Genomic DNA, 230686 nt, shown 5'->3' on the forward strand with positions numbered 1-230686 from the left:
CGGGACATCATCGGCAGCAGGGAAAACCTGGGTTACGCCTCGCTTCACCCCAGAGCTAAGAGCTTAACTTTGTTGCCAAGTAGCTTTTGCCCTGAATAGCTCAGGTAAGTCAGGTAGGGCCTTTTTTACCTCTTCAGGTAAAGCAAAAAAATCCCGAGTTTTTTGATAATAAACGCCCAAAGGAACTGGATATGCAGGAAAAGATAAAGCTGCAAGGCGTATCGCAGCAACAAAATCACTTGGGTTATGATGATAAATACCTTTTTCTTCTGCTGAAACACTGGTGAATTGCTCTTCTCTAAGGTGCAACGCGTTCTCTTTTTGTGTACCGAAGAGTAAAGGTTGGCCTTCTTCCAATATCACTGTATTCTCAGCGCGATTACTTTTAAGTGCAAACTCATCAAAGGCGCCGTGGTTAAAAATATTACAATCCTGATAAATTTCTACAAAAGAACAGCCTTGATGTTCTTGCGCTTTCTTTAATATAGTTGCCAAATGAACGGGATCTTTGTCTACAGCCCGAGCTACAAAACTAGCCCCTGCCGCTAAAGCTAATGTAAGTGGATTCACAGGCTCATTCGCTACTCCCTTAGGCGATGTTTTTGTTACTTGACCTTTTTGTGAGGTTGGTGAAAATTGTCCTTTAGTTAAACCATATACCTGATTATTAAATAGCAAAATATTAACATTCACATTACGACGCAAAATATGAATCAGATGATTACCGCCAATGCTTAAAGCATCGCCATCTCCAGTAATTATCCAAACACACAAATCCTCACGAAGCGCTTTTAAACCAGTGGCAACTGCAGTAGCTCGACCATGAATGGTATGAAAACCATAAGTATTCATATAATAAGGCAATCGTCCAGCACACCCTATTCCAGAAATAAAAACATGCTGTTCTGGGGGTAACCCTAAATCAGGCAACATTTTTTGTAGTGCCATCAAAATGGCATAATCACCACACCCAGGGCACCAGCGAACTTCATTAGTATTGGCAAAATCTTCGCGCTTATAATTGTTGTTCATAATTGGCTTCCGCTTTAATAGTATTCACCAGATGACTGACAGTAAAAGGCTGACCATTCGATTGGCCAATCACCTGTGCATCAACCAAATAGCTGGCACGAATAATTTGGCATAATTGCCCTGAATTTAATTCTGCAACCAATACTTTATCGTATTTTTTTAAAACAGTTCCTAAGTCATTTGGTAAAGGGTTTAAATGACGTAAATGCACATAAGCAAGTGCTAATCCTTGTCCCAAGCATTGCAAAACTGCTGATTTTAAGCAGCCATAAGTACTTCCCCAGCCAATTAAAATGATTGGCGCATTCGCATCGCCTTCAATGACTAAAGGTTCATATTCTCGTGCAATTCCATCAATTTTTTGCTGACGTAAGTGAACCATTTTTTGATGATTTTCAGCATCGTAACTTACACGACCGTCTTCGCCTTGCTTTTCTAAACCCCCTAATTGATGAATGTACCCTGGAGTACCTGGTGTGTTCCAACTTCGACTTAAAAGCGCGTCACGAGTAAATGGTTTTGGAAAACGGTTAAATTCAATTTGAGGTAATTTTAAAGCACTTACTTCGGGTATCTTCCAGGGTTCTGCTGCATTTGCGAGATAAGCATCCAGCAAAACAATTACTGGGGTCATATATTTAACAGCCAAATAAAATGCTTCTAAAACGGTATTAAAACAATCTGCAGCAGATTGTGCCGCTAATACAGGCAAGGGTGCTTCGCCATGACGCCCATACAGTGCCTGACGTAAATCACTTTGGCTTGTTTTTGTTGGTAATCCTGTGGAGGCCCCGGCGCGTTGAACATCAAGTAAAACTAAAGGTAATTCAGCGACTACTGCCAGACCAAGACTTTCACTTTTTAGATCCAGCCCAGGTCCTGAAGTTGTAGTTAAAGCCAATCTCCCTCCGTATGCAGCTCCAATACAGGCACAAATTGCCGCAATTTCATCTTCGGCCTGGAGTAATTGCACTCCAAAATCAGATAAGCGCGCACATTCATGAAGTATTGCTGAAGAAGGAGTAATCGGATAGCCCGAAACCAGCATAGGTATTTGTAGCGAAGTAGCCAACGTAGCAAGTGCTAAACCTACTGCCTCTACCCCTGTAATTTGTCGATACTCCCCTACATCACGATTAACCTCGCCTAACATATAGTCACGGCGTGATAATTCTAAAGTCATGGCATAATTGTAACCAGCTAATAATGCCAATTGATTGGCTTTGGCAACAACAGCATTCGCTTTGAATTTTTTAGCAATAAATCCTTCACAAGCTTCTGTTGGCAAGTCAAATAACCAGAGTACCAAACCCAAAACATAAAAGTTTTTGGTTTTAGTAGCTTGGGGTTTCGTCAATTCAAGTGACGATACTGCGTGCAAGGTTTGGGTAATTAAAGGAAATGAAACAATTTGGTAATGCTCGGCACAATTATCGAGAAAACTCTTATCCATTCCTGCCTTTTGCCAATCTTTCTCCTGATAACTGTCTTCATTAATAATTAATAAACCGCCTTGATTTAGATGTTGCAAGGAATGTTTCAATGCCGCTGGATTTAAAGCAACCAGCACATCCAGCGACTCACCTGCAGTAAAAATAGCATGTTCAGCCATCGCCAGTTGAAAACCAGAAACCCCAGCCACAGTGCCAGCTGGAGCTCTAATTTCCGCAGGAAAATCGGGTAAAGTACGTACATCACGACCAGTAAGCGCTGCACTAATGGTGAGTTGCTCGCCCACTAATTGAACACCGTCTCCCGAATCTCCAGTAATACGAATAACAATCACGTCAGATGTTGACATAAAGTCTTGCTTCCTGCATTAGTAGACGCATGTGTCTTACTGCCTCTTTCATACCGCAAAATAAGGCTCGGGCAATAATCGCATGGCCTATGTTAAGTTCATGTAATTCTTTTATAGATGCTATAGATTGTACGTTATGATAATTAAGGCCATGGCCTGCATTGACAATTAAATTTAAACTCGATGCGTATTCCGCGGCGTGCTTTATCCGGGCCAACTCATGTTGTTGCTGTTCCACATTGCTCGCATCAGCATAACACCCTGTATGCAATTCAATTACAGGAGCACCAATATCCGCTGCGGCTTTAATCTGTTCGGGATCTGGGTCAATAAATAAAGAAACTTCACTTCCCATAGCCTGCAAACGCTTTACCGCATACTCTACTGATTTCTGGTGTGTTATCACATCCAAGCCACCTTCTGTAGTTAATTCTTCGCGTTTTTCCGGGACTAAACACGTATGCTCGGGCGCTATTTCTTCTGCAAAATCCAGCATTGCATCAGTTACCGCCAACTCAAGATTCATTCGCGTTTGTAATACTTCTTTCATCAAACGTACATCACGAGCCTGGATATGTCGTAAATCTTCTCGCATATGCAAAGTAATACCGTCAGCACCGGCTTCTTCCGCATCCATTGCAGCCTGAACAGGATCAGGATAACGGGTGCCTCTTGCCTGGCGTACAGTAGCTATATGATCAATGTTGACACCCAATAGTATTGGTTTATTCATTTTACACCTTACAATAAAATAAAGAGTATAAAGTCCATCATGACCTAAACTCAAGTTGCTTGAAAACATATATATGCATTGTGCGTACCAAGTGCTGCAAAAAATCCAAGTTAGACCTCTTTAAATGGTTTAGTGTCTGTTAACAATCGGCTGGATTGAGCCAAAATGGTATGACTTTAGAATACCGAAACGCTGCATACATGAAGTAGAGAGTACAGTGGAATTGTCTTCATGCCCTATTTTATTTCTGCACAATATAAAGCCCTTGTCTTAATTTCACGCCCACCTAGAAGATGATCAATTGCTTGACGCATAATTATTTTTGCTGATTTAAGATAAGGCGCTTCATTTAAATTATCTTGTGCCAAAGCAAGAATATGTTCCCCAGGAATTCCCCTGCTATTTATAATAAAACCTTCACCAGCAACAAATTGATAACACAAGTCTGCACCAATCAGATGTGCAGTTCTTGCTTCGTGTGTTAATGAAAAAGAATAGCCGCATGCATGCAATAAAGTCCACTCAAAACGCCTTAATGAAGCTTCTAGCACTAATCGTTCTTTTGTTGATGCGAGATTGTTTAAAGTAAACAAATAAGCATCAAATAATGTCGCGTCGGGATAGTTGGGTCTTAGTGCATAATAAAGAATTTCATTGATATATAAACCCGCAAAAAGTGAGCCGCCTGTAAGTTGAAGCGTGGGCACAATACTTTCAACAGATTGTGTATAATATCGCTCATGACGTTCAACAAGATTTACCCATAAAGGAGTAAAAGGTTGTAAAAGAGCTTGCTTTTTAGGTGTGCGCCCGCCTTTGGAAAGACATTGAATCACGCCTAACTCACGCGTAAAAAAACTGACACGAGTACTCGTGTCTCCAGACCATTTCTTGTGTAAAACCCAAGCCTCTATTGTCCTAATGGTCATAACCTAATTGTTTTAATATACGCTCGTCATCAGACCAGCCGGATTTTACCTTACACCAGCATTGCAAGAATACTTTCTTGCCCAACAGTTTTTCCATGTCCATCCGTGCATTTGTTGCCATTTCTTTTAATTTTCGTCCTTTATCACCAATGATCATTCGTTTATGATTGTCTTTATCCACAAGAATCAATGCATGAATACGCACAAGCGTGCCTTCATCTTTAAATGACTCAATATCTACAGTAACAGAATAAGGTAATTCTTGCCCACAAAAGCGGAAAATTTTTTCACGTAATAATTCCGCGCATAAAAATTTTATAGGTCGATCAGTCAATTGATCATCTGGAAATAAATGGGGACCCTCAGGCAAATAATTTTGCAATTTTTCTTGCAACTCATCAACCTGTACTCCCGTTTTTGCCGATATAGGAATAATCGCAGTAAATTCATGTTTTTGACTTATTTGCTCTATCCAAGGTAACAGTTGCGTTTTATCGTCAATTTTATCCACTTTATTAATTACCAAAATACTAGGTACTTTGGCTTGTTTTACTAAATTTAAAACGTACTCATCTTCTTCTTGCCAATGAGTTCCATCAACCAAAAAAGCAATCACATCCACATCACGCAATACACTAATCGCAGTTTTATTCATCATGCGATTCATTGCCTTTTTATTTCCTTGGTGAATTCCGGGTGTATCCACATAAACAAATTGGTACTCACCTTCAGTACGTATCCCTAAAATACTGTGCCGGGTTGTTTGTGGCTTTTTGGAGGTTATGCTAACTTTTTGCTGCAAAATACAATTAAGGAGGGTTGATTTACCTACATTAGGTCTACCAACTAAAGCAATATAACCACAATAACTAGTCATTAAAATAGATTCCTGTTTATTTTTAAAACATTTTATCAGTGACGCTATAAAATTTCCAGGTTTTGTATCTGTTCCTACTTGATATTTCACTAAAAAACCAAGTATCCTGTACAGTATGTGAACAAAGGATGGTTCCTATGTCTTATTTTGTAACGAAGAACGGACACACACAAATTATCGTCCCCTTAACTATTACACCTTCTAGTCATCAAGCATTACCCACAATAACAGGAAGCCCATTCAGCTATGAAGCAGGAACAGTGCTGTATGGTCATTATGATATGGAATACCTTCTTCCAGGAGGCGACAGGCTGCGCTTAATCGCCAACCATAATAAAAAAACTGTGCAGCTCATGTTATTTACTCATCAGGCAGATCTAATTCAACTCCTGCCAGGAGAACGACCTTCTTCATTGGTCGCGAATATTATTAGCAAAGTTCATCGCTATAGAATACGCTCAGCGAGTTACAGCCAGCCACTTACTTCGGTACAAGAGCAAAAACTGCAAGTGACTAATGAATGCATTAATTCATTAAAAAAGCTGTTAAAAAAAGAACGCCAATTAACCAATCAAGATCATGAAGGACATGAAGTACTAAGAAAAGAAGTGATTGAAATTATAGGGCGCTGCTCTGATCAGAATCGCTTATTAGCAACTTCTCCGCTTGTCTCTGAAGGTTCTCTGGGAAACATTCTTTATGAAGCCTATAAAATAGCACAACACTATGCTTTTAACCGTGTTTATTCTGTGTCACGACAAGATCAAATGGATTTTAGTCGCATCGTAAAAAACCAGGAGCCACTCCAATCCTGCCTCGTTTGGGATAGTGAGCTTCACATAGGACATAACAGCAAAGATTTGGATGATGCCTTAAGAGTTATTTGTAGCTATTACAAACTCCCCTCTGCAACGAATTTGAGCAATGTTCCTGCAAATCGATTTGCACAGCTTGCAGCTTTTTTTAATAAGCTATGGCGTGATGGCCATGATTGGATTAATTATCTGGCAATCGATAGCAAGCCAGAACATAAAACAGAAGTACTGCCACGTTTAGATGGGCTCACAATTACCCAAATAATACCCTATTACAGACTGCAAGGATTTCCACAAAAAGGCTATCCTGATTTAAAAACCCTAATCGCAAGCCTTATAAATAGCACCAAAGAACCAATATTTGAAAATAACAGAAAAAAAGCGAAAAAAAAAATCAGCCAACTACCAACCGGTAGCTGGGTAATTAACGCTAATGAGCAACTCATCCTGATAAGACAAGAAAACAAAATAGTACAATTGCGCTATTTTGTTCACAATGAACTCTTCTATCCTTTACCTGAAGGACAGGATTTATATACTTTAGGACAAATCAGCAAACGCCATCTCTACTTACCAGAGCGTGTTAGCCTTAGACTTAATGCGTTTATTTCACGTATCCCCAGATTTTTCTATAAATTCTACAAAAGCATGCAACACTTTATTATCCATAATGTGCATCATGATTTTTTCGACCATATTCATGACACACATTTTCCCAAACAGGACAATTTTGCGTTTAAAGAAAAACACAAGCAATACACTAAAGTAAGAAACTCACTGATATTGGCTTTGGAAAATAAAGGACTTTTAGGTAATGGGCAAACTCTAGAAGAATTCATTAAAGAACAAATTAGCAACAGTCCTTACGTCATTGCTCGCCCTAATCACCCCCCAAGCCCACCCGCTTACGACAATCCATTGCATCGTATCTTAGGAGTAATACGTCACATTGCTAGTTTTTTTATTGAAGTAAGTGAGCAAAATCCCTTGATTGGTACTTTAGCAATGGCAGCATATGCCTACGGTGGCGGTGCAGTACTTGCTCCAGAGTTCCTTAAATCCATTTTAACTAAATTACAATTACACGGATTAATTGCAGGCATTGAACCGACACAAAAATTAGCTCATTGGATGAGCCATGGAACAATCTCTGAAGCTATTTCTGCATCGATGACCTACTGGCAATGTGTTCAAGCAGGTGGAAATTTAGATAAGTTTTTTGTTGAAGCATTCAATGTCCTTAAAGAAGATCCCGCAGAAATTGCCATTATTGCTTCATTAGCGCTTGGTTTAGGGTACGGTTTAACTAAAGTAATCCCATCATTGGGACATGAAATGGGGGATTTCCCCTATACCAATTATGCCGCTTTAGGTGGGAAAGGGGGGGCTGCTATTTATGATACAATTATGCATCCGGGTGACGATTGGTTTCTCGGTACCTGTAAATGGCTGTGTAAAAGCTTTGTAACCCTGGGGAAGATGTGCATTGCTCCCTTTTTTGAAGGCTATTATTACGGATTTAACGATGGATTTATCAGGGGTTGGCAAAAAAGTCGGGTACTTGCCAAAAACATAAGCAAACAGATTTTTGCAGCCTGCGCTGATTTTATCTTAGCTCTACTTACCATGCCAATGATTGAAGTAAGCGCTCTTTTTGTCCATGTACCTTTTCGTGGTGTTACGAATTTACTCACTAAAACACTTGCTCTCCTTGGCCATGTCAGTGATATAGGTGAATTACTTCTTTTCTTTTCAACAAGACCTCCATCAGATAATTTAATAGCCAATTTCAGATTATCACCGCTTTATGGGTTTACCTGGCCATTCGGGCACTTTTCCAATCATCAATTACTTAATCTTTGTATTAATGGTGTTCGAGCTCTAGGCATTCCGCTATTACAATTAATTAAAAATCTCCTTGTTTTACCCATTCTTGATTTCATTTCTATCTCTACCCGCGTGGGACTTACTCTTTTAGACCCTATAAGTCGCATTCTTGCCTATGCTTTAGGCAGTGTGATATGTACTATTGGTGAAGTATGGGATAATTCTTTTGGCATCTTATTTGCAACCGGTGCAAAAGGAATTACCACAATCTGTAACTGTATCGATAACCAAGCCAGTAAGCTGAAGCACACCTTATTATCCTTTATAGAAAGTCAACGTGGCCATTTGTATTATTGGGCATTTGCAAAAGATGATCTTCAATCACATAGGTCTTTAGATGATACAGAATATTACGCTAAAGATCCTAGACGTTATGAGCTTATTCCACATTCAAGCAGCCACTGTTTGTTGCAAACCCTCCTAAATAATGACGCTGAATCGCATGCAATAGAAAAAAATCATGGCCCTATTTCTCATCACCAATCCCTATTTACAGTAAAAAGTTCGAAAAGTAATTTAAAAGTTCCTTTTCAAAAGGAACCAATAAGCTATAGTATTTAGCATGCTCATTCCAAGCCTCATGTTTCTGGTGATTTATTGAACAATGTTGTATATAATTATAATATGGTGTAAGAGGATACAGATCTATGTCGATTGCAAAACAAAACTTAACAGAACATCTTACCTCAGATGAATTAGCCCTTATAAATAAAAAACTTGATGCTGTCATACAATCAAAAGTAGACAGTGGTGAGCTTAGTTTTTCCTCACCTAAAGACGGTGGAGATCCTAACCCTTCTACAATCGATCTAAGCCAATTTGGCTTACATAACCCAGAGGATATAAAGATCTTCTTATTATCGCCTGCTGGGGAAACAGTGACCCATGAAATTGGGGCTGAGTTAGCCCTTGAGCGAGCCATTGAAGAAGAGCGGCAACTACAAATACAAGAAGAAATCACGATGGAGGAACGGAGAAGAGGTTTCCTGTTTCATTGGCTGCTCGCAGAAGAAGCTGAAGCGCAAAAAGCTCAAAATGAGTTAATTGAGATGCAACAGGAGAAAATTCTAAAACCTAACGAACAAACTCCTCAGAAAAAAGCTCCTGAGGAGAATAAAGCGCTTAAGGATACTTTAGAAGGTTATGATAGCTCCATTAAAAAGTTTCAAGAACAGCAAGCAAATCTTAAAGCAGAAGAGGAAGCACTTACCCAAGAGTTAGGTAAGCTTGAAGATGAAAGTATAGCCATAGATGAAAAGCATAAGACTTATAATAACGTTTTGAATGCTTATGATAAATCTGCTCCGACCTTCGAAAACAATCCGGAAATGTTAGATCGGGAGATTAGCTCACTTGAACGACAAATAGATAGGATGTCACAGCATGTGTTTGACGAATTAGATAAAGGCAATGAAAAAGAAGCGCGTAAGATATTAAATCAACAAAATGCTTTGAACCTGCAACTAGCAAGCTTAAAGGACATAAGATCAAAAGTGGGGAATGAGAAAGTATTTTTTGATGCTGACTTAAATTCTGAAGGCGTTACCTATGACAAAGCATTATTTGCTGTTCCTAAAGAACAAGCTCAAAGTCTTGTCAAGCACGATGGCAAGTATTATCTTCTTGCTGCAGGACAAAAATGGGACGATGTCAAAAATGACCCAGCAAAATTAGAAGAGGCCCAAGCCCGTTTTGAAAAAGTCAAACCTGAGATCATGAGTGTGAAAAATGTAGTTCAGCACGTGAAAAAACAAGAGGTTGAACTCAATGCAACACGAAAGGAAGAAACCCATTCAAAAATTGCGGTAAATAAAGCAGAACAATTAATGGTTAATAACCAAATTACTTCAATGCAAGCAGCGCGAGCCAACGCACAGCACGCTGTACTAAATACTCCTGCTTTGACGATGCATCCCCCGCAATCAACGATCACAACAGGCAATAGCTTTGGCCTAGGTTCAGTATCCATTCCAACACCGACGCTATCTAAAGGAACTTCACCCTCAATGCCTTCACCACAACAAATTTTAACTGCTGCATTCGTCCAAACTGTGAATAACGGACAAAAGCCCACTTGGGGTTCACTATTTACTGCGGTCAAAACAATAGAAGATCCAAAATTACGTGATCAAATGGATAATTATGTTACAGATAAAGCGAAGAAAACCTTAAAACCAGAAGAACAAGCCGAATTGGATAAAAACCCGGAAACACTAAAAGGAAAAATCAAACGTATGTTAGAGCGGGCACCTATTCCCCCAGAAACGATGAATGCTTTATTGAAAAATATGCCTAGATTTGGGGAAGACTCCTATAAAAATAATGTTACTTCCGAATTAAGTCCCGTGGAAAAACGGGAAGAACATGTGAGTACTCCAACCGCACCTAGATAACAAGCAGTTCCCCCATATCCGAGCATCCATAGGATGCTCGGTGCACACTTTAATCACCATAATTTTTTTTTTCAAACTAATTAATATCCCTAATTTATTTCAAATAACAATCACTAATATACTTGCTAACATAAACCAACTCTTCTAACATTAAGTTTTGTGATTTAACCCATTTGAAACAAAGTTTACTAAAAAATATACATCACCATAGGACTCACTATGATCTTAGATAAGTTACTGGGCAATCAATCTGTAATTATATCCCTGGATGTAGACAATTTTTTGTTTGAGCGGTTAGAGCAAATAAAATCTGCCGGTTTTGATTTAGTTGAACTTAATTCAACCGATCAAAAACTGTTAAATCAGGCAATTACTCATTACCCTTCGCTTAAAATCGGTGCCGGTGGGGTGATTGATACACAACAACTTGAAAATTGCTATCAGGCAAATGTACATTTCGCCACCAGCCCCGGCTATTTACCAGCCATTGCCCAAACAGCAAATGTGTACTCGCTTAATTATTTACCCGGCGTTGCGACTCTTTCAGAAGCAATGGCTGTGATGAGCCTTGGTTACATGCATGTTCGCCCCTTTCCAGCGGATTTGGCTTTTTGTACTCTTTTGAATAAATGTCTTCCACATCTAAAATTGTTCCCAGCTGAAATTGAATGGGAAGAAGCAGAACATTTCCTCAATTTACCTGCTGTGGCAGCAGTAAGTATACATAATCCTGATACCAAACAACTCAGTGCGCTTACCACAAGCATTTTGGCGTAACATATATTTTATTTATAAAAAACAGAACTCAAACTTAAGTGCTACCAAAAATGGTTAATATATCCTTAAGATTGAGAAATCTATAATATAATATAGTAATTTTAAACCCTATAATTATGCTTACTGATGCTCTATTAGATAGAACAGTAATTATTCTCTCCTCGTATAGTGGGCAAACTAAAAAAGATCCTTCCTTCGACCTGTATAAACTAGGCATAAAAAATGCGTTCATTGGATTTATTGAACAATGCAAATTATTGCCACTTGATCAACAATTTGAGCATATCGCCAAAGAAATGAAAGAAAAAACAGGAGGTATGGCAGCTAAAATTGACCAGGAGAGTAGCCAAAAACGAACTTGGACTCTAGTTTTTACTTTAGCAGCTTTAGCATTGGGACGTAAGCAGGATCTCCCTGCAAATCCTCCTGAAATGGTACCTATTGATAAACTAATATCTGGGTTAAGCAACGGGTGGGTTCATGGATTTGGTTCTATAGGATTTGGATTAAAACTTAATGAAGAAGCAATTAATAACCTTATAGAAGGAATGAAGGATTGGATACAAAATTTCGACATCAATCAAGACATGCAAACCCAACACGAAGTTTTATTGGCACTGTATGCTGTTGCATGTTCACTTGAGGAAAAACTATCAAGCTATCGCATAGTACCTAAAAAATTTAAAGATGAAATGGCAACAATAAAAATATTGGTAGCGAATAAATTTAATGAACTAAAAAACAAATTGGAAAGTGAAAGCAGCCTTGCACCTGCTGAGTTCTCTACCCAACACGCCTCTCGCTCAGAGCAAGTAAGTAACGCCTTACAAGTACTACTTCCAAAAGAAGTTACTTTACATCAGCAGTTCAAAGAACAATTAGAGTTTCTAAAAAAACAACAAGAAGAACGTCGTCAAAAAATAAATAGCTTCCCACAAGAAAAATTTAATAGACTCCTTAAATTACACCAATTGTTAAAAGAGCAACCTTCAGCAAACAAAGAAGACAAAATGAGTGAGTTCTGGAAAAAGTATAATACCCAAGAAAAATTCAATCAGCTTATGGACGATCTTGAGCTGTCAGAAAGTGAAAAACCTGGATGGCTAGAGTATTTTAGATATCAGCATGGATCATATGCAGAACAAGCCATCTCAACATTATGGATAGGAAGTTGGGGGCTCCCTGAATTTATGGGAGGAGTTCAAAGTGATATGATTTCTTTAGAAGTGCTCCTTAGCAAATGTGAGACCGCTCAAAAGCCTCTAAAAGCGATTCACGCTGAACAGCAAAAAATAATTCCTGATGAGGAAAACCCTTCTCAACTTATTGATAGCATAGAAAAAGATTTAAAAAACTTAGCCGGCCTTAAAAAGATTAAAATTGATTCATTCGATAAACAACTCCTAGACAGTATGAAGGGAGATACAACAATAAATACACTAGGAAAAATAAATAGCGATATAGAAGAACTTAAAGAAAACCTGGTAAAGCAAAAAATAATCATTGTATCTCTTAAAAATATTCATGAAAAAATAGAACTATTGAAGAAGCATGTAGATTGTACTGACATAGAAAAAACTTTTGCACTACTTTTAGATGAAGTAATTAATACAATGAGCTACATGGAACACCCTTTACCTCCTGACGTACCAACCGCAAAAAAAATTGCTGTCTTAAATTCGTCGATAGGTAGAGCGCTTGACAATGTAGCGGGTATCCAATTGAGCATTAATCATATAGTAAACACGTCGAGTAGCCACAAATTGAGTATGATTAAATTAGTGAATCAATTTGTCAGCTCTAAAGAAAATACATGGGGTCATACGCTTTTACTTATTTTTTCACCTTCTTATAAAAAAATGTTCAATGAGCTAAAGGAAGCTCTAACAGAGAAAGATACTGAAACAAGTTTGAATAAAATAAAAGCGGCACTCGACCTAACCAATGAACCTGCGAATAAAAAGGAAATTGCAAAACAATTTAAGGGATTAAAAGAAAGAGCAAAAGAAACTTTAGACGAAGAAAACTTGGGAAAAATGCCCGTTTTTGAAAAAAATAGATAAAAAAATATGGATAAAGGACATCGATTTTTTTATTTAAGTCCATAATAAATAACCCTCATTTTTAGCCCTTCATTTCGGTAATAATTAATTTGAACAATACGTAAATTTGAGCAATTTTTTATGCCATCAGATTGTCTTAATATAACCATGTTATAATAAATTTACACACCATGCTTCGTTGTGGAGCTATTATGTTTTCAAAAGAAACTTTAGATTTTACCGTACAAAAGCTTGGAAAAATAAAAGATAATAAATTAGAAAAATATGTAAGGTCTACACATGTTTTTAATGATTTTATTGAGCTGGTTAAACGGCAACCTCCCGAGAGGCAGTTAAAATTTATCCAAGACAATTTTGATGAACAAGTACCAAAAAAGATTAATCATTTTCTTTTTTGCGTCGCAGCAATAATTGCTCGACGTACGAAAAATCTACCCGATGATCATCCAGAAAAACAGTTTATTGATTTAATATTATCTTACTTGGGCGATGGAATTATTAAGGGTTTTACCACAGTAGGGCTTCCTAAACTTGGGCTGATAAATAAGATCCAAGTTAATCTAGAGGAATGGATTAAATCCTTGGAACTCCAGGCTGCTCAAAATACAAGCCATGAAACGTTGCTTGTGTCTTATTGCACTATTTGCTTTTTTGAATCCCTAGTACCTGATAGCTTTGCAGATAAAAAGAAAGCTTTAGCAAATATAAAACAAGAAATCGCAGAAAAATTTAATAAATTAGTACAAAATCACAATCATTTGTTAAAAACCGGTGGGTCATCACATAATGGAGCTTTACAACAATTGACACCTGAACTACGCGCAAAGGAACAATTTCAGACTAATTTGCTGGCTATAAAAGAACGTGAAGCTAAAATCCAACGGATGGTGCATTTGAAGGGAATCTTAAGTGGGTCTTCTAACAATGTAATGAAGGAATTTTGGGCGAATTACCAAACTCAAGAGCAGTTTAACCAGCTTATGGATGATCTTGAAATAGAAGCGGAGCAAAAACAAGATTGGCAATCATTTTTTGATGAAAAATATGCAGATGGTTTTGCAAAAATTAAAGGAGGATTCTTTGTAGTAATGCCTAAGTTTTTGGGTGGTACCTCCACTAATATTTTGCCATTAAAATTGATTGATGATAAAGCGGATGAAGCCTTAAAGAAATTAGGAGTTAATTTAAAAGAATACAAAGATCCTACTAAGCTTATTGCGGAGATTACAGCTGAATTTAACCAGCTCAAAGAGTTAGAAAAAAAAGATATCCAAACAATAAAAGAGCATCAGGCACAGATTAAATCAGCTAAAGGTATTACAGTAAGTACTGACAAGATCCTTGATGATATAGAAGAATTTCGCAAACATTTAATTGCGCAGGAAAAATATGTCCTTCAACTTCAAAAGATTCATACAAAAATATTAGCGTTAGATGAGCTAGGAATTAAAACCGATGGTTTAGTTGTACCCTTTGAGATAATGCTTGATCATGCAGTCAAAACAGTTACTCATGGGGATAAAAAAATAGATCCTTTAATGTCCCCTCAAGAAAAAATGGATGCTTTGCTTAATGGAATAAGTGATACTCAAGAAAAAGCTCAAGAAATCAAGAAAAATATCATAGAAGATGTACAAAAAATAGAGCTTCTTATAGATAGTAAACCAAAGAAAGATTCCCTTCTTCATGCTACCGAGTTATTTATTCAGAAATATGAAAAGAATTTTCTTCATAAGATATTATGTCTTTTCTCTAAAACATATAATGAAATGTTTAAGTCCTTGAGTGAAGCTGTAACGGAAAAAAACACAACCCGGATAGCAAGTATTTTAGTAGGCAAGGCTGAGGAATACCCTCAGACACATACCGTAGCAATGTGGTTTGATGAGGCACAAGAGTTGCAAACATTAAAAACACCCGCGAAAAGCTAATGAGCAATCTTCCATCAGAGATGGTTGTCAATTGGGTAGATTAGCAACCAAATTGACTCATATAAATACTGAGTCATTCTCTATTAACCAACAGATCCAGAAGAAAAAATCCAGCGCCAATGCAAATTGCACTGTCCGCTAGATTAAACGTAGCAAAATGATGGTGCTTATAATACACATCAATAAAATCAATGACATAACCATCAAGGGCTCTATCGATTAAATTACCAATTGCACCACCTAAAATAAGACTAATTCCTGCTAAAAGGCATCGAGCCTGGCTTTCGGTACGATACAACCAGACAGCAAGCATAATACTCACGATGAAACTAAAACCGGCAAAAAACCATCTGTGCCAATCTCCGGCACCGCTTAAAAAACTAAAAGCAGCACCAGAATTATAGGCCAAAGTAAGATTAAACATTGGAAAAATAGGTAATGGTTTATATGGAGTTAAAAAAACACTCGCCAAGTACTTACTTGCTTGATCACAAATAATCACTATAAGACTGAGCATAAACCATGGCCATTTTCTCATATAAATTGCCTCATTTCCTCTTGGCCGCTAATATTCCCAACACAACGTAAGCAGAGCTCAGGATGCTGGGCATTTTGGCCAACATCCGGCCGTCTATGCCAACAGCGGGCACATTTTTCATGTGGGCTTGCCGAAACTGCAATAGAAACACCGTATGCTGTGGCCGCTAAACCTGCTGGAGCAGAATTCATAGGATGGACTGCGGCATCGGATGTGATTAACAAAAAGCGCAATTCTTCGCCCAAACGAGTCAGTTTAGGTAATACTTTGTTATCTGCATATAAAGTAACTTCTGCAGCCAAAGCAGAGCCAATTTCGCCTTTTTGACGCGTCTCTTCCAATGCCTTATTCACTTCATCACGAATTAAATGCAACTCATCCCAATCTTCCATAGTCACATTATCAATCTTTGGCCAAGCATCATACCAAAGTTCAGTAAAGACTGATTCCTGATTATAGCCAGGTATAAAGCGCCCTATCTCTTCCGCTGTGAAAGACAAAATAGGTGCCAACCAAAGAGTAAATGCCCTAATTATGTGATACATTGCAGTTTGGCAAGAACGTCTGGCTTTGCTTTCTTTTGCAGTGGTATATTGTCTGTCCTTAATCAAATCAAGATAAAAACTTCCCATGTCTACCGCACAGAAATTATGAAGTTTCTGATAAATAACATGAAATTGATAGCTTTCATAAGCTTCGATAATTTCTTTTTGTAAAAGCTGGCTGCGCTTTAATGCCCATTTATCCAACTCCAAAAGATTTTTGTCGTGTACGCTATCAACTGCTGGATCAAAATCAAATAGGTTTGCTAATAAAAAACGGGCTGTATTACGAATTCTTCGATAAGCGTCTGCATTTCTTTTGATAATTTCATCTGAAATGCTCACTTCATGTCGGTAATCCGTAGAAGCAACCCATAAACGTAAAATATCCGCACCGTGTTGGTTAACCAATTGATCCAAGGCAACATAATTTCCTTTGGATTTAGAAAGCTTTTTACCCTCAGCATCCACAGTATAGCCATGAGTCAATACTGTTTTATAAGGAGCATTACCATACATAGCTACGGAAGTGGTTAACGAGGAATTAAACCAACCGCGATGCTGGTCTGAACCTTCAAAATAAATATCCGCAGGGAAAGACAAGGCTTTATTTTGCTGTAACACACAGAAATGAGTTACACCCGAGTCAAACCACACGTCCATCGTGTCGTTAATTTTATCATATAATTCCGCATCATCTCCCAGAAGCGCTTTTGCATCCATCTCGAACCAGGCATCAATCCCGGATTTCTCGATAAGTAATGCAACTTTTTCAATAAGCTCCAGTGTATTGGGGTGCAATTCACGCGTCGTATTATGTACAAATAAGGGCATAGGAGTGCCCCAAGCTCTCTGTCTTGATATACACCAATCAGGTCTGTTTTCAACCATGTTACTGATGCGAGCTTTACCCCAGTCAGGCACCCAAGTCACTTTATCAATTTCGTTAACAATATGTTTTCTTAGCTGACCTTTATCCATCGAAATAAACCATTGAGGCGTTGCCAAAAAAATCATCGGTGATTTATGTCGCCAACAATGAGGATAACTGTGTCTAATATTCTCTTTCGCTAAAAGAACTCCTTTTTCAGCCAAAACACCCAAAATTGTGTCATTTGCCTTTAATACAGAAAGTCCAGCAAATAATTCAACATCGTCAGCAAAACAACCATTTCCTTTAACGGGATTAATTAAAGGCAAATTATACGCTTGGCCAACCAGATAATCATCTGGTCCATGTGCAGGAGCAGTATGTACGCTTCCAGTACCGGATTCAGTAGTTACATGCTCACCTAAAACCACTGGAACAACCCGATTATAAAAAGGATGTCTTAATTTCAAATGCTCAAAAACCTTTCCTTTTGCCGAACCCAAAATTGTATAGTGGCTCACTCCGTAACGAGCCATAGTAGATTCAACTAAATCGGTGGCAAGTATTAAATAAGAATCATCTGTATCAACTAAAGAATAATCAATCGCGGGATGCAAGCATACTGCTTCATTAGCAGGTAAAGTCCAAGGAGTCGTAGTCCAGATAGGAAGGCTAACTGGCTTTATTTCTGCGTTTAGTTGAAACAAATGAATAAATTCTTCGGGGTGTACTGCAAAAAAAGCAACATCAATGGAAGGTGAGGTTTTCTCATCATAATCCACCTCTGCTTCAGCTAAAGCAGATCCACAATCAATACACCAATGGACTGGTTTAAAACCTTGGTGCAAATGACCATTTTTGATCATCAATCCCAATGCGCGAACGATATTGGCTTCATAACGAAAATCCATGGTGACATAAGGGTTATACCAATCTCCAAAAACTCCAAGGCGTTGAAACTCATCACGCTGAATGTCGATTTGACTGGCAGCATACTCACGACATTTGGCACGAAACTCGCGTGCAGATACCTTATCACCGACTCGTCCTATCTTTTTCTCTACATTGAGTTCAATAGGCAGCCCATGACAATCCCAACCAGGAACAAATGGCGCGTCATACCCGCTGAGTGATTTGGATTTAATGATAATGTCTTTAAGAATCTTGTTTAACGCATGCCCGCAGTGCAAATGGCCATTAGCATAAGGAGGACCGTCGTGCAAAATAAAGCGCTTACTTCCGGCACGAGCTTTACGAATTTTTTCATAAACTTTTTTTGCTTGCCAAGCGGTCAAAACTTCGGGCTCTCGAGTAGCCAAGCTTGCCTTCATCGGAAATGAAGTATTAGGGAGATTTAATGTATCTTTGTATTCTGCCATAAGAGTTTACTCTGCGAAATCGTTAAATTGTTGGTGACTATTCACCCTGATTCGGGATGCCGACCCTATTCGGGGTAATGAAAAATAGTCTGAAAAAACCATACAGTATCATCCCTGTCCTATTTTCAAAATGTTGTTATTCAATCTTCACTCAAATCTACGCCCAACGTTGATAGAGAGGTCTTTCCATTACAATTACTTAGGAATCCTTGTGCCACCGCAATATCATCATAAATCTGCGCGATTAAAGCATCCACCGAAGTGAATTTAACCTCATCACGCAATTTGTGCAAGAAAAACACCTGCATTAATTCACCATATATGGACTGATCAAAATCAAATAAATGCACTTCCAAAATGTTCTTGCTGCCATCTACTGTAGGACGACGTCCAATATTCGCTACCCCATACACCATTTGCGAAGCGATTCGAACTCGAACTACAAATACTCCTTGTAAAGGCAAAGAATAGCGATGCAAAGCAAGATTTGCCGTGGGGATTCCCCACTGTCGTCCACGCCCGTCGCCATGTAATACACGACCACAAATACTATAAGGTCTACCTAGATATTTTGCTGCTGTATTTAGATCACCATGCTGCAATGCTGTTCTAATTCGTGTTGAGCTGATTCTATTTTCGTTAATACAAAAATTTGAATAAATACTTACATCACAGGCATATTCTGAACCAAGTTTTTTCAGCAAAATCACGTCACCTTCTCTGTTTTTGCCAAAACGAAAATCTTCACCTACCAGGAGATATTTCACATTGAGCGTAGAAAATAAATAAGTGTGTGCGAAATCAACTGCAGAAGTTTGCGCTAATGTATTATCAAATTTAAAACAGTATACGTAATCAATCTGGCATGAGCGTAATACATCTAATTTTTCTCTTAAACTGGAAAGTCGTGCTGGTGCTTTCTCCTGTTGGAAATACTCTCTAGGCTGAGGCTCAAATAAGATTAGGACTAAAGGCAACTTTAAATCATTTGCTTTGTTCTCTAAAGTCCTAATAAGATTTTGATGCCCTAAATGCACGCCATCAAAATTACCAATAGTAGCGACCGCGCCTTTATCAAACGCAGAAAAATGTTGAATGCCGCGCAACAATTTCATAAGTAATTCAATCGTGTAACTCGAAACTCAGTAGTATACTTGTTTTCTGCCCCGTTGAGAAATAGTAAGCGAGTGGAAGCAAATTATTAGAAGCATTTATAGCCAAACGAAGTCAAGTGAAACCTGGGGAAACAGAATTAATATAAATCCGTGCAACGCCTTGCTGCTCTCCCAGGCTACACTTTTATACTCGATTCTTACACTTTAGGATGCTTCTCAGAAGGTATAGAACGGACTATTAAAACATCGCATTCGGCACCATGCAAAATGGAATTTGCTGTTGAACCTAATAATAAGGAAAGACCATGTTTTCCATGACTCCCTGTAACAATCAAATCGATATGCCGCTCTTGTGCAACCCTTAAAATTTCATTTTTGGTGGAGCCAAATTCAATAAATCGGTGTTTTGCATCTACCCCCAACTTTTCACCTAATTCATTGAGTTCTTTTTCAGCTTGCTCGCGAATAGATAATTCAACTTCAGCAAATCCGGCAAAACCAGGATAAGCATAAGCAGGAATGGGTTCTACGACATGAACTAATATCAGATCAGCGCCATTCTCATCAGCAATTTTTTTCGCTTTATGCGCTGCTATAACACCAACCTCGTCAAAGTCAGTAGCAAACAATACCCTCTTATACATCATTTTTCTCCTTATAATTCTGATGCCTATTTATAGACTAGCAGATTTAAAATTAAATGCATTACAAAAAGATATGTTTCACATCGTAATAGAACGGATTTAAAAACAAAAGGTCAAAATAAAAAGAATGATGTTCAAAAAGTGCATTTATCGTAAAAAAATCAGAAATGTCCTGTTTCGCTTTTGAGAAATGGTTACCAATTTAAAGTAGTCGAATGTAATATAATACCTCCTCTACGTACCGCGCTTTATGCGCGGTATCCAGGAGATCTTGCCTTTGAGAAAAAGGCCAAAAGTACATCTAAGCATCGTTCTGGATACCGCGCATAAAGCGCGGTACGTAGGTAACAAAAATGTGTTGAGATCTCTCTGATTGCGCTTGCGGTTTTTGATTTCAATCCAGATTTTTATTTCTTAACTTCAGATGCTCTTCAGCCTTAGCAATTGCCTTCCGAATTGCTTTGGCTTCTTCTGATTGTTCTGGAGCCAGTTTTAATAAACGTTGCCAATAACTTATTGCATCTTCATAAGCATGGCTTACAAAAGCATCCATCGCGAGCATTGCCAATGCATCGGGCTGATTTGGATTATTTCTTAATAATCGGATAAATATTTCAGTGATCTGTTCGGTAAATTGCTGATTATTCAGTACCCACAAGCTATGCGCATAATTCACTGCATATTGTTCATCATCGGGATTAAATTGATATGCTTTTGCAAAAGCATTTACAGCATTTTGTTTTTCATTTTGGCTGCTGTACAAACGTCCCAAGAGATACCAACCTTTTGCACTTTTTGGGGTTTCATCTAATTTTGCGCGCAATTTTTCGATTAATTCTTGTGGAGTTTTAATCGATTCCAACATTTTTTTAGCTTGTTTCTGGGAATTAAGGTGTTGGAGATACTCTTGCCATCCTCCAAAGCCGCCCCAATAAAAATATCCTGTAAATGCGCCTAAAAAAATAACAGGAACCAGTAACAGACTTGCGGTAAAACGGCGTCTGAATGGGTAAACCATGAATATACAAGCTAAGCCAGTTAAACACGCTGATAATCCCAGTAACAACCATTCATTCATAAAAAGCTCGCTAAATTATGCATGTTCCTTCTTTCGGACTCCAAAACAAGTGCGCCAGAAAATAACAAATCCTAAGAGTAAAAATAAAATAGGTCCAAACCACAATAAAAAAGTCACTGCTTTAACCGGGGGATTAAACAGGATAAAATCGCCATAACGAGCAGTCAGATAATCACTGATTTCACTATCACTCTTACCCTCTTTCACCATTTGATAAACCTGGTTACGCAAATCTTTAGCTAATTCAGCATTAGAATCTGCCAAATCTTGATTTTGACATACCAGGCAACGCAAATCTTTGAGCAGATGATTAAATTGAGCTTCCTTTTGAGCCGAATCCAAAGGGTAAGTGCTGTTTGCCCATACTGAACCACATAAAAAAAGCAAAAACCCCCCCAAAATAAAATATAACAGGTCTATTTTCATGAAGCCTGCTCCAACTGTTTTATCAAAGGTGAAATCTCTTTTTGCCACATCTCCTGAGTCATAATTCCAGCATGTCGATAACGGATTATTCCTTTCTTATCAACCACAAAAGTCTCTGGAGCACCATAAACACCTAGATCGATAGCAACTTTTCCGTCCTTGTCCTGGATGACACGTTTATAGGGATTTCCCCATTGTTTCAACCAAAGGAGGGCATCAGTAGATTTGTCTTTGTAATTCAACCCATAAATTGGCACTCCTTCACGTGCCAATTGCAACATAAAGACTTGCTCCTCGACACATGCTGCACACCAACTAGCCCAAATATTTAATAAAACTACCTGTCCCTGCAATTGGCTGGAACTAAAAAAAGAATTCGGCGAATACAACTCAGGGAGACTAAAGTTAGGTAATGACTTTCCAAGCTGCACAGAAGGTAATTCATGCGGATCTAAGGATAAACCACGCCAAAGAAAGACACAAAGCAACAAAAAAAGAGTAATTGGAATCACTTTCCATCCTATTTTTTTCATGTCTTCAACTCCTGGGCGCCAATTATTGTTTGCTGTCTTTTTTGATAATAGCGTCTATCTGTCAGTGCAAAAAAACCACCTGCTAAAATCATAAACCCGCCAGCCCAAATCCAACGAATTAAAGGTTTGTAATAGAGTCTCACTGACCAGGAGTTATCTGCTAATGGCTCACCTAAAGCGACATAAATATCTCTAAACGGTGTTACATCAATTGCGGACTCAGTCATTGCCATTTGACCTACTGTATAAAGTCTTTTTTCAGGATAAATCACCTTGGTCTTGCCCTGATAATTTATTTTAAATTGGGCTTTCGTTCCTTTATAGTTTGGTCCGATTAACGGTTCCTGGCGTATAAACTCAATAGAATAACCAAGTAACGATACTTTTTTTCCGAGTTCCATTGGTACATCATCTTGCACACCATAGGCTGTAGACACTGCAATACCAATTACCGTAGTTGCTACTCCCAAATGCGCAAGAATCATTCCCCAAAAAGCTTGTCCTACTTGATATAAACCACGATCAAAAATCCGTCTATAAGCCGCTTGAAATGTACTTAAAATCACCCAGAAAGCAAGGATCAGCCCCATAAAAGCCGAACTATTAAATTCTTGAGCGGTGGTCATTAACAAAATCAAAGGAATTAAGAAGCTAAGAAAAACTGTTTTCCAAAGCTTTTTTAATACACTACGCCAATGATCTCTGTTCCATCTTAAATGAATACCAATTCCCATCAATAACAACAGGGGAATCATTAAAGGAACGAATACAGAATTAAAATAAGGGGCTCCTACAGACAGTTTGCCCAGGCCTAAACCTTCAACAAGTAAGGGATACACCGTTCCCATTAAAACAGTGAGCATAATTACTACTAAAAAAACATTATTTAATAATAAAGCACTTTCCCTAGAAAAAGGACTCGGATTGCTGCCTGAATGTAAGGTTTGTGCTCTAAAAAGGAACAACAATAGAGATCCACCAATAACAAATAATAAAAATCCTAAAATATATAATCCGCGCTGCGGATCTACGGCAAATGCATGAACTGAAGTCAAAACACCAGAGCGCACAAGAAAAGTACCGATTAAGCTTAAAGAAAAAGCAGCAATTGCAAGCAACATGGTCCATGCTTTAAATTGTTGGCGCTGTTCAGTTACTGCCAAAGAATGCAATAAAGCAGTTCCTATTAGCCACGGCATAAAAGAGGCGTTTTCGACTGGATCCCAAAACCACCATCCACCCCAACCTAACTCACGATAAGCCCACCAACTTCCCAAAGTGATCCCAGCCGTTAAACAACACCATGCGGCTAATGTCCAAGGTCTAGTCCATTTCGACCAACTGGCTTCTACCCTACCTGCCCAAAGCGCAGCAATAGCAAAGGCAAAGGCAACAGAAAAACCTACATATCCCATATACAACATGGGCGGATGAAATAAAAAACCCGGATCTTGTAATAAGGGATTCAAATCGCGACCCTGTGTATCTAAAACTTGAAATTGACGTAAAAAAGGGTTGGATGTAGTCAGCAAAAAAAGAATAAATCCAATACTTAGCCAACCGAGAACAACTAAAACACGCGTACGCATTTCCTTATCCAAGCCGGCACTGCAAAAAGCCACCAGTAACGTCCAAAAACTCAGAATGGAAACCCATAACAGCATGGAGCCTTCATGCCCACCCCAAACAGCACAGAATTTATAAAACCAAGGTAAGTTAATGCTGGAATTACTGAGTACGTAAATTACCGAAAAATCATCTTTTAAAAAACAAAGAGTGAGGAAAAGATAGGATAAGGCAATAAAGAAAAACTGGCAGGCTGCATAAGTACCTGCAGCATTTACCCAATTACTCCGTTTTAATTGCAACCCAATGAGTGGAATTAATGCAAGCATTATGGAAGAAAGCAAAGCCAAAACCAAAGAAAAAAGCCCTAATTCTGCAATCATGAATGTACCTTTTGGGATAAAGCTGCTTTCACTTCTGGCGGCATATAATTCGCATCATGTTTCGCCAATACCTGTGAGGCACGAAAATGCTGGTTATCAAGCAGCTGCCCTTCAGCAACTACTCCCTGCCCCTCTCTAAATAAGTCTGGAAGAATACCCGTATATTTTACGGTAATGGTCTGATTATAATCGGTTATTTTAAATTCTACATCCAAACCTTTTTTTGAGCGAATAATGGAATCTTTTTCAACCATTCCCCCCATACGAATATTATGCTGTTGTGGCGCTTCACCTGCTACAGCCTGGGTAGGAGTATAAAACAAACTTATATTTTGTCTCAGTGCATACAAAACCAGCGCTGCAGCAATGGATAAAATAGACAGGGTAAATATTAAAATCATTATCTTGCGTCGGCGTGCTGGAGTCATTTTTATCGCTTAAACCATTGTTGTAATTTTTGGCGTGTCTGTTTTCCTTTCCATTTCATACCTAATAAATTCATTACTAAAACCACACAGACCAAACCATAAGCCGGCCAGACATAAATGGAGTATCCCCCCATTGCCAGCCACTCTAAAAATTGATTCATTTAAATTCCCCTTCAAATTGAATCTTGACCCAAGCTTGCCTCTTTTCCCTAAGCAATAATTCTTGACGTGCTTTCTCTAAAATAATCCACAAACAGTATAAAAAAAATCCAGATATAGTCAACAATAAAGGATATAACATACTTCCATCAATCTTGGGCTTGGCAAAGACTGACAAAGTAGATCCTTGATGCAAAGTATTCCACCAATAGACTGAATAATGAATAATTGGTAAATCAATAATTCCCACCAAAGTTAAGATGGCAATAATTTTATCTCCATTTTCTTTATTTTTTATCGCATAGTGGGTTGCTAAAATTGCAGCATAAAGCAATAAAAGAATTAATTCTGAAGTCAAACGAGCATCCCAAACCCACCAAGTACCCCACATGGGTTTACCCCAAATACTTCCGGTTACCAGCGCAAGAAAAGCCATACTGAGGCCAACTTGAGCAACAATATTTATTAAAAGACCGGCTATTTTAATACGCCAAACCAAAAGCAATACAGCTAAAAAACCCATCCAGGCATAGAGCATCATGGACAAAAAGGCACTGGGCACATGTACGTAGATAATGCGGAATGCATCACCTTGTTGATAATCAGGAGGGGTAAATGCCAATCCCCAAATGATACCAACAACTAAAGTTACTAAAGTGCCCACTGCCAAACCAGGAGTAAAGCGTCCGGTAAAATTATAAAAAAGCTTAGGCGATGCCAGTTGGTATAATAATTTCCACATAGGAATAATTGAAATCAAAAAAAGCGGATTTTAACACGTATCCCCCTATTAGCAAAACCTGGAATCACTTAAAGTCTGTTGTCATTTCGTGAGCTTGAACCAAAATGACCTCATTTCCGAGTACCGAAACACATCAAACCAGCAGTATGTGAGCCTCGGAACGCTGATGCATTAATTCAAACATACCGCTAGATAAAAACTCTCTTGGTTATTTTCTCTGGTAAGTTTTCTAGCAGCAATTTTCTTTGACACAGGCATAAACTCTTTCAAAGATGCTAAGTTTGCTCTTTTTCACAACACACTTATGAGATAAGAGTCACTATTATTTATAGGGTGGCACAATAGACTCAATAAACATTGGACCGCTTTCTCCTGTGATTAATGTTCCTTTTGAGATACATTCAATTGTGGATTGAGAGCAAGGAACTTTATGATCAAAAAATGTAGCTGTTTTTCCACTAAATTTTGTACCTTTAACTGAAAAAATGGGCAAGGTTTCTTGAGTGTGGACTATCACATCATATTTTTTTAATCTTAAACGGGATTCATTGGTAGTGAAAGGAAGAACCAAATGACATTTTAAATTCATTAATCGATTATTTTGAATCAATGTTTTATTGTAATAATCCATGAAAAAATGAACGAAAAAATTTCCGGTGTAGCTTGCATCATCAATTGCAATAAGATGAAGTACATCCAGTCCAGGATTAAATGAAGTAAGCTCAGACATTGTAACAAAATCTTTGGGTGCAAAAGCAAGATACGGTTTTGCTAGTTTAGTAACCCATAGATTACTTTTATCTAGCCTGTCATCCAGAAGCAACACATAATTTCTGTTTGATTCTGGAAGGGAATAAAGATATTTATTTAATTTGTGGATGGCCTGTTTTAATGCAAACATAAAGTGACGATGAGAAATATGCTGTATCGAGTCTATTACTTCTCGTGCAACGACTCTATCCATTACATGGTGGTGTTCGACCCATGCCTCCATCCTCTCAACTTGAGGCGGATTAAAAAAAGGGAGTTTGACAGGTTTTTTCAATAATGGGTGCTCAAAGGGGGGAATAGTAACAGGGGCCTGTTTTTTTGAACTGAGTGAGCGCCACTGGCGTTGAATTATTGACGCGGCATGATACTCCTTATCATGCATCTGGATTAAATTATGAATAAATCTCACTTCATGTTCAGCCATTCGATCAAAAGGCATCTCCCCACGATGATTTTTTTTGAAAAAATCTCCTCCTGCTAAAAATAACTGAGTCGCTATTTTGGGATGAATAATATGCAGGCTCACATATTCATGTAAGAATGTATTCCCTTCCTCATCAACTTCTTTATTCACATTAGCCCCTAATTGCAACAGTACATGCAACAATTGAAATGGAGGATGTGTTTGCCCTTCACAGATTTTAAAAATTTTTTGCAAGGGGGTTAATCGAGATTTAAAGTGGTCGATGTATCTTTCGTTAATTCGAATGGGAATAGTTGATTCTTTAATCAGCATTTGGAGTGACTTCCCATCATCAGTACAGCAGTCAATAATTTCTTCTAAATTAAAGCCTACTAATAAATAAATTAAAGATTCAATGTCTCCTTCTTCTATAGCCATTAATATTTTTTTATAACCGTATAGATCAGCAATTTTCTTCTCTTTAATTTCTATCTTATCGTTCATACCGTTCGACACTGTTGTTATTAGTGGGCATACCAACAACACCCTAAAAATATTCACGCTGATGAATCGGAGCCTTTGCTCTCATTCACAAAAGATTAAGCTCCGAACTTTTTTATAGAATGATATATAATTTTTAAAGGCTTGGGTTATGACCTGCACAAGCTTTTTGCATCCTTGATGTATTAAATATAGTAATCCTTTTTATACCAAGATCAATCAAAAATAATTGCAAGTAAATTATATGTCTGAACATTGCAAAGGATTTTTTGGAGTAATTCGGGCATTGAGCTTCTGAGAAATCACATTAGAGCAGCATAGTAGAAATGGAAACAGATCCTATTCAACATGACTGATGCGCATTATCCCGGCAATTGCATAAGGTAAAAAACCTGTAGCAACTACAGACATTGCAAGTAATAAGGCTAAATAGGCACTAATCGGTAATCCTTGCATGGCTATATTTAAAGTGCCGCTTCCAAAGATCAGTAAAGGCAGGGTTAGCGGCAATAAAATCAAAGCCATTAAAAGCCCCTTCTGGTTGATTCCAACTCCAAATGCGGCAGCCAAAGCACAAAGAAACAGTAAAGCTGGGGTGCCGCAAATTATAGTAAGCGCAAGCACCTCTGTTTCCCAAACATTCAATGAAAATAATAAAGCAACCAATGGACATAAAATGAGTAAAGGCAACAAATTAAATAACCAATGAGCAATTACTTTTGCACCAACCAGCAAAGGCAAAGACTGACCGGAAACAACCCATTGTTCGATGACACCATGTTCATAATCTTGTTGAAATAAGCGCTCTGAAGAGAGCAAAAAAGACAAGAGGATAGCCATCCAGACTAAACCAGGAGCAATAGTTTTAAGCAATACGGCTTCTGGCTTTAGAGTCAGTGGAAACATAAAAAGGAAAATTAAGAAAAACAAACATGAATTCACTAAAAAGCGGATTTGACGTACCTGAATAAGCAATTCACGTTTACATTGTCTGGCAAATAAAGACAAGGAAGAAATCACAAACAATACTCCTCATAATCAGAGGGACTTAGCGGTAATTGCTGGTGAGAAGTTAATAAAACTGATCCGCCCTGCTTTCGATGGGCTGCTATTTTATCCATAATCAGGGTAATGGACTTATCATCTAATGCGATTAAAGGTTCGTCAAGAAGCCATAAATTAACGCTGGAGAACCACAAACGCAGCAATCCTACTTGCCTGCGCTGTCCGGCAGATAACAAGCCGCAAGGGACGTCCAGATGGTCTTCGAGTGTAAAAATTGAAGCGAGCTCTTCAAGGTTATTATACTCTTCTTTCTTTATACTGTATGATGAGGAAGCATAATGAAGATCAAAAAAGCAATTCTCTTTTAAAGTTAAATTAGGGTTAATCCCTGTTTTGTGACCTACAAAACACAGATGCCGTTGGTATGCAGAGTAGTCCTTAGCTATATTTTGTCCAAAAAATTGAATTTCACCTTGAAGGGGATGATATAAACCGGCGATTAATTTTAATAGCGTCGTCTTGCCTGCACCATTTCTACCACGTAAATGAAGTAATCCCCCTTTGGGTAAATGAAAACTTACTTTATTTAATAAAGGTTGATCCTGATAATCAAAATCAAGGTTAATTACATCAAGCATAGGCCAATGATACACTTTTTTAGGTTTGTATTTATGCAGCCAGGGTTCCACTGCGCTTCACCCAGACTACACTAAATAGTACTCGAACTAAAAAACAAAACAAGTTTTAATTCATTGCCAAACCCTTCTCAAATTCTAAATCACTTTTTCGCTCAGCAACCATTTCTTTAAATGCTTTATCGAAGAGGTATCACGATTAAAAAACCAAGTTGTAATTCCATAAATAATACTCCTATTTTTTACAACTAATTTACTTTCAACTTAATTGGGCTCTTGCGAACTGCCTTATTGATCGCCATAATTTGTTTTTATTTTTTTAAAGGTTGAGTAATGGAATTTTTAAGTCAATACGGTATGTTTCTTTTAAAATCAGTAACGGTAGTTATTGCTTGCTTAGTAGTCGTCGCAGGTTTTTTTTCTATGAGCCGTAAACCAAAGCCAAAACTGGAGATTTCATCTTTAAATAAGCATTATGAGCATATCACATCCATAATGAACAAAGAAGTTTTAGGTAAAAAATTACCTAAAAAGAAAAAGAATAAATCAGAACAGCCCACACTTTATGTAATTGATTTTCACGGTGATATTAGAGCATCCCAGGTAGAGCAACTTAGAGATGAAGTAACTGCAATTCTTTGCACTGCAAAGGCAGGGGATGAAGTTTTAGTACGTCTGGATAGTCCTGGAGGTATCGTTAATAGTTATGGGCTGGCTGCTTCGCAGCTCCAACGCATTCGTGATAAAAAAATTCCTTTGACTGTAAGTATCGATAAAATGGCTGCCAGTGGCGGTTACTTAATGGCCTGTGTTGCCAATCAAATCATTGCTGCTCCTTTTGCAATTATTGGTTCTATAGGGGTAGTAGCCCAAATACCCAATTTCCATCGTTGGCTTAAAAAACACGATATTGATGTAGAATTATTAACTGCAGGGGAATATAAACGCACTCTAACTCTTTTAGGTGAGAATACTGAAAAAGGCAGAAAAAAAGCTCAGGATGATCTGGAAAAGATACATGCTATTTTTAGAAATTATGTGGCCGAACATCGGGAGCAACTTAATATAGAGCAAGTTTCTACAGGAGAACATTGGTTAGCCAAAGATGCCTTTGATCTACATCTCGTAGATAAATTATGCACAAGCGATGACTATCTAATAGAAAAAATTGAACGCTATAATGCATTTAAACTCGCTGTTCCAGCCAAAACTTCTCTAGCGAATAAATTGCTTAAGCCGGCGATGCGGTTTATGCACCCATGGGGTTAAGGAAAGAACACATCAAATTCAGCAATTGACTTATAAGGTAAATAACAAAAAGCCTTAATATTCAAAATACTGGATAAACGGATGAATTTTACATAATGGTGTATAATTAATTTATATTACAAAATGGAGTGAGCCATGAGTGACTTTAAATCAAAGCTACCTGATCTCAAAGAGTTAGCTTCAATGACAAGCAAGTTATTTACAGATATTAAAAAAAGTGTTGGTGAAATCGTTCACAACTATAAAGAAAATAGAGCACAAGCAGAAGAAGCAGAACAAACAAAGGTGGACCCAGTTCAAGAGGTCAAACCTCAAAAACCTGTTGAGGAAAGTAAAGCGGCTCCCGAACCGGTTAAGCCTGCTGAGCCTATTGAAACCATTGAGACTATTGAAACCGTTGAAACTATTGAAGTGGTTGAACCTAAAAAATCAAAAACTGACGACACCAAAAAATAAATATTTTAATTGGTTATTTTGCAGTCCGGGTGAAGTACAGCAAAACTCGGAGTTTAGGTAATCGTATTCTATTCAAATGTCTGAATTACACTTTTTACTCGAAGAATATAATTCTTCAGAGGGTATATTTGAATCTTGGTGGAAAGCCATATTAAGCGTGAATTTAAATATGGCTTCTCGGGTATAGAGTTGAACGCTTACCAAACAAAATTCCACAGTTGCTTTAGATGAGTTCAAACCCGCTCTGGGCGGGTAAGTCCGTATTTGCGCATTTTTTCAACTAAAGTAGTACGTCTCATATTCAAGTAGCTTGCAGCATGGGCCACTACCCAATCTGATTCATTTAATGCTTGACTAATCAGTGCTAACTCAGTTTTTACCAAGTGTTCTTTTAAGTCTATGCCTTCTGCAGTGGAAATTTGCTCCTGATCCATCACCTCTAATAAAGCTTCTCGTTCCGAGTTGGATGTATCAGATTCTGCATAAAGGGGCTTGTATTCGCCACGGACTTTTTGTGGTAAATCTTCTCTACTCAAAATTCCTTTGGGAAACAAAATAGTGAGTCGTTCTACCAAATTAGCTAATTCTCTGATGTTACCTGGCCAACTGTACTGACTTAATACAGCCATCGCATCCGGCATTAAACGTACGCTGGGCCTGTTTTCGCTCTCAATGCGTGCAATCAATTCGTTAAATAATAAAGGAATATCCTCTGCCCGTTCTCTCAAAGGAGGCATTTCTATAGGAAATACATTAAGCCTATAAAATAAATCCTCCCTAAATTTCCCTTCTTTAATTGCTTCTTCCAAATTTCTATGTGTCGCAGCAATAATTCTTACATTGACATCAATGCTTTTATTGGCTCCCACTCGCTCAAAACAGCGTTCTTGCAGTACCCTTAATAATTTTACCTGCATAGGTAAAGGCATATCCCCTATTTCATCAAGAAATAAAGTTCCTCCGTTCGCTAATTCAAACCGTCCTTGTCGGGAAGTAATTGCACCAGTGAATGCGCCCTTCTCATGGCCAAACAATTCACTTTCAAGTAATTCTCCCGGAATAGCACCACAGTTAATTGGAATAAAAGGTTTCATAGCTCTTGATGATAATGCGTGGATATTACGTGCAACGACCTCTTTACCTGTTCCGGATTCCCCTAGGATTAAAACGCTGGCTTCAGTATCAGAAACTTGCTCTATTAATCGGCGAACATTGCGAATACTGGGACTATTACCTACAAGACTACGTAATAAAGGATTTTTATGATCACTAATCATAATGGATTTTACCGCTTCTTTAGCAATTTGACATTGATGCAAGGATTCCATAATTTGAGCATAAGAAAATGGGAATGGTTGACACGCAACAACATTACGTAAGAGACATTGGGTATTATTTAATTTTTGACCCACTACAATGATTGGAACTTTTGCAAACTTATTTACCAAAGAATCCAGCTCATTTATCGTTTCCTGAATGGATTCACTCGCACTTAGAAGAATAACGTCGGGACTTATATCAGCAAAGTACCACTCGCTATATTTACTGACTTCAGTAGATTCACCGATAAAATCCAGTATTGTGCGTAACTTGCCACAACGACTTTCATTATTATCAATGATAAGAACCTTGTCATTAGTACTCATAAACTTATCCTTAAGTTCTATATACTTGCCATCATTTTTTCTCTCCCTTAAAGCGAGGAAAGACTTCAATAATTAATTTATCGATAACACACGATCAATTTAAAAGCATTACACTGATTCCCAAAACACAATTCCTGACTGCCAATTGTTTTAGTAGCACTTACCTGGGTTTCTTTCACGAAATACTTGGCCTGCATAAATCCCATGCGATTGCAGAAAGAATTGGCTGCCCGTGCACCGCAACCTTGTTTTTGGTCATAACACCAATCCACGCGATAATCATTAAAACGAGGAACGGCAAAACGTTTTTCCCGATAGTGATAAGGTTTTGGAGGGGTATGAGATAAGCCAGTAGCGCAAACAATAGTCATAAATCCGTTGCAGCGCCATCCCTTGCAGCTTTGGCTGGTTGATAGGTAATGGGTTAATCCTATATTGTAGGCTATTTCATTATCGCTGGAATAATCATAACCTAACATTTGGCAATAATGATCTGCTACGATTTTGCCACATTCCTTACCATCTGCAGTACAATAATCCAAACGCTCCCCTAGATAAGTGGGATGCCAAAAGTTTCGAAAAGCATTATTGTGCTTTTCACTTGTATTTGTTTGGCCTGAAAAGGAACAAAATAAAAAAACTAAAAACATAAAGTAACGAAAATTGATCATTAAAAACAATCCTTTAGCGATTATCAAATCATGTTAGCTTATGACGCTTATAGGCACAAGAGTAACATAAGGTAAATCACTATTGATTTATTAAATGTAGCACATCTAATCCCACTCATTTTTAAATAATGGTTATTTTTGATGATTAATCTGGTAAAATAACGACCATGAAAGTTTTTTTTATTTTTTTTTCAATACTTCTTGTATTGCTCCCATATACAATGAGTAATAAAAACGTTGTTTCTAATCCTGTCACAGCTACAGTTACAGGATCTGCACATCAATGTTTACAAAAAACTCCTATTACTGCCTCTATTCGCTGTAATTTTAGCCAAGCGTATGTCATACCCACGGAATTGAATTTATCAAAAACCCATTCACTAATGGGTTTATTCTCTTTTTTTCTCTATCTTTCATCTCTATGCTCAGGATTTAAAACACGAATCTATAAGCCACCACGCTCATTTTCTAATAATTAACCCCTATTTTTAAATGCTTATACCGATGATTTTCTTGATCATTAGTCGGTTAGATTATTGGAGAATTTTATGAAAAATTTATTTAAAATCATTTTATTAGTTATGGTAATTTCTTATTGGCCTCCATCTATATGGGCTTCAACGGATAACGAAAATCATATTGAAAAGAATTATTTTCAATTTGTTATTCCTGAATATCATACAAATAGACAATCAGGGCAAACAGTGAATATTTATGTGCGCTATGCCTACAAGAAAAAATTACCAAACAATCAATATCCAGACTATCGGGTGTTACGTACGGCTGTTTTAAAGTATATGGAACCTACTGTGGAATTTCCTGCAGAAGTATTTTGGGAAATTCTTGCTACTGCCATGGGGAGAGATTTAATGAAAAACTACCCACTGGATGGTGTAAGTATTCAACTGGACGTTCTGGATAACCAAAATCCAAACAGTTTTGAACCAGGTGATCATGGACCTACATTTACTGTAGGCGACATAGAGCCTTTAGATGTACATCACTAACTGGATTATTAATTAAATGTAGCAGGTAAAGCATAGCATCCGGCACATAAAATCACCCCCTGTAAATTTGTTCAAGGGCCATGTTTGAATTTTTGGTGGAAGGTCAGATTTGAGCTTAGGTTGGATGAACAAATACGCTGAGAAAGCGCAGCTTATCAGCGTATTTGTCATTCAAGATGAGCCAAATATGGCGTTCCAGGGACCCTAAATAGGATTATCACTATCGATAAATAGATGTTCTAACTCAAATTGAGAAGCTAGATGCTTACCTAAAGCCTGAATGCCATAACGCTCTGTTGCATGATGGCCGCAAGAATAATAATGAACTCCTAATTCCTTTGCTTGATAATAAGTTCGTTCTGATATTTCTCCACTTATATAAGCATCTACCCCTAAACGAAATGCATCCTCGATAAAGTCCTGTGCTCCTCCACTGCACCAGGCAATATGCGTAATCGGCTTTTCACTGCCTGCGATAGATAAAGGGGAGCGGTTTAATTTCTTTGTTAAATACTCAGTAAATTCTGCATGTTTCATCGTTTGAGCTAACTTTCCTGACCAAAGCAGATTGTCAGTACCACCCGCTCTATGCGAATGCACCATATCTACTTCAAATAATTTGGCCAGGCAGGCATTATTTCCAAGATCAGGATGACAATCCAAAGGAAGATGGTAGGCAAATAAATTTAAATTATTGCATAATAACTTATAAATTCGTTGCCGTTTCATACCTATAATCACTGGTGTTTCACCGCGCCAAAAGTAACCATGATGAACCAGCAAAGCATCGGCGTTCCATGCAATAGCCTGAGTAATTACGTCTTCAGATGCAGTGACTGCACTACAAATTCGGCTAATCTGTTCTTTGCCTTCAACCTGCATCCCGTTAGGGGCATAATCATTGTATCGTTCACAACCCAACAACTGATGCAGATATAAGGATAGTTCTTCTTTAGTAATCACCGGTCAGAAACTCGCTTGATGTCAGCACCTAATAAAGATAATTTTTCTTCTATGCGTTCATATCCTCTATCTACATGATAGATACGCTCAACCGAGGTTTCACCTTCTGCCACTAATCCAGCTAAAATTAAACTCGCCGAAGCACGTAAATCCGTTGCCATAACGGGTGCGCCGGTTAATTTCTCAACGCCATTAATTATTGCTGTATTTCCATTGAGTTGAATCTGCGCCCCCATACGTTGTAACTCCTGCACATGCATAAAACGATTTTCAAATATCGTTTCAACAATAGTTGAAGAACCAAATGCTACTGAGTTCATCGCCATAAATTGAGCCTGCATATCTGTTGCAAAAGCTGGGTATGGTGCTGTAGAAATATTTACTGCCTGGGGTCGTTGATTGTGCATATTAAGGCTAACCCAATCTTCCCCTATGGTTAATTCTGCACCTGCTTCTTCAAACTTACATAACTGTGATAACAAAGTATCAGGTCGTACTCGTTTTACAGTTACATGTCCTCGTGTTAAAGCCCCGGCAGCAAGATAAGTTCCCGCCTCAATTCGGTCAGACATTACAGAATAAGTCCCACCTGAAAGTGATTCAACGCCTTCAACCTCAATTATTGAAGTTCCAGCACCAGAAATCTTTGCTCCCATTTGAATTAGAAAATTGGCCAAATCAACCACTTCTGGCTCACGGGCTGCATTTTTAATAATTGTTGTCCCTTCAGCAAGAGTGGCTGCCATGAGAACATTTTCAGTACCCGTCACAGTGACTGTATCAAACATTAAACGCTTTCCTTGCAAACGCCCACGTTTACAACGGGCATTGATATAACCATTTTTGACTGTGATGTCAGCGCCCATAGTTTTCAATGCTTTTAAATGCAAGTCGACAGGTCTTGTCCCAATAGCACAACCTCCGGGTAAAGATACGTCTGCCTTACCAAATCGAGCAAGCAAAGGTCCCAAAACTAAAATCGAAGCACGCATGGTTTTAACTAAATCATAAGGAGCAACAAACTCATTTACTTGATTCGCATCAACCTGGACATTCATTTTCTCGTCAACAATTAATTGGGCACCTAACTGACCGAGTAACTCCATCATAGTGGTTATGTCTTTGAGATGGGGGACATTGGAAATGGTGACATGATCTCGTGCAAGTAAACTTGCAGCCATAATAGGTAAAGCAGCATTTTTTGCTCCTGAAATGACTACTTCGCCATTAAGTGCTTTACCACCATTTATTAATAATTTATCCATTTTGCGTTCCCCATTCTTCTTTTGTCCACGTCTTCATGCTAATTGCGTGAAGCTTACCAGTGGTAATCAATTCTTTCAGCTGCGCATAGACCCACTGCTGTCTGGCTACCTTGGGTTTATTTAAAAAGACATCACTTACTACAGTTATCTGATATTGATAACCATCTCCCTCCACTTTGATGTAAAAAACATCATCAATGGTTTTAAACTTTTGTTCTATTTCTTCATTACTTATCATTAAAATTAGCTCACAATTTGAAATAAATACAACTTTTGGCAACAAATACATTTAGGGTGAAAGCACAAGCATTTCCTAGGGTTTCTGTTATCCAAATAAAAAAAGAAAACCCGGGCTATGGCGCTCACCTTCACCCAGGCTACAATTTATAATCCTAAAAAAAAGTAACCACTCTCCAAAAACAGGAAATTTCTCTCAGAAATTACAAAAAAATTATACGGTCTCCAAAATACGTTTCACGCCACAAAATTCTGCTAAAGACTGCGTTGCATCAGGTATGCCAATGATTTCAAAAAGTTTATTATTTTTTTTACAGAGCTTTCTAGCCTCGATAAGCAATGCTAAACCTGCACTATCACAATGTTTCACATCACTTAGATCCAGACTAAAGCGATCACTTTTATCTTCCATCAAAGCCTGATAGAGCTTTGCCCGTACAGCAACAACTGACTTAAATGTAAGGTCAATACCCGGTTTAAAACAAGTGTTACTCACCATTAGGAAGCCCTTTTAAGTTGCTTTTTTTCCATTAACTTGATGACATCGTCAATACTGGAATTTTGTAAGGCTGCTGCAAACTGCGACCGGAAACTTTGCAACAAGCTCACTCCCTCAACGCTGATATCATAAATCTTCCACTGACCATTTTTGGCAACGAGGCTATAAGACAACGGAATATTTTGACCTTCGGCACGAACAATAATGCTGTTAACTCGCAAAAATCGAGAATTCAGAGAGCCTCTTAAAGGTAAAAATTGTATGCTTTCATTAGTGTATTGTGCCAAGGGACTAGAATAAGTACGAATCACCAAACGTGTAAACGCTTTGGAAAATTGCGCTCTTTGTGAATTGGTTGCTTTACTCCATGCCTGTCTTCCCAGAACAGAACGTGACATACCTGCTACATCAACAATCGGAAGCAAATTTGCTTCTACAGCCTGATAGATAATATTAGGATTACTTTTTAAATTGGCTTTATTTTCTTTTAGGGTAGCAATGATATTATTGGCAGTTTGCTCCAGCATAGGTATGGGAGAGTTTTGTGACGCATTCATCATTGGAGATAAAATCACACTGACAACTAATAAAATTGTTTTTATTATTCTCATGTTCTGACCTTATTTTTTAATGTTAAACAATAGTTGACCAATTAAGTTTTCAAGTATAATTGCTTCTTGAGTCTTTCCAATCACATCCCCATTTCGTAAATAAGGATGGTCTTTATTATCATCATCCTCCTCAAAACCCGGGACAATACTAATATAATTGGAACCAAGCAACCCTTCTGTCAAAATCCGCGCTGAAGCATCTTCATAAGGTATTTTCTTATCACTACGCAAGCGCATAGTTACCTTTGCATTAAGTTCTCCCGGCTGCAGATCAATATGAGTTACCTCTCCAATTCTAACCCCCGCCACAGTAACAGGCGCCCGCACTTTCAATCCACCAATATCGGTAAAATCAGCAGTTACCTCATAACTGTCATGAGACATAAGACCAGAAAAACTACTCACTTTCATTGTCATGACCAACAAAGCCAATATACCAAGCAACATAAATAGGCCGACACTAAAATCTACGTAACGTTGCTTACTCATTTACCAATCTCCAATCATCATTGCGGTCAACAAAAAATCCAGTCCTAATACAGCAAGCGATGAATAAACTACTGTTTTAGTCGTCGCCTGACTAATACCTTCTGCAGTAGGCACACATTCAAAACCCTGGAATACAGAAATCCAGGTTACAACAAAAGCAAAAACTAAACTTTTAATGATACCACTGAGTACATCAATACGGAAATCCACTGCTGCTTGCATATTGGACCAAAAACTTCCCGCATCCACGCCTAACCAGTGAACACCGATAAAATACCCCCCAAAAATAGCTACAGCAGAAAAAATTAATGCTAAAAAGGGTAAGGTAATAAAACCTGCTATAAAACGAGGATAAATAACCCTGCCTAAAGGGTCAACACCCATCATATCCATACTGGATAACTGTTCTGTTGCTTTCATTAAACCAATTTCAGCGGTTAAAGCTGAGCCTGCACGCCCAGCAAACAATAAGGCACTGATTACTGGTCCGAGCTCTCTTGAGATACTTAAGGCTAATAATTGACCTAATTGACTTGATGCACCAAATTTTTGCAAAGTATTATAACCCTGCAAACCAACAACCATACCAATAAATAAAGCAGAAACAACTATAATCAAACACGACAAAACACCAACAAAATGGATTTGATAGCGCAGCAAAGGCCAGAGCTTTGGAATGCCTGGTCGTCTAAACAACATGAAGAATAGAAATAACCCGGAATTCCCCAGGTTTTGCAAAACCCGTGAACTACGGCTACCGATACGCGTGATGAACTCAAGCATCTAATAGCTCCTCTATATACGATCTGGCTGGATAGTGAAAAGGAACAACTCCATCAGCCTCTCCATGCATAAACTGTTTGACCTGGGGTTCAGATGATTGAATTAGCTCCTTGGGAGTCCCTTGTCCTATGATGTTGCCGCCGGAAATAAGGTAAACATAATCTGCTATAGAACAGGTTTCTTCGACATCATGTGAGACAATAATTGTTGTTGTATGCAATAACTCATTTAACCTTTTGATTAAACGAACTAAAACACCTAGTGAAATCGGATCCTGTCCTGTAAATGGTTCATCGTACATCATAAGTTCTGGATCCAGTGCTATGGTACGCGCTAAAGCAACTCGTCTGGCCATTCCGCCTGACAACTGAGCAGGCATCAAAGAGGCAGCTCCCCGCAACCCAACTGCTTCAAGTTTCATCAATACGATGTCACGCAACATCGATTCATTTAATTGAGTATGTTCTCGCAAAGGGAAAGCCACATTATCAAACACAGAAAGATGAGTAAATAAAGCAGAACTTTGAAAAAGCAAGCCCATATTCCGCCTTGCTTCATACAATGCCCTGCGGGATAATAGATGCATGTTTTGACCATTGACATGGACAAAACCACTATCAGGTCTTAGTTGAGCACCAATTAGCTGCAATAAGGTAGTCTTTCCAGACCCACTAGGCCCCATAATTGCGGTAATCTTACCTCGCTTAACTACCATATCGATGCCATTAAAAATGCGCCGGCTTTCACGAGTAAAGACTAAATTTTTAATTTCAACCCAATTTTCAGGCATGCTTTCTTTTCCGGTTATAGCCAAAAGTAGAAGTATACCCAAGATACTTCAAAATGCTAGGTTTTAGACGACTTGATTTTTTCGTTCAGGAAGCTTTTTAAAGAGGAATAATAGCCTATTCTATTATGAATCTTTAAAAGTTTCCTGCCGGAAAAAGCAATAGTGCTAAAAATAGCATTTTGAAGCATCTTGGGTATCCATCCTGGATCGAAAAAAATGAGGTGTTTAATCCTATTTATTCAAATGTTTTTTTGTTAGAATGAAAAATAAACAAAAAACATCCAATAGCCTATGAATTTCTGTACACTTGGACTTGCTGTTATTGAAACTGAAGCACAAGCTGTCTTTGAATTAACCCAGCGAATCGATAGCCGATTTGAAAAAGCCTGTGAATTGCTGCTTGCCTGTAAAGGAAGGATCGTCGTAACGGGCATGGGAAAATCAGGTCATATAGCGAACAAAATTGCCGCTACCTTATCAAGTACCGGCAGCCCCTCATTTTTTATGCATCCAGGTGAAGCAAGCCATGGGGATCTGGGAATGATTACCCGACAGGATACCGTAATTGCTATTTCTCACTCGGGCAACACATTAGAGTTAGTCACTTTACTTCCTTTATTAAAGCGACTGGAAGTTCCTCTGATTACCTTAACTGGAAACGCTGAGTCGACTTTAGCGAAAGCAGCAGATGTTAATTTAGATGTCAGTATCAAACAGGAAGCATGTCCACTTGGTCTTGCGCCAACAACCAGTACTACCGTTGCCTTGGTTATGGGTGATGCACTGGCGATTGCACTTTTGCAGGCTAGAGGATTTAGTGAGGAAGACTTCGCTTTGTCGCATCCTGGAGGATCTTTGGGTAAACGACTTTTACTGCGCATTGATGCCCTCTGTCATGAAGGAGCACAACTCCCTCTTGTACATGAAAATGCAACAGTGAGTGAAGCACTCATTGAAGTAACGGATAAAAAATTAGGTATGACCTGCGTTATCGATCATAAAGGGTATCTTGTTGGAGTCTATACAGATGGAGATATACGACGGACTCTGACACGCCAGTATGATATTAATACGACCCCGATAAAAGAAGTCATGACGCGTAATGCCCGTACAATTCCTAAGGGACTACTTGCTGCCGAAGCTTTAGCTATTATGCAAAAACACAGTATTACTTCATTAATTGTCATCGATGAAGAAAAACGTCCGGAAGCTGTTCTTCATCTCCATGACTTATTAAAAGCAGGTGTTTTTTAAATGAATCAATTAATTGAACGAGCCAAAAATATCAAATGCCTTATCTGTGATTTGGATGGGGTTCTTACTGATGGCCTCTTGTATATTGATAATCATTTTAATGAATTGAAAACATTCCATATTCACGATGGAGTAGGTTTAAAATTACTTATGACTGCTGGAATTGAAGTAGCCGTTATTACGGGGTCGCGCAACGCTGTAGTGGATCACAGGATGCACCAATTAGGGATTATCCATTATTATAAAGATCAATTGGATAAACAAGAGACATACAATCAGCTGAAAAATAAATTAAATCTTCAGGATGAGCATTTTGCTTATATTGGCGATGATATTCCTGATGCTCCAATTATGCAGCAAGTCGGCCTTAGCGTTGCAGTTGCCAATGCAGTGTACCAAATTAAAGAGATTGCCATGTGGCAAACGTCTCTACCAGGTGGTCGTGGAGCAGTACGCGAATTATGCGACCTTATTCTTAATGCACAAAATAAGATGGATTTGGCTATAGCAGGTTATCTAAAATAATGAATGCAACAAAACAATTCATGTGGCTTTTTTTTACTTTAATACTCCTGGCTTGTTCAGGATGGTATTACAGTCACTCAAAAACATTAATCCGTCTGGATAGCGAAACCTTGGCGAATTCAGTAGATACTACGATTTCTAACGTTATAGTGCGTCAGTTTAATCAACAAGGACTGCTTGCCAATCAACTCACCTCCCCCTTCATGCAACATATTCAAAAAGATAATGTCTATTTATTTCAAAATCCGCATATTGTAGTAAGTCAGGAAGAGCAAGCACCGTGGGATATTAGCTCAATAAAAGCCAAATCGTTTGAAGGTGGAAAACAAATTACCTTTACAGGTAATGTTGTTGTGCACCAAAAAAAGGGAAATAATTCACAAGAAAGTACATTAAAAACAGAGGAAGTAACCTACTACCCTAAGGAAAAGAAAGCAAGTTCCGATGTGCTTGTTACATACGAACAACCAGGTAATATTATTCAATCGACTGGAATGAATGCTTATCTCGATGAAAAAAGAGTAGAGTTACTACACCAGGCAAGAGGAAGTTATGTTCCAGCGAATGGTTAACTACAGTTTGTTCTTTCTTTTAATGTTCTCTTCTTTTGCATACGCACTTACAGAAGATAAAGAAAAAGTAATGCATGTAATGGCCGACTCAGCTGATCTCAGTCAGCAGGAGCATAAAGGGATTTATACTGGCAATGTTGAATTGGTACAAGGGACAACAAATCTGCAAGCCTCTAAAGCAGTGACTCTAGGGAATAAAAAAAATCAACTTGAGGTTGCTATAGCTACTGGAACTTCTGAGAAACAAGCACATTATTGGACAATAACCGACCCCAACAAACCTCCAGTACATGCCTATGCTGACACCATTCGTTATTATCCACTGCGCCATTTAATTGAATTAATAGGAAATGCTCGAGTAGAACAAGGAGAAAACTCTTTTTCTGCTGCAAAAATAAGCTATGATACCGAAAAACAACATGTTCTGTCTCAAGGTAATGGCAGTAAACGGATTACTATTATTTATCATCCAGAAAAGAAACCATCATGAGCATCCTGGAAGCGCGAAATCTAAAAAAATCGTTTAAATCGCGAACTGTGGTTAATGGCATCAGCATCCATATTAAAAAAGGTGAATGTGTTGGCCTATTAGGACCTAATGGAGCAGGAAAAACAACTTGTTTTTATATGATAGTTGGTTTGCAATCATGCGATGAGGGTCAAATTTTCCTGTCCCATCAGGATATAACAACATATGCCATGCATCAAAGGGCACGCTTAGGGATCAGCTATCTTCCCCAAGAAGCTTCTGTTTTTCGTAAACTCAGTGTGGCAGAGAATATTATGGCCATCCTAGAACTTAGGCCTGATTTAAATGAGCAGGCCCGAGAAGAAAAACTGGATCTGTTGCTGCAAGAATTTCATATTTCACATCTTTATAAAAGTCTAGGTATGTCCTTATCCGGGGGAGAACGACGACGTGTTGAGATTGCAAGGGCCCTTGCAATAGAGCCATCTTTTATACTTCTTGATGAACCTTTTGCTGGGGTCGATCCTATTTCGGTCATTGATATCAAAAAAATCATCCAACATTTATGTAATAAAGGCATTGGCGTTTTAATTACCGATCATAATGTAAGAGAAACCCTGGATATATGCGAACGGGCTTATATTGTCAGCCAAGGAAAAATATTGTGCGAAGGAACCCCAAACATTATACTGGCCAATCAACAGGTTAGAGCTGTTTATTTAGGTGAGGAGTTCACTTTATAAAATAAAATTGAAGGTTGGGTACCTTGTGTAGCCTGGGTGCAGCGCAGCGAAACCCGGGTTTAACTCACTCTAATCCATGATCCCGGGTTTCGCTGCGCTGCACCCAGGCTACACTCATCAACTAATATTTTGTTTTTAACATGCTGCTTATTATCGACAATTACGACTCATTTACCTACAATCTGGTACAATATTTCCAATGCCTCAATCAGGAAGTATGTGTTTACACCCATGATCAAATCAGTGTCAACCAAATAAAAAAACTTGCTCCTAAATACTTGGTCATCTCCCCAGGGCCAAAAGCTCCTGATGATGCAGGTATTTCTATGGAGGCAATTCGTTCGTTTTATCGTACCATTCCTATATTAGGTGTTTGTCTTGGACACCAAAGTATTGCCCAAGTCTTTGGGGGACGAATAATTCCTGCCCCGGAAATCATGCATGGAAAAACGTCAATCATAGAACATAATCAACAAGGAATTTTTAAAAATATTCCAAATTATTTCAAAGCAACCCGTTATCATTCCTTGGCAGTAGATAAAAACGCTCTTCCAGAATGTTTTTCTATCGATGCATGGGTATATGATACAATTATGGCAATTTCGCATCGTCATTATCCTGTTTTTGGTCTACAATTCCATCCAGAAGCAATATTAAGCCAATATGGACTGCAATTATTAGAGAATTTCTTAAAATATGAAACCCAATCTTTTATTTGAGCATCTCATCGCGAAAAAAAATTTAAATCCAGAACAAATGCAAGCTGTCATTCATGCTTGTATGTCAGGCCAATATAATGACGTACAAATCGCGACTTTTTTAGCGCTCATGCGTATGAAAGGTGAAACAACCGATGAATTAATTGCTGCTGCGGAAGTAATGCAACACCTGGCCCATCCGATAGAATTAGGTACTAACTTAATTGATATCGTAGGGACAGGCGGAGACGGTAAAAATACATTTAATGTCTCAACGGCGTGTAGTTTTGTAGTAGCTGCCGCAGGATACCCAGTAGCGAAACATGGCAATCGTTCTGTCTCAAGTCGTAGCGGTAGCGCTGACTTATTAGAACAAGCAGGCTTTATACTAAACCTATCTGATCAGCAAATAAAAAAGTGCATTCAACAATGTGGCTTGGCATTTTTATTTGCCCCCCATTATCATCCAGCGATGCAACATGCACGAACAGCGCGGCAACAACTCGGCATTCGGACCTTGTTCAATCTACTTGGCCCATTAATTAATCCTGCTCGAGTAAAAAAGCAAGTTGTTGGTGTATTTTCAACGGCTTGGCAAAAACCATTAGCTGCAGTTCTTGCTCATTTAGGAAGCGAAAGAGCCTTAGTAGTAAGTTCCCAAGATGGCTTAGATGAAGTCAGTGTAGTCGCGCCTACAGACGTCATTGAGTATCGAGAAGGAGCTTTTAATCACTGGATAATTGACCCAGAAGACTATAACATCAAGCATCACTCGTTAAATGAAGTGATTGTTGATTCACCAGCCCAAAGTTTAGAATTGATTCAAGCAGTGTTTTCTGGAAAACATGGTGCAGCGCGTGATATGGTTTTATTGAATTCCGCAGCAGCAATTTATTGCGCTCACGGAGCGATTTCTTTTGTACACGCATTAGAGCAGGCCAAAATCGTTATAGATAACGGTAAAGCCAACCATTGTTTTACTCAACTTAATCAACTAACCCAAACTTTAAATAAAGAATCGCATCATGAATAGTATGTTACAACGTATCGCCCAACGTAAGCAGGAAGAAGTTGCTCTTGCAAAGAAAAATAAACCCATAAATGTATTGGCACAACAACCCATTATGGAGCGACGTGACTTTGTTGCCGCTCTGCAACCTAAGGAAACTCCAGCAATTATTGCAGAAATTAAACGAGCCTCTCCAAGCAAAGGATTGATTCGAGAAGATTTTAATGTGAACGAGATTGCTACAATTTATGGGAAACATGGTGCACGCTGCCTTTCAGTCCTTACTGATGTAGATTTTTTTCAAGGGCAGCCTGAGTATATAGCCCAAGCAAAATCACATTGTAAATTACCTGTACTACGGAAAGATTTTATTCTTGACTCTTATCAAATTTATGAAAGCTTAGCATTAAGCGCAGACTGTATCTTACTTATTGTCGCATTACTTGATGATGTTCAGCTGGCAGATTTCTGCCAATTAGCACACGAGCTAGACATGACGGTGCTTGTGGAAAGCCATAGCGAAGAAGAGCTGGATCGCGCGTTACGGTTACCCACTCCTTTAATCGGCATTAATAATCGCAGTCTTCATACTTTTAAGACCGACATTCAACTCAGTATCCAGTTAAAACAATATATCCCCCAAGATAAAATAATCATCACTGAAAGTGGTATTAATACCCATTCAGATATAAATTTAATGCAATCTCATGGAATTAATACTTTTCTCATTGGAGAAAGTCTAATGAGAGCTAAAGATATAGGAGAAGCTCTAGATCAGCTTATAAAAGGGGACTAATAGAGCAGCGTGAGTGCGCTGTAGTGTTTTGCAGCCTGGGTGAAGACGTAAGCAGTAACCCCCAGGTTGACACTTTCACGGGTTACGCTACGCTTCACCCAGGGCTACTTAATTATTCCCAATTTGGCTCAGAAGGTTGTGAGGGCTCAGGCTCCGGAGAACCAGGATTATCAGGCTCATACGGCTCTGGTTCTGTTGGATATTCGTCAGGCTCATCAGGATATTCATAAGGGTCTGGTATTTCGTCTCCGTTTTTCAAAATAACACCATTATGTTAGTAATATTTATAAAATTATAGCAAAAGGAAAGAAAATGAAAGTGGCTGTAATCACCGGCGCTGCAAATGGGATTGGCTTAGCATTAAGCCAAGTCAATTTACAACGCGGCAACATTGTAGTTATGGTAGATAAAGATGAAATTAAACTTAAGCAGGAAGCCAAACGATTATTGAGCCTGTTCCCAGAAAAAATTCTAGAAATTCCTTGTGATGTAACACAACCTAATGACGTGGCACAATTGGCACAGCGCGTTGAAAGCCAATTAGGGCGTATTGATTGGATCTATAATAATGCAGGCATTATAGGCCAATTAGGCCCCCTTTGGGATTTGAATTCTGAACACATCCAAACAGTCATGGAGGTTAATTTATATGGAATGATTCATATCATCCAGGCTTTTATTCCTTTTTTATTCCAACAAACCTTTAATTCACATATTATCAATATAGCAAGCTTATATTCGTTATGTACGGGTTCCCAGACAACTCCTTATGCCATGTCAAAACATGCGGTACTTGCCTTGTCTGAATCATTGTTTTTTGATCTGACACGCCTGAAAAAACCAGTAGATGTCTCAGTAGTTTTCCCTTCTTTTACTGATACATCTCTTTTATCTCATACTACCAATGCAAACTCGTCCTTTCATGAAGTGTTACAATCTCTTTTATCGCATTCGCGCCCTGCCATGGATATAGCGGAACATATTGTTTATGAAGTAGAACACAAGAAATTCTATATTTTTCCGGATAAAGAAGTCAAAGGATATTGTCAGGAACGTATCAAGGCAATGATTTTACAAGAAAAACCCCATGTAACGAATATTGAAAAATTAATGGGTTCGCTCCTTAAACGGCAGGAATCCAGGAATTAATCGTAGCCTGGTGGAGGGGAAGTCATAACCCAGGCTACAATTTCGCCGACTGCGACTATGCTTCCAACATATCTAATAATTCTCGGCGGAATTTATGATAATCAACCTCTACAGCATGTCGTATATGCGATTTAAATCGATAATGAGGCTTATTCATTTCCTCATATGCCTTCTCATGCAATTTATCAGGTCGTTTTAAAGTTCCCATAATAATGCGTGCGGCTATTTTTGACTGATAATCAGCAAGCGGCCAAATACATCCTTGAGGCTGACATAAACCAATAAAATATAGATTGTCGTAGTCTGGATGCATCATTTTTCGATAAAGTGGTATTTTTGTTGAATTACTGAAGTCAGCGATTTGCTTGTCAATAAATGGGAAACTTATTTTATAACCTGTAGCAAAAATCACTGTATCAAACTCTTCGGGCTCACCGTGAGTAAAATGGACACGATTTCCTTCAAAATGAGTAATTCCGGGGCGTGGGAAAATTTCCCCGTGACGAATAAAATAAAGCAGTTCTGTGTTAATCGTTGGATGAATTTCTAAAGGACCACAATCTGGTTTCATTAATTTATATTTGGCATATCTACCTTGAAGGATTCGAGCAAAAAAGCTCAAAACCTTTTGCCTTAACCAAGAAGGCATCCATCTAATTTTTGCTACTGCGTCATCTGTCGGCTTACCAAATACAAACTTAGGAAAAATATGATAACCTCTGCGCATACTGATGCACGTTTTCGGAGAAATGCGTGCCACCTCTACAGCAATATCACACGCAGAGTTGCCACCTCCAACTACCAAAACACGTTGATCCTTAAACACAGAAGCTTTTTTGTATTGATGCGAGTGAAGCAGCTTGCCAGAGAACTCGCCTGGGTATTCAGGCATAAAAGGATCCCAATGATGGCCATTGGCAACTAATAAATAATCAAAATATTCTTCATGGGTACCTTGATCATTTTCAAAAATAACGCTCCATTGATGTTGATCAGTATGCTTTACTTGTAAAACCTTGGTGTTAAAACGGATGTATTTGTTTAAATTAAAATGATTCGCATAGCTTCTGAAATAATCTAAAACCAAAGTATGGGATGGATAATCAGGATAGTGTGCTGGCATTGGAAAGTCTTCAAACTCCGACCAACGTTTTGAGCTGATAATATGGGTCGTTTCATAAACACTGGAGTGATTGTTTTCCTCATCATATACCCAATTCCCACCGATCTGACTATTTTTTTCAAATACAGTGATATCTGTTACACCTTGCTCTTGTAGATTTTTAATTGCAGCAAGCCCGCTTGGACCTGCTCCGATAACGCAGACACGAGGAAAATTTTCTTTACCCTTTTGCTTTATTTGCATTACTCAACACCTTTTTTACTTCTTCCATTATCATTGCTTGTACAACAGGATCTTTATCAATCGTGAAATGATTCACTGTAACGCCTTTTATCGCAGCAACGTTAATGTTGTCAATACGAGTTTGATCTGGATTTATGGCTCTGAGCTTCAAACCACTAAACATGGGCACATAACCAGATTTGTAAAAATTCATCGCGTGCTTCACGTTAGGCGGCACAATAGTTTGAGATACAGCATCAACAGTAACCAATAAGTCCACAGGAATACCGGCCTTATTCAAATTACGTGCAACCTTGATTTGCTCATTAGCACCTAAAGAATGTCCCACCAAAATAATAGGCCTATGTTGCTTATGTTTTTGATAATAACCAACAATTTTACGCGTCACATTCCCCGCGTTGTACCACATGTCACTGGGAGCTGCTATATTGCACTCATCTTCGACAGTGGCACTAAGTGTTCTCATCCCGGTGCTAAAAACCCCTAATCCACCTAACATAGTATGCACTTCGCCATGATAGGGTTGCGGCTTGCTTACTTTCACTGTCTTCGCTGCTTTTTTTGCTGCTTTTTTAGTTGCAGATTGATGAATCACCGATTGAGCTGTTTTAGGTATTGGTCTTTTCTCTGAAGCCCTGCCGCCTGATAGGTCGACACAACCAGTTACACTCATAATTATGAGTAAAAACAAAAATGAGCTGAAAACACCTGATTTCTTATTTTGAAATGAGTTCATTTTATTTTTATTTATATATTATTTTAAAGCGAGGATCATAGCTTATTCTGAGAAGATTTGCCAAGATGGGCTTATAGATGAAGTGAAATTCTTTTGTCTCTATAAGTAAGTTATTAATTTTGGTACTCTTCCTGGAAATACAAAACTTTTTGTTTAAAATTTAGGGCTGTTATTTCTTGGGGACAATCACAATTGATTATAGAAAAAACGAACACAATTCTTACTGTCAGCCAACTTAATCGACAGGTTAAAAGCTATCTTGAAAATGAACTGGGTACGGTCCATGTCGAGGGAGAACTCTCCAATTTAAGTAAGCCGGTATCTGGGCATTTTTATTTTACCTTGAAAGACACTCATGCCCAAATTCGCTGTGTGTACTTTAAAAATCGCCATAGCAGCGCGTTTGCATATAAGCTATGTGATGGACAACATATAGTCGCCAGCGGCAGATTAAGTCTGTATGAAGCCCGTGGCGATTATCAATTAATAGTAGAACAAATTACTGAAGCGGGTCTGGGGGCACTCTACCAGCGTTTTGAACAATTAAAAAATAAACTGTCTGCCGAAGGTTTATTTGATTCAATAAAAAAAAGACCCATCCCGGTCATGCCTCGTGCCATTGGAATAATTACCTCAACCACTGGCGCCGCAATTCGCGATATATTATCCACTCTTGCTCGACGATTTCCCTTAGCTGATGTCTTCATCTATCCAAGTGAAGTTCAAGGTGCATCAGCAGCACAACAACTGATTAAGGCATTAAGACGCGCGAATTCTGAGAAACGATGTGATGTACTTCTACTTGCACGTGGTGGAGGAAGTATTGAAGATTTATGGGCATTTAATGATGAACAATTAGCACGTGACATTGCCAACAGCTCAATACCTATCGTATCAGGGGTCGGACATGAAACAGATTTTACAATTGCCGACTTTGTCGCGGATTACAGAGCGGAAACACCCACAGCAGCTGCTACTGCGGTGACGCCTGATTGTAATGAATTGTTTAAATTACTAAATCACTCCATCTCACGAATGCATGATGCAATGTACCGTTTTTTGCAAAAATACCACATCAAATTACAACATTTAATCGAGAAAATATCTTCACCACAAAAGGCAATTGCCAGTTACTGGCAAACAACCGATTACCTTGAGCGGCAACTGTTTGCTTGCATGGGCTACCTCATAAAACAAAAAAAACATCAACTTCATCTTTGCATTAACCATTTGCATGCTAAAAATCCTAAAACCCAAATCAAGCAAACGCTAATACTTTTACAAAAAATTTCAGCGCAATTAATCCATCATATGCAAAATAAGATCAATCAACTCAAATATCAATTAAGAACACAATTGTCTACCTTGCATGCAGTCAGTCCCTTAGCTACACTGGATAGAGGATATGCTATTACAACGAAAAAAAATAAGGTGTTATTTTCCAGCCAACAAGTAAATATTGGCGAGACAATCGATGTGCGATTGGCACAAGGTAATTTAACTTGTGAAGTCACTCAAATATACGAGTAAAAAATGCTTGAAGAACTGAATTACAGTTTAGACTGGATTATTAATCAAACAAAAAATAACATCCCCATTTTAGAAATTATTTTATTAATTCCTTGGCTTTTCTTTTTTGTAAGCATATTTTTTAAAAAAATATTATTATTAGGAATTATCCCAAGACGCGTCAAAGGCTTGCCTGGCATTCTATTTGCGCCTCTATTACACGATAATTTCAATCATATATTTTTTAACTCGATCCCTTTAGTGGTTTTAAGTAATTTCATTTTGATTAACGGACTTGCATACTATCTAGTGGTTACCCTTATGATTACAGTTTTAAGTGGAATTGCTATTTGGTGCTTTGCCCAATATGGCTTGCACATAGGTGCTAGTGGTGTAATTACTGGGTACTGGGGTTTATTAGTGAGTAATATCTATCAAACCGGTACATTGACTACCATAATCTTGGGTATCATTTCTCTTTATTATTTTGCCGGTATCTTCTTTGGTATTTTTCCTAAAGACAAAGGTGTATCCTGGGAGGCTCATTTGTTTGGTCTTTTAGCCGGCTTAGCTACAAGCTATTTATTGGCACTTTATCCTGATTCCCTACAGATAATTCAAGGTTCATCTAATAATTTTTAAACCGTTAGAGTCTGTTTATTTTTAAAACGATTGAACCAAAATGGCCATGATTTTTGAAGCACATACACATCGTATGTGAGCATTAGAGCGCAGAAAATCAGGACAGTTTGACCAAGATAGTAGAAATGCAAACAGACCCTATGCTATCCTAAAAATAAAAAATAATTCGAGAAATTAAGATGCGGTCACTCAAAACCTTTTTTTGTATTAGTATATTAAGTCTTTTTATTTCACCTGCTTACGCCGCCTCAACAACCCAATTCTTTATTTCCGGCTGTTGCGGCCAAATGGGGGGTGTTAGCTATTGCGATTCATCAGCAGGCCGCCTAGTGTGTAAAAATGGTTTTTACTCTACATGTTATTGCACACCGCATGCTGTAATGGATTTAAATCTCTTCCGCGGTTGCTGCTTATGGAAAGGTGGTGTTGTCTCTACTTACACCATAACTGGATACGTTGTATGTAATGACGGTTCCATTTCAGAAGAATGTTCTTTGCGGCCAGAAGAGAAAATCGCGGCATGGTAAGCTCTAATTCTTCTTCAAGGTGCAATTTAGGACCCTGCTTGTTTTAGCCTGTGTAGCCAATTGGCTCATAAAGCAAATAAAAGCACCTACTGCATTAAATACTTGTTAAGAATCTGTCAGATCCTGACTGACCGGATTGTTATGTCACTAACCTGTTGCGAGAGAGTATCGTTAAATGCGCTATAAAGCCTTATCCATAGCAGGATTTGATGGCTCTGGCGGAGCTGGAATCCAAGCCGACCTAAAGACATTCTCAGCATTGGGTTGCTATGGAATGACCGTACTTACGGCATTACCTGTACAAAATACTTGCGGTGTAAAAAGCTGTTACAGTATTCCATTGCAAGCTATAGAAGATCAACTAAATGCTATTTTCGATGACATTAAACCTGACAGTATAAAAATAGGCATGCTTTTCAATAGTGAGATCATTGAATTAGTCTCTTCATTTCTTAAGCGCAAAGCAATAGATATTCCTATTGTCATTGATCCTGTAACCGTTGCTAAAAGTGGCGATCCTTTATTACTACCCGAAGCTGTAGCCTCTTTAATAACAGAACTTATGCCTCTTGCTACCTTGATTACTCCTAACCTTCCGGAAGCATCTACGTTTACTGGTGTATATGCCTCGTCTGAAAAGGAAATGAAGTACATTGGTCAAAAGTTGCTTGGTTTTGGACCAAAATACGTTTTACTCAAAGGCGGACATCTGGAGTCATTAGAATCAAATGATTTATTAATAGGAGCAAATGGAGATACTCATTGGTTTTCAAGTCCAAGAATTAATTCACGAAATACCCATGGAACTGGATGCACTCTTTCTGCCGCGATAACGGCTTGTCTTGCCCAAAAAATTGATTTAATTAAAGCATGTAGCATTGCAAAAAATTATGTGTTCAATGCCATAGATGCTGCAAAGGAAGAAAATATTGGTCTAGGAAATGGTCCGCTGCATCATTTTTATCATTTTTCGCCGGTACAATTGCTGGATTAAAGAAAGCAGATTATGTAACAGGGCACGGGGTCTTTCACCTTATTTGAATGCAGGGTAGCTTGGGTGCAGCGCAGCGGAACCCGGGTTGCGCTGCACCCAAGCTCCAATATACTTTTTTGATTCGAGATCTTGACGTAGTTAAGTGGGCATTCAAGAAATACTTTTACTTGCCTACTACGTGCGCGCTTTATCCGCGGAATCCAGGAAATTTGTAATAGATGCGGTGGATCCCGCGGATAACTCTCGGGAGGTACTAGAATCAAAAGATAATGAAAGTGATGACTCTTCACGCTTTCGGAATCTCACCCAAACTACGAGCGAAAAATTTACATTGAGTTCAAATTTATCTTTAAGAAATTTTTTGTACGCTATTCCCTCTTTTTCAATTAATTCACCAAAACATAAGGCACTGAAAAGAATTAACAAATACCCTATTGCTGAGTAACAGAATATAGTATCCGAGAAAGACAACATACAAAAAGAGACGAGCATGCCTAGCAAAAATGGTTTCATTTCTTTAAGCTTCAATGCAGTAACAAACAATGCACCTATGAAATAAAGGAATAGAGCCATTCCTATCAAACCGAGTTCTGAAAGGGTCAACCAATATTGGCCATGAGGTTCATTGAGCTTATGTCCCCAGGAAGGAACAGGTTGATCTTTAATAAAGTTATATTGAAAGCCCCCTGTCCCCACACCTAAAATTGGATGTCTTTTAAATAAAGATTTCGCATAGTGATGAAACTGGTATCTATAACCTATAGAAGTATTTGTTTGATTGTTTTTTAAGAGCCTAAGATCATTCACCAGTGAGTAGGCTCCATCTTGCATGATGGGACTCAGCATAAAGGCTAAACCACTTAAACTCGTAAATAGTATAAGTCCTATTAAAGCTTTTCTAAGAGGAAATTTTTGCACGATCAGCAAACACATTAATACACCATAAATGATGTAACCTGCTCTTCCAGAGTTGATGAAAAATATTTGATAGCTTCCTAATACAATCATGGATAAATATAAAAATCGTAACCATCCGCCAGGTTTTGTTTGGAGTGTTAAAATTCCGGCAAAATAAACCCCCAAAGAGATCATGATTCCAGTAACAATATGATTATAAAATACTTCTCCAGGATCTAGGGAAGTGAACAGATCATTTATAAATAGATTGTTAATTTTCAATATTGAAAGGATACTGGTGAAGAGCATGGATAATATATAGCCATTCAAAGCCCAGGTCCTTGCTTGAGGTTTAATAAAACCTACAGCAAAAATTGGTAGGAAAATTAGCTTGGAATATTTATTGATAATATTGTATTCCAATTTGAATGGGGCTTTTGACCATAAACAGGCGATAAGGACATAAAGAAATAAAACAATGGCAGCACGGGCCCACATGGTATTAAAAGCATAAAACAAATATTGTCGGTAAGAAGGAGTAAATCCTATAGCTAACAAGCTAAGCACAGTTAATATTGACTTAATGCTGGGACTTATAGGAATAAAAAATACCAATAACACAAGAAGAATTGGTATGAGCAGGTGAATTTTTTCGATTTTTTCTTCTAAGAAGCTCAGGTTCAAATTAATTCCTCTGTGCTTTTTGCCAAAGAAGGCAATTGCTCCAAGTTACTGTCTTGATACAATTGTTTAATGCCACGATAGAAAGTTCCTTGTGCATTAAACACTGCAAATAAAAAACCTATTCTGCCATCCAGAAACCCACGTTGCAAGACATAACATCTAAAAAACATCCAAGAAGTACTTGCCAATGTTTTGATAAAGCTAGGTTTTCGTTTATTTAGAATATAGGTTTTTGCGCTATAAGATGAGTATTTGTTCATTTTATATAATACATGACTAACGTCTTTGAATGAGTGATGCATAATAGTATTTTTAATTTTACCAATACGCGCCCCTTCGGGAAGGACTATCTTTTCATGCACAATATCACTACTGAAATATGCATTTGCACGCTTAAAAAGTCGCGCATGTCGCTTAGGACTGGAAGAATATTTTAAGGGTTGATTATAGAAGTACATTTGAATTGCAATTCTAAAGGCATCTGCTGAATCGGATGCCATGGCTTCAATGATTTCTCGCTGCAATTCCTCACTCACAGACTCATCGGCGTCAAGATTCAACACCCAGTCTCCTTGAGCTTTTGACAATGCCCTTTGTTTTTGAGCACCATAACCCGGCCAGTCAGTAGAAAAAACGTGCTCCGTATATTCTTTGGCAATAGCAACCGTTTTATCGGTACTTCCCGAGTCCAATACTATTATTTCATCAGCAAATCGAACGGACTCGAGACATCTTCTAACATTTCTCTCTTCATTTTTGGTTATTATTATTACACTCAATGCCATTTAAAAAACACCCTCACGATGATCATGACTATCAAAGTGTAACTTACCATCTTTAACTTTTAAGGTTACGTGACCACCATGCATCAACTTACCAAATAAAAGTTCATCAGCCAGAGGTTTTTTTACATTCTCTTGAATCAATCTGGCCATTGGACGAGCCCCCATCATTTTGTCATAACCATGTTCAATAAGCCATTCACGAGCCATTTTATCGACGTTAAAGGTAACACCTTTATGACTTAATTGCTCATCGAGTTCCATAATGAATTTATCAACGACTAAGCCAATCGTCACTGCATCCAATGGAGCAAAATTAATGATTGCATCAAGTCTGTTTCTAAACTCAGGACTAAATTGTTTTTTAATTACTTCAAGCCCATCATTACTATTGTCTTGTTGGGAGAAACCGATGGAATTTCGTACCAGTTCCCCTGCCCCCGCATTAGAGGTCATAACCAGAATAATGTGTCTAAAATCTGCTTGACGTCCATTAGTATCAGTTAAAACTCCATGGTCCATAATCTGTAACAGTAAATTGAATACATCTGGGTGCGCTTTTTCGATTTCATCAAGCAACAGTACTGCATGAGGATTTTTAGTTACAGCTTCAGTCAACAGTCCCCCTTGATCATAACCGACATATCCTGGAGGAGCACCAATTAAACGTGAAACAGTATGTTTTTCCATGTATTCAGACATATCAAAACGTAATAATTCTATGCCTAAAACATTAGCCAATTGTCGTGTTACCTCTGTTTTTCCTACACCTGTTGGTCCAGCAAACAAGAAACAACCTACAGGTTTTTGAGGATCTCTAAGTCCAGATCGACCTAATTTAATTGCAGAAGCTAATGCAGTGATCGCTTGATCTTGTCCATAGACTAAAAGCTTCAAATCACGTTCTAAATTACGCAAGGTATCTTTGTCACGTGCTGATACTTTTTTAATCGGTATGCGGGCAATTTTTGCTACGACGCTCTCAATTTCAGTGACACTTATTATTTTCTTACGCTTGCTTGCTGTTAACAAATTCTGATAAGCGCCCGCTTCATCAACAACATCAATTGCTTTATCCGGTAAAAATCGGTCATTAATATATTTTGCAGATAATTCAGCAGCTGCTTTTAATGCAGGAATTGTAAATTTCACTCCATGATGTTCTTCTAATCGACCTTTTAGTCCTTTCAATATTTCAAAAGTTTCATCGACTGTAGGCTCTGGAATATCAATTTTTTGGAAACGTCTTGCTAACGCTCTGTCTTTTTCAAAAATACCTCGGTATTCCTGATAGGTTGTGGACCCAATGCATTTTAACTCGCCGTTTGCCAGCAATGGCTTAATTAAATTGGATGCATCCATGACTCCGCCTGAGGCTGCTCCAGCACCAATAATTGTATGAATTTCATCAATAAACAGGACAGCCCCTTCCTGTTGTCCTAACTGCTTTAATACAGCTTTTAATCGTTTTTCAAAATCGCCCCGATATTTGGTTCCGGCAAGTAAAGCACCCAGATCAAGTGAATAGACGATACAATCACGGATTGCATCCGGTATTTCACCATCTACAATACGCCGAGCTAAGCCCTCAGCAATTGCGGTTTTACCTACCCCTGCTTCGCCAACAAGTAAGGGATTATTTTTTCTGCGTCGGCACAATACCTGAATTGTACGTTGTACTTCTTCGTGACGACCGATCAAAGGATCAATCTTTCCTTGTTTCGCACGTCGGTTGAGGTTTGTGCAATAACTTTCAAGAGGTGACTCATTACCTTCTGATGAGCCCATATCATCTTCCATAGAATTCATGTTCTCATGCATATCATTATTTTGATATTTAGAAACACCATGGGAAATATAATTAATCACATCAAGTCGTGTAATATTTTCTCTGCGTAAGAAATAAACTGCCTGACTTTCTTGCTCACTAAAAATAGCTGCTAGAACATTGGCTCCGGTAACCTCGGTTTTTCCTGCAGATTGGACATGAAATACAGCACGTTGTAATACACGTTGAAAACCAAGAGTAGGTTGAGTTTCTCTATCTAATTCATCTTCAGGGATTCTGGGAGTAGTTTCATCGATGAATTCAATTAAATCCCGACGTAATGCTTCAATGTTTGCATCACATGCTTGTAATACACTTCCAGCTGCTGGGTTATCAAGCAATGACAACAACAAATGCTCAACAGTCATAAATTCATGACGTTTTTCCTTTGCTTCCTTGAAAGCTAGATTCAAGGTGAATTCAAGTTCTTTATTTAACATTGTCGTTGCTCCTCTTCAGCCCACAGCAAATTACTCGGGTTCCATGCTGGATAGCAATGGGTGCTGATTCATTCTGGCGTATTCATTTACCAGCGCTACTTTTGTTTCTGCTATATCTCGCGTAAATACCCCACACACGCCTTTTCCTTGAATATGAACCTGTAACATCACCTGAATGGCAATTTCCTCACTAAGATGAAAAAAATGCTTCAGTACATCAACTACAAAATCCATAGGTGTATAATCATCATTGAGCAACACTACTTTGTACTTTCTAGGCACTCTGATTTCGGTGCTCTGCTCCGGCTCAGCTACTTTAGGCCTTACAATTTCCTCTAGATTCTGCCCACTCATAACATACAACCTCTATATTATTTTTATAGACTCCCTACGCACTTTTGGCCAGTAAAATCAGCTAATTTTAATGAAAAAATTAGCCGTTGAAATAATCAAAAACATATTGATTAGTTAGCATTCATTAACGATGGAAATCAAAATGATATAAATTGTAACCTAATGGAAACAATACGAACTCGGAGAGACTTGTATTCATCCCTCCAAATTGCACTCATATCCCTCAGGCTATACTTATCCTTTACACGTTACATCTGCTTAATTATTTCATCTCCAAAACCGGAACTACTCACCAATGTTGCGCCGATCATACCCCGCTCAAAATCATAAGTTACAGTTTTGGCTGCTATAGCACCTTGCATGCCTTTGATAATTAAATCAGCTGCTTCAGTCCATCCCATATGACGTAACATCATTTCAGCAGAAAGGATAATGGAGCCAGGATTTACCTTATTCTTGCCCGCATATTTTGGTGCTGTTCCATGAGTTGCTTCAAATACAGCAACTTTATCACTTAAATTTGCACCTGGAGCAATACCGATTCCACCTACTTGGGCTGCCAAAGCATCAGAAATATAGTCGCCGTTTAAATTAAGTGTGGCAATTACGCTGTAATCTTCTGGTCTTAAAAGAATTTGTTGGAGAAACGCATCCGCAATGACATCATTAATGATGATTCGCTTGCCTGTTTTAGGATTCTTGATTTCCATCCAGGGACCGCCTTCATATTCTTTTGCATCAAAAGAATTACGTGCAACTTGATAGCCCCAATCTTTAAACGCACCCTCGGTAAATTTCATAATATTGCCTTTATGCACCAAAGTTACCGTGTCCCGGTCATTATCAATTGCATATTGGATTGCTGCTCTGACTAAACGTGTAGTTCCTTCTTTAGAAACAGGTTTAATTCCTATGCCGCAGTGCTCAGGAAAACGGATTTTTTTAACACCCATATCTTTCATCAAGAATTCAATCACTTTTTTTGCTTCAGGTGTATCCGCTTGCCATTCAATACCCGCATAAATATCTTCAGAATTTTCCCTAAAAATAACCATATCCGTTTTCTCAGGTTCTTTAAGGGGGCTTGGAACGCCAGTGAAATAACGAATTGGACGTAAGCAAGTATAAAGATCCAGTTCTTGACGAATTGCAACATTAAGTGAGCGAATTCCACCGCCAACAGGAGTCGTCAAGGGGCCTTTAATCGAAACAACGTATTTTTTCAGTGCTTCTAAAGTTTCTTTTGGTAACCATTGATCAGAACCATAAACTTGAGTCGCTTTTTCACCCGCATAAACTTCCATCCAGGCAATTTTTCTCTTATCGCCATATGCTTTTGCAACCGCAGCATCAACAACTTGAATCATAGGAGGTGTTACATCTACACCAATGCCATCTCCTTCAATAAAAGGGATAATGGGATTATTGGGTACACGAAGTGATAGATCAGCAGTAACTGTAATCGCTTCACCATGTGAAGGCACTTTGATTTTATCGTATGTCATTGACAACTCCGCAAAATTAGAGAGAAGGCAATGATAGCATGTGATAACTTGGAATCCCAAGTACCATTTCCATTTAATTACTCACGTTTTGGATGCTTACTATGATTGTTGCAACATTTTAATTTGCTCAATCAGTTGATCGTATCCTGCTTCAACGTTGATATAATCACTTTTTGCCAAATAAACAGATAATGATCCATCATCTGTTGCAGAAGGTTTTTGTAAAACACCATTATAACCTTGACTTTTTAAACGAAGAAAATCGTTAATTTTGGTGACTAGATAAAAATTACGAAAATAATTATCAGGAACCATATGAATTGCCTGGGCATCATTTTGTAATGATTTTCCTGGTAAATAATCTTTAAGGGAGTAGGTTGAGTTGTTATGAACAGCAACTATTCTGCCTTTTGGCAATAACTGTTTAATTTTAGTTGCCAGCTTATTTACTTCATGATGGGCCCTGGGGTTATAAGGACCAAATTGCGAAAGCGTTTTTTTAATCCCAGTATCGGTAAAAATTCGGTTCGGATCAAACTCATAACGTTGGTTATTCAAACGAAATACTATATTGCGGCCTCCAGAATGTACTAAAGCAATAAGGCTTCCTCCTTCTCGCTGAATCACTGCCTGTGCTGCCTTTAAAGCCGTTTGTTCATTATGATGCAAATGCACATAGGTCTTGCCTTTCCCTATTGTGTGTTTAATCTCTACTTTTTCATCACCAACCATAACAATATGATTCATCGCGTATGCAAACTGACAGAAAAAAAGTGAAACTAAGATTGCAGATTTCATAAAAATTTTCACCATAAAGTATAATTTTTGCGTTATTGTATAAGAATTGACCTACAAAAACAATGAATTGTATTGAGGAATTGCTCATCATGTAGAAAGCTCCTACTATAAGCGTACTCAAACTCTTTTTTATATCATACTTAATGCCAGAAATTATACTTTTCAATAAACCTTATGGGATCGTCACTCAATTCTCTGGCGAGAACCCCGAACACACATTAGCTGCTTTTATTACTCAACCCGATTTTTATGCAGCAGGACGATTGGATAAAAACAGTGAAGGATTGTTATTATTAACTAATAATGGCGCTTTGCAACATCATCTAACTCATCCCAAATTCAATAAAAAGAAGTATTATTGGGTACAGGTAGAGGGAATACCTACCGAAACAGATTTAGAACCTCTTAAAAAAGGTTTGGTTCTTAAAGATATTACCTTTTTGCCAGCAGAAGCCAGGCTTATTGATGAACCACAATTATGGCCGCGCAATCCTCCAATCCGTTTCCGACAAAATATTCCTACCAGTTGGCTGGAAATTATTTTAAAAGAAGGAAAAAACCATCAGGTACGAAAAATGACTGCAGCAATTGGATTCCCCACTTTAAGGTTAGTACGACATCAAATTGGTAACTGGAAATTAGAGAATTTACAACCTGGTGAATATCGAGTCATACATCACCCCTTCAATGGTCATTCTATTTCTCGGAAAATGAAATTAAATAATGTTTAAAAACGTAGTCTGAGTTCAGAGAAACGCAACAACTGGGTTAAGAATAAACAGCTTAGTCGCTGTATCTTTTACACAATTCACCGAAAAGCCACATTTGTCACATCTCTGCCTACGCTCCGCGGCTTGTCCGCGAGGTCCAGTGTTTTAGGGCAGAGCCTCTGGATCCTGCGGACAAGCCTTAAACGATCGTCAGTTTTCTAAATTTATCATGTACCACTTAAGTTTCTCTACGTACCGCTTAAATTTCTCTACGTACTGCTTTCCTACATACCGCGCATAAAGCGCGGTACGTAGATGAAGAAATTAAGCGCGGTAGGTAGGCGAAAATTTTAGTGGAGGTTTCTCAAAACTGACGATACCGCAGGTAAACAGACCCTGAACCATCGTCAGTTTTTTAAATTTATCATGTACCACTTAAGGTTCTCTACGTACCGCGCTTTATGCCTGAGAGATGGCCACTTTTTGTGACCATCTCTCAGGGACAAGCCGCGGGACGTAGGAATAGAGCTGAACCGATTTTTCAGGATGTATAGAAAATTCAGCTGCAAGCAGCTCGGTTATGCTTGCTGTATCTTTTCCAAAGTCAGATAAAATTTAAATACCTGCAAAACCCTCTCGCCTGTCGCGCTTCCTTATCAATAATTTCCAATTAATTCGCCACAAAGTTATGAATCCATGTCAATAGGTGAATTTCACCGATGTAACTTTATGCATATACAAATACAATTTGTCTCGTATTTAATCAACCAGGAGGAATATTTATAAATAAGTCCATTAAAAGGCTTTTATAAATTTCAGCCATTTTTTAAAAAAACCGGAGAAAATATATGACTATAAAAGTTACTATTAAACTTGATGATAACAAAATAAGAGTTTATTTAAATAGTAATGATGCAACAATAGAAGCGATTGGAGATCATTTAAAAAACCAAGGCTATAATAACGTTGCTTCAGTAATAGCGGTGGAAGAAAAAACACATGCGAAGAAGTGTCAGGGCTATTCTTTAAACCCTTACTCTCTTGCTTATAATGTCATTGGAAAAGAAGCTATGCAAATTGAGGCCTGGTTCAATATAGGAAGACATTATACAGATGAAACTTTGTCTGCAGCTATTGATACTTTAATAGCACCTGTATTGCCTACTGTTATCGAAGATACAATTCTTCCTGCAGCCAATATGCACGTGAAAGACTTGAAGTCTCGAGTCTATGTTACTGTCTTTGAAGAACAAAATGCATCATTAGGAGACGTTTTAAAGTTAGTTGGTAATTTGGAATCATGCATGCAGGCTGTGAGGAAGCAAGCAGGGCTTAAAGGCGATAAGATCGCAAGCGACGTGGTTATAGCATTTGATGATAAAGTAAAACCTGCACATCATGCAAAAGGCTTGTCTGTATTTGGCATAATGCCTGCTCCACAGAGTACTGGACCAGTGACTAGTGCGGGTTACAATTATTCTACTACTACTTCTGGCGTTACCAGAATGAATAACTAACATGTAATAAACTTCCAGTAAGTAGCAAAATAGCTTGGTTGCAAGCAGCCAGGCTATTCATGTTGGGTTATACTTTTATCTCATCTGCACTTACTTAAAAACTTTTCAACGATAAACCAAACGTTTCAATAAAGTATCTTCACCAAGCAAGCGAATCCATGGCCAGATAAACATACCTACCAAAGCACTGGCTGCAGGTGCAAACACGCTGTAATTAAACCCGAGCAAAGCGGAAATTAAAGAAATAATCGATTGATATAAAAGACAGAAGAACCCGATCAAAAAGATTTGCTGCATCATAGAAAAAAATTGAAATCGTCTTGATTTGCTGGAGGCAATCCAGGTTACCAAAAGTAAGGCAAAAGAATGTTCTCCAATTACTGTTGCAAGTAATACATCCAATAATAATCCCACAAACAGCAATGTAGTCAGTCTGAAGTTGCCTGGTAAAAAATATTCTATATAAAGCACGAGCAATAATATCCAGGGAGGACGAAATGCTGAGATTAACTCAGGCATGGGCAATATAGATAAAAGAAGAGCTACAATAAAACCAAGGCACAAACGTACGCGAAGATTTCTTATCACATAGTCTCCTTGGCATTTAAACGCTCATTAATTTGCGCATTCAATTGCTCTTGTTCTGCATCGGACCATATAAGTAATACCAACCGGTTACGATTAAGCAATGCAACTGGCTTCACTTTCACTTTCACAAAATCTTCACCAGGAATACTATTCACTTCTTCCACAAGTCCTACGGGGTAACCTTCAGGATAGTGCCTGTCCAAACCTGAAGTGACTAATACGTCACCAGGATGAATGGACGAAGTTTTTGGTAAATTAATTAAGGATAGTTGCTCTATATCGTTGGTTCCAACAAGAATTGCCCGTTCTCCTGTGCGATTGTTACGTACAGGTACAGCACTTTTTGAGTCTGAAATAAGCAAAACCGTACTGGTTATAGGGCCTATATCGACAATTTGTCCCATAACTCCTTTTGCATCCAAAACAGGTTGTCCTACATAAGCACCATCACGTTTTCCCTTATTTAAAACAACCACCTGCCGAGAATTGCTGGTATCCACAGCAAGAATTTGTGCCGCCATTGCACTCGTATTTGCCTGTGATGAGGTGAGAAGCAATTCTTTTAATTGTAAGTTTTCTTTTTGAATAACAATTAGTTTTTGTAATTCTGCTTCCAGCATGGTTTGCTGATAGCGCAATTGCATGTTTTCTGCAATCAAAGCTTTTTTTGCACTAACCAGTGACTGTACCCAGCCAATAACGCGGACAGGATAATCTACCGCATATTGCAAAGGAGCAACCACTAAGGAAAAGCCGCTTCGAACACTATCTAAATAACGATAATGATAATCAGAAAACATGAGAAAAATAGAAAAAGCAAGAGCAAGTACAAATCCTATAGAACTGTACCCACTCCTGCTAAATAATCTGTTATGTTTATTATTCTGTTGAGAGGAAATCACCACCGCGCAAATCCATGGTTTCTAAAGCTTTACCACCACCACGTGCTACACAGGTCAGTGGATCTTCAGCAATTAATACAGGTAAGCCAGTTTCTTCCATGAGCAAGGTATCAATATTCTTCAATAAAGCACCGCCTCCAGTAAGAACCATGCCACGCTCAGCAATATCAGCTGCCAGTTCAGGTGGAGCTAACTCCAAAGCAGCTCTCACAGCGCCAACAATACCTGATAAAGGTTCTTGAAGTGCTTCTAAAATTTCCGCACTTGTCAGAATGAAACTACGAGGAACACCTTCAGCAAGGTTTCTTCCACGAACTTCAATTTCAAATAAATCGCGACTTGGGAAAGCAGAACCAATTTCATGTTTAATACGTTCTGCAGTAGTTTCACCAATTAGCGTACCGTAATTGCGACGTACATAAGATACAATAGCATCATCGAACTTGTCGCCACCTATACGGACAGATTGGTGATACACGATGCCACTTAAGGAAATAATCGCAACTTCAGTAGTGCCACCACCTATATCCACGACCATAGAGCCACTGGCTTCTTCTACTGGCATTCCAGATCCTAAAGCAGCTGCCATAGGTTCTTCAATGAGAAATACTTCACGAGCACCAGCACCCATTGCAGATTCGCGAATTGCCCGACGTTCGACTTGCGTAGAACCACAAGGAACACAAACCAAAACACGTGGGCTGGGTCGTAAGAATTTATTTTCATGAACTTTATGTATGAAATGCTGCAGCATTTTCTCAGTAACAAAAAAGTCAGCAATCACACCATCTTTCATTGGTCTAATGGCATTGATATTACCTGGAGTTCTTCCCAGCATTCTCTTCGCTTCGAGACCCACCGCCGCAACACGCTTTTGTCCTGATTCATTACGTAAAGCAACTACGGAAGGTTCGTTTAGGACAATCCCTTTATCTCTTACATAAATCAATGTATTTGCTGTTCCCAAATCAATCGATAAATCATTGGAGAACACGCCCCTTAATTTTCTGAACATATGCCACACTATCCCATTCTTTTTTTGTGCGCTACTTTATCCTAAATTTGGATAAAAATCGACAGTTCTTAGACAACAATTTAAAATTAAAGAGTAAATTTTGATAAATAAAAAGAATTTTGAATTTTTGAACCGGAAACACAGATCAAAATAAAGTGCATTAAATCCATTTATGAACATTCAGTAGCAAAGCAATCAAGTTGATTTTTATCCGCCCCATCTTATCTTATCATCTCATTCCAATTAAAAATATAATTTGTTGCCAATATGATTATATTATACACTGCGCGATCTAATATTCAGACTCTATCTTAAGGTGTTATATGCCCAGCAGCTTAAAATCAAAAGAATTATCCCAATGGACCCATGGTAATCCGGATCTCATAGCTAAACTTCTCTTCAATCTTTTTTCTTTTTTACAATTAGAAACAAATAAGGGAAAAGATCCTAATTTGGCCTATAAAAAAGCCGCAGAAAATATTGGTAATTTTATAAGCTTATTAGGAGATCAACGCCTTCATATTCCTCAACCAGGCAAAGCATCGGTTGATGGTTCTGCCTTGTTGGGTGCTTATTTACGCTTGGGAGTTACACTTAACGACAAACCTATCGTTGAATTAAGTGAAGAGCAAATCGAAGCAGTACATACTTTTGTTAAACCATTAATCCCTGAAGGTTTTACACCAAAGCAATTTTTTGATGGTATCGAAGGATCTCCATCCAAAAAACATGCAGCAATATTAAAACTTCTAATATTTAAAGGCATTTCTCCTGAACATAAAGATGAAATGTTCAAAGGCAAATATGCTGAAAAAGTAAATACCCTCCTTGATTCCGTCCTTAACTTGGTTGACTTCATGCGAACTCCTTTTAGCGTCTTAGTCTTAGAGGAAAAAGCGGCTGTAGCTGCAGCAAAAAAATTAGGTAAGGAGAATGCACAGACCTCTGGAATAGATTTACAATGGACTTCCATGTACAAAGCCATTGAGCGAAGCCTGCAAGATATTATCAATTTAAAAAAAGGCAGTGCAGAAAAAGCAGAAAAGTTTCTTCAAGAAATAAAGCCATCTTTGACTCAATGTCAACAATGCTTTGGAATAGCCAATACTCGTTATGAAGTACAAAAAGAATATGCCGCAGAAACCAAAAAGCGCGAGGAAGACCTCAGTGAAACCTTTAAATCGCTTGGGTTTCCGGATGGAAATCCAGCGAAAATCGCTCACTATATTAGTGAATTCAGGCAAAGTCTTATAGGAAAAGAACCTGAAAAAGCTGAAGCAATAAAAATCATGACATTGAAACAACTTATCAATACTTATGCTGCTCAATGGCAAGCTGCTTTAGATAAGATAAAAAGAGATTTAGCTTCTTCTAAAGAAGAAGTACAAAAGACAAAGGATACTTTACAACAAAAAGAGTCTGCTTTATTTGAGTCCGATAACCAGCTACAAAGTCTCCGGTTACAATATGAAACGCTTAAACTTAAATCAGATGAGGCAGGTAGAGAATTTGAGCGCCAAAGTTCAGAGCTTGCACGGTTAAAGAAGGTTGAATCCACTTCGAAACAAACAATCAAGGAACTAGAACTAGCAATACAAACAACTCAGAAAGATCAACAAATAAATACCACTTTAGAACAGTTGGAAAAGCAATTACGTATTGCCAAAAAAGAAAATGAACAGTTAAGAAGCAAAGTAAGTCTTGCGCAAAAACACGAACAAACCCTTCTTGAACTTCAAAAGCAATTAGAAGACTTACGGAAAGACAATGAGTCATTGCACCGTCAACTCGAAGCAAAGAAACAAACTACTAAACCAACGAGTGAGGTCCCATCTGAAGTGTCTCAACTTAAAGCTCAGTTGGAGTCTTTGCACCGGGAAAATGACTCTTTACGTCAAACATCTCCCGAAGTAGATAAACGATCCAAGGCTTCATCCAGTGGTGTTCAATCCGAAGTATCTATGCTTCGTTCTCAGCTAAAATTGTTGCGGATAGAAAATAATAAACTCAGAGAAGAGTTAAGCAACGTAAAACCACCCCTACCTAAATTAGTACCTAAATTGCCTGATTTAGGTATAAAGGCTGATTTATTAATCGCCCTTGGAGAACTACGTTTAAATAAGGGAGATAGGATCAGGATGAGAGATACAATAATTGCAAGTAAAGAAGAGAAACAGTTATCAGATATTGGCACTGAAATTAAACGTTTGCAGAAGATTAATGAGTTTATTGAAACTATCAATAAAGGAATTTTGGAGCGAGCTGGATTTTTCTCTTCTGATCCCTATAAGAAAACGAAAGCAATTGAAACCGCTTTCCAAGAATTATCTGTTGATGATAAATATAAACTAGCTACATTATCTGAAGAAAAGATCAATGAGGAATTAAGCAAGGAAAATGGAGAGGAAACTGATATCGGAAAATTCCTTAAAGCCATTCATCATAAAAGAGGGTTTATCGCGATTCACCAAGCAACAAGTTTTACCTTCTTTAAGAGCAATATTGGCAATCTAGATAAAGAGTTACAACATATTAATTCGCCAATACAGGTCCTTTAAATAATTTAATTCACTACAATGTGTCGCTGCTGTAATAATTAACACTTACAGCAGTGACATACAAAAATAAACCGCTGACTCGGTATGGCTTTTATTCTATCCTATTAACAACAAACACTTGATTCAATTTATCTCGATTCGCAGTCACAAAATGTTGACCCAGGCCCTTCACTTCAGCAAGCTCTTCTAAAGATTTAAATCCATGATGGCTTTTACGATAGGCGATTATGGCTTCGGCTCGTTTCTTTCCTATGCCTTTAACCGAACCGGTAAGCATGGATAAATCAGCAGTATTCAGATCAATTTTATGAAGTACTACAGGAGGCTTTTTCAGGTTCGAATTTTCTTTAGCAATGACTGCATGAGCAGATAGAGTAATTACAGATAATGACAATACAGCAGCAATAAATTTTGCTTTCATAATTTTCTCCTAATTGTTGGACTAGATGGCTCATTCCAGAGCCGAACAAAGTATCCCAAGAATTGAGCGCACTGTCGAGAGTTTTTTAATTTTTTTATCTTATTTCAATGAGTAACAAAAAAATTGAAGATTAATAATATTCTGTTCACCTAAGCATGAGATTTGTTTTGGAATAATTGAGAGTAAAAACATGCGATAATATTAAAACTTGTTTCACTGCCTGATGAGTCGTCAGTTTTTGATAAGAAACCTTCACTATTTTTTCGCCTACTTACTGCGCTTTATGCGCAGTATCCAGAACAAATACTTTTCTATACTTTTGGGTGCTGTTGCCCAAGCAAAATCTCATGGATACCGCGCATAAAGCGCGGTACGTAAGGAGTTATATAAAATACGTAGGGAATTATATAAATATATAGTGAGTTATATAAAATACGCAGGGAGTTATATAAGAATAGGAGCAAACATTCCGAACTCTTATACTGAAATATTACGATGCATGATAAAGCACATAAGCTACGCTTGCAGTTAATTTTTTTACCATATCCAAATGCAAGAACTCATTAGGGCCGTGGGCATTGGAATGAGGTCCCAAAACACCGGTAATCATAAATTGTGCATCGGGAAATTTCTTTCCTAACATTCCCATAAAAGGAATAGTCCCACCTTCTCCCAAATAGGCAGCAGGCTTACCATAGTAAGTCATTGATGCCGCATCAGCAGCCTTTTCCAACCAGGAAGCAAGCTTAGGTGCATTCCATCCAGGGGAGGCATCACCCATCTTAAAACTCACTTTGGCATGATAAGGAGTTTCTTCAGTTAAGGCATTGTGCATCGCTGTTGCGGCAATCTCAGGATCTACCAAAGGCGGCAGCCGCATGGATAATTTTAATGCCGTTTGTGGCCGCAGAACATTTCCTGCATCTTCTATAGCAGGAAATCCATTGGCACCAGTAACCGTCAATGCAGGTCTCCAACTTCGATTCAGAATCAATTCCTTTCTATCTATGGTTACTGGTTCAACCCCTTTATGGAACGGAAACTCTGTATAAACAGAATCCCCTAGCACCTGGGCACACTGTGCTGCCTGGCGTGTTCTTTCTTCTGGAATGTCGCAATACAACTCAGGTAGTTTCACCTCTCCTGAAACTTCGTCTTCAATACGACTAATTAATTGCCGAGCAACTCGGAAACTGTCAGCAACGATACCACTCGCCGCCCCCGAATGAACGCCCTCACGAATCACCTCAACCGATAACTCGCCCACTAAATTGCCGCGTAAGGAAGTAGTCATCCATAATTGTTCATAATTACCTGCGCCAGAATCAAGACAAATAACTAACTTGGGTTTGCCAATCCTGTCATTTAGCAGTTCAATGTAATAAGGTAGATCATAACTGCCACTCTCTTCACATGCTTCAATAATCAAAACACAGCGGGGAAAAGGTAATCCTTGCTTCTGTAACGCGCAAATCGCGGTTAATGAAGCATAGGCGGCATAACCATCATCTGCAGCACCGCGACCATATAAGCGTCCATTTTTTAACACGGGTTTCCATGGATGCAAATCTTCATTCCATCCGGACATTTCTGGCTGTTTATCAAGATGACCATACAACAAAACAGTTTCATCAATTACGCCAGGAACTTCAATGAAAATTAATGGAGTACGCCCTTTTAACCGCATAATTTCCAGCATCATTCCTTTCGGCCCATGCGCCTTACACCAATTGGCAATATGGGAAACCGCCTGCTCCATTAATCCATGCTCCTGCCATTTAGGATCAAAATGAGGTGATTTATTGGGAATTCTAATATAGTCACATAAACTGGGAATGATTTTCTCTTCCCATTGACAACAAACAAAGTCATACAATGCTTGCGGATTGAACATGAACTTGCTCCTCAATAATAGATACAATATGATCCGTGGCTGACTTAATATTTAGGGCATCGATTTTGTTTCTGATATCCTCTTTACTATTCTCCAGTTCATATAGTGTTTGCAGTAAAGTATCTATATTCAAAGATCGATCTTCAATCACGAGACTAATACCTAATTTTTGAAAATATCGAGCATTTTGGATTTGATCTCCTCGACTTACCTCTGCCGGTAAAGGAATTAAAATATGAGGTTTACCCAAAGCTAAGATTTCATATAGAGAATTGGCTCCAGCACGTGAAACTACTACAGATGCCGCAGCAAACAAATGCGCTAATTCTTCATTAACATATTCAAATTGTCTGTACCCTCTCTGATCAACAAGGGAAGGCTCTAATTTTCCTTTTCCACAGATGTGAATGACTTGATATTTTTTTGTTAATTGAGACAAAGCCTCACGAATAGTACGGTTGATAGAGCCAGCCCCTAAGCTACCACCTATAGCCAAAAGACAGGGCTTATCTGCATTAAATCCACATAACTCTAGTCCATGGTCACTGTCACCAGTAAATAACTGATCACGAATAGGAGTGCCGGTTATTTCTATTTTATCTTGTTTTTTAAAATGTTTTTTCCCCGCTTCAAAAGTCAAACATATTTTATTAACAAAAGGAAAACAGAGTCGATTGGCAAGTCCGGGACTCATATCAGATTCATGCGCAACAACAGGAATCCGATTTAACCAAGCACCCACTACCACTGGAAATGCAACAAAACCCCCTTTAGAAAAAATCACGTCAGGTTTTAATTTATAAAGAAAGAAAAAGGATTGTACGATACCCAGAAGGATTTTAAATGGATCCAATAAATTTTTAAAACTCAAATATCGACGTAATTTACCACTGCTTATCCCCCAAAATGGGATTTTAAGTGGCTCTATCATCTGTTTTTCAATACCATGAGCCGAACCAATATAGGCGATTTCCCAACCTTTATGGCTAAATTCTTTAATCAACGCCAGGTTAGGCGCCACATGCCCTGCTGTACCTCCCCCTGTAAAAATAATCATTGGCATCATAAAATTTTCCTAATTAGTAAACTTAAGTCTATGGCTTGAATTGATTTGGTAATGGCACCAACAGAGATGAAATCAACACCTAATTGGGCTATTGCAGCAATATTTTCCAGCGTAACTCCGCCAGAAACTTCTAAAGTACAATGTTTTGGTTGATTCATCCTAACTGCCTTTTCAAGCATGTCCTGACTAAAATTATCCAACATGATTCGATCAGGGTGAGCACAAATTGCTTCACGCAACTCATCCAGAGTTTCGACTTCTACTTCAATTAAAACATTCTTTTGGTCCTTTCTTGCCAAAGCAACCGCCTTTGCTACTGAACCACAAGCTTTAATATGATTTTCTTTAATTAAAACAGCATCATAAAGTCCCATACGATGATTAAAACCGCCTCCACACGTAACCGCATATTTTTGTGCCGCTCTTAATCCAGGAAGCGTTTTACGCGTATCCAGTAATCGAGTTGGCGTGCCGCGAAGCTTTTCTACATAATGATGCGTTTGAGTTGCGGTAGCTGAAAGAGTTTGTAAAAAATTTAATGCAGTACGCTCGCCCGTTAAAATATTTTTTGCTGAGCCATATAAAGTACATAGAGTAGATGGGGCAGGCAACCATTCACCTTCAGCAACTTGCCACTCGACGTTGATTTGATCATCAAGTTGATTGAATACCTCATTAACCCAAGGTTGACCACAGACTACCATAGGCTCCCGAGAAATAATTTTTGCTTCGGCCTGGAGATGGGCAGATAATAAAGTTGCAGTCACATCCCCATCCCCTACATCCTCATGTAATGCACGTGTTACCTCGGCTTCTATGTGTAAAGAAGTTTTATTCATCTTATTTTCTATCCTTCTTCGCATAGCGTGCTTTTAATAAAATAGGCGCAATAAAAGTGGTCACCATAACCATTAAAACAATTGCAGAAAATAAATCATCCGACATAACCCCCAAAGTCCGACCTATAGAAGCGAAAACTAATCCCACTTCGCCGCGAGGTAACATCCCCATACCAATGAGCAATCGATCATCTGAAGCACGTGCCCCATAGCCACTGAGTAATTTGCCAATCACCGCCGCGATGATTAAACCACATGCTAAAATAATTACATTCCAATGATAAAAGCTTTCTAATTTAACTTGAATGCCGATCACAATAAAAAACATAGGAGCCAAAATGGATTCTAATGGCGATAATAAATGATAAATACTGCGATTTTCTTGTTGAGTCAGAGGTATACCATCAAAATAATCATCATGAAGAATTACCCCAGCAGTAAATGCACCAATAATTGTTGCAAGTTGCAGCACTGAAGCGAGCCAAGAAAGAGTCATGATAAATATAAAGGAAATAAATAATTTTGCTTCCCAAGGCTCAAGAAAACGGAAAAAATGAATTGCTTTGCGCAAAACAATCGGACCTAAATATAAAGAGCCTGCAAAAAATAACAGCGCACTCACAATAATGCGTAGCACAACCATCATATCTACAACGCCACTAATTACTAAAGAACTGACCACAGCTAATATTATTAGACCTAATACATCATCCAACATTGCCGCACCTAAAATAATTTTTGCTTCCCGGGTACGTAATTTTTTCATTTCAGAAAGTACCCGTGCAGTAATTCCTATACTGGTTGCACTAAGCGTCGCTGCAATAAATAAATCGACCTGATAAGATCCATTAGGCATAAATGTATAAGCTACGCCAAAACCCAGAAGCATGGGCGCAATTACGCCAATTAAGGCGACAAAAAGTGAATCGCGGCCTGTATGTTTCATTTCCTCTATTGAACTTTCCAAACCAACCATAAATAGAAGAAAAATGACTCCATATCGCGAAAAAATGTCAACAATATAAGCAATTTTCAAAAAATCAGCACCGTGAGGCCCACTTAAAGCATCAACAACTTGCTGTGAATAATTTGGATTAGGAATAACTGAAGTAACCGCCTGATTTAAAGGTACCCCTTCAAGTATTTGTCTCACTGCATCAAAAATTGCAGAGCCTTCGCGTAGCAAAATAGCTAATGGGAATCCGTAATAATAGAATAAATTGCCAATAAGAATTCCTATCAGCAATTCACCAAGGACGCTGGGTTGATGGATACGTCGTGCCGTATAACGACCAATAATTGCAAAGAAGAAAATAGTAGTCACGCCAAGTAACACAAACGCAATGGGATCAGCATGAATTGGCTGCTCAGCAGAGGCAAAAACCATAGCAGGATATATTCCTGCAATAAGAAGCCACCATTTTAAATGCTGCATTACTATTTTATACCTCGCTAAAATATTCTCTTATTGCTGAGTAAAATAGCCTTCAGCAAATTTATTCATAACTTATCAATGAATCCTTCTCCCACGTCCTGCGGCTACCGTTTGTGCCTAGACTATCGAGAAGTACCATTTATTCCATTTAATCCTAATGCTTTGCCAAAAATAAACACGTCTCTAAAACAGAGTCGGGATTAAGTGAAACACTTTCTATGCCCTCTTTCATTAGCCATTGGGCAAAGTCTTGATGATCTGAAGGCCCTTGACCACAGATCCCTATGTATTTATTGGCTTTTTTACACGCAGTAATTGCCATATGTAATAAAACTTTCACTGCCTCATCTCGCTCATCAAATTGAGCCGCTATCAAACCAGAATCTCTATCTAAACCTAATGTCAATTGGGTTAAGTCATTAGAACCGATAGAAAAACCATCAAAATACTCTAAAAATTCTTTGGCTAACAACGCATTGGAAGGTAATTCACACATCATAATCACGCGTAATCCATGTTTACCTCGCTCAAGACCATGCTGCTTTAAAACCTGAATTACATTACTCGCTTCAGTAACTGTTCTTACGAAGGGAATCATTATTTCTACATTCGTCAAGCCCATTTCTTCACGCACACGTCGTACTGCTTTACATTCTAAAGCAAAACACTCTGCAAATGACTCAGAAACATAACGTGATGCACCTCTAAAACCCAGCATGGGATTTTCTTCATGCGGCTCATATAAATTACCGCCAACAAGATTTGCATATTCATTTGATTTAAAATCGGACAATCGTACAATTACGGGTTTAGGGTAGAATGCGGCAGCTATTGTTGCAATTCCTTCTTTTAATCGCTCAATATAATATTCAACAGGGGAAGCATAGGCTGCTGTTTTTTCAGTAATAAATTGTTTTAATTCCTTATCTTTTAAGCGATCAAAATCAAGTAATGCACGTGGGTGAATACCAATAGTATTGGAAATTAAAAACTCAAGGCGAGCCAAACCCACTCCTGAGTTAGGAATAGATTGAAAGGTAAAGGCTCGTTCTGGATTACCCACATTCAACATAACTTTCATTGGCAATTCAGGCATAGTTTCTACATCCAGATGTACTTGCTCGAATGGCAGCAAACCTGCGTACACATAACCGTTATCCCCTTCAGCACAACTAACGGTTACTTCATCACCATCGCGTATGGTTTTTGTAGCATCACCACATCCTACTACAGCGGGAATACCCAATTCACGAGCAATAATAGCCGCATGACAGGTTCTGCCACCACGATTAGTAACAATAGCTGAAGCACGCTTCATTACAGGTTCCCAATCAGGATCAGTCATATCTGAGATCAATACATCACCACGTTGAACCCGATCCATTTCACTTACATCTTTAATAATCCTTGCCCTGCCTTGTCCAATACGTTGACCTATACTGCGTCCTTCAGCCAGTATCTCACCTTTTTGTTGTAGGGTATAGCGTTCCAATATTTGTTTATTATCGCGGCTTTTTACTGTTTCAGGACGGGCCTGTAAAATATATAGTTGGCCATTTAGACCATCTTTTGCCCACTCTATATCCATTGGTCGGCCATAATGCTTTTCGATAATTATGGCTTGACGCGCCAAGCTTTCCACTTCGCTCGGAGTTAAAGAAAAGAGCAGCCGATCTTTTGCATCAACTTCGACAGTTTTGACCCGTTGCTTTTTGCTAGGATCATCACAATAAACCATCTTCAAGGCTTTACTGCCCAGATTTCTGCGAATAACCGCAGGTCTACCTGCTTGAACTCCGGGCTTATGCACATAGTACTCATCAGGATTGACTGCTCCCTGAACTACCATCTCGCCTAAGCCGTAAGATGAAGTGATGAATACTACTTGGTCAAACCCCGACTCGGTATCCATGGTAAACATCACCCCACTTACTGCCAAATCACTACGGATCATCTGTTGAATACCTGCAGATAAAGCTACTTCATGGTGGGCAAACTGATGATGGGTCCGATAAGTGATTGCCCTATCATTGAACAACGATGCAAAAACATGTTTGATCGAGAGCAAAACGTCATCAATTCCTTTTACATTTAAAAAAGTTTCTTGTTGACCCGCAAATGATGCGTCGGGTAAATCTTCCGCTGTTGCTGAGGAACGAACCGCTACACTAAAATCACCATGACCTATAGAGCGGGACATCTGTTCGTATGCAGCCCGTACCGCATATTCAAACTCGGGAGTAAATGGCGTATTGACAATCATTTCTCTGATTTCTTTCCCAACAACGGCCAACTGCTGCACATTATCTGAATCTAAGGCCGCTAATTTTTCATAGATTTTCTTATCTAAATTATTTTGGGACAAAAACTCTTTGAATGAATCCGCTGTCGTTGCAAATCCGCCAGGAACAGACACTCCTGCGGAGGATAAATGACTGATCATCTCTCCAAGAGAAGCATTTTTCCCACCAACCTGTTCCAGATCATGCATGCCAAGATGTGCTAAATCGATAATATGTGTTTTGACCGTCATAACTACCCCAAGTCCATAAAATGATAGTCATTTTACTGAAAATGTGCGGCTATGGGAAATAGAAACTTTATTTGTCAGCCAACATTTGTTTTTATTCCATCGAGATAAACGATCATTTCATCTAACCCGTGAGGTAGATACTCTAGTTAAGAGCACGATTATGCATTGCATGCAACTAAAGCTTGAGAAAACTCCTTATGGAAATTCTTCTCTCCTAGAAGTTTAACAATTCCTCCCTTGCGAAGTTTTTCTTCTACGCGTGAGTTGGCTCCACTTAAAATCACCCTTACGTTACGCTCCTGTAAATCTTCAATAACCTCTTCCAAAGTTTGTAAGCCGGTAACATCCATAAAAGGTACCCAACGCATCCTAATAATTAATGTTTTGGGATCCGTATGAGTTACTGCTAAAGCATGTTGAAAAGCTTCTGCTGCACCAAAGAAAAAAGGTCCCTCTACAGCATAGATTAATAGGCCATCTGGCAAGGTTTCTATATTTTGTCGTGCCAATTCATGTGCCAATTCTTCTTGAGTCATTTGTTGCACTTCAACACTGGAAGCCATACCCCGTATAAAATTCAGTACAGCAATAATTACACCTATATTTACTGCGACTACCAAATCAACAAACACGGTAAGGAAAAAAGTGACTAACAAAATCACAACATCAGCTTTTGGAGCGCGTTGTATTAATTTAATGAAATGTTTTACTTCACTCATATTCCAAGCGACAACAAACAAAATTGCAGCAAGTACCGTTAGCGGTATATTCACCGCCAAAGGCGCCAGGAACAGAATGATTAAAACTAAGGTAAGTGCATGGATTATACCTGCTAATGGACTATTACCACCATTACGAATATTTGTCGCCGTACGTGCAATAGCTCCTGTTGCAGCAAACCCTCCAAACAATGGCGTAAGAATATTAGCTATTCCTTGGCCAACCAGCTCCTGATTGGAATTATGTTTTGTTCCTGCCATTCCATCAGCAACAACTGCAGATAAAAGTGATTCTATAGCACCGAGCATCGCAATCGTAAAAGCGGGACCTACCAATTCAATCACCTTATCGATTGTGAGGTCAGGCAATTTAAATTCCGGTAAACCTTGAGGTATTCCACCAAACAAGGAGCCTATAGTCGCAACACCGGAAAAATTATAGATTGCCTGCAGTCCTGTCACAGCCAATAGAGCCACAAGCGGTCCAGGAATGCGTTTTAATCCTGGAATTCTATTTGAAAAAATAACCAGAAACAGTGAAAAAAAGCCTAAAATGGTTGTCGGTATATTGAGCTGCGGAAAAGACTGCAGTAAATACCATAATTTTTCATGAAAATGACCGCTTCCACCAGAGGGAAGACCCAAAAAGTAGTGCCATTGCCCTACCCAAATTACTACACCAATTCCTGCAGTAAAACCAATAATCACCGGGGCGGGGATAAACTTAATAATGCCGCCTAAACGAGCAAGACCAAAAAATAAGAGCATGAATCCCGCAAGTAGCGTTGAAATTTGTAACCCGGAAACCCCATATTTAGCAGTAATTCCCGAAAGAACCACAATGAAAGCGCCGGTAGGGCCTGCAATTTGTAACCGGCTTCCGCCCATAACTGAAACAATCAAGCCAGCAATAATCGCTGTATAAATACCTTGTTCTGGTCGTACGCCTGACGCGATGGCGAAAGCCATTGCCAAAGGCAAGGCAACAACCCCCACGATAATTCCTGAGATAATATTTTGTAACCAATATTTCTTGTGGAACAGGCCCGCTTGATATGATTCAATGATCGTTTTCATAAAATCCCATGACTCATTTTCAAAAATGCGATCATTATACACAATCATATTAAAAAAATATCAATTTTCTGATAAAATTCCTTAGTTTATTCACATCTGAACGCGCATCTAATATTATATGTGCTTTATCTTTAAGGCTAGCTGCTTATGACTCTTACTGCTTTAAATGCGATCTCTCCAATCGACGGGCGTTATATTAATAAAACAAGGGCTTTAAGTCCTTATTTTAGTGAGTTCGCCTTAATTTATTATCGCCTGACTGTAGAAATTCGTTGGCTTGAATCTTTAGCAGCCAATAACGCGATTTCCGAGGTCCCTCCATTCGATCAAAGGACTAAGGACTTTCTTGATGATCTTATTGCTAATTTTGATGAAGAAGAAGCCATCAAAATTAAAGAATTTGAGAAGCAAACAAATCACGATGTCAAAGCAATAGAATATTACCTGAAGGATAAGTTCCAACAGAATGCGAGTTTGAAAGCAATTACTGCTTTTATTCATTTCGCTTGTACCTCAGAAGATATCAACAATTTAGCTTATGCTTTAATGGTCAAACAGGCAATTGCCCAGGTTATTCAACCCACGCTTGCTGAAATTATGGGAGGAATTACTCTACTTGGAAAACAGCATGCCGATGTACCTATGTTATCCAGAACACATGGCCAACCAGCAACACCTACAACCATGGGGAAAGAGTTAGTCAATTTTGTTGCCCGTCTCAAAAGACCACAACAGCAATTATGTGAAGTATTAATTCCTGGTAAGTTCAATGGTGCCGTTGGTAATTATAACGCTCATACTATAGCTTATCCCGAAGTTGACTGGCGCAAGCACTGCGCTAATTTCGTTACGTCACTGGGTTTATCTTTTAATGCCTATACTACACAAATCGAGCCGCATGATGGATTAGCAGAGGTATCGCAAATTATGGTGCGTATTAATAATATCTTGCTCGATTATACTCAAGATATTTGGAGCTATATTTCTCTTGGTTACTTTAAACAGAAAACTGTAGCAGGAGAAGTGGGCTCATCCACTATGCCCCATAAAGTAAATCCCATTGATTTTGAAAATGCCGAGGGAAATTTGGGAATGGCGAATGCCCTCTTCATTCATTTTGCAAATAAACTTACTCAATCACGACTGCAACGAGATTTATCTGATTCTACCGTATTGCGTAATATTGGTATGGCATTTTCTTACAGCCTTATTGCCTATCTGTCCCTGGCCAAAGGCAATGACAAATTACAAATCAATAAACGTCCTTTACAAGAAGATTTAAAATCAAATTGGGAAGTATTGGCTGAAGCAGTACAAACCATGATGCGTCGATATAATGTGCCAAATGCCTATGAACAGTTAAAAGATTTAACCCGCGGGCAGGGAATTGATGAACAAAGCCTCAAGCAATTCATTAAGGGGCTCTCGATACCTGAGGAAGCTAAAGAACAATTAATTAAACTCACACCAGAAAACTATACGGGCCTGGCAACCCAATTAGTAAAGGCCTTTTTATGAGTGAGACACTCTCGCAACAAGGACAGACCTTTGAATTTGATGTCCTTGTTATGGGCACAGGACTGGCTGGATTACAATATTGCTTACAGCTGATTCAACTACAACCTCGGTTAAAAATTGCTTTAATCAGCAAGGCAGAAGCTATTGAATGCAATAGCCGTTATGCCCAAGGTGGAATCGCTGCTGTTTTTTCAGAAGAAGATTCTCTGGAATCGCATATTTCAGATACCTTGATTGCTGGAGATGGACTGTGCTATCCACCGGCCGTTGAATTTATTATTCGACAAGGCCCGGAGATGATAAAACAATTGAGTCAATATAAGGTTCACTTTAAACAAGATAGCAAAGGAAATTTTCATCTAGCCCAAGAAGGAGGACATTCCCATCGACGTATTTTTAACTGTGGGGATCAAACGGGTTTATCAGTTACCCAAACAATGAACCAACTCGCTCAACAGCAGCACCAAATTCATTTTTTTGAACATCATGTAGCAGTAAATCTAATTACCCATTACCATCCTCATCGTACCGATACTCAAGGAGAGGTTTTAGGCGCTTACATTCTGGATTGTACTGCAAATCGAATTCATACTTTTTTAGCGAACTGTGTGATATTAGCTACTGGAGGCGCAGGCAAGACGTACCGATACACAACCAATCCCATGGTTGCCACCGGAGACGGGGTTGCCATGGCTTATCGTGCAGGGGCACGGATTGGTAATATGGAGTTCTACCAATTCCACCCTACTCTACTGCATCATCATTCTTTAAATAATTTTCTCATCTCAGAAGCGGTACGTGGCGAAGGAGCTTTACTCAAAAATGCCGAAACAGGGGAACGGTTTATGAAGCATTACGCCCCTCAGCAAATGGAGCTAGCTACACGTGATATAGTGGCGCGTGCTATTTTTAGTGAAATTGAACGCAGCCAAATGGGATATGTTTATTTGGATATTACCCATCAATCCAAAGAATTCCTGAAAAAACGTTTCCCGCAAATTTATACGACTCTATTATCCATTGGCATTGATATGAGCCAAGATATGATTCCTGTCGTGCCAGCAGCACATTATCAATGTGGGGGCATACTTACGGATGTTGACGGCCGAACCGACTTAAAACGACTCTATGCCATAGGGGAGGTCGCTTTTACCGGTTTACATGGTGCCAATCGCCTGGCGAGTAACTCATTGCTTGAAGCCTTAGTCATGGGTTCCAATGCTGCTCGATGTACTTTAAAAGATATTTCTGCTCCGTGGAAATATACCGAACATATCCCTAACTGGAGTGCACCCAGTGAAGTCAATGCACGACGCGCCAGCCAAATTAATGCTCAGTGGCGCGGCTTAAGAGGAGAAATGACATCTTATGCAGGGATAGTGCGAACTGAAGCAGGACTTGAAGATCTACTACAATTAATAATGAAGCGTAAAAAAATAATTGAAGAATATTACTGGAAGCATAGTATCACCCGAGATTTTATTGAATTAAGAAATATTATTCTTAATGCCGAACTCATAGTAAGAGCAGCTCTGGCAAGACGAGAATCACGTGGTGGACATTTTCGAGAAGATTATCCAAATAAACAAGCTGAGGCACAAGAAAGTATTGCCAAACTTGGATTAATGGATACTTCGCCAGAATAATAAATGTAAGTGATACATTAAAATGATTTGAGGCAAAATTGATGTTTAAAAACTCCACTCTGTACCAACCTGAAACTACCTTAATGCATATCAGAAATGATATGAGTATTTGTCAAAGTGACTATCCGATCGACTGGTATCAAGAAGAATTCATTCCTTATGCTCAAGAGTACCAGGCATTACCCGATCGTAAGCTCACAACAGTTTTAGCTTGGATGACTCCTTATCTTAAAAAAGCCCAAGATCATTTTGGTGAGCGATTATTACTTTTGGCTCATTATTACATGGGAGGCGATATAGTCCGTTTGGTTGAACAATTTGGAGGACTTATCGGTGACTCCTATCAATTGGCCTTGATGGCAGCTGAACATCCTGAAAAATCGATTATTATCGAATCTGCAGTGCATTTCATGGCGGAATCCATTAGTATTTTAGCGAATAAAAACCAACAGGTTTATATTACTAACCCTAAATCAGGTTGCACCATGGAGATGCTTGCCAAAGACTTCATGGTCGAACCTGCTTTTCTTGATTTGAACGAACGTTATGGTGCTGAGAATATTTTACCAGTTTGCTATATGAATACGTCCGGTCGAGTCAAAGCATTAACTGGTGCCCAAGGGGGGGCTGTTTGTACGAGTTCTAACGTAAAAAAAATATTCCAGTGGGCTCTAAAGCAAAATAAAAAGATCCTTTTTATTCCCGATCAACATATGGGGGAAAACGTAGCTTATTGGTTAGGAATAAACAATCTGGCCTATTGGCCTGGTGGAACGGCAGGAGCCCAATATTCACTTGCAGCGCAAGACTTAAAAACCCTTAAACAGTTTGATGAAGCCCAATTAATATTATTTGCAAGCCAATGCGCCGTACATACACATTATCAACCTGAAATGTGTGATTATTGGAACAATCAAGGATACACGACCATCGTTCATCCAGAATGCCGTAACTCAGTCATTAAAATCGCACAACACGCAGGTTCCACAGCATTCATCTGGGATTATGTAGTCCATGATCGTGCTAAAACCAAGCGTTATGCGATTGGTACTGAAAATCACATGGTTGAAAATCTAAAACAATATTGTAAAGGTTTAAATATAGAAGTAGTCAATCTGGCTGAAGCACCCAAAAAAGAAAATGAAAAAGGAATAGGTTGTGGATGTGCTACCATGTCACGTAACGATCCCCCTCATCTCGTCGCGCTCGTTGATTTATTAAGACAGGGGAAAACAATGGCTTATAACGAAGTTAAAGCAGGTGACGTAGTTAATGAATTCACGGGAAGTAGAAACAGGCTACCAACAAAGGATCAACAATGGGTTATTGATAATGCTAAAAGATCCTTGCAAATGATGATAGATATCACTGAGGATCGCATTTAGTGATTCAAAATTCATATAATAAAATGTAGCCTGGGTGCAGCAACCCATGTTTTAACTGATATAAATTTCCCGGGCTCCGCTGCGCTGCCTCCAGGCCACAAGTATTCACTAAGTGACCCGACTTAATGACAAACACAGTCAGGTGATTGCGTACCATCCTTGCACTTTAGATGACCAGTAGCTTTATCGCACTGAGCAACCCCACCATGCTTGGAGCAACAACCTTTAGCGTTTGTAGTTGAACTCGTTGATTTCTTACATCTACATGTAGGAGAGGCTGTGCCATCCTTACACATTTGGTAACCCGTAGTTGTGTTGCAGGAAGCAACGCCCCCATGCTTTGAACAACAAGCCGCATAGGCCCAAACGAATGGACTGCCCAATAAAAAAAGAATGGTAATAAGCTGACCTATCCGCCTTGAAACCAGATTTGTATTTTTCATGTGAAACTCCATTTTCATCAATGACATTAATAATATAGAACATATTTATTCATCTCATGAACTTCACGCTGTATAAAATTGGCACTGTTCCAGTCCTTGAGTGCAAACAAACCCCCCCAGCGAATCAAGCCAACTGTAATCAAGACGTGATGGTATTTTAGTAAGAACTTGCCACCAAATTGAATATTCACCCACTGAATTCCTATAAGTGCAAACCACTCCTTGCCCATAACCTGCAACCAAAATATTCGCACGCACAAAATGAGTGTTTTGGTCTCCTTGCGGACGATTAGGCGAATAAGGATTTACTGTCCATGGAGCTGGTGGGACACCCCATTTTAAAGAAGTAGTTTCAGGATCAGGGCAATTGGTTGCATACCCCATTGTCGTAAATTGTGCCAAAAAAAAACTAAAAATAATAAAATGATACTTCCTCATAAACCCCTCTTAAGTAATGAGCTATTTTTTAAATAATAATATACTAAAACCCATTGTGAGAATTTATTTCTTTGTTATAATGGCCGCTCAAATGCCTGGGTGGCGGAATTGGTAGACGCGCCGGATTCAAAATCCGGTGGTGGTGACACCGTGTGGGTTCGAGTCCCACCCTAGGTACCATAAATAGTTTTAGAATGCCCTATAATTATTTAATTAATAATAAAGCCATATCCCCTTTTTATCTCAAATGCGACTCGTAATTTATCAATTTCCTTAATTCGCATTTGCTCCTTTTACTCATCTAATCCAATTATTCTATCTGCAATGAATTCTAGCCTCTGCCTGTATTCATGATGAGAGGAAATAGAACTCCCATCCGAGCGAAGACCACAACCACTCGCCCCCATCTCTAAAATTTTGTCCTTAGCATCATAAAAAGTTGCCAAAGCCAGTTTAGCAGTAATACTTTTATTTTTGGGGCTCCAGGTATTTACTGCATTTGGATCGAGAAATGGAGATGTTTTGTTGTTTGCATTTTGAGCAAAATGCCTTAATATATCTAAATTCCCCACTCTATAAGCATCCAATATCTGGTTTAGTGCTCTAATTTTATTAGATCTTCTTGAATCATATAAATAAAACCTAAACCATGAGGATCTATCATTTTTCAATTCAGCCAGATGTGTTTCCAATTTTCTTAAAAGATCTCGATTGGGTATAAATGGAGATAAAGCCATACTACTTGAGAATCTGGTTCTTAACGTAATATCTTCTGAACGAATCCATCGATATGCTTCTCTCGGACTTCCATCTTTAACAATTCCCAGTTTAGGGAAAAAAACTAATTCTTTGGCAATTACACAGTCAATATTTCGTACCCAGCAACCTAATTCTCTGCTAAGAAGCTTTTGTGCTTCATTTTTCTTATGCGGACCACTAAAATCTTTTACACCGAAATTAAAATCTGTACCCCAAAAAACTCTTATCTCATTATGGGATTGAACAAAATCACGGGCTAATTTCATTGGATGACCTGGAGTTTTTATAGCATTTTTCGCATCATATTTTCGTGCATGACAGAAAAACACATCCTGCTTACTTTCTGCATCTGTTCCCAGTATTGCAAGAGCCATACATCCAATTAATCCACTGGTCCATAATAGATCAACACCAGCATGTTTTATATCTTTAATAATCACAGCAGGACCATTTCCAGGTTCATTTCCATGCAAGCCTATAACCCCATCTATGGCTGATTCCATCCATGATTCTTCTCCGGTATAAACTTTTATTGGGCCTGCTCCAGAGAGATCCACATTCTTGCCCCAATGACTTCCGCATTGGTTCAATTCTTTTCCAAACTCTCGTATAGAAATCACTTTCTCTTTTGACAATGTTGAAATCCTCTTAGATGACTCAAATCATACTTATCTGATTTGAGTATTTAGGACTGGGGTATGAATAATATAGTTGATTTTTTAAATAGAATGAAAAAGATCTCAAGGCCCGTCTGCTGAATGCAATTTACTCTACATCGCTGAAAACAATCCATCTCTACCCGACGCGTCGGCAGAGATGTCATCAAAGAGAGTGTTGCTTGCCACCAGGCTACTTGCTGGACTTAGAGGCCTTGCCTTATACAACTGACTTGGACTAATTTTTGATTATCTGTTTCAAATATAAAAAATAAAAATCTGCCTATACTATAAGGAAGCACAAAATGCGCTTTACGCAACTTAAGGAATTAAGATGTCGACTAAGTGGATAAAAAGTCATTTGGCTTTGGTGGCTGGACTGTCGTTGCCAATACTACTCATGCTTGTTTTCGTTATTTCAAATATTCCTTTTTTTAAAACAGATCCTCCACGTTATAATCTTCTATTTTCTATCTTGGATTCTTCCGCTTCCCCCTTTCCTGTACAAGTCAACTTTATAGTTAAAAATGATCAATTAATAGCTCAATATTCAAAAGTTCAAAATAATTATTGGGGAATTAAAAAACTCTATTTTTTTGACGCAAAAAAACAAAAAGTCCAAGAAATTCCCATAGATTTTCCCCACTTTAACAACAACACAAATTTCAAAGAAGAGGTGGTGGAATCAACCAAAAAATTTAAACTGGATACCTCACTGGAATCTCCTGACGGTTATGTCCTATACACAAACAACGATAACTTAAACACAGGATTACTCTCAGATCTTTTTCTTGGCAGCCATTATCGAAATAATACGATCTGTCTCAAAAAGAATTCTAGCTGCGTCAAATTATATAATTTAGGTACACGCTACTTTACTTCAAATAATGTCCAATTTATTGGTTGGGTTAAACCATGAATAAAGAAGAGGCATTAGAAAAAATCGTGGAGCTCGCCAAACGTTATCAAATCGAGATTAGAGAAATCGCATTGGCATTGAAACCCGCTCAGACTACAAGCCCCGCAGAGCAAACAAATTGGTTAAATAAACTGTACAGCTATATAGGCGGGATTCTTATTTTTGCAGGTATTTGCGCATTGATTGCCATGAAATGGCAAGACTTTAATCTCTACGAACGTGTTACCTTGACGTTAGGTTTTGGTTTTTGCTCATTCATTTTGGCATTTGTATGTCTAAAATACCCTCATTACCAAAAAGCTTCGCCACCTTTATTTTTGATTGCGCTATTCCTCGAACCCGCAGGACTTATCATTTTGTTGCAGGAATACGATTTAATGCTGCCAATATGGTGGATATTAATCATAGCTATTATCTATTTCACTCATCAACGTTTTGCCATTTTATCGGATAAACCGCTCATTCTTGCAATCACGACTGTTGTATTTGGATGGATTCTTTTCGCCTACACAGTGGATAATAGCCGTATTATTTTAAATTTAGGTTTTGGCTTTTTAATCTTCCTTCTGGGTCTTTATTACCAAGAGAAGCAATATAAAATCACAGCTCCTTTATTTCTTGTTGCAGCAATCCTTGAAGCCAGTGGATTGCTTACCCTCTTATCACAATACACTTCCATATTGATGCCTACCTGGGGGGTACTTGTAGTTAGCTTGATTCTCTTTCTGCAACACGGCATTGCTTTTATAGGCACCAGGCAGACGGTATTAGCTTTTATTTCCTTGATTTTCCTCTATTCTTTTTTCCTGGCAGCATTTGAATTACTTGGTGTACCAGAGCGGTTAAAATGGTTTATTCTCAGCAGCTCCTTATTAGCTGTCAGTTCATTTATAAACCACTCAAAGTATCAAAGTATTGCAGGGTTACTTTTTTTCATATCATCACTGACACTGCTCTTAGTAACATTCGACATCGTTAAAGGTAAACCTTATGAAATACTTTATTTGGGATTATCTTGTGGCTTAATTTATATGGCCATTATAGAAAGCAGCCGAGTCTTACTCATAATTGCAAGCTTGGCGACACTTGGCTTCATTTTATATTTTTCAAGCCAGCATTTCCCACATACTATAGGTTGGCCAATTACTTTGATTTTAATTGGAATACTCTTAATTGGCGTCAGTGGTATTGTCATCAAATTAAATAAAAAATATATGTAGGGGGTATGTTTACCATTCGCTAGCTTGCGAAATGCTGTGATTTTAAAACATCGAAACGAACATATATGAAGCATGTGGGTATTGCAGCGTTTTGTAAAAGAGAGTAACAGCCCCTTAACATAAATTACTGTACAGGATTCAATTCCCCCTCTTTCTCTACTTCATCCAGGTCGTGTTGACCTTCTTTAGTTTGCTCTTTTATCAATATTAAAAAAGGGATAAATGCTAAAGCAAATAATATAGAGAGTTGATATAAACCTACCCAGCCTATAGCCATTTGAATGCTTGCAGCGACAGGTCCAGAAAGAATACGAGGTATTGTCGATAAAGCCACGAGCATGGAAAACTGAGTTCCAGTATATTGTTTATTTACCAATCGCATGAATAAAGCCACCAGGGCGGTAGAACCCATCCCTGCTGCAAAATTGTCAAAAAAAACTGCAATTGCCAATAAGGTAACATTCTTTCCTACTATTGCTAAAACAACAAATAATACATTAGTTAATGCTTGCAGTAAGCCAAAAAAAAGCAAGGAGCGATATAAGGAAAAACGTATCAATAAAAATCCCGCGCACAAACCTCCAAGTAAGATGGATCCAACTCCCAGCATTTTATTGATGTAACCAATTGTCTCTAAAGAAAAACCAAGCCCTTGGATTAAAAAAGGCATGACAATGCCGCTGGTAGTCGTAGTAAATGCTTCACCGAGCTTATAACAAAAAATAAAGAGTAAAAGAGGAATAACCCCCGGACGGAACATTAACTCCTTAACAGGAGCTAAGAAAGATAAAGCCAAATTATTTTTTTCTTTGATTGGCACACTAGGTTCTTGACTCAAGAAAACAGCGAACATGCCAGCAATCATCATGAGGCCCATAAAGCGATAAGTAAAAGCCCAGCCTAATTTCTGCGCCATAACCAATGCCAAACCACCCGACAACAATAAAGCAATCCGATAACCTAGTACTGCTAAAGAGGCGCCTAAAGCATGTTCGCTAGTTGGCAAATATTCTGCTCGATGTGCATCGATTGCTATATCCTGAGTGGCAGAAAAACAAGCTAAAATCAAAGCCAGAAAAGCCATCAATTTAGGATATTGTTCTGGAGTAAACCAAGCCATTAAATTGAATCCAAGAAGCAAAAGACATTGCATGCTTAAAATCCAACTTCGTCTCTTACCCATACTGAATAAGGAATAGCGATCCAGAATAGGTCCCCAGAAAATACGATAAGCGTAGGGTAAACTAATTAAACTTAATGTTCCTGTAGCAAAGACAGACATCCCACTGTATGCAAACCATGCCTGCAAAGTACTACTGATTAATGCCATGGGTAAGCCAGAGGAAAAACCTAAAATGAAAACAATAAATAGGCGTTTGTTCATCTTGCGGATCTCTCTAAGGCAGGATAACTTGTTCTCTAAAGGAAAATCTCACTTTTGTTTTCGAGTGAGAAACGATAAGGAGGGAAACCCCTCCTTATTGATTAGGCAGATTTTTTCACAGAAATCAAATGAATTTTGAAAATCAAAGTTTCATTTGGACCTATAGGACCACCTACGCTACGTGGGCCATAAGCTAAGTCTGAAGGTACATAAATTTCCCAAGTAGAACCGGCAGGCATTAATTGTAATGCTTCAGTCCAACCAGGAATCACTTGTGATACTTGGAATGTAGCTGGCTTACCTGTTTTTTCAGTGCTATCAAATACAGTACCATCAATTAAAGTACCAGTGTATTCAACAGTTACTGTGTCTGATTTACCTGGCTTATTTCCTGTACCTGCTTCAATAACTTTATATTGTAAACCGCTAGGCAGTACCGTTACGCCAGATTTTGATTTGTTAGTTGATAAAAAAGCATCTCCTTTAGATTTGTTTTCTTCTGCCTTTTTATTAAACTCGGCGCTGCGTTTCGCCATCAATTCTTTTTGGAATTTATTCAGAACATCTTTCATTTGTTGTTCTGTCAAAATCAATTGGGCACCAGACATTCCATCTTGCATTCCTTTAGCTAATGCGTCCGGATTAATATCAATACCTTGATTTTTGAAGTTTTTTCCTAAATCAGCACCAATACTATAAGATAATTTATCCTTATCCGTAACAAGCGATGTAGCATCAGCAGCCATTACTGTAGACATTGCCAGCCCCATGACGGCCGCAGTGACCAATTTCATCTTCATAAAGAATCCCCTTGTAGTCTTTCTATTGTGCATATCTTTCCAATTGTGATAGAAAAAGATATTACATTTTAAAATGCAACATAATTCTGCCTAAATTCATGTAAAATTACCAGTCTTTAAGCTCGATTAATTGTAACTATATTATAAAGCTCATTGCATTAAGGATATTCTTAATGCATATCAATTTATAGACTAATTCAGCAAAGGATGCACGTCAAATTATTAAAGTAAATTGTCCGCTATAATTAAAATAGACAAATAATTAAGATTTCTCTACACTTTGCACTAATTGTAACAAGAGATTATCCCACATGAACATCAGTGTATTTGATTTATTTTCCATTGGAATTGGCCCATCAAGCTCGCATACTGTAGGGCCTATGCTTGCCGCTAATGCGTTCTTAAAGTTACTGGAAGACAAACAACTCATGAATCAAGTTCAACGGGTTAAAACCGAACTTTACGGTTCGCTGGCTTTAACCGGAAAAGGTCATGGAACAGATAAAGCCATTTTAAATGGACTTGAAAATAAAACACCAGAAACTGTTGCTCCTGAGTCTATGGTGCCGCGCATGCATGAAATCATTCACTCTCGTACGTTAAACCTGGCAGGTAAGAAAAATATTAACTTTAACGAAGCAACTGATTTTCTTTTTTTACAAAAAGAGCTCTTGCCCAAACATTCTAATGGGATGCGTTTTTCTGCTTTTGATAGCCAGAACAATTTATTAATTGCACAAGTTTATTACTCAATTGGCGGTGGTTTTATTACTACTGAAGAAGATTTTTCCAAAACTACTGAAGATACAAACCCACCCCCATATCCATTTTCAACAGCAGCCCAACTTCTAGAACTGTGTCAAAAAAATAATTTAAGCATAGCGGAATTAATGTTAATTAATGAAAAAACCTGGCGTAGCACAGAAGAAATCCATCAGGGCATTTTGGCAATTGCCAAAGTCATGGATGATTGCATTGCCAATGGATGTAAACACGATGGTATTTTACCCGGCGGGCTTAATTTAAAAAGACGTGCTCCTGATTTACATAAAAAACTCATGAATGAAAAAGGAGTAAAAAGCATTTTTGAGCAATCCGATATTATGAATTGGTTAAATCTTTATGCCATGGCAGTCAATGAAGAAAATGCAGCGGGCGGACGTATCGTTACCGCTCCAACTAATGGTGCAGCAGGCATTATTCCCGCAGTACTAAAATATTGCCAACATGCCCACGATAAAATGAGTGATGAAGATATTTATACCTATTTCCTTACTGCCGCTGCCATAGGCATACTTTACAAAAAAGGAGCTTCCATTTCTGGAGCCGAAGTAGGCTGCCAAGGCGAGGTGGGTGTTGCCTCCTCTATGGCTGCAGCAGGTCTTACAGCGGTTCTTGGAGGAACCGTAGCTCAGGTAGAAAATGCCGCAGAAATTGCCATGGAACATCATTTGGGTATGACCTGTGATCCAGTCTTGGGTTTGGTACAAATACCCTGTATTGAACGCAATGCAATGGGTGCAGTAAAAGCAGTGAATGCAACACGGATGGCGCTTATTGGTGATGGCCAACATCAAATTTCTTTAGATAAAGTAATCAAGACCATGAAACAAACCGGAATGGACATGCAAAGTATTTATAAAGAAACTTCGATGGGGGGATTGGCGGTTAATCTACCTGAGTGTTAAAAAGGGCTATAATCCGCTCTTTTAATACTTTGCTCTATTGCTTCCTCTAGACCAGATAAGAGATGTCTTTGTATTCCTTCACTAATTACGCGAGCATCCTCCAAAGAGCTTATGGAAGAGGATGCCTCTCTTATTTCTCCACCTAACTTTTCCATTTTTTTATTAACTCTCATGTTCTTCTGTTGTTCTGAGCCAGCACGATCCTCAACGAAGAACAAATTTTTACGAATAGAACTCCACGCGGTCTCACCTTTATTATTCACCACTACCCCTCTATGCTCTTCAGAATCTCGAACTTCTTTTTCTAAATCAGATACAGAATGTTTTGTCCGTAAAAGCCTAACGGGTAAAGGAGCAACTACTATATTAAAATTATAGATGTCATTGAGTTCTTCCTCTGTATAATAATTCGCTAAAGACTCTCGGAACTTAGATAGTGTGTCAATTGCTTCCTGATTTTTCCCTTCGTGTTGATGGGAATTCATATAGTCATAAATGGGACAATAATCCGTTTGATTCGATAACATCGAAATATTATCAGTCGTAAAATAAGCACACACGCGACCCTTAACTTGCAAAATATCTGTGGGGATATAGACTTTCAGAGTACACATTTTACTTAAATTGCCGAACTCCATCCTGCTGCTTAATAAATTAGTAAAAACTAACGCTTGACTAAATCCCAAAGGATCACAGATCAAAATATCTAAAGTAGGAAGAATCTCATCGTTAAAATTAAAATTAAATTCTAAAAAGGACCAATGATTTAATTGCTCACTACCATCCCATTTTGAAATACCAATTTGGAATCGTAAACTCTCATTAGAATAGGTAATCATTCGCTCAACAAGCTCGGCTAACCAATCCAGTTCATTAGTGCTCATTGCGAACGCATTGAAGTCCCCATTTCTTTTTTTTTCCTTCCGTTTCATTTCTTTTAAATAAAAGAAAAATGCCATAAGTTCTGGAGAAATATTACCTGGATTCTTACTGAGAGCTAACAGTTCTTTGATTTCAGAGATACTTTTCATGATATGAACAATTTGATAGTTAATTATTTCATTTAAATTAATATAAATAAAATTAACTAAAATAAAAACCATTTTTTGAAAAAATAACCAAAATATATTTTTTATTTTCAATACGATAGATTTTTATTTTTTGTTGGGGATGAATGAATATGGAACATTTAAATCGTCAATAAACAAGAATAAGGGTTACAACGTAATACAGGTTATATTTTTTACAATATCTCAATCAATAGTATGCTGCTCAGCGAAACCATCAACGAAAATCCAAGCATCAGATTGTTCTTTAGCAAAGAATAAATCACTCATTGCATATCCAACTACTGCTGCAAGTTTATCATTAAAATAAATTAAAGGAATTCGCTCTCTTAACCAAGGAGGAACCCCCCACTCCTGGAACAATTTTTTTAAACGCTTAGTCTGTCCATGCAAGGAAAACTCCTCTCCACCTTGTCTAAATCGGACAAATACTTTTGCATCGGCAGGAATGATTACCCCCTGATTGTTTTTTTTTGCCACTAAATTAATGCGTGCATCGGGAATCACTAAAGGTAAAGGAAATAAAGACCACTCAATACAGGAAGGTAAATTATTTGCATTTTTCCTAACTAAATATAAATGCTTTTGGTAACGACGCACAGTGACTTCACCCCAACTCACTGCAGGAGTCGCATCTTCACTAGCAAAGATCACTTCATCAATCAGACGCCAGAAAGTCACCGTGGAGGGCAGTTGGAGTTGATTGTTTTTCAACCAGACCCTGAGAGCATTTGCTATACGATCTCGGCTAAGGGTTTCTAATGGGGTAATCAATAAAGAGTTATTTGTTAATTTTCCAAGGTTTTCTTCCAATATCATATCTTGAGCTGCCAACATATCCAGATTTCTTTTAGCCTGTTGGCAATGAAGCGCTGTTCTAGCGATATTACCCACAACTCCAGGCCATTTTCTTTTCAACAAAGGCATAATGTGTTGACGTAAGTAATTTCGTGAATAGCTGGTATCCTGATTGCTCTCATCTTCTATCCAGTTCAATTGATGAAAGGCAGCGTAATGTTCCAATTGTTCTCGTGAATGAGTTAACAAAGGCCTGGCAATTTTTCCCGGTTCCAATTGACCAAAATCAGACATAGCAGCCAAGCCATCAACTCCGGAGCCACGAAAAAGTTGCAAAAGAACTGTTTCTGCCTGATCGTTTAAATGATGTCCTGAAATTAAGCAATCTTGCTCTGTAAGTAAAGAAGAAAAAACTGCATACCTGGCAATGCGTGCCCTCTCTTCAACATTGGCTGAACAATCAAATTGTACCGTTTGAGTAATTAAAGGAATACCTAAATTCTGGCAAAACTGTTGGCAATGTAATTGCCAACGAGGGGCATTCGCACTGATACCATGGTTTACATGCACTGCGATTAATTTAGCAAGCAAGGTAGGGTGGGAAGCCAGAACATGCAACAGCACTGTTGAGTCAAGTCCACCACTAAAACCTATAATTAATTTATTAAAATGACTTAGGCGAGAAAACCACTCAGTGCTCAATAAAGGTTTAATCACTTGCTCCCATAACCATAAACTTTTGATATCTGTCTTCGACTAACTGTTCTAAAGAGGATTTCATTAAAGCTCTCAATTCGGTAACTAAAACTTCCTTTAAACGTGCTGCCATTTCATCGACATTCCGATGAGCCCCTCCTAAGGGTTCAGGAATCACCATATCAATTAACTTATTTTCCAGAATCTTATCTGCGGTAATCCTCATTGCGCGGGCAGCTTCACTCGCTTTGGAGGCATCTTTCCAAAGAATCGAAGCACAACCTTCAGGAGAAATTACTGAATAAATGCCGAATTCGAGCATTAACACGCGATCACCAACACCAATTGCCAATGCGCCACCGGATCCTGCTTCTCCTGTGATCACACAAATAATTGGCGTTTTAAGACGTGACATCACGAAAAGATTGCGGGCGATTGCTTCAGATTGATTACGCTCTTCAGCACCGATTCCAGGATATGCTCCTGCTGTATCAATGAAAGTAAAAATAGGTAATTTGAATTTTTCAGCCATATTCATTAAACGTAAGGCTTTTCGATATTCTTCCGGACGAGCCATACCAAAATTACGATATACCTTTTCTTTGGTTCGTTTCCCCTTCTGATGACCAAGTACCATAACTGGTTCACCATTCAAGCGCGCCAAACCACCAATAATTGCAGGGGCTGAAGAACAACTTCGGTCACCATGCAGTTCCTGAAAATCAGTAAAAATGCGTTCGATATAATCTGTTGTCTGTGGTCTAAGCGGATGTCTTGCAACTTGTGCAATTTGCCAAGGCTCTAAGTTTGAAAAAACTTGAGAGGTTAGCTCAGAACATTTTGCTTGAAGTCGCGCTATTTCATCACTTAAATTCACTTCGTTATCATTACCTATCATGCGAAGTGCATCAATTTTCTGATTCAACTCTTCGATGGGTTGCTCAAAATCCAAAAATTGTCGGCTCATTGAATACTCTTTGGTGAATTAAATATCATGGTATATGATAACCTTAACCGACAATTGATGCCAGATTCAAACAAGTATATGATCATTACCGAATTCAACCCTTTAAATACAGAAAACTGCATTTTAAATGAAGCTCGAATTGATCTTTGGCAATTTTCTTTAGTGTATGAATTAGAAAATGCATATGAACTATTAAATTCTGAAGAGCAAGCGCGCGCTGAACGATTTTATTTCAGTAGGCACAAACGACGTTTCTCTACTGCCAGAGCCACTATGAGAATCATCTTGGCAAATTATCTCAATATGCCAGCAGGACAACTGGAGTTTGCTTATAATAACCACGGCAAACCAGAAGTCATTAATGCAGCAAAGTTACAATTTAATATAAGTCATACGGGTGACTTAGCACTCCTTGCAGTAGGGAAAAACTTTCCTCTGGGAATAGATATAGAAAAGTATTCCGCTCGACCTTATGAAGGGATTGCAAAAAATTTATTTTCTGACCAAGAATATGAAGAGTTTATTAAAGTCCCTCTTGCTCTAAAACCAGCTGTTTTTTTTCATGTTTGGGCGCAAAAAGAAGCCTTTATCAAAGCCTGTGGTTTAGGCCTTTCTTATCCAACCAAAAATTTTAGTGTTCCCATAACTATGCCAACCAAACAATTGGTAAATGACCCATTACACAATATGACTTGGCAGCTGCGTTCTTTTATGCCAGAAGTAGCTTGCAGCGGCGCTTTATGTTATCACCCGACTGTAAGGGAAATCAGGCATGGATTTATAAATCTGCAGCAAAAAACTCAATTGATTTTTTAGGTTTATATCCATGCACTTCACCCCCGCACAACTTACATTATTAGAATTACTTGGCGATGGCGACTGTCATAGTGGTTCTGAATTAGGGGCAGCTTTAGGTATCACCCGATCAGCGATTTGGAAACAAATCAATCATTTAATTGCATTAGGGATCCCTATAAAACGAATAAGACATCAAGGCTATCAGCTTCCCAATCAATTGATTCTATTAAATAAAAAACAAATTATGGAACATCTTGCTTCCCAAAAACAATCTGGTCCTTTCAATTTACATCTCTTCACTTCTATTGATTCAACAAATCGCTATCTAAAGGATTTACCTCCCACAAATACTGTTGATATTTGTTGTGCCGAAGCTCAAACTCAGGGCAGAGGTCGATTCGGCAGACACTGGCACTCCCCCTTTGGTGAAAATCTTTATTGTTCCAGTCGTTGGAATCTTAACTATGATCTTAGCAAGCTTTCAGGATTAAGTTTGGTCACCAGCTTGGCCATCTTGGCAACTTTAAATGAATTTGACGTTTCATCTAATATCAAAATTAAATGGCCCAATGATATTTTATGGACTCACAAAAAACTATGCGGTAGTTTGATTGAAATATTGGCTGAATCCAATGGCAATGTTCAAATCATCATAGGTATTGGTTTAAACGTTAATACGGATACAGAGAACCATCCTCTTCCAGATAAACCTTGGTGTTCATTATATGAAATAACCAAGCAGCGTTTTGATCGTAATGCTCTTATTGCAAGGCTGATTATCAATTTGGAACACTATTTAATCAAATTTATTCACCATGATCTCAACTCCTTTATGGATGAATGGAACAAATCAGATTATTTGTTTGGAAAAAACATCAAAGTGACTCAGTCTTTAAATACTTTATCTGGGATTGCTTGTGGAATTAATCAGACCGGACAATTAATATTGCAAGATGAATCTGGCACAATGCACTTCCTTTCATCAGGAGATACATCGCTTCATGAAAGACCGTAAAGGGTTACAAGATAAGGTGAGAATAAAGAAAATTTAAAGTTTGTCCCGAGCATTTTTAAGTGCTCGGAACTGGATGACTGCGAGGAAATCGATTTATACTGCTTCTTCAGATTCGTCTGATTGTTTTTCTTGTTGTATGCGCAAATAAATTTCTTCACGATGGACAGATACATCTTTAGGTGCATTAATACCTAGGCGAACTTGATTACCTTTTACACCTAACACGGTAATATTAACATCATCACCAATGATTAAGGTTTCACCGATACGCCGAGTCAAAATTAACATAGAAATCTCCCTAACAAAGCAGCTACCTATTCCTCCACAGAACGCAATCCATGGTATTCTTGATAGCCAAAAATACGATCTAAAAACAAACTAATATTTGTTATACGTGTTTAATTTTACACTCTGATTATTAACAGAGTATTAAGAAAACTAGGAAATGTACCTCTTTTTACCTGTTAGGGCAAAAAAATTGTGAATTATTTTATTTCTAAAATTAACTAGCCCCTTTAAGTGACAGTTGATGAGACTATATTTTAGACATGGGTGAAAGCAGATAACCCTGTTTTTTGTCAAATACTTTAAATGATGTTTCTTCTAATTTACCTACGAAAAATGATCATACAATGAGCTATTCACTAGGTATTAGAAAGTCAAGGAAATGAATTAAATAATTTTTCCTTAATCACCAGTCGCAAATATCCTACATTTAGAGATATACTTACCAAACCTTTTTAAACAGGAAATTTTGCATGTCCTTGAAGGCCATGTACAACGACAACTCTGAAAACTATACTATGGCCAATCGTTTTGGTGCGATTAGTCAAAGTCATCAAATAGCAATTGAACAAATGAAGCACTTTTATTTGGGAATGAAACCACATTATAAAGTTCTTGATTTGGGCGTTGGCGATGGTGCTTTTCTGAAAAAACTGCAACAAATTATGCCAAAAGCAGAATTTACTGGAATTGATGTTTCTTCGGAGATGTTGAAACATGCCCGTGAAACGTTACCGCTGATCACTATAGAAGGCAGCGCTGCAAAAGCGAGTAAGTTCTTGCCACCTCACAGTCAAGATTTAATTCTGGCACACTTTATTAATGCGTATATTCCGATTAAGGTTTTATTTCATGAGGCCAAATTACTGACCCGGGCAAATGGTCATTTTTCAATGATTACCACAACTTATGATTCTTTTCCGGTAGCACAACAACGTTTAGCTGAATTTATTACAGAAGATTCAATTTTAAGTAGTGTGGTTGGCCATTATTACAAATCCATTGTAAAAAATACTACAGTTGCTGCAAATAACAGTGAATTGATGCAGGCGTTCAAACAAAATCAATTCGAAGTCATCGCGCATCAACGTTTGGAAATACCCATCACCTTAAATACTATTGATGAATTGGCGCTTTTTGGTATTGAAGGGACCTGGTTTCTCAATACTTTATCCATTAGAATGTTGCCAAAAATATTTTTGCTCCAAAGAATTAAGCGTCTTTTTAGCAAAATTTTTACTTTCCCCTATCATGATACTCATATAATTGATGTCGTTCTTGCCAGAAAATGATAATCTGATAATTATCCTTAGGTGGCGAGGTAAGAAAAATGATTTCTCAAGAAGTGAAAAATTATTTGCCTGAATTAGCTCTGCGACAAAAACAAGCCAATAACATCATATTTATTACTTTTTGGAGTCAATTTTCAGTATATGCACTCAATACCATATTGGTTTTATTTTTAACTCGTCCTGTGTGGTCTCAGGGGTTGGGTTATAGTCAGGCTAAAGCATACGCTTTTATTGGGGTAGCTCATGCAATGGGTTACTTAATGCCTATGCTCGGTGGCTACATGGCTGATACTGTAGTTGGGATTAGGCGATCTATTCTTCTTGGGAGTATTCTATTAGCCTGTGCTTATTTGCTTATTATGATCAGTGGATACACAGTAAGCTCCCTGGGAGATACGTTTTTCATTGCTGCTTATGCATTTATACCTGCTACCAACTCCCTTCTAATGGGGACTTCTTCAAGCATGGTATCACATATTTATTCAGATGATGCCGTCAAAGCAAAATCAGCTATGACCTACTATTACATAGCAATAAATGTCGGCGCATTATTAGCCACCTTAATTGCTCCACTGCTTTTTGAAAGCCGTTATGGCCCGCTTTCTATCCTTACTTTGACATTTGTAGGTAAATCAATTGCGGCTTTGAATTTTGCGAAACGCTACTCCATTTATGAAAATGTCATTTGGGGCAAAGATCAATCCAAATTTTCTAAATCAGGCATACTTCGTTTAATTGCCTACATAATTATTATTTATGTCCTGACTTTATTTGCTTACTCCCATGTTTACATTGCCAGCACCATCATCGCAGCAGGTTGTGGCATAGGAATTATATGGTTTTTAAGAAAAACGCTAACACTTCAAGGTTTGGTACGCGACAAGCAAATGATTGCTTTATTGCTCATTGTTGAAGCAGTAGTGTTTTTTGTTATCTATAACCAAATGAATAGCACATTAATTTTATTTGCCGAAAATAATTCAGATCATAATTTATTTGGTATAACTGTTTCACCAGCTCATTATCAGATATTAAATCCATTACTCATCTTAGCTATTGGCAGCCAACTGCCTCGTTTTTATAAAGTATTTCCACGCTTCACTATTCCCTATCAATTTGCCGCAGGTACCGCGCTAGCAGGGATTGCTCTTTTGGTGATGGCATTCGCTGCTACAACTACTATTAATGGAATAATTAATGGGAACTACATTGCATTAACCTACATTCTCATTTCTATTGCAGAATTATGGGTCAGTGCTATTGGCTTAAGCATGGTAGGTCTATATTGTGACAAAAATTCAATTGCCTTTGCTATGGGCGTATGGTACCTCGCAAGCTCTCTTGCACATGCCATATCAGGAAGAATTGCTGCTTGGGTTGCGATTCCTAACACGATTACCTCTCCCATAGATAGTCTCCCATATTATGAAAACTATTATTTAGCTTTAGGAGTAAGCGCCATAGCACTAGGTATACTCATGTATTTTCTCGCCTATATTTTGCAGAAAATAATGAGGAACAAAGGAGAAATCTTAGGTTAAATACGTACATTTTTTGTAATCGTCCAGGCGGTATAGACTTTAGCTGTACCCGAACAGAAAGATTTTCTCTCAAGATGGACAAATATGGCTGTTCCTTCAAGGAGGCTGAACATTACCAAATTTTTTACCCTTACGCACCGCACTCTATGTGCGGTATTCAGAGTTCTAACTTCATAAACCTAAATTATCTTGTTTAAATATTCGGTCAGCACGATAACTTGAGCGCACTAAAGGGCCAGAAGCTACTTCAAAAAAGCCCTTCTTTAATCCGATCTGCCTTAATTCGGCAAAAGTCTCAGGGGTCACATAACGCTCAATGGGCAAATGGTTTTTTGTTGGTTGCAAGTACTGTCCCAGAGTAAGAATATCTACTTTATGCCGACGCAAGTCATCCATTGTTTGAATAACTTCTTCGTCTGTTTCGCCTAAACCTAACATCAAACTGGTTTTAGTGAGCACATTGGGTCTATAGCGTTTCGCAAATGCGAGAACGTTTAATGTTTGTGCATAACCGGCTCTATTGTCACGTACTGGATGGGTCAAACGCTCTACTGTTTCTACATTTTGCGCAAATACATCAACACCACTATCCAGTAATACTGCCACATCTCGTTCTATACCTTGAAAATCAGGCGTTAGTGCTTCCACTTTAGTTTTGGGAGAACGTTGTTTAATCGCACGGATAGTTTGTGCGTAATGATTTGCGCCACCGTCTGGTAAATCATCTCTGTTTACTGAGGTTAATACAACGTAGTCCAGATTCATTAATGCTACTGTATTTGCTGTATTTTCTGGTTCCTGCGGATCCAGCCAACCATGAGGATTTCCTGTGTCTACTGCACAAAAACGACATGCACGCGTACATACTGCACCCATCAACATAATTGTTGCAGTACCGTGTGACCAACATTCAGAAATATTAGGGCATTTTGCTTCTTCACAAACAGTAGCTAAACGATGCTTTTGTACTTGTTCTTTTACTTGGTGATACTCAGGGGTAGTATGATTTATCACACGTAACCATTTAGGCTTAGGTAGCCGTTCATAAATTTGCCCAGTTGGTTTTACTCCATCTTTAATTGCTGTAACACCATGAGATGTTTTATATTTTTTTCCGCTCTCCACAACAACGGGAATATTAATGGGCTTGTTCATGTTATCACCTGAAAAACAAAGGTAAGTGCTCAGCTCCTATCAGGGAACGGCCGTATTTTGCGTATCTTGCGAGAAAATTTTCTCACAACCCGCACTCAAATCCAACCGTTCGAGTAAACATGAACATAGAGGGATCTGAGCTATTGCAAACAAAGAACGATGATAATCCCAAATCATCAAAATAAGATCAAGTCAAATTTAAAAAGCAGCCAATAACCGTCAAGATAAATAAAAGCACTATCGATAGTCCAAAGTAAGATAATGCGAATGGATAGACGATTAAACTGACAGCAATAGCGAGTAGGAACAATAAGCCAATAGTGGCTAATTTTGTTTGCCATGCGGTGAAACGTTCAAATTTGAGCAAAATAAAATAAACTAGCAAAATCAAAAGCAAAGGAAGAATATACACTCCCTGATAGATTAATTGATATAAAATTTCCTGCTGACTGGTCAAATGTTGATCGCCCAGCCATTGCTCAAAAATTGTAGACCAATTCATCACACAGGTTTGTTGATAAATTGTTGTGATCAATCCTAATAAAAAAGCCAATGAAAAATATAAAGTCATAGAGGGCTGTTTTTTATAATATTGCATCACAAAATAAATCGTTACTAAACCTAATAATACCGCCGGAATATGCATCCAAGGCAACAACTCAAAAAATGTACTGGTGTACACTTGCTGAAAATAATGCACAATTGCTACAGAAAAAATAAATAAGAGGCTTGCAATAAGCTGCTTTTTCTTCTGTGTTTCAATTAAAAGAAAAGCCAGGAACCCCGCAAAACAAAAGAACGCACAAGGACTAAAGGAGTCCATAAATGCTATAGTGGTTGTAAAACGCAACTTCGAAGGATTTTCGACCAATCCAGTAACAAATCGATTCGCATTTGCCAGATGACGCAGTGCATTCACTGTTTCTTGAGTTAATTTACCTTTATTTTCAATTTGTTTTTTACAATAATTAATTGCTTGCAATAAATCCTTTCCAGTAGTTTCTGCAGAAGTAAATCCAACCCACCGTGAATTACAAATATAAATTGACGGAACAGCAAAATCATCCATTTGCTGCGCACTCAATAGTTGATAAAAACGACTCAATGCACCTTTATCCTGATTAATATAATACCGTTGAACATTCAGATCAGGATTTTTTGCTTCTACTTCCTGAAAAAACACATCAGCTTTTTGACAATGAGGGCAAGTAGACGTAAGAAACATTTCTATGTTGAGAACTACTTTGTTATCTGTCTTGGAATACCATGTGGGCGATAATTCGGCGGCCCACACAGGAGCATGAATTATTAAGAAAATTAGAAGGAATCTGAAGACTGTTTTCATATATATTATAAGTGCATTAAAGAAGATACTATATCATCCCTTAAAGATCTGTTAATAGGTATGAATGTAATTTTCTAATTGTTCTATAACATGCAACTTGTCTTCCAATATGTGATAAAGCAAATCACCTATGGATAAAATGGCCACAAATTCATTATTTTCATCACGAATTAATACATGTCTTCTTTTGGTTGCAGTCATAGCTTGCATTGCTTTTTCTACAACATCATTAGGGCTAAGAATAGTAACATCCCTATACACCACATCGGAAACCTTTCCTGTTTCCAGATTAATGCACTTATGCAAGCAAGAACGCACTATATCTCGTTCACTTACTATGCCGACTAACTGATTATCATTATCAACTACAACTAATGCACCTACATCATATTCTGTCATCATATCGATGCTTTTCTTAACAGAATCATCTGGATGTATATAAATAATTTCTCGTTTAGGCCTTGGCAAGGCATTATGAATTAGGTCAGCCATTTTTATTCTCCATTTGAATATATACTTAACCTCCTTTATAAATATAGTACAAATGGAGAATATTAAAGTCTATTGTCGGATAATTATATGATTTTCTACAGAGCGCACACCAGGAACCTGACGAGCTATTTGTTCTGCAGTATCACTAAGGCGAATTTTTTTAACATATCCTGTAAGAATCACAACATCTTGTCGTGTTTGAACATGTACTTGTGACACAGCAAGATCATCATGACGCATTAAAGCTTCTTGGACTGTTTGTGCCAAATTTGCACTCGGAGTAACCAAAGGTGTAAAAGAACTAAATAAACCGGAACCCGCCTTATTCGACTGGCAACCAACTAATAAAAATAGAAAAAAAACAACAAGAGTACTGAGTAAGTTCTTATGCATAAAGGTCTCCGATATAAATTCCAACAATCCTGCCATACTTCATGTAGTTGTTACTATTATTTTTTATTCTACTGTCTTAAGAAAGGCAGGAAATCGCAGCTAAAATGAGCTACGCCCAAAGTGCATAGTATGTACTTTAACTAATTAATATACAAATAAATATCCAACAGACTATACTATTTTATAATAATAACTGTGATAAGAACTGAACCCATGAAAAAAATGGCTAAAGTTGTTCTAAAAGAAAAAAAGCTATCACAAAAAATTAAAGCAAAAAGTGGGCAAGCAAACACAAGCCATAAAGAAAATAATTCATCTGTCCCGTATGATTTCTTTAATTTAATCGATAAATATTACCAAGCTAATCTGGGAAAATTTACCGCGAGCATTAGCCCTGCCTCAGTAGCAACTTCATTTTTTTCATGGGGAGCACAACTATTACAAGCTCCAGGTACCTTTTTAAAATTAAATTCTCATCCCTTATTGCATTGTTCTGATTTCATTGAACGACTCATAAACCAGGAAAAACCTGGTAATGGTGAAGATGTGCGTTTTCATACGGAAAAATGGGCGCTTTATCCATGGCGCTTGTGGGCTGAGCAGTTTTTACAAATTGAGGATTGGTATTTAACTGCAGCAAATGAAATTCCTGGATTAAATGAACCCAATCGTCGAATTGTATCGTTCACTATAAAACAACTCCTTGATGCAATCTCTCCTTCCAATTTTGTCTTGACTAATCCAGATTTATTACAGGAAACATTAAATTCATCTGGAGAAAATCTAATTCGGGGAACACAATTGGGTCTGCAAGATTTAATTGAAAAATTAACTGGTACTCCTCCAGCAGGAGTTGAAAACTTTATCCCGGGAAAACAAGTTGCCTTAACCAAAGGTAAAGTGGTCTTTAAAAATCACTTAATTGAGCTCATTCAATATGAGGCACAGACCCCAAAAGTGTATAAAGAACCTGTACTCATTATTCCAGCCTGGATTATGAAATATTATATCCTGGATCTTCTGCCTGAAAATTCCTTAGTGAATTGGTTGGTTCAGCAAGGTCACACAGTATTTATAGTATCTTGGCTCAACCCATCATCTGAAGACAGAAATTTGGGAGTCGATGATTATTACCGGCAAGGCTCTATGGCTGCAATTAATAAAATATCAACCATAATTCCCAATACAAAAATTCACTTAATGGGGTATTGCATTGGTGGAACTTTAGCCATGATTACTGCAGCAACTATGGCCAAAGACCATGACAATCGCTTGAAAAGTCTTTCTCTGCTCGCTGCCCAAGGAGATTTTACCGAAGCTGGTGAATTATTACTCTTTATTAATAACAGCCAGGTATCTTTTTTGGAAAATATAATGTGGGAAAAAGGTTACCTAGATACCAAACTTATGGCCGGAAGCTTTCAAATGCTTCGCTCATACGATTTGATATGGTCAAAAATGGTTCAAGATTACATGCACGGAACACAAAGAGGAATGATCGCTTTACTTGCTTGGAACGCGGATACGACACGTATGCCTCATAAAATGCACAGCGAATACCTTGAAAAATTGTTCCTCAAAAATGAATTCTCCGAAGGTCAATATACTATTGAAGGAAAACATATAGCACCTGAAAATATCAGATTACCTGCCTTTGTAGTCAGCACAGAAAAAGACCATGTGAGTCCCTGGAAGTCCGTGTATAAAACCCATTTGCTGATCAAGCAAGAAGATATTACTTTTGTTCTGACAAATGGAGGTCATAATGCGGGTATAGTTAGTGAACCCGGACATCCTGGACGAAGTTATTTGATTCGGGAACAAAAAAAAGAGGAAACATATATTTCACCCCAGAATTGGTTGGAAATTGCCGAAACTAAAAAGGGCTCGTGGTGGATTGCTTGGCATGAATGGCTAGTGAGACAATCAATTAGTGAGATGAATTTACCTCCTAAAATTGATAAAAATTTACCTGATGCACCGGGAAAATACGTCTTACAAAAATAGGGTACTGTTTTTACATCCCGCACCGGAGCGCAGAAATTTGGCCCCAGATAGTAGGAATGTAAACACCCCCTAAACCACGTGCAAGAGGTCTAATGAAAAATGATTCTTAAATTGAGTATAAAAATATGGACAAAGACTATTACAAAATAATGGGAGTAAGCGAAGACGCTTCTGATAAAGACATTAAGATGGCATATCGAAAACTGGCGCGGAGATACCATCCTGATATAAGCAAAGAACCCCATGCAGAAGAACGCTTCAAAGAAATGGGCGAAGCTTATGAAGTTTTAAGAGATCCCGTAAAACGAGCAGAATACGATAGGTATCGAAAAAGCAAAACATTTCATCAACACGAAGCATATAATCATTGGGGGCCTGCACAATCGGAACACGTTTATACGGGTCAATTTAGTGAGGACTTATTTGAAACATTATTTGGTCATTCCCGCTATCGCCAGCAACCCATAGCAGGACAAGACTATCATGGAAAAATTAATATCAGCCTGGAGGAAGCATTTACAGGAACAGTGAAAAATATCCAGGTTCCAATTGAACAAGATTCAAAAGTCACAATGCAAACCCTGAAAGTGAAAATACCAGCTGGTGTAAAATCAGGTCAACAAATTCGCCTTGCCGGACAAGGAGCCCCTGGTATACATGAAGGGCCCCGCGGTGATATTTATTTAACGGTACATGTTGATAAACACTCTCTATTTGATGTAATGGATAGTGATATCTATCTCACCCTGCCTATTACTCCATGGGAGGCTGCTTTAGGTGCAACAATAGTAGTCCCTACTCTGGGAGGAAAAATTGATTTAAAAATTCCCCCCGGCTCCCAAGGAGGGCAAAAATTAAGGCTTAAAAATCGTGGTTTGCCTGGAGCAAAACCTGGACACCAATACATACTTTTGAAAATGATAACCCCGCCACCAACAACTGAAACCGCAATAGAGTTTTACAAAAAAATGGCGCAAGTAATGCCTTTTAATCCACGTGACAAAATGGGGGTCTAAGCATGAAGCAAAACAATACACTAATTGGCGTGATTGTTGAAGAAACTACAACAATCTCATTGACTGAAGTAAGTCAAAAATATCATATATCTAAAGAATTATTACTTGAAATGGCAGAATATGGTTTATTTTCTTGTAAAACAATGAAAGCAGAGCATATAAAATTAAATCAAAACGATTTACGTAAAATGGAATCTGCCTTCCGCTTACACAAAGATCTGGGAATTAATCTTCCGGGAGTGGCGCTTGCATTAGAATTATTGGAAAAAATAGATCAATTAAATGAAGAACTCAATATTTTTCGTAAACATTTTTGATTATTTTATCTCGATATATCTAACTCGCAGATAGGTTAAGCACAGCGGCACTCTAGAGCAGAGACATCTACTTGCAAGCCTCCGTTCTATACTTTATGTGCGAAATCCAGCCCCTGCTCTTCGTTCACGATCAACTGGATGCCGTGCATAAAGCACGGCAAGTAGGTAAATAAGTAGCATGAAAACACTTCAAATAACATAATATATAATCAAAATGACTAAATCCAAAAAATCAAAAATCCTACTTTCCGCGCTTTATGCGCGGAATCCAGCCCCGGTCTTCATGCAAGATAATGTAAAAAATTACTCAGGCAGATATTGCTACATATTGTGATATGGTAATAAAATGGTACAAGGATACCTTTAAATTAAGCAAAACGTATGCGCCCTGTGTTTATAATTTTGATAGTCTCCTTGGTTGTTTTACAACATAAGCTATGGCTGGGCGATGGAAATTTGATTCAGTGGCATAATCTTGAAAAAAAATTGGCAGCTCACGAACAAGAAAATAATAAACTGGCTACACGTAATCGTGCACTTGAAGCAGATATCAGAGAGTTAAAAAATGGTGATCAAGCTCTGGAAGAGCAAGCACGCTATGAACTCGGGATGATCAAAGGAACTGAAGTCTATTATCAATTTATAGACTAGAACAAGAGGTTATGCATTCAATAATTCGAGATTATCTGGAGGTTGCTTGTCCCAAAGGCTCAGTACAAACCCCCCTCCTCCGGAACCTGTAGGTTTTACAGCTAAGGCGCCTGCAGCAATTAATCGATGTATATGTTGCTGTAAACTCTCACTAACCAGTTTCCATTGATAAAAACAATCAGCAGCTTTATTAATTGCTTGCGCCAAAAAAGAAATTGCATCCGCCCCACCCTTTTCCAATGCATTTCTAGCTTCTTCAACAGCCATAACCATTTGCAGATCAATTTGCTCGGCCAATACAGGATTTTTAGCCCATAAACTTTGGACCTGATGAATACAATGAGAAGTAATTCCAATTTGTTTACATGAAGATAAAAAAAACTGAGGATGAATTTTTTGCTTTAATGGAGTAGTTGTTCCTTTTTTAAAATAAAGACCAACTTCCGTAGCAACCCCAGCAACGTCAAGCCCACTGCTTTTTCCGTGAAATAAGTGCTCTAATTCCTTTGCAAAATCGTTGCATTGGCTGAACTCTATCATGTTCTGGGCACAGAACCAACGACTCATCGCCACACAAAGTGCTGCTGAAGCCCCCATACCTGCTCCCACAGGAATTGTGCTGTGTAAATGAAAATAACCGCCTAATTGATTTAAAGAGCGCCCCAGTAATTGCATGCCATGTTCTAGTACACTCCAGAATAGAAGCTGCATATCGGCGCCGCTGCTTCCCGTATAATCTGCTCCCAAAGAAGGCGCATCAGCAGAATAATTTAAAGTTAATTTTTTTTCCTTCATTGGAAATACCAGAGCCGGATGTCCTCGTACTACAGCATGTTCACCTGCTAAAATCCATTTGCCAAAAGTTGTGGTTTCAAAATCAAAGAACATCATAATTGCCCAATAAATAATCACGTTTGAATTCACGTGCCAATTCTGTTTGATCGGAACGATACAGCAAATGTATATTTGGCCCAGCATCCATAGTCACTATAGGACCATCATTCTTTTTACTCCAAAAACTTTCTAGGCTGTGTAACAGATCAGTACAACTTTCAGTCATGTATGAAAAAGGCTGTTCACAAGAACTAAACAAGCGATGCATGTCATGAAATTCACGCCAGCAGATTTGATAGGCTGCAGTCCAATCTTTGCTCATGAATGCATCCAATAGAAGTTTTAAGTTCTCCTTTGCCCTTTGGCTACGAGTTACATAAAAGGGACTGCTTTTTACTCGTTGATGTGCCTCACTTGAAGGAACCTCTTTCTTTTTGTTGCTAATCACAACCCCTTGATAGATTAATTCCTTATAAGGTAAATCTAATTCTTTAACTTCATTTTCATCCCATAAAGCCCAGGGGGAATAAAAAGACCTGCAAGATGACCCTGATCCCAAACGGCTTAACTGCGCCTGCTCCTCAACCGAAGGCATGGGTTTATTTGTCAATTCACTCAATGCAATTACAGCACATCGAGTTAACGCAGCGAAACTTGAAGCAGAACTTGCCATCCCACTACTATGAGGAAAATTGTTACAGGACTGCACTAAAAAACCACCTTCATACTCAAAATATGCTTTTACTCGAGCAAGATGGTCAAGAAATCTTTTTTGCGCTTCTGGGGAAAGAACAAAATTTTCGATTCCAGCAGGTACAATAAGGGGTTCCCAAATATCCTTTTTTGAACTCATTTTTTCCAGTCTTACTGTACTTTTAAGCTCATTTAAAGTATAGGATAATGAAGGATTATCAGGACTATTTGAGTTGTCATCCTTTTTTCCCATATATTTAATCAAAGCAATATTAGCTGGGGCATGGGCTAGCCAATACATAATTTCTCCTTGGGATCCATAAGTTATTTCAATGTAGCCTGGTTAAAAGCGAAACCAGGGTTTTCCATCGTAGGTTTCCAAGTTTACGTTTTCTCCTAGGCTACAATTTTTACAAATTTCGGAGCTACGTATAAAAATTCATTAATTATATTGTATGTAATTTTGAATTAGCCAATTGAGCTGTAGGCGTACCAGGATAAGCTCTCACTACTTGTTGCAGGAATTTCTTGGCCTCCTGCGTGTCACCTTGTGCAGCATAAGCATAACCAATCTTTAACATGCTTGCAGCAGATTTACTTGAGGTAGGAAATTGTTGTAAAACTACAGTAAAATGCTCTATGGATTTTGGATAATCTTTTTTGACCAAATAAAGCTCGCCTAGCCAATATTGTGCATTCGCTGTATAACCGCCTCTGGGATATTTTTGCACAAATACATTCATCGCATTTATAGCATCATCATACCGTTTGTTTTTTACTGATTCATAAGCTGCTAAATAGCTAATTTGCTCGTCTGCAGGATTAACTCTAGAAGTAGTAGTCACGGGTACTGGAGTTGGCGTAGGAACAGCCGATTTGGCTGCCTGAACATTAGATGCAGATCCGGTTGCCTTAGGTGTAGTTTCTTTTGATCCAGCAGAAAGGTCCAAAGCCGGTTTACTTGAAGATTTGGCAGAACTACTTCCACTTAAGCGTGCATCTAAATCTTTATAAAAAGCAACTTGTTGTTGCTGTAATAACTTTAAATCATGAGCTTGTACTTCCAATTGACCACGCAGCTCTTGTATTTCTTGTTGTAGGCTTTGGATTTTGTCTATCAGTTTAGCATTGTTGGTAATATTAGTACTTAAACTGGTTGCCTGATCGTCTTTAGCAAGTGCAGGCTCATCATCGGTTTGAGAATTATCTATTGTATAATTCTCATTTCGAGCCACATCAAACTGACCACTTTCAATTTGTGGTTCATCGTACTTAGGGCCGTAAGCAGGCGTTTCATACGCCTGTTGGCCCTCAATAATTGCAAAATTATCACTATCATCAACCACAGGTGCTTCTGCCCAACTGGCTAAAGGAAGCATTAATATAAAACCTGTAGCGATAATGTGTTTTTTGCAATTTATCATCTTGTTGCCTCATAAGTAAATTCTACACGTCGATTTTGTGCATGTGACGCGTCATCATGCCCTAAATTAATTGGACGCTCTTTACCATAGCTCACAATGCGCATTTGTTGTCTGTTAACACCAGCCATACGTAAAATATCAGCTACAGTATTTGCACGACGCTCGCCAAGAGCTACGTTATATTCACGGCTACCACGCTCATCTGTATGTCCAGCTATTAATACATGGGCACCTGGATGTGTCTTCAAATACTCTGCCTGAGCATTAATCGATGGTAAATATTTAGGAGCCAAATTACTGTCATCATAAGAGAACAAATACAATTGATTATGGGGTGCCTTAGTTGTATAAGATTCGCCTGGCTCTTGACCAGCAAAATGAGTGAATTGTCCTAGACCTTGGGCCTCAGCTTCGCTCACGCCTACTCCTCCTTCAGCACTACCTGGTGCTTTAGAACAAGCAACAACGAAAACGGCACTCGCCACAAGCAGACCTAATTTACTTAATGATCCGGCTTTCATCCTCAATCTCCTTCGTTCTTTTTATTATTAATAAACTTCGAAATACCCATGCAGGGTTCATGGGGGCACATTGTACAATTCTTTTTATTTTTTGGCTACAGTACTATTAATCATCGTAAGTCATTCCATCTACGATCGGAACCTGGCTGTTTATAGTTTTTCCTGGTCCCACTTCATTGCACCCGAGCGTTTTAATTGGAAGGATCATTCATTAGGGTTTAACGTGAGATCCCACAAAATGAGCAAGATTCGCGGTAAACTGCTGGGTTGCTTTATTAGCCGCGATCACCCCACCATAAGGTGTATCACTGGGGCATGGGATCCGTAAAGTAATAATTTTTGAAGCTAAGACGTTATTATCACTAACATGAGTTAAAACAACTTTGGCTGAAAACTCAAGAACGCTCGGTTTTTTAAGAAAGTTTTGTTGTAAAGAAAGTAATTGAGTATCTAATCGATAAGTCGCACCTAAAGTATAAGCATTGGAGGTAACTGCTTCAAAAAGATTTGTCCGTTGTAAGCTTTGCAGAATTAAAGGATAAAGCATATCTGCAGGCGGATTTACCCATGCATTTTTTACAAAAGGCTCCAATCCATATGGTTTTTTAATATAAAGCATCTGTTCTGTTTGATACCCCGCAGCAGCATCAGGCAGAGTCACCAACAAAGTCATAGCTATGGGTTTTTTAGTCAACTGTTTGGTACTGTACGCACTTAATTGATATTGATTTTTTACAGAGACTTTAACTGGTGAGCAGGCACTTAGTACTGCTGCGCTTAAACCCATAAGAAGTACAATCAACTTTTTCATCTTTATTCTCCAGGCCCAGGCTTTGGTGGCTTAGTTCCACGAATAACCACAGCAGGGTTTTGACGCATTTCCCTACTCACCTTTTCCAAATTTGCAGAAATTGTATTCAATCGCCGCAGCAAGATTACGACAGGTGGCAGCGCTTCCTCGGAAATTTTATCTATGGCATTTTTTCCTGTACCCATAGTTTTTGATACACTGCTCCCAGCTTGACTCAAACTTTCCGCCATAGTATTAAATTTAGATATTCCCACCCTTAATTCGTCAAGCATATGCGGAAAATCACGGCTTGTTTTGGCAAGGTTTTTAGAAAAATGGTCAATATTAGTTAAGATATGGCGTACATGTTTTGCATTTTCTTCATTAAATATACGTTTTGCTTCATCACTTACAGAACCTACATCTTCAGAAACCTTTTTTAAAATGCTATCCAATTGAGTAAATACAGAAGGTTTTGAAGGAATAACAGGAAATGGTTCACCAGGCATTTGGGGAATTGGCGTCAGATCAGAAGTACTTGCGCTCAAACCAATATAAGTGACGCCGGTAATTCCTTGTGAATTTAAAGTGGCATAAGTACTGGTCGTAACGGGCGTTCCATCTTCGATATTTAACAAAATTTCAACTTGCCTCGGATCGCTTTGATTCAATTGTATTTCTTTTACATATCCAACTTGCACTCCATTGAATTTTACCGGAGCATCTTTGGTCAGGCCAGAAGCTGCTTCATGCATATAAACGGTGTAGGTAGTATATTTTTTTTGATTAAAACCAACGGATAACCATAACATTGCAGCCAGCAGCCCTACCAGTAATATAAGTACGACTACACCTACTATGGTGTAATTGGTTTTCGCTTCCAAGTATTCTGTCTCCAGTTATTGCCCAGGTTACATTTTACTAAAATAACCCGCAATTATTTTATTCTTATTCTTCATTAAATCATCAATCGGCTCAACACTTAAGATTTTTCCATCGCCGATAAAGGCTACTCGATCTGTAGTGCGTTTTAAAGATTCTATATCATGACTCACCATAACTATAGTGAGCTTTAAAGAATCTCTTAAAAAAACAATCAGCTCATCAAAAAGCCGTGCACTCAGTGGATCTAAACCTGTAGTTGGCTCATCCAAAAACAACAATTCTGGATCCATTGCAATTGCACGCGCTGCAGCGGCTCTTCTTTGCATTCCACCACTCAATTCCGAAGGTAATTTACCCGCAGCTTCTTTGGGCAAGCCTACTAAAGTGACTTTTAGCAAAGCCAGCTCATACATAAATTCATAATCCAGATTAGTAAATTCTCGCATAGGAAACATGACATTTTCCAACACATTCATTGATGAAAATAATGCACTATGCTGAAAAAGCATTCCCCATCGCCGACGAAGCAAAAACGATTGTTCCGCATCAAGATTACTAATGTCTTTTCCAAATATCTTAATATAACCTGCCGTAGGCTTCAGTAACATCAGTAAGCTGCGTAATATCGTCGTTTTTCCACTCCCAGAACCACCAATAATAGCTAGGATTTCTCCTTTTTCTACAGTCAAATTCACATCGGAGTGTACCCATTGACCTCCGAGACGATTCTTTAGCCCTTTAATTTCGATAATGGGTTCGCTCATCTATAAATGCATCCGGCTATAAATAACTGAATAAATTGCATCAGCAATAATAATTAGAAATAGTGCTTGCACTACACTTCTGGTCGTTTGGCTTCCAATATTTTTTTCCGTACCGGCTTCAACCCTAAACCCCTGATAACAACCAACCAAACTGATTAACAATGCAAATGCTGGTGCTTTATAAAGACCTAAATTCAACTGTGAAATTCCAACAGAGTCTCTTAATCGTTGTAAAAAATCAACAAAACTAATGCCCAGCATGTTATTGGACATGATCATTGCACCTAAGATACTAAAAAGATCAGACCAAAAAATCAATAAAGGGAATGCGATCAATAACCCCAGAACTTTAGGAAGCACTAATAATTCAGTGGGAGAAAGCCCCATCGTTAATAGCGCATCGACCTCTTCATTGAGTTTCATACTGCCAATTTGCGCTGTAAATGCGGAACTCGTTCGTCCAGCAACAATAATTGCTGTCATTAACGGTGCAAATTCACGAAAAATAGCCATTCCAGATAAATAGGCAATAAAGCTATTGGCTCCATATGTTTGCAATTGCAATCCCATTTGATAAGCCAAAACCACACCAATTAGAAAAGAAAGCAAAGCCAGAATAGGCAAAGCAGTCACGCCTGTAGCGTGAATATTTGAAATAATACTGGGTAATTGAAAGCGGCGCCAATTGCCAAATGCTTTAAATATTTTAGTAGACAAATCACCCACTAAAGCGAGAAGACCATCTACCTGACGAAATTTGCTCTCAGATTCTTTCCCCAATTGGTAAAACACATTTTCTTTAGGTGGGGAAGGAATTTGATAACCTAATATGTCTTTTTTTGATTTTATTAAATCGACCAGTTGCTGTTGTGTTTCGGTAAAATCGGTGAGTTCAACCTGATTTTTTCGTTCTTCAAGCGTGTCAATACATTTAATGAGGGCCAAAGCTCCTGCACTGTCAAAATGACTGATATCCTTGCCGCTAATAGTCACTTTTTGAGTTTTAGGCAGCTCATCTACATTGAATCGAGCTAATAAATTCTCAATTTTTAAAACAGACCAGGCACCCGTACAGTGAAATCTGGCACGTTTCTTATCGTAAGTGATTTGCGCGCTATTTGGTACCATAGTGTTGTGTATTGAAAAATAATCTCAAGAATAATATGACTATTCTAGAAGAACAAAAAACAATAAAACATGGTAACACAATAACAAGATATTCGGGTAGGGTAAAAATATAGTCTGAGTGCAGAACAAACCCAGACTACTTATTTCTTGTAAATGATTAAAGGGTTGCTTTTACGGAACTAATTGCGTTACTTAGATCGTTAATTTTGTGTCCCCCATCGGTTGTTGCAGGTTTAAATATCGATAATTCATGCACACGCATTGAAGAACCCATACGAGTAAGCCCTGAATTTATAAGTTCAACCAAATCGTCTAAGAATTTTTCCCACCAACCACGGTATGCCCGTAATGTTTTCACATCATCATTCTTCTCATCACCTAGAATTTTTTGGCTATTTAATTTAAACGCGTCTAAATCCCCATCTCGAATGTACTGATCAACCAATCGGGATATCTGAGAATGAATGTTTCCCGCAGCTTTTGCAGCTTTTCGATATTTAACTTCTCCTTCTTGGTCCTTCTTCCTATGAAACTCTTTAGCCTTCCCGTCATATTTTGTCTGTTTTGTATGAAGCGTCTTTAATTTGTCTTTAACCTCAGAGACTTGTCTGGTTCTATGTCTTATTGATCTCGAATCCCCATGCTCCTGATGCTGGTTTTCCCGAAGCTGGTTTTCATTCCAAGTGACATGCCTGGATTTTGGTTTATCTTTATCATCAACAGGAATTCCAAAGGACACACTTTGCTTTGTTACAGAGTGAGTCCTCTTCCCTCCCACCTCATTTTTAGGAGATTCCTCAGCAGTTTTAATTTGAGTAAGGGAAGTACTTTTCTCTTTTTTTGCAACAACTTTGGCTTGAGCGCCTAACTCCTGCTCTTCAATATGAGACAACTCATCTAAAACGCGTGCTTCAGATAATGAGGCCGTTGGGTCTCTTTTTACTGTTTCTTCAACTCTTGGTAATGATTGAATTGGTGTTTTTGGATAAAATTTATTATTTAATTCTTCGGTTAATTGCTGGATCTGTAGATCTAATCCACGAATAACTCCGTTATGATGTGGAGTTAAATTAGCAGGCTTAGGATTTTTTCTCTTTTTCTCTTCATATCTACTTGAAAAAGTTTCAAATTGGGCAGCAGATTTACATTTCTGCAATTGCTCAATGTATGTTGTTCTCATACTTGAGGCGGATTCAAAAGCTTTTTTTTCCTTAGCATCTTTTCCCATGACATCTCCTAACACATGAAGTCCAAATTAAAGTGCTCTTAATTTACACTTCATGTTAAAAAAACTCCAGGGAATTTAAATTAAAAAACAATCGCCTGATCCAAAAAAACATCATTAGATTATTAGTGAATCATAAAAACCAAAAACAGCGCATACTTATATGACAAAGGATATGCCTTTCCACATTAAACAATTTATACATTGATGAAGCAGATAAAAAATACTGATTATGATGATAAATTTAATATCATTTACCGGATTGAATATTCCTTTACAGAAGACCTCCGCACTTTAATAATGCGGAGACAGCTTAGACAAATAGACTTATTCGGAACCTCCCTACAGAGAGACCCGCGAGAAGACGTGGCGCGCAGAACCGGGATGTGCATCTCAGTACATGAGGATTCGGGCACCGCATCGACAAAGCAATTCTACCCTGTTGTAGAGTTTTTGAAGGAGTCTAATAAAACAAAATCATATTATACCTATGATTTTCAGGTAGTTTGCTTCTCTATTTTATGATAAAATTGCTTTCATTTTTTTCAAGAAACTAAAATCAGGTATGCAAGAAAATTACAGCCAATTTGAACAACGCAAACATGGCATTACAAAACTTGCGTCAATGCCGGCTACTCAAAGGAGAAAGCATGCCTTTATCTTCTAATACAGATGAGCTATTCCGCGGGTTTTCCAAACTCTCTCGAGAAGAACGTTTTAAGCGTTTGTTAGCTCTTGGAGCAATAACCCCTGAAGATATTTCTTTTCTTAAAAGCGGTGGCATAAAGGATCTAAATTTAGCAGATAAACTCATTGAAAATGTAATCGGCTATTTTCAGCTTCCTTTAGGCGTAGCAACGAATTTCAATATCAATGGTCAAGACTATGTTATCCCAATGGCTGTTGAAGAAACATCCATCATCGCGGCCTTATCTAAATCTGCTAAATGGATCAGACAATGTGGCGAAATAAAAACCTGGGTTCAAGGCGAATGCATTTTGGGCCAAATTCAATTAGCAAAAGTTAAAGATTTTTCTAAATTTTCTCAGATTTTTTATGAAAATCGAACCTATCTGATTAATAAGGCTAATAAAGATGTTGCAGATAACATGGTAAAACGCGGTGGTGGCGTCATGGATTTGCAATTACGTCAGCTCAAAAGAGAGGATAATCAGGACATGGCCGTAATTCATTTAACTATGAATAGCTGTGACGCCATGGGAGCCAATATTATTAATCAGGTTCTTGAATACTTAAAAACACCTATAGAACAGTTAACTGGTGAAGAAGTCACCATGTGTATTTTGTCAAATCTAAATGATCAAAAGTTAACAACCGCTCAAGTGACGATCCATACTATTGATTCTGAACTAGGCCAAAAACTACAAGAAGCATCGCTCTTTGCAGAAATGGATCCTTATCGAGCTGCCACCCATAACAAAGGGGTAATGAATGGCATTGATCCTGTTTTAATCGCAACTGGAAATGACTGGCGTGCAGTTGAAGCAGGGGTACATGCCTATGCCGCTCGCCAAGGACAGTATCAAGCCATTACACGTTGGCGCTATCACGATGGAATACTCACAGGACAACTTACCGCACCGATTATTGTAGGAACTATAGGCGGTGTTACTTCATTGCACCCTACTGCAAAAATGTGTTTACGCATGATGAATATTTCTTCAGCCAATCAATTAGCTCAAGTCATTGCTGCAGTAGGCCTGGTACAAAATTTGGGTGCAATTAAGGCATTATGTACTGAAGGTATTATTCAGGGCCATATGAAATTACACATTGATAATCTGCTTTTGGCAGCAGGTGCCAATGAAAATGAAATGCCGGTACTTAAAGAGCATTTACAAAAATGGTTGGATTTACATAAAAGAATTAGTCTTAACAATGCTCATGATTTATTAGCTAAAATCAGACAAACACCGATTGCTGTATGAAATGGTCAATTCCCGCAAAAACCTTTTTACTGGGTGAATACGCTGCTTTAGCTGAAGCATCTGCACTGCTTCTAATGACTGCTCCCTGTTTTGAGCTTACATTAACAACTCAAGAAAAGTTGGCTGGAATTCACCCTGAATCCCCAGCTGGACTTTGGTGGTTACAACAAAACTCTGGGCAAGGTCTTTTATGGCATGATCCTTATGCAGGCCGTGGAGGATTAGGCGCCTCCAGTGCACAATTTTTAGCAAGCTATTTAGCGGGTTGCTTCGTAAATAACACACTGCCTGATTTAAATAAAATGCTAAGTGCTTATTATAAATCATCATGGTTCGGAAAAGGCTTGAGGCCTAGTGGATATGATGTCATAGCACAGTCACAACAAGGATGTGTGTACATAAATAAACAACAAAAAACGATAAAGTCTTATAATTGGCCCTTTAAAGATTTGTCGTTTTTCCTCATCCATACCGGGATGAAACTTGCTACTCACCATCATTTACAAGACTCTGCCCTTCCAGATCAAATCGATTATTTATCTTTTTTAGTAGATGAAGCAAAACAAGCATTTGAAAAGATTGATTCCAAAAAATTGATTACCGCCATTAATAGCTATCATCAAAAATTAGCAGAGTTAAATTTGGTAGCAGAACACAGTTTAAAATTTATCAGTGAGTTTAAACAATATCCGGAGATATTGGCAATCAAGGGTTGTGGGGCTTTAGGTGCAGATGTTTTACTGCTTATTACTTCAGCAGACAAGGGTGCAATTCTTGCTGATAAACTAAAAATACAAAGCTGGACTATTCTGGCTACAGAAAAAGATCTTTATTTTCAAACCCAATTAACTCAAGAATTTTATTTTTTATAAAGCGTCAATTTGTATAAAAAAAGCATTTGTGCCCTTAAAAATGACAAAAATAATAGAAACATCATAAAAAGACTTGAAATTCTGTGCTAATCCGGTATTATTCCAGCCTCTTTAGGGCCGTTAGCTCAGGTGGTAGAGCAGGAGGCTTTTAACCTCTGTGTCATAGGTTCGAATCCTATACGGCCCACCAGTTTTAGAGTACAGTTTTAAAAAATATTTTGTCCTGCGGGCCGTTAGCTCAGGTGGTAGAGCAGGAGGCTTTTAACCTCTGTGTCATAGGTTCGAATCCTATACGGCCCACCAATCTGGTAACTAATCAAATATTAACCAGAAAGCAAGCGGCAAAATATTAAATCTATACCCCATTGCGCTCGTAGCTCAGCTGGATAGAGTACTTGGCTTCGAACCAAGGTGTCGGGGGTTCGAGTCCCTCCGAGCGCGCCATTTAAAATCGGTCTATTCCGAAGACATCGGTTACAAATTATAGGCTCTTCCCCATTTCCGGGGGCATGAATCTTTTTTTAAATTAGACTATTGCTCTAATTCCACACTGTGGGGATTGTATGGACCTCACCTTTTTTACTTAAGCTCTTTACTCACTTCGGCTTGGATAATTAAATTCGAGCGTCCAATAGATTACTTAATTCTGCTTGAGAATAATGAGTGGTGATCCTGCCAGAACGATGTCCTAACAAATCCTGCCTATCCTCATAACTAACACCAGCGGCTCGAAGTCTTCGTCTAAAAGCATGTTTCAAATCATGGATAAGCTACTCCGTTAAGGATTACAAAATCCTTAATTGATAAGGCATTTTCTTCGTCGTATCTCATCACTGAACTCTTAGAGCAAGAGCTAATGAAGTATGGGGCCAAAAACTTTCCAGCCTATTATGGCTAATAAAATGAATAACAATATATTGCCGCCGACGATACCATAGTTGCCACGAGAAAACTCAGTTCGATGCCAATATAATCCGAAAAGTAACCAAACGAACATCAGAACCCAAAACAAAACTCCAATAGGCATTTTATACTCCTTGTTTGTTAACCAGAAGCCGCATTTTCAATTTAATCATTAAACTACAAACACCTTAGTAAATTATAGCTGATAATTGCTCCCATTTAGATCGGTTGGTTTTATATGCCGTAATTTTATGAAAATGAAAGGTGATACTACTATAAATATTTCGCTGCAATTAAAAGCACTTTTCTATGAAAAGATTATTTTGTCCTATTAGCTTGATTTCCTCCCTCATTATCCATGGCTTGTTTTGCTTCGCTCTCTCCTTTTTCCTGTGTTTGTTCAGGTTCTTCTGAGTGATAAGAATGAGGCATATCACAAACAGGGCAAGATAAGTGTTTTGATGGGCAAACATAACAACACAGCTTATTAAACAGACATAAAACAACTCCTGCAGCAAATAATGCGACTATTCCAAGACTACTGTGGGTAGAGATAGTTAAACCGGTTGCGATAACCAATAGGATAACACCTAGCACTTCAAAGCGAAGCGTCCAGAGACAGGTGATCTTCGAACATTCCATTTTCTTCATTATATTTCTCCTAGTATTAACGATGGATTGATGTTATTAACTTAAACGAGCTTTCATTAATTCTAGACTACTATTTGATTCTTCGTAACTTTGCGTTGAAGGTTAGCCCCATTAGGTGAAGCCCATAGTATTTTCCTTTCCATGTCTGGATAAATGATGGAGTAGTGACTCTATTTTTTCTTTGTCTTTAGAATTAAAGAGAATTTGGATTTATTTTTGGGAGCAGTCCCTCAAGCCCTTGCTTAAAAATTTAAATAAGTTGTAGACTATTAAGTATGAAACCTCTTGCACGTGGATACATACATCTAGCAGCATTTTTTATCGCTCTTTGTGCATGCACTATACTAGTCCTTTATAGCAAAGGGGATTATGCCATTGTTGCCAGTATTATATATAGTGTAAGTCTTATTGGACAATATGGTGTGAGCGCGCTTTATCATACCCGCATGTGGACTCGGCAAAAATATTTATTACTGAGACGCATTGATCATGCCGCTATTTTTATTTTAATCGCAGGATCAGCAACTCCCATTTGCCTACTTAAGTTAAAGAACGCATCTGGATTGCAGCTTTTATCCGTCTTTTGGCTAGTTGCACTAATTGGACTTTTAACGACTACCATATGGACTCACGTACCCAAATGGGTTAGAGCGCTTCTTTATGTTACAACGGGTTGGATTGGCATTCTCTATTTTCCTGAAATTAAGTCTTCGCTAGACACAACAAATATCCAGTTCTTAGTCATAGGAGGAGTTACCTATACACTAGGGGCCTTGATCTATGCTTTTAAGTGGCCGGATCCCTTTCCTAAAGTCTTTGGATATCATGAAGTCTTTCATGTTTTAGTTGTCTTAGGGAGTGGGTTTCATTTTTGTCTTAACTATAATATAGCAACTTAATTCTGTATCTGAGTTTCGCATCGATTGGTGAGTTGCCTCAAAATAAAGGTTACCAAAAATAGGATATTTTTGATTCGTTGCCATAGTTATGGCTTCTTGACTCAAACTATACACGACCTAACAAAGATAGGATTAAAAAAATTATTAAAATAGTCCCTATAATTCCTGATGGACCATACCCCCACTCTCTACTATGGCCCCATGTTGGCAACACACCAATTAAAATGAGTATCAAAACAACAAAATTTGTGAAACCAATGAGATCAACAAACCCTATGCATCTTTTGCTATTTACTGTTTAAAAGGATTTTTCCCCTTACCTTCCTGCTCGGTTAAGGGATGCTCGGACTGACTTGTATGATGCTCAGATATACTATTCTGAATGACAGGTAGATTACTCGTTGAGTCATCCAGTATACTCATCTCATTTAATAATAAACCCTTTCCTGGTTCTGGCATTCCCATCTTACGCTCTAATTTCGTCATCCTGGTTTTTAGCCTATCTTCCTTTTTATCAGAAATAGCCTTACTGAGCACTGGCGCATCTTTTTGTCTCTCGCTCGAAATGATAGGTTTATTTATTGAGATAACCTTTTGCCTCTCTGACAGGACCGTTTTGCGCGCGGGTATATCTTTCTTGCTTTCTGGCAAAGCGCTTTTGCGAGCAGATACATCCTGTTTACGCGTAGACTCCATTGTTTTTTGTTCTGGCTTAACTTTATTTTGTATGGGTATCCTATTGGATGCGGTTTTATCTTTTGATTTCATCAAGGTATTCTTAGTCACAGCAATTTTATTTTTATTTGCAGTTTTCTTACGCTCTGAAGGTTTCACCGTTTTCGTTATTATTTCAGAGACAGTCTTCCGATTTTTAGACGGCTCAGCACCTGAGTTTTTAATTGATTGAACGGCATTTTCTTTAAATTGTTTTGAGTGCGATAAAAGAGCATATTCAAAAAGTTGAAATGATTTTGTTACATAATCTAGAATCATATGACTATTTTCCATCATAAGCTTAACCTGTTTATCCAGTAATTCTCCAGGCTGTTTCACAGAGGACATTTCTTCAAGCGTTAAATACTTTAAGCCTTGTAATGTTTTAACATTAAGCGCCAGCATTTCTTGAAATGGTTTTTGCATTTCACCTGCCATCCTAGTCCAATTCTGTAAATAGTCCTGATTCATGATCATCTCCATATGATTACAACATATAATTTTAGACTAGCAGATAAATTAAACCATCGCGAATTATTGTTACTGTAAAACTGATTGTGAAATAATTTACACTAACAATCGAAAACAGCGATGGTCAAAAAGGATATGTGATCATCAATTTTAAAGGAAATTACACTTAGCAAGAGTTCAATCAGCGGAGGTCCATTGGATTCAGATGAAGCTTTTACCAAAAGTGTATTTGTTGTATCACCAAACGCTTAGTCGAACAGTGATGGAGTCACTGTACAGGATCATAAATCATTCTTTTTTGACCGATAAAAACCTAATGCCTAATAGAAAATCCGATTAGGCTTTAAAATACAGCCTCGGGTACCACTGACAAATGACGTCGGCCTTTTTATTCGACTACTCTTGCTAATTTTGACTGTGGGGATTTTGTGGGGATCAGTACAGTGCTGTTATGCACTGTACTGCAATTGTAGTGGGTGGTGACATTTAATTATATAATAAATTCAATGATTTAATTTTCAATTACCGGGCTTCGAACCAAGGTGTCGGGGGTTCGAGTCCCTCCAAGCGCGCCAATTTAATGGGCTCTTTCGGCTCTTTCCCATTTAAGGGGGCAGCTATAATCACCCGCAGAGCACCTTAACACGCACCCTGTAATTTTCAAAATTTCTAAAACCATAAGCTCTTCGCTGAATGAGTTTCATTTTGCGATGGAACCCTTCTGTTATTCCATTAGATTTACTAAACCGCCACATTCTGGCGACCTCATCTTTCCAGGCATCTAGTGTTTTTCCTAACGAGGCTAATGCTTTAAATGCGCTCTGCTTCAATTCAACAAGCATATCCAAGAATGTAGGAATTACTTTACGACATGCATGTTGAGTTAATCCTCTTTTTTTAGAGCGGTGTGAATACAACATTTTGAAAGGGTTGCCACGGCCCCACATTTAAAGGTGGGGATTCAACATACTTTCTCTGGTAGTAATGCATAATGATCTGAGCCTGTTGTTCTCGATTGAATAATTCAAACACCTCAGCAGGAGTCAATCCAGGATTATTAGTGATCGCTTGCGTCAGGTCGGGGCCTGCGCCGTCACCATTGATATAACCAGTAGCGCCTGAACCCGTCGTGTATCCGTAATTGTATCCAGCTCCCAATGTTTGAGCATGAATAGCCTGTATCATATATATCGGACCAGCTTCCTGGTATTGCCAGACATGGGTTAGCTCATGGATCATCGTCCGATCAGTCATTGGGCCGTCATCCAGATCATGATTGACAAGCTTGAACGTGACAAATGGCCTGGAGCTTGGGTTGTTGGTGAAAAAATCCTGGACGCCGAAAATGATCGCATTTGCCGTCCCCACTTCAGAAAAGTAAATCGTGTCATATTCCAGCGAGGAACCAAAAATCAACTGAGCGGTAGCGATCTCGGCAGCAGTCATTTTCCGGGCGACGAAACTAATCATATAGTTACATACTTCATCCAATGCCTCCTGATGAACGTCCTTTACTGCTTGTAAAAATTCGCTTATCGGCTTTTCTAATTCTATCCATTTCCTTACTAAATCTTCCAATAACTGACGGGAGTGAGCAATAATGACTGATCTTAAAATGTCATCCAGGGTTTTTCCAGACTGACTGGCGGCTTCCAGAAAATCATTGAGAAGGTTATTATTCAGGGCATTCTCCAGCATTTCAAAGAGAATCCGGCTTTCTTCAGATGGCTCATCAGCCATACCGATCGTATCCAAAAGTTTTTGCAGCAATTCCATCAATTCTGCAAATGGATTAGTGGCAACCATAATGTTCGATTATTCCGGTAAATATGCGTATTGATATATTAATACATTGTCCTTGTCTGTCAGGTACATTGTATCTCCTTCATTATTCCACACTGCTTTTTTCCTGCCCATGAAGAGCAGCTTATTCTTACGGGTCTTGTTAATTTTATTAAGGTTAATGTTGCCTCCGGTATAGATTCTCAAATGATCATCCGGGCGCAGAGTAAATTGAGGTAGAACATATTTGTGGCCGGCTTTATCCTGTAGCAGCCATCCTTGCACCTCCAGATCTGAACTGCCCCTATAAATAAACGCCACATGCTCTGCCTCTACATCAGGTCCCGCAGGATCACTTTCAATCGACACGTCAAAATTAGCCCTCTTATAATGGGCTTCTGCATTAACAACAAATGGAATGGTTTCTCGTATGGTGCCCTCACTACCGTCTGCTTTGATCCAGCTCACTTCCAGGATATTCAATCCGTCTTCAGTTTCATCCAGTATTTTCTCCAATACCATGTCATTGCCCAATTGGGACCAATTCGAAGCGCTTAGTGTGATTGGAACGGAGTTGAGCGTGACTTGTATTCTCCTCGAGGACGGATCGGATACCATATCGTGGTTTCCATTTTTTAATCTCATACGCAGTGTGATCTCCTTGGGGTAAATAAACGGAAATCCTCTTACTGGATCACTCACTTCAAGTTCCACCAAGGGGTTAAAGTTATTTCTGTCGTATTTAGCTTTGGTTTTGTTCTTTTCTGCTTCTAGAAAAGCCAGTTCTTGTTCATGATTCAGTTGCTGTCTTTCCAGCTCTTTTTTATCCCTGCGTGCGATCAGGTATTCCTCAATTTTGATCAACATCGATTCAGGAATCAATGCGTTTAGCAGCTCAGTAGCCGTTTCGTCAATGGGTTTTAAAACAAAGCCAATGAGACCATCAATAATGGCATCTTCAACGGTTTGTTTCAAAGCGATCATTTCCTCCGCGATATCTGTACTCTCATCCACGTTCTCTGCCATTGTATTGACAGAAGTTTTTAAGGTGGTGCTTCCGGCCGTAATGGCAGTGTCCAGAATTGCAGACTCCACCGGCCAAACCGTATTCTCGAACGTTAGGATGGCTCCATCCCTTGTTGCTCCAGCTGGAATGGATTGTTTGATCGATTCGACATGGTGATAATGAATATTGGCTTTGATCAATTCCGCCCAGGTGTCCGGGTGTTCCTCGAATGCGGTTTTAAAATCGTCAATCAGAGTGTCAATTCCGATCAATATGTCTATGATATAATCATCTATGTAATCACTCAATTGATTGTATGCATCCAAGGCCTTTTTTGCCGCGAAAGATAATTGTTTTATATAGGACAGGAGGTCGGATTTGAGTTTAGTCAGAGCAGGCAGACTCAGTGTTAGGAAAAAATCTCCAAGTGCCGGTATCACCTTTTCGATGAAAACGCTGAATGCTTCCACATTGATTTTGAGCAAAAGATTGCCTAATTCTCTGACCAGCTCAATGTTTGGAATAAAGCCGCAATCCAGCAGCTTTTCGATATAAGGATCAGGGGATTCTGAATAATCGATACTTCCCGCCGTGGATAACAAAATATCTCTTTTTAATACCCGCATAGTGTTTCTACGCTCTGAGGTAAAAATGGTCGGGCCGCTTATTTCCTTAAACGCGTAGGTCAGGTCCAGCAACAATTGGCGTAATGCTTCCACATGATCATTGAGATTAGATAAGTTCGGAAAGGTTTGTGAGAATAAATTCTTGCAATGGATAAAGAAGGGATCCTGCGGATTGTTCAAACGGGTTCCCATATAATCAAAACCCTGATAGGTATAATCCAGGATAAAGTCGTTTATAATCTGATCAAAAAACGCAATATTTCTGGCAAGCACAGTATAAACCACTACGCCACAGCCTGATGATATGCCATTCACAAATTGTGGCAGGTTAGTTATACCATTCAGGTCCTCGATGAGGAAATTGTCCAGTTTTTTAAAAACAAATTCAGAAAACAGGTAAATTGAAGGACGGATGACTTCCTCGGTATATTGATATAAATACTCATTGCCAATATCATTGGTAATTTGAGGAAGCAGTTCACCCATGATCAACTGTTCGACGAATTGGGTTTTGACCAAGCCCTTAATTGCCTGATAAGAATGATAAGTAGAAAGATTACCTTCTCCTTTTAAGCCGCGTAATGCATCTTCGAAAATTTCCCCAAAAGTAAGGTCGAAATTGGATTCGAAATACTGTTTGAAATCCTCCAGTTCAGGAAAGATTTGATTTGCTACATTAGCTATTCCCACTTCCACCAAATAATCTACTGCGAGACTGATATCCACTTCGATAACGCTTTCATTGAGCGTCAAACTGATTTCTTCTTTTATGAATTCGGGGGCTGATGGAAGATTTGAGTACTGTATGGATGTTCTCGCTTCACCGACTATCGTAGAGCCAATTCCGATTTCAGTTGAGTAAAGGCTCAGAAGTTGTTTGATCTCAAACCCGATAACACTACTTGCCCAAAATAGAGTCAGCGGTCTTTTGAAGCCATCCAATGCGCCACTGTCCAAAATATCTATGATATTGAACGCTTCAGTGATGAACACGTTTAAGTCTGTCAGTCGCAGGTCATCTTTGCGCAGAGTATCGACTAGGCGATTTATGGACTCTTCCAGATCCGCTTTCTCAGGATCGCCAAGCTGGATGTTAAAAACTTTGTAATAGATCTTAGAAAATTCATTGGTAAGACTGCTGACTGCCGATTCAATTATCTTATCAACCGCATAACGCTGGAGGTTAGCGATAAAATTGGTAAACACAACTCCGGCAACGTCTTGTTTACTGATAAACTCTCCGCGTTCCACACTTTTGTGACCGAGATCGTAGGATATCAATACCAGTAAGGGAAAGCTGAAATCGAAACATTCTGCAAGCAGGTATTTATTAGAGATATCGGATTTGAGAATATACTTTTTAATTTCTGAACTGACCCGAATGGATGACCGATTAACCGCTCTGCGCAAATCTTTAAAGCCCGCATCACAATAGAAGTCATATCCAGCTCCTGCCTTAAGCCCGTATTTATACCCGCCAGAGATCTCAAATCCAGCACTGAGTTTTTTAATATCACAAACGATGTTGACATTTCCCTCTGCCATTGCAGAAAAGGCAATTCGCCCCCACACCCCCACTTCTGCTTTGACTTCTTCCAAAAATATGAGAAAAATATCTGCGGTAAAATCATCCAGGTGATTTTGAATCTGCTGTGAGAAAAACTCTGGGGTCAGGTAAATGGCAAGACTTCCAGACGCCATCGCCCTGGCGTAAGCTCCAAGGTAAATTGATAGTCCCAGCTTTTCCAGGAGATTGGGTTCCAACCGGACCAGAGCCCTTGCACCGGCAGCAGCAGAAACATTCCCTTTGGCCTGTGCTCCGATGAAAAGAACATCCATGTTGCCCAGGATTTGACCTATTATCTCTCCATCCAGGCCTAAATTGATGCCGTGACAGAGATGGGCGCTAACTGTCACACCTGCTCTAATGGAGCCTTCAATATTTCCATTGATAATCCCTTCTCTAAAGCCAGCATTTCCAGAAAGGTTAACTATTTCTATAGGTATTTCAGGCATAGTGATTACTCAATCTTTCCATCCCTGGTTTCTTACAGACCACCCCCGCTTAAAGTCGTCAAATACATTCTGATTTTCACCTGATTTCCAAACCTAGTCAATTATGAATTTTTACCGATCAAAGCTATGTCTTTGACATAGCGATTGCATTAAAAAAATAAATTCAATTGATCTACACTGCTTTCACTGCCCAAGGCCAATTATAACTGCTTTACAAAACCGTGGTCTATTCCGAAGACATCGGTTACAAATTATATCGGGGTCTTTCCCAATTACAGAACTCGTGTCAGGGTGCTGTGCTGTTAAATCTGAGTGCCCCTCAATTGGTGTAGAGTCCCAACTTGTATTATGGGATATAAATGCGGTTTTCATGAGTGATTATTTGTTAGATTACATTAGTAATGTAATCTAACTCCAATCCGTACAAGCTGTATTAAATCGAAACGGAGCCTATCATCAATTACGCAGTCATATTTTCTTGCAAATAAAAACGCGACCTTTGCAGTTAAAACAATCCCTAATAATGATTTTTTAGAGAAGTAGATAGTACCAAATTAATACATGAGCACGCGCATATTTTAGTCAACGTTTCATAGAGTATCCAGAAATAGATTTTTTCAATAAGACTCGGAAAAATAATCATGAGTCCCTTGGGCTGCGACAGCTTCCGCCTGTCGATTTAATGCATGAATATAAGCAGCAGTACGCTGGTCAACTTGATAAGCTTCCTGTAACTCAAAAACTTTGTTAAATTCTCTTGATATGATAGCCCGCAAACGTCTTTGGACCTGTGCTAAGGTCCAATAGTAACCTGATTTATTCTGAACCCATTCAAAATAACTTACCGTTACCCCGCCTGCATTAGCTAAAACGTCAGGCACGACGAGAATATCTTTTCTCTTTAGAATATCATCGGCATCTGCTGTAGTAGGTCCATTAGCAACCTCAATAATGATAGGTGCTTTTATCCTTTCCGCATTTTCTTTAGTTATTTGGTTTTCCAGTGCCGCCAAAATTAAAATATCAACCTTTAATTCTAAAAGTTCTTCATTAGTTATCTGAGTTGCTTTAACCATTTGGCAAACTGAATCTTCACAGTAGACGGCTTGGACCTGTTCAAATTTGTTTTTTGCATAAATAATACTTGAAATATCAAAGCCTTGTGCCCGGTATATACCACCTCTGGAATCACTCACTGCTACAAGTTTATAACCATCTTGATGTAACAATTGCGCTAAAGGTTGTGCGGCGTTTCCAAAACCTTGAATAGCTACGCGCATTTTTTGAGGATGCCATTTTTTTATTTTTTCCAGTTCTTTAATACAATAATAAGCACCTAAACCTGTAGCATTTTCCCGGCCCTGGCTTCCACCCAACGGTAAAGGTTTCCCTGTAATTACAGCCGGTGTTGCTTGACGGACAATTTTAGAGTATTCATCCATCATCCATCCCATAATCATAGCGTTTGTATACATATCAGGGGCAGGAATATCTAAATCAGGTCCAATAAAATCTGCTATGGATGTAATGTAACTTCGGCTTAATCTTTCTAATTCAAGGCGTGATAATTGTTTCGGATGAACAATAACGCCACCTTTTGCGCCACCAAAAGGTATACCAACTACAGCACACTTAATGGTCATCCAGAAAGCTAAAGCTTTTATTTCAGAAAGACTCACTTCTGGATGGAAGCGAATGCCTCCTTTAGTGGGGCCCCGTATAGAATTATGATGGACACGATAACCGGTAAATATTTTTAATTGCCCATCGTCCATTCGTACTGGTATCGCCACCTCAAGGCATGCTTTCGCATGTTTTAACTTTTCAACTGCTTCTGGATCAAGAGAAGCGAGAGTAGAGGCATTATCGAGCCTGAGTAATGCCTCTTTATATAAATTATCATCCATAAAAATATCCTTAAAAACATCCTCTTATTACTATAACAAACATAATTATTTCCCATCTACTATAGCTATTTTTTAAAATGGATCCATCTTCGTAAAAGATAAATGTTTTAAATTCGCTCATTAATGATGAGTAATACTAAGCCCCATGCGAGAAAGCGTATTAAATACTATAATTTCAACAATACCAATTGGGCGTTTAGGCCTCCCACAAGATGTTGCAAAAGCCGTTGTCTTTTTAGCATCCCCTGCTTCAGGTTTTATCATCGGGGCTAATCTAGATGTGAATGGCGGCCAGTACATGTAAGAGGCTCAAAAGCAATGGTTCAAACACTATGCAGAACCATTGCTTTTCAAACAAACTCTTTTCAAGGAGGAATAACTAATGCAACGATTTCATAGTATCTTATTTGTAAGCCATGGAGTGAAGGATGAAACAGAAGCTTTAAAGTTGGCACTAAAATTAGCCTCTAAAAACGAAGCACAACTGGGTATCTTAATTACGTGCCCTCCTTTTCCTGACACACTGAGTGAATACAAAACTTCTTATGAAGAATCGTTAATTGGCAAAATGAACAAACACCCGATTAATTTAACTACGTGTTAGAGAATAATCAGATGACTACAGTCAGTGAGTGGTGGATGTGGTTAGGTTTTTTGGCCTTTGTGGTCATGATGCTTGCTATTGATCTGTTTTTATTGGGCGGGCGAAAAGCACATCGTGTTTCTACGAAGGAAGCACTGTCCTGGACAATAGTATGGTTCACATTAGCCCTCATTTTTAACCTGCTTTTATGGTGGTATCTTATTCATAATTCCAGCACCCAAATAGCTAATGAAAAAGCACTGGAATTTCTCACAGGATATCTCATCGAGAAATCTTTATCTATCGACAATGTGTTCGTTATTCTCATGATTTTTAGTTATTTTTCCATCCCCGCAGAATATCAGCGTCGAGTCCTAATCTATGGGGTACTAGGTGCCATCGTCATGCGCTTAATCCTTATTTTACTGGGCATATGGATAGTGAACCAATTTCACTGGGTACTCTATCTCTTTGGCTTTTTGATGATAATTACAGGCATTAGAATGGTTTTATTCGCTGAACACGAACCCGATCTGGCAAAAAATCCTATTCTTCACTGGATGCGCCAGCATCTGCGAATTACTAATGAACTACAGGGCGAACGATTTTTTATCGTCCAAAACCAATTACGATATGTTACACCCCTTTTTCTTGTATTAATTCTTGTTGAAGTCAGCGATCTGATTTTTGCAGTAGATAGCATTCCTGCTATTTTTGCAGTAACGAATGATCCCTTTATTATTTTTACCTCTAATATTTTCGCAATACTTGGATTACGTGCCTTATATTTTTTATTGGTAAATATGCACAGCCGCTTTCATCTCCTAAAATATGGGCTTGCATTTATTTTGATCTTTGTGGGCTTCAAAATGCTCATTGCACCCTGGTTTAAAATCCCTATCTTCATTGCTTTGGGTATTGTAGTAATCACCTTGATCTTTTGCATAGTACTAAGCATCTATCAAACATCGCTATTAGCAAAGAAAACAATTTCCCGTAAATAATTTTATTGGATAGATAAAAAGAAAAGCACGTATTACGGACTTCGTCTAATACGGGCTACGCTGTAACGCTTGTTAATTAAGATCTTGTAGTGTCCATAGACGATTTATTATTAACAACAGTGAGCGAATAAAAAACTTTTATCTTATCAATTATCCAATACCTAATATTAAATTTTAATCTGGATCTAATGTCGCCAGACTTTAATCAATATGCTATGTTTCATGCTCATTGGGTAGTTAAGGAGTAAGTATGAGATTGACCATTAAAACCATACAATATTTTATCATTACAGCTTTATTATTTAGTTTAAGCGCTTGTATGAAAATAAAGCCTGATATGGCTTCTTACAAAGTTAAGGGGAAAGTATATACGCCTCTTAAATCTGCAAAAGGATATAAAGCACGAGGACTGGCTTCTTTTTATAGTAAACGCTTCCATAATCGTAAGACATCTAACGGAGAGCGGTACAATATGCATTCTATGACGGCTGCGCATCGTACGCTTCCATTTAATACCCGACTACGGGTTAAGAATCTAAAAAATGGACGAACAGTGGTGGTTCGAATTAATGATCGTGGTCCCTTTTATAGTACGCGAATTATAGATCTTTCTTATGCAGCTGCAAGTCATTTGGGAATCACAAGTACTTCTATGGTAGAAATACAGGCTCTAAATTAGTGCTCTTTCCCATTTATTGCTTTTTATTTCACTGGAGAGTTCTCGGTAAGTCATCATAGATTGATGTTGCAATTAACGGATCATATGGAATCTATCGGCAACTATCATTGCATTAGCAATGCGTAGCCCGTATTAGACGTAGTCATAATACGGGTTTTTCTCTCTGATTTTGGTACGTAACTATGTTTTACCAGTTAGATTTTATTCTTTGACTTTTAATAAAATTGGGATGAGGATGAGACTATGCCCGTATTACGACTTCGTCTAATACGGGCTACGCTTGCTATTCATTTAGTATGCTGGTGGTTCGTGCGCACATGATTATATTTTTTATTATTATGTATTCATTAATCATTCAACAAATTCTTAATGATAGTAGGGAATTTTCTCAATGCAAATTAGAAAAGTAATGCTGGTTAATTCAGGTACTCGTTTCTTCTGCTCCCAATTTTTTAATGTTTCCAGGTTGATGGTAGACGGATGAAAATTCTTTTTAGTGTTCTTTATAGCTCTCTAATATCATTAGGTAATAAAGACACAACTTCTAGAATGGGATGTAAATTAAATGTATAAAAAACCACTGGGAGATGGGTGAATGATTTAGAATAATGTACAGGAATAATATACAGTATGTGAAAAGAATTAATTGAATAAGTCCCAATACGATTTATCATCTGCAATTTACTGACCAAGACTCGATCTACGCTTATTATCTTTCAGGAGGCCATCACATAGTTATGCTAGTTTCATAGGTCTCTGGCTTGAAATCTGTTCATTAAGCCAATTCTCTAGAAGGGTTTTTGCTTGTAACGGCTCACTAATTTCAAATGAATTACTCGCTTCTAATCCTTTACCAAGACTTGCATTATGGATAGAGCTTTGACTTTCGTCTAAATAAGTTCGAGCTAAATCACACGATCTTATTGCAGCTTTGATAGAAGCGGTTGTTCCACTTAGATTATCTTCTCGAATAGCCCAATTGGCATAATGAAAATACGCTTCTGCCAACATCATATAGGCATAGCTTCCATAAAGCTCAAGTAATTTTTTACAATTTCCTATAGCTTCTTTTAATAGTTTGTCAGAATGCTCGCTATCGAGCTTAGATCGCTCAATCTTGGAGTAGATATATTGATTATATCGCTGAACTGCGTGTACCGAATTAAAGGTAATTGCTTTTTTTAACCAGAAAATTTCCTCTAAGGAAAAATGGTCTTGTTGTTTTTTCGCTCGCAGTGCTTTCTGAAAAAAATAAGCTCCTTGTAATAAATCGAACATATCTACATTTTTATGAGGCAAAAAAACAATCTGGGTAGTTTCTGAAGCAGATAAATAAAGTCCATATAAACAATATTGTTGCTCCCATAAAGAATTGTAGATGTCCCTTTTGCAGAGTGATTTAAAGATTGGGTTTATATTGGCCAGTTTAATAATTAAATTAAGATTGCATGATACTCTCATTCGTCTAAAAAATGCTTCTTCATCGAACGTATTGTTTTTAACTTGCTCCAACAGTAGTTCATCGGCGGCGTTTAAATGATACCTATTTCCTGATACCACTTTATTTTCCACACCTTTGAACATTGAGCACCTCCACAGCATAAATGTGTCAATAATAGTACAGTTATTTGTATTAACAATCAATTCCAACTTATAGGCTACGCTCCGCTTTCGATCTCTATGTAACCTCCCTTCCACAGAATCCAAAAGTCCTACTGGCACATCAACCATTGTTTCTCAATAAATAATGACATTCCACGAAAACGATCAAATATTTATCTTATTTAAGAATTCGTTAACATTAAGATCTTATTATATACAAATAAACAAATGTGACAGGTATAAAAATGCATTTAAAATTTGATAAACATAGTCGAGCGAAGAGAAATATTCTAGCACAAAGGTCAAACGCTAAATTAGCAAGTGAGGAAAATAATCATTCTCCTGTAATTACTACCCCGCATTCAACAGAATATCTAAAAAAAATGACTACTTTGGTGACCTCTACTTTTTCGACTTACGACAAAGATGCGCAAAAACAGTTCCAAATTAAACCTATTGTTCAAGGAAGCATGGGACTTTTGCTCCACGGAGTCGATTTTCAGAAAAAAGATAACCCTGGTGATGTAGATATCCTTGTATCGAATGTGAAACTAGCTCATCAGTTAGTCCGTTATTTAGGAGAGCAACTGAAAAACACGGGGTCACCTTATAGAATAGTTACTCGTGGTAATATATTAGTTTATGATTGTACTATTGTGGATACAACTAAAGAAAACCCAGATTTAACAGTTCAGCTCGTCAATAAAGACGATTTTGGTGCTAGCCATATAGTTGCTATAGAAAAAGAGGGAGTTCCTGTCTTGCCACCGAAAGAGGCCTTCATTAGCTTACATGATCGAATCAATCGTCAGGGTGGCAGAAGAAAAGATTGGTGTGCATTTTATACGCTCATAGAGAAATACGGCGAAGAATTTCTGCAAGATGGCTCATTTAAAGAAGAATGGCAAGATGAGATGAGAGAGTACTTTGCTCTGCCTAATGATGAAAAAGAACAGCGTAAATCTCATGGAGTTGGCCCTACCCCCGCGAGCAAAGATGATACGTTTGCTGTTCCAAAAATTAGTACAGAGCAACTTGCTAAACCAGAATTACCCCTTGAAAAGGGTTTAATTGCCCAAGTCGGCATGTTCAGTAAAGAAACTGAAAAACAAACAACTACTACTAAGCCAGCTAACATTGCCGCATCATCAGTGTTAATTTTGACCAGTAAAGGATAATGGTAATGCACCAAGATTGCAGGAGAAAGTTTATCATGTAACCAGCATAGCCCTTGATGCAGCGAAGCGTAATCAAGGTTGATTTATTACGGGGCATCACGTTTTTCTTTACCGTCATATGACCTTCTCTATTCTATGATTTTAGGAGTTTATCCTTAAATAGCATTTTTATTTTTTTAGACAATAATTGTTGGGTCAAAATGATCCAACCTACTTGCTAACTCGACAAAACACATAGCAGTTAGCGACTCGCTTGGACTCATTTTTAAGCTACACTTAAGAAGAAGGCTAAATTTTAAGTTCTCTATGGATAATGAGGAATAAAATAATGGCTATGTCGAAGCGTAATGTAACAGTAGAAGATCAGGAATTAGAAGTTATTACCCTTGATGTTAAACAAGTGACCTCATCTGGTGAAGCGTATGATCTCCTTAAAGCGCTTTTAAAAGAATATGGAATAAATGATGGGGAAATTAAAAGCATTAAACCAGGGAAGATATATCCGATTAATTACAATTCCCAAAACGTTTACGTAGAGGTAAGCGCACAACTTGATCCAGAAGAACACCCAATAAAAAAGGATCAAAAAAAATGGCGGATAAGGGGAGATCGTTTATCCGATGAAGGAGGAACTGGAATTGTTTATGACACTGAACGAACTTATCGCCTGACTGATAATGATGAGTTGATCATCAAAGAAAAACAAGAAATAAAACACCCTAAAGTATTAAAAGAAAGAAGATATAAAAATGAAGGTACCGAGGATGAGGTTGAGAATACGCGAGAAGTTGGAAAAAAAGCTTATCTTAGCGGAAAATATGGATTCTTTACTAATAAAGCACTCGGCACAACGCTTGATAAAATATATTTTCAACGTGGTACTCCTTTCCCTGAACTATTAGCTTTTGTTAAAGCATGTACTCAAGAATTATATAATGTGCACAAAATAAGCGGCAAATCACATAGTGATTTGTCGCAACTGAATAATATTTTTTATGATCTTAATACAAAGCAAGCAACAATAGTTGATTTTGAAAATCTTGGTTTTGAATATGATCAAGATAAAGCTAAAAGAACAGATATTTATGATTTAAGTGTTATATTGATGGATAAGGTAGGATACTATCTCTCTGGAGAAGAAGGCGAAAAATTAAAAAAAATAATCCAGTCTATGAATCAAGTACAATACAAAAAAGATGGAGATGGAAACATTGGTAAATTTTTGGATGATATCAATGAAATGGAAAATAACACCTTTAAACCACCTTTATAGCAAGCTAGGTTGACCCACAAAATCAATCTCAAGTCACTCACTATATTGAAATCCTGGCATTATTACTTCGATATTCCATGATTTTAGGAGTTTATCCTTATACAGCTTTTTGATTTTCCGGACAATAACTTTAAAATGGTTGGGTCAAAATGACATGAGGTATCGTCCTTTTTTTGGGAAAAAATTATCTTACATCTAATAATAATGGTTGATAGCTGCTCACTTTTACTATGGAAAATCCAGGTAAATTTAGGATAAAATTCAAATAAGTGAACTGGCTATTCTACTCACTCCCAACCTCTACTGGTAATATGAGTTATGGTTAAAGCCCTCATACAGGGCTATGCATGCTATTGATTTAGGCTCATATCTTAGGGGAGTTCTCAATGTCTGCAACAAATTCTGTTTGAGGAGCTGTCAGCTCAGAGGACCAAAAACTATCTGGATGCCATTTTGTATCCTGCTTATTTTGAATGGTGTAATCTATAAAAATATCTTTAAAAAGTTTGAGCCATTCTGCATGCCACAAATGAGTAGATAAAAATTTTGATAGTTTATTTACTTGCTTCTCTTCAGAATCATTTTGTTTTACAGATACTGAATTGTCTTTATCTGAAATTGAATAACTAAAAGATCTGGATTGAAGTCGGTAAAAATCTTTTTCCATACTCCAGACAGACTTTAAAGAAATTGTAGGCTTTTCAGTTGACACAGGCATATCCGCCATGACTCTTTGACAAGCTGTTTTGATAACAGTAGGAGTGTATCCATAGTTTGCCAACAAAGTGTCCATATAATCCTGCATCAATAATTTAAGATCTTCGATATCGTTTGTATCATTAGGAGCGTATTTATCACTCATAGAGCATAATTGTTCCATATCTCTAATAAAATTATTTAAATTAGGGAAAAACCTTTCTACAACAGGGTAGAATGACACCTTGGCGGGTAATTCCTTAAGTTTTTTATCACTTACAAAATGATGCGAGAAAAATTCTTGGCCTTCTTTAATATCATCTTTAGATAAATCAGCTGAAAGAAAGCCAAAATAGCCACGTGCAAGCAAATAGGAAAAGTGCTGTAAGGGCTTTGCTGAACTACCAACATTTTTTGCTGGAATATTCATAGGTTCATGAACTATATAGCCATTTTCATCTTGTCTATACCAAGTTTCGATTTCACGGTAAAACTTACTGGCATTTATATCCATGTTCCTTTTCATTGCTATGATATCGTATAAAGTTGGCATAAAGGTTCCAATAATAAAATACAAAAACGCATCATGTTGCTTCAATGCGAAATGGCTATTCTAACGGAACATTTTTGCAAAAACATTATTTTTGAAGTGTAGCACTGCATCGTTATAAATTCCGGGACATCTATGCCCCTGAAATTCACACGCATTTTGTCCTGCGCCCTTCTGGCGTCATGACTAAAATTCTTCCCTAAAAACCATCGAATAGATTCATTAATTATCCATAATTATATTCCATATAATTATCTAATTGGGGTGGCTCTTTTTTTGCTTCTCTATTACCAAATAACCCCAGGTTAGGCTCCCCTGAGAAACTCATCTTTTTTGCTGATGGTTTTTGAAGATCATTTTTATAATTCTCTTCAATCACCTTCTTGACTAAAATATTGGAGTAAAGATTCTTTGTTTGTTTAAAACCCTTAGGCGCCCCATCTGCTGGTGGTGTCATTCCATTATGATCGGCTAAATATTGTGTAATCCATGCCTCTTCATATGATTTACCATCCATCGCAACAACAGGGTTTCTATATATTTCATTAGTTTCTTTACAAATCAAACATGGGGGTAGTTGAGCAACATTTACCCCAGGACGTTTGTAATGCGTTAATAAATCCTTCACCAATAAATTGGGAATTAAATCTTCCTTTGTTAATGGCTTTCGTGATAAAGGGTCCATTTTTAAGTGAGTCGCTGTTTGTATGTCGTAAGTAATACCCGTAGGAACAATAACGGGCTCTTCAATGGGAGTGAATGATACTGAATCTTCAAACAGCTCTTCTACTTCATAAGGCAATTTACCAAATTTAAATAGCAAAGGATTGATAACTTCCGGTCGTCCTTCTGTGATTAATAAAGTAAGAATTTCTTTTTGTTGGGTCTCAATTAGTTTTTTGAAATATTCCTCACCCTCTTCAAGGGTAAAATAGGACATCGGCGCGCCAGCTTTTAACAGAGCTCGGGCTACTTCGATTTGATCTGCCTGTAATGCATGGATCAAAGGAATATCATATTGAGAAAGCATGGATTTATCATTGGGATGAAGGACTGCAATTGCCCCAATGCAGTTCCAGGCTTTACGAGTAACTGCCAGTTTCATGGGTGACAAACCCGATTTATTCAACATCGTCAAACTGGCTCCATGATCGAGCAGTAGTTTGATAAACTCAATACTCCCCTCTTCCACCGCTTTATGCAATCCGGTATTCCCATTGGCATCAAGAGGAGTATTTGGAGAAACTTTTGCCTTTAAAAATTCTTCCACTGATTTTAAATTTCTCTCTGCAAATGCTTTTTTGTAATTTTCCCTATTTTTTTCTTCCATCATTTTCTCAAGGGAGTACTTTTCTTCAACTAACATTTTAACTAGGCGATTTTTGTATAAAGGCCTGTTCAGCTGTTGGTGACCACAAGGAGTTTGGTTATTGTTTTTTTGCAAATAATCAGTAATCCATGCTTTTTCGTACGTGACTCCATCACCAGTAACAACTGGTTCTTTATAGACCTCGTTGGTCTCGGGGCATATTAAACAAGGGGGGACATCCATAAGATTAACATGAGGATGTTTATAATAAGCCAACAAATCATAGACGATGAGATTTGGAACTAATTCACTCTGTTGCAATGGTGCTCTGGTAATTGGATCATGAACCAGCTTTTTGATATCTTGTGCGTTATAGGTTGTCCCTTGCTTGGTGATAACGGGATTTGTTAACTCTTCACCCATAATAATTTCTTCAAAATAGTCTTTTACTTGATTAGGTAAAACACCAAATTTCATTCGAAATTCGTTACTTCCTGATAATAAAACATAAATCATATCATTCCATTGATTAGTAACCATTCGGTGGTAATCTTGCACGCCTTCATCAGTATTAAAATAACCGGGAAGTACTTGCATACCTTGTCTTAGTAAGATCTTCAGTATGTCTGGCTGATTCGCTTTTAAAGCGTGCATAAGAACTAATTGATATTGAGCCATATTACTTTTATCAGGTGGCCGTTTTTCCAAAATTATTTTGATTAGATCCCAGGACTGCAACTTCAAGCCCAACTCAATAGCTGTTAATTGATTAATGTCTCGTGCATTAAGTTGAATATGGTTATCTAAAAATAATTTAACCATATCCGCCCTCTTATGAGTAATGGCGATATGTAATCCGGTCTCTTTATTGGGGCCCAGTAGAGCATCCACAGAAACCTCCTTTCGAGCCAAAGCACCGGCAACAAGGAAAAGGTCGTTATTACTGATTGCAACTAAGTACATTAATTCTTGAACCGCCGGGGATGTGGATAAAACGGCGAGCATTTCATCCTGCTTGTTAGCTACCAGTTTTTCAAAATAAAGTTTACCTGCAAGAGTAGTAAAATATTTCAACGAGGCACCAGCATTAATCAAAACTTGAACCAACTCAACCTTATGGGCACGTAAGGCAGCGAGTAAGGCCGCATCAAGAGATTCGTTATGTTCAGGATCATTTTCGACAATTGTTTTAATACAGCTCCAGGCTTCATTCTCCAACGCCAACTTTAAAGGAGTTTTACCTTGTTTATTTTTACGATTTGAAACAGCTCCATTTTGCAGTGAAAGCCGAATTAATTCTAAATTTTGCGTTTTTACACCTATATGCAAGAGGGTATTGAATTGAGCATCAACGACTGTATTAACAGATACCTTAGCCGCTAATAGTTGAGTAATTTCAGCAATATTACCCTGCTGAACCGCTTCTTGATATGCCATTCTTGGAGATACTTTTTTCGCGATCTTGGGTTTGTCTATCTCCATTATGTTATTATTATTAATATTATTAGAAATTTCCCGCTTGTTCCCGTAATCAGCAATGAGTTGATAGCACTCCCAATCCTCTATTTCCGCTGCCAATTGAAGTGGTATCCTCTGTTTTTTATCGGCAAGATTAAGATTAGGTCCATATTGTAATAATAACGCAATTAATTCTTTATTTTGTTGTTTTACTGCCTGATGCAGTGCTGTGCTCGACTCACTATCAATGATCATGTCGACGGATGAACCTGATTCAAGGCATTTTTTTACTTGGGTAAGTTCCCCTCTCTTCACAGCCTCTATGAATGGATTTGTCACCGATTCGTTTTGAGAGGAATGGAAAATTTCCAGCAAATTCTTATCAGCTGCTTCGAGTTTCAGATTGTTATTGAGCAAACAAAAATCGGCAATGATGGATAAACATTCATAACTTTCATTCGAAGCCGCTACCTGAATAGCGGTTAAACCCTTTCTGTTTTTAAGACTAATATCAGCATTATGTTTTAATAATAATTTTAGCAAATCTTTATTTGCTACCATAACGGCATGATGCAAGCCTGTATTCAAATCTTTATCGCGGATATTAGGGGAAACTTTATTAACAGTTAAGCAATGTTCTACAGTGCTGGTATCGTTATCGGATAAAGCAGTTAAATAAATTTCACGTACAGATCTAGTAGCATACACAGCGGTATTCTCCTTAAGAATTAAATTATTGAGGTAGAATTTCTACATTCCACCTCAAAGAGTGAGTTTCTATTTTTAATTATCATTAGAAAAATATGTGGTGATGATGGTGATGATGGTCAGGTATTGATCTACTCTGATATGACGCTTCATGGGTAGTACGCCCTTTGAGTAATGAATCAACCTTTCTCTTGAAAAAACCCACCTTGTTCACAAGACTCTGATAACTCTGACTAATATCCTCAATGCGTTCAGCCATGCGAATGGTATTTGCCACCTGGGATTTGACTTTGTGATGGATGGCTTCACTGGCATTAACCTGTTTTAACACATCCATTAGTTCTTCAGTCGATAATTCTTTTTGGAAATCTCGTAATGCCAAAAGTCCTTTACGTACTCGCATTAAATAGCTGGTCGGCTCCCCCGCTTTAAGCGCTATTCGGATATGCTTTGTTAACAGAAGATCAAAGCTGGTATTAAACAACTTGTTTTTTATAGCCGCTTGAGGGATATCGGACAGGACGTTCGCCAATTGCTTTAACTCCACCTCATTGGGAGGTTGCAAAGACATTTCACCAAAATCATACAATCCCAGCTGATGGTTCTGATGGCGCAATTGATTACCATGGCGGTCGGAATCAAAACACTCCCCCTGAAGAATGTTAATGAGCTCCACCGTGATGATTGCTTTAGCAATGGCTCGGCGAATTTCGTTGTCCTCTGGAGTTTGGTTAGGAAGCTCATTAAATTCGGTTCCATAAATACGTTCGATGAACCGATAGCCTTCCCCACTTTTAATCAAATGAGCCGGATTCATGGCAAAAGTATGTGATTTACCATCAACGTTCACTGTGATGGAACGGGCGTATAGCTCGGCTGCAATCTGGTTTTGCTGTTCACTTAACTTCCTGTCCATTTCAATTTTCGATAGTTCTTTGGCTTCACTGATAATCGATAAAATACTCTCCCGAATGGGTGTCATATCGACGTGCGAACAAGACTCAATGGTTTTTTGCAAATGCATAAAACCTTCTTGCGCATTTTTTGCTGCATTTTCACGCAGCATCAATAGCACCACGTCCTGTCCATTTTCTAACTCTGCTTCCAGTGCTAAGTTATAAGAGGCTGAGCCTAAAAGGGCACCGACACGTTTAATCATTTTGCGATCGTCACGAGAAACCACTTCGCGCAGGAGCCGCCACAATTGCCAACGATGGGGTGGGTTCGCTCGTCCCTTCAAGTGATCCAGATCGCGGCGAATATGCTCAGGTGTATTCGGATGACTATGCACTGCCTGAGCCAGTTTGACATAGGCAGGTCCCATGTGTTCACATAACATGGCTAATTTTTTACCCGCACTCGGTGATTGCCCAGCCCCATTCGACTGATTGGTGGCTACTAACATTCCTGCTAACAAATGGCTGCGAATGTATTTATCCGCTGTGTCCAGATAAGCTTTCAACAAGGCGTAAGCAAAATTTTCCTCTTTATCTGTTTCGGCATGCGGGAATAATTTATGAGCAACGTAGGAAAAGGCCTCTTCGTAGGCATCTTCCATCTCATCAGCGGTTTTTACTTTATTGGCAGGAATAAGCAAGTGATCCACAATAACCGCTCGCTCTTCCAGGCTCACATCCCAGAACTGCGCGTAAAAAGTTCTTAACATTAACGCAATAGTTCCTGGCTTTTCTTTTTCAATTTCTGCCAAATTCTCACTGTAGCCTAACAGTTTTGCCAGCTGGTTTATTTTATTATGGCTTAATAAATAACTGGAAAATTTATCTGTGGTTTGACGACTGATAGGAGAAGAAATAAATTCCAGAAATTCCTTTATGTCGTTCTTGTCTTCACTTAGTTTCCGTGAAGCTGCGGCCAGGCTACTAATAGAAAAATCGATCTTTTCCTGTTGATGAGTCGGTAAATATTTATCAGGCTCTAACAAAATGCCTAAATGTTCAGTTACTTCCCACTGAGATTCGATTGCATTGGCCAATCGCGAAAGCATTAATGTGACATCTCGTTGTGACATATTTTTATACAGACGATTAATCACGGCAATCATCTTTTCTTTATATTCCTGAGATTGGTCATCCTGACCATATTTTTCTCTTAGGTCTTTGACTAACTGCTCAATGGCTTCATTACGCAGAGAAATATAGCTAATCGGGAGACTGATCGCATTCTCTACGAAGAGAAGCTCTTCCAATGCTTGGATACGCTCATCGCGGTCTGAAATCCCTTTTATCCGTTCGATAACCAGTTGAGCAAAATGCTCTTGCACTTCGGTAGAAGGAAATATCAGTTGTGAATCAAACACACGATAGATAAGGATTAAATCATTCGGTGTTAAATGATTTGTTCCATTAACGTCTTGAGGTAAATACCAGAGGAATGATTTAAATATGTCAGCACGATCAACAGGATTGTGCACAAACTGAATGGCAAGTTTCAGTAAGGCTATTGTCTCTTGGGTTAATACCTTATAATTTCCATATTGTTTGATATGTTCCTTAAAAAAGCCAGGTGCAATAGAATATCTCCGCCCCCAATCATCATCTATTTTAATAGTTAAAGGGAGTAACTGTTCCAAACAATCAAGACTGAGTGATTCAAAAGGCAAGCGAAAAATCTGAATAAATGCCTGCGGCGGAATTTCATGAAAATACATTGAGATAGTATCAAGTAATTTCAGTTGTTCTTCCGTGGTAAATAAATCAAATTTTTTGTCCTGAAACTGCTGATTAATAAAAAATTGAACATAGGGAGTGTTATAATGTAATGTCGATTTCATTTCATTAGAAACCTGTTGCAAGTGCTCCAGATCTCGTTTATCTTCTCGTCCCAGGAAAAAGCTTTTCACAACGGCTTTCTCTTCTGGAGTCCCATTCATGGCTATATTGGTAAATTCAGCAAGCAAAAATTGAATGGCCAGGTTGTCAATATTGCGAGTCTCATATTCTGAAGGTTTGACTAATACAGGCCAATTCAAATCATAATACTGCTTGAATTTATTTTCAAAAGAGTCCTCACTAAAAAACATCTCGCAGTTGACGTTAAATTTCTGAAGCACATTCTCAGATAAAAATGTCAATATAACTTCAGAGTAATTATTACTGCCATATGCGGCAAACTGTTGAGGCAATTGAGTAATCGGTTTGTATTCACGATAATTAAGGGCGAAAGACAATAGTCTTTTTTCAGGAAATAAAAGCCATAAGTTTTGATCGCGAGTCACGCCAAGGCGCCATAATGTCTCAGCAATAATTGAGCTCTCATCTTTTTGTGCCCATTCAAGATGACTCGACCAGGGCACCTCAGTCACATTATCCTGCGGTACAAAAGTATTCCACTCAATGTGTTCACCAATAATTGAACCAAAAAATCGCTCGTTTCCGACAGGCATGCGCTGATGCACTTTCTCAAATTGATAGGTATGGACTCTTGCCCGACCATGCGAATAGTCAAGATGACCTATGTATTTTTCTTGCAACCCCTTTAGTGCCTCCGCTGCCTCTTTCGCTTCCTCAAAGTTTTTTGCTTTAACGAACGCATCAAATGCATTGTTTATGACCTTGAAAACTCCAAGTGAGGGTACCCGGACGTTATCATCTAAATAATTTTGACTCGTGAAAGGTTGATGAATAAGAGCCAGATAAACACGTTCAAAGGCTGGGATTCGCAACTCAAAAGCTCGTTCAATCAATTCTTCCGCTGCTTTTTTCACTTCCTCATCGTTCAAGTTAATATCCATCGCATACAAAATCCGACAGAAATCCCTGACCTTAATTCCAATACTATAGGTTACTTCATAAGGTAATAATTCAACCGTTAGCTCTGCTAATTTTGACTCTAAAAATTTGAGTTTTGCTACGGTATTCTCACACGCATCACATTCTTTTTTAAAGAAAATTTCTCGGCTAATCGGAGCAACAGCTTTTAAAATGGTATTTGGTAAAGACGTTTGTTGTTTTTCATCGCGTTCATTTTCTTTGATGGCCAACCAGGTTAACAAATTTTTTATACGTTGATGGTAATCGGCCAAGGCCCCTTGTCGATAATCACGAACCAAATAAGAGCGATTGACATGACTAACATCCCATTTATGTTGCTCTTGAAAGTTGATGCTTTTTCTTAAGTAACTAATACCTGCTGGTATATTATGGCATTGTTCAATCGTTAATTTATCGAGTTTGAATTGCTCACTGGCTGAAATCTCATAATAAATTCCAACACCTTCGTGTTTCATGTAAAGTAACTCATTGGCTAAAGCGAACTCTAACTCTTCAACCGTATAAACACCATCTCGCATTTGCTTAAGAAAATCGCTGTGAATGACAATCGCGGGTTTAGTGAATCCGGCCAGCGAATTAACTAATTTATCGCCCGTAGTTGTAATAAAAATTTCAATGGGTTCTTTGAAATTATCGGGACGTAATTGATTAACCAATTCAGTAAGGAAGGCTTTCGTATCTTCGAATCCTGCTTCATCCAACGAATGCAACTGATGTTCTTCCATAAGCATTTGTCTTCGTTTTTCTATGTCGCCGTTCCCTGTCATCTGATAATATTTGTTCGCGTCTCGCATCTTAGTACGTAGATCATAATCAGCATCCGTAAATTGGATGGATTCCCAGGTTGCCCCTTCCGGGTAAGAAATATAAAAATAAGGTAAGGAATGATAATCCTCTGTAAAACAGGCTATCCCATTCCATGGGTCTAAAAGGATCCCCCCCCATTGACTGATGTCATTGAGAGGGCTATCGGGATTACGGCCAATGACCAAAAACGTGTGGCCATCTGCCGGATTACCATTATCATCAAAGTACTCAATACTAATTTTCTCAACGATGGTATTACTATCAATTAAATATTCATCATATAATCTTTTAAGAGCAATGACGGTATGTTCATCACAAAAACCCGTACTGATTTCCGGTTTATCAAAATATTCTGCTTTTGCAAATATATTTGATTTTTGGATTGTTTCTATAACCTTTTTATCACCCCCTCTTTGAAAAAGCAGAGCATTTTCTCGCTTAAATTGCTTTTGAAAGGAATCTCGATGTTCAACCAATTCAAGGTTTTTTTTAAACCGATAAGCTAATTCTTTATCGGTAATCGTTAATTCCTCTCCCTGGCACAAAATGTGGATGAACTGATCGGCATGTTTTTCAAGATATCCATCCATTTCAGTGACGTTAATGACGCTGCTTCCTCTTCCCAGCAGTTTTTGGGCTCTTGCAATTTTTTCACATAAAATCGAAGATTGTTTGAAGATAATTTGCTTGAAACTTTGCTTCTGATTATTGTTTAGATTGTGCGGCGATTTTACCTGCTTATCGAGACAAAATTCCTTGAAACTCTCGTTAATGAACTCAAAAATATAGTACTCGATTTGCTTTTGTTTTACATAGTTTTCATACTCTTCATACTTCTTATCATGAGCATCAAGATATTCCATTTCGTATATACAAGATTCCAATTGCTCCTCTTCCGGGGTATTTGCCCTTCTGGCCTGTTCATACGCTTTTATTTTGCTGCGCTCAATCTGTTCAAACTCTTCATATCGATTCGCTGCCAAAGGAATTTTTTGATTAATTGAATCTTTAATCTCAATACATTTTTTTAATAATTTGGTTCTCTGTTCTTTATCTTTCATATGAATCTCGTTAATAGTCAGTTTACAAACAAGTAACTTGTTAAAATTTGAGTACTTCGTGTATAAATAAAAACTATTAATCGAATATTAAGAAAATATTAAGACCCATATAAAGGTATCGTTCGCCTTTTACACTACGTTGCATTTTCATCTTATCAACCTAACTTACTGTATGTTTGAATCTTTTTGCTACGATATGGATACAGTTGTTATTTTTATCTTCAATAATGAGAGAACGTTACACGCTATATGAAAAAATTGACTTTGCAGAAACAGCGACCTCTTTAAAAAGATCACTAGCTATGCTGTCTTAGGTAATGTACGTGACTCTCAACAGAATAGATTCCAGTTGAGACTTAGCTAATCTCAGACTAGAGAAAAGAGTTGAACGTTTGGGGGTCAGGAGGAGTTGTAGCTATTCTAACGATGTCAATAACTCCCGAAGGTGGAAATTGAAATAAATTTCTTCCTCGAGAAGAAAGAGTAATGCTGTTATCTGTGTTTCGCTCATTCATTTTTCTATTTGGAGCTTCAATTTGTGGCTTCTTACTAATAACTAGCTCAGGATTAGCGGTACTAATTCCTAAGTTGTTGGAAGCTGGATTTAAAGCCTGGAAAAATAAAACAATCATGTAAAAAACATTTTTGCGAACACATTGTTGAATTATTACACAATGAGAATAATTTAACAATAGGAGAAAGAACTTTTTTAAATTTTTTAAACCGTGCCTGGAGGCCCACCGAGTTGTTGACAGAATCAATGTGTTTAGAAACTTATCATTCACTATAATATAATTTCCAGTTTCCAATTTGGAAATCGGAAACTATTGATGTATGTAATCAACTCATAAATTCAATACGGATGATGTTTTTATTCAAGGGCTCTCATTTTTTAAATAAAACTATGTCCGCTTTGAGCGTTCCATAGTGTATTATAAAAACCGCCAGCCTCAATAAGCTGTTTATGGTTACCCATTTCGATAATTTTACCATTGTCCATAACTAGTATTTTATCCATAGACAAAATAGTTGATAATCTATGTGCTACTACGATGACCGTACGATTACTCATAGCAATGTGTAATGATTCTTGGATTAGCTTTTCTGTTAGAGAATCCAGTGAACTAGTGGCTTCATCTAATATCAAAATAGGCGCATCTTTTAAAATAGCTCTTGCAATAGCAATTCTTTGACATTGTCCGCCGGATAATTTAATCCCTCTTTCTCCAACAGGGGTGTCATATCCTTGCGGTAAGTTGAGAATAAATTCATGGGCATGAGCTTTTTTAGAAGCATTAATAACATCCTCATAACTGGCGCCAATTCTGCCATACAGTATGTTTTCATAAACAGTTCGATGAAACAAACTAGGGTGTTGAGGTATAAACGCTATGTTTTCTCGTAAGCTTTGTTTGTTTATCGTGCTAATATCCTGTTGATCTATTAATATTTTTCCGTTTTGGACATCATATAGACACATGATTAGTTGAACCAGCGTACTTTTTCCGGCTCCACTGTAACCAACCAAACCGACTTTAGAGCCTCCCGGTATATGTGTGCTTAAGTCTTTAATAATATCTACAGATTTATATTTAAAACTAATATGATCAATGAGGATTTCACCCTGAGTAATGTTAAGAGACGGAGCTCCTGGGTTTGGTTTTTGATAATGCTCTGTAAAAATCGTATCAATGGCTTGTTGACATTGTCCTGCTTGTTCACCCACAACCAATAAGCTCTCAGTAAGAAACCAGATCTGATCAATCACTGTAATTGCTAATATAAAGATAAATACAAAATCCCCAACAGAAATTGTTCCTTTATTCCCAAGAAAAAGCAGTAACAGTATTGAAGCCCCTTGTAAAATCCAGGCAAACCCACCAAGTAATGACGCATTGAGCATATTTTTAAATTGCATGGATTGATCGTGTTTCACAGCACTGGCTGTTGTTTTTTCTAAATATTGCGCTTCGTAGTTTTCTCTGGCAAATAAAAGCATGTTGACCACGTTGGAAAAACAATCAACAATGTTTCCTATATTTTTTGCTCGTGCTTCAGCATAGGCTTTGGCATAAGGTTTAATGCTGTATGAACAATAATATGCAGTGGCAATAAACACGATTGAGATAAGGAAAAAAATCAAGCTGAAATAGGGACTAACCAAACTCACCATAGCGATAGAAAGAATAATGGTTAAACCTTGCCTGGATATATTAAACCAAGTATTAACAATATTCTGGATGTTACTTGCTAAATCAGAAATTTTAGCAGAAATTGAACCACTTAAATGATCTTGAAAAAAAACGTATGACTGCTCTCTTAAATATGCAGTGGTTACAGTAATGATGTCCGCTTTTATTTTGGGTAGTGACCGCAAAACGATATAATTATAAAGACGCCATATAAAAGTTATTACAAATCCCAAGATAATAAGCAATAACGCAGGTCTTAAACTCACATCAAGAAATTGTTTCGTTTCGGCATGAGCGACTGCATCCAAAAGAATTTTTAAAACATAGGGCTGTAACACATTATGGATAGATGAATAAATGCCCACAAGCAACATAGCAAAAAACCACCAACGATAAGGAATTGCTATTTCGAAGAAAAAACTACGAAAATTTTGTGGTCTATTTACTTTTTTTGACATTAAAATCCTATTTAAATCTTTATCTTAAGCACTGAATGAGGAAAAGTTATAGAAATTTGTTGTAGTATAGCAGTTCCTAATCAGAAGATTTAAGACATTATGAAATGAATGTGTGCGTTTAATTTTTCTAATTTCTTATCCTTATTTCTCAACTGTGGCGGCACTACGCTGTAATAGGCAGTTTTAGACTATTCCCGATGAATTTGACGCTTCACAATATATTGATTTATAACGAATTTAAAACTAGACCATAAGGCTTCGAACCAAGGTTTCGGGAGTTCGAGTCCCTCCGAGCACCATTAAATTTCCGATTATTATATTGCATTAATTTCACACCATGTTGAGTCTGTGCGCATAGTGCAAAACCATTTCATACATCAGTCTGCAATAGAATTATATAATTTTATATTCTTCATCAATTCCACTCCTAAAATTTAATTCTCATTAATTAATACTTGCTTTTTATAACACAATATGAATAATAAATGACTTACTGCGCTTAATGTGAACACAAAGCAAGGAGGGAAGACCCATAGCTATATAACCATTTTTCAAAAGTAAATAGGACATTTCCTCATAAAAATAGGTCATTCTGTCAGAAAAAAAGACGGAAATTGTAAATAGCCACTATTTATTAAATCAAATATCGGGTAGTACTCAGCAATCTAACTTTTACATGCAGTGAAATAGCATGTAAATTATGACAATGATATTTTACTGATACTGTGACAGGTAAGCTCATCTTCCCGATTTATCATTTTATAATTGGGAAGAACTAATATGTACTCACATTTATTCGCAAATAAAAAAGAAACTAAAGTCAAGCAACTGAAACAAATCATCACACGCACAAGATTAGATTGGTCAGATTTTATATTGCTTACGACCTCACTATTAAAGCAGCTTATCGGCACTCAAATTCAAGATAAGTTATATGAAATTGAGCATCTATATCTGGATAATCGAAAAGAGGAAGCAATACAAGCAATTTTGACTGTTTGCCAGACTGAGACTTCCATTTCTTATGATAAAGCGCTACTAAATGCGATTTGCACCCAGGCTAATCATTTAACCAATGATCCGATGAAATTAGAGAGTCGTCGATATTTTGAAACAAAATTTTCTTTAAATATTTGGCAATCACTTGAGCAAGAGGAATTTTCTACCTTAACAAAACTATCTGCTCTCGTTCATGATATCGATCCGACAATTGATATTCCGAAGAGAGTTAATACATTAAAAGAGGCTGAAATTGTCATTGGTAGAATGGAACAAATTTGGGGAACAAAAGAGATCCAAGATCAAATGCGGACAATAATGAGTTCTGGATTATTTCAACGTAAAGACCGTGGGACTACTCGTATTGACGAAGAAAACGATATAATTGGAAGTTCTAATTTAGGGATAATGCATTCCTCAGCGCCTAATCCAGACAATGCATTTCCAATCGTCAGGTTCAATCGACATCCTGATGTTAATCTTATTAAACCTAATCATAAAAATGGATATTCCGCCACAAATACCCATGTGCCTTTCGTCTGCTCCTTATCCGGGCATACGGGTGTTTTGTTATTAACAATACGGCGTTTTCTTGATAAATACCGAAATGATGATCAAGAAGTAAAGGAAAAAGACATCAAAAATCTCATAAAGATATTTTTTTCATTCACATGTAAGTCAGGGTTTCATAGTTATGGGGAAATATTTACTGTGTTACGTGATCCTGAAGTACAGAAAATGGCACTCTCCAATTATATCATTCCTTCCAAACTTTCTTTCCAAGAACAATGCTTACATAATACATATCAATTAGCATGTGATTATGCGTACCAGTTACAAATCAAAAAAACGATTAATCATGAGATTAGCACCACCCCTAACCTTCCATCAGAACAGTCGCGTTGGTCATCCATACAACAAAATATCCATGAATCTCATATTAGGAGTAAAATGACAGGTCATTGCCAAAGTACGACCACGACTGTCCCATTAAAAAATACCTGTCATTCCGAGCATACCGAGGAATCTCCCGCAAAATGGCAAGTTCTGTGTTAGTAGTGCATTGGTTAAAAATTTTTTTCTCTTAAAAACACATAGGCACACGTCTTATCGCTTTTAAATTCACCTTTTCGGTACATTGTGTAGAAAATTCAGGGGTTTCACCAAAGGTTACAATCAGGGGAAGCTAACCTCTATCCCTCTGTATCCGCGTTTCAACCATAAAAAAATTTATGTCCATTATAAAAATATTAATGCATGAATTAATGTTCAATTAATATATATACTGCATAATATATTGCTCAGTAGATTATTTTTTTATCTATTAAAGCAATCTTAAGTTTCAATTAATGTCAATGTGAGTAAATATTATGTTAGAAAAGAGAGTCTTAAATATTACTACCGATGAAATTGAAAATGATTTTCAAAAGAAAATTGAGGAATATCTTCATAGTAGTAATTCAGTGACATCCTACTATGCAAATATGTTTTTTACAGATTCTATGTATACCAGTCGTTCTAAAAATAAGAGCGTTTGTATTATGTATCGGGGAACAACTCAAACACCAGAAAGTGTGTTCAAAGAAGGATTTATTCCTAAATACGATAACCCCAAAGATCCTTCAGAGTGCATCGTTTTAAGTACTAGCCCATACATTGGAAGTTTATATGCTGATATTCAGTCAACAATACAGAAAAAAACAGCATATGTATATGCTACCTTAATTGATCCGGAAACTGCTGCGTATTTTGGACAAACATTAGGATTTAGTTCAAGTAAAAAACCTGATGGAAATAATGACTTAGGGCATATTGATTTAATGGAATATCGTTCATCCGCTATTTCACCTCTACACATTCTTGCTGCAAGGACTAGTGATGCTCAAGGAAAAGGACCTGATGACGTTCTCTATGTTAATGGCTCTGCAGAAGAAAAGTTCAAAGCTCTCCTAACAAAGATAAGAGTGGATGACTCAAAATTCAGAGAGTTTATGACTAAACCAAGTCACCAAGTAAAAAATTGGCATCCTCACGATCGTCGCGAAGGAACGCTTGATAAAGCCCCTTTTGTACCCGATTATTTTTAATCACCTATTTGATAATAACTCCTTTCACTTAGGAGTTATTATCATTAATTTAAGGTTAGTTTTGGGATCAGATCTAAGTCGTCCAGCATTTTTACAGCACGTGGATCACCTAAATTCGCAGCAAGAGTTAAATAATACTCAGCTTCCTTATGATCCTTTGGAATACAGCCTTTTCCAAAAGCAAAAGATATTCCTAAACTGATAGCAGCATCGGCATCTTCTCGTAAAGCCGCCATTCTAAAATATTCAATAGCCAACTCGGAATTTTTACTAATACAACCTAATCCATCCCTAAAAGAAGCTCCTAATTCTCGCGCCGCTATATTATCTCCACGTGTTGCCGCCAACTTATAATTGAATATCGCCTTCTCCTGATTTTGGGGTATAGCACCTATTCCATCACAATAAGAAAGTCCTAACAGTCGAGCTGCCCGGTTATCATTTCGATTTACTGCCATATTTAAATAATAAATAGCTTGCTCACAATTTTTTTGTATACCCCCACAACCATCCCTCAATGAGATACCCAGTTCCACCGCTGCATTATTACAACCGCTGAGAGCAGCATCTTGATAATATTTGATGGCTGTAAGAGAATCAAAAGGATAACCATATAATCCATCTCGATAAAAACTTCCAAGCAATTGTCTAGCACCATTATGATTTAATGTTGCTGCTTGTTCACAAAGTGTTTTCCCTAGTTCGATATTCTGATACTTACCCTTATTTTTTAAATATAATTTAGCAATATGATATATAATTTCAGAATTTCCAGGATTATTTTCGTTGTATCGGATCAATTTCCCATAGAATAAATCAATTTCTTTTTCATCTATAGAAATTTTTTTATCTAGAGCCTCATCAATAATCGCCATCGCCAGAAAAATTTCTCGCGCATCTTCTTTAGGATAAAACCCATAATTTGTTTTGCATTGTTCTATCCAGTATATTTTATTGGATTTCCTGTTGATTCTTGAAAATACATCTTTCTCATTTTTTTTATTAAAAAACGAATAAATATGAGTTAGCACTTCAAGTGGTAAATTATCGAACATTTACTTATTTTAATATTAAGAATATCTATATTTTATTCAATGTAATTTCTATTACAAGGCTTATTAGTCACGACGCATCAATAAGGTCAGGCTCGATTGATAGTTACGTAACAAAACCTAAAATAACCCTATCGTTGATAAATACCGGATTGGAGAATTTAACTCAAATGAACTAATACAAAAGACCAAAGTATTTTAATTATTAAATTCCGCCAGTATTTTCAGCTGGAGGAGAAGGAGCTTCTAAAGGTATATTCGATTTTTGAGTTTCATTAGGTGAAGAAGAGTAATGTGAATAATAATAAACCAGAATAATTGCTAGAATGACAATGACGATGATTGAGACAATCCCTCTGTATTCGTTTTCACGGTTTTTCCTTTTCATAATTGTCCTTAGAGTATCTCCATACTACTTAATTATAGTATTAATTTGAGTTAGGGCCATGCTGAAAACACATGTTTACTCAAGACAATTGTTTTTACACAAAGAACTACATACTCAATAGAATTTAACGAGAATCAATAGGGTCAATCTATGATCACGAGCTATCCAGGCAGGTTTTATTTAATCATTTTTGCCACTTCATAGACTTTTTTTCTTATCTCCTGTATCGGTTTGGGAATATTACAGAGCAACACATAAAATATTTTTTCTTCCGGCCACCAGCAATAATCGCTGATAAAGCCACCCTGCGAGCCCGTATGCCCGACCATTTGATGACCAATTGAATCTTGATTGATAAACCAGCTTAGACCAAGTCGTTGCGGAATTTCATCTTTCCAATCAGGGAATGGGTATAGTGTTCTTGATTTATCTATCCATTCAACCGGCAAGAATTTATGCTGTTGAATAGCCTGTTCATAGTTCCATAATTCTTCCACGCTGCTCCATACTCCTCCGTTACCTGCTGCCGCGAATGTTGGCTCTTCGCCATAATCCAGTTCTTCAAATTCTTTTTTATCATTCAATACATAACCATGTGAAACACCTGTTTCAGGATGCGGACCGTCAGTAATAGTGGAAGTCTTCATATCGGCGGGCTTATAAATATTCTCACTGATATATTCCTGCCATTTTTTACCAGTTACTTTTTCAATGATCAATGCAAGGCCATTAAATGCGGGGTTGGAATAACTGTACTTTGTTCCCGGCTCAAATTGTAATGTATCAGTTTGCTTCAACGGGGTAAAATTCTCTTCGTCTTTAGCGGTAAGATAAAAATCATGTTGCTCTTTCACGGGCCGGATATCAGGAATGCCGGATGTATGGGTGAGCAGGTGATAAAGCTTTACTTTTTTTACTATCTCCGTATTCTTAAAATCGGTAAAATATTTATACAGTTCATCATCCAATGATAGTTTTCTTTCTTTGGCAAGTTTTAGTATTCCATAAGCAACAAAGGTTTTGCTGATAGAGCCGACATTAAAAAGCGTCTTTGTATTAATAGGCTGTTTTGTTTTCATGTCAGCCAGGCCAAAGCCGTCCATGTAGATAATCCGGTTATCTTTTACCACCAATGCGGCTCCTCCCGGTTCGACAGGGTTGAAATAAGATTGGAAGATGGTCCGTAACTGCATAGTTACTGTATTTAATTGTGCCGTTGTACTCATGGAAATGAGCATTAATATGAGATAAACATATTTTCATAATAGCATGAAGATAGCGATTAACATTGAAATGCCTAGGATGTACACCAATGAGATCAAGAAAAATTTTCGCAACATATTGATTATTAATTTTTTTAAAAATAAAAGTATCAGGCTTCGGAGGTTCAAGTCCCTCCGAGCGCGCCATTTAATCCTTTTAAAATCATATAAGTATAAATTTTAGCTCATCTTCATTGCCGCGGAGCAACATAATCTACCAGACTAAACAATAAACAACGTAACGAGTTCTTGCTCCTCTTCGTGTTGGCGCTTCTTCGTATGATGGGTATTTGGCGTGAAGAACGCATTCTTGTTGCTTTCGACAGGGGCATTCGCCTTTGCAAAAGCGCTTATTTCTACTGCATGAACTCCAGTTTCTTTCTCCAAAATCAGATTAACCAAATCATCTGGTAACGGTATGTCCTTTAGTTCCACATGTGCTTCATTAATCCATGCCCCCATATGCTTTTTCAGCTCTTGCGTTGTTGCATGGGTGCTGGGTTCATTGTTGGCATCGACAATTTTAATGAGGGAATGAGGCCGTGCTTTTCCTAAGGCAATAAGCTCCTCTGTAGAGCGATTGACAATATCGCTTTCAGATAAAGTGATCGTGGTTACTGCAGATGGAATTGCTGCTAAAACCTGGGCCAGTTCGGCGCCGGTTCTGTTGTCAAGAAAATTTGAATTCAAATTAAGTGTGGTTACACCCGCTGGAATTGCCGCGAAAGCTTGGACTAGTTCAGCAGCAGTTTTGTTGCCAAGGCTATTCCAACTCAAATTAAGTGTGCTCACACCCGCTGGAATTGCCGCGAAAGCTTGGGCTAGTTCAGCACCGGTTTTCTTGTCAAGATAATTCCCACTTAAATAAAATGAGGTCACGCTTGCTGGGATTGCTGCGAAAATTTGTATTAGTTCGGCGCCGCTTTTCTTGCTAAGAGCATTCCAGCTCAAATCAAGTGTGGTCACTCCTGCGGGAATTGCCGCGAAAGCTTGGACTAGTTCAGCAGCAGTTTTGTTGCCAAGATCATTCCCACTCAAATTAAGTGCGGTCACGCTCGCTGGAATTGCCGCAAACGCTTGGGCTAGTTCAGCCCCGGTTTTGTTGTTAAGGCCATTTCCGCTCAGATCAAGTGCGGTCACGCTTGCTGGAAGTGCCGCGAAAGCTTGGGCTAGTTCAACGCCGGTTTTGTTGTAAAGGTTATTTCCTCTCAAATAAAGTGCGCTCACACCCGCTGGAATTGTCGCGAAAGCTTGGACTAGTTCGGCTGCGGCTTTCTTGTCAAAGCCATTCAAACTCAAATAAAGTGTGGTTACGCCTGCTGGGATTGCCGCGAAAATTTGGGCTAGCTCTACAGCAGATTTGTTACCAAGATCATTCCCGCTCAAATCAAGTGTGGTCACGCTTGTTGGAATTGCCGCGAAAGCTTGGGCTAGTTCAGCGGCAGTTTTGTTGCCAAGACCATTCCAGCCCAAATTAAGTGCGGTCACGCCCGCTGGAATTGCCGCGAAAGCCTGAGCCAGTTCGGCAGCGGTTTTGTTGTGAAGACCATTCCAGCTTAAATCAAGTGCGGTCACGCCCGCTGGAATTGCCGCGAAAGCCTGAGCCAGTTCGGCAGCGGTTTTGTTGTGAAGACCATTCCAGCTCAAATCAAGTGCGGTCACGCCCGCTGGAATTGCCGCGAAAGCTTGGGATAGTTCGGCATTTTTATTGCCAAGGATATTTAATTTGTAATGCATCATTTAATACCTCTGTTAAATAGAATGAAATAGTCATCCTGATAAATAACCAGGAACCACCCTTCTCCTTGGTTCTTACTTTTATGGGGTGGCTTTATGGTTTCGCTATCGTTGACTGAATTAATTGTCGGGGTAAATATTTTTCTCTACTCGTACAAGTTAATTGCAAATTGTATTTTGTTTGCTCTTTTATTCAAATCGGTGAAATTCGCCCATTGACATGTACTCATAACTCTGGTAGCAGGTTAATTGAGATTTGTTGATAATGATGTCGAGAGAGGGAAGGCTTGCAGGAATTTTGTTTTTACCTAACTTTGGAAAAGATACAGTATTTGAGAATAAGAAGTACTGATGATAAAGAATTAGATAAGTTGCTATAAAGCCACCATATTGGCAATTTTTAAAGTTCGAATTTTAAACAAAGTGGAGCATAACCATAGTTGTTCCGCAACTTAATGATTTTTAATACTATTTTTTCTTCTTGATAAAATTGGCTTCGAACCGATGTATTGGGAATTCGAATCCCTCCGAGCGTGTCATTTAAGCAGCATGCCCAATAATACTTTTAAGATTAAAATTTTTGCATTTCCTTCAAGTTATAGTGATCTTGCAATAATACCCAGTTTGATTAAACTAATCGTTCATCAGATCAGACATGGAGGTTTGAATTATGGATTCATCGTGTTACTGGTTAAAAGTATCCATTTTAGGCATGCTTTTATCATTAATTGTGGTGCCTTTCTCTATTGCAAAAGAGTTTGATTCCGATCTGTTGAAATCAATTAAAACAGTTCCTGTGCCACTTAAATCCGAATATCATCAAAATGCATTGGAAGATGAAGGAATAATTCAGGTTGTGGATGGTTCAGCTTGCGCTGAATCCAATCGTTCCGGAACCGAAGAAGCAATTATCTTACAAGGAAGTGTTGATTTACCGGACTACGCAACCGATGCGACTGTCTTTTTGAATGGGTGGGATACTCGTTATTTAAGCAGCGATCATCACATTGGGCGTGTCGCTGCCATAATTAGAAACATCCAACAGGATAACTCTCGTTTAACATGGGAAGCTGTTGGTTTATTACGAGATAAAAATTTTGATGATGGCTATCGGTGGTGTTATCGCTTCACGGTGGTTGCATGGAATCGAAATCAAATCGATGCTCGAGTTTTGGGGCATAGAGATAATACAACCTTCTCTTTTTATGAAGAGCATGAGCATGTCGCTTTGGTTTCTGCTGCTGGTTTTCTTAATCATACTTTCTTGACCCGAGATATTAAGGCTACTGTATTACCCAGAGGTTTTGTTTATGGTTGGGAAGAAGGATTTAGTCAGGCAGATCATCATCTTTTGCAAATAGCTTATAATCTTGATCATAGTGAAACGTTCATTCAGGCGGGACGTAATTGGAGTGGTCCGCCACCTTCCATTACGAACAGTCAAGCATCTAACTTTGCTAGCTGGGAAACTCTGGGTATTTTTAAAGACAACAGTACTAAACGAGATTTTAGATTTGGTTCTGCAGTGACTGTGCTTGCCGGGCGCGGAGTGGAAACCAAACAACCTCCGTTTACGATTATTCCTAAAGAAAATTATGGCAATTGCGGCGAATTAGGAGGAGACGTAGTCACTCAAAACCTCGTGATAGAAAACGTCCCTTATGATTATGCAATCCCAGTACTAACAGGATGGGAATTACGCTATCCCTGCAAAGACCATCATGTCAAACGTCTTGGGGTGTGGTTACATGATATGAGTTATGAAAAAGCTGCAGGAAGCTCTGTAGGGACCTTGCGCTATAGTATTTCCAGCATATTAAGAGATAAAAACACGGTACCATTACATATTCCACGCCATAAGGTCTCAATCTTAGGAATGAATATCACACCAGCTCGTCCAGTTCCTATCCCCGATAAGGAATCATAAAATCCAAGGTTGGGCCCTTTCGCCCAACCTATTACCCAATCAGGTATCATTTTATGCTCCAATTCGAATATTGAAGCAGGTTGAAATTTAAATGAAGTGAGTTAGATAATTGAACACCTTATTTAAACAACACAACAAATGAGATTGACTTATAACTTTAAGAGTAGTATCCTAATCTCAGCTAGAAAATGTCTATTTTATTCTCTCCAAATCGTCGTTTTATTCATTTAATCCCACGTTCTGAAGTTTTAATTCTTGACCGGTTTTCCGGCTAAATTCGCTTATACAAGCATTATAATAAACACTTAAGGATACTTATGTCTAAAACAGTAAATGGAGTCGTTAAATGGTTTAACGAATCCAAAGGATTTGGTTTTATTGAGCAAGAAGCCGGTCCGGATGTATTTGCCCACTTTAAAGAAATATTAAGTTCTGGCTTTAAAACCCTCACAGAAGGTCAGCGAGTACAATTCATTGTGACGCAAGGAGCAAAAGGTCTCCAAGCACAAAATATAATAGCTCTTTAATTTAAGTAGCTAATATTATTTTTACCACTATATCTCCCTGTAGTTGTAGTGGTGACTTTAAGGAAACGACAGTAAGACAAAAAAAATGGCAATTAAGCACCCATGGGGGAAGCAGCTTCATGATTCAATCAGAACACACCGACCAACACTCTTCATTCTCTCAACTCCCTCTTCGTCAAGAATTAATAAAGAGTCTTGCTTCTGCAAACTATGAAAACATGACTCCAATCCAAAGGCAGAGCTTGCCCATTATTCTTAGAAATGAGGATATTATTGCTCAAGCAAAAACAGGTAGTGGAAAGACCGCTGCATTTGCATTGTCTTTATTAAATAATTTAAAAATTTCTTTTTTTGCAGTACAAGGCTTAGTTCTTTGCCCTACCCGTGAATTGGCAGAACAAGTAAGCCAAGTCATCCGTCGATTAGCCTGTTTGATGCCTAATGTCAAAATTATTAATTTATCCGGTGGTATACCGATGAAGCCTCAGCTTGATTCATTACGGCATGGAGCTCATATCATTGTAGGAACGCCGGGGAGAGTTCTTAAGCATTTAAAAAACGCCTCTTTAGACTTATCTCAGGTAAAAGCTTTAGTGTTAGATGAGGCAGACAGAATGCTGGATATGGGTTTTTTTGATGACATTAACAACATTATTTCGGTTTGTCCCAAACAACGCCAAACGCTACTTTTTTCTGCCACATATCCTGAAGAAATCAAACAGCTTTCAAAACAATTTATGAAGGACTCGAAAGAAGTTTATGTGGAAATTCCTCCTGAAGAAATTGATATTGAACAACATTTTTATGAAGTCCCGAAACAAGCGCAGAAATTTCCCTTATTAAAATCATTATTGTTGCACTATCAACCCGTTTCAACGTTAATTTTCTGTAATACTAAGCAACAAACAACGGAAGTCAAAGACCAGCTCATCCACGAAGGCTTTAGTGCCATCGCTTTAAATGGAGATATGGAGCAAGTCGATCGTGATTTTGCTGTCTTGCGTTTTGCCAACCAAAGTTGTTCTATTCTTGTCGCCACTGATGTTGCAGCACGAGGACTTGATATAAAGGAACTTTCTGCAGTGATTAATTTTGATCTCGCTTTTGATCATGACGTCCATATTCATCGTATTGGTCGAACTGGACGCGCTGGGAATAAAGGCATTGCCTTAAGTATTATAACTCCTGCAGATGCACAACGCATTTGCGCAATTGAAGATAGCCTCCCACACCCCATTCATTGGGGAAACATTAATGAATTAGAAAAGCACCCCACTACTCGTTTAGTGCCAGAAATGGTTACACTTTGCATTGCTTCGGGTAAAAAAGATAAAATTCGCCCCGGTGACATCCTTGGAGCATTAACCAAAGATGCAGGATTAACAGGCAACACAATTGGCAAAATTAACATTACCGCCATGTACTCCTATGTTGCAATTCACCACAGCCAAGCAGATAAAGCGTACCAATATTTACAAAGTGGAAAATTGAAAGGACGCAAAGTTAATGTACGTAAAATAAATTGAATTTGCAGTTACAATGGAACACCAGGTTGCGAACAACAAGGTTTCCTTATAGAACCTCCAGAGAAGATGTAGACTATACAACTGAATTACATCAAATAAAATATAGGAAGCAAATAACTAAGTTACTCTGAAGATTCTTGGATAAGGAGTGATATCGGTAACGATGCACTCTAAATATCAAATGATTTCAACCTCTTCTGCTTGAGGCCCTTTTTGTCCTTGTACTGCTTTAAACAAAACATTGGTACCTTCGGAAAGGGTTTTAAAACCTGTCGATTGAATTGCGCTAAAGTGCACAAAATAATCTTTCCCATTACTTTCAATAAAGCCAAAACCTTTGCCCTCATTAAACCATTTTACTTTTCCACGTAATTTATCTGACATTTAATCTCTCTCATTTATTGTATAGGTATTTAAATTATAACAAATTGAATTGGCTACTGCGAACTAAAAATAGTAGGTACTTAGATTCTAGAATAAAACAGGAGAACTGGGGGAGTATTTTTTGCGAACAAAAGCGTAAAGTACCCCGTCACATCAATCAGGCTCATCCCGGACACTCTTTCCCAAGTCAATATGCTCTTCTGTGAGACGATTTACATAAATCGGACAGGACTTTACCAAACAGTAGCCAGCGTAATGCCCATGTGCTTTTGCAGCTCATGCGTTTTTGCATGGTGGCTGGGTTGATTGTTCTCGTCGAGAATTTTAATGAAGACATGGGGCAGTACTTTTCCTAAGTCAATAAGCTCCTCTGTGGGGCGATTTACAATATCTTCTTCAGATAAAATAACCGTTGTTGCCGCAGCTGCCGCTAAAACCTGGGCTAGTTCGAGCGCGGTTTTCTTGTAAAGATCATTCCCGTTCAAATTAAGTAAGGTCACATGTTTTGGAATTACCTCTAAAACTTGGGCTAGTTCCGCAGCAGATTTGTTACCAAGGACATTCCCGCTCAAATTAAGTGAGGTCACGCCCTCTGAAATTGCCACTAAAGCTTGAGCTAGTTCAGCGCCGGTTTTGCTGTAAAAGACATTCCCTCTCAAATTAAGTGAGGTTACCCTCGCTGGAATTGCCGCAAAAATTTGAGCTAGTTCGGCGCCGGTTTTCTTGCCAAGGAAATTCCCGTTCAAATTAAGCGAGAGCACGCCCGTAGGAATTTCCGCTAAAGCCTGGACTAATTCGGCAGTAATTTTGTTGTGAAGTTCATTCCAGCTCAAATCAAGTGAGGTCACATCTGCTGGAATTTCCGCGAAAGCTTGGACTAGTTCAGCAGCGGTTTTATTGCCTAGGTCAGTTAATCGGTAATACATTACTTAATACCCTGGTTAAATATAATGAAATAGCCATCCTGATAAACAACCAGGAACTACACTGCTTCTTGGTTCCTACTTTTATGGGGTGGCTTTATGCTTTCCCTATCTTTACCTGAATTAATTACTGGAACAAATACCTCTCCATTCGATTAAATTTATTTCGAATTGTATTTTTATTTGGGTTTTCATTTAAATCGGCGAAATTCGCCCATTGATATATAGTCATAACTCTGATAGCAGATTAATTGGGATTTGTTGACTCGAACAGGGAGGAATGTCTTGCAGAAATTTTAATTTTAACTTTGGAAAAGATAGAGTATTTGAGAATAAGAAGTACTGATGAAAAAGAATTAGATAAATTATCTCTACTTAAAGCGACCATATTGGCATTTTTACTTTGCAAATTTACAACAAAAATATAGCGTAACCCTAGTTGTCCACACAGTCATTCAGTGGGTTGTTACATTGCTAATTAATGATTTTTAATAATATTGGTTCTTCTTGATAAATTTGGCTTCGAACCGAGTGTCGGGATTCGAATCCCTCTGAGCGCACAATTTAAAATCAATGAGTTAGCTCCTATTAGGCTTCTCGCTATGATTATTTAGGCTGCCACCCCTATGAATGAAGCCAACATTATGGGATAATTATTGACCAATTTCAATAATGTTAGTTATAATTATATGAAAATAAAAGCAATTTTTTTAATGATCTCTATTTTTTTTCCTGTCGCTTTATTCGCTAGTACTGCAACTTGTCCTTTATCAAACGGAATCAATGTACATACAACAAAGCGAGTTTTAAATATCTGTAAACACGGCGCTGTAATCAAGAGCTTTAAAGTAGCTCTCGGATATAAAGGCGTCGGTAAAAAACATGCGGGCGATAATAAAACTCCAATTGGTTTATATAGGTTAGCTCATCCAAGAAAATCCAATCAATTTAAAGTTTTTATTCCAATTCTTTATCCGACTACAAAGCAATTAGCTGCAGGTTATTCAGGTAGAGATGTAGGGATTCATGGACCAACTCAGTCATCTACTATGTTTAGTTGGTTAAATAACTTACCCTACTCAACGCGTGGATGCATTGCTGTCGGCAAAAATAATTATATCGAGTATGTAGCAAATTGGGTAAAAGCCAATCCTGGAACTAAGGTTTTAATTATTTAAATTGAGACGAAATTAGATATCGTACATTTTCTTCGTACAAATGCGCGCTGTCCTTAGAGCTCAGAGCTACACCCATTGCTATCCACCGATATGTAAATTAGAACGGTGCCGACATTACCGCGCACCTGTGGAACTCAGTGGCAGTTGATGATGCCATTCGGAGATGCGGTTTTGAGTTCTTGATCTTTAACCAAGCCTGGTAGCTTGCTACTGCAAAGCATTTACTACCAGTGGTTCAGGCTTATAGTCTTTCATATTACTCACAATATCACGCAAGCGATGAGAAATGACCCCTTTTGGCCAATTTCCCCTCTGCTCTTGACTCAATTTTTGTTCAGCATTCTGGATGCAAGTATTAATATAATCTTTAAAATCTTGGCCAGGTGAAGGCTCAGATTTCATTAGCTCTTCGATCATTTCTTCGGCAAAACGACATTTATCCGATTTGCGTATTTTTTCTAGATTAATACTCTTACCTTTAATTCCAGTTTCTGTAAATAAGGCGTCTCGATAGTCTAATAACGCTTCAATTGCTTTCTTTCTTTGAGAAGCACATTCCTGATCTTGAAATTCAGGAGCATCTAATTTAGTTCGTAAGTCATCGGTATATCGTTGATCGAGACAGGCAATAAAAGTTGGAAAATTCGTTTCTATTTTTCCTTTAATTTCTTTTTCATCTTCTTTATCTTTAGGAATTTCAAATTTTTCGACATTAGGTGAATCAAGAATATCATCGATTGCATGATTAATAACTTTACCAAACTGACTCTTTGTAAGCCCTTTATCCTCGTCAAAAATCTTGAGGTTCTTTAATAGCCAATTAAGGCCATTTTTAAAACTATTATGCTGGTGACTATTTAATGCTGCATTTAATACTTCATAAACAGTTTTACCCGGATAGTTATTTCGGTTTTGCTCAAGCCAATTTTTTAAAAATTCACCTCTTAACTCGCCCTTATTGCTTACCCGCCAGTCCAGCTGAGCAAAAATATCCTCATCATCTGTATGTGAAATTATTAATCCTTCCCCATCTCTTAACTCTACTTTCATCTTATCTATTGGAATCAGTTTTAACTGATCACAGTGCAATTTGATATAGCGAACCCTGTCTGGTCCTAAGTTTCCTCCTACATTATCCCAGAAACAAGTAAATTCTTCTGGCTTTTTACCTAGAGTATTAAACAGATACTGGCCGAACATTTTACTACTTTGTGTTAGAAAATCTTTATCACGATAAAAAAAAGCCATAATAACTCCTTACAACAATCATTCCTATTAATTAATTTTATAACAATAAACTTAATCACATTCCAAATTGATAGGTATTTATTCTTTATATTTTCTTTCATTAAGGAATTCATGAAAAAAATTTAATTGAGTCTGAGCCTTCAAAATTTACGTTCCATGATTTTGACTCGAACAATAAATGCACTCGTATTAAACTTTGTATTGATACATTTTACACGATAATTTTTAGTTTTCTTAATGCATCTCAAAATAATAGGAATACCTATTGCAAGGTCCGTCAGGGTCAATCTAGAATCTAATCCAGGATTTTTTTAAATGATTTGAAGGATAAAGTCTATGAACAGTGAGTCATTTTTTTCATTTTTTAAAAACCTTTTTAGTAATGACTTTATGCCGCATGGACATTGTTATTTTTGGCGCCCTGACATAGTATGGTTGCATGTGATATCAGATAGCTTGATAGCACTTTCTTATTTTGCCATTCCAATCATTTTAATTTTTTTCATGTTAAAGCGAAAAGATTTTCCGTTCCCATGGGTTCTTATCATGTTTGGTGCTTTTATTTTGCTTTGTGGCACCACCCATGTGATGGGGGTAGTGACGTTATGGGATCCTTTATACCGTCTTGATGGAATAATAAAAGCGGCGACTGCAGGGATTTCCGTTTTGACTACGATTATGCTGGTTCCCTTAATCCCAATGGCTCTTTCTTTAAAAAGTCCTAAAGAACTTGAGGCAGCCAATTTACAACTTGCTGATGCCAATGAAAAATTAAAAGAAATTGATCGACTGAAAGACAATTTCTTTTCCAATATATCCCATGAGTTAAGAACACCACTTACTTTAATTATTGCACCTTTAGAGTCGTTTCTTGCCAAGGATTATGGCTCAATTTCAACGGCACAACGTAACGCTTTAGAGACAATGCATAATAATTCAATTCGACTTTATCAAATGGTCAATAGTATTCTTGATTTTGCAAAAATCAGCGCTCAAAAAATTGTAGTAACGCGCGAACCTGTGGATATTGTTGCACTAACTCAATCCATTACGGATGAGTTTAATCCTCTTCTTAAGCAAAAAAACATCAACATGCAATTTAAATGTCCTGTACCCCAAAAAATCGTGAGTCTCGATCGCTATTTATACGAACGTATTTTATTTAATCTATTATCAAACGCCACAAAATTTACTTTAGATCAAGGTTTGGTTTCTATTTTGCTCCATTTTGAAGGTGAAAAAGTAATCCTCACTGTCAAAGACAGCGGTATTGGAATTTCTAAAGAAGACCAGGAAAAATTATTTCAGCGTTTCCAACAAGTTGAAGGTTCTGCCACGCGACGCTTTGAGGGAACAGGACTTGGACTGGCGCTGGTTAAAGAATTTGCCCTTCTTTTAGAAGGAGATGTTACCGTCGAAAGCACCCTTAATAAAGGCTGCACTTTTGCAGTTGAAATAACAGCACCACCTGCAACTCTGGAGGGAGAAACCGGCACCAAATCGCTTGAAGGACGTTTTCAAAAATTTGCTACAACTCCGGTTTTAGAAAACAAACTTGCAAAGGATAAATCCATAAGTACTAAGGTTTCTAAGATATTAATAGCCGAAGATAATTTAGAACTTGGAACCTATACCGCATCCCTGCTCAATGAATTTGCTGAAACCAAACTCACAAGAGACGGGGAAGAAGCCTGGACAACTATTCAAAAGTGGAAACCTGATCTTGCTCTTTTAGATGTGATGATGCCAAAACGAGATGGGATTTCTCTATGCCGTGAAATTAAATCCTCACCAAAAACAGCCCATATCTCAGTGGTACTACTAACCGCATTAACCCACCGTGACGCGTTGGTTCGAGGTTGGGAAGCAGGAGCGGATGAATATCTGTTTAAACCTTTTCACCCCAAGGAGTTGATCACACGCATCAAATTGTTACTCGCTCATTCTATCGATAATAAACTTCTACAAGAGTTAAATCGAAAACTAATTGACTCGGCACGCTTGGCTGGAATGTCTGATGTCGCAAAATCAATGTTACATAACGTAGGGAATGTCTTAAATAGTGTTAATATCACAACGAATCTCTTATTAGAGCGATTGTCTAAATCAGAAATTAATAATTTAACTCAATTAACGGACTGGCTAAATACAGTTATAGAAGACCCTAAAGTTCTTACTGATGATAAGCAAAAACAAGCCTATCTTATTGATTATTTTACTGAATTAAATAACACCTTATTGGAAGAACAGAAAGAATGTGTTGAGGATGTAAAAATGCTCAATAAATATATCCAACACATTAAAGATATTGTTACCCTACAACAAAAAGAAGACAGACCTCTTGGTGTCATACAAGAAGTGAATATAGCCGAGGTGTTAGATGAAAGTTTGAGGATTAGCCTGCATGATGTGACCGATATTAAAATAGTTAAAAACTATAATGATATGTTAAAAGCTGTTCTAGATAAAATGAAGCTAGAAGACATATTAGTCAATTTAATGATCAATGCGAAAGAAGCCTTGCAAGAAGGTACACCAAAAGAAAAATATCTTATCATACACGCTAAAACCAAGGTCGTGAACGATAAGGAATGGCTAGAAATAGACATCGAGGATAATGGGATAGGTATTCCTCCAGATATTTTAAATAAAATTTTTACCTTCGGATTTACCACAAAGTCAGAAAACTGCGGTTTTGGCCTCCATTTTAGCGCTTTATCTACAAAGGAAATGGGCGGCAAATTAAGCGTTACCAGTCCAGGAGAATATAAAGGAGCTATCTTCTCCTTAAAATTACCCACCGTACCCCCACATACAAAAAAATGGGTAAAAATAACTACCTAACAAATTTTCCCATTCCCATCGAAGCAGATACATTGTGCTAAAATTAAACAATCAAGACATTAGCTAAATATAAAATTTAAGTAAAGATATAGGCATAATTCATTACTATCATTTATGGAGCTTATGTATGACCTCATCAACAATGGATATGAGTTTAGAGGAACAATACAAAATCTTAGAAAAATGGAATCAAACTGAATCTCAATATCCTTACGATAAAATCCTACCCGAACTGTTCGAAGAACAAATTGGAAAGGTATTCCATCAAGAAGCGTTGACCTATGAATCGAATACACTTACCTACGAAGATCTTAATAGTCAAGCCAATCAGTTGGCTCATCATTTAAGAGAACTGGGAGTGAAACAAAATACCTTAGTCGCAATCTGCATGGAGCCTTGTTTTGAATTATTAATTGGTATCTTGGGAATTTTAAAATCAGGGGGTGCCTACATTCCATTGGATCCGAACAATCCTGTCCTACGTCAAAAAACCATATTATCTGATTCATGTGCAAAAATTCTAATTACTCATTCTCAATTCGCGAATCAATTTGAAGGATTGACATCATCTCAAATGATCTATTGGGACGCAATTAAATCAAAGCTAGCCACATATCCAACCACCAACCCGAAGCATATTAATAAAACAAATGATTTAGCTTATGTAATCTATACTTCCGGGTCGACTGGAAAACCTAAAGGCGTAATGATTACACATCGTAATGTAAATCATTTCTTACATTGGTTTGGAAAGGCCATTTCCATTTCATCGGAAGATATTTTTGATTTTTCATCTTCCATTTCATTTGATTTTTCAGTGGCATGTACTTTATTTCCCTTGATCAAAGGAATAAAAATAGCAATTTGCTCTGAAACTGATAAAAAAGATCCCTATTTATATTTAAGGCATTTGCACGATACACATGTTTCGATTATTAAAATCACCCCAAGTCGTTTCAGACAAATCAATGACATTGTATTGAGCGAGAAAAAAATACTGGATTTAAAATACATTGTCTTTGGTGGTGAGACTTTGTTCGCAAGGGATATCAAGGATTGGTTAAAAAAATTTCCCAAACATAAACTGTTTTGTGAATATGGTCCCACAGAAGCTACCGTTGCATCATCATGGATGATCATTGATAAAAGTAATATTGATCAATATAAGCATCGAATTCCAATTGGAAAACCTGCATTAAACACGAAGATGTTTATATTGGATAAAAATATGCGTCCGGTAAGCGTTGGGGTTTTAGGAGAATTATATATTGGTGGTAATGGTATTGCTAAGGGATACTTGAATAAAAAAAAACTTACTGAAAAGAAATTTGTTAAAAATCCCTTTAACTCAGGTAGATTGTATAAAACCGGAGATTTATGTTGTTATTTAAACGATGGAACAATTGATTTTGTTGAACGAATCGATCATCAAATTAAAATTAGAGGATTCCGGGTTGAAATTGGTGAAATTGAACAATGTTTGACATCGCATGTGGGTATTCAAAATGTTGTTATTCAGGCGTGCTCAGGACGTGAAGAGTTTGAAGAAAAACAATTGGTTGCCTATTGCGTTCCCAAAAAGTCCGCAAAATTAGAAACCAAAGATTTGCGTGATTATCTTAAAAATCAATTACCTGATTATATGGTGCCCGCATTTTTTGTGATTTTAAACGAACTTCCCTTGTCCGCAAGTGGTAAATTAGATACCCATAAATTACCTCAACCTGAAGCCAAAGAATCTAGCCAAGTTATAAAACCACGAAATAAAATTGAAATCATACTTCAAAAAATTTGGATAGAAACATTAAATTTAAAGCATATTAGTATCGATGATAATTTTTTTGATTTAGGTGGCAATTCATTATCAGCGGCCCGATTGATCACAAAGATTCGACAAATCACTCATAAAAATATTTTATTACATGATTTGTATCATACCGGAACGATTGCTCATCTTGCTGATGTTATCAATAATGCAGCAGATATTTCCGATGATGAAGATGGAAAACATCATCCACCTCCTCTAAAGGCAATGCCCTTAAATGAATTGCAATTTTTACTCTGGTTAATGAGATTATTTTATCCCAAGTCGAAAGTATCCAATATAGTGGCTAGAAAACGTATTGCTGGAAATTTGGATAATAAGAAATTAAACAGCATCTTTGAATCATTATGTAAAAATCATCCAATTCTATGCTATCGCATCGCAAGATATTCACCTTTGCAATATCCGCAGGAAAATATTCTTCAATTTAAAGTCATTGAAAAGGACATTAGCGACTTGAAATTGGAAGAACAAGAACACGAGTTACATATGTCGTTAGATGAATTAGAAAATTACACGTGGAAGAATGGATCACCATTGATCCTATTTAAATTATTCCGACTCGGAAATAATTCTTGTGAAATACACATCGCATTATCCCATTTTGTCAGTGATGAAATATCAGCGGACATTGTGTTGAATGAGATGTCTCATGCATATGTAGAGTATAAGGAAGGATCTGGGACAGTCGGGCAACAGGAATTAGTTTTTTATGATTATATTCTATGTGAACAAAGAGATCTTAGTAAAAACTTATCTAAAAATATCGACTTCTGGGATGATTATTTAAAAAACATTCCCTTGCTGGTTTTTCCAAAAAATCAAATTTTAAATAGTATTAGCTCATCGTGTACTACGTATTTTGAGATACCAGAAAATGCCTTGCTAAGGTTACGTAGCTTTTGCAAAAAAAACCGTGTCGGTATTGGAGATACATTAATCGCAGCAACGGGTTATACTTTGGCTCCATATATCAATGATAAAAATAAAATAGCGATTATTAATTTTGTTAAATCAATCCGTGAAAATGATTCCTATGATAAAGCGGTAGGGCTTTTTGTTCGGAATGATGTGATTAAAATCGATTTAAATCAACCGGAAACCTTACTCAAATTGGCAAAGCAAGTACAGAATTCGCGAATTGAACATTATTATTATCAATCATGCCCCGCTATAATAAAAATTGCATTTCTTTTGCAAAAAGATTGGAAAAATAAAAAACTCAGTAATTTCCTTATAAAACTTTTCGCAAAAATGTATACACGTATTTTTTATAAATATAAATTAAATTATGAAATTTTATTGATGTTTGGTCGAGTTTTTTTAGCACGTAAAAAACATAGTTTTTTTGTTAATATCAATATCCTGAATCATTTTATTGATGATAACTCTGAAACAAAATTGTTTGGGTTTAAGCAAAAGCCATTTAAAGTGTATCATGATGATAAGTTAGTTGAAAAAAATGTACTCAATATTTGGTTTGATCGAGATGAACAGGGTAAGTCATATCTCATAATATCAGGCAATTTAAGATCTGAATTTCGAAATATTATTGGTTTCAATTTATTAAAACTCATTGACTCGTGTTCGTTACACGAGCTTTAAACCTAGAAAAAGCAGTTAAAATTCGTTGCGCTTCCTTGAAGGCAGCGCTTCAATGCATAGTAAGGAAGAACCATTGAATATTACAGGGATGTGATGTTTTGACTATCCATTACCTCTTTGTAATTTTGCCGTACATTGTTTGAAATAATCTATATACTTAAATAACGTGCTCCAACATTCAGGACGAGATTTCGAGTCATTTTTATTAGCTGAATAAACTGTATCTATGTCAGTAACGTTTTCATGAGTAACATAGTAACATTTATTATTTTTCAATGATGAAACAACCCGCACTAAATTAAAATTTTCAAAATGGAGCATGCAATCATCTGGCACAGCAAAACCTGATGGTAATAATCCTTGTTTCACTGCAAAGATGTAAGCATCCATGCGTTCTAAATATTGATTATTGCTATAAACGCAAAGCGATTTTCTTTTCGAATTAGCATGCGGACAAAAACTTTCTTTAAACCAGCCTAAGCAAGATAATGCTCTGTATTGACCAGGTGTAGCATCGCTTAATCCTGAATGAAAAGGATACATTCCGCCAGCACTTACACCGGCTAAAATGGGTAACCGTTTTTCGGATTTCAATTTATTTAGGACAAAAATAAATCCCGATTTTTCCCATATCTCCAACATTTTTTCTGTATTGCCGCCGCCAACAAAAAGTATATCTTGTTGCATAAGATGGGTTTCAAGTTGTTCTTTTGTTAACTGTGATTTTGTCAAGACTAATTCTGAAGTAATGGCACTTTTTCCAAATTTTGCACGAACAAATCGATTAAAGAAAACTCGTTCAATCAACCTATCATTACCGGCTGTGCCGATATAACAAAAACGAATACGCGACTTTTTAATTAAATCAAAGGCGTATTCCATAAATTGATTAAGTGTACGATTTAACTTCATGAAATTACTATCATCAAAGCTCATTAACAACATATGACTCATGTCGGCCCACTCTTAAAGAAAGGAATTAATAAGAATATATCTAATTTTTTGCGGATACATGCCTCACTCCTAATTATAGCATGTATTATATAAGACACCTCAAAAGCAGTCGGTTATTACATTAGAACTCATTTTTGTCAGAGCAATAATGGTTATATTGCCGACGTTCCGCCCCCACGACTTGTCCCTGAACGATCGTCAGTTTTTTAAATTTATCATGTACCACTTAAGTTTCTCTACGTACTGCTTTCCTACGTACCGCGCTATATGCCTGAGAGATGGTCACTTTTTGTGACTATCTCTCAGGACTTGTCCGCGGGATCCTGGAGATCTGCGCTAAAACACTCAACTCAGCGAACCATGGGCTTAGGAAGAGATGTGTGCAGACTTGATTCTAAAAATATTTTAATGAAGTATTTTGCTCTGTTTGTTCCTCTTGAGCATTTAAATCTATTTTGGGCTTTAATTCAGCAACATAACTAAGGAAAGTCAAACTGGCTTCATCCAATTTTGTATCACTACTCTGATCTGCAATAATATTTCGGACCAAAGTGATAACATTCTCTTTAGTCTCAGTTTTATCTTTTACGCTGGGATCAGGAATGAATTCGCCTCTGGGCCAGGGTGCTATTAAGCAATTTTGCAAAGGATCTGCTCCTAAAGATAATAAGGTTTCTATAATATTTTTTAATTTAGGATTATGCCAACGAATTTGGGGCTTATCTCTGTTAAGAACACATCTATGATCATTAGGACTCCAAACAGCATAATACAGGGGTGGCATAAACACGTAGACTCCATCATCTTGATAAAGACCAGTACAAAAGTAATCGCGGATATTAGCTCCTGATTCGACTAAAGCTTGCACAGATTGAGAATGTAGGCAGCCTACCGCTTCTTTTAATAAGCTAGAGAAATTTATTTCTACAGCAGGATAATGCAGCTTAAGAAAAAGCCGCAAAGAATGGGACGCATTAATGCGACAAAGGAATAGCAACATTTCATTACGCATGCCCTTTTCTATTTTTTCAGGATCCTTAAATAATAAAGAAAAATTAGTATACCATTTAGTAATTAATTCCTTATTAACTTCTTTCTGTATAAAATCATCCATTAGCTGGATAAAGGAATGATAGTTATTCAGTTCGAGTGTACATTTTTCCCATTCAATAATTAGATGAGCAACTCGGCGAGTTGAATCATTAAAATCCCAAAAAGCTTGGGATAAGGCTGAAACCGCTACCGCATAACAAAAATAGAGTTTCCGTTCCTCTAGCAGAGCAGAGTAAACTAAATCTGCTTTTTCATTATTGGGAAGATTAAAACAAAACTCTTCTCTAATTTTTTCCCGGTACATATGATTATAATTTAATCTACTTAGTACTTCCTGCCTCTCTTCCATTTTCCCCTCCATTGTAAATTGACTACCTTATAAATTTTTTATTAATCAATAAGTAAAAAAATATCAGCATTTGTATTTAAATAAAATATATTATGGAATTAGAGATTGTCGGGTTTGGAGTATTTGAGAATGTCTATGATTTTATTTTGCAATCGGTGACAGAATCTAGAAATAATTTATTTTTTATATCAGTGAGTTGGGATGCTTTTTCTATCAGGTCACTTCGATGATAGCAATTTAATTTGTTTTTAGCGTTGTTAATATGGTGTTCAACTGTTCGGGAGGAAATCTGCAAAACATGGGCGATCTGCTTTAAAGCGAATCCTTTGATTAAATAATAAAGACATTGTAACTCTCTTTGAGAAATAATATCGTTGTTAGAGAAAGTGGCCAAAGGAATTTTGCTAGCAATTTTTATAAGAATTAAAACGCCACTTACTTTATCCCTCATATAAACAGGCGATTTAACTGCAGTGCAAGTATACTTATTGTTTTGATGTACCATGTCCTCAGTAAATTCTATCGACCTTTGTGAAGACATTACTTGAAAATCATTTTCACGCCATTTGGCTGCATTTTCTTTCCATGGGAAATCAAAATTTGTTTTGTACAATAACTCATCTGGTGATAATTCTAAAAATTCACACGATTTTTCATTGCAATTGATGTATTTGCCTTCCGAATCTAAATGATAAACATGCCAATCAGATAAAAAGAATAAACTTTCCATGCTAATTGATGGTATTAAATCGTTGCTTTCAGATTTATTCTTATCACTCAATAGATGCATATTAATTTCATTTAAGGTTAATAGAAGAATAGATTAGGGCTATTATAGATTAAGAACAGTTAATTGTCCATATATTGTACATATCGTTTCAATGATACCACATGTTATATAGTCAATTAATCGCAAATATCAGTGTAAGAATCCATGGGGCAGAACAGTTTTCTTGTTATTCTCCCAAAGCCCACAATTGTTTATTTCGATCAATAATATAAACCGTACCATCATCGGCAATGGCTGGTGATGAAATGCCACCAAGTATACTCGTGTTTTTATCGACGTCATCAAGATTTAAAGAAAATGAATGGAGTCCTTCTTGAGCGTTGACATAAACACGATTTCCTGAGATGGCTGGCGATCCCAGTGCCGCACCAAGTGAATGCTCACTCATTTCAAATTGACGTAATAACCTTCCTCCTGCATCTAAAGCGACCACCCATGTACCCGCAGTAAAATAAATTTGACTAAGAAATGACGCAGGGGGTGATTGTATGGCTTTTCGAGCTTTATACCATGGTTTTAATAATTCAGAACCTGTTAACAGATCGTAAAAAGCTAAAGTACCGTCTTGTTGACCTGCTGCAACCATACTGCTTAAGAATATTGCCGGAGAAGCCCTTAATCTTGGTTTTGTTGAACGCTTATTCCATAAAGGCTGGAATTGTCGATTTTGCCAGCGAAATGCTGATAGTTGCTTGTAATTATCATCAACTACAATCACTGGTCTGGAGGAAAATGGACCAAAATCTGCGATGGCAATTGATGGCTCTGGCCACCCAAACAGTTGTTGGAGCGTTGGACCACCCCCGCTTGGCTCAAATTCCATGCCATTAAGGAAATCCCAAATGCCGCCAAAAATACCTCCAAGAGTTACCCCTCCGCTCGTTTCAATCGGAGGAGGAGGATATTCTGAAACGAAAATATTATTTACTACTTGCCCCATTTGGTCGATAGCTAATAATTCCATTCTTGATACAAGTCTAGTGAACAGTACTGGAATAAAAATGAGTGGTTCTTGTGTATTCCATATTTTGGGTGATGATAGAGTATAACCATCCGTTATATTTCGATTTGGATTAATTGGAAAATTGAAAATCCAACGTAGCTGCCCATCTGGGGTTAAGCTATGTAATTTACTGTGAGCTACATAGGAATATACAGTACTGCCTCCTCGATGATCACGAACTTTAGCTCTAAAAGTAGTAATAACATAAATATTGCCATTTTTATCTACTGCGGGGCTACCGGCAATAATGCTCCCGCGTTGATCCAGCATTCTTTTCCATCTTATTGAACCCGTTGGCGAGATAGCCACGAGTTCACCCAATAAATTGCCAATGTAAATAGTCCCATCATTGCCAATAACCGGTGAAGCAAAGGCTACAGGACCTACTTCTACCTGCCATTTTGCAGAAGATACAGGCATGTTAAAAAGAGGAGCAAATCCCTGGCTGGCCGCATTTGCTTGAAATTGATTCCAGTATGCCATTTTAGTCACTCCTTTCACTAAAAAGCTAAAATCATAACTTAACTAATTCCTGACTACAGCCTTTCCTTTTGCAGTTCTTTTTTTAAAGACTTATGCGAAACTCACTTTGAACAATAAAATCCAACTTGGTCAACATTTATTCTATTAATTCTATATCAGGACAGTTACTCCGTCAAAAAGATAAGAACTGATTAATAATCATTTCTATCGTTAGTAATGAGTTATTTTGGATTAAATTTAAAATTTTTTGTCTTTTGGTTTGCCGGTTGCAGTACTGAATTTAGACTAATATTAAATATATGTCATATCAGATTCTGGATCATTGATGTTCACTATAAGTGACTTAGAAAGGGATATCTATCTTGAAGGGAAAGGACCGCTTGCACACCGCATTGATTTTGCATGGGAAATATACAGTGATGAAACGTCCAATGAGCAGAACCAGAAACATGCGCTAAAATTTCTCATTTATGCTTTCGATCTTACAGAAACTGAAGATATAAACGAGCAACTGATTTCTTTGATGGACGATAGAAATAAATACAAAGAGAAAAACCCATATTACATTCCAGGTAAAGCTCCAAAATCACTAAGTCAATTACTTGAGCCAGCACAAAGAAATCTAGAAGATGCTGAAAAACAAGATGCATATATGAGAAAAGCCCTAAGTGAGGCACGAGCTAAGAAAGAGATTCTTAGTATAAATAAAGAATCACAAGAAGCAGATCGTGAATTACAGATTAGATATCTTTCTCCAGAAGAGCGTGCTAAACATAATATAGTAATAAGAGATAAACGTTTCCTTCAAAATGGTGAACCTGTTAATACAAGCGGAATGATATCGCATGGTAAACGAGGATATGCTGCATTTACCTTGAATGCAAATGGTGAGCTTTATATATTTGCGCACAATGAAGGTATCGATCATATTGCGCATTCTTCAATGACTGCAGGTTCACCCGTTGTTGCTGCAGGAGAAATTAAAATAGAAAATGGCGTATTAAAAGCTATAACGACACACAGCGGACATTATAGACCTTCTTTATTTAATCTATATCGAGCATTAGAATATTTTTCACATAATAAAGTTGATATCTCACAGGCAGTTGCGGTTACTTTTACAAATCCATCGCTTAAGAATGTTGAAAGTAAAGCAGTTACAATGTGGATGCCTTCCCCAGTTACTCGATTCGAGACTCCAGCTGATAAAGTTTATAAATCAATAGACAAGATTCTTGATGAAAATATTCAATCAATTAGTAAAGACATAACAAATTATAGATCGAGCATACTTACTTCAATATATAAAATAAAAGATAAAGTACTTGGTTCAACTTTAACTGAGGATAGGGCTAAAGTAGCTTCGGGTTTTGTCACAAAACTAACTGAATTTAAACAGAAATTAAATACTGATCTAACTTCTGTAGAACTTAATGATACCATTAAATCCTTGAACAAATTAATCACAGACCACGAGGAACACAATAAAGCTTTAGCAAAAGGAGGACGATTAGAATCCAAATTTTGTTCATTTAAAGAACATTTGTTACAAGTTCATTCAGAATATACTGGTATGGCTGAGCAAATGAAATACAAAACTTAAAAGCGGCAAAGTAGGCATAAAACTTTCAAAAGCAAAACTCAAAGAAGCCAAGCTGTACCCCTAATACTCTCTTATATCAATGCATTCCCGTTTATCATTTAGGTGAGCTACTCTATTCATCCCTTTGATGCCTGGTTCAATAGCCTATATAATCCTTGTTATAAACTCAAATTAATAGTTGGGCAAAGGCTCAATTATAGCTAGGCTAAGGATACCAATGGTTCAATCTGCATTCATAATTGCCCTAATGACTTTGAGCATCATCGCTCAAGCAGCCCTCCCCGCTGATTCAATTCAGCGCTGTTTGGATGTTAGAAGACTCGCAGACTTTACCACAAGACAGAAAATGGCTGCCAAAGAACCCGGAGTATTGCGCTTTAAATTTCATAAAATTTCAGCATCAGAGCTGCCGTTAGACAACCCTGTAGGCAATATGGATGAGGTGATTGAAGCATTAAACAACCAGATTGAAAACTGCGATAAAAACCATGGTGAATTTCAGACAGTGACTCTTGCTGGGCGTAAATTTAAGCGCCAAGAATGGTGCCAAAATACCAATAAAAAAATGCTTGCTCTTGCAAAAGCTGCCCATGGCAATTTTCAAAAATATTTATCGAGCATCAAAACTGAATTTGACTGGTATAAAAGCGAGGGCTGGCCTGAAAATCATGCGGGATTTAAACAGGGTGAGTTTCAATTTACCGCCTATTACGCGCCAGCAGCTGTTGAGGCACGCACTCAACGCGGTGGGAAGTTTTTATATCCTCTCTACAGTAACCCAGGTGTTGTAAGTGTCGCTTCGGAATGCAAAAAATTTAATTTGAAACCTCCTCTTTGCGGTGTTGACCCGCTGACTAAAATGGTGCGAGGTTTCTGTTTGAAAAATGCCAATGGCACATACTCTGTAGTGCCAGACCGACACGAAATTGAACATGGGGCGTTACATCCAAAATATATCATTGGCTACGTTAAAGACCCCAATGACCCTGCTTTTTTAATGGTTCAAGGCTCTGGTTCATTAATTCTTGATGGTAAATTATTTCGTATCAATTATGAGAGTTCCAATGGCAGACCACGCACCATGCTGGGTCGTATAGTCCAATGCGCGCAAGACCCAACCTGTGGTGGCAACCTTGATACAATGGAGCGCTGTGCTAAAGATCCAAAATGTCATGATGAAGCAAAGTTACGCTGTAACGTATCTAAAAAAATTAGACAAAGTGGAGCATCAGAAAAGCAAATTCGTCAATATCTGAATAACCTACTTAGCCGTGAAGCCGACGACTTGCGAAATCGCGATCAAAGCTATGTATTTTTTGCTAAGGAAAATGGCGGCCCTTATGGATCAGAAAATATTACTCTTACGCCCCATGCATCCTGTGCCACCGATCATAAGGTAATTCCTATTGGAATGAATTTTATCTATAACTACAAAAAAACTACTTCCTGGTGTGTTTCCCAAGACCGAGGTGGCGCCATTATGGGGGCTCACGTTGACGTCTATAAGGGTGAGGGTAACCAAGCGGGTTTGGAAGCAAATGCGCTCAATCACCCGGGCACATTATTTGTGGCGCTGCCAAAACGTGAATAAAACAAATCGGGGAGTTCAAACCTCCCCGAGCAGGCCAATTTTCTTATTTGAGGGCGCAAGGTCCTTGCCCGTTAGCAGACCAGGCCGCAGACACAGTCTTCAGTTGATTGCATGATGCGTCTTTACATAATAAGCTTGCAGGTTTAACTAAACAGGCTCCATTAGAGTCGTTAAAATTAAACCCAATGGTTTTTAAAGTTTGGGGGTTGGGTATTTTTCCTTTGTAATTTTGCGCACCAGGATTAGAGATTGTTACTGCATTATGCCAGCCAGAACTATCCTCATAATTAATAGAGATGTTTGTGAGTGGTAGTTTTAGATTTCCAACATCAAACGAGAACTCATGGGTTCCTTGTGAATCTCCTCCAGCCTTGGGAAGTTGATCAGGGTCAAGTTGAAACGAATCCATTCCAGGAAACTTCGATGGATCACAAGTAATTTTCTGTAGGTTGACGCCTTCGCCAAGCATAAGAGGTGCTTTTTCATTGTATTCTGTAATTAAATTGTTTAATCCACCATTAGGTGTTGGAGTTTGTAAACCGTTATCTTCATAAAGACCAAATTGGTCCTCCCCTTTTTTTTGAACGAGGCGAAAAACCATACCGCCACTGATGATATTAGCCCCCTCTTGAAACATCCAATCGACTTGCGCGAATAATCTGGGTGTATCTGGGCGTCCAAACTCAGTCAGAATTACAGGAAGATTAATGCCGTTAAAACCATTCATCATTTTATCGCCATCCCCATCTCCACCATCGGGTATGGAAAGCACGGGGCGATATTTCGCATAGGGGTTAAGTAATCGAGGATAATTTCCTGGATCGGTACCTTGTCCCCATCTATAAACGTTATAACCAATGTAATCAGCTGACGTATCTTCTTTTTCATTTTTTAAGTGGCAGGCATAATAGTAAGCCAATGGAATGGTTACATCAGGAACATCACGTAAAGCAACGCCTACTGGTTTATTGTAATTTTTTTTCTTAATGTAGGCCTTCATATCGCGAATCAGTGCCTTCATTGTAGCTGAAGGCCTTAAATAGTTATCATCTATTTTATGCGGCATCATCCATACTTCGTTACCAACAGAAAATCCAAATACATTACTGTACTTACTGAATGCATCAATTTTTTTAGTAAAACAATCATAAAGTGTTTGCGGATAATTGCCTGTGCTTCGATCAACGGTACATTGGGTACCATTTTTATAATCCGCAAGTTCTACAAGAACTTGAATATTATTTTCTTGCAATGCGTTCATGACTTGATCATGTGAAGCACAGTTACCACCAGGACATACCTGATAAACGCGAATAATATTAACCCCTATGTTTTTTAAAGCCGGAATAAGGGTTTGGGTGATGGTATCGATTTTATCATCACTAAGTGGATCGACATTTTCTTCAGGTTGATAACAAACTCCTTTAGGCATGAAGCGTTCACTGCCTTGATCGCAAGAGTTCAGTCCAATCTGATTTCCACACATTTTAACTTGGGCAAAAGCAGGATTACAAAGAAGAAGGGGGGCAAAAAAGAGACTATATGATAATTTCATGCTGAACTCCAATATGAAGACTTAACATAAAAACCAGAAATGATTTACTTGAACATTAATTTAAGTATAGGTTTAAGTATAGGAAAATTTTTGAACATAAAGTGCAACTCAATAAATTTTCCATGTATTTTTATAGAAAAAACACATTGGCAAATGAGAAATCAGTTGCTTAACTACTAAATTCCACAAGGAGTTAGACAGACTATAAACAGACTTATCCACAGAAAATGTGCATAACTCCAATGAAACTATCAGGACTTAAAAATGAAATAAAACAGGCTCAACAAGGGCTTATATTAGGTACTGGCTTTTGATTAACGATTTGGTTGAAATTAATATCCACAAAACGTGGATACTTAAAAAGAACTAAGACGTAGCTATCTTATACAAATAAAAAGTAAAAAAACAGTCTTGACTCGAACTATTTTTCTTCATTATTTTAGCCTGGAAATGAGAAAAATTTTATTTGTTAGCTAAAAACTCCAGCCCTGGCATAGCAAAGTATAGATACTGTCTTTAAAAGCAAACTTTATGTTGGTTAAAAGTATTTTTACGAAGCAACTTCAGGATCTTTTCTTCCTACGCCCCCGAGAACAAGCAGCGCAACGCAGGAAATAATTGGAATAGTACTTATACGGAACGTTACTTGTTAAAAAACAACATCTTATTTACAATATGTGTCGCATTTAAACATAGGAATGTTCATCACAGGGATTCATGATGATTAAACGTAAACAAGAAATACTGGAAGAGCTAGCAAGAGCATTTACGAACGAATTATCCAAAGAAGCTCGCTTCGATTTAGTATTTTCTGCGCTTTTTGAACTGGATAAAATTCAAAAAGGTCAAATAACTCAACTTTCCAAGGCCCAGCTCGAAGAGGTAAGTAACGAAGCAGCTACAAAAGTATTCCTGGATCGCATTTCAGCCACAACAAAAACAAATAACCCTGATATAAAAACGGCTCGAAATATACTCACTCAAATAATAAGAGATCCTGAAGCTTTTGGTTTAGATGGAAAAATACGCTCTTTTTTTCTTCCCTTCGCTAAAACGTTCATCACCGCTAAAGGAGATGTGGTAGAAGAACAAATCGTTAGCGCAGACCTACATCAAAGAGATTGGATGATACGAAAAATACTTTTCATACAAGATTTGGGTACAAATGCAGAAAGCGCACAAATATTTGTTGATGCGCTAAGAACGGGTAATTATGCAATTACCTCCAAATTTGCCCGCTGGGTAATCAGTAAATATAACGATGTGACATTAAACCCCGCGCGAAGACCTATTGGTGCAGATGATATTTTACCACTTGTTGCTTATGAGTTAGCACAAACTGATATTCGTGCCGAAGATATGGCCGCTATAATGTATTTATATGATCATACTAAAGAAGATAATCAATATACGGCTTCTCTTATGTTTTCAGGTGTACAGACTTCGCTTAACCGACAATCCGCTCTTCAAAGAGCATATCCTAAAGACAATCCATCACAAATTTTGATGAGAATACGAACTGAACATGCGACGTTCTTAACAATGGATGATCCTGTCGGAAGTTTGGTGAAAGAAGGATTATCGTATGATCATGAAATCGATTCGGTTAACCTAAAAGAACATTATGAAGAGAATAAAATCACAGCTTTTGCAAAAAAAAACAGAGATTCTATTACGACTCATTTAATCGCATTGAATATCAAAAGAGCTAGCCCTGACGATATTAATACCTTATTAGCCATTAAAAATCATATTATTAAATACATTAACTTTTCAGAAACGCATCCCCCTGAGAAGCCACAGCAGACTTACACTAACCGCTTAAATGCAGCAGAAGAGATGCTAAAAATACTTCAAAAAGGCGAAACAATAAAAGATGACATTTTTCCAGGAATAAGGGCACAAGCTAATATCATTGCAATGAATAAGCCCGGTTTGAGAGAGTTGGGTTTCTTAGGTTGGTTACATAATTTGACCGATAATCACAAGCCTCAAATCAGTATAGAAACTGCTGCGACTCTAAAAGCTATTGATTTAATTGTAGTATCTCAAGTGAGTGAATTACCCAAAGAAGCCCGAGCGAAACGAATAAGTCAAAATTCCCCTCCTGGCGATGAATTAACTAATACGCATACAATACAATATCGCTGATATCATAATGATTATTGCTTTTCTTTGCCATGCATGAATAACCGGTTTAAGGCCATGGCGACGCATTGAAAAAATGCGTTAGTATCCATATAAATTCTTTTGATTATGAAAACGACATGCAAAAAGAGCTAATTCGGAAAAACACAATTAAAAGATTCTTCGGGCTAAAGCCCGACATGCATTAAGGGGTGAATTTCGGGGTATTCTCTTGAACCACTTTTGCAGCGTCATCAATGTCCTTGAGAAATTTATCTTTATTTTGTACGACCATAATTTCGTCGGGTTTTACAGAGTACACTTCATAATCTTTCGCAGCTAACTCTTCTTTTAATTTTGCTAGTTTTTCAACATCATTTTCTTTTGAAGTGATTACTCCAATTCTATCACCATTTTTTTCCATTAATCGTACCCGGTATCCAGGGTTACTATATGCTCGAGAAAAAAATTGAACAAAAGTAGGTCCTTTCGATATAAATAACTTCGTCATCATAAATAGATTCTCACTTAAATTAATAAAATGTTACCATCATTAAGATAAGACATTGTAACAAAATTTAATCAAATCATCAAATTTACACTCATTGATATATTCTATCTTATTGATATTTATATAATTTTATAAAACCAATAGTTCCTAGATTTTTGGTTCTTATTTCTTCTGTACTCTTCATAAGTTAATGTTACCAAGAGCTATCAGACGGAATAATTGAATTTATCAAATAAAGTACTATTATATTAATACAAGTTCATTTTGTTTGGTTTTTAATCATGTCAAGAAGAAAAACTCTAGGCCTTTTTGTACAAGGTTTAACTTCAGTAGGTAAAAGACAATTTTCAGTTGACCGTTTTTTTTCTCTAAACTCCTCAATGTGGGGCAAAATACCCGACGAAGCACTCGAGAAAGGAGGAAGTTATATACCCATTTCTTATGGAGGAGGTCCTCTTACAGTAGAGAACGCCCTGATTAAAATAAGCACACTAGGTACGAGTAGGTTTCTCGCTCGAACAATGACGATGGATCAGTTTAAAGAAGGCCCATCTCTTGATGTTGGTGGGACACATATTCCACTAGGTTTATATGGTAGCAGTCAACTTGTTGAATATGATGATAAAGGTAAAATCAATAAGAAGGAAACCACAAAGAATTTTGCAGGTCATCATAACCCGGATGGCGCAGAAAAATTTAGAGGATATGCGATATCGTGTTCGGACGAATATACAATTTATAGTCTTCTCGCTCTGGTAACTGGAAGATCCAGTGTCGTTTTGATTGATCCATCGGCGCTTCCTCACACACATAGATATGAACAGCTGCCTCCTGACCTTCAGCCATCATATGATTCCCATGGAACTCCTTCGCATTATACTTTTGAAAAGGAAACAACCCTACAGGGAATACCTTCTATTTTTATCCCAGGTCGTTTAGAGAGGCAAGGTTTACAGGTGGTTTTAGCGACCAATCCTTATTTTATTGATATGCAAAGTAAATCTACTCCTCAATCCGTAAAAGATAAAGCACATATTGCATGTTCTGCCTATTTAAACTTTATGACTGAAGTAAGAACGGGTAAACCAATTCCTGGAATGGACAGCGTTTCAAAAAAAGAAGCTCGATCTTTGCAGATGGCTGCCATTTTAGAAAATATGCAAGCAAATCTTGAAATATTGCCTATGAGTAGCAAAGATAAAGATATCTATTTCATCATTTATCAAGATTTAAAAAGTAAAGCACCTCCACCGAGTAAAAAAACGTACAAGGCAATCGAAGTAGAAGAAGTTGAAGAAATGGACAAAGAAACGGATAAATTAAAATCAGAAACTGAGGGGCGGGAAAGGGGTATGGATGAAGAGGATGAAAGCTCTGTCAAGCCTATAATATGATTATGGAGAAAGCTTTTATGCTTCCTCCTTAGCTTGAACTATGGGTCCGCCCGACTCGGGTTATATAAATACTACTTCATCAAATCAACCGGTTGTGGAAAGCTTAGGTAATTTTTAGTCAATTGCTTTTCTTTTTGCTGGTTTGGATTAGCGTTTTGACACCACTCGTTTGACTTGGGATGTTTCTCGCCATCGCTCTTAGTTACACTACAAGATTGCTTATTGACAATTTCCGCTTTATTCGTCGGACATTGTGAAGACTCCATGCCGTCCGGACATGGCGCAAACTGAGTATTGACGACAAAGGTATACACATTATCCTTTAAATCAGTAAAGCGTACCTTGATAGGATATGAAGCAACCGTACCAACCCTGAAGCCAGCGATTTGACTGTTATCAGGCATCATAACGTTTTGTTTGACCTGCTGACAATTCAAATCCTCGGCGTCTTGATTAAATACACATACCCCATATTTTTTGAGCAAGGGCTTATTCACCTGATCCACCATAGATTGAGGCACACCAATCGCCACAGAAAAGCCATCTGCATAGTTAAACTGTTGTTCATTTTCAAGACCCTTGGTCCCGCCCACAGTAAAAATCAACCCATCCCCCAGTTCGCTCATGAACCCAACCGCATCGTCAACAGAGAATCCGTAAGCGTCCATAGAAAGATAGTCTTTATCATGAATCAGTTGGACATAAGGGTTGAACAATAATTCGGAAGTAATATTGGTTTTGTAATTATACTGTAAATCATGGATGTACATGGATTGTATCTGAGCATGATTCCATCCTGGAATCTTGGTATCAGCCAATGGGTTTACTCCAGCACCACATCCCTCGTTGAAAGGTACCCAACCATAGATGTGCTTAAGCGCTTCCCAGTAATTAAATGGTACAGGTTCCACATCAGGTGTTAAGTGACACTTTTTATCAGCATACATTTGCAAATATTGCTGGTGATTTTGCTTGAAAAACTGCTGTAACGCGCCAAGTTTTTCTTTTAAATCTTGTGGGCAATCTATCTTTTGGGTGACGTATTTACTCACATCTTCATCCCAGTTAACGCAAGAACCCCATAGATTTTGCATACGCTGAACCGATTCACCATAGTGCAGTGATTTTTTTTGTTCTTCACTACATTTTCCCTGAATGCAGGACAACACAGTCAGTACAGGCGGAAAACCATCTTTTGGCTTGACCGGTACATTATCCTCAGGGGGCAAAGTACCAGTACGCTGCGCAAAAATATTGTAACCGCCCGGTAATTTCAATTCATTCAAATTATATACTGGCCAGCCTTGTCCTAGAGTCGTTTTTAGAAAGGAATCAAGATGGTCTCTAAATGCAGTCAAAGACTGCGCTGATCCACTGTACCCAATATAGGGATTGTTTTTAGGGCCTATAGCAACCGGCATGTAAACATGATCCACATACGAAATGTTATAACCTACATTCTCTGGTTTTAATATCCGCACTGATTGCTTGGGCTGTATAATCGAGTCGCCAAAAGTATACTCTGATAACTGCGCATATATATTTTCTGGAAATTGGACATCGCTGGAATAAGTACTTAATTTACATTCAGCGTTTTGTCCCTGACACGTTACGCCGGCAGGTGTCGCCAATGACTCATCTTTTTCGTTGCGCAGCCTGTCGTTTTTATCGGCTAACACAACCCGACCACCATTCCACCAGGTAATGTAACGATCCTTCGCTAACTCACTATATAAAGGTAATGTAATCGTTACCGAGGAGCCGGGAGCTATTCCTGTACCTTCGTTGACATACAATTTGTAAACATATTTTGTTGGGTAAGGTTCGGTAGTACGAAAACATCCCTGAATCCACTCATTTACCTCATTTTTGCTTGTCGCCAACACGGGATAAATCGTCGTATTTTCAGAATTGTTATAAATGGTTATCGTCTTTGGTTTGAGCGTCATTGAATTTCCGTTGTAGTCTTTGCAAACAATGTTCTCGGCTACAGAAATTTCTGCCCACAATGACAAAACCACAGCCCCTGAAGCAACAATCAGCGTTTTCAACATAAAGGTATTCCATGAATTATTTTGGGAAAATATACCATAGATGCTGTATTCTTATAGATTCACCCATGTGGCTTTTAACAGTTCTTTAACAAAAAACAGATGTGGTTGGAAAAAACTCTGTCGTTGAACACTGCACTTTTCGAGCAGTAAATTAAGAAAATACGAATTTCTATGCGTACTTGTACTTCCTTTGTCATTCAACTATTATTATGAAGCTGTTTTCTTGGCTGTTTAATTGGCTGTTTTTAATATATGGAGATTGAAAATGAATAAACGAAGCTTAATTATTGCCGCTACAGCTGCTGCGTTGTTTACTTCAGGCGTTTATGCCTCTTCTGCCCTCGACAGTAATGGGGCTAACACAAACTCACCTACCAATCTAGCAAAGAACAATTGCAGTGGGAAAAATAATTGCAGTGGCAAAAACGGCTGTAAGGGTAAAAATGGCTGTAAGGGTAAAAACGGCTGCAAAGGCAAAAACGGCTGCAAAGGTAAAAACTGCTGCAAAGGCAAGAATCATTGCAAAGGTAAAAACGACTGCAAAGGTTCAAATAAATGCAAAGGAAAAAATAGCTGCAAGTCTTAATATTTAACCTGAATTGATGTCTTGCTTGAGACATCAATTCACCCCTAACAATAGATTTCTCCCGTCTAGGAAAAGACAGATGGAAAAAAGTACACAGACCTACCCCAAAAAATATGAGTCTCTCGGAATGGGTTTAGGTTTACGAGCAGAGCATTACAGTTATATTTTAGAACACACCCCGGAAGTAGAATGGTTTGAAATTCTCACCGAAAATTACTTGGTTGATGGGGGAAATCCTCTTTATTACTTAGACAAAGTGCGTGAAAATTATCCTGTTGTGATGCATGGCGTATCACTATCAATTGGTAGCACCGATCCCCTGAATCCTGAATATCTTAAGAGAGTAAAACAATTGGCAGACAGGATTCAACCAAAATGGATTTCTGATCACTTATGCTGGACTGGCGTCCATCAACGAAACATGCACGATTTATTACCTCTTCCTTATACAGAAAAAACAATTACTCATGTTGTTGAGCGAGTTAAATACGTACAGGATTTTTACCAACAACAAATAGTGCTCGAAAATGTATCCAGTTATATCACCTACAAAGAATCTGAAATGACTGAATGGGAGTTTCTCTCTGAAATAGCCCATCGTGCAGATTGTTTTATTTTATTAGATTTAAATAATATTTATGTAAGCTCCTATAATCATGGCTTTAATCCTGAAACCTATTTGCAAAACATTCCCGTTGAACGCGTACAACAATTTCATTTGGCGGGACATCAAAATTGTGGTGATTACATTATAGATACACATGATCATCAAGTCATAACAGAAGTCTGGAGCCTGTATGGCCAAGCGATTAAACGATTTGGTGACGTATCAACAATGATTGAGCGTGATGATCGTATTCCACCATTTGAAGAATTATGGCAAGAATTAGAATATGCAAAAGCAATGAAGCTAAGTTGTTTATCAAATGAAAAAACGGATTTAGCATATGAAACTTACTGAATTACATACTTTATTACAAGACACTATTCTAACCTCTGAGCCACTCATTAATCCTTATCTTGATTCTCCGCCTAAAGGATCTATTGCAGACAGAGTAGCTATCTATGCCGATGGCTTTTACGCGCGGTTAGAAGAGGCGTTAATGAGTGACTATAGTACATTAGTTGAGGTAATTGGTGAGGATAAGTTCACCAAAATGAGCAAAGATTATACTCAAGCATATCCATCATACAACTATTCACTCAATAATTTTGGGGAAAATCTCAGCCGATTTTTAACAGAAACGTCACCTTATCAGAAAAAACCCTATTTAGCCGAAATTGCTGCATTTGAATGGGCTGAATACCAAGCCATTGTGGCTCATGATGCAAATCTACTTTCAATAACTGATTTGCAATCTTTGCCATTAAGCCAATGGCCAGAAATGAAATTCCATCTGCATCCTTCATGTAAAATACTTACCATGCACTGGAATAGTCTTTCTCTTATTAAAGCATCACGAAGTAATAAATCCATTCCCGCCCCTAAGAAGCTTAACACCCCGCAATTCATAATGGTCTGGCGTCGTCAACTTGAAGTACGATACTGCAAGCTAGAATATGCGGAACTAACCATGCTCAATGCAATAATACAAAAAGCATCGTTTATGGATATTTGTGAGATGCTAAGCCATCAGATGCCTGAAGATCAAGTTGCACCTTATCTTGTAAAAGAATTGCATGCATGGATTCAAGAAAATTGCCTTATAAGTAACAATTAACAAAACCAGACTACAGTTATTCTGGGAAAAGCAATTTGGAAAAGCCTTGGGACAAAGCTTTCGTTCCTTATGCTGGATGAACTCAAGTAACACATGAAATGTTACCAAGTTAGATTGTGTGAGGAACTCTCAGAACTTGTTCCTGAAAATATCTATTCTACATTTACAGTAACACCTGAAAGACTCTCATCCTGCAGAGGCAGGGATCCATTTACAATGTACGGGGAAAAACAAATTAAAAGTGAATAGATAATGGAATTTCGCATTATGAAAACTGACGATACCTCAGGTCCTGACACCTAAGTCATTCATTTTGATTCTAAATGAACTCCAGGAAAACCCGTTAATATGACATTTTTAGTCTATAATATACTATTAGAATTGTCCTTCAATTGAGAGTTTGTATGTCTATTTTGAAGGGTCTGGTGGTTGTACTATTGGATTTTGTACGAAGCACATTTGATATTTACTGTATCTATTCGTATTTTCATAAGGAAGGAAATAATGAAAAAATCAAAAATGGTAAATGAATTTGCTATGCCAGCACCACGATGGATAAGAACCTACCCCTGTGGACCATATCGATTTATCAATCGAGAATTTTTCATCATCACTTACGAAACCGCTCCTGAATTACTTGAAGATATATTACCTCCTGGGCTGGAACTACTTGGACCTTATGTAAAATTTGAATTCATTAGAATGCCAGATTCTACAGGGTTTGGTGATTATACAGAATCTGGACAGGTGATTCCGGTTCGATATAAAGGAGAAGAAGGCGGTTTCACTATCTCGATGTTTCTAGATTGTCATGCACCGATAGCGGGTGGTCGAGAAATTTGGGGATTTCCCAAGAAACTAGCCAAACCAAAATTATTTGTTGAGGAAGATGTATTAATCGGTCTGCTTGATTATGGTAGCTTGCGAATTGCCACTGCGACTATGGGATATAAACACCATGAACTGGATTCTAAAAAGATATTAGATTCTATGAAAAAGCCTACCTTCCTTCTAAAGAATATACCAGGGGTTGATGGCAAACCTCAAATTAACCAGCTCACTAAAACCTATCTAACAGATGTAACCGTAAAAGGAGCTTGGACTGGACCTGGTAGTTTGGAACTGCACCCCCACGCATTGGCTCCAATCGCTGAGTTTCCCGTAAAAAAAATTGTATCGGTGATGCATTTTGTTACTGATTTAACCTTACCTTACGGTACAGTGGTTGAGGATTACTTGAGTTAGATTGCCCACGCACCAGTAAAACTTTGCTATGTCGATAGGGAGATTGAAATGTCGAAAAGAAAAAAAATAAATCTAGCCCTGCAGGGTGGAGGTGCTCATGGAGCGTTTACCTGGGGTTTATTAGATAAACTTCTTGAAACAAAGTTATTTACTATCGAGGGCATTTCCGCAACCAGCGCCGGCAGTATGAATGCTGCCGCTCTTGCCTATGGTTATCTTCATGGGAAAGAGGAAGGAGCAAGACAATCATTGTATGATTTTTGGCTTGCAATGAGTAATTATGGAAAATTATTTGGTATTACGGCGAAAACACCCATCGATTATTTCATGGAGCCCTTCTCAAAAACACCATTTAGTTTTTCTCTCTTTAGCTCGATAATCAGTCTTTTATCTCCCTATCAGTTCAATCCTTTTAATTTCCATCCTATTCGAGATGTATTGGAGAAAATAATTGATATTGAGCAAATCAAAACGAAAAGTGATATTAAACTCTTTATTTGTGCCACGAATGTTCAGACCGGTAAAATCCGTATTTTTGACAACAATGAATTATCTATAAACACTCTTTTAGCCTCTGCCTGCTTACCCAAATTATTCCAATCCATCGAAATTGATGGAGAGTTTTATTGGGATGGAGGGTATTTGGGAAATCCTGCTATTTTCCCTTTGATTTATCAAACAAGTTGTAGGGATATCTTAATCTTTCATACGGTACCCATTGTTCGTAACGAGATCCCTTTAACTGCAGCAGAAATTGACTCACGTTTAAGAGAAGTATCCTTTAATTCTTCTCTAATGCGTGAAATGCGGGCTATTGGCTTTGTCACCAATTTGATTTCAAAAGGACAGTTGAAAAAGGAATTCGAAAAGAACTATAAAAAACTGTTTATGCATTGCATTCGTGCTGACGAAGATTTGCGCGAATTCCCACTTTCAACCGTATACTCTCCTGATTGGGAGTTTTTAGTAACCCTGCGTGATTTGGGGAGGCAGGAAGCAAGTCATTGGATTGAAAAAAATTACGACCATATTGGCAAAAAATCCACTATTGATTTTGTTGAATGGCTATAGAAGAAAATAAAAATATACTTAAAAACCTTCTTGCTTTTCGTAAAAAATGGCTCATGTAATATGAAACTGCAATACAAGAAAGGAAAGCCATGCAAAGATAAGTACAATTTGCATTGACGCCTATTCCAGTAGACGAATACAAGCCCTGGCAAATCATCCAGAAGGACTACAAAAAGTGCAAGAACATAATCTATCTAAAACTCTTTTTGTGCTTCGATATGTGTGTAATCATAGAACTTCTGACTATCGGATGTTGAGAGGGCTTCAATTAAACGGTAATCCGCATGCCTACCAAATACTAATGAAATAAAAACATCGATTGCAGTTTTGCAGAGCTGAACAGGATCATACCACGCCACCATTTTTTGCGGTGGAGGAAGCGGCGGCTGTGGGTGCGCATTTGTAGACATATCCTTGTGTCCTTCATGCATATTAAGTAAATCCCTTGCATGATAAATAAATGCACAATTTGTACTTATTTTATTAATTTTAGGTGCAAATTGCTAGAAAATCGATGAAGATCTTCTCACTGGTAAAAAGACGAGTCAGGCGTTATAGAGCGTGAAGTTTCTCCTTATCTGATGATAAAAAAGTGTGGAGCGACGTAAGGAAAAAAGAGCAAAACGATTCTCTCTTTGAAATTTTTTGGAGTTTTTTATGTTCATTCAACTTTTGGTTGTCGCAATTTTAGAATTCTTGTATTGCACCAAGGTATTTGCTGTTGTACAAGTACCCCCTATCTCAGGGAAAATAAATCAGGTAATTTATATCACCTTGGATGGTGTCCGTTGGCAAGATGTTTATCAAACTCACCAACATTTTCCAAAGTTTTGGCAAAAACATGCAGGCAAATTTATTTTATACGGAAATCCGGCAAGCAATACTCCGATGTATACTGCTTCAGTGCCAATCAGCCTTCCTTCTTATCAAAGCCAAATGGCAGGGGCGGTACAACCGTGTGCAGGTAATGAGTGCGGCAGGATCAAAGTTGAAACATTGCCTGAGAAAATTATTCGCCAATTGCATGTACCTAAAAAGAAAGTAGCAATTTTTTCCTCTTGGCCTGAGATTGGCTATGCTGTGGAGCACGTTGCGGGGACAACGTTCAGTAATAACGGAAATGAATTTGTCTACGATCCTGATAATTTAAAACCTGATGATGTGATGAAAGAATTGAATCAAAAACAACTTAAGGACCATCCTGAAGGCAAGGATCGTTATGATTCATACACTTTTGCACAAGCATGGCATTACTTTGTTACCTATAAACCTCTTTTCCTATGGATATCATTAGATAATTCCGATGGAACGGCTCATGCAAATGATTTAAAAGGATATCATAAAGCCTTGTCCTATTACGATGAAATGTTAGATGAAATTTTGAGCTACTTACAAACGCAGGGACTAGATAAACAAACCCTGGTCATAGTAACTACAGATCACGGTCGCGGTGATGGAAACAATTGGATAAACCATGGGCCTAGGTACCCAGAATCCAGGAAAATATGGGCCTTTGTGATGAACGGAGAATTGGCTCCCGTCGCCCAGGATGAGGAGAAAGGACACTATAGTTTATTGTCGATTCGTCCCACTATAGAAAAGGCTTTAGGCCTAGCAGATCAGTAGTTATATAGGAAAAAATGATTGAAGGAACAGGAAAATACGTATTCTACTCTCTACAGGAATACTAAAAAAGGCTGCCATCCCTGCTTTACGCAGGGATCCATTTACGTGTGCATCTAAGCTTAGTCATAATATTCTATTGATCCCATTTTGGAGAACCGTAGCCTTGGCTGTTTGCAGCTTTTATCTTCTACACAAGTGTGTATCAGTGTCCAACATTTCCCTGTTATACACTTACATTAAGGATAAGCACATGCAATTACGCATAATACTACCTTGTTTGCCAGTATTCGCATTGGTTCTCAGTGCCTCGACGTACCGCGGCTTGTCCGCGGTATCTAGAGAGGATCTAATCCTCAACCCCATTAAAAACTTATAGAGAGATTGATATGATGAAATCTACTCTTAAAAAAACACTTACTTCATCTGCTACAATCTTGGATGCGAGAGTCGTGCCATTCTCTCTGGATACCGCGGACAAGCCCTGAGAGATGGTCACAAAAAGTGACCATCTCTCAGGCATAAAGCGCGGTACGTAGAGAAACTTAAGTGGTACATGATAAATTTAAAAAACTGACGATCGTTCAGGGACAAGCCGGCGGTACGTCGAGGTTCTAGGTTAAGTGCCAAAAACCACATTACCTTATGAGGTTGTTCTATACAGACTTATGTAGAAGATACAGTTGCCTGCAACCAGACAACGATATCATGGACTATTTGCGAGATAGATCCCTGACTATGCAGAGTTTTACTCTAAAAATTAAAAGCCCTTTTAAACACTATGGCAAAGAAATGTAAACAGACCCTAATGAAAACGTCTTACACGAAGTGCAAAACTACAGCAGATCATCGCTCATGATTGATTTGTAAAAATAGTCCTATATTCCCAAAGATAATTTATTTAAAATACAATATCATCACTTTATAGATGTAGATGAGTTCTTGTCAAAAATGTACTTCCTACTCACTACAACTCACTGAAAAAAGATTAAAAATATTTAGAACGTACCTTCCGAGGATAAAAAAATGGATCCGGTTACACATGCAGTCTTAGGGGCTGCTTGTTCTCAGGCAATTTTATATAAACACGATAAACACAATGCGTGGCTTGTAGGCGGCTTAGCAGCAATGGCGCCTGATTTGGATATATTCATTCGGGCGTCAGAAAACCCGATGCTCTTTTTTCTCTATCACCGCCACTTCACCCACTCTCTACTTTTTATTCCAATAGGTGCTTTAATCGTTACTTTAGCTTTACTCATTTTTAAGCGCTTTCGAACCAATTGGAAATTAACTTTTTGTGCAGCTTTGATTGGCTATGCGACCCATGGGCTACTTGATGCCTGTACTACCTATGGAACAGTGTTACTTTGGCCATTTTCAGATGCCAGAATAAGCTGGGATATTATTTCCATTATTGATCCCTTTTTTACGGTACCTTTATGCTTAGGAGTAGTCTCTACCCTTGTCTTCAATAAAAGACAGCCAGTAATTATTGCTTTAATACTTGCAAGTTCATTTATGCTGTTTAATATAGCGCAGCATAATCGGGCAAGTGCAGCCGTTCATGATGAACTTGCCAAACTCCAGTTAAATGTATACAAAGTAGGTGTGTTTCCTAAATTCTTAAGTTCAACACTTTGGAGGGGAGTTGCATTAGCGAATAATCGTTTGTATGTCATTGATGCTTCAGCCCCCCTGTTTAAAAAATCAAGCAGTCAGCTTTTGAGAAGCTTTCCTCATTTTTCTTCCCAGGAATTACCCGATTACATCAAAGAATCACCTTCATTATTACGCGATTTTATTATCTTTAACTGGTTTACAGATAACTACCTCATTTTCGTTAATAAAAAACCGCTCATGCTCGCTGATGGACGGTTTTTAATAAACGCCGAGGCTACAATCGCACTTTGGGGCATTCAGTTTTTACCCAACAGACCGCATGTGAATGAACTCAACTCGATACATTTAGAGAATTACAAATTCAATAAAGGTCATGAGTTCCCAACATCCAATTATTAACTTTTTATTTTCATTATGATTTTGGCAAATTGTCTCATTCTCTCCCCATGGCTCAATCGTTTATCCTCGATTCATTATGATTTACTTTTGACTCATTTAATAATTTCTTAAGCAAAAAACCATATAATTAGCACCCTGGACAATCGTTGAACATTATCTATGAGTAAAATTATTTTATTTATTCCCTTCACTATTAGTGAGAATAATTTCTCTCTTTATATGAGAGCCTTATCATGGAGATATAATTTAAGAAATTTAGAAGAGAACAGCGATAATGTTCCAAGCATAGTAATGTATCATCACCCTGACGAAAATGCAGAAGATTATGACGATTATCCTGAAGCTCAGTTTCATTTTACTCCGGAAAATGTAGACCCCGACACAGTAATTTATATTCTTGCTGATGGAACTGGAGACCCTCGGTGTGTTGTAAATGTTAATCAAGTCTATTATGAACATTTCTCACAAGAACCTTATCAACTACCAATTGATGCAGTGGCCTGGCGGATGAAACAATGTGGTCTTACGCCACAATTAGCCGAGAATGTGAAGGGAATTAATTTATTTATATGCGATGAGAATAATACTAATGATCAGTTAGCTGTTTTTTTTGCGCAGGGTTTGGGTAAAAAATATAAAGATGTTGCGATAAATTATTACTCATCAATAGTTTATATACCTCAGCCAATTTCATCCGATAAAGTTAAAAAACTAGCTTACTTACATATTTATTCCAGTGATGGAACAACAAAACAAGTTGAGGCCGGCTATGCCCATGAACATAAACATACGCTAAATGTTAGTGATGCGTTCACACAAGAGGAATCTTCCTATCATTGCTTGAGAAAATCTAAAGCACTCCTATTACCAACATTTAGAGAACTAAGTTCTACTAGATGTTCTTTAAGTATCGAGGAAATTATTGATACTGAGGATACACAATTTCGTTCGGATCAAGAACTTAAATCACCAACTATAACCTTCCCTGAGGATGAACAAGATACTGAAAATGAAATCAATAGTACAAGCCATGCAGAGCGTAAAATAGAATCTCAGCCTGCAAAGCCTAGTACTGCTATTATTGTACGACAAGAAAGAAGTATTTTTTTCTTTTTTAAAAGCATTGCTGAATCAGATAAAAAGAGTTTGCTCCATACATCGAACTGCAGCCCGAATAATTTCAAGTAAAGCGCTTTGCGGTTTTTAGCAATAATTTAATATACCCATGGAATGTTCCGCTTCGATTTTTCCTTTGGGTATCATAGAACTGAGAGATCGTCAGTTTTTCATTTTAAATTTCGCTACGTACCACTTAAATTTCGCTACGTACCGCTTAAATTTCGCTACATACCACTAAATTTCTCTACGTACCGCTAAATTTCTCTACGTACCGCGCTTTATGCGCGGTATCCAGAACGATATTTTAAGATGCCGCTGAGCATTCCTATAGCAAGAACCCATGGATACCGCGCATAAAGCGCGGTAGGTAGGTGAAAAATTAAGCGCGGTACGTAGGCGAAAAAATTAGTGGAGGTTTCTCATCATAAAACTGACGTTACCTCAGGTATGACTGATTGTACCTTTATGAAGTTTTTGTTTAAAACTCATGATTAGAGATATAATTGAGATGTTCTGAAATATTTCCAAAATGAAAGTAAAACTCTAACCACTTATTATTGATACAACTATGTTTCATATTGCACTTTACCAACCTGAAATCCCTCCAAATACGGGAAACATCATTCGCTTATGCGCCAATACTGGAGCAAAATTGCATTTAATCCACCCTCTTGGCTTTTCATTACACGAAAAAGCATTAAGACGCGCAGGTTTAGATTATCACGAATGGGCTTCCATTTCCCAATATGAAAATTGGGAAACATTCATCCAGCAACATGATCAAAAAAGGATTTATGCATGCAGTGCTAGAGCTAAGAAGTGTTACTCAACAGTTCAATACACTGCAGAAGATATGTTTTTGTTTGGACCAGAATCCAACGGATTACCTAACGAATTGCTACAAAAATATACGTCGCTCTATATTCCAATGCGTGAAAATAATCGAAGCTTAAATCTTTCGAATGCTGTTGCTGTTGTTTTATATGAAGCATGGAAACAATTAGATTTTGACTGAATGTAATTAAAGATCCGCCCCGTCCGCGTCTTTCAGGCAAGCGCTTTCGTTAGGGGTGCATGTAATCGAAGCAGGCGAATAGATATTCTATAAACTGAAATTGTATTCATTTTTATGTTGACAATATAAAAGACAAAATGTATATTCGTTTTATGGATAAAATATGAATTCAAATTCAAATGAGTCAATTTTTAAAACTATTCCCACTGGTAGCAATTATTTTTATATCTTCATGCAAAACAAAAGAAAATGAGGAGTACTTGCATTTTGCAACAGCCGCAGAATATCCACCATTTGAATACAGCGTGCATGGAGAGATAAAAGGTTTTGATATTGATTTGGCAAAACTCATTGCTAAGGAACTTGGAAAGAAAGCTGTTTTTGACAATATGCAATTCAGTACTGTCCTTCCTGCAATAAGCTCCGGACAAGATGACATTGCTATAGCGACAATCTCGGTAACTGACGCTCGTAAAGTCAATTTTGATTTCTCTGAACCTTATTATTTCGAAGGCATGGCCTCGGTATATCACTCCGATCAGCCCGTCACAACACCCAGTCAACTTGAAGGAAAAAAAGTAGCAGTACAGCTTGGAAGTATTATGGAAATTTGGTTGAGGGAAAATTATCCGCAGATCGAACTTACTGCACTGGATAATAACAATCAGGCTGTTGAAGCTTTAGTTGCAGGCCATGTTGATGTTGTTTTAATGGATGGAGCGCAAGGTAAGATCTTTAGTAAAAAAGACACAAAACTCTCTTATTCTGTAATTGCTAAAGCAGATCATGGATATGCATTAGCGCTCAAAAAAGGCTCTCCGTTGACAATAAAGATTAATAAGGCATTACAAAAACTTAAGGAAAATGGAGAAATTCAAAAACTAGAAAATATCTGGTTAAAGGATTCATTATGAAAAAACTAATTCAAAAACCTCTCTTTATTTGTAAAAGAATAGTCTTATCTTTGTTACATACAAAGTTTCAAAGAGGCTCTCTGAATACGACTGCATTATCACATCGATTTCTGGGTAACAAAAGCCAACCGCTGTTTATTTACTGTTTTACCAAGGAGGCTAAATATGTCCCATACCCCAGTTAAGAATAATTTAGTTAAAAGCGATCATTCCGAACCTATTAGTGAAGTAACAACCAATACGTTTGTGATTAATCTACAACAAGCCATATTTGATCTTGAAACAGGAACCCATCATGCCGAAGCGCTGGCTACTAAATCATCAGAAACAATCAATACATCATCTACAAAAAAAATAAAACATTTCCTCACAGGAACCGAATTAAGTACTGAAGAATTGAAACATGTTTTGGAAAAAGCTAAAGCGCTTAAGCAAACGCCTTCCTTTTACAGTCAATCTCTACTCAGTAAAAGCCTTGCTATGATTTTTGAAAAGCCATCTTTTCGAACCCGCTTAAGTTTTGCTATGGCCATTCAGAGTATGGGTGGAATAGCTATCGAAAGCGTGGGTAATACGCGAAAACAGGAAACTCCTGGGGATATGGCCCGAGTTTTAAACGGTTATGCTGATTTTATTATGCTGAGAACCCATGCCGATGAGACTTTACGGGAAATGGCTGCTTATGCAACAGTGCCAGTAATTAATGGTCTTTCAGCGTTACATCATCCATGTCAAATTCTTGCCGATTTACTTAGTCTATGGGAGCAATTCGGCTCACTTGAAGGACTTACTGTTGCTTATATTGGTGATGGAAATAATATTCTTCATAGTTTGATGCTGCTTGCACCTCAATTGGGAATAACGATTAATTACTGCTGCCCAAAATTCCGTCAGCCTAATGCCGCGATTATCAAACAAGCACAAAGCATTAAAAAAGATATGATTTTTAATTTTTCTAAACCTGAAGAAGCAGTTAAAAATACGGATGCAGTCTATACTGACGTTTGGACCAGCATGGGGTTTGAAGATCAGGAAAATGATCAAGACTTTCAAGGATTCCAGGTGAATGAAGCCTTGATGTCTTATGCAAAGCCTGAAGCAGTATTTATGCATTGCATGCCCATGGAACGAGGAAAAGAAGTATCTGAGACTTTACCAGACAGCCCTGCATCAATTATCTTTACGCAAAGTGAAAATAGGATGCATGTGCAAAAAGCATTAATGCTATTTTTAAATTTATAATCTATTCTTACCGACTAGTACTCCCCGAACGGCACGAAGTGTAGCTGCTTGCAGCTGTCTCTTAGCCACAAGTTAAGAATCTTGGAGAAAAGTAAGATTTGAGTGCTGGCCTAATCTTTCTCTCTACCTCAACACCCCATTTCCAACGTGAAAGTATTCGTTGCTGTATTGAAGAGATAGAAAGAGAGTTAAGTCGAACACCACCTCCTTCTGCACCATATAAATATCCTCATTGTTAATGGGCTTTGAGTAACTTTTGCTTTATCTTGACACTGTATCCTGGTAGGCAACTGTCTATCACATCTCTATCTACGCCTCGAGGCTTGTCCGTGGGGTCTAGTGTTTTAGGGTAGATCTGCTGGATCCCGCGGACAAGCCCTGAACGATCGTCAGTTTTTTAAATTTATCATGTACCCCTTAAGTTTCTCTACGTACCGCTTAAATTTCTCTACGTACTGCTTTCCTACGTACCGCGCTTTATCCCTGAGAGATGGTCACTTTTTGTGACCATCTCTCAGGGACAAGCCGCGGGGCGTGGGAATAGAGCTGGGCTAGTTTTTCAGCATGTGTAGAAGATTCAGTTGTAAGCAACCAACAATATGATAAATTATGTCCCTACTTATTTCTCATAAAACAGGATAAGATAAGAACACTACTATAGCATCCCTATAAACTTAAAAGGAAAAGTTCACATGGTAGTCATCTATTACCAAACTGACTCTCGCATACAATCCAGTGCACTTAATGATGAGAATATGCATCTACTGCAAGATGCGCTATGGATCGATTTACTCGATCCAACAAAAGAAGAGGAAGAACTAGTAGAAACCCAATTAAAAATTGAAATTCCTACCAAAGAAGAGGTTGAAGAAATTGAGCCATCCAGTCGATTGTATGTTGAAAATGATGCTATTTATATGACCGCAACAATGGTTGCACTATCTGATTTACCTGAAGCAAAAACGGATGTAGTTGCTTTTATAGTTACTGAAAAATGTTTAATTACCCTCCGTTATATTGAACTGCATCCCTTTAAATTATTTACTAAAAAATTATTACGCTCCAAAGCAAAGGATTACAATGCAAAAGCTCTATTAATCGGTTTGTTAGATGCGGCTGTGGATAGACTTGCGGATATTTTAGAAAAAATAAGTGGAAAGTTTGATGAAATATCAAAAATTATTTTTCATGCAAAAGGAAATAATCATACAGCGCCTGAAACTAACTATAAACATATATTGCAATACATAGGAACAAATGGTGATCTTGGTACTAAAGCCAGTGAAAGTTTAATATCATTCACACGTTTAATATCCTATTTGGAGCAAGCGAATCACTCAGAGCTCCCTAAAGAGTTAATGACTTATCTCACTATTATCCAAAAAGATATCAACGCTCTTCGAGAACATGCAAGCTTCCTCGCTACTAAATTTAGTTTTTTATTGGATGCCACTCTAGGCATGATTAATATAGAGCAAAATAATACGATTAAAATTTTCTCAGTTGCAGCAGTTATTTTTCTGCCTCCAACTCTTATAGCAAGCATCTATGGGATGAATTTTACTTATATGCCCGAAATACGCTGGTATATAGGTTATCCTCTTGCAATACTCATGATGTTTATTTCCGCATTATTGCCATTCAGTTATTTCAAAAAGAAAAAATGGCTATAAATTTTGACTCAAAGTCAAAAAATTACCTGTATTTTTGCAATGCTTCAATTCGTTTTTCAAGCGGAGGATGGCTTGAAAAAATTGCAAGCCAGCCATCATGACTTGATATTTTCATGGCTTTAAATGCAGGTGCACGATCATCTACTGGTGTTTTATCCATGAGTTGCTGCAAACGTTGTAAAGCTTTTATCATTTTGTCTCTGCCGACGTATTGCGCAGAACCCCTGTCTGCTCGAAACTCGCGATAACGCGAAAACCACATTACAATTATGGAAGCAAGAATTCCAAACAGTAATTCAAAGATAAGAGCGACACCATAATAAACAAAACCACCCTGCACCCCTTCATCATTGTCTCTTCGGAAGAATTGCATCACAAAAAACGCTGCAATACGGGCAAAAAAGATTACAAAGGTATTTACCACACCTTGAATTAAGGTGAGCGTTACCATATCACCATTAGCAACATGAGAAATTTCATGTCCTAAAACACCTTGTACTTCTTCTTCATTCATTGCATTGAGCAATCCAGTTGAAACAGCAACAAGAGCCTTGTTTTTATTCCACCCTGTAGCAAAAGCATTGGGCTCTGGACTATCGTAGATTCCCACATCAGGCATTCCAATATTTCTTTTTTGGGCTAAAGATCTTACTTCGTTCATTAACCACAATTCTGATTCGGTAGTTGGTTTCTCAATGAGTTGAACATTAAAAGCATGAATTGCCATCCATTTAGAAATAAAAAGTGAAATAAATGATCCTGTGAAACCAATAATTGCAGCAAAAATTAACAAGGCTTGATAATTTAAACCATATTGGGTCAAGTATGGGCTAACGTTGAATATACTTAGTATAAAAGAAATGACTAAGATTATAGCCAAGTTTGTAACAAGAAATAAAACAATTCTTTTAAACATAGCGTTATTCCTCTTTTCTTAAACCTTTAATTGTTTTTCCACTTCCTTATCTAATTATAGATTGTTCTATGATTTTGGTAGTTGTTTTTCCACTTAAATAGTTAAATTGGAATGCAGCGATAATACTCTGTTTAAGTGATACGGTGCATTGGCATCAAAATTTAATTTGGAATAATCGTACTAAATGTGCCATATTAACAATCTGTTGTAATTTCATAAACGAAGAGGAGTTTTTTTATGAATTATGTGGATGGATTTGTTGCTGCAGTACCAAAGGCAAATAAAGCACAATATATTGAACATGCAACAAAGGCGGCGGTGGTATTTAAAGAGCATGGTGCCCTAAAACTGGTTGAATGCTGGGGGGATGATGTTCCAGAAGGAAAAATTACTTCTTTTCCAATGGCAGTCAAGTGCAAAGAAGATGAAATAGTCGTTTTTTCCTGGATTCTTTGGCCGTCCAAACAAGTTCGTGAGGAGGGGATGAAAAAAGTCATGGAAGATCCCCGATTAGAACCAAATATTAATCCCATGCCTTTTGATGGCAAGCGTTTGATTTATGGAGGATTTAATATGGTTGTTAATGTTTAACAGGATGAAAAATCTCATAATTTATTTGTTTTTAAATGAAAATTGCAGAGAAGCATCAACTTTTGCCATGCCTGTTCTGATGACCAATACTACTCCTAATAGATTCACTTTTATCCGGAGAATTTAAATGCCTGGTCCCTACAATACACATGTAATAGTGAATGTATTTCGCTCAATTGTTCAGTTAGTATCCCAAAATCCAGAATTATTAAATACTCCCGGGGTTTTTCGAGTCGCGGGAGCAAAAGAAGAAACGCAGAGATTGCTTGATCAGCTTATTAGAGAACAATTTGATGCGGACATTCTAAGTTCTTATGTGATGGAACAAAATAAAGTAGATAGCGAGCGATTTCATAACATTTTAGGAATGATACCTGCTGTTTTTAAAGACAGACAAATATTAGATGCTGCAGATAGCCAGCGTGTCATCTTCTCTAAAAAATTAAAATCTTTATTGAAGGATCAAAAAGAAGAGGATCTGATAAAAGCAGCTCAATTATTCGATGAGTTTATTCGTGATCTATTACTTTCGAAAAGAGTAGATCATCAACGTGCAGGAGAAATCCTTGATCATTACTGCCATTTAATGCATCAAGCGGGTACGTTCCAAGATACCAATCTCATGACGCACAATAATCTAGCTATTATTATGGCGCCCCGTTTAACCGAAGTTTTAGATCTCTTCCCTGGAACAGACTTTTTGGGACTCAGTGGATTTATAAGTCAGTTAACTCCAGTGTTAGAGAATTACATTATGGATGAAAAGTGGAACTATGATTTTAAAGAACGTCATACTGATAAATTGGAGCATTTAGCAAGTACTAGACAGTCTATTCGGGAACAATTGGAACATATGAAAGAAGCCGCCAGGGATGCAGTAACGGTTCCCATGAAAAGTTTGATACAGCAAGCATCAACACTCAAAGTCAGGATTGATGCTGTAGAAAAACAACTTAACGATAATTCCCTTAAAAGAAAAGCAAAGAAAGAATCAAGCAAACAGTTGAAGCAATTAAAAGCAGAAATGAATGAACTTGACCTCAGAATTTCTGAATTAATGCCTCAAATTTCAATGATGAATCGTGGATGTCAAAAAATACAAGAAGAAATCAATCACCTGTCTTTTGCAGAAGATGGAATAAGCTCAGCAAAAGTTAGTCGTGGAGAAAAATCCAGTGATTCAAATCTAGCCCGATTCAGCATTTTTGAGTCTGGAGGCAGCATGGACGCATCTACTTTTTTATTTCCAATTACAAAAGAAGATGAAATCGCTGAAAACGAAGAAACTGATTATGAGAATCAGTTTGTTGCTCACGTTTAGGAGTTCAAAGAAAAATTGTATTTATCTCTCAAGCCAATAAGGCTTGAGAGCTTTGGGTTTTACTGGATACTAGAGCTCAAGGCCCCTAATATCCAGAAGCCTTTATTAATCCCCTTTCTAAGGACCACCACCACGCAGCAGCAATACAAGAATCAAAATTACAAGAATTAAGCCTACACCGCCGCTAGGATAATATCCCCATCCGCTACTATAAGGCCAAGTGGGAAGTACTGCGAGCAAAAGAACAATTAAGACAATTAATAAAATTAAGTCCATAGTAAATTCCCTTTTTTTAAATGATCGTGTTCTAAATATAGATTATAATTTTACAATTGGCTTTTTTTTTAATCGAAACCAGCTTAGTCCACCTTAAAAAATCATAGAACGTCTAGAAACGATTTATTCCAAGATCAATTTGATTTACTATACATTCGCCTCGCAGGAGGTCTGTGAAAAATATTGAATTATTTATATTTTTATTTATTTTTCATAGTTCAAATTGATATTTCCAAATATTATTTAAGGGGTTCTAAATGCGTAAATTATTGATATCATTTTTGTCTATCCTATTTACAATATCCTATGCAACTCTAGCTAATAGTTATGGTGTTCACGAAGACCATCCCTATGATTTTGTAGTTACAAAAGATGTTTATAAATTTTCTGAAATTTATCAGATTAAATCCCCCCAAAAAGAAACCTATCCTGGATCAGTAAAAAAGAGCTCATTTCGTATCCGAACAAATTATGATTTATCCAATAAAGATGGATGGCAGGCAACGGGTATTACACGAATCATTTCCTTAGGTTCCCTATATCCTTGGGCCAAAGAGATTGATATTTATGATACTCGAGGCGTGCAAATTGGCTTTATTGATGGAAATTTAGCAACTCTTGAATCTGCAAAATTTACTATTTATGACTACGATGAAGCAGGAAAAGCGACTGAAATTGGCGTTGCTTATGCAAATCCAAGCTTTGATCGATTTGTTATTTTATCATCAACTAACAACCCCCACCCAATTGCAGAATTCAATCGAAACTTTGACGACAAAAGCTGGAATGCTTCTGTGCATTATCCTGAAAAAATTGATGACCGCATCGTTCGAATTTTTGCCGGTTTTGTGATTGATTATGAAGATAAGTTTTTAGCAAATCCAGAAGACTCAGACGAAGATGAGTTCCCTTATCAAAGCACACATTAAAGTGATTCCTAAGTTTGGGTAAAATGACCAGAGGGATCGTCAGTTTTTTGATAAGAAACCCCCACTAATTTTCGCCTACGTACCGCGCTTTAAGCGCGGTACGTAGAGGAGTTTAAGCAGTACGTAGTGAATTTAAGTGGTACGTAGTGAAATTTAAAATGAAAAACTGACGATCCCTCTGGTCATTTTACCCATCCTTGTCCTAATTAAAAACATCAACTAAACGCTGTCACGCTCCAAATCGCTACATCAATGACATTGAAGCATTTCCAACTGCATTTTTGTCAATAGCATCCAGATGCGCGAGATCCCTGTTAAGGTCATCGCCTTTTTGTTTTATAATTTTGTCCATTTCTTTTACAAAGTTATGTACATCGGCCAGAATAAAATGACGCTTCTTATGTTTTACATAACTAAGATACTGCAAAGCGATTTCTACACATTTCTCCGGAGTGTATATTTTATTACCATCCAGTCCTTCTTGATATATTTGCCTCAACGCCTTAGCTACTTTTGGGCCACTCTGTTTCCCTTCAGAAATATAACGAGCAATTTCTTGAGGATATGTTTTTTGCAATGATTCTTCGGATTTTTTAAACAAAGTATGATGGGAAAATTTACTTAGAGAGCTCATTTGAACTTGTTTCGAGATGAGTTCTTTACCAGATGAATCTTCAGAGGACAATTCTTTGCTTTCCAGGCTCATTGGTTTGTCTGCTAAAAATTTGGGGGTACACTCGATAAACGCAGAAAGAAAATTGCCAAGTAGTAGTCTCCAAGAAGAATCAGACCCTAATTTCATAATTAATTTACCAGCAAGTTGAAAGACTGACTCAATTGCTTTTTCTTTCATGGCATAACTCGGGTTAGCATAAATTAAATCCATTTCTTTCATCAAAGTGGATAGCAGATCATGTTCCATCTTATCCTTTTCCAATGCAATCTTAGAATGCATCATACGGAGTTCATCAAGTAGTTCGAAAAGCTTTGTCTCATTGGCTGTTAATTTTGTTGTGAATATTGAATCAGGAATTGTAGAAGTCCAATGAATATCACTTTGATTATTCAAAATCATATCCGGGCTTCTGGATTGAAAAAAGGGACTGCTGCCATTTCTATGAATATGTAATACGAACTCAGTATCGTAAAATGTATCAATAGTTCCTTTTTCGTTCCGCACCATGCGCTCACCTTGTAGTGCTCGATGTAAAACGAGGAGTGTTTCTTCTGAGCCCCATACATATTCTTTTTGCAGATGCTCTTTATACAGATTCAAATATTTTTCATTATCTGATAAAAAGAAGTGAACTGTTTCATCTCTTAAAATATGATCTAAAAGCTTTTCTTTATAAACCTTAATCTCTTTTTCAGTAAACGGTTTCTCTTCTTTTTTGAGTTCTTCTTCCTTGATGGCCCACAGGCGTTTAAATTCCTCTATAACATGTGGCACTCTTCCAATTGCATGCTCTGTCATCGCAAGATCGGTGCCACTCATCTTATATATTTCAGCTGCCGTGTAATCCGGATTAGTAAATCCATGATCAATAAGCTCATACAGTTCTGAACCATTCTCCAGTAGTGCTTGTCGGAAACAAAACTCCAAACCATATTTCGCTGAAGTAAATAATGGGGAGTCATGAGGAGACAGTTTAAACTCTCGCAGTGTATATTCAGCAGCCAAATCCCGAGTGGCTTTTCCAAGAATAGGTTCAATAATGGTTTTGATTTCCCGAGAGGTAAATTGATAATTTGGGTTCTTAGACACTAATGCTCGCAACAGAACTTTATCATCTTCTTTAAGCTTTAACTTGTTAAAAATATTTTCTGTAGTATCAGGAGCATTTTTAGCCCGTAAATAATACATTAAAGAAATGCTATAAGCGTAGTACATACAATTGCCTTTACCACTATTATCTACATCAAACATATTGACTCCTTTTTTTGTTTTTATATTCCTCGACATTCTTATGTAAACTTTACATTGGCAGTTTATAAATTATGATTTGGATCGGTTTATAAAAGAGAACGCTATTTAAATCTAAACTATTTTCTTTATTGCTAATGGATTCTTAATCCTCTGCATCAAGTACAGAATGGTTTTATGATTGGAGAGATTATCCTTTTGTATGATGGGAACGAAACACATTGACATAACATTAGTCCTTTAGTTTTTATTTCGCTTAACTTGTAATCTATACGATCAAAATGGCATGCGCAATACTTTTATACCATTATCAGTTCAAAAAGTATTAATTATGGTAGTCATTGATTTTTATGAGAATTTTTTGACCGACCCATTAGGTTAGAATGGACAAAATAACCTTCCATTTTGCTGGGCAGTTAAGGCCAAAGGATTGTCAGTTCTGGCTAGACCTTTGATCTATTACCCTTTACTACTCCGCCCCACGGCTTAACCGCCCAGCAATGGATGGATTTTCTTTTGTCCCTAAAAAGAAGGCTTACACTCAGGATGAGCCTCTGCATAGGAAGGAATATTTTCCTTATTTATTGTTTTATCCTTAGAATAGATTATATTTAAATTTCTTCGATCCGTTTGTTTCCCTTCAAGGTTCACTAAATAGGCTTCCATATTATAAATATGTAACGTGACGCTCACCCCTTCTCCTAAAGCTTTTCTTCGCTTGAGTTGATGGACAAATACTCCGCTTAAGTCATCGCGATTGCTGTGGAATTGATAACGATCAACACGATTCACAAGTTGCGCAGAGCATTCACTAGTAGGTTGGTAGTATTTCTCGGATACAGGCCCCTCTAGAACAGTAACAGTGCCTTTGTATTTGTGGTCATGTATTGTTGTTTTTTGCCTCGGTGCAAATGCAAATACCCATATGGAGAAAGGATTGGATTTATCAGGATGATCATAAAGAAGATATCGGCCAACACCATTTGGCATCACTGTAGTTGCATCAGCAGGCTTATAGGTACTGGGATCGAGTTTTAGTGTACCCTCTGCAAGTTTCTGAGCTAAAGAAGTTGAAACCGTCTCATAAGTTACTGCATCTAACTCAGTTATTGCTTTGATTATTGTTTCTCTATTTTTTTGTTTTATTCCATCAATTTTTTTAAACATGTCCCTTCCTTACTTAATTATCCCTGCTTAAAGCTCATTAAGATTGATAGCCCCCATGGTTCAAACAGTACTGGGTAGTGATAATCTGCTGGATGACCTGGAACTATCGTCATTGCGATTGTTATTAACCAATAAAGCTTCTGATTTATGCCGACTAAAAAAAAGCGACCTGTTTACCATCTGAGACTTCACCTCACCCACTTTATTAAATAGGATATTAACTATGTGGATTGCTTCATTTAAAATAGTTGATTTTTGCGAGGTGTCAAATGTTTTTAGAGCATCATATAGAGTGATATGTGCTTGCTCTGATAAAGAACTATCGGATAAACGGACCTTTAATGCATGAGTGTAAAAAAGGTTTAACGCCTTAGTGGATTGAAGATCGATGCATTCCATCCTTTTCCTATCATAAAAATTTTTTAAGACAAGCAGGTCATCAAGAGGCAATTCGTCACTTTGGGATTCTATTATTGCTTGCCAAAGGATTTTATCAGCTGAAATTTTTTCATAGAGCATCCTGTCCGTAACATCCGCCTCTTTTTTATCAGTTTGTGCCACAAAATTATCCATCTCCATTAAAGAACCGTTACTTTTTTCTAATATGAGAAGGCTTTCGTCCATTTGCTTCAGTCCCAACTCAAGACTGTACCGACGTTGCAAGCTTCTAAAGTCATCCTGAATTTGATTTAAGACCGATGCAAGCTCCTTCTGCAAAAATTCTGGCAGATTTTCAAAAAGATTATTTAGTTTATCCATTACGACTCTCTTTGTAGCAAATTGAGATATGGATGACGATTCACTAACTAAAGTTAAAAATAAAGTATAATCTTCATGACATTTTCGTAACTTAACAATGTAATCATTTATTTTCTCTTGATAGAGTATTTCGTATTCTTCAGTTAGAGCTTGATTCATACGCGCCCAAAGTTCAGGATTTTTCAGAACTATTCCGATGAGAAAACTCGAACTTATAAATTCCATTTCATTGAGACAAACCCGTGCAAGTTGTGTCCCCGACATTAAGAAAAGCATATCGTGCATCTCTTGCAGAAACATATGATGAACCGCATTCAGATCAAGTAGGTATGTTTTTAAAGCATCAAACAAAAAATGGATGGAAGATCCACTGGCGAGCATTGTAGTGGTTTGGGTGCTTTGCAGCACTCTAATAGTAATAATGGCGTTAAAACCCATGGTTAATACTGTTTCAACAAGTTGCCAGTACGGCTTTTTGTAAGAAATACGTGACTCTGCATAAGAGGAGCATGGTTTTAAATCCATGTCTAAAGTAAACTGCTTCCGGAAAGAATCGCTTATTGATAAAGATTGCGTCTGATCCTCTACATAAGCGCACTGTTCTAAGTGTTCTACTTGACGCAATAAGGCCTCCATAAAAAAATTATATTGTTCGACTAATTTAGTGCGATCAATACTGTTAAAATCAAAAATACTGCGTTCATCAGATAAAGAAAGTATACTCAGCCAAATACTCATTTGCTGATTAAAAGGAATAACGCTATTCACGGGTAATCCAATAGCCGTTGGTATGCTTTCTGCATATATAATTTGTGGTAAATCCGATTCCGCTTCAGTAACTGGAAAATCCTGAAGAACGGTCATCTTTTCTAATCGATTAAATAAAATATGCGCCAAATCTCGTGCAAATTGCTGCTCTTCCTCACCAAAATTGATTTTTTCAAAAGACTTAATACATAAATATTTAGCTAACTCTAATTTAGTCTTGTTATCAACTAAATCGACTGGGAGTTGTCTTAAAACAGAGTTAATCATCTCAACAAACAATATTTCATCTACTTTTTTTTGTAATAGACTCGCCTGTTCAGCAATGGCCGGGAACAATCCTTTTATTTTTTTGTAATTGAGAAAATACCCTTTGGTGTATCCTTTATGATTGAACCATCCTTGATACTCTAATGGATTCAAAAGATTTTCATTATTCTTTTTATGGCCGTAATAACGGAATGCGGCTCCCCAATCAATACGAGCAAACTGAATAAACATCATTTCAACTGCTGACAGGACATCCAAGCAAACCACATTCCCACTGTGCACGCTATGATCGCCTAGGAGCAAAGAAAACATCAATACAATCGCAAGACCAAAGTATGATTTTAATTGGGTGAGTAGTAAGTAGGATTGGGGACCGTAAAACATTTCCACTAAAGGATCTCTATCAGAACCATCTCGATAGCCTGTGCCAATGATTTTATATAATTCTTGAAAGTCGATTTTAGGCTGAATCAGCCCGTAACTGCCGTCTTCAAATTGAATCAGTTGAGCACAAATGAATGATGCATGATATATTTTATCAATCAACTCGCGACGGATACATTCTTGAAGCAATAAACCTGCAAACAATTCTGTGAACAATTCTCTAGAGTCTTTAGGTTTTTTTATAAAATATTCCATTCCGTCCGAATCACGATAAAAGCCATCTACTTCCCCTTGATTTTTACCGCTGTTCTTATTTTTAAATTTAGTTAATACCTTACCTTTATAAATTAGCATCCCTAACTCGAACGAAGACTCATACAAATCATTTTTATCATTTATCAAACGTTTGAGAAAGTTTTATAACCATGATCTTAAATAAATATGATGTAATTTAAGTGAAAGAAAAAAGTGTTTTTTGTGTTCTATAAATTTATTGCTTTAAAAACTGATTTCGCAATTTGGATGTCTTGCACGGCAAGGCCAGTTAAGTCTGCAATTGTAATCTGTGAATCATTGGTTCTACCCTCCTTTACCCCGGATATAACCTGACCCAATTCAATTAAGTTTCTTTCATTAATTATTTTTTTATGGATGGCATGCGATATATCTCCGCGTTCAATACATTGTTTTATACTATCTGCAACGATAACATCTGCATTTTTAAAAATATTTTCATCCAGTTCTTGTTTTTTGGGAGTATCCGCTCCAACTGCGGTGACATGAGTCCCTTTTTTTATTTGATGTGCAAATAAAAGCGGTGAGGTAGAAGGTGTAGTGGTGATTATGAAATTGCAAGATGATGCTACCTCTGCAATTGTTTCCGTAGTTTTTACTTGAAAGCCGCTAAGTTCCATTTCAGTCTTGAATTCAATAAGGTTCGATCTGTTTCTTCCAGATACCACAACTTCTCTACAGTGAACAATATTTTTCAAATAGTATAATTGCAATTTAGCTTGAGTACCTGTTCCAATAATACCAATTTTGTTAACGCGACGTGGGGCAAAATATTTCGCTACAATAGCGCCAGCTGCTGCTGTTCTTAAATCAGTAAGATAGCCTTCATCCAGCAAAATACCACAAAGAATCCCTGTTTTTTGACTAAAAATCAGCATCAGTCCATAGCTCGAAGGTAAATGTAATTTGGGATTCTCATAAAACCCCGAGGCCACTTTAATAACATAATAGTCTTCACCCAGAATATACCCATATTTAATATGAACATCTCCAGGAGGATTATTGAAAAGAAGTTCACCAACTGGTGGTAAAACAGTTTCTCCATTGGAATATACGATAAATCCTTGTTCTACAGCAGGAATAATATCGATTTTTTCCAAAATTTTTTTAATTTGCTCAAGGTAAATTATCTTCATTTTTATTGAACCAGAATTTTTTAGAGATACGACAGTGGATTATTTTTTTATTCATTATAGTCTAAATTAGACTTATATGTAAAATATTTACTATGGGGATAAAATTATAAGTTGAAAAAAATACGGAACCGAGAATTTATGTATCCTAAGGTATCGTCAGTTTGGATAAGAAACCTCCACTAATTTTTTTCGCCTACGTACTGCGCTTTATGCGCGCTATCCAGGAGTCTTTAAAAAAATTCAGCAGTATCTTAAAATATCGCTCTGGATACCACGCATAAGCGCGGTAAGTAGAGAGATTTAAATCAACAAGTCGACGATACCTCAAGTCACTATATCCATATGAGCATAAGAACCAAACACGATGATTAATAAAGAAAAATGGGATAAATTAACCGAGTTAATGGTTCAACTTCATATTAGGAGTGATGATCTCATCGAAAAATTTATTGTGGGTAGTGGGAAAGGAGGTCAGAAACTCCATAAAACCGCCTCGACAGTTTATTTGAAACATATCCCTTCCGGTTTGGAAATAAAATGTCAGGAGTCTAGAAGCCGCGAAGACAATCGATATTTTGCAAGAATACGGCTTTGTGAAAAATTACATTCAGCCGTGAGTGAGGAAAAAACAAAAGAACAACAAAAAATTGAAAAATTAAAACGCCAAAAGAAAAGACGATCAAGGCGAGCTAAGCAGAAAATTTTAGAAGAAAAATCCAGACAAAGCAAAATAAAGGTACTAAGAAAAAAACCTGAATCCTGCGAATAACCCTTTACTTACTCTTTGCCCAAATTCAAGGATGAATGTATCAAGCCATGGTATTCCAAGAAAACTTGACACGATTGGTAAAATCCCATAATTAGTATATATTTTATAAATATTGTATTATTTTTAATCAAGTCGCATTTGGAAATGGAGTTCGAAATGGGATACCGAGACGGATTAAAATTCCAATTTACAAAAATGGATGCATTGCACGCTCTAAGTCAACCTGTTTCTTCCTTGCTTGGAGTTTCAACTCAAACAGAACAAACCTTAAATAAATTAGGTATTAAAACGATTTACGATTTAGCAACAAGCCCTTTATTCCAGATTGCTCATGATATTGCTGCTGCAGCAAATGGAGTGGGAAACTCAATCGTTGCTCGTGCAGGAAAGATTTCTTCGAGTTTTATCACGGCAGACTCACCACAAACTCCAGATGCTTTAGTTGGAGAAAAAATTAGTGTCTTTAGAGATATTGGCACTGTGCTTGTTTCTGAAATAGAAACAAACTTGCAAGTTGAAACCGTTGGTGATTTGGGTCGATGGCCTCCATTCTGTGCCGCTCAAGTTATATTAAGTGTTGGAGTTCCGGACCTAAATCAGGAGGGAGAAGAAAAGGGAAGTGAATTAGTTCCGCGCCTAGGCGAATATCCGACTGAACGGCATTTTTATCGTTCGGTAGTTATCGATCAGGTTACACCGCAACAAACAACTGATTTAAAAACGGCAGGTGCTATTGACATCTCTCCCACTGTTTCCTCTGATTTTGGTTTTAAAGCTCCGGCGGTAGGAGCGATATTAACCTTTGCCCAATCTTGGTTTGCCCAAGGAGTAACTTTAGGTAATTTATTACATAGCGTTGCACTGGCACCCGGTGAAAGCACTCGTATTGCAGTCATGGACTGGTCACGACAAGTCAAAGCATCCGGACAAGAAACGATTGCAGAATCGGAAAAACTAACTAATACGACTACTCACAATCGCGCGATTAGTGAAGTGCAGGATGCAGTAGCCACAGAAGTTCAAACAGGCTTTTCAAAAACGAGTGGTAGCTCAACTACTTCAGCAGGTGGTGGCGGTTTGGGATTAAGCTTAGGCCCCTTAACTTTAGGCGGAAGTGGCTCTTCCGCTACTTCAAGCTCCAATGCTGAAAGCTTTTCAACTTCATCAGGTACCCGTAATCTGGCTGCAACTATGAATCAACGAGTTGCAGATTCAACACAACAAGCTGCATCCTCAGTACGCGATCGTCGGGCCTCAATCGTTAAAGAAGTTTCCGAAGAGGAACATCAAACAGTATCTACTCGCATTATCGCTAACTACAATCATATGCATGCCTTAACAATTCAATACTTTGAGGTCATCGAAATTTACCGGGTTAATGTGCAATTACAGCAAGTGGAACGTTGTCTTTTTGTCCCCATGAAATTAATTAAATTTGATGAAGCAACAATTAAACGCTACCAAGGGATCCTTGCCAATGCAGCCATAAACCAGCGCGCAAAAGAATTATTAAATAGAGAATTCGGTTCTGTAATTATTCAACCCGTCCTACCCCTTCGTCCAACACGTTCCGTGTTCGATCGCGTAGCAGTGCTTGATCGAATGGCTGCACTAAACGTTTCTGCGCGATCGTCTACGAATGCAACAAACGCTACAGAGGTTGGGGAGAATGCTCCCTCAGCTGCGACAACAGAGCCTGCAGCCCCACCCGCAGCTACTCTAACAAGTGGACCTTATTGGATAAATGATGAATTAATACGAGCCTCACGTATTACTCTGGCGGGCATCACAAAGCCAGGAACAAACAATATCTCGTTACCCGGTGAAACTGTATTTTATGGAATTTCACTGGATCTTACAGCTCAAAATCGTTCATCTATTTCCATTACCGCAGTTAATGTAGATTTGCAATCCGGTAACCTAATTAAATTAAACAGTATCAGTCCGATTACCTGGATTTCTACTGAATCGATTCCAATTCAAGAATTAGCTGCAATTAGGATTACGTCGGCGAATACAAGTTACTTAACAGGAAGGTTAACTCTGCAGCTCAGTTACAACAGTGCAAAGTTTCCTATTAGTTTACCTGTTGAAGTGAGCCCTAATGCAGTAGAGTTACAACTTTGTCGCTTTTTAGTCAACCAAAGTGATGAAACAGAATTAGAAATGCACCTGGAGAAAAACCGGTTGCATTACAGTCAAGCGATTTGGCGTGCATTGGATCCTTCACAAATTTCCTTGCTTTTATCAGCATATACTTTTGAAGGTAAACCAATTGGGGATTTAATTGATCCAAATCCTATCATGGTGGCAGGTAATTACTTAGTATTTCGCATGCCCAGCTTTATCACGGCTGTGGGTATTGAAGATACTGTATCGGATACAGAAGATGAGGCTCATAAAAAATGGCGGGGTTGGTTAAAAGATCGTGGCTTAATATTAGGTGCGAATACAGCAGTCGAACAACTTATTCCTATTCCAACAGGTGGTGTCTTTGCTGAAGCAGTACTGGGTCGTTCTAATTGCGCGGAACGCCTTGATGCCACTCGCTTCTGGAATTGGCAAGATTCACCTATACCGCTACAACCACCCGAAATTGCAGCAATTCAAATGGAATCTCGTGCTCAACCAGTTGATGCTACCCCTGGCCAACTGGGGGCACCTGTTCTAAATATTATGAATCCTACGACACTTCCTGATCCAACGGGTGTCGGAGCCATATTAAATGCTGTTCAAAATGGCAACATGTTCCGTGATATGGCGGGACTTGCATCCACTGCCGCATTAGCCCAGGCTTTAGGAAGCAACTCAACCAGCGCAGGCATTGAGGCAGGGAGACAAGCAGCAGCTAATTTAGCTGTCGCAGCCCAAAAAGACATTGAAGAAAAGAAAATTGCTGCGCAACTAGCCCTGGCTGCAATGGGATTACCTTCAGCGAATGCTGGCTCAACTAAAAATATCTCTGAGGGCGGTGCCTTATTAAATACTGCTACAGAGATGGATAAGCGCTCACCAAGATCAGCACCTTCTAACTCTCCGAATGTAGGCGGTAGCGGTTCAATAGAGGATTCGGGTGATGACTTAGGAGGAACCAATGGTCCGATGATGCCAGGGGTCCCCGAGGATGTACAAAATCTATTCGGCAGTCCCAGTCGAGCTGATGAAGTGCTTTCCAAAATGAATTGGGGAAGTCTGGGACAATCAGGAGCTTCAATTGTTCCAGCCAGTTACGCGGACAAGGGAGGTGGCAGCGGCAGTGGCAGTTCTGCTACTACAGTGATTAGCTACGAATTGGCTTGCTATGCTAAATTCCCTAGACCATGGGCCAATGAAGCAGATGAAGTTCAAGGTTTAGCAAATGACACATGGCTTCCTTCAGAAGAAGAGTTTGATATCATTAGTCCTGCTGCCACCAGTGCAAATAATCAAGCCACGAAACCTTTTGGCCAAGTCATGGCTTCACTCGAAGATCTCATCACTACAGTGACCTATTTTGCACCCAAAGTGCCTGGCTTTGGAACATCGTATTCATCCAAAGTGCTAAGGCTTAATCTTTTCTTGTATGCACAAAGTGACAATGTAGGATTTGAAGGAATTTTAACCACTAACGGTAAATGGCAGTCCACTCTTGGTACTGATATTAAATCAGCAGGCTTAGATTCAGCCCTAATAACTGCCATTAGTAAAAAGGCTGCCACTAAAACATTATTGGCCAAACTCAAAAAGGCTTGGACTCCCTCTACTGAAATCTGGCTTTATACCTGCTCTGCTGTTGTTAGCGATGCATTTGGGAAGAAGTTGGCAAAATTACTTGGGGCAAGAATTCGAGCATTTGATGAACCATTTTGGGTATTACCTACTTTTGATACCACCCAACAAAAAGTCTTAACCCGAGATGAGTTTGGCATAGGCGCTGATTTTACAAGTGCCTCAGCTACCAGGACCAAAGACCTGCACAGTTTAGATGCCTTATCAAAAAGGACATTTAGACCATAACGTCCATTAGGCTTCCAAACAAAGTTTAATGGACATGCATCGAGTTTATCTTCTATTGGAAGAACTTGATGCTTTTAGCTGATCTGCATGAAATATTTTGCTAATATATACAAATAAATCATTTTTTATACACAATGATTCTATTCATTTTGGAGAAATCAATGACTAAAAAAATGCCAAAAAATTTTGGAAAGTCGATTGACTGGACTGTAACAACAGACAAAAAACAAATCAACTCACTGAATAAAAATACCCGAACAATTGCCGAGCAATTAGATGAGAATCCATTGCCAGAGAAAGACCAATTAAATCCAAAGAAAAAACAATAACATATCAACGAAAAAATAAAACTTGCATATTTTTTATAAAAATTTATCATAACTAATGCGATTTTTTATTGAAAAAGGATTTCAGATGATGATGTTATTTAGAAAATTTGCTACTTCTTCTTTCCCTAGAACCGTTAAGCCCTCTTCTGCTCCCAGCCGTTTTTTCAAAAATATCGATTGGTCAATAGTCAAAAAAAGTGAGGCTGAAGCAGAATTAAATAAATCCGTTAAAACCATCGTGAAAGAGCTTGAAAATACCTCGTCAACGGATGCCCCAGGACCTGCTCCTAGATTTAAATAATTGTGATGCAGAGGATTCCTTCTGGAATCCTCCGCACCTTATTTTGTAGCTGCTGGTAATGAATGGTGAGATGTTAAACTCTCCAATACTTCAAAATGCTCGGGAGTATCCGATTTTAACTTCTCAAAATCTTCTTCGTTTTGAATATCAAGCGTACCATCCTGAACTGTAGCTACGACATTTTTCTCAAGGCTAGTAATTGAAGTTGAAGTAATTCCTTGGCGAACAAATGCAATTTTAGCCGATCCAAATTTACTCGGATCAATTACTCTTGTCATACTCGTCTCAATTGAAATATCTGCGCCTTCAAAAAGTTCCTCTGCAGATGTGGCATTACTATTGAGTTGGCTTTGATTAATGAAGTCTACATATTGCAAAAGATTGATAACATAGATTGTATTGGTCTCACAATCTACTACTACAGCTGGCTTATTATCTTCTGCCTGCTCCAACTCTTGCCCTTTTCCTTTACTGAATTTTTTCTCAATCGCCAACTCGTTATTTACCACACTAATAATTACTTTTTTAGATTGGTTTTCTTGAATCACGAATGGAAAACGTTCACTAACACTACGGTAAGAATTCAATACATACTTAGGAGGTGTAATAAAATCATTATTTGAAATACCCCTCTGAATCACTCCATCCACTGCTTTCTCAGGTTTTCTTGTCGAAACGGTGATTAAATAAGTACCATTCTTTTCTAAGCCGATGTCAACCCATTTAGGCCAAACATTGCACATTTCTTTAAATACATTAGGCACTCGTTTGTGTTTATCCATACGACGTGTTAAGAACTCACCACTCATATTGTAAGTCACTACTGCTTCGTCGTGCGTCAATGTACCAATATGTTTTCTATGAGCTCCCTTTACACATTCGTCGTCATAAAAAATTGTGCGTTTTCTATCAACGGTAAGCAGAGCCAGCTCATCTAATGAATATCCTGTTTGCCGTTGTAATTGCAAAGCAAAACTCTCTGTTGTAATGGATTTACCACTTCCAGGCCCTCCAGCCATCAAAACAGTGAAACGGTCAGGATAACTTTTAGGTACTTCGGGGACACCAATAAATGTATTCGCTTCTATTGCTGAAACTAAAGGTAACGATTCATATTTAGCTTGTTTAATAAGAGTTTCGATTACGCGTTCTGAAAGAGCATATATTCGCGCATCTACCTCGCTTTTAAGTAGTTCATCTGATACATGAACCATAGCTAACTCGCTTAGCGTAGCATCAGATACATCAATTATTCCTTTTTCTCTCCGTTGTCTCAGCTCTGTTTTGAATTTATTAAAATGCTTATGAACCTGGGGATGCTGAACTTGCGTGCTTGTATCATGAAGGGTCTTATATACCCAATCAAAATATTTCTCTCGCTGAGTCAACATGCTTATTTGCGGAATCATTGGTAAAATATGTTGTTTGTGAAAATCACGGACAAAAACTCCAAAATCATTATTTTTAGGGGGAGTTTTTAACAATAAAGGAATTAAAGCTCCAGTTATTTGTAATGAGCGGCGAGGCGTTTCAAACAGTATTAAATCACCTACGGATTGGCCATTTTGACCTTTATGGCGTCCAAACCCTTTAACCTTCAATGACAGTTCATCTTTTTTTTGTACTGAATTTTTTAATGCAGTAAATTCAACAGAAGAATCTCTAAATACCTCTGGGAATGAGCCTTTCCCTGATTCAAGAACTGACTCGATATCACAAGAGCCTGCATTGAATTCCTTCCAATTGTATTGAGAATAAAAACGAACAATTCGTGTGTTGCCGCCTAGAGAGATAGTTCTATTGACTCCTTGAGATGTCAATCTATTTTTCGTATGTCTAACTGTTCTACTCCACATCGTTTAATTCCTATTTTAACGCATTACGTAATCTGGAGTGTATTTTACACATAACACATTAACTAAATATTAAGCATTCCGTTAATATATAAGTCCTTTCGGGGTAATCGCACTATTTTTAAACATAAAGATTTTTTTTTGAATATCTGCTGCTTCCGCCCCCAGACTTGTTCATAGGGCGCAGCGCAAAAAGTGATTGGATAGAGGACGCAATTGTATCGAACTGCAGGAACACCGGAGCTGAATCCCGCGCCTAAAGACTAAGTATTATGGTAACTATAACCATATTGCCCTGCATACCGTGCATAAAGAGACAGTACGTAGATTTTTATTAAAAACTTATTAACAAAAACTCACCATTTTATTTTATAGGTTTCCCCCTCCACTAACTGTTCAGAAGGTTTATCAATTTTCCTTGAAATTTCTTGATGTTTAATTAAATACCTAAGATCCTCATCAAGAAATGGCTTCTTTTTATCCAAACCTTCCTTTTCACCTTGCTTGCCAAGCAACTCTTTAAGCTTACTATCATAGACCCCTTTTAATACGGATAATACCTGTTCATGAGCCTTTGTTTCCTCAGATTTCCCTTTAAAGAAAGTTAAGCCTGACTGCGGTAAAAAATCCTTAGGTGTACGAATATCATTCGCTTTGATTTTTATATATAAATCATTCAATTGCGCCATGGCAATTAAAGGATCATCACTCAATCTTTTCATCAATCCTTTATTAAAGGTTTTAGGGTAATTGAATATGGAGTCAGAGCTAGCTTTCTCAAGAAATCTAGCCGCTGAAGAAATATTGGTATGAGCTCCCTCTTTCATCAATTTTACGCATAGGTGATAGTAATTTTTCGACAAAGCAATATCTAATATTGTTTTTTTATTCACATCTTTTGTATTTAAATTTACTTTTTCTTTTATCAGAAAATCACTTAAATCCATAAACTTAATTTCATTTTCTTTTTTAAAGCGTGCAGAAAAACTTACACTATCCAGTGCCTGATGAAATGGATTTCTCCCTTCAATATTTCTCTGGTGAATCAAAGTGCGATCCCTGGACAGAATTTCCTGGACCACAGGCAAAGGACACCTACCCATAGCAGTATGTAACATGTTATTTCCTTCTACATCTTGGAAATCAATCTTTGCTCCCATGTCTAATAAAATTTGCGTGCATTTGAAATCTTGCAATGTAATCGTGGAATATATAGGAGGACGTCCATATTTATTTGGTTTATCAAGTACTTCTTTGTTTTTTTCAGCGATTATCTTTACCAAAGCTTCTCTAGGCTCTGGACCTGTAAAAAAAACATAATGCATAGGAGAATGCCCACTCGCATCAGTTAAATTTGTATCAGCACCTTTTTTTAATAAATACTTGACTAAATTTATATTTCCACTACCAACAGCTAACATTAATGGAGTTGCATTATCTTTATTTAATGGAGTATTAATATCCATTCCTGCCTGCAAAAACTTTCCGACAAGGCTTCTGCTTCCCAAACCAATAGCAAGTCTCAAACCATCTTGATTTAAAAGAAGTTTTTCATTCTTGCTAATAATTTTTTTAAATGTTTCAATATCTTTTCGAGCCGATACTGTATCAAGAAGCTCTTTACTAATCTCTGCACCAGCATCTAACAATATCTCAAATGTTTCTAATTTACGATTTTTATACGCTAAAGTTATAGGAGACATGCCTCTTTTGTCGGGTTCATTTATCTGAACAACACCTGTGGATATTAAGCCAGTAATTAACTCTGGATTTCCATGCTCAGCAGCATAATGGAACGCTGTTTTGCCTTGATTGTCTTGAACGTTTAATAGTTTAAGCGCGTCTTCTTGTTGCGATAAAGTTTTTAATATTTTCGACATTATTTCTATATTTCCAGATTCCGCAGCGTAATGAAGAACTGTTTTGCCATCGTAATCCGGGATTGATAAATCTGCCTTTTGCCCAATAAGCTCATCAACCATTGCACTATTGCACATCATGACCGCTAAATGCATAGGAGTTTTACCTACATAAAGCGGAGGAGCACCTTGCTTTATGCGTTTATTAATTTGAGACTCATTCATGGATACAAGTTCTTTTATATCACTAGGATCACTAAGATAAACTGCTCCTCGATGCAGTGGATATAGAGCAGCTAATGAGGCGAGACAATCTTTGGTATCCCTTTGAAGGGTTTCAATATCGGAGTGTAAAAAACTATTCCCACGAATTTTCGTATAAGCAGGGCTATCCAGCATCTTCATAAATTGATCTCTATCTTCTAAGCTGGAAGAATACCCGTACAAGGAAATATCTTTTTTGCTTCTTTCAATAACCTCTACTGTATTAAAAATTGCTTCCTTAATCACCACGACTAATTCATCAGCACTATATAAATCAAAAACATTAGGCTCGTAGAATGTTGCAGGCGGCAAACCTTGCTGCATTAAAAGAATATTTAATAAATTATTTACGAAAGTTCTGCCATTAGCATCTCTAAAAGGATGTAATACTTCATAATATCGAATGTGCTTGGCAATCACTTGAAGTTTTTCATCAATGGTATGGGCGGCTTTAATTTCTTTGTTATAAGATCGAGTGATGGCTTCCAGGAACCCATCAACATTTTTTTGCACTGCGAGATAAAAATGAGTCGTATTGCTATGGCCATCTTCAGACATGTCTTTATATATTTTTTTAGCAAGCTCAGGTATTTGTTCAGGAGACAAATCTTTAAAATAGTTTTTATCGAACTTTGGGTAACCTAGTGGTCCAAGTTGTCCAGGACCAAACTCTGCTTCACCTTCTAAAAGGAAAAATAAACCTAGAAATTCTTCGATGCCTTTAATTGATGCACGGCTTGCAGGAATACCAAATGACACAGGTTCATCCGTTCTAATTTCACCTGGGTTTTTGTCCTGTAACTCTTCTACTTTTTTCCCGCATTTTTTATGTATTTCCTTTATTAAATCAACACTTAATTCAAAACCCTCTCCTGCCGTATCAACTTGTAAAGCAATGGAGCATAAACTTTCTAGAGCAGCGTTGAGAGAACCGCGTTCTCTTGACTCATAACCCTGCCAACCATTTTCTTTTGACCAAAAACGCCCATCAACAAATAATCTCCATATTTCCTCAGGTGGATACGCTTTTAGATAAAACAGCCCAGGTAGATTAGCCATAAAATTACTCAAAAAAAGCAATCTTATTTATAATAATAGACCAGGGTGGCTCAAATTGACTCAATATATCAATATTTTGTGTTACGCTAATTTGAGGTTATAATATCCGCAAAAATTTATAATTTTTTAAAAAATCTCAATATATGAATTGATTTCGTGGAACAATGATTTAGATGTACAGAAAAAATAGTTCTTTTAATGAAATTTAAAACTTTGCAAAACAAAATATGGGAAAAATTCTGTTAAAATAGCAACCAGCTTATATCCAAGATAGTTTTCATGGGCATAAAAAGCCGCCCCGTTCTGATTTTTTAGAGTAATACAATGAGAAATAAAATCATCACAAATAAAAAAGTTATTTTTTCACGAGCCATTGCAAAAGACCCCGCCAATGAATTGGAGAATTTTTTATCAACACGATTTTATTCTGTGAATCAAAGTCATAACTGCGCCATTGTTATTGGTTCAAGCCTCGCTCATCAAGATCAAGATATGGAACAGGATATGATACTTGATAGTTCTGGAGCATTAGCCACTACAGATAAAGTGGGCACAATTAATGGTGCTCGCGTTGCAGTCACCGACGGCTTAGGCGGAGGAGCTGGTGATCAACAAGAAGATGAAATGATACACGAAATATCCCAAGCGAGTTGTGAAGCATTTTTGGATTGTGATGAAAATATAGATGCAACACTCGACTTAATTAGCCAAGCAACTGCATCAAGAAAAAATAGTGATGGAAAAGGAACGTATGATGCACATGCATCTATAGCAGCTTTTATCTATAAATACCAACAAGGAGAGCGATATTCTGGAGAGTTTGCAAATATCGGCGATGGATTAATTATTGTATTAGATAAACACTATAAGATAAAAAACACTCTTTGTGCCCGGCATATTTATCGAGGATTTGGTACATGGACTCCCTCATCCCTGCAAACACTTACTTCAACTTCCAATAGAGATAATGTACTTGTCAGACAAACACTCGAACTTGCTGAGGGCGATATTATCGTTTCAATGACCGATGGGATCTGGGGAGAATTAGCATCTGATTTGATTTCGCAAACAAAAGATCATCGAGATATCGATATTGATCGAAAATCATTTGAAACGCTTTTGGAGGGATTCAATGGTGTTCCCTACCCATCTTCATTCGATATAGCTCGAAGGATTACGAATCAGGCGATATCTCAAAGTTTAAAGCGCAGGAAGATATTAGTAACATTAATTCAAGAAATAGAAGAACAAGACTTTCAGGAAAAAGCTATAAAAACGGTTAATGATGCATTAGCTTATTTGGTTAAAATAGGCCATCATAAAACAGCAAAGACTTTAAAGGCGGTTCTTTTTGAACAAGCCATGAATGATGGGATCACTTATTTTGAGAACATGGAAATCCCACTTGATGTAGTGATGCATGATTTAAAAAGTCGTACCGTCGGAGATTGTTCGACAATCAATGTCACCAGAATCCCTTATCATTTAGATGAACTCATACGTTGTTTTATAAGGTATCCTGAAAAATGCCGAGTTTTATCACCGCAATTTGAAGTAACGATCAAATCCGAAGCTGATTTAGAGCAGGCATTTAAGCGTCTGTCCCTTGAGGTAATACAATCTGAAGTTGAATCAGGCCTTTCTAAAGTACATTTTGCACCTGCATTTAAAAAAGAAACTCTTAATAAAACCCAGACAGTACTAACCCATTTTTTCCGCATAACGACTCATTTAGACAGTAAAAAGAGCTATCAAAAATGGCTAAGTAATCTAAGTGCTTATATAACCCAAGAATCGTCACTGGAAAAAGAAGATATTAAATTATTATTATCCATGCTAGAGGATAAGATTAAGCCTAAAAAAGGATTCTTCCAGACATTCTTGGGAGAAAATCAAAGCAAATTATATAAGGCATTTCAGAAACAAATCGAATTACAATTTTTAGACAGTGAAAGAACAAGTGATTTTACGCTGCATTGATACAGCATAATAATTTCATAGATACCCAATCATATGCATACAGGAAAGCGCGGCGGATTTATTAATAAAAAATCAGTTTATTAATATCAAAATGAATGATTTCAAATTAGTATCCGCTGAAATTAAAAGCACTCAAATTAATTTAGAATCCTATCAAGAATTATTTCAAAAAATTAATCGTAATCCATTAAAGCCCATTCGTCGGCTTGGAATTGGTGTTCATTTTGATCACCCTTCAACCGAGGCGAGTTATTAAGTCGCTGCATAAATAGCTCGAATTATTTTAGATTAAGATGGAAATCTTCGACCACATCACGAGGGGAAAATCCATCTCTATATTTAAAATGTTCACAAATATGGGTAACAATAATATAAGTGGACTGTTTGCTTTTTTTTAAAATCCAAGTATGACTTAAATCCGCGATCAGTTGTTGGCTGTAGGCAGCAGGAGATTGCCAAATTTTTGCAAACCAAACCCCTTTAGTACTCAGCGTGATATGATCGCTTTGGGTTTCACTTTTAATAAGCTCACATTCAAACTTTTGATCGAAATAAATGAGTTTACCTATTTGATGATCAGCAAAGCCAGCAATGCCTTTAAAAACTATATCGCTACCGCGCAGAGTAATAATTAACTTTTCTGGATCAACGATTGGTAAAAAATCGGATATGGGCGCTCGTGATGCATTCAAATGATTAAATTGTTCAACCACTTTTAACGCATCTTTTTCATTATGTGTGATTTCATTCATAAATTGGTCCACTCGTTGAGTATTATAGCTTGGGCGAGATTGAGAAATTTTATTAAAATCCAGAAATCCCAGACTCTAACGCGCTGCCCAAGCGATGTTTTTAAAAGGCTCCATTCTTATACAAGATAAGTAAGATTGAATAAAACACCATTTGTATAAAGATGGTTTTGTTCCAAACCATTTCCCATTGTTTGACCTGATGCACGACCCAATTTACTTTTACCCCAATCTGCAAACTCATATCCCAAACCCACTTGCCAATTTTGATTCAATACTTTTTGTATTCCTGCACTCACAGTGTAGGTAAATGTTGTTTGGGTATGTGACGTAAAATCAGGATTCGGTAAGGCCTCAAAAATCTTTGGTGTATTGCTAAAAGAATGCGCATCGTTAAAACCTACACCAACACTGCTACTCACCCAAGGCATTACTATAAATCCCCAATTTGCCAATAATTTCCCCTTTAATGCTATATGAGTGTGTTGGATTTTGTAATTGTAGGTATAGTTGTCAAATTCTGGGCTGGCATCATCCCAAATGTCTCCTGAAAAATTGGCATTAGTGGTCGCTGCAACCGCCACACCTAACTGCCCCAAGAATGTAGCGGTTAATGATCGTTGCAAACCCAAAAACACCTCAAAATCCGCAAGTGTATTTGTTGAGTTATTCTCAGTATAAGTTTTTTCAATCCCAGGGGCTAAAAAGAACGTCTGGGCATCAACCTCACTTTGCCATACCGGACCAATACTTAATGCTGCGACATAATTGAAGTGCGGGACCGCTTCACCCATGACGCCCGCTATTACACTGCTATTGCTTAAAACGCTTGCCAATATTACCAATAAATAGGGCTGTTTCCTCATTCAAACTCCTGCATCAAGCCAATTAATATAATTATTCTTTAGGGAATAATACAGGTATTAATTGTTACACCACCGGGAATGTTTCCTGGATTATATAGTGCAACATTATTATCTATATTCGCTTTGTTACTTAAAAATTGATTCGAAGACAAACATACATGAGCCAGACTCATATTAATTGGAGTACCTGCTGTACCTCCCACTAATATCGCCCCTCCTCTGTTATCTTCTCCTAATGGATTTTTTAGTGCCATATTCTTTTTAAAAATATTACCGAAAATCTTGGCATCTCCAAAAAGTCCAACAGCAATTGCCCCTCCTCCTGGTGCCATAGTAGTTACTGAGGAACTTCCTCCACTAAAAAAATTGGCTACAGAGTTAAAGAAAAATAGAGGTGAATGAATACCAACAGGAACTCCCTCAATCGTGTTGTGGACAAAAGTGTTATTGGAGATTTGTGCCTGCGACCGTTGAAGGGAAGCAAATACTGCATTCCCATAGTTATTTACAAAAATGCCCCCACCTTCCAATTGTGCTTTATTATCCACGAAAGTAGATTTTGTGATTGTTGTAGGTATTGAGTCCACATACATTGCTCCACCAACACCCCCACTATTGTTGGTAAATTCAGAGTTAATGATCGTGGCTTGTGAACTTGGGTTAGGAAGTATTCCAAAAACATTAATAGCACCTCCCCCAAATGCTGCACCGACATTCTTGATAAACTTTGAGTTTTCAACGTTTAAAAAATGAGGCATGCCATTATTAAAGGGGGTATGGAAAAAAATTGCCCCGCCGCCAAACCCTGTACGGATAGTTTGATTTTGCGTAAACGTTGAATTGGATACAGATAAATTGGTATTAATCATCCCAAGAGCGCCGCCGCTTGCATCTGGAACAGGACCATTCAGAACATTGCTCTTAAAATCGCTTGAAAAAATCGTGGTACCCCCTGCATCTTTACTACGAATTGCTCCACCATTACGAAAGGCAACATTTTGTTCAAATTGACTTGAAGCAATAATATAGGCAGCGCCAATTAGATTCTCCAAAGCCCCTCCGCTGCCTCCTGGAAATGTGGCAAAGTTATTCATAAATTTGGAGTTTTTTATAGTAATTACAGTATTTGTATCTATTGCTGCTACAGCTCCTCCACCTGAAGCTAATGCAAGGAGCTCCCCATCAAGAATTTCGGTCACTGTAGCATTGAAACCATCACTTATATTTTGCTCAAAGAGCATATGGCTGAGCTCAATCGTAGAACCATAGCGTGCTAAAAGACCACCGCCCGCAGCATGTTCATACTCCAAACTCTCGAGAACATTGTCAACACCTAAAACGCCACTGTCTGGGCCTACTGCATACCCCCCTCTTACGATCAGGCTATCGAGCGTGATATTTTTAACACCTGTGCCTGGAGGGACATCACTTCCGGCTGTAAGCACATGCCAAACCCGATCATTGTTACTATTAACTACATAGGGAGTCAGACAGGTTGAAGTCATGTCCCCACATAAGATAGTGGGATGAAGTTGTCCATTTCTTTGTTCACGACGAGTTTCCGTCCCAGAGAATCCCCCATATATGGCTGTATTACTTGGTAAGTTAAACGTTCTTAACTTAGGGGTATTCACCCCATAAGCCCCGCCAATAATTCCTTGTGGAGCATATACTCGAGAAGGTTTATAGACCCCATTTGCTACCCAGATTTCAACAAAATCCGGGTCAGCGTCGGCAGCTTCTAGTGCAGAATCTAAATTATTAAACGCATTTGCCCAACTCATTCCATTACCGTTTGTCGGTCTACTGCCGTTAACATAAAATCGTGTTGTTTCTCCTTTAATGATACTCAGGCTGTTTATGGCGCTTGGTTGATAACACTGCAAGGGATTGCCTTGGTTGCAAACCATAGGACCTCCTGATACATCGCCCAATAATTCGCGGCCAATCACTTCCAAGGTTAAAGTACAGGATTGTTTATACCCTAATAAAAATGGATTGTTGCAATTTCCTTCCCCTGATACCACTTGATTGATGCCGATAATAGGGTTCATAACCAGAGTCTGTGTTTTTTTCGATTGATTGGTTACGATGTATTTCACTGTAGCAGTTCCTGTTGAACTCACAGAGACCTTAGGTGGAAAATTTGCATCGGGCATAAAAGTCCATAAAGGGCTACCAGCCTGCGCTGCAGTGATAAAACAAAAAGTATATAAACCAAAGCCTAATTGAGGCATTAAATGAGAAAATTTCATGGCGGCGCATCCCTACGAACTAATGTGAAATTAAAAAAATTAAGACTTAGGAAGGTTTTTAAAAATTGGCATACAGCACTCCAGCATAAGTTTTTAACTTCTCATCTCAATATTTAAAATTTGCAGCCGATTTCAGAGTTATGAGCCTCAGCTTTTGACACTCTAGGAACTGCACTAACCGTAGCATCTAAACATAAAATGGTGTAAATATCAATAAATGAACTTTTGAGCGCTTACCAAAAATATTTAGAAGGTTTTTCTTTTTTTTCAACAGCTTATGTTCGGAATGGAAAACCCGAATTATGACGTAGTTCATTCGGGTTCCCTGCTATTTTCTTATGGAAAAATGAACACTTTTTGCAAAGTGCAAACGCTTATTTGATGATGTGTTACATCTTATTGGCGATGTCTAGAATCATATAAGCACCCGCCGTAGACAATGATTTATGTAATAACCGACAGTTAAATCCTTTAAAAAAGCTGCTAATTCCATGATTCGTATATATACCTGATGCAATTTCTCTTATTGTTGGCTTCAATTCATCAGTACAAGCCTGTTGTCGGCTTTTTATTACATCAAGTGGGGTAGTTGCAAAAACAACTGGGACTGAAGCAGCAGTTGCCCACAGAATCGTTGATAAAAAAGTTTGTTTTTCCCGTTTGGTTTTAATTGCTTGATATGTCATGAATAAATAGAGCCAACTAGGGAATGCTTTTCCCAGAGTCGCTGTACTACCAACAAAAAAGCCTGGAACCCCTCTTTGTTGATAAATAGTTTGCATGGCTTGAACAGGTTTTATGGGCTTATCCTGACTTGCTATTGCTCTCATTTGAACTGTTTTAATATTTTCAAGCGGGCTAAGTACCAAAGTATCAAAAGTTGCGGCAGTTGTTGCTTTGAGGAAACTGCCGAACCCCAGAGGAAACTGGTATTTATCAATTTCTTTTGGCATGTAGGTAATCAACAAAGGCCTGTATATTATTTTACTTTGTTGCCGAATAATACATGACATGAGTCCTGTAGATAAATGGCTGAAATTCGCGCCTAAGAAATGTTTTGTGACAGAATAAGAACTTTGGTAAAGATTTGTTTGAATTGCTACCTTAAGTCGTTCTGCCGGATGCCCTATTAAAGTAGTGAGCCCTGTATAACTGACACTAAATGCATAAGCATCCCAAAGCGTCTTTTTCTCTTTTTTTTCTTGACTCATAAAATATACCCTTCTTCGCAATAAAACGCGCGAATACTACCATGATGCCTGTTTTTAAGACACTGTGTTTTTTATACGAAACAATTTGAAATTGAGTGTTCTTATCACGGAAAGAAAACAGAAATTCTGAATTAGAAGTTATATAAATCCCCACTGGCTTTTATTTATCTTACTCATGATTTATGTAGCAAATTTGAATGGCATTAATTAGTATTGTGTCTCTTGCTTTAAAATAAAATGAATTAGAAAAGCTGCGCTGTATTACCTAGAAATGAGTATGATGACGTAAATTGCTTATGTATCAATGACACCACATCCCCATTTTAAATAGCATTTCTTATTGTTGAATTTATTATTACTAAAAGGGAACATTAGAGTGAAAATGAATCAATTCCAATTAGCATGCACTTTATTTTTAATGATGAGCCAGACCTTTGCGGGCAATCCTGTTCTTCATTTTTTGGATAAACCTTTCCCAACAAAGAGCTCCACCTTAGGAGGGAGTGTCACTTCTACATATACTTTTACCAATAATCTCCCTTTTACTTTTAAAAAACCATTTCAGGTAATTCCGATATTGTGCCCGTCTCCTAATCAAGAATGTACAGCTACTGGAGTAGAATTTAAATACAACGATCAATGTACAGGGAAACAATTGCAGCCTAAGGAAAGCTGTACTTATAGTATTACCTTAACTCCCAACAGCATTGGCCGAAAAACGATTTTAGTGGCTTACAGCGGATATGATAATAACGTAGTCCACGTGCAACCTGCATTAACCACAATTGCAACAACAGCCCCGGCGGGTATTTTAGGTACAACCAATTTTCCTTCAGCCCAACCTTTGCCCCGTCAAACATTTGCAAATACAAACTATACAGTAGTTTTTACGTTCACAAATTACGATGCCTCAACGGCCAGCTTTATACAAAATATTACACAAAACAATAATCCGCTCCATCCCAATTTAGTCATCACATACAACAGCTGCATCCCCTCTGGAACAACGGGAACATTAGCAAGCGGCGCTCAATGCAGTATTGTCGGTATATTCAATTCACCCACTCATGGAACGGTTACCCTCGCCGCTGAATTGATTGGCAACCTAAGTTCCAATAAACTCATTACATCGACCACAATACAATCCGTTTCATTCAATCAGCTGATTGGTGTTGATTATAATCCCAATCATTATACCAATAACTACCCATTCAATTTTCATGATGTTTTCTATACGGGCACACCTAACAATTCCGCTGCCACTAATGTTTATGCAGAACTTCAACAATTGCAGGACGCTGGTTTTACAACAGTTCGCTCCTATCAAACCGAACCCTATAGTTGGATAGATATTATTAAGCAAGCCAACGCTTTGGGGATGAAAGTTATTTATGAGGCAGTGATTCCTCAACTACCCAATGACGCTATGTATCCTGGATGTCCATTAGGTGCCCAAGATTATATTCCATGCGCTCAAGCTACATTAACTGCTGTGATTCAGGCAGTTACCCCTGCAGTGTTTAATAACACCGTCATACTAGTTTTTGCGGGTCATGAAAATTACTGCAACGCAGGCAATATGATTCCTCCATGCACAGGTACCTCAAATGTTACTTATCTAACAAGTGCAGTATCTGCTTTAAAAGCCACCCTCACTGCACAAGGTTTAACAACTCCTGTAAGCTCTGCAGTCCTTAGTGGCAGTTTTGTCACCCCAAGCCCGGCAATTTCTACCGATATGCAAACATTAATTAATTCTTATTCTTCGACAGCCCCCCTGGCCTTTGATCCGTATCCCTTTCAATTTGGCGTAGCTCCAGCAAAAGCAGCTGTATGGATGCCTCCGTTAAACACAACAGTTCAACAGACCAATTCACTCGCATGGGATTACATAAAGGTTGTAGGTTCAACAACGCCACCTGCTTTACCCATGGCAAACCAACAACCTTTTTATACACCAGGACGTGTTCTCTTGACAGCAGAAACAGGTTGGGCAACAGCAGGAACTACTACTGGATATGCATGTAATTCCCCTGGCCCCTGTGCACCATCTGTGGCAAATGCTACTGCTTATTTCCAAACTCTTTATCAATTGAATACAAGTAACTTTGTAAAAAAATCAGGATATAATATAGGAGTTCTCGCCTTCGAAGCTTACGATGAGCCCGCAAAAGGTGGTCCTACAGCAGAACAAAATTATGGTCTTTTTAACTCAAATTGTGTTCAAAAAAGCGCGGGTATTGTTCCTAACAATACGACGGTATCTGCAAAGGGATGTCAAGGATTTACCAATGGTACACTATTAACCCTATTTGGTACGACTCCCCCGACCCAACCATCATTTAGGGTGCACATTACTTATCCATCGGGGCAACATCCAACAATTGATGTGACGATACCTGCTAATTCTGGAGTCGCTCCTAATATAAGTACGATAACACCATGGCCACAATTTTTAATTTATCAAGGTGCCCGAATTACTGTGGCTTCGACTACAAGTACTCAAACCTGTACAACTACTGCCGTAGAAGTTACAGCATCCCCTTCTTCAATTACTTTCGGACCAGTGACCTGTACTAATCCCCCTCCCAGAAGCATGGGATGCTTCGGTCTGGGATGTCAATTATCTAATCCTTTTTAGATTGGAGATTTGAACCTTAGATCCCGACTGTAAGCTAAGCAGAAAGTGGATATGGTGATTCCTGCGAAGGCAGGAATCCATCCATGAAGCATTGCCAATATAAAAAGGATCCCCCCCCCTATGCGGGGAGGACAGGCTTACTTGCTCACGTTGCGTTGATCTTACGCAGATACATAAAAAAATGGGGATCCCGGTAGTTTGCAGCCCGGAATAGACCTTAATTTGAGCCAAGTAACTTAAATAGTGCACTTACAACGTCTCTCGGCTTGTCGCGGAAGTAGTAACAAAAGATAATGAAATGCCGATCCTTCATATTTCTTAAGTACCTTAAGTTATAAATGCTATGAACAGACGATACAGAAGATTTAATTTGCATCATCTTCTAATTAGTTTATTGATCGCCAGAAGAGAAAATTAATAAACATTATGGATTAAAACTTGACAACATAGCATGTGCATCTGTAAACTTATGCGCACATTGATTAATATCAGAACACAAATAAGCGAGATAAACCATGCAATCAAAATTTTTTAATAGCGCATCCATTCCAAAAACCAGCCAAGAAGCGTTTCGTATATTAACCAAAACTGATGATTTGGAAGATATTCAAAATATTTTATTTCACTTTAAGCAATTGGTTGATATTAAAAAAAGTAGGCTTACTTCTCATGGTCGTCAAGATTCAAAAATACCTAACAATCAGAAATTTATTGAAAATATGGAAACACTCTTTCAGAAACTGCAGAACGCAGTAGCGGATGGAAAGCCCTACCAATCTTTATTTGGTGATGTGTGCAAGTTAAAAGAGGATTTGCAAGTAATTTTAGGATATTATCAATCTCAGATCCGCCATAATCAGCCCATTGTGAAAAGCTATCTAAAACAGGCAAACAGTAAGGATAGTGCGGTTAGAACATTAGCAACAGAAATTGAATCTCATGAAAAATCGTTACTTGATGAAGAGGATTCAAGCATCTTAGCCAAGTACACTATTAATTTTAGTGCTACCGATATTATGCGGAAAGATATCGAAATGATTAGCGACATCGTTCTGAGACCCTACTTAGCTGATCATAGTAATGAACCTGGATTTTCCTATATCTAGCACTATCTTAGTAAAAAAGTACCAAAATATTTGGTACTTTTACTCTCGTCGCCTACTCTATTATATAAAGAAATGATTATTGACACGTTGCTAACGCAAAAAGAGTAAGGTGTATGTTCAATGAATAAAAAAAGTTTGAGATTTCTTCTTTGTCTGACGATTTTTCTTCCTTTGAAATGGGTCAATGCAACTCCAGAAATAATAAAACAAAA

General features: G+C 37.8%; 191 protein-coding genes, 4 tRNA genes and 4 pseudogenes (1 of these 199 only partly in view). 87 read left to right on the forward strand and 112 right to left on the reverse strand.

Annotated elements, in window-relative coordinates:
* Window positions 1-63 precede the first annotated feature (63 nt).
* The 5 genes from FOLKNPGA_RS11575 to era all read right to left on the reverse strand — a co-directional run bounded on the left by FOLKNPGA_RS11575 (window position 64) and on the right by era (window position 5372).
* The gene (locus FOLKNPGA_RS11575; protein ID WP_182350053.1) at window positions 64-1032 is read right to left on the reverse strand and encodes a 2-oxoacid:ferredoxin oxidoreductase subunit beta; all 969 of its coding nucleotides are present in this window, start codon (window positions 1030-1032) and stop codon (window positions 64-66) included.
* Window positions 1016-2833 (reverse strand): 2-oxoacid:acceptor oxidoreductase subunit alpha, encoded by a 1818-nt coding sequence (locus tag FOLKNPGA_RS11580; RefSeq protein WP_182350054.1) that lies wholly within the window; start codon window positions 2831-2833, stop codon window positions 1016-1018. Before FOLKNPGA_RS11580 ends, FOLKNPGA_RS11575 begins: the two co-directional genes overlap by 17 nt.
* On the reverse strand, window positions 2820-3566 hold the full coding sequence (pdxJ, locus tag FOLKNPGA_RS11585) for a pyridoxine 5'-phosphate synthase (RefSeq protein WP_182350055.1): 747 nt from the start codon (window positions 3564-3566) through the stop codon (window positions 2820-2822). The genes FOLKNPGA_RS11580 and pdxJ overlap by 14 nt, the downstream gene beginning before the upstream one ends.
* A gap of 236 nt (window positions 3567-3802) precedes the next feature.
* Window positions 3803-4495 (reverse strand): DNA repair protein RecO, encoded by a 693-nt coding sequence (gene recO, locus FOLKNPGA_RS11590; RefSeq protein ID WP_182350056.1) that lies wholly within the window; start codon window positions 4493-4495, stop codon window positions 3803-3805.
* The gene (gene era, locus FOLKNPGA_RS11595) at window positions 4485-5372 is read right to left on the reverse strand and encodes a GTPase Era (RefSeq protein WP_182350057.1); all 888 of its coding nucleotides are present in this window, start codon (window positions 5370-5372) and stop codon (window positions 4485-4487) included. The genes recO and era overlap by 11 nt, the downstream gene beginning before the upstream one ends.
* Window positions 5373-5509: 137 nt before the next feature.
* On the opposite strand from era, the gene FOLKNPGA_RS11600 reads away from it, so the two are divergent.
* The 5 genes from FOLKNPGA_RS11600 (at window position 5510) to FOLKNPGA_RS11620 (ending at window position 15238) form a co-directional block, all read left to right on the forward strand.
* Window positions 5510-8635 carry a hypothetical protein gene (locus tag FOLKNPGA_RS11600; protein ID WP_182350058.1) on the forward strand — a complete coding sequence of 1042 codons (3126 nt, stop codon included), beginning with the start codon at window positions 5510-5512 and terminating at the stop codon, window positions 8633-8635.
* A gap of 86 nt (window positions 8636-8721) precedes the next feature.
* The gene (locus tag FOLKNPGA_RS11605) at window positions 8722-10467 is read left to right on the forward strand and encodes a coiled coil protein (protein WP_182350059.1); all 1746 of its coding nucleotides are present in this window, start codon (window positions 8722-8724) and stop codon (window positions 10465-10467) included.
* A gap of 219 nt (window positions 10468-10686) precedes the next feature.
* Window positions 10687-11244 (forward strand): multidrug DMT transporter permease, encoded by a 558-nt coding sequence (locus FOLKNPGA_RS11610; protein WP_182350060.1) that lies wholly within the window; start codon window positions 10687-10689, stop codon window positions 11242-11244.
* 116 nt (window positions 11245-11360) lie between these two features.
* Complete coding sequence (locus FOLKNPGA_RS11615; protein ID WP_182350061.1) at window positions 11361-13307, forward strand: hypothetical protein; 1947 nt, start codon at window positions 11361-11363, stop codon at window positions 13305-13307.
* A 191-nt stretch (window positions 13308-13498) separates the two neighbouring features.
* A complete protein-coding gene (locus tag FOLKNPGA_RS11620; RefSeq protein WP_182350062.1) occupies window positions 13499-15238 on the forward strand; it encodes a hypothetical protein in 1740 nt (579 codons plus the stop codon).
* A 73-nt stretch (window positions 15239-15311) separates the two neighbouring features.
* On the opposite strand, the gene lspA is transcribed toward FOLKNPGA_RS11620, so the two are convergent.
* The 14 genes from lspA to ccmA form a co-directional block, all read right to left on the reverse strand.
* Entirely contained in the window at window positions 15312-15776 is a 465-nt protein-coding gene (gene lspA, locus FOLKNPGA_RS11625; RefSeq protein ID WP_182350063.1) for a signal peptidase II, read from the reverse strand.
* Window positions 15773-18568, reverse strand: a complete 2796-nt coding sequence (gene ileS, locus FOLKNPGA_RS11630; RefSeq protein WP_182350064.1) for an isoleucine--tRNA ligase — start codon at window positions 18566-18568, stop codon at window positions 15773-15775. The genes lspA and ileS overlap by 4 nt, the downstream gene beginning before the upstream one ends.
* A gap of 140 nt (window positions 18569-18708) precedes the next feature.
* Window positions 18709-19683, reverse strand: a complete 975-nt coding sequence (ribF, locus tag FOLKNPGA_RS11635; RefSeq protein WP_182350065.1) for a bifunctional riboflavin kinase/FAD synthetase — start codon at window positions 19681-19683, stop codon at window positions 18709-18711.
* Window positions 19684-19880: 197 nt separating this feature from the next.
* The gene (locus FOLKNPGA_RS11640; RefSeq protein ID WP_182352846.1) at window positions 19881-20327 is read right to left on the reverse strand and encodes a universal stress protein; all 447 of its coding nucleotides are present in this window, start codon (window positions 20325-20327) and stop codon (window positions 19881-19883) included.
* Window positions 20328-20721: 394 nt separating this feature from the next.
* Window positions 20722-21405 (reverse strand): tetratricopeptide repeat protein, encoded by a 684-nt coding sequence (locus FOLKNPGA_RS11645; protein WP_182350066.1) that lies wholly within the window; start codon window positions 21403-21405, stop codon window positions 20722-20724.
* A 15-nt stretch (window positions 21406-21420) separates the two neighbouring features.
* Window positions 21421-21831, reverse strand: coding sequence for a cytochrome c-type biogenesis protein (locus tag FOLKNPGA_RS11650; protein ID WP_182350067.1), 411 nt, complete (start codon window positions 21829-21831; stop codon window positions 21421-21423).
* Window positions 21828-22364 (reverse strand): DsbE family thiol:disulfide interchange protein, encoded by a 537-nt coding sequence (locus FOLKNPGA_RS11655; RefSeq protein ID WP_182350068.1) that lies wholly within the window; start codon window positions 22362-22364, stop codon window positions 21828-21830. The genes FOLKNPGA_RS11650 and FOLKNPGA_RS11655 overlap by 4 nt, the downstream gene beginning before the upstream one ends.
* Window positions 22361-24313, reverse strand: a complete 1953-nt coding sequence (locus tag FOLKNPGA_RS11660) for a heme lyase CcmF/NrfE family subunit (RefSeq protein WP_182350069.1) — start codon at window positions 24311-24313, stop codon at window positions 22361-22363. Before FOLKNPGA_RS11660 ends, FOLKNPGA_RS11655 begins: the two co-directional genes overlap by 4 nt.
* Window positions 24310-24741, reverse strand: a complete 432-nt coding sequence (gene ccmE, locus FOLKNPGA_RS11665; protein ID WP_182350070.1) for a cytochrome c maturation protein CcmE — start codon at window positions 24739-24741, stop codon at window positions 24310-24312. Before ccmE ends, FOLKNPGA_RS11660 begins: the two co-directional genes overlap by 4 nt.
* A gap of 2 nt (window positions 24742-24743) precedes the next feature.
* Window positions 24744-24902, reverse strand: a complete 159-nt coding sequence (gene ccmD, locus FOLKNPGA_RS11670; RefSeq protein ID WP_058468303.1) for a heme exporter protein CcmD — start codon at window positions 24900-24902, stop codon at window positions 24744-24746.
* The gene (gene ccmC / locus FOLKNPGA_RS11675; protein ID WP_182350071.1) at window positions 24899-25642 is read right to left on the reverse strand and encodes a heme ABC transporter permease CcmC; all 744 of its coding nucleotides are present in this window, start codon (window positions 25640-25642) and stop codon (window positions 24899-24901) included. The genes ccmD and ccmC overlap by 4 nt, the downstream gene beginning before the upstream one ends.
* A gap of 322 nt (window positions 25643-25964) precedes the next feature.
* Complete coding sequence (locus FOLKNPGA_RS11680) at window positions 25965-27320, reverse strand: hypothetical protein (RefSeq protein ID WP_182350072.1); 1356 nt, start codon at window positions 27318-27320, stop codon at window positions 25965-25967.
* A gap of 336 nt (window positions 27321-27656) precedes the next feature.
* On the reverse strand, window positions 27657-28337 hold the full coding sequence (gene ccmB, locus FOLKNPGA_RS11685; RefSeq protein ID WP_182350073.1) for a heme exporter protein CcmB: 681 nt from the start codon (window positions 28335-28337) through the stop codon (window positions 27657-27659).
* On the reverse strand, window positions 28334-28960 hold the full coding sequence (gene ccmA, locus FOLKNPGA_RS11690) for a heme ABC exporter ATP-binding protein CcmA (RefSeq protein ID WP_182352847.1): 627 nt from the start codon (window positions 28958-28960) through the stop codon (window positions 28334-28336). The genes ccmB and ccmA overlap by 4 nt, the downstream gene beginning before the upstream one ends.
* 330 nt (window positions 28961-29290) lie before the next feature.
* Here ccmA and sohB point away from each other — a divergent pair, with 330 nt between their 5' ends.
* On the forward strand, window positions 29291-30226 hold the full coding sequence (gene sohB, locus FOLKNPGA_RS11695) for a protease SohB (protein WP_182350074.1): 936 nt from the start codon (window positions 29291-29293) through the stop codon (window positions 30224-30226).
* Window positions 30227-30361: 135 nt separating this feature from the next.
* On the forward strand, window positions 30362-30682 hold the full coding sequence (locus FOLKNPGA_RS11700) for a hypothetical protein (protein WP_182350075.1): 321 nt from the start codon (window positions 30362-30364) through the stop codon (window positions 30680-30682).
* A gap of 233 nt (window positions 30683-30915) precedes the next feature.
* On the opposite strand, the gene FOLKNPGA_RS11705 is transcribed toward FOLKNPGA_RS11700, so the two are convergent.
* Window positions 30916-32328 (reverse strand): sigma-54 dependent transcriptional regulator, encoded by a 1413-nt coding sequence (locus tag FOLKNPGA_RS11705; protein WP_182350076.1) that lies wholly within the window; start codon window positions 32326-32328, stop codon window positions 30916-30918.
* Window positions 32329-32405: 77 nt separating this feature from the next.
* Window positions 32406-32999: a hypothetical protein gene (locus FOLKNPGA_RS11710; protein WP_182350077.1), complete on the reverse strand. Its 594-nt coding sequence runs from the start codon at window positions 32997-32999 to the stop codon at window positions 32406-32408.
* A 548-nt stretch (window positions 33000-33547) separates the two neighbouring features.
* Here FOLKNPGA_RS11710 and FOLKNPGA_RS11715 point away from each other — a divergent pair.
* The gene (locus FOLKNPGA_RS11715; RefSeq protein WP_182350078.1) at window positions 33548-34006 is read left to right on the forward strand and encodes a hypothetical protein; all 459 of its coding nucleotides are present in this window, start codon (window positions 33548-33550) and stop codon (window positions 34004-34006) included.
* Window positions 34007-34210: 204 nt separating this feature from the next.
* Here FOLKNPGA_RS11715 and FOLKNPGA_RS11720 read toward each other — a convergent pair whose 3' ends face one another.
* The 8 genes from FOLKNPGA_RS11720 to FOLKNPGA_RS11755 all read right to left on the reverse strand — a co-directional run bounded on the left by FOLKNPGA_RS11720 (window position 34211) and on the right by FOLKNPGA_RS11755 (window position 39643).
* Complete coding sequence (locus FOLKNPGA_RS11720) at window positions 34211-34969, reverse strand: Nif3-like dinuclear metal center hexameric protein (protein WP_182350079.1); 759 nt, start codon at window positions 34967-34969, stop codon at window positions 34211-34213.
* On the reverse strand, window positions 34966-36234 hold the full coding sequence (murA, locus tag FOLKNPGA_RS11725; RefSeq protein ID WP_182350080.1) for a UDP-N-acetylglucosamine 1-carboxyvinyltransferase: 1269 nt from the start codon (window positions 36232-36234) through the stop codon (window positions 34966-34968). The genes FOLKNPGA_RS11720 and murA overlap by 4 nt, the downstream gene beginning before the upstream one ends.
* Window positions 36227-36472 carry a BolA family protein gene (locus FOLKNPGA_RS11730; protein WP_182350081.1) on the reverse strand — a complete coding sequence of 82 codons (246 nt, stop codon included), beginning with the start codon at window positions 36470-36472 and terminating at the stop codon, window positions 36227-36229. Before FOLKNPGA_RS11730 ends, murA begins: the two co-directional genes overlap by 8 nt.
* A gap of 213 nt (window positions 36473-36685) precedes the next feature.
* Window positions 36686-36970 (reverse strand): lipid asymmetry maintenance protein MlaB, encoded by a 285-nt coding sequence (locus FOLKNPGA_RS11735; protein WP_182350082.1) that lies wholly within the window; start codon window positions 36968-36970, stop codon window positions 36686-36688.
* A complete protein-coding gene (locus FOLKNPGA_RS11740) occupies window positions 36970-37581 on the reverse strand; it encodes a phospholipid-binding protein MlaC (RefSeq protein WP_182350083.1) in 612 nt (203 codons plus the stop codon). The genes FOLKNPGA_RS11735 and FOLKNPGA_RS11740 overlap by 1 nt, the downstream gene beginning before the upstream one ends.
* A 9-nt stretch (window positions 37582-37590) precedes the next feature.
* Window positions 37591-38070 (reverse strand): outer membrane lipid asymmetry maintenance protein MlaD, encoded by a 480-nt coding sequence (gene mlaD, locus FOLKNPGA_RS11745; RefSeq protein WP_182350084.1) that lies wholly within the window; start codon window positions 38068-38070, stop codon window positions 37591-37593.
* On the reverse strand, window positions 38071-38853 hold the full coding sequence (mlaE, locus tag FOLKNPGA_RS11750) for a lipid asymmetry maintenance ABC transporter permease subunit MlaE (protein WP_182350085.1): 783 nt from the start codon (window positions 38851-38853) through the stop codon (window positions 38071-38073). It abuts the gene before it with no gap.
* Window positions 38846-39643: an ATP-binding cassette domain-containing protein gene (locus FOLKNPGA_RS11755; protein WP_182350086.1), complete on the reverse strand. Its 798-nt coding sequence runs from the start codon at window positions 39641-39643 to the stop codon at window positions 38846-38848. The genes mlaE and FOLKNPGA_RS11755 overlap by 8 nt, the downstream gene beginning before the upstream one ends.
* 291 nt (window positions 39644-39934) lie before the next feature.
* Here FOLKNPGA_RS11755 and FOLKNPGA_RS11760 point away from each other — a divergent pair, with 291 nt between their 5' ends.
* From FOLKNPGA_RS11760 to trpC, 8 genes are all read left to right on the forward strand, one after another.
* Complete coding sequence (locus FOLKNPGA_RS11760; RefSeq protein WP_182350087.1) at window positions 39935-40897, forward strand: KpsF/GutQ family sugar-phosphate isomerase; 963 nt, start codon at window positions 39935-39937, stop codon at window positions 40895-40897.
* A complete protein-coding gene (gene kdsC, locus FOLKNPGA_RS11765; RefSeq protein ID WP_182350088.1) occupies window positions 40898-41422 on the forward strand; it encodes a 3-deoxy-manno-octulosonate-8-phosphatase KdsC in 525 nt (174 codons plus the stop codon).
* Window positions 41422-41994: an LPS export ABC transporter periplasmic protein LptC gene (lptC, locus tag FOLKNPGA_RS11770; RefSeq protein WP_182350089.1), complete on the forward strand. Its 573-nt coding sequence runs from the start codon at window positions 41422-41424 to the stop codon at window positions 41992-41994. The genes kdsC and lptC overlap by 1 nt, the downstream gene beginning before the upstream one ends.
* The gene (gene lptA / locus FOLKNPGA_RS11775; protein WP_182350090.1) at window positions 41975-42484 is read left to right on the forward strand and encodes a lipopolysaccharide transport periplasmic protein LptA; all 510 of its coding nucleotides are present in this window, start codon (window positions 41975-41977) and stop codon (window positions 42482-42484) included. The genes lptC and lptA overlap by 20 nt, the downstream gene beginning before the upstream one ends.
* Window positions 42481-43206 carry an LPS export ABC transporter ATP-binding protein gene (gene lptB, locus FOLKNPGA_RS11780; protein ID WP_182350091.1) on the forward strand — a complete coding sequence of 242 codons (726 nt, stop codon included), beginning with the start codon at window positions 42481-42483 and terminating at the stop codon, window positions 43204-43206. Before lptA ends, lptB begins: the two co-directional genes overlap by 4 nt.
* Window positions 43207-43346: 140 nt before the next feature.
* A complete protein-coding gene (locus tag FOLKNPGA_RS11785; RefSeq protein WP_182350092.1) occupies window positions 43347-43925 on the forward strand; it encodes an aminodeoxychorismate/anthranilate synthase component II in 579 nt (192 codons plus the stop codon).
* A complete protein-coding gene (gene trpD, locus FOLKNPGA_RS11790; protein WP_182350093.1) occupies window positions 43903-44937 on the forward strand; it encodes an anthranilate phosphoribosyltransferase in 1035 nt (344 codons plus the stop codon). Before FOLKNPGA_RS11785 ends, trpD begins: the two co-directional genes overlap by 23 nt.
* A complete protein-coding gene (trpC, locus tag FOLKNPGA_RS11795; protein WP_182350094.1) occupies window positions 44930-45709 on the forward strand; it encodes an indole-3-glycerol phosphate synthase TrpC in 780 nt (259 codons plus the stop codon). The genes trpD and trpC overlap by 8 nt, the downstream gene beginning before the upstream one ends.
* Window positions 45710-45821: 112 nt before the next feature.
* On the opposite strand, the gene FOLKNPGA_RS11800 is transcribed toward trpC, so the two are convergent.
* Window positions 45822-45968, reverse strand: coding sequence for a hypothetical protein (locus FOLKNPGA_RS11800; protein ID WP_182350095.1), 147 nt, complete (start codon window positions 45966-45968; stop codon window positions 45822-45824).
* 53 nt (window positions 45969-46021) lie between these two features.
* Between FOLKNPGA_RS11800 and FOLKNPGA_RS11805 the strand changes: the two genes are divergently transcribed.
* Complete coding sequence (locus tag FOLKNPGA_RS11805) at window positions 46022-46858, forward strand: SDR family oxidoreductase (RefSeq protein ID WP_182350096.1); 837 nt, start codon at window positions 46022-46024, stop codon at window positions 46856-46858.
* 55 nt (window positions 46859-46913) lie between these two features.
* On the opposite strand, the gene FOLKNPGA_RS11810 is transcribed toward FOLKNPGA_RS11805, so the two are convergent.
* Both FOLKNPGA_RS11810 and FOLKNPGA_RS11815 read right to left on the reverse strand, forming a co-directional pair.
* Window positions 46914-48224: an NAD(P)/FAD-dependent oxidoreductase gene (locus FOLKNPGA_RS11810; protein WP_182350097.1), complete on the reverse strand. Its 1311-nt coding sequence runs from the start codon at window positions 48222-48224 to the stop codon at window positions 46914-46916.
* Window positions 48202-48960 (reverse strand): hypothetical protein, encoded by a 759-nt coding sequence (locus tag FOLKNPGA_RS11815; RefSeq protein ID WP_182350098.1) that lies wholly within the window; start codon window positions 48958-48960, stop codon window positions 48202-48204. Before FOLKNPGA_RS11815 ends, FOLKNPGA_RS11810 begins: the two co-directional genes overlap by 23 nt.
* Before the next feature lie 192 nt (window positions 48961-49152).
* Between FOLKNPGA_RS11815 and xseA the strand changes: the two genes are divergently transcribed.
* The 4 genes from xseA (at window position 49153) to thiD (ending at window position 52632) form a co-directional block, all read left to right on the forward strand.
* Window positions 49153-50490 carry an exodeoxyribonuclease VII large subunit gene (xseA, locus tag FOLKNPGA_RS11820; protein WP_182350099.1) on the forward strand — a complete coding sequence of 446 codons (1338 nt, stop codon included), beginning with the start codon at window positions 49153-49155 and terminating at the stop codon, window positions 50488-50490.
* Between the two features lie 3 nt (window positions 50491-50493).
* Entirely contained in the window at window positions 50494-51111 is a 618-nt protein-coding gene (locus FOLKNPGA_RS11825) for a rhomboid family intramembrane serine protease (RefSeq protein WP_182350100.1), read from the forward strand.
* A gap of 179 nt (window positions 51112-51290) precedes the next feature.
* Window positions 51291-51638: a neurogenic locus notch gene (locus FOLKNPGA_RS19220; protein WP_340163009.1), complete on the forward strand. Its 348-nt coding sequence runs from the start codon at window positions 51291-51293 to the stop codon at window positions 51636-51638.
* A gap of 175 nt (window positions 51639-51813) precedes the next feature.
* A complete protein-coding gene (gene thiD, locus FOLKNPGA_RS11830) occupies window positions 51814-52632 on the forward strand; it encodes a bifunctional hydroxymethylpyrimidine kinase/phosphomethylpyrimidine kinase (protein WP_182350101.1) in 819 nt (272 codons plus the stop codon).
* 174 nt (window positions 52633-52806) lie between these two features.
* On the opposite strand, the gene FOLKNPGA_RS11835 is transcribed toward thiD, so the two are convergent.
* The 6 genes from FOLKNPGA_RS11835 to FOLKNPGA_RS11860 form a co-directional block, all read right to left on the reverse strand.
* Window positions 52807-54213: an O-antigen ligase gene (locus FOLKNPGA_RS11835; RefSeq protein WP_232891173.1), complete on the reverse strand. Its 1407-nt coding sequence runs from the start codon at window positions 54211-54213 to the stop codon at window positions 52807-52809.
* Entirely contained in the window at window positions 54210-54998 is a 789-nt protein-coding gene (locus FOLKNPGA_RS11840; RefSeq protein ID WP_182350102.1) for a glycosyltransferase family 2 protein, read from the reverse strand. Before FOLKNPGA_RS11840 ends, FOLKNPGA_RS11835 begins: the two co-directional genes overlap by 4 nt.
* Entirely contained in the window at window positions 54999-57263 is a 2265-nt protein-coding gene (clpA, locus tag FOLKNPGA_RS11845) for an ATP-dependent Clp protease ATP-binding subunit ClpA (protein ID WP_182350103.1), read from the reverse strand.
* Window positions 57264-57293: 30 nt separating this feature from the next.
* Window positions 57294-57617: an ATP-dependent Clp protease adapter ClpS gene (clpS, locus tag FOLKNPGA_RS11850; RefSeq protein WP_182350104.1), complete on the reverse strand. Its 324-nt coding sequence runs from the start codon at window positions 57615-57617 to the stop codon at window positions 57294-57296.
* Between the two features lie 248 nt (window positions 57618-57865).
* Window positions 57866-59122, reverse strand: a complete 1257-nt coding sequence (gene icd / locus FOLKNPGA_RS11855) for an NADP-dependent isocitrate dehydrogenase (protein WP_182350105.1) — start codon at window positions 59120-59122, stop codon at window positions 57866-57868.
* Between the two features lie 99 nt (window positions 59123-59221).
* A complete protein-coding gene (locus FOLKNPGA_RS11860) occupies window positions 59222-59920 on the reverse strand; it encodes a protein tyrosine phosphatase (RefSeq protein ID WP_182350106.1) in 699 nt (232 codons plus the stop codon).
* Between the two features lie 143 nt (window positions 59921-60063).
* Between FOLKNPGA_RS11860 and FOLKNPGA_RS11865 the strand changes: the two genes are divergently transcribed.
* Window positions 60064-60651 carry a pseudouridine synthase gene (locus FOLKNPGA_RS11865; RefSeq protein ID WP_182350107.1) on the forward strand — a complete coding sequence of 196 codons (588 nt, stop codon included), beginning with the start codon at window positions 60064-60066 and terminating at the stop codon, window positions 60649-60651.
* 827 nt (window positions 60652-61478) lie between these two features.
* A complete protein-coding gene (locus FOLKNPGA_RS11870; protein ID WP_182350108.1) occupies window positions 61479-62147 on the forward strand; it encodes a hypothetical protein in 669 nt (222 codons plus the stop codon).
* Between the two features lie 105 nt (window positions 62148-62252).
* Here the strand turns inward: FOLKNPGA_RS11870 and mreD are convergent, their stop codons facing one another.
* The 3 genes from mreD to FOLKNPGA_RS11885 are packed head-to-tail and all read right to left on the reverse strand — an operon-like array spanning window position 62253 to window position 64652.
* On the reverse strand, window positions 62253-62732 hold the full coding sequence (mreD, locus tag FOLKNPGA_RS11875) for a rod shape-determining protein MreD (protein ID WP_182352848.1): 480 nt from the start codon (window positions 62730-62732) through the stop codon (window positions 62253-62255).
* Window positions 62732-63637: a rod shape-determining protein MreC gene (gene mreC / locus FOLKNPGA_RS11880; RefSeq protein WP_182352849.1), complete on the reverse strand. Its 906-nt coding sequence runs from the start codon at window positions 63635-63637 to the stop codon at window positions 62732-62734. The genes mreD and mreC overlap by 1 nt, the downstream gene beginning before the upstream one ends.
* Window positions 63615-64652 carry a rod shape-determining protein gene (locus FOLKNPGA_RS11885; protein ID WP_003636696.1) on the reverse strand — a complete coding sequence of 346 codons (1038 nt, stop codon included), beginning with the start codon at window positions 64650-64652 and terminating at the stop codon, window positions 63615-63617. The genes mreC and FOLKNPGA_RS11885 overlap by 23 nt, the downstream gene beginning before the upstream one ends.
* A 323-nt stretch (window positions 64653-64975) precedes the next feature.
* Here FOLKNPGA_RS11885 and FOLKNPGA_RS11890 point away from each other — a divergent pair, with 323 nt between their 5' ends.
* Window positions 64976-67210 (forward strand): hypothetical protein, encoded by a 2235-nt coding sequence (locus tag FOLKNPGA_RS11890; protein ID WP_182350109.1) that lies wholly within the window; start codon window positions 64976-64978, stop codon window positions 67208-67210.
* Window positions 67211-67301: 91 nt separating this feature from the next.
* Here FOLKNPGA_RS11890 and FOLKNPGA_RS11895 read toward each other — a convergent pair whose 3' ends face one another.
* The 7 genes from FOLKNPGA_RS11895 to FOLKNPGA_RS11925 all read right to left on the reverse strand — a co-directional run bounded on the left by FOLKNPGA_RS11895 (window position 67302) and on the right by FOLKNPGA_RS11925 (window position 77194).
* Complete coding sequence (locus tag FOLKNPGA_RS11895) at window positions 67302-67631, reverse strand: helix-hairpin-helix domain-containing protein (protein WP_182350110.1); 330 nt, start codon at window positions 67629-67631, stop codon at window positions 67302-67304.
* Between the two features lie 490 nt (window positions 67632-68121).
* Window positions 68122-69525, reverse strand: coding sequence for a M20 family metallopeptidase (locus FOLKNPGA_RS11900; protein WP_182350111.1), 1404 nt, complete (start codon window positions 69523-69525; stop codon window positions 68122-68124).
* Window positions 69500-70591: an undecaprenyldiphospho-muramoylpentapeptide beta-N-acetylglucosaminyltransferase gene (locus FOLKNPGA_RS11905; protein ID WP_182350112.1), complete on the reverse strand. Its 1092-nt coding sequence runs from the start codon at window positions 70589-70591 to the stop codon at window positions 69500-69502. The genes FOLKNPGA_RS11900 and FOLKNPGA_RS11905 overlap by 26 nt, the downstream gene beginning before the upstream one ends.
* A complete protein-coding gene (nadC, locus tag FOLKNPGA_RS11910) occupies window positions 70588-71430 on the reverse strand; it encodes a carboxylating nicotinate-nucleotide diphosphorylase (RefSeq protein ID WP_182350113.1) in 843 nt (280 codons plus the stop codon). Before nadC ends, FOLKNPGA_RS11905 begins: the two co-directional genes overlap by 4 nt.
* Before the next feature lies 1 nt (window position 71431).
* Window positions 71432-72865, reverse strand: coding sequence for a cation:proton antiporter (locus tag FOLKNPGA_RS11915; protein WP_182350114.1), 1434 nt, complete (start codon window positions 72863-72865; stop codon window positions 71432-71434).
* Between the two features lie 154 nt (window positions 72866-73019).
* The gene (gene ppsA / locus FOLKNPGA_RS11920; protein ID WP_182350115.1) at window positions 73020-75398 is read right to left on the reverse strand and encodes a phosphoenolpyruvate synthase; all 2379 of its coding nucleotides are present in this window, start codon (window positions 75396-75398) and stop codon (window positions 73020-73022) included.
* Window positions 75399-75556: 158 nt separating this feature from the next.
* Window positions 75557-77194 (reverse strand): SulP family inorganic anion transporter, encoded by a 1638-nt coding sequence (locus FOLKNPGA_RS11925; protein ID WP_182350116.1) that lies wholly within the window; start codon window positions 77192-77194, stop codon window positions 75557-75559.
* 147 nt (window positions 77195-77341) lie between these two features.
* Between FOLKNPGA_RS11925 and purB the strand changes: the two genes are divergently transcribed.
* Genes purB through nadA form a run of 3 tightly spaced genes read left to right on the forward strand, consistent with a single transcriptional unit; the run spans window position 77342 to window position 81743 of the window.
* On the forward strand, window positions 77342-78712 hold the full coding sequence (gene purB, locus FOLKNPGA_RS11930; protein WP_182350117.1) for an adenylosuccinate lyase: 1371 nt from the start codon (window positions 77342-77344) through the stop codon (window positions 78710-78712).
* Complete coding sequence (gene nadB, locus FOLKNPGA_RS11935) at window positions 78709-80358, forward strand: L-aspartate oxidase (RefSeq protein ID WP_182350118.1); 1650 nt, start codon at window positions 78709-78711, stop codon at window positions 80356-80358. Before purB ends, nadB begins: the two co-directional genes overlap by 4 nt.
* 41 nt (window positions 80359-80399) lie before the next feature.
* Window positions 80400-81743, forward strand: a complete 1344-nt coding sequence (gene nadA, locus FOLKNPGA_RS11940) for a quinolinate synthase NadA (RefSeq protein ID WP_182350119.1) — start codon at window positions 80400-80402, stop codon at window positions 81741-81743.
* 122 nt (window positions 81744-81865) lie between these two features.
* On the opposite strand, the gene FOLKNPGA_RS11945 is transcribed toward nadA, so the two are convergent.
* Both FOLKNPGA_RS11945 and FOLKNPGA_RS11950 read right to left on the reverse strand, forming a co-directional pair.
* Window positions 81866-82186, reverse strand: a complete 321-nt coding sequence (locus FOLKNPGA_RS11945) for a hypothetical protein (protein WP_182350120.1) — start codon at window positions 82184-82186, stop codon at window positions 81866-81868.
* A 63-nt stretch (window positions 82187-82249) separates the two neighbouring features.
* Window positions 82250-82624: a DUF3757 domain-containing protein gene (locus FOLKNPGA_RS11950; RefSeq protein ID WP_182350121.1), complete on the reverse strand. Its 375-nt coding sequence runs from the start codon at window positions 82622-82624 to the stop codon at window positions 82250-82252.
* 93 nt (window positions 82625-82717) lie between these two features.
* Between FOLKNPGA_RS11950 and FOLKNPGA_RS11955 the strand changes: the two genes are divergently transcribed.
* A tRNA-Leu gene (locus tag FOLKNPGA_RS11955) sits at window positions 82718-82804 on the forward strand.
* 113 nt (window positions 82805-82917) lie between these two features.
* Here the strand turns inward: FOLKNPGA_RS11955 and FOLKNPGA_RS11960 are convergent.
* Window positions 82918-84018 carry a hypothetical protein gene (locus tag FOLKNPGA_RS11960; RefSeq protein WP_182350122.1) on the reverse strand — a complete coding sequence of 367 codons (1101 nt, stop codon included), beginning with the start codon at window positions 84016-84018 and terminating at the stop codon, window positions 82918-82920.
* Between the two features lie 355 nt (window positions 84019-84373).
* Here FOLKNPGA_RS11960 and FOLKNPGA_RS11965 point away from each other — a divergent pair, with 355 nt between their 5' ends.
* A complete protein-coding gene (locus FOLKNPGA_RS11965) occupies window positions 84374-84958 on the forward strand; it encodes a hypothetical protein (RefSeq protein ID WP_182350123.1) in 585 nt (194 codons plus the stop codon).
* On the forward strand, window positions 84955-86178 hold the full coding sequence (locus FOLKNPGA_RS11970; RefSeq protein WP_182350124.1) for a hypothetical protein: 1224 nt from the start codon (window positions 84955-84957) through the stop codon (window positions 86176-86178). Before FOLKNPGA_RS11965 ends, FOLKNPGA_RS11970 begins: the two co-directional genes overlap by 4 nt.
* Before the next feature lie 124 nt (window positions 86179-86302).
* On the opposite strand, the gene FOLKNPGA_RS11975 is transcribed toward FOLKNPGA_RS11970, so the two are convergent.
* Window positions 86303-87562 (reverse strand): MFS transporter, encoded by a 1260-nt coding sequence (locus FOLKNPGA_RS11975; protein WP_182350125.1) that lies wholly within the window; start codon window positions 87560-87562, stop codon window positions 86303-86305.
* A 101-nt stretch (window positions 87563-87663) separates the two neighbouring features.
* A complete protein-coding gene (locus FOLKNPGA_RS11980) occupies window positions 87664-88362 on the reverse strand; it encodes an FKBP-type peptidyl-prolyl cis-trans isomerase (protein ID WP_182350126.1) in 699 nt (232 codons plus the stop codon).
* 311 nt (window positions 88363-88673) lie between these two features.
* Between FOLKNPGA_RS11980 and FOLKNPGA_RS11985 the strand changes: the two genes are divergently transcribed.
* Entirely contained in the window at window positions 88674-90050 is a 1377-nt protein-coding gene (locus tag FOLKNPGA_RS11985) for an L-serine ammonia-lyase (protein ID WP_182350127.1), read from the forward strand.
* Here FOLKNPGA_RS11985 and FOLKNPGA_RS11990 read toward each other — a convergent pair.
* From FOLKNPGA_RS11990 to FOLKNPGA_RS12000, 3 genes are all read right to left on the reverse strand, one after another.
* Complete coding sequence (locus tag FOLKNPGA_RS11990) at window positions 90047-91081, reverse strand: hypothetical protein (protein WP_182350128.1); 1035 nt, start codon at window positions 91079-91081, stop codon at window positions 90047-90049. The genes FOLKNPGA_RS11985 and FOLKNPGA_RS11990 overlap by 4 nt on opposite strands.
* 222 nt (window positions 91082-91303) lie before the next feature.
* Window positions 91304-92632 (reverse strand): tRNA lysidine(34) synthetase TilS, encoded by a 1329-nt coding sequence (gene tilS / locus FOLKNPGA_RS11995; RefSeq protein ID WP_182350129.1) that lies wholly within the window; start codon window positions 92630-92632, stop codon window positions 91304-91306.
* A complete protein-coding gene (locus FOLKNPGA_RS12000) occupies window positions 92625-93578 on the reverse strand; it encodes an acetyl-CoA carboxylase carboxyltransferase subunit alpha (RefSeq protein WP_182350130.1) in 954 nt (317 codons plus the stop codon). Before FOLKNPGA_RS12000 ends, tilS begins: the two co-directional genes overlap by 8 nt.
* A gap of 78 nt (window positions 93579-93656) precedes the next feature.
* Between FOLKNPGA_RS12000 and FOLKNPGA_RS12005 the strand changes: the two genes are divergently transcribed.
* Together FOLKNPGA_RS12005 and FOLKNPGA_RS12010 are read left to right on the forward strand one after the other, a co-directional pair.
* A complete protein-coding gene (locus tag FOLKNPGA_RS12005; RefSeq protein WP_182352850.1) occupies window positions 93657-94394 on the forward strand; it encodes a 4'-phosphopantetheinyl transferase superfamily protein in 738 nt (245 codons plus the stop codon).
* Window positions 94395-94404: 10 nt separating this feature from the next.
* Window positions 94405-95391: a biotin--[acetyl-CoA-carboxylase] ligase gene (locus FOLKNPGA_RS12010; RefSeq protein WP_182350131.1), complete on the forward strand. Its 987-nt coding sequence runs from the start codon at window positions 94405-94407 to the stop codon at window positions 95389-95391.
* Between the two features lie 93 nt (window positions 95392-95484).
* On the opposite strand, the gene csrA is transcribed toward FOLKNPGA_RS12010, so the two are convergent.
* Window positions 95485-95679, reverse strand: a complete 195-nt coding sequence (gene csrA, locus FOLKNPGA_RS12015; protein WP_010654169.1) for a carbon storage regulator CsrA — start codon at window positions 95677-95679, stop codon at window positions 95485-95487.
* Window positions 95680-96149: 470 nt separating this feature from the next.
* Here csrA and FOLKNPGA_RS12020 point away from each other — a divergent pair, with 470 nt between their 5' ends.
* Entirely contained in the window at window positions 96150-96968 is an 819-nt protein-coding gene (locus tag FOLKNPGA_RS12020; RefSeq protein ID WP_182350132.1) for a class I SAM-dependent methyltransferase, read from the forward strand.
* Between the two features lie 38 nt (window positions 96969-97006).
* Window positions 97007-98509 carry a peptide MFS transporter gene (locus FOLKNPGA_RS12025; RefSeq protein ID WP_182350133.1) on the forward strand — a complete coding sequence of 501 codons (1503 nt, stop codon included), beginning with the start codon at window positions 97007-97009 and terminating at the stop codon, window positions 98507-98509.
* 171 nt (window positions 98510-98680) lie between these two features.
* On the opposite strand, the gene lipA is transcribed toward FOLKNPGA_RS12025, so the two are convergent.
* The 4 genes from lipA to FOLKNPGA_RS12045 form a co-directional block, all read right to left on the reverse strand.
* Window positions 98681-99664, reverse strand: coding sequence for a lipoyl synthase (gene lipA / locus FOLKNPGA_RS12030; RefSeq protein ID WP_182350134.1), 984 nt, complete (start codon window positions 99662-99664; stop codon window positions 98681-98683).
* 187 nt (window positions 99665-99851) lie between these two features.
* Window positions 99852-100889 carry a hypothetical protein gene (locus tag FOLKNPGA_RS12035; RefSeq protein WP_255465970.1) on the reverse strand — a complete coding sequence of 346 codons (1038 nt, stop codon included), beginning with the start codon at window positions 100887-100889 and terminating at the stop codon, window positions 99852-99854.
* A 171-nt stretch (window positions 100890-101060) separates the two neighbouring features.
* Entirely contained in the window at window positions 101061-101501 is a 441-nt protein-coding gene (locus tag FOLKNPGA_RS12040; RefSeq protein ID WP_182350136.1) for a CBS domain-containing protein, read from the reverse strand.
* Window positions 101502-101570: 69 nt separating this feature from the next.
* Window positions 101571-101894, reverse strand: a complete 324-nt coding sequence (locus FOLKNPGA_RS12045; protein ID WP_182350137.1) for a BON domain-containing protein — start codon at window positions 101892-101894, stop codon at window positions 101571-101573.
* Between the two features lie 213 nt (window positions 101895-102107).
* Here FOLKNPGA_RS12045 and FOLKNPGA_RS12050 point away from each other — a divergent pair, with 213 nt between their 5' ends.
* The 4 genes from FOLKNPGA_RS12050 to ftsB all read left to right on the forward strand — a co-directional run bounded on the left by FOLKNPGA_RS12050 (window position 102108) and on the right by ftsB (window position 105885).
* Entirely contained in the window at window positions 102108-103901 is a 1794-nt protein-coding gene (locus FOLKNPGA_RS12050; protein WP_182350138.1) for an alpha/beta hydrolase, read from the forward strand.
* A gap of 125 nt (window positions 103902-104026) precedes the next feature.
* On the forward strand, window positions 104027-104917 hold the full coding sequence (locus FOLKNPGA_RS12055) for a DnaJ C-terminal domain-containing protein (protein ID WP_182350139.1): 891 nt from the start codon (window positions 104027-104029) through the stop codon (window positions 104915-104917).
* 2 nt (window positions 104918-104919) lie between these two features.
* Window positions 104920-105234, forward strand: coding sequence for a chaperone modulator CbpM (locus FOLKNPGA_RS12060; protein WP_182350140.1), 315 nt, complete (start codon window positions 104920-104922; stop codon window positions 105232-105234).
* A gap of 381 nt (window positions 105235-105615) precedes the next feature.
* Window positions 105616-105885: a cell division protein FtsB gene (gene ftsB, locus FOLKNPGA_RS12065; RefSeq protein WP_182350141.1), complete on the forward strand. Its 270-nt coding sequence runs from the start codon at window positions 105616-105618 to the stop codon at window positions 105883-105885.
* Window positions 105886-105894: 9 nt separating this feature from the next.
* Here ftsB and FOLKNPGA_RS12070 read toward each other — a convergent pair whose 3' ends face one another.
* The 9 genes from FOLKNPGA_RS12070 to FOLKNPGA_RS12110 all read right to left on the reverse strand — a co-directional run bounded on the left by FOLKNPGA_RS12070 (window position 105895) and on the right by FOLKNPGA_RS12110 (window position 114152).
* Window positions 105895-106773: a mevalonate kinase gene (locus FOLKNPGA_RS12070; RefSeq protein ID WP_182352851.1), complete on the reverse strand. Its 879-nt coding sequence runs from the start codon at window positions 106771-106773 to the stop codon at window positions 105895-105897.
* Window positions 106763-107713, reverse strand: a complete 951-nt coding sequence (locus FOLKNPGA_RS12075) for a diphosphomevalonate decarboxylase (protein WP_182350142.1) — start codon at window positions 107711-107713, stop codon at window positions 106763-106765. The genes FOLKNPGA_RS12070 and FOLKNPGA_RS12075 overlap by 11 nt, the downstream gene beginning before the upstream one ends.
* Before the next feature lie 145 nt (window positions 107714-107858).
* Window positions 107859-108836: a tol-pal system protein YbgF gene (gene ybgF, locus FOLKNPGA_RS12080; protein WP_182350143.1), complete on the reverse strand. Its 978-nt coding sequence runs from the start codon at window positions 108834-108836 to the stop codon at window positions 107859-107861.
* Window positions 108833-109357: a peptidoglycan-associated lipoprotein Pal gene (pal, locus tag FOLKNPGA_RS12085; RefSeq protein WP_182350144.1), complete on the reverse strand. Its 525-nt coding sequence runs from the start codon at window positions 109355-109357 to the stop codon at window positions 108833-108835. Before pal ends, ybgF begins: the two co-directional genes overlap by 4 nt.
* Window positions 109358-109568: 211 nt before the next feature.
* On the reverse strand, window positions 109569-110168 hold the full coding sequence (locus tag FOLKNPGA_RS12090; RefSeq protein WP_182350145.1) for an ABC-type transport auxiliary lipoprotein family protein: 600 nt from the start codon (window positions 110166-110168) through the stop codon (window positions 109569-109571).
* 2 nt (window positions 110169-110170) lie between these two features.
* On the reverse strand, window positions 110171-111031 hold the full coding sequence (locus FOLKNPGA_RS12095; RefSeq protein ID WP_182350146.1) for an MlaD family protein: 861 nt from the start codon (window positions 111029-111031) through the stop codon (window positions 110171-110173).
* 27 nt (window positions 111032-111058) lie between these two features.
* On the reverse strand, window positions 111059-111796 hold the full coding sequence (locus FOLKNPGA_RS12100) for an ABC transporter ATP-binding protein (RefSeq protein ID WP_182350147.1): 738 nt from the start codon (window positions 111794-111796) through the stop codon (window positions 111059-111061).
* Window positions 111797-112924, reverse strand: coding sequence for an ABC transporter permease (locus tag FOLKNPGA_RS12105; protein WP_182350148.1), 1128 nt, complete (start codon window positions 112922-112924; stop codon window positions 111797-111799). It lies immediately after the preceding gene.
* Window positions 112925-113081: 157 nt separating this feature from the next.
* Window positions 113082-114152 (reverse strand): hypothetical protein, encoded by a 1071-nt coding sequence (locus FOLKNPGA_RS12110; protein WP_182350149.1) that lies wholly within the window; start codon window positions 114150-114152, stop codon window positions 113082-113084.
* A gap of 647 nt (window positions 114153-114799) precedes the next feature.
* Here FOLKNPGA_RS12110 and FOLKNPGA_RS12115 point away from each other — a divergent pair.
* The 5 genes from FOLKNPGA_RS12115 to FOLKNPGA_RS12135 all read left to right on the forward strand — a co-directional run bounded on the left by FOLKNPGA_RS12115 (window position 114800) and on the right by FOLKNPGA_RS12135 (window position 117414).
* Entirely contained in the window at window positions 114800-116098 is a 1299-nt protein-coding gene (locus FOLKNPGA_RS12115; protein WP_182350150.1) for a hydroxymethylglutaryl-CoA reductase, degradative, read from the forward strand.
* Complete coding sequence (locus FOLKNPGA_RS12120) at window positions 116095-116970, forward strand: hypothetical protein (protein WP_182350151.1); 876 nt, start codon at window positions 116095-116097, stop codon at window positions 116968-116970. The genes FOLKNPGA_RS12115 and FOLKNPGA_RS12120 overlap by 4 nt, the downstream gene beginning before the upstream one ends.
* 114 nt (window positions 116971-117084) lie before the next feature.
* Window positions 117085-117160, forward strand: a tRNA-Lys gene (locus tag FOLKNPGA_RS12125).
* A gap of 37 nt (window positions 117161-117197) precedes the next feature.
* Window positions 117198-117273, forward strand: a tRNA-Lys gene (locus FOLKNPGA_RS12130).
* 64 nt (window positions 117274-117337) lie between these two features.
* Window positions 117338-117414: transfer RNA gene (locus tag FOLKNPGA_RS12135), tRNA-Arg, on the forward strand.
* Window positions 117415-117496: 82 nt separating this feature from the next.
* Here the strand turns inward: FOLKNPGA_RS12135 and FOLKNPGA_RS18995 are convergent.
* From FOLKNPGA_RS18995 to FOLKNPGA_RS12145, 3 genes and pseudogenes are all read right to left on the reverse strand, one after another.
* Window positions 117497-117737: pseudogene (locus FOLKNPGA_RS18995) on the reverse strand (site-specific integrase); the annotation flags it as partial.
* Window positions 117738-117823: 86 nt separating this feature from the next.
* On the reverse strand, window positions 117824-117997 hold the full coding sequence (locus FOLKNPGA_RS12140; RefSeq protein ID WP_182350152.1) for a hypothetical protein: 174 nt from the start codon (window positions 117995-117997) through the stop codon (window positions 117824-117826).
* Between the two features lie 194 nt (window positions 117998-118191).
* Window positions 118192-118524, reverse strand: coding sequence for a hypothetical protein (locus FOLKNPGA_RS12145; RefSeq protein ID WP_182350153.1), 333 nt, complete (start codon window positions 118522-118524; stop codon window positions 118192-118194).
* A gap of 275 nt (window positions 118525-118799) precedes the next feature.
* Here FOLKNPGA_RS12145 and FOLKNPGA_RS12150 point away from each other — a divergent pair, with 275 nt between their 5' ends.
* Window positions 118800-119423 (forward strand): hemolysin III family protein, encoded by a 624-nt coding sequence (locus tag FOLKNPGA_RS12150; protein ID WP_182350154.1) that lies wholly within the window; start codon window positions 118800-118802, stop codon window positions 119421-119423.
* Window positions 119424-119529: 106 nt separating this feature from the next.
* Here the strand turns inward: FOLKNPGA_RS12150 and FOLKNPGA_RS12155 are convergent, their stop codons facing one another.
* The 6 genes and pseudogenes from FOLKNPGA_RS12155 to FOLKNPGA_RS12180 form a co-directional block, all read right to left on the reverse strand.
* Window positions 119530-119682, reverse strand: coding sequence for a DUF3309 family protein (locus FOLKNPGA_RS12155; RefSeq protein WP_182352852.1), 153 nt, complete (start codon window positions 119680-119682; stop codon window positions 119530-119532).
* 32 nt (window positions 119683-119714) lie between these two features.
* Complete coding sequence (locus tag FOLKNPGA_RS19000; RefSeq protein WP_255465972.1) at window positions 119715-120608, reverse strand: hypothetical protein; 894 nt, start codon at window positions 120606-120608, stop codon at window positions 119715-119717.
* A gap of 623 nt (window positions 120609-121231) precedes the next feature.
* Window positions 121232-121528: pseudogene (locus FOLKNPGA_RS12165) on the reverse strand (transposase); the annotation flags it as partial.
* A complete protein-coding gene (locus FOLKNPGA_RS12170) occupies window positions 121506-122414 on the reverse strand; it encodes a hypothetical protein (RefSeq protein WP_182350155.1) in 909 nt (302 codons plus the stop codon). The gene FOLKNPGA_RS12170 and the pseudogene FOLKNPGA_RS12165, both read right to left, overlap by 23 nt.
* Window positions 122415-122423: 9 nt before the next feature.
* Window positions 122424-126038 carry a lamin tail domain-containing protein gene (locus FOLKNPGA_RS12175; RefSeq protein ID WP_182350156.1) on the reverse strand — a complete coding sequence of 1205 codons (3615 nt, stop codon included), beginning with the start codon at window positions 126036-126038 and terminating at the stop codon, window positions 122424-122426.
* 617 nt (window positions 126039-126655) lie between these two features.
* On the reverse strand, window positions 126656-127945 hold the full coding sequence (locus tag FOLKNPGA_RS12180) for a Glu/Leu/Phe/Val dehydrogenase (protein WP_182350157.1): 1290 nt from the start codon (window positions 127943-127945) through the stop codon (window positions 126656-126658).
* A gap of 133 nt (window positions 127946-128078) precedes the next feature.
* On the opposite strand from FOLKNPGA_RS12180, the pseudogene FOLKNPGA_RS12185 reads away from it, so the two are divergent.
* From FOLKNPGA_RS12185 to FOLKNPGA_RS12200, 4 genes and pseudogenes are all read left to right on the forward strand, one after another.
* A pseudogene (locus FOLKNPGA_RS12185) lies at window positions 128079-128249 on the forward strand (SDR family oxidoreductase); the annotation flags it as partial.
* A 78-nt stretch (window positions 128250-128327) separates the two neighbouring features.
* A pseudogene (locus tag FOLKNPGA_RS12190) lies at window positions 128328-128522 on the forward strand (universal stress protein); the annotation flags it as partial.
* Window positions 128523-128560: 38 nt separating this feature from the next.
* Window positions 128561-129532 (forward strand): TerC family protein, encoded by a 972-nt coding sequence (locus tag FOLKNPGA_RS12195; protein WP_182350158.1) that lies wholly within the window; start codon window positions 128561-128563, stop codon window positions 129530-129532.
* Window positions 129533-129782: 250 nt separating this feature from the next.
* Window positions 129783-130211, forward strand: coding sequence for a septal ring lytic transglycosylase RlpA family protein (locus FOLKNPGA_RS12200; RefSeq protein ID WP_182350159.1), 429 nt, complete (start codon window positions 129783-129785; stop codon window positions 130209-130211).
* 735 nt (window positions 130212-130946) lie between these two features.
* Here FOLKNPGA_RS12200 and FOLKNPGA_RS12205 read toward each other — a convergent pair.
* A complete protein-coding gene (locus FOLKNPGA_RS12205) occupies window positions 130947-131795 on the reverse strand; it encodes a DUF5630 domain-containing protein (RefSeq protein ID WP_182350160.1) in 849 nt (282 codons plus the stop codon).
* 263 nt (window positions 131796-132058) lie between these two features.
* Here FOLKNPGA_RS12205 and FOLKNPGA_RS12210 point away from each other — a divergent pair, with 263 nt between their 5' ends.
* A complete protein-coding gene (locus tag FOLKNPGA_RS12210; protein WP_182350161.1) occupies window positions 132059-132991 on the forward strand; it encodes a hypothetical protein in 933 nt (310 codons plus the stop codon).
* Between the two features lie 328 nt (window positions 132992-133319).
* The gene (locus FOLKNPGA_RS12215; protein WP_182350162.1) at window positions 133320-134264 is read left to right on the forward strand and encodes a hypothetical protein; all 945 of its coding nucleotides are present in this window, start codon (window positions 133320-133322) and stop codon (window positions 134262-134264) included.
* Between the two features lie 364 nt (window positions 134265-134628).
* Here the strand turns inward: FOLKNPGA_RS12215 and FOLKNPGA_RS12220 are convergent, their stop codons facing one another.
* The 5 genes from FOLKNPGA_RS12220 to FOLKNPGA_RS12240 all read right to left on the reverse strand — a co-directional run bounded on the left by FOLKNPGA_RS12220 (window position 134629) and on the right by FOLKNPGA_RS12240 (window position 147294).
* Window positions 134629-135513 (reverse strand): hypothetical protein, encoded by an 885-nt coding sequence (locus tag FOLKNPGA_RS12220; protein ID WP_182350163.1) that lies wholly within the window; start codon window positions 135511-135513, stop codon window positions 134629-134631.
* 223 nt (window positions 135514-135736) lie between these two features.
* Entirely contained in the window at window positions 135737-138985 is a 3249-nt protein-coding gene (locus FOLKNPGA_RS12225) for an ankyrin repeat domain-containing protein (RefSeq protein WP_182350164.1), read from the reverse strand.
* An 85-nt stretch (window positions 138986-139070) separates the two neighbouring features.
* Complete coding sequence (locus tag FOLKNPGA_RS12230; protein WP_182350165.1) at window positions 139071-144644, reverse strand: ABC transporter; 5574 nt, start codon at window positions 144642-144644, stop codon at window positions 139071-139073.
* Between the two features lie 371 nt (window positions 144645-145015).
* On the reverse strand, window positions 145016-145276 hold the full coding sequence (locus FOLKNPGA_RS12235; RefSeq protein WP_182350166.1) for a hypothetical protein: 261 nt from the start codon (window positions 145274-145276) through the stop codon (window positions 145016-145018).
* Between the two features lie 260 nt (window positions 145277-145536).
* A complete protein-coding gene (locus FOLKNPGA_RS12240) occupies window positions 145537-147294 on the reverse strand; it encodes an ABC transporter ATP-binding protein (RefSeq protein ID WP_182350167.1) in 1758 nt (585 codons plus the stop codon).
* Between the two features lie 780 nt (window positions 147295-148074).
* Here FOLKNPGA_RS12240 and FOLKNPGA_RS12245 point away from each other — a divergent pair.
* On the forward strand, window positions 148075-149349 hold the full coding sequence (locus FOLKNPGA_RS12245; RefSeq protein WP_182350168.1) for a hypothetical protein: 1275 nt from the start codon (window positions 148075-148077) through the stop codon (window positions 149347-149349).
* Between the two features lie 314 nt (window positions 149350-149663).
* Window positions 149664-150380 (forward strand): hypothetical protein, encoded by a 717-nt coding sequence (locus FOLKNPGA_RS12250; RefSeq protein ID WP_182350169.1) that lies wholly within the window; start codon window positions 149664-149666, stop codon window positions 150378-150380.
* A 44-nt stretch (window positions 150381-150424) separates the two neighbouring features.
* On the opposite strand, the gene FOLKNPGA_RS12255 is transcribed toward FOLKNPGA_RS12250, so the two are convergent.
* The 4 genes from FOLKNPGA_RS12255 to FOLKNPGA_RS12270 form a co-directional block, all read right to left on the reverse strand.
* The gene (locus FOLKNPGA_RS12255; RefSeq protein WP_182350170.1) at window positions 150425-151435 is read right to left on the reverse strand and encodes a tetratricopeptide repeat protein; all 1011 of its coding nucleotides are present in this window, start codon (window positions 151433-151435) and stop codon (window positions 150425-150427) included.
* Window positions 151436-151637: 202 nt separating this feature from the next.
* Entirely contained in the window at window positions 151638-151820 is a 183-nt protein-coding gene (locus FOLKNPGA_RS12260; RefSeq protein ID WP_182350171.1) for a hypothetical protein, read from the reverse strand.
* Between the two features lie 176 nt (window positions 151821-151996).
* Window positions 151997-153046, reverse strand: coding sequence for a serine hydrolase (locus FOLKNPGA_RS12265; protein WP_182350172.1), 1050 nt, complete (start codon window positions 153044-153046; stop codon window positions 151997-151999).
* Between the two features lie 258 nt (window positions 153047-153304).
* Window positions 153305-154822 carry a hypothetical protein gene (locus FOLKNPGA_RS12270; protein WP_182350173.1) on the reverse strand — a complete coding sequence of 506 codons (1518 nt, stop codon included), beginning with the start codon at window positions 154820-154822 and terminating at the stop codon, window positions 153305-153307.
* Between the two features lie 667 nt (window positions 154823-155489).
* Here FOLKNPGA_RS12270 and FOLKNPGA_RS12275 point away from each other — a divergent pair.
* From FOLKNPGA_RS12275 to dbpA, 3 genes are all read left to right on the forward strand, one after another.
* On the forward strand, window positions 155490-156746 hold the full coding sequence (locus FOLKNPGA_RS12275) for a hypothetical protein (RefSeq protein ID WP_182350174.1): 1257 nt from the start codon (window positions 155490-155492) through the stop codon (window positions 156744-156746).
* Between the two features lie 317 nt (window positions 156747-157063).
* Window positions 157064-157273, forward strand: a complete 210-nt coding sequence (locus FOLKNPGA_RS12280) for a cold-shock protein (protein ID WP_027228556.1) — start codon at window positions 157064-157066, stop codon at window positions 157271-157273.
* 119 nt (window positions 157274-157392) lie between these two features.
* A complete protein-coding gene (dbpA, locus tag FOLKNPGA_RS12285; protein ID WP_182350175.1) occupies window positions 157393-158799 on the forward strand; it encodes an ATP-dependent RNA helicase DbpA in 1407 nt (468 codons plus the stop codon).
* 177 nt (window positions 158800-158976) lie between these two features.
* Here the strand turns inward: dbpA and FOLKNPGA_RS12290 are convergent, their stop codons facing one another.
* Together FOLKNPGA_RS12290 and FOLKNPGA_RS12295 are read right to left on the reverse strand one after the other, a co-directional pair.
* On the reverse strand, window positions 158977-159183 hold the full coding sequence (locus FOLKNPGA_RS12290; RefSeq protein WP_182350176.1) for a cold-shock protein: 207 nt from the start codon (window positions 159181-159183) through the stop codon (window positions 158977-158979).
* 233 nt (window positions 159184-159416) lie between these two features.
* The gene (locus FOLKNPGA_RS12295; protein WP_182350177.1) at window positions 159417-160109 is read right to left on the reverse strand and encodes a hypothetical protein; all 693 of its coding nucleotides are present in this window, start codon (window positions 160107-160109) and stop codon (window positions 159417-159419) included.
* Between the two features lie 686 nt (window positions 160110-160795).
* Here FOLKNPGA_RS12295 and FOLKNPGA_RS12300 point away from each other — a divergent pair.
* Window positions 160796-161284, forward strand: a complete 489-nt coding sequence (locus FOLKNPGA_RS12300; protein WP_182350178.1) for a murein L,D-transpeptidase family protein — start codon at window positions 160796-160798, stop codon at window positions 161282-161284.
* Window positions 161285-161491: 207 nt separating this feature from the next.
* Here the strand turns inward: FOLKNPGA_RS12300 and FOLKNPGA_RS12305 are convergent, their stop codons facing one another.
* Complete coding sequence (locus FOLKNPGA_RS12305; protein WP_182350179.1) at window positions 161492-162532, reverse strand: hypothetical protein; 1041 nt, start codon at window positions 162530-162532, stop codon at window positions 161492-161494.
* A gap of 336 nt (window positions 162533-162868) precedes the next feature.
* Between FOLKNPGA_RS12305 and FOLKNPGA_RS12310 the strand changes: the two genes are divergently transcribed.
* Both FOLKNPGA_RS12310 and FOLKNPGA_RS12315 read left to right on the forward strand, forming a co-directional pair.
* Complete coding sequence (locus tag FOLKNPGA_RS12310; RefSeq protein ID WP_182350180.1) at window positions 162869-165376, forward strand: ATP-binding protein; 2508 nt, start codon at window positions 162869-162871, stop codon at window positions 165374-165376.
* Window positions 165377-165503: 127 nt separating this feature from the next.
* Window positions 165504-168806, forward strand: coding sequence for an amino acid adenylation domain-containing protein (locus tag FOLKNPGA_RS12315; RefSeq protein WP_182350181.1), 3303 nt, complete (start codon window positions 165504-165506; stop codon window positions 168804-168806).
* Window positions 168807-168908: 102 nt separating this feature from the next.
* Here FOLKNPGA_RS12315 and FOLKNPGA_RS12320 read toward each other — a convergent pair whose 3' ends face one another.
* The 4 genes from FOLKNPGA_RS12320 to FOLKNPGA_RS12335 all read right to left on the reverse strand — a co-directional run bounded on the left by FOLKNPGA_RS12320 (window position 168909) and on the right by FOLKNPGA_RS12335 (window position 173438).
* On the reverse strand, window positions 168909-169751 hold the full coding sequence (locus FOLKNPGA_RS12320; RefSeq protein ID WP_182350182.1) for a Type 1 glutamine amidotransferase-like domain-containing protein: 843 nt from the start codon (window positions 169749-169751) through the stop codon (window positions 168909-168911).
* Between the two features lie 403 nt (window positions 169752-170154).
* Entirely contained in the window at window positions 170155-171162 is a 1008-nt protein-coding gene (locus FOLKNPGA_RS12325) for a hypothetical protein (RefSeq protein ID WP_182350183.1), read from the reverse strand.
* A 133-nt stretch (window positions 171163-171295) separates the two neighbouring features.
* Complete coding sequence (locus tag FOLKNPGA_RS12330; RefSeq protein WP_182350184.1) at window positions 171296-171952, reverse strand: PAS and helix-turn-helix domain-containing protein; 657 nt, start codon at window positions 171950-171952, stop codon at window positions 171296-171298.
* Between the two features lie 166 nt (window positions 171953-172118).
* Window positions 172119-173438, reverse strand: coding sequence for a PQQ-binding-like beta-propeller repeat protein (locus FOLKNPGA_RS12335; RefSeq protein ID WP_182350185.1), 1320 nt, complete (start codon window positions 173436-173438; stop codon window positions 172119-172121).
* Between the two features lie 325 nt (window positions 173439-173763).
* Here FOLKNPGA_RS12335 and FOLKNPGA_RS12340 point away from each other — a divergent pair, with 325 nt between their 5' ends.
* Both FOLKNPGA_RS12340 and FOLKNPGA_RS12345 read left to right on the forward strand, forming a co-directional pair.
* Window positions 173764-175041 (forward strand): hypothetical protein, encoded by a 1278-nt coding sequence (locus tag FOLKNPGA_RS12340; protein ID WP_182350186.1) that lies wholly within the window; start codon window positions 173764-173766, stop codon window positions 175039-175041.
* A gap of 217 nt (window positions 175042-175258) precedes the next feature.
* Entirely contained in the window at window positions 175259-176632 is a 1374-nt protein-coding gene (locus FOLKNPGA_RS12345) for an MltA domain-containing protein (RefSeq protein WP_182350187.1), read from the forward strand.
* Window positions 176633-176675: 43 nt separating this feature from the next.
* Here the strand turns inward: FOLKNPGA_RS12345 and FOLKNPGA_RS12350 are convergent, their stop codons facing one another.
* Window positions 176676-178187, reverse strand: a complete 1512-nt coding sequence (locus FOLKNPGA_RS12350) for a hypothetical protein (protein ID WP_182350188.1) — start codon at window positions 178185-178187, stop codon at window positions 176676-176678.
* A 717-nt stretch (window positions 178188-178904) separates the two neighbouring features.
* Here FOLKNPGA_RS12350 and FOLKNPGA_RS12355 point away from each other — a divergent pair.
* Window positions 178905-180338, forward strand: coding sequence for a hypothetical protein (locus FOLKNPGA_RS12355; protein ID WP_182350189.1), 1434 nt, complete (start codon window positions 178905-178907; stop codon window positions 180336-180338).
* 181 nt (window positions 180339-180519) lie between these two features.
* Here the strand turns inward: FOLKNPGA_RS12355 and FOLKNPGA_RS12360 are convergent, their stop codons facing one another.
* On the reverse strand, window positions 180520-180738 hold the full coding sequence (locus FOLKNPGA_RS12360) for a hypothetical protein (protein WP_182350190.1): 219 nt from the start codon (window positions 180736-180738) through the stop codon (window positions 180520-180522).
* 368 nt (window positions 180739-181106) lie between these two features.
* Between FOLKNPGA_RS12360 and FOLKNPGA_RS12365 the strand changes: the two genes are divergently transcribed.
* The gene (locus FOLKNPGA_RS12365) at window positions 181107-182219 is read left to right on the forward strand and encodes a hypothetical protein (RefSeq protein ID WP_182350191.1); all 1113 of its coding nucleotides are present in this window, start codon (window positions 181107-181109) and stop codon (window positions 182217-182219) included.
* 71 nt (window positions 182220-182290) lie between these two features.
* Here the strand turns inward: FOLKNPGA_RS12365 and FOLKNPGA_RS12370 are convergent, their stop codons facing one another.
* Window positions 182291-184273, reverse strand: a complete 1983-nt coding sequence (locus FOLKNPGA_RS12370; protein ID WP_182350192.1) for a hypothetical protein — start codon at window positions 184271-184273, stop codon at window positions 182291-182293.
* Window positions 184274-184671: 398 nt separating this feature from the next.
* On the opposite strand from FOLKNPGA_RS12370, the gene FOLKNPGA_RS12375 reads away from it, so the two are divergent.
* The 5 genes from FOLKNPGA_RS12375 (at window position 184672) to FOLKNPGA_RS12395 (ending at window position 188896) form a co-directional block, all read left to right on the forward strand.
* The gene (locus FOLKNPGA_RS12375) at window positions 184672-184866 is read left to right on the forward strand and encodes a hypothetical protein (protein WP_182350193.1); all 195 of its coding nucleotides are present in this window, start codon (window positions 184672-184674) and stop codon (window positions 184864-184866) included.
* A 72-nt stretch (window positions 184867-184938) separates the two neighbouring features.
* Complete coding sequence (locus FOLKNPGA_RS12380; protein ID WP_182350194.1) at window positions 184939-185820, forward strand: DUF692 domain-containing protein; 882 nt, start codon at window positions 184939-184941, stop codon at window positions 185818-185820.
* Entirely contained in the window at window positions 185807-186580 is a 774-nt protein-coding gene (locus FOLKNPGA_RS12385; protein WP_182350195.1) for a DNA-binding domain-containing protein, read from the forward strand. The genes FOLKNPGA_RS12380 and FOLKNPGA_RS12385 overlap by 14 nt, the downstream gene beginning before the upstream one ends.
* 504 nt (window positions 186581-187084) lie before the next feature.
* Window positions 187085-187825 (forward strand): acetoacetate decarboxylase, encoded by a 741-nt coding sequence (locus FOLKNPGA_RS12390; RefSeq protein ID WP_182350196.1) that lies wholly within the window; start codon window positions 187085-187087, stop codon window positions 187823-187825.
* Window positions 187826-187873: 48 nt separating this feature from the next.
* Window positions 187874-188896: a patatin-like phospholipase family protein gene (locus FOLKNPGA_RS12395; protein ID WP_182350197.1), complete on the forward strand. Its 1023-nt coding sequence runs from the start codon at window positions 187874-187876 to the stop codon at window positions 188894-188896.
* Window positions 188897-189090: 194 nt separating this feature from the next.
* Here FOLKNPGA_RS12395 and FOLKNPGA_RS12400 read toward each other — a convergent pair whose 3' ends face one another.
* Window positions 189091-189306, reverse strand: a complete 216-nt coding sequence (locus tag FOLKNPGA_RS12400; RefSeq protein ID WP_182350198.1) for a hypothetical protein — start codon at window positions 189304-189306, stop codon at window positions 189091-189093.
* 247 nt (window positions 189307-189553) lie between these two features.
* On the opposite strand from FOLKNPGA_RS12400, the gene FOLKNPGA_RS12405 reads away from it, so the two are divergent.
* The 7 genes from FOLKNPGA_RS12405 to corA all read left to right on the forward strand — a co-directional run bounded on the left by FOLKNPGA_RS12405 (window position 189554) and on the right by corA (window position 198504).
* Entirely contained in the window at window positions 189554-190522 is a 969-nt protein-coding gene (locus FOLKNPGA_RS12405; RefSeq protein ID WP_182350199.1) for an alkaline phosphatase family protein, read from the forward strand.
* Window positions 190523-191545: 1023 nt separating this feature from the next.
* Complete coding sequence (locus tag FOLKNPGA_RS12410; protein ID WP_182350200.1) at window positions 191546-192541, forward strand: metal-dependent hydrolase; 996 nt, start codon at window positions 191546-191548, stop codon at window positions 192539-192541.
* A 159-nt stretch (window positions 192542-192700) separates the two neighbouring features.
* Complete coding sequence (locus FOLKNPGA_RS12415; RefSeq protein WP_182350201.1) at window positions 192701-193729, forward strand: hypothetical protein; 1029 nt, start codon at window positions 192701-192703, stop codon at window positions 193727-193729.
* Window positions 193730-194228: 499 nt separating this feature from the next.
* Window positions 194229-194675 (forward strand): tRNA (cytidine(34)-2'-O)-methyltransferase, encoded by a 447-nt coding sequence (locus FOLKNPGA_RS12420; RefSeq protein ID WP_182350202.1) that lies wholly within the window; start codon window positions 194229-194231, stop codon window positions 194673-194675.
* Window positions 194676-194854: 179 nt separating this feature from the next.
* Entirely contained in the window at window positions 194855-195589 is a 735-nt protein-coding gene (locus tag FOLKNPGA_RS12425) for an ABC transporter substrate-binding protein (RefSeq protein ID WP_182350203.1), read from the forward strand.
* 165 nt (window positions 195590-195754) lie between these two features.
* The gene (argF, locus tag FOLKNPGA_RS12430) at window positions 195755-196831 is read left to right on the forward strand and encodes an ornithine carbamoyltransferase (RefSeq protein ID WP_182350204.1); all 1077 of its coding nucleotides are present in this window, start codon (window positions 195755-195757) and stop codon (window positions 196829-196831) included.
* Between the two features lie 692 nt (window positions 196832-197523).
* A complete protein-coding gene (gene corA, locus FOLKNPGA_RS12435; protein WP_182350205.1) occupies window positions 197524-198504 on the forward strand; it encodes a magnesium/cobalt transporter CorA in 981 nt (326 codons plus the stop codon).
* Between the two features lie 22 nt (window positions 198505-198526).
* Here corA and htpX read toward each other — a convergent pair whose 3' ends face one another.
* Window positions 198527-199420 (reverse strand): protease HtpX, encoded by an 894-nt coding sequence (htpX, locus tag FOLKNPGA_RS12440; protein ID WP_182350206.1) that lies wholly within the window; start codon window positions 199418-199420, stop codon window positions 198527-198529.
* 237 nt (window positions 199421-199657) lie between these two features.
* Between htpX and FOLKNPGA_RS12445 the strand changes: the two genes are divergently transcribed.
* Together FOLKNPGA_RS12445 and FOLKNPGA_RS12450 are read left to right on the forward strand one after the other, a co-directional pair.
* Window positions 199658-200011, forward strand: coding sequence for a DUF1428 domain-containing protein (locus tag FOLKNPGA_RS12445; RefSeq protein WP_182350207.1), 354 nt, complete (start codon window positions 199658-199660; stop codon window positions 200009-200011).
* Window positions 200012-200138: 127 nt separating this feature from the next.
* Window positions 200139-201332 (forward strand): RhoGAP domain-containing protein, encoded by a 1194-nt coding sequence (locus FOLKNPGA_RS12450; RefSeq protein ID WP_182350208.1) that lies wholly within the window; start codon window positions 200139-200141, stop codon window positions 201330-201332.
* A gap of 117 nt (window positions 201333-201449) precedes the next feature.
* On the opposite strand, the gene FOLKNPGA_RS12455 is transcribed toward FOLKNPGA_RS12450, so the two are convergent.
* Complete coding sequence (locus FOLKNPGA_RS12455) at window positions 201450-201608, reverse strand: DUF3309 family protein (protein ID WP_182350209.1); 159 nt, start codon at window positions 201606-201608, stop codon at window positions 201450-201452.
* Window positions 201609-201865: 257 nt separating this feature from the next.
* On the opposite strand from FOLKNPGA_RS12455, the gene FOLKNPGA_RS12460 reads away from it, so the two are divergent.
* The gene (locus FOLKNPGA_RS12460) at window positions 201866-202537 is read left to right on the forward strand and encodes a hypothetical protein (RefSeq protein WP_182350210.1); all 672 of its coding nucleotides are present in this window, start codon (window positions 201866-201868) and stop codon (window positions 202535-202537) included.
* A gap of 244 nt (window positions 202538-202781) precedes the next feature.
* Here FOLKNPGA_RS12460 and FOLKNPGA_RS12465 read toward each other — a convergent pair whose 3' ends face one another.
* The 4 genes from FOLKNPGA_RS12465 to FOLKNPGA_RS12480 all read right to left on the reverse strand — a co-directional run bounded on the left by FOLKNPGA_RS12465 (window position 202782) and on the right by FOLKNPGA_RS12480 (window position 209236).
* Window positions 202782-204464, reverse strand: coding sequence for a hypothetical protein (locus FOLKNPGA_RS12465; protein ID WP_182350211.1), 1683 nt, complete (start codon window positions 204462-204464; stop codon window positions 202782-202784).
* A gap of 519 nt (window positions 204465-204983) precedes the next feature.
* Window positions 204984-205628, reverse strand: coding sequence for a cysteine dioxygenase (locus FOLKNPGA_RS12470; protein WP_182350212.1), 645 nt, complete (start codon window positions 205626-205628; stop codon window positions 204984-204986).
* 60 nt (window positions 205629-205688) lie between these two features.
* Window positions 205689-208160, reverse strand: a complete 2472-nt coding sequence (locus FOLKNPGA_RS12475) for a LepB GTPase-activating domain-containing protein (RefSeq protein WP_182350213.1) — start codon at window positions 208158-208160, stop codon at window positions 205689-205691.
* A 128-nt stretch (window positions 208161-208288) separates the two neighbouring features.
* Window positions 208289-209236, reverse strand: coding sequence for an ornithine cyclodeaminase family protein (locus tag FOLKNPGA_RS12480; protein WP_182350214.1), 948 nt, complete (start codon window positions 209234-209236; stop codon window positions 208289-208291).
* 364 nt (window positions 209237-209600) lie between these two features.
* On the opposite strand from FOLKNPGA_RS12480, the gene FOLKNPGA_RS12485 reads away from it, so the two are divergent.
* The 4 genes from FOLKNPGA_RS12485 to FOLKNPGA_RS12500 all read left to right on the forward strand — a co-directional run bounded on the left by FOLKNPGA_RS12485 (window position 209601) and on the right by FOLKNPGA_RS12500 (window position 214631).
* Window positions 209601-210005, forward strand: coding sequence for a peptide chain release factor-like protein (locus tag FOLKNPGA_RS12485; protein WP_182350215.1), 405 nt, complete (start codon window positions 209601-209603; stop codon window positions 210003-210005).
* Window positions 210006-210161: 156 nt separating this feature from the next.
* Window positions 210162-214001 (forward strand): hypothetical protein, encoded by a 3840-nt coding sequence (locus tag FOLKNPGA_RS12490; protein ID WP_182350216.1) that lies wholly within the window; start codon window positions 210162-210164, stop codon window positions 213999-214001.
* 161 nt (window positions 214002-214162) lie between these two features.
* Entirely contained in the window at window positions 214163-214330 is a 168-nt protein-coding gene (locus FOLKNPGA_RS12495) for a hypothetical protein (protein WP_182350217.1), read from the forward strand.
* A gap of 85 nt (window positions 214331-214415) precedes the next feature.
* Window positions 214416-214631: a hypothetical protein gene (locus tag FOLKNPGA_RS12500; protein WP_232891208.1), complete on the forward strand. Its 216-nt coding sequence runs from the start codon at window positions 214416-214418 to the stop codon at window positions 214629-214631.
* A 38-nt stretch (window positions 214632-214669) separates the two neighbouring features.
* On the opposite strand, the gene FOLKNPGA_RS12505 is transcribed toward FOLKNPGA_RS12500, so the two are convergent.
* Together FOLKNPGA_RS12505 and ankX are read right to left on the reverse strand one after the other, a co-directional pair.
* On the reverse strand, window positions 214670-216487 hold the full coding sequence (locus FOLKNPGA_RS12505; RefSeq protein WP_182350218.1) for a hypothetical protein: 1818 nt from the start codon (window positions 216485-216487) through the stop codon (window positions 214670-214672).
* A gap of 353 nt (window positions 216488-216840) precedes the next feature.
* A complete protein-coding gene (gene ankX, locus FOLKNPGA_RS12510; protein ID WP_182350219.1) occupies window positions 216841-219666 on the reverse strand; it encodes a Dot/Icm T4SS effector AnkN/AnkX/LegA8 in 2826 nt (941 codons plus the stop codon).
* A 324-nt stretch (window positions 219667-219990) separates the two neighbouring features.
* Between ankX and FOLKNPGA_RS12515 the strand changes: the two genes are divergently transcribed.
* The gene (locus FOLKNPGA_RS12515; RefSeq protein WP_182350220.1) at window positions 219991-221646 is read left to right on the forward strand and encodes a phosphocholine hydrolase Lem3; all 1656 of its coding nucleotides are present in this window, start codon (window positions 219991-219993) and stop codon (window positions 221644-221646) included.
* Window positions 221647-221737: 91 nt separating this feature from the next.
* Window positions 221738-221902: a hypothetical protein gene (locus tag FOLKNPGA_RS12520; RefSeq protein ID WP_232891212.1), complete on the forward strand. Its 165-nt coding sequence runs from the start codon at window positions 221738-221740 to the stop codon at window positions 221900-221902.
* A 22-nt stretch (window positions 221903-221924) separates the two neighbouring features.
* Here FOLKNPGA_RS12520 and FOLKNPGA_RS12525 read toward each other — a convergent pair whose 3' ends face one another.
* The 4 genes from FOLKNPGA_RS12525 to FOLKNPGA_RS12540 form a co-directional block, all read right to left on the reverse strand.
* Window positions 221925-222398 (reverse strand): hypothetical protein, encoded by a 474-nt coding sequence (locus FOLKNPGA_RS12525; RefSeq protein ID WP_182350221.1) that lies wholly within the window; start codon window positions 222396-222398, stop codon window positions 221925-221927.
* Between the two features lie 116 nt (window positions 222399-222514).
* Window positions 222515-223261 carry an outer membrane protein gene (locus tag FOLKNPGA_RS12530; RefSeq protein ID WP_182350222.1) on the reverse strand — a complete coding sequence of 249 codons (747 nt, stop codon included), beginning with the start codon at window positions 223259-223261 and terminating at the stop codon, window positions 222515-222517.
* A gap of 38 nt (window positions 223262-223299) precedes the next feature.
* Complete coding sequence (locus FOLKNPGA_RS12535) at window positions 223300-225516, reverse strand: hypothetical protein (protein WP_182350223.1); 2217 nt, start codon at window positions 225514-225516, stop codon at window positions 223300-223302.
* A gap of 389 nt (window positions 225517-225905) precedes the next feature.
* Window positions 225906-226727, reverse strand: coding sequence for an MC/SLC25 family protein (locus FOLKNPGA_RS12540; RefSeq protein WP_182350224.1), 822 nt, complete (start codon window positions 226725-226727; stop codon window positions 225906-225908).
* Window positions 226728-227109: 382 nt separating this feature from the next.
* Here FOLKNPGA_RS12540 and FOLKNPGA_RS12545 point away from each other — a divergent pair, with 382 nt between their 5' ends.
* From FOLKNPGA_RS12545 to FOLKNPGA_RS12555, 3 genes are all read left to right on the forward strand, one after another.
* Window positions 227110-229368 (forward strand): glycosyl hydrolase family 17 protein, encoded by a 2259-nt coding sequence (locus tag FOLKNPGA_RS12545; RefSeq protein ID WP_182352854.1) that lies wholly within the window; start codon window positions 227110-227112, stop codon window positions 229366-229368.
* A gap of 515 nt (window positions 229369-229883) precedes the next feature.
* Entirely contained in the window at window positions 229884-230474 is a 591-nt protein-coding gene (locus FOLKNPGA_RS12550) for a hypothetical protein (protein ID WP_182350225.1), read from the forward strand.
* Between the two features lie 120 nt (window positions 230475-230594).
* Window positions 230595-230686, forward strand: partial view of a serine hydrolase gene (locus tag FOLKNPGA_RS12555; RefSeq protein ID WP_182350226.1) — the start only. The gene runs 1021 nt beyond the window's last position; the window shows 92 of its 1113 coding nt (coding positions 1-92); it begins with the start codon at window positions 230595-230597; the stop codon falls past the right edge of the window.

Origin of the sequence: Legionella sp. PC1000, from assembly GCF_014109805.1 — a bacterium.
In the GTDB taxonomy this organism is placed as follows: Bacteria; Pseudomonadota; Gammaproteobacteria; order Legionellales; family Legionellaceae; genus Legionella; species Legionella resiliens.

Bases quoted from the DNA above. Each gene is read 5' to 3' on its own strand.
- FOLKNPGA_RS11575 (WP_182350053.1), bottom strand. From the start codon at position 1,032: ATGAACAACAATTATAAGCGCGAAGATTTTGCCAATACTAATGAAGTT.
- FOLKNPGA_RS11580 (WP_182350054.1), bottom strand. From the start codon at position 2,833: ATGTCAACATCTGACGTGATTGTTATTCGTATTACTGGAGATTCGGGA.
- pdxJ (WP_182350055.1), bottom strand. From the start codon at position 3,566: ATGAATAAACCAATACTATTGGGTGTCAACATTGATCATATAGCTACT.
- recO (WP_182350056.1), bottom strand. From the start codon at position 4,495: ATGACCATTAGGACAATAGAGGCTTGGGTTTTACACAAGAAATGGTCT.
- era (WP_182350057.1), bottom strand. From the start codon at position 5,372: ATGACTAGTTATTGTGGTTATATTGCTTTAGTTGGTAGACCTAATGTA.
- FOLKNPGA_RS11600 (WP_182350058.1), top strand. From the start codon at position 5,510: ATGTCTTATTTTGTAACGAAGAACGGACACACACAAATTATCGTCCCC.
- FOLKNPGA_RS11605 (WP_182350059.1), top strand. From the start codon at position 8,722: ATGTCGATTGCAAAACAAAACTTAACAGAACATCTTACCTCAGATGAA.
- FOLKNPGA_RS11610 (WP_182350060.1), top strand. From the start codon at position 10,687: ATGATCTTAGATAAGTTACTGGGCAATCAATCTGTAATTATATCCCTG.
- FOLKNPGA_RS11615 (WP_182350061.1), top strand. From the start codon at position 11,361: ATGCTTACTGATGCTCTATTAGATAGAACAGTAATTATTCTCTCCTCG.
- FOLKNPGA_RS11620 (WP_182350062.1), top strand. From the start codon at position 13,499: ATGTTTTCAAAAGAAACTTTAGATTTTACCGTACAAAAGCTTGGAAAA.
- lspA (WP_182350063.1), bottom strand. From the start codon at position 15,776: ATGAGAAAATGGCCATGGTTTATGCTCAGTCTTATAGTGATTATTTGT.
- ileS (WP_182350064.1), bottom strand. From the start codon at position 18,568: ATGGCAGAATACAAAGATACATTAAATCTCCCTAATACTTCATTTCCG.
- ribF (WP_182350065.1), bottom strand. From the start codon at position 19,683: ATGAAATTGTTGCGCGGCATTCAACATTTTTCTGCGTTTGATAAAGGC.
- FOLKNPGA_RS11640 (WP_182352846.1), bottom strand. From the start codon at position 20,327: ATGTATAAGAGGGTATTGTTTGCTACTGACTTTGACGAGGTTGGTGTT.
- FOLKNPGA_RS11645 (WP_182350066.1), bottom strand. From the start codon at position 21,405: ATGAATGAATGGTTGTTACTGGGATTATCAGCGTGTTTAACTGGCTTA.
- FOLKNPGA_RS11650 (WP_182350067.1), bottom strand. From the start codon at position 21,831: ATGAAAATAGACCTGTTATATTTTATTTTGGGGGGGTTTTTGCTTTTT.
- FOLKNPGA_RS11655 (WP_182350068.1), bottom strand. From the start codon at position 22,364: ATGAAAAAAATAGGATGGAAAGTGATTCCAATTACTCTTTTTTTGTTG.
- FOLKNPGA_RS11660 (WP_182350069.1), bottom strand. From the start codon at position 24,313: ATGATTGCAGAATTAGGGCTTTTTTCTTTGGTTTTGGCTTTGCTTTCT.
- ccmE (WP_182350070.1), bottom strand. From the start codon at position 24,741: ATGACTCCAGCACGCCGACGCAAGATAATGATTTTAATATTTACCCTG.
- ccmD (WP_058468303.1), bottom strand. From the start codon at position 24,902: ATGAATCAATTTTTAGAGTGGCTGGCAATGGGGGGATACTCCATTTAT.
- ccmC (WP_182350071.1), bottom strand. From the start codon at position 25,642: ATGTGGAAATTATTATACCAACTGGCATCGCCTAAGCTTTTTTATAAT.
- FOLKNPGA_RS11680 (WP_182350072.1), bottom strand. From the start codon at position 27,320: ATGAACGATAAGATAGAAATTAAAGAGAAGAAAATTGCTGATCTATAC.
- ccmA (WP_182352847.1), bottom strand. From the start codon at position 28,960: ATGCTTGATGTAATTAACCTTGATTTTGATTATCAGGATCAACCTTTA.
- sohB (WP_182350074.1), top strand. From the start codon at position 29,291: ATGGAATTTTTAAGTCAATACGGTATGTTTCTTTTAAAATCAGTAACG.
- FOLKNPGA_RS11700 (WP_182350075.1), top strand. From the start codon at position 30,362: ATGAGTGACTTTAAATCAAAGCTACCTGATCTCAAAGAGTTAGCTTCA.
- FOLKNPGA_RS11705 (WP_182350076.1), bottom strand. From the start codon at position 32,328: ATGAGTACTAATGACAAGGTTCTTATCATTGATAATAATGAAAGTCGT.
- FOLKNPGA_RS11710 (WP_182350077.1), bottom strand. From the start codon at position 32,999: ATGATCAATTTTCGTTACTTTATGTTTTTAGTTTTTTTATTTTGTTCC.
- FOLKNPGA_RS11715 (WP_182350078.1), top strand. From the start codon at position 33,548: ATGAAAAATTTATTTAAAATCATTTTATTAGTTATGGTAATTTCTTAT.
- murA (WP_182350080.1), bottom strand. From the start codon at position 36,234: ATGGATAAATTATTAATAAATGGTGGTAAAGCACTTAATGGCGAAGTA.
- FOLKNPGA_RS11730 (WP_182350081.1), bottom strand. From the start codon at position 36,472: ATGATAAGTAATGAAGAAATAGAACAAAAGTTTAAAACCATTGATGAT.
- FOLKNPGA_RS11735 (WP_182350082.1), bottom strand. From the start codon at position 36,970: ATGGTGAGTAACACTTGTTTTAAACCGGGTATTGACCTTACATTTAAG.
- FOLKNPGA_RS11740 (WP_182350083.1), bottom strand. From the start codon at position 37,581: ATGAGAATAATAAAAACAATTTTATTAGTTGTCAGTGTGATTTTATCT.
- mlaD (WP_182350084.1), bottom strand. From the start codon at position 38,070: ATGAGTAAGCAACGTTACGTAGATTTTAGTGTCGGCCTATTTATGTTG.
- mlaE (WP_182350085.1), bottom strand. From the start codon at position 38,853: ATGCTTGAGTTCATCACGCGTATCGGTAGCCGTAGTTCACGGGTTTTG.
- FOLKNPGA_RS11755 (WP_182350086.1), bottom strand. From the start codon at position 39,643: ATGCCTGAAAATTGGGTTGAAATTAAAAATTTAGTCTTTACTCGTGAA.
- FOLKNPGA_RS11760 (WP_182350087.1), top strand. From the start codon at position 39,935: ATGAATTTCTGTACACTTGGACTTGCTGTTATTGAAACTGAAGCACAA.
- kdsC (WP_182350088.1), top strand. From the start codon at position 40,898: ATGAATCAATTAATTGAACGAGCCAAAAATATCAAATGCCTTATCTGT.
- lptC (WP_182350089.1), top strand. From the start codon at position 41,422: ATGAATGCAACAAAACAATTCATGTGGCTTTTTTTTACTTTAATACTC.
- lptA (WP_182350090.1), top strand. From the start codon at position 41,975: ATGTTCCAGCGAATGGTTAACTACAGTTTGTTCTTTCTTTTAATGTTC.
- lptB (WP_182350091.1), top strand. From the start codon at position 42,481: ATGAGCATCCTGGAAGCGCGAAATCTAAAAAAATCGTTTAAATCGCGA.
- FOLKNPGA_RS11785 (WP_182350092.1), top strand. From the start codon at position 43,347: ATGCTGCTTATTATCGACAATTACGACTCATTTACCTACAATCTGGTA.
- trpD (WP_182350093.1), top strand. From the start codon at position 43,903: ATGAAACCCAATCTTTTATTTGAGCATCTCATCGCGAAAAAAAATTTA.
- trpC (WP_182350094.1), top strand. From the start codon at position 44,930: ATGAATAGTATGTTACAACGTATCGCCCAACGTAAGCAGGAAGAAGTT.
- FOLKNPGA_RS11805 (WP_182350096.1), top strand. From the start codon at position 46,022: ATGAAAGTGGCTGTAATCACCGGCGCTGCAAATGGGATTGGCTTAGCA.
- FOLKNPGA_RS11810 (WP_182350097.1), bottom strand. From the start codon at position 48,224: ATGCAAATAAAGCAAAAGGGTAAAGAAAATTTTCCTCGTGTCTGCGTT.
- FOLKNPGA_RS11815 (WP_182350098.1), bottom strand. From the start codon at position 48,960: ATGAACTCATTTCAAAATAAGAAATCAGGTGTTTTCAGCTCATTTTTG.
- FOLKNPGA_RS11825 (WP_182350100.1), top strand. From the start codon at position 50,494: ATGCTTGAAGAACTGAATTACAGTTTAGACTGGATTATTAATCAAACA.
- FOLKNPGA_RS19220 (WP_340163009.1), top strand. From the start codon at position 51,291: ATGCGGTCACTCAAAACCTTTTTTTGTATTAGTATATTAAGTCTTTTT.
- thiD (WP_182350101.1), top strand. From the start codon at position 51,814: ATGCGCTATAAAGCCTTATCCATAGCAGGATTTGATGGCTCTGGCGGA.
- FOLKNPGA_RS11840 (WP_182350102.1), bottom strand. From the start codon at position 54,998: ATGGCATTGAGTGTAATAATAATAACCAAAAATGAAGAGAGAAATGTT.
- clpA (WP_182350103.1), bottom strand. From the start codon at position 57,263: ATGTTAAATAAAGAACTTGAATTCACCTTGAATCTAGCTTTCAAGGAA.
- clpS (WP_182350104.1), bottom strand. From the start codon at position 57,617: ATGAGTGGGCAGAATCTAGAGGAAATTGTAAGGCCTAAAGTAGCTGAG.
- icd (WP_182350105.1), bottom strand. From the start codon at position 59,122: ATGACATACGATAAAATCAAAGTGCCTTCACATGGTGAAGCGATTACA.
- FOLKNPGA_RS11860 (WP_182350106.1), bottom strand. From the start codon at position 59,920: ATGAAATCTGCAATCTTAGTTTCACTTTTTTTCTGTCAGTTTGCATAC.
- FOLKNPGA_RS11865 (WP_182350107.1), top strand. From the start codon at position 60,064: ATGCCAGAAATTATACTTTTCAATAAACCTTATGGGATCGTCACTCAA.
- FOLKNPGA_RS11870 (WP_182350108.1), top strand. From the start codon at position 61,479: ATGACTATAAAAGTTACTATTAAACTTGATGATAACAAAATAAGAGTT.
- FOLKNPGA_RS11885 (WP_003636696.1), bottom strand. From the start codon at position 64,652: ATGTTCAGAAAATTAAGGGGCGTGTTCTCCAATGATTTATCGATTGAT.
- FOLKNPGA_RS11890 (WP_182350109.1), top strand. From the start codon at position 64,976: ATGCCCAGCAGCTTAAAATCAAAAGAATTATCCCAATGGACCCATGGT.
- FOLKNPGA_RS11895 (WP_182350110.1), bottom strand. From the start codon at position 67,631: ATGAAAGCAAAATTTATTGCTGCTGTATTGTCATTATCTGTAATTACT.
- FOLKNPGA_RS11900 (WP_182350111.1), bottom strand. From the start codon at position 69,525: ATGTTCAATCCGCAAGCATTGTATGACTTTGTTTGTTGTCAATGGGAA.
- FOLKNPGA_RS11905 (WP_182350112.1), bottom strand. From the start codon at position 70,591: ATGATGCCAATGATTATTTTTACAGGGGGAGGTACAGCAGGGCATGTG.
- nadC (WP_182350113.1), bottom strand. From the start codon at position 71,430: ATGAATAAAACTTCTTTACACATAGAAGCCGAGGTAACACGTGCATTA.
- FOLKNPGA_RS11915 (WP_182350114.1), bottom strand. From the start codon at position 72,865: ATGCAGCATTTAAAATGGTGGCTTCTTATTGCAGGAATATATCCTGCT.
- ppsA (WP_182350115.1), bottom strand. From the start codon at position 75,398: ATGACGGTCAAAACACATATTATCGATTTAGCACATCTTGGCATGCAT.
- FOLKNPGA_RS11925 (WP_182350116.1), bottom strand. From the start codon at position 77,194: ATGAAAACGATCATTGAATCATATCAAGCGGGCCTGTTCCACAAGAAA.
- purB (WP_182350117.1), top strand. From the start codon at position 77,342: ATGACTCTTACTGCTTTAAATGCGATCTCTCCAATCGACGGGCGTTAT.
- nadB (WP_182350118.1), top strand. From the start codon at position 78,709: ATGAGTGAGACACTCTCGCAACAAGGACAGACCTTTGAATTTGATGTC.
- nadA (WP_182350119.1), top strand. From the start codon at position 80,400: ATGTTTAAAAACTCCACTCTGTACCAACCTGAAACTACCTTAATGCAT.
- FOLKNPGA_RS11945 (WP_182350120.1), bottom strand. From the start codon at position 82,186: ATGAAAAATACAAATCTGGTTTCAAGGCGGATAGGTCAGCTTATTACC.
- FOLKNPGA_RS11950 (WP_182350121.1), bottom strand. From the start codon at position 82,624: ATGAGGAAGTATCATTTTATTATTTTTAGTTTTTTTTTGGCACAATTT.
- FOLKNPGA_RS11965 (WP_182350123.1), top strand. From the start codon at position 84,374: ATGTCGACTAAGTGGATAAAAAGTCATTTGGCTTTGGTGGCTGGACTG.
- FOLKNPGA_RS11970 (WP_182350124.1), top strand. From the start codon at position 84,955: ATGAATAAAGAAGAGGCATTAGAAAAAATCGTGGAGCTCGCCAAACGT.
- FOLKNPGA_RS11975 (WP_182350125.1), bottom strand. From the start codon at position 87,562: ATGAACAAACGCCTATTTATTGTTTTCATTTTAGGTTTTTCCTCTGGC.
- FOLKNPGA_RS11980 (WP_182350126.1), bottom strand. From the start codon at position 88,362: ATGAAGATGAAATTGGTCACTGCGGCCGTCATGGGGCTGGCAATGTCT.
- FOLKNPGA_RS11985 (WP_182350127.1), top strand. From the start codon at position 88,674: ATGAACATCAGTGTATTTGATTTATTTTCCATTGGAATTGGCCCATCA.
- FOLKNPGA_RS11990 (WP_182350128.1), bottom strand. From the start codon at position 91,081: ATGAAAAGTATCTCTGAAATCAAAGAACTGTTAGCTCTCAGTAAGAAT.
- FOLKNPGA_RS12000 (WP_182350130.1), bottom strand. From the start codon at position 93,578: ATGAGCCGACAATTTTTGGATTTTGAGCAACCCATCGAAGAGTTGAAT.
- FOLKNPGA_RS12005 (WP_182352850.1), top strand. From the start codon at position 93,657: ATGATCATTACCGAATTCAACCCTTTAAATACAGAAAACTGCATTTTA.
- FOLKNPGA_RS12010 (WP_182350131.1), top strand. From the start codon at position 94,405: ATGCACTTCACCCCCGCACAACTTACATTATTAGAATTACTTGGCGAT.
- csrA (WP_010654169.1), bottom strand. From the start codon at position 95,679: ATGTTAATTTTGACTCGGCGTATCGGTGAAACCTTAATCATTGGTGAT.
- FOLKNPGA_RS12020 (WP_182350132.1), top strand. From the start codon at position 96,150: ATGTCCTTGAAGGCCATGTACAACGACAACTCTGAAAACTATACTATG.
- FOLKNPGA_RS12025 (WP_182350133.1), top strand. From the start codon at position 97,007: ATGATTTCTCAAGAAGTGAAAAATTATTTGCCTGAATTAGCTCTGCGA.
- lipA (WP_182350134.1), bottom strand. From the start codon at position 99,664: ATGAACAAGCCCATTAATATTCCCGTTGTTGTGGAGAGCGGAAAAAAA.
- FOLKNPGA_RS12035 (WP_255465970.1), bottom strand. From the start codon at position 100,889: ATGTTTCTTACGTCTACTTGCCCTCATTGTCAAAAAGCTGATGTGTTT.
- FOLKNPGA_RS12040 (WP_182350136.1), bottom strand. From the start codon at position 101,501: ATGGCTGACCTAATTCATAATGCCTTGCCAAGGCCTAAACGAGAAATT.
- FOLKNPGA_RS12045 (WP_182350137.1), bottom strand. From the start codon at position 101,894: ATGCATAAGAACTTACTCAGTACTCTTGTTGTTTTTTTTCTATTTTTA.
- FOLKNPGA_RS12050 (WP_182350138.1), top strand. From the start codon at position 102,108: ATGAAAAAAATGGCTAAAGTTGTTCTAAAAGAAAAAAAGCTATCACAA.
- FOLKNPGA_RS12055 (WP_182350139.1), top strand. From the start codon at position 104,027: ATGGACAAAGACTATTACAAAATAATGGGAGTAAGCGAAGACGCTTCT.
- FOLKNPGA_RS12060 (WP_182350140.1), top strand. From the start codon at position 104,920: ATGAAGCAAAACAATACACTAATTGGCGTGATTGTTGAAGAAACTACA.
- ftsB (WP_182350141.1), top strand. From the start codon at position 105,616: ATGCGCCCTGTGTTTATAATTTTGATAGTCTCCTTGGTTGTTTTACAA.
- FOLKNPGA_RS12070 (WP_182352851.1), bottom strand. From the start codon at position 106,773: ATGTTCTTTGATTTTGAAACCACAACTTTTGGCAAATGGATTTTAGCA.
- FOLKNPGA_RS12075 (WP_182350142.1), bottom strand. From the start codon at position 107,713: ATGTATTGGCTAGCCCATGCCCCAGCTAATATTGCTTTGATTAAATAT.
- ybgF (WP_182350143.1), bottom strand. From the start codon at position 108,836: ATGATAAATTGCAAAAAACACATTATCGCTACAGGTTTTATATTAATG.
- pal (WP_182350144.1), bottom strand. From the start codon at position 109,357: ATGAAAGCCGGATCATTAAGTAAATTAGGTCTGCTTGTGGCGAGTGCC.
- FOLKNPGA_RS12090 (WP_182350145.1), bottom strand. From the start codon at position 110,168: ATGAAAAAGTTGATTGTACTTCTTATGGGTTTAAGCGCAGCAGTACTA.
- FOLKNPGA_RS12100 (WP_182350147.1), bottom strand. From the start codon at position 111,796: ATGAGCGAACCCATTATCGAAATTAAAGGGCTAAAGAATCGTCTCGGA.
- FOLKNPGA_RS12105 (WP_182350148.1), bottom strand. From the start codon at position 112,924: ATGGTACCAAATAGCGCGCAAATCACTTACGATAAGAAACGTGCCAGA.
- FOLKNPGA_RS12110 (WP_182350149.1), bottom strand. From the start codon at position 114,152: ATGGGAAAAGATGCTAAGGAAAAAAAAGCTTTTGAATCCGCCTCAAGT.
- FOLKNPGA_RS12115 (WP_182350150.1), top strand. From the start codon at position 114,800: ATGCCTTTATCTTCTAATACAGATGAGCTATTCCGCGGGTTTTCCAAA.
- FOLKNPGA_RS12120 (WP_182350151.1), top strand. From the start codon at position 116,095: ATGAAATGGTCAATTCCCGCAAAAACCTTTTTACTGGGTGAATACGCT.
- FOLKNPGA_RS12140 (WP_182350152.1), bottom strand. From the start codon at position 117,997: ATGCCTATTGGAGTTTTGTTTTGGGTTCTGATGTTCGTTTGGTTACTT.
- FOLKNPGA_RS12145 (WP_182350153.1), bottom strand. From the start codon at position 118,524: ATGAAGAAAATGGAATGTTCGAAGATCACCTGTCTCTGGACGCTTCGC.
- FOLKNPGA_RS12150 (WP_182350154.1), top strand. From the start codon at position 118,800: ATGAAACCTCTTGCACGTGGATACATACATCTAGCAGCATTTTTTATC.
- FOLKNPGA_RS19000 (WP_255465972.1), bottom strand. From the start codon at position 120,608: ATGAATCAGGACTATTTACAGAATTGGACTAGGATGGCAGGTGAAATG.
- FOLKNPGA_RS12170 (WP_182350155.1), bottom strand. From the start codon at position 122,414: ATGGTTGCCACTAATCCATTTGCAGAATTGATGGAATTGCTGCAAAAA.
- FOLKNPGA_RS12175 (WP_182350156.1), bottom strand. From the start codon at position 126,038: ATGCCTGAAATACCTATAGAAATAGTTAACCTTTCTGGAAATGCTGGC.
- FOLKNPGA_RS12180 (WP_182350157.1), bottom strand. From the start codon at position 127,945: ATGGATGATAATTTATATAAAGAGGCATTACTCAGGCTCGATAATGCC.
- FOLKNPGA_RS12195 (WP_182350158.1), top strand. From the start codon at position 128,561: ATGACTACAGTCAGTGAGTGGTGGATGTGGTTAGGTTTTTTGGCCTTT.
- FOLKNPGA_RS12200 (WP_182350159.1), top strand. From the start codon at position 129,783: ATGAGATTGACCATTAAAACCATACAATATTTTATCATTACAGCTTTA.
- FOLKNPGA_RS12205 (WP_182350160.1), bottom strand. From the start codon at position 131,795: ATGTTCAAAGGTGTGGAAAATAAAGTGGTATCAGGAAATAGGTATCAT.
- FOLKNPGA_RS12210 (WP_182350161.1), top strand. From the start codon at position 132,059: ATGCATTTAAAATTTGATAAACATAGTCGAGCGAAGAGAAATATTCTA.
- FOLKNPGA_RS12215 (WP_182350162.1), top strand. From the start codon at position 133,320: ATGGCTATGTCGAAGCGTAATGTAACAGTAGAAGATCAGGAATTAGAA.
- FOLKNPGA_RS12220 (WP_182350163.1), bottom strand. From the start codon at position 135,513: ATGCCAACTTTATACGATATCATAGCAATGAAAAGGAACATGGATATA.
- FOLKNPGA_RS12230 (WP_182350165.1), bottom strand. From the start codon at position 144,644: ATGAAAGATAAAGAACAGAGAACCAAATTATTAAAAAAATGTATTGAG.
- FOLKNPGA_RS12235 (WP_182350166.1), bottom strand. From the start codon at position 145,276: ATGATTGTTTTATTTTTCCAGGCTTTAAATCCAGCTTCCAACAACTTA.
- FOLKNPGA_RS12240 (WP_182350167.1), bottom strand. From the start codon at position 147,294: ATGTCAAAAAAAGTAAATAGACCACAAAATTTTCGTAGTTTTTTCTTC.
- FOLKNPGA_RS12245 (WP_182350168.1), top strand. From the start codon at position 148,075: ATGTACTCACATTTATTCGCAAATAAAAAAGAAACTAAAGTCAAGCAA.
- FOLKNPGA_RS12250 (WP_182350169.1), top strand. From the start codon at position 149,664: ATGTTAGAAAAGAGAGTCTTAAATATTACTACCGATGAAATTGAAAAT.
- FOLKNPGA_RS12255 (WP_182350170.1), bottom strand. From the start codon at position 151,435: ATGTTCGATAATTTACCACTTGAAGTGCTAACTCATATTTATTCGTTT.
- FOLKNPGA_RS12260 (WP_182350171.1), bottom strand. From the start codon at position 151,820: ATGAAAAGGAAAAACCGTGAAAACGAATACAGAGGGATTGTCTCAATC.
- FOLKNPGA_RS12265 (WP_182350172.1), bottom strand. From the start codon at position 153,046: ATGAGTACAACGGCACAATTAAATACAGTAACTATGCAGTTACGGACC.
- FOLKNPGA_RS12270 (WP_182350173.1), bottom strand. From the start codon at position 154,822: ATGATGCATTACAAATTAAATATCCTTGGCAATAAAAATGCCGAACTA.
- FOLKNPGA_RS12275 (WP_182350174.1), top strand. From the start codon at position 155,490: ATGGATTCATCGTGTTACTGGTTAAAAGTATCCATTTTAGGCATGCTT.
- FOLKNPGA_RS12280 (WP_027228556.1), top strand. From the start codon at position 157,064: ATGTCTAAAACAGTAAATGGAGTCGTTAAATGGTTTAACGAATCCAAA.
- dbpA (WP_182350175.1), top strand. From the start codon at position 157,393: ATGATTCAATCAGAACACACCGACCAACACTCTTCATTCTCTCAACTC.
- FOLKNPGA_RS12290 (WP_182350176.1), bottom strand. From the start codon at position 159,183: ATGTCAGATAAATTACGTGGAAAAGTAAAATGGTTTAATGAGGGCAAA.
- FOLKNPGA_RS12295 (WP_182350177.1), bottom strand. From the start codon at position 160,109: ATGTATTACCGATTAACTGACCTAGGCAATAAAACCGCTGCTGAACTA.
- FOLKNPGA_RS12300 (WP_182350178.1), top strand. From the start codon at position 160,796: ATGAAAATAAAAGCAATTTTTTTAATGATCTCTATTTTTTTTCCTGTC.
- FOLKNPGA_RS12305 (WP_182350179.1), bottom strand. From the start codon at position 162,532: ATGGCTTTTTTTTATCGTGATAAAGATTTTCTAACACAAAGTAGTAAA.
- FOLKNPGA_RS12310 (WP_182350180.1), top strand. From the start codon at position 162,869: ATGAACAGTGAGTCATTTTTTTCATTTTTTAAAAACCTTTTTAGTAAT.
- FOLKNPGA_RS12315 (WP_182350181.1), top strand. From the start codon at position 165,504: ATGACCTCATCAACAATGGATATGAGTTTAGAGGAACAATACAAAATC.
- FOLKNPGA_RS12320 (WP_182350182.1), bottom strand. From the start codon at position 169,751: ATGTTGTTAATGAGCTTTGATGATAGTAATTTCATGAAGTTAAATCGT.
- FOLKNPGA_RS12325 (WP_182350183.1), bottom strand. From the start codon at position 171,162: ATGGAAGAGAGGCAGGAAGTACTAAGTAGATTAAATTATAATCATATG.
- FOLKNPGA_RS12330 (WP_182350184.1), bottom strand. From the start codon at position 171,952: ATGCATCTATTGAGTGATAAGAATAAATCTGAAAGCAACGATTTAATA.
- FOLKNPGA_RS12335 (WP_182350185.1), bottom strand. From the start codon at position 173,438: ATGGCATACTGGAATCAATTTCAAGCAAATGCGGCCAGCCAGGGATTT.
- FOLKNPGA_RS12340 (WP_182350186.1), top strand. From the start codon at position 173,764: ATGTTCACTATAAGTGACTTAGAAAGGGATATCTATCTTGAAGGGAAA.
- FOLKNPGA_RS12345 (WP_182350187.1), top strand. From the start codon at position 175,259: ATGGTTCAATCTGCATTCATAATTGCCCTAATGACTTTGAGCATCATC.
- FOLKNPGA_RS12350 (WP_182350188.1), bottom strand. From the start codon at position 178,187: ATGAAATTATCATATAGTCTCTTTTTTGCCCCCCTTCTTCTTTGTAAT.
- FOLKNPGA_RS12355 (WP_182350189.1), top strand. From the start codon at position 178,905: ATGATGATTAAACGTAAACAAGAAATACTGGAAGAGCTAGCAAGAGCA.
- FOLKNPGA_RS12360 (WP_182350190.1), bottom strand. From the start codon at position 180,738: ATGGAAAAAAATGGTGATAGAATTGGAGTAATCACTTCAAAAGAAAAT.
- FOLKNPGA_RS12365 (WP_182350191.1), top strand. From the start codon at position 181,107: ATGTCAAGAAGAAAAACTCTAGGCCTTTTTGTACAAGGTTTAACTTCA.
- FOLKNPGA_RS12370 (WP_182350192.1), bottom strand. From the start codon at position 184,273: ATGTTGAAAACGCTGATTGTTGCTTCAGGGGCTGTGGTTTTGTCATTG.
- FOLKNPGA_RS12380 (WP_182350194.1), top strand. From the start codon at position 184,939: ATGGAAAAAAGTACACAGACCTACCCCAAAAAATATGAGTCTCTCGGA.
- FOLKNPGA_RS12385 (WP_182350195.1), top strand. From the start codon at position 185,807: ATGAAACTTACTGAATTACATACTTTATTACAAGACACTATTCTAACC.
- FOLKNPGA_RS12390 (WP_182350196.1), top strand. From the start codon at position 187,085: ATGAAAAAATCAAAAATGGTAAATGAATTTGCTATGCCAGCACCACGA.
- FOLKNPGA_RS12395 (WP_182350197.1), top strand. From the start codon at position 187,874: ATGTCGAAAAGAAAAAAAATAAATCTAGCCCTGCAGGGTGGAGGTGCT.
- FOLKNPGA_RS12400 (WP_182350198.1), bottom strand. From the start codon at position 189,306: ATGTCTACAAATGCGCACCCACAGCCGCCGCTTCCTCCACCGCAAAAA.
- FOLKNPGA_RS12405 (WP_182350199.1), top strand. From the start codon at position 189,554: ATGTTCATTCAACTTTTGGTTGTCGCAATTTTAGAATTCTTGTATTGC.
- FOLKNPGA_RS12410 (WP_182350200.1), top strand. From the start codon at position 191,546: ATGGATCCGGTTACACATGCAGTCTTAGGGGCTGCTTGTTCTCAGGCA.
- FOLKNPGA_RS12415 (WP_182350201.1), top strand. From the start codon at position 192,701: ATGAGTAAAATTATTTTATTTATTCCCTTCACTATTAGTGAGAATAAT.
- FOLKNPGA_RS12420 (WP_182350202.1), top strand. From the start codon at position 194,229: ATGTTTCATATTGCACTTTACCAACCTGAAATCCCTCCAAATACGGGA.
- FOLKNPGA_RS12425 (WP_182350203.1), top strand. From the start codon at position 194,855: ATGAGTCAATTTTTAAAACTATTCCCACTGGTAGCAATTATTTTTATA.
- argF (WP_182350204.1), top strand. From the start codon at position 195,755: ATGTCCCATACCCCAGTTAAGAATAATTTAGTTAAAAGCGATCATTCC.
- corA (WP_182350205.1), top strand. From the start codon at position 197,524: ATGGTAGTCATCTATTACCAAACTGACTCTCGCATACAATCCAGTGCA.
- htpX (WP_182350206.1), bottom strand. From the start codon at position 199,420: ATGTTTAAAAGAATTGTTTTATTTCTTGTTACAAACTTGGCTATAATC.
- FOLKNPGA_RS12445 (WP_182350207.1), top strand. From the start codon at position 199,658: ATGAATTATGTGGATGGATTTGTTGCTGCAGTACCAAAGGCAAATAAA.
- FOLKNPGA_RS12450 (WP_182350208.1), top strand. From the start codon at position 200,139: ATGCCTGGTCCCTACAATACACATGTAATAGTGAATGTATTTCGCTCA.
- FOLKNPGA_RS12455 (WP_182350209.1), bottom strand. From the start codon at position 201,608: ATGGACTTAATTTTATTAATTGTCTTAATTGTTCTTTTGCTCGCAGTA.
- FOLKNPGA_RS12460 (WP_182350210.1), top strand. From the start codon at position 201,866: ATGCGTAAATTATTGATATCATTTTTGTCTATCCTATTTACAATATCC.
- FOLKNPGA_RS12465 (WP_182350211.1), bottom strand. From the start codon at position 204,464: ATGTTTGATGTAGATAATAGTGGTAAAGGCAATTGTATGTACTACGCT.
- FOLKNPGA_RS12470 (WP_182350212.1), bottom strand. From the start codon at position 205,628: ATGTTTAAAAAAATTGATGGAATAAAACAAAAAAATAGAGAAACAATA.
- FOLKNPGA_RS12475 (WP_182350213.1), bottom strand. From the start codon at position 208,160: ATGCTAATTTATAAAGGTAAGGTATTAACTAAATTTAAAAATAAGAAC.
- FOLKNPGA_RS12480 (WP_182350214.1), bottom strand. From the start codon at position 209,236: ATGAAGATAATTTACCTTGAGCAAATTAAAAAAATTTTGGAAAAAATC.
- FOLKNPGA_RS12485 (WP_182350215.1), top strand. From the start codon at position 209,601: ATGATTAATAAAGAAAAATGGGATAAATTAACCGAGTTAATGGTTCAA.
- FOLKNPGA_RS12490 (WP_182350216.1), top strand. From the start codon at position 210,162: ATGGGATACCGAGACGGATTAAAATTCCAATTTACAAAAATGGATGCA.
- FOLKNPGA_RS12495 (WP_182350217.1), top strand. From the start codon at position 214,163: ATGACTAAAAAAATGCCAAAAAATTTTGGAAAGTCGATTGACTGGACT.
- FOLKNPGA_RS12500 (WP_232891208.1), top strand. From the start codon at position 214,416: ATGATGATGTTATTTAGAAAATTTGCTACTTCTTCTTTCCCTAGAACC.
- FOLKNPGA_RS12505 (WP_182350218.1), bottom strand. From the start codon at position 216,487: ATGTGGAGTAGAACAGTTAGACATACGAAAAATAGATTGACATCTCAA.
- ankX (WP_182350219.1), bottom strand. From the start codon at position 219,666: ATGGCTAATCTACCTGGGCTGTTTTATCTAAAAGCGTATCCACCTGAG.
- FOLKNPGA_RS12515 (WP_182350220.1), top strand. From the start codon at position 219,991: ATGAGAAATAAAATCATCACAAATAAAAAAGTTATTTTTTCACGAGCC.
- FOLKNPGA_RS12520 (WP_232891212.1), top strand. From the start codon at position 221,738: ATGAATGATTTCAAATTAGTATCCGCTGAAATTAAAAGCACTCAAATT.
- FOLKNPGA_RS12525 (WP_182350221.1), bottom strand. From the start codon at position 222,398: ATGAATGAAATCACACATAATGAAAAAGATGCGTTAAAAGTGGTTGAA.
- FOLKNPGA_RS12530 (WP_182350222.1), bottom strand. From the start codon at position 223,261: ATGAGGAAACAGCCCTATTTATTGGTAATATTGGCAAGCGTTTTAAGC.
- FOLKNPGA_RS12535 (WP_182350223.1), bottom strand. From the start codon at position 225,516: ATGAAATTTTCTCATTTAATGCCTCAATTAGGCTTTGGTTTATATACT.
- FOLKNPGA_RS12540 (WP_182350224.1), bottom strand. From the start codon at position 226,727: ATGAGTCAAGAAAAAAAAGAGAAAAAGACGCTTTGGGATGCTTATGCA.
- FOLKNPGA_RS12545 (WP_182352854.1), top strand. From the start codon at position 227,110: ATGAATCAATTCCAATTAGCATGCACTTTATTTTTAATGATGAGCCAG.
- FOLKNPGA_RS12550 (WP_182350225.1), top strand. From the start codon at position 229,884: ATGCAATCAAAATTTTTTAATAGCGCATCCATTCCAAAAACCAGCCAA.